The following is a 225,526-nucleotide window of genomic DNA, read 5'->3' as shown; positions in this document are numbered from 1 at the left end:
CCGGTATGCCCCGGCATGACGATCTCCCCGTCTGTGTGACGAACGACTCAGAGAGATCGTTCCAACGGGCCCCGTCAGGACGGAGCGATCAGGCGCCCGGGGTCAAGGCCTCCCAGCGCACCGTCACTTCGCCCTGCCGCCAGCGCGCCGGCCCGTCCGTCACCGGCCAGTCGGCGGTCAGGTCCCGTACCGCACGGATCCAGCGCTGCCGGGCGCCGTAGGAGGCGTAGGGCGCGGCCGCCGCCCAGGCGCGGTCGAAGTCGCGCAGGAAGGCGTGCACCGGCTCGCCCGGGACGTTGCGGTGGATGAGCGCCTTCGGCAGGCGCTCCGCCAGGTCCGAGGGGCGCTCCAGGGAGCCCAGCCGGGTCGCGAAGGTGACCGTGCGCGGTCCCTCCGGGCCGAGTGCGACCCATACGTGCCGGCGTCCGATCTCATCGCAGGTCCCCTCGACGAGCAGCCCGCCGCGCGACCCGGTCGCCGGATCGGCCGGTGCGAGCCGCGCGCACAGCCGCTCCCACACGGCCGCGACCTCGCCCTCCTCGTACTGCCGCAGCACGTTCGCCGCGCGCACGAGCAGGGGCCGCTGCGGGATCGGGATCTCGAAGCCGCCGTGCCGGAAGGCGAGCCCCGCCCGCTCGTAGGGCAGCGCCGCCGCGACCCGGGCCGGGTCGATCTCGACGCCGACCACGCGCGCACGTGACGCGACCGTACGCAGGCGCTGCAGCAGCTCGACGGCCGTCCAGGGGGCGGCGCCGTACCCGAGGTCGACCGCCACCGGGTCGGCGGCGCGGCGCAGCTCGGCGCCGTGCGTGACCGCGATCCAGCGGTCCATGCGGCGCAGCCGGTTGGGGTTGGTCGTCCCCCGCGTCACCGTGCCGAGGGGGCGGGTGGCGGCGCGGGGTGTCATGCGTACGAGGTTAAGCGGCCGCCGGCCCCTGTCAGGGGGCGAGGTGCCGCCGCCGGCAGGTGGGGCGCCGGCGGGAGAGCGTGGTGAGGTCGCCGGGCATCGGTTCGCCGGCCGGTCCCCGCTTGCCGCTCGCCCGGCTCGTGCACCGGTTGACCGCTCGGGCCGGGGCACTCCCACCCTCGAACGGTTGAGCGACAAGCGGTAATGATTCGGTAAAACTCCCGAATCGGGAAATGGAGTGCCTCCCTCCGGTGTTGCACCCCGTCGGAGGGCACCGTGCGCCCTGCGAAGGCATGCCCGGAGCGAGGAGGAACGCCACGTGAGCCAGTACATCGGCAGGCTCGGCCGGCGCTCCGCGTCGTCGCCGGCCCGTCTGCGGCTGCACCGCAGGCCCCGCCGCGTCGCCATGCTCTCCGTGCACACCTCGCCGCTCCACCAGCCGGGCACCGGCGACGCCGGCGGCATGAACGTCTACATCGTCGAGCTCGCCCAGCGCCTCGCCGCGCACGGCATCGAGGTCGAGATCTTCACGCGCGCGACCGCCGCAGCCCTCCCGCCGACCGTCGAGCTGGCCCCCGGCGTCCTCGTCCGGCACATCGACGCCGGACCCTACGAGGGCCTCAACAAGGAAGACCTCCCCGCCCAGCTGTGCGCCTTCACCCACGGCGTGATGCAGGCCTGGGCCCACCACCGCCCCGGCCACTACGACCTGGTCCACTCCCACTACTGGCTCTCCGGCCACGTCGGCTGGCTCGCCGCCCAGCGCTGGGGCGTCCCCCTGGTGCACGCCATGCACACCATGGCCAAGGTCAAGAACGCCAACCTGGCCGCCGGCGACACCCCCGAACCGGCCGCCCGCGTCATCGGCGAGACCCAGATCGTCGCCGCCGCCGACCGCCTCATCGCCAACACCACCGAAGAGGCCGACGAACTGGTGCGGCACTACTCGGCCGACACCGACAAGGTCGCCGTGGTCCACCCCGGCGTGAACCTCAGCCGCTTCTCGCCCGCCGACGGCCGCGCCGCGGCCCGGGCCCGCCTCGGCCTGCCGCAGGACGCGCTGATCCCGCTCTTCGCCGGCCGCATCCAGCCGCTGAAGGCCCCCGACGTGCTGCTGCGGGCCGTCGCCGTCCTCCTCGACGGGCGCCCCGAACTGCGTTCGCGCATCCTCGTGCCCGTCGTCGGCGGCCCCTCCGGCAGCGGTCTCGCCAAGCCCGAGGGCCTGCAGAAGCTGGCCGCGCGCCTGGGCATCACGGACGTCGTACGGTTTTGCCCGCCGGTCGGCCAGGAGCAGCTGGCGGACTGGTTCCGCGCCGCCTCCGTGCTGGTCATGCCCTCCTACAGCGAGTCCTTCGGCCTGGTCGCCATAGAGGCGCAGGCGGCCGGCACCCCGGTGCTCGCGGCGTCGGTCGGCGGCCTGCCGGTCGCCGTGCGCGACGGGCACACCGGCTTCCTCGTCCGCGGCCACGACCCGGCCGACTACGCGCGCGTGCTGGGCGACTTCGCCGACGACCCGCGGCTGACGCCCCGGCTGGGCGACCAGGCGGCCCGCCATGCCCAGTCCTTCGGCTGGGACACCGCGGCCGCCGCCACGGCGGACGTCTACACGGCCGCGATGCAGGCGCACCGCCGTCGCGTACGCTCGCTGCATGGGTGAAACCGATCAGGAACAGCGTGCGGCACAGGTCATCGAGGGAGTGCTCAAGGACGCCGACCTGGAGTGGGAGAGCCCCCGGCCCGGCACGTACGTCGCGCAGCTCCCCGGCACCCGCAAGCTGAAGACGACGCTCTCCCTGCTCGTGGGCCGCCACTCCCTGTCGCTGAACGCCTTCGTCATCCGCCACCCCGACGAGAACGAGCAGGGCGTCCACCGCTGGCTCCTGGAGCGCAACCTCAAGCTGTACGGCGTGAGTTACGCAGTCGACCAGCACGGCGACGTCTACGTCACCGGCCGCCTCGCCCTGTCCGCCGTCACCGCCGACGAGCTCGACCGCCTGCTCGGCCAGGTCCTGGAGGCCTCCGACGGCGCCTTCAACACCCTGCTTGAGCTGGGCTTCGCCTCGGCGATCCGCAAGGAGTACGCGTGGCGGGTGTCGCGGGGGGAGCCGACCCGCAACCTGGACGCGTTCGCCCACCTCACTCAGCGCCCCGAGCGCTGACCGGCCCGGTAACTCCCCGGCGGCACGCCCACCAACTTCCGGAAGTGCCGGGTGAGGTGCGACTGGTCGTAGAAGCCGGCCGCCACCGCCACCTCGCCCGGTGCGTGCCCCTCCAGGAGCAGCCGCCGGGCTCGCCCCACGCGCAGGGACGTCAGGTACTGGTGCGGGGCGATGCCGTAGGCGGTGCTGAACGCCCGGACCAGATGGGCGGGATGGGCACCGAGCAGCCCCGCGGCCTCGCGCAGGACGACGCCCTCGACGATCCGCTCGTCGAGCAACTCGCGCAGCCGCCGGGCGAGCACGGGATCGGCGGGCCGAGCGGAAGCGGACTCGTTCCGCAGATGCCCGCGCAACCGCTCCCCTACGAACAACAGCCTGCTCTCGGCCTCCAGTTCCTCACCGGGCCGCCCCAGCGCGCCGTGCACCTGGCCCACCCGCCGCCGCAGCAGCGGATCGCGCAGATCGGGCCGGTCGACGGCGGCCCCGATGAACTCGTCCCCGAGGTACGTCCCGTCCAGGTACAGCACCCGCTTGCGGAAGCCCTCGGCGGTGACGGGGGAGCCGTTGTGCGGCACGTGCGGCGGCAGCAGCGTCACGGTGTCGTGCGGGGTGCCGTGCTCGTGCCGGTCGAGGTCGTACCGCACGGCGCCGGTGTCGACGATCAGCAGCGTCCAGGAGTCGTGGACGTGCATCGGATACGCGTACTCGGTGAACCGCGCGTGGAAGACCTCGACGACACCTTCCACGGCGGGCCGCCAGGCGGAGACGATCCGGGAGGACTCGGAGGCCATGCAAAGAACGTACAAGACCCCGGCGGGGGCCGGCGGGCACGCTCGGACCATGAACACCGAACCGATCCGCTTCGACACGAAGATCGCCGTACTGCTGCGCGCGGACCTGGAGCCCTGGCAGCGCCTCAATGTGACATCGTTCCTGGTCAGCGGCCTGGGAGCGCAGATTCCCGAGGTGATCGGCGACCCGTACGAGGACGCGGACGGCGTGCCCTACCTCCCCATGTTCCGCCAGCCGGTCATGGTCTTCGAGGCCACGAAGGAAACCCTGACCACCGCCCACACCCGTGTCCTCTCCCGCGCCCTGCCCCGCGCGATCTTCACCTCCGACCTCTTCGCCACGGGCAACGACCGCGACAACCGCGCCGCCGTGCGGGCCGTGCCGACCGCGCAACTGGACCTCGTGGGGCTCGCGGTTTACGGCCCGAAGAACGCGGTGGACAAGGTGGTGAAGGGGGCGCGGATGCACCCGTGAGCCGGGGAGGCGGGCCGGCGGGCGACCAAAGTCGCGGGGGCGTAGACCAACGGCTGACGACAGGGCGCACGGCCGCTCAGGAGACTGGCCGTATGGAGGAAGCCAGAAACGTTCCCATGCGGAAGAGCTCCCGCCCGCAGCCGGGCAGGGCGACGGAACTCGCCGAATCGGCCTGGGCCGTCGTGCTCTTCTGCGTCGCCTGCGGTGCCGTGGCCGGCGCGCTGCTCCCGCTTCTCGCCCGCCTGCTGCTCGCCCTGCCGTGGGCCCCCCTCGAAGGTCCGGCCGAACTGCTGACCTCGGTCCCGGAACCCGTCCTCACTCTCGCTACGACCGCGGTGGGCGTGCTCGGCGGCCTGCTGCTCGGCTTCACGGCGGCGCACGAGTCGCTGTCCGTCCGCGTCCGCGACACCCACGTGACCCTGGCCGTCCGGGACGACGTCCAGGAGTTCACCCGCGACGAGATCTCCGTGTTCTTCCGGGACGGCAAGCAGCTCGTCCTGCTCGGCCCGGACAGCCTCGAACTGGCGCGGGAGCACTGCGGCCTGAACTGGCGGCGCCTCGCGGACGCCCTCACCGCACACGGCTGGTCGTGGGCGGAGGAGGACCCGCACCGCGCCGAGTTCCGCCGCTGGGTCCCCGGCACTCCCGGCCTGCCCACAGGCGCGGACGCCCTGTTGCGGGCCCGCGCGCAGGCCCGCACGGAGGAGGGCGGCGCCGAGGACGCCCGGGAGTTGCGCGGGGAACTGCTGCGGCTGGGGGTGGTCGTGCGGGACGAGGACCGGCGGCAGTACGTCCGGGTCGTGAGGAGGAGCGGCGGCGGTGCGTCCGGGGCGTGAGGAGTGAAGACAGGGGTTGACCCCGCTGCGGCTTGCCCAGCCACGCGCCGGGCTCAGGGCGTGCAGGCGGGGGTAGCTTCTGCATGGCCGACGCCGGGGGCGGTGACGGGCGTCCTCACGTCGGCGCTGACCTGGGCGGTCCTGGGCACGGACCACCCCGCCCGGCTCCTCCCCGTCTGGGCCGACTTCATGGCACGCGGTTCGTTGGCCATGGCCGCGTACGTCTGGCTGAGCCGCCGCCCGACGACCTGAGGGAGGACCCGAAGGGGTGCGGGGGCTGGAGATGGTGTGGGGGCTGGAGATGGGTGAGGGGCGCCGCGGAAGCACCCTGCTGTGCCGCGGAAGCATCCTGCTCCTAGAATCGAACGCATGAACGACCCAGAGTCGCGGCTCGCGCTGCTCCGCTTCCTGGAGCGCGTGCAGGAGCGCGACCTGGCACGCACCCGCCGGTGGATCGCGGACGAGGAACGCCGCCAGACCGAACACCGGCGGGGTCTCCTGGCCCGGCCCCCCGTGCCGGACTGGCTGATCGAGCACGGCCTGTCCGGACAGGACGCCGTGTACGTCCATGTCGGCGGCTGCTGGAACGCGGGCCGGCGCAGCAAGGGCGTCGACCGCGACCATGCCCGGCGCGCCCTCGCCGACGGGGTCAAGGCCTGCCCGCAGTGCCGGCCGGACACGGAACTCGGGTTCGTGGACGGCTAGTGCGGCCGGTTTCGGAGGAAGGTGTTCCGGACGGTCGTCCGGGGAGGGAGCGTCTTGGACGGCCGCTGCCGGAGGCGGAGCGCCGACGCCCGGGCCCCGCGAAGACAGCCCAGCAGGGCGTCAGTCAGTGCCCGGGTCACGACCACCGGAACCCGAGTATCAGCATCAATGTCAGTGCCCGGCGTTATGGTCTCCCGTGCGCGGCCGGCTTCCGGGGGTTCCAGCTCTGTAGGGAATGGTTTGTATCCCCGGCCTGTCCGGGGGCGGCCCGGAGATGTCGTCCGGGACCCAACCGACGGCCGGGCTTCGTCGATCGCCAGGAAGAGACCTGCCAGCGCCGGCCGCGCAGCCCTGGATCCTCATGCCGGTACGTCTCGCCGGAGGGGCCCGACGTCGCGCGCCTCGCCGACACGGTCACACCGGACGCGGCTTCCCGCCGGGACGGCCACGGCACCGACGGCGGGTCCCGGCGGTCACACCAGGACGCGGCTTCCTGCCGGGACGGTCACCGCCACCGACGGCGGGTCCCGGCGGTCACACCAGGACGCGGCTTGCTGCCGGGACGGTCACCGCCACCGACGGCGGGTCCCGCCTCACCCCGCCCCGACCTCGGGCTGCGGCCGCACTCCCACCGACGGCTCGGCCACCTTCTCCTCGCCCGGCACACGCCGCATCAACACGCCGTACCCCACCCCGGCCACCGTCCCCACCACCGCGCACAGCCCCCACAGCCACGCCGCCCCGAACCGGTCGATGACGAACCCGGACAGCAGCGGGGCGACGAGGGCGGCCACCGACCAGGACATCGTGTACATGCCTTGGTAGCGCCCGCGCCCGTGCACCGGGGACAGCCGTACGACGAGACTGGTCTGCGTCGGCGCGTTGACGATCTCCGCCAGGGTCCACACGCACACCGTGAGGGCGATGACGCCCAGGGATCCCGCGAAGGCGGTGAGGGCGAAGCCGTACCCCGCGAGGACGGACGAGACGATCAGCAGCCGGCGCGGATCACGGTGTTCGATGAAGCGGGTGACCGGGATCTGGAGGACGACGATCATCACGCCGTTGACGGCGATGGCCATGCCGTACTCGGCCGGGGAGAAGCCGGCCTCGCCCATGGCCACAGGCAGCCCCACCGCCCCCTGCTGGAAGATCAGCGCGACGAGGAAGGACAGTCCGACGACACTCATGAACCGCCCGTCGCGCAGCACGGTGCGCAGGCTCACGGAGTCCTCCCGGGCGCCCGCCGCCACCACCCGCTCGGCCGGCCTGGACTCCGGCAGCCGCAGGAAGACGAGGATCGCGCAGACCAGCGTCATCCCCGCCTCGATCAAAAATCCGGCGCGGTAGCTGACCTCGGCGATGAATCCGGCGGCCATGGAGGAGACGGCGAAGCCGAGGTTGATGGCCCAGTAGTTGAGGGAGAAGGCACGGATACGGTCCTCGGGCCGGACGATGTCGGCCATCATCGCCTGCACGGCGGGCCGCGAGGCGTTGCTGGCCATGCCGACGAGGAAGGCGACACCGGCGATCGCGACCGGGTCGCGCACGAAGCCCAGCAGCGCGACGGACACGGCGGTCGAGGACTGTGCGATCAGCAGGGTGGGCCGCCGGCCCAGCCGGTCGGTCATCACCCCGCCGCCCAGCGAGGAGACCACCCCGCCGAGCCCGTGCAGGGCGGCGACCAGACCGGCGTACGTGGCGGAGTAGCCGCGGTCGAGGGTCAGGTACAGCGCCATGAACGTGGCGACGAAGCCGCCGAGGCGGTTGACGAGCGTACTGGCCCACAGCCACCAGAACGCGCGGGGGAGACCGGAGACCGTCTCCCGGACGGCGCGTCGGGCACGCAGGGCGTACGGCATGGGTCCCCCGGAGGTAACAGGCGTGGATGGCGCGTGTAAGCGGCGCTGGCGGTATGCGCAAATTACAAGCGGGGGGCTGACGGTGGCCACTCAATTAACAGATCCCGTCAAACGTCCGCCTGTCGGGCAGCCACGCGAACGGGCGAAAGCGTGGATTACGCTCTGAGGCATGGCCGACGCACCGTACAAGCTGATCCTCCTCCGCCACGGCGAGAGCGAGTGGAACGCGAAGAACCTGTTCACCGGCTGGGTGGACGTGAACCTCAACGAGAAGGGCGAGAAGGAGGCAGTCCGCGGTGGCGAGCTCCTGAAGGACGCCGACCTCCTCCCCGACGTGGTCCACACGTCCCTCCAGAAGCGCGCGATCCGCACGGCCCAGCTGGCCCTGGAGGCCGCGGACCGTCACTGGATCCCGGTCCACCGCTCGTGGCGCCTGAACGAGCGCCACTACGGCGCCCTGCAGGGCAAGGACAAGGCGCAGACGCTCGCCGAGTTCGGCGAGGAGCAGTTCATGCTGTGGCGCCGGTCCTACGACACCCCGCCCCCGCCGCTGGACGTCGACGCCGAGTACTCCCAGTTCTCCGACGCGCGCTACGCGACCCTCCCGCCGGAGCTGCGCCCGCGCACGGAGTGCCTGAAGGACGTTGTCGTCCGCATGCTGCCGTACTGGTTCGACGCGATCGTTCCCGATCTGCTGACCGGCCGCACGGTCCTGGTCGCGGCCCACGGCAACTCGCTCCGCGCCCTGGTCAAGCACCTCGACGGCATCTCCGACGCGGACATCGCGGGCCTCAACATCCCCACGGGCATCCCGCTCTCCTACGAGCTCGACGCCGACTTCAAGCCCCTGAACCCGGGCGGCACGTACCTCGACCCCGAGGCGGCGGCAGCGGCGATCGAGGCGGTCAAGAACCAGGGCAAGAAGAAGTAAGCAGCGCTGAAGAAGCCCCCTGCCTGCGGGTTGTCCGCTGGTAGGGGGCTTTTTGCTCTGCAGGGGCCGTCTCTGGGCCGTCAGTCGTTGATCGGGCCGTCAAGTGCGTCGGTGGCCAACGGCGGATGCGGATATCGAGGGCGATGAGCAGCGCCCCGGGGACTGTGATCCCGGCCGGGGTGTAGACGAGCTACGCCCCGGCCACCCGGCTACTAGGTCACCGGACCAGGACAACGCACTGCTTGATGAGTGCGATGACCGTGGCCACCGTGAGCACCAAGCCCACAAGCCGGCCGTCGACAAGTCCTGTCATGTATGCCGTTTGCGTACAGGCGATACCGGCGAGTGCCGACTGCGTCGCCGTCGGGAGCCGGAAGCGAAGCCCGAAGAGATCGCGGTCCCCCGGCGCGGGGGGTGAAGGGGCTGCCACTATGGACACCTCCGTTGTCGTCAGTGGATCTTGCGCGTGCACGGAGTTGGGGCCGCCCCGCACCCCCGGGGCGGTCCCTCCCTTTTCCGTGCTAGGACAGCAAAACGCACTGCTCAGAGGGTCGTTGACACTCGACGAGCACAATGGGCGCAGCTTCACCGTGGTTTCTAGGGCCGTCTTGCGCAGCGTTGCTGGTTGCTTTGGCCTGCTGTAATTGCGTGGCAGGCCGTCGTGACTGGCAGCATCAAAAGAGGCTTCTCTGGAGGCGGGACGGTTTTGCCTAGCCTTTACTTTTGCTGGCCGTAGTCGGGTGCCTACGGGGTTGGCGTCGAACGTCCGTACAGCCTGGCCACGGACCTGCGAGTCCGTTCTCGGCTTGTTGGCATCAAATGGGCGTATACCCGGAGTGTCAGGCCGGGGTCCGAATGGCTCGGCACCACAGGCTGACAGATGGGTAGCAGTCGCCCTGCGCACCATCTCACCAGCACTCGACCCAGACGCCTCCGACGAGGCCTGGGCCTGGCTCTACGACGGCCGCATCGACACACGACGAGCCCTATTACGCATGGAACCCTGCACAGTCTCTCTGACCCACGCCAGCACCCGCACCACATGGACGATCCGACCCGTGGTCTTCCTACCGCTGGCCCACCGCCAGGGCGCCGATCTCCCAGCCTGCGCATACGACTTCACGCCCCGCACCACAAACTGAGTTACAACCTTCTCTACTGGTTCAAGGCGGCTCGCTCCGCTCCCGGCGCGCGGCCCGGCCCCCGGCCGGACCTGCGCTCCTGTCTCCGCCCCGCTCCAGCCCGGCCGGCGCCCGTGCCGCGCACACAGCATGCAGCCACCTGATGCCAGAGAGGGGTACGTCGTGGCTGGGGCGGTCGGCTCCACGGCTTTAGGCAGCCACTTTGGCGCGAGCCTCGAAGATCATGGCCCCAACGTCGTGCCTTAGCGGGCAGGTCCACAGACTGCCCGACGCGCCGGAAGCTTACGGGGCCATGATCACTCGCGCCAAAGCAGCTCCGTAAGTTGTTCGGTGGCCCGGGAGGGCCGGATGTGGCTTCAAAGCAGCTTGCCGACCGTGGCTCGGCTGGAGTGGCCGTCCGGTCCTTCGGGGCGCCCTGGTCGCTGATTGAAATGCGCGGAATGGGTCGCTGTTTACGGAGCTGACGACGGGGTGTCCTTCGGGCCGACGGAACGAACTCGGCTGCGGGAGGGACGCGTGAACAAACAGCGGGCCCGGATATGGGTTGGTATCGACGCGGGCAAGGGCCATCACTGGGCCGCAGTGGTCGACGAGACCGGCGCGACCCTGTGGTCGAAGAAGATCGAAAACGACGAGTCGGCGATCCTGACCGCGCTCGGCGAGATCTTGGACCTGGCCGACGAGGTGCACTGGGCGGTAGACATCTCCAGCAGGTCCTCAGCCCTGCTGCTGGCGCTGCTGGCAGCCCATGGCCAAAGGGCTGTCTACGTGCCCGGCCGCACCGTCAACCGCATGACCGGCGCCTACCGGGGTGAGGCCAAAACCGATGCCCGCGAGGCCTATGTCATCGCCGAAACCGCCCGGCACCGCCGGGACTTCACCCTGCTCGACGTGCCCGCGCAGCTGGCCGCCGACCTCGCACTCCTCACCGCGCACCGCACCGACCTGATCACTGACCGGGTGCGGACGGTCAACCGGCTCCGCGATGTGCTCACCGGCATGTTCCCCGCCCTGGAGCGAGCCTTCGACTACTCGGCCCGCAAAGGCGCACTGGTGCTGCTGACCGGATACCAGACCCCGGCCGCCCTCCGCCGACGCGGCTTGGCCCGCCTGACCGCCTGGCTGACCAATCGAGGAGTCCGCGACCCGGAGAGCGTGGCCACCGCGGCCTTGGAAGCGGCCCAGGCCCAGCAGACCGCACTGCCCGGCGAGGACACCGCCGCACAGATCGTCGCCGACCTGGCCACACAGATCCTGGACCTGGACGACCGACTGCGACGACTCGACCGGCAGATCCGCGACACCTTCCGCACTCACCCACAGGCCGAGATCATCGAGTCCCTGCCCGGTATGGGGCCCATCCTCGGAGCCGAATTCGTCGTCGCCGCAGGAGACCTGACCTCCTACACCGACGCCGGCCACCTCGCGTCAGCCGCCGGACTCGTCCCCGTCCCACGCGATTCCGGCCGCCGCACCGGCAACCTGCACCGCCCCAAGCGCTACAGCCGCCGCCTGCGCAGAGTCTTCTACCTCTCCGCGCAGACCAGCATCGTCCGCGACGGCCCGAACCGGGACTACTACCTCAAGAAACGCGGCGAAGGCTGCAAACACGTCCAGGCCGTCATCGCCCTCGCACGACGCCGCACCAGCGTGATGTGGGCTCTCCTGCGCGACAATCGATCCTTCACCCCCGCCCCGCCCACGCAGACCGCTTGAATCAACTCGACGTCCCACACATGGCAGCGTGGTTGAGGCCGGTGGGGGTGCAGCGAGACACACGCGCGCCTGACCGGTCGACGTGCCCGCCATCCTGGCTGGCTTTCGTCGGCTGAGGCACAAACGATGTCCGAGACCAGGGGCCACCCGCACTACTGGCGAGCGCCCACGGCCTCGACTCGGTCATTTGAAACTCCACCGACCTCGTGGCTTTGTCCTGGGCTTCGCGCTGCCCGGCTCGTGGCTACTCAGCGCGCCCCTGGTTGCGGCTAGACCTGCGGTGCAGGACAAGCGAGGCGCCGGCACCAGCCACGACGGCGAAGACGGCGCCGCCGTAGTTGTCCTGAACGAGGACGCCAGCGGCAATCACGGTGCCGATGACGAGAGGTAAGCCAGTGGTCATGCTGTTCTTCTTCACGAGAGCCTCTCCTCAGAAGTGTCTGCGGTGGACAGCACTACGGAGATGGACAGGTCGTCCATACCAGTGCACGCGGCATGATCTCAGGTTCGCCAATGCCGGACCAGGCTGATCACGTTCGACGATGCGCTGCTGGTGTGCTGATCAGCCAGACAGAGCGGAACTCCTCGTAGGCGAACTGAGGGACCGGGGCCCTGCCAGGGGTTCGGCGACCCTGGCCCCTGACGTGCCTGGTGAGATGGCTTGCGGCGGGGAACAACGGGGAGCGTCGGCGAACCATGCGACTCAGGGCCAGGTCAGAGGATGATCCGCCGCCTGGCCCTGATCGTGTCCACGGCCTCCCGATCAGTCCCCGTGGCTTGACTCAGTCATTGAAACTCCTGCCCAAAGCCGCTCCGCCGACCTTAGTTGCCTGCGGCAGGTTTAACCCGTTCAGTGCTTCATCAGCTGGGTGACCAGGTCTTGAGTGAATTGCTGCCGCTTAAGGCGGTCCCGCGAGGGCATCTGCCCACCACCAGTCGCGATGACAGACTGAGCCAGTTCTCGAAATGTCGAGATCAGATCATGCTGCTTCAAGGCAGTAATGATCTGCTCACTCTGCTCCTCGGACTTGTTCTTCTCAAGGGAAGCCGATTGCCCTCCCAGTACATGATACTTCAGCGCCATGAGAATGTGGTATCGAGCGGGCTTATAAGCAGCCTCAAGTCCGCCCGACCTGAAAGCATTTTCTAGCCGATAGGCAGCGAATGCGCTAGCCATATAGGGAAGGAGCTTGTGATCCTCGCGAAAGATCGCAGCGCCGATGTCGTCGTACAGCCTGCTCGCATATCGGGCAGCAACATGCGGGGCGTCTAGGAACATGGCGGAAACCGCGCGCATTTGATCACTGATAGTAACAATCCGATTTTTGGTAACTTCTTTGTTGTAAAACTGGCCTGAACGGCGCTCGTACGTCAGCTTGATATCCGGCGTATCGAGCTTGTAGAAGTCCTCCAGCCGCTTCTGAAACTTGCTGAGTGCCACCAGATCATTCTCTTGGACAGCAGTCTGAGAGTTCGTTGCGCGAATGATCTGCGTCGCGACCTCTTCGTCTCCAGTCACGACCAGCCGAATCGGTACGTAGACCTCAGAGATTGCCTCCCCGAGCGACTTCTTGGACAGGTAGAGGCAGTGACTGGTCTGGCAGCCATTCACGATCTGGTACCCAGATACCGCCACCGCATCTCCCGGCTTAGGCGAGTATGATGCCGCAACTACGGTTACGCCGTTATTTAGAACCGGCAGAAGGTTCCTTTCGGGGGAATCAAGGGTATCCATAATCTGCTTATTGACCGAATTATCTTCCCCCTTGAAGCCTCGCACATTGTCATAAAAAACGCGCTCATCGAGCGTCTTTGCACCTCCAGTTTCGATCAACTTGAGCAACTCCGCCACAGAAACTACACCTAGGATCGCCTGATCAACGCCGGGCATCTTCGGCAGGTTCACTTGCTTCTCGAACTGGATCTCCACTTCGTTTGCATGGTTTTTCCTTACCCATGCGTCATGGATGTCGTCAGCGCCGAGAACTGTGACGGATACCTGACCAAGAAAACCGAGATTCTCAAGGTGCTCCCTCGCAGTTGCAATCCTTTCTTGAACAGGGTCAGCCCAAATGGCCTGCTTCGGTGCCGTAGTAGTGAAGTACAAATAGACGGAAGGAGACCCCTTCAGGCGACTCGCATAATTCTCGAATGCAGAACTAAGAGCTTTCGCCAAGGCGTCCATGCGAGGGTGCGCTGAAAAACCTTCCCCCTGAAGGAACTTCCGAGCGGTGTCGCCGAAGTTGAGAATATCCGGACTGGATACAGAGGCCGATTGCTTTGCCTGAATGAAGTGTAGGTTCACCTCGACTTTTGCAGCGTTTTCGCAGATCTCCCTAACGTCGTCAGCATCCCAAGCTAGCTGCCCATTCACGTCAAGGGCGATGACATCAACACCGATCGCACCCTGGTCGAGAAGCAAGTCAGATTTTTGAACTTGAGTGATAAGGTCCTCGGGAAGAATGAGACTTGCAGCAAAGAGTTCAAAAGCGTCAGCATCACTGATTTCCAGAAGCTCCTCCTCCTCGCGAAACTTTTTAAACAGTCCCTTGATGAGGGGGTTCATTCCACACTCCTAACCACTAGACGACGTTCTCCCGAGTGCGCATCGCGTGCTAGAAGATCCAGCACGCGCCAGCTCCGACGATGTTAGGGATGATAGCTGCAACTTGGGTAGGCAACCCGCAGTTTGGTCCACAAGTGGCCAAGATGCACGGGCTGCAAGACAGCTCGTGCATCTTCGCCGGCCAGGTGAGCCGAACGTGCAAGCGATCTTGCGCGGCTGGGCAGCGCCGTGCAGAGGCATGCACGGCGTACAGCACTGAAGTGCATGACGACAGCAGTCGCCTCTCCTGGAGCGGTCTTGGAGACTTCAGGCTTCGGCACGACCGCTATAACTTTCACTGACCGACCCGGGTTCGCCCGCCGCTGCTCAAGATGGCAGGCGCACTTGCGTCCGGTGCCGTCTACTAAAAAGCTTTACCGTCTCTGGGCATGCAGGCTCCTCAAGAGGCTCGACTCCTCCTCCGAAATAGCACTCAACGCCGTGTAGGGCGCTGGCACCGTCCGCCAGCCTCGCCTCTTTTCCCACAACCATCCGCCGGATGCTCCCACGCACCATAGATCTGTAAGCATGCTGGGGAAGTCAGGTTCTCTAGTGGGGAGGCTCTGGAATGAATTACCCAGATTCCAGTATGGCGTAGGGCATCCGGCCCTGTCCGCCCAAAGGAATACGTGAAGTCGCGTGCGCCCGCTACGCCGCAACTTCTGCAGAATATCGGAGGTGTAACTGCTCGTTACGTGGGTTTCTATCATTGACAGCGCGTCATCAGCAATGAAGGAAACGGCCCTGCTAGCCCCGGGGATGATATTAACCATGCCGACATGACCATCGCGAACAAAGGAGCGTACATGTAAAACTCCAAGACGCCGGAGAGGCGTCACCATATTGCTGACGTTGGGGTCAGCAGCCATTGAGGCGTTGTTGCAATCCAAGAAATTGATGCCATGATTCTCCAGTGATTGCAGGTGAGGAATCAATTTCCCACCCAACTGTTTCAATCTAGCGCTGGGGAGAACTTGCACCTCCCAATGCCTGTGCAAGCTAGGGAACTTAGTACCGCGCCGATAGAGATCCCGCTGCAACACCTCAGCTTCCATCTGCTCCTTGTCTGCCCATATGGAGACTTCAAGCGCCTCTACTTGTCCGTCTCGGAACAGATCGTAATCGTGGACGCCGGTGAGGTCTGGGGTGTCGTGGAGGATAACCGGAACATCCGCCACTTCGCGTACATACAGTCGCGCCAAGACCTCTTCATGTCGCTCAACTCCGCTGGCCATAGAGGTTATTTTAAAGGAGTCGAAGTCGTTCCTGCCGTCGATTATCAGAATCGCGCTGCCGGAGAGTACGACTGGACGTCGTCGGGGGCATCGATTCCGGCAGACGCATGCGCGATCGGGCGACGTACCCACTCCCTTGGCTCACGGTCGCAGCCTGGGGCACAGAAAAGCCCAATGCCCAGTCTCCAGCCATGCTGCTTCGACCACGTGCCACTTGTGTGCCAGAACCTGTGGGAACCCTCGGGGAACGGCAGGGGCCAGTCGACGGATCTCCCGAGGCTAGAGCACCCCTCCACCACAGGTCAGAGAAGTAGTGAACCAGGGGGCACCACCCAAGATTTCGAAGCTCATGGCGCAGGCAGCGTGCTCGAGGGCCGGGCCCTAGCTTCCTCTGGTCGAGACCCGTAGAAAGCGTGGCTGAGGACAGTAGGGGTGCAGCGAGGCACACGATCGGTCGACAAACCCGCCGTCGTGGCTGATCGCCATGGTTGAGGTACAGACGACTTGAGCCAACGGTGCACCGTGCGGTCAGGCTGAGGTGACGTCCCCGCGAGGCGTGATTTTGCGATGTTGAAGGGGAATGCAGCCCTGTGGCGGAGTAGGGCCAGGGGAGGGGCAATCAGGTGGCGCAACGGGGCAGCGGCCGAGGCAACGACTATCAGCGGCAGCAGCAAGCCTTACGACGTGCCCAAGAGCAACGGGCGCGACAAGCGGTGCGGGAACGCAAGGCCGCCGAGACGGCCAGCAAGCGGCAGGAACGCGAGCGGAAGGCCGCGTATCAGGAGCAGCAGGCCGAGCAGGCGCGGGTTCGCACGATCGGGGTCGAGCATGAGGTCGAGCAGCTTGGGCAGTTGCTCCGTAACGCGTTGGTTGGCGATCCGCCAACGACCTTTGAGCGCCGGCGGAGGACTCATACGCCAAGAGCGTTAGACGAGCGTCCATGGTCTCGACCGGAGCCTTCACCGCGCTGGGAGGAGTTCGCACCACCCGAGCCTGGTGGGCTGGCTGCTGTGCTGGGTCTTGGCAGGAAGCGCTATGAAGCTGAGGTTGCCGAGGCGCGTGTGCGGTTCGGCGAGGCACAGGATCGCCACAGGCGGGCCGAAGAGAAGCGGCTGGCAACGCTGGAGCGGAAGCGTGCCGAGCACCGCGAGGCCGAAGCGCAAGCCCTTGACGAGGTGGCGATCTTCAACGCGAAGTTGGATGAGGAGCGCGAGGCGTACAGGGCCGGGGAGCCCGCGGCGGTCGAGGCTCATCTAGGGGCTGTTCTGGACGCATCGGTGTATCCAGTGGGCTTCTCGCACGAGCATCGAATCGCCTTTCGCCCTGCCACCGGTGACGTACTCGTTGAGATCCATCTCCCTCCTGAGGCGATCGTTCCGACCGCGCGGGGCTACCGGTACGTGAAGAACCGAGACGAGATGACCGTGCTGCCTCGTCCGGAGAAGGAACGCAAGGAGATCTATGCCACCGTCCTGGCGCAAGTCGCTCTGAGGACAGTCCACGAGGTCCTGACGAGCGATCCGGACCGGATCGTCAATGGCGTGATCCTGAACGGCCATGTGAGAACCGTCGACCGGGCCACCGGTCAGGAGGTCTCACCCTGTCTGGTGACGCTCAGCGCCAGCAGGGAGCAGTTCGGGAAGCTCCGTCTCAGCCAGGTTGATCCAGCGCAGTGCCTCAGGGGACTAAACGCCCTGGTATCGCCCAACCCGTACGATCTCGAACCGATCCGCCCCATCGTCGAGTTCGACCTATCGAAGTACCGGCTCATGGACAGCATGGATGTAGTCGCCGGCCTGGACAGCAGGCCCGTGCTGGTGAAGCTGACGCCCACCGAGTTCGAGCACCTGATTCGCCAACTGTTTGAGGCGATCGGCATGGAGGCCTGGAACACCCAGGCGTCCAAAGACGAGGGCGTTGACGCGGTGGCCGTCAGCAAGGACCCGGTCTTCAACGGTGAGTGCATCATTCAGGCGAAGCGCTACAGCAAGCTCGTGGGTGTTGAGTCCGTCCAGGCGCTCGCCGGAGTGGTCGAGCACAAGCGTGCCGCCAAGGGGGTCCTGATCACCACATCCTGGTTCGGCAGGGCCAGTCACGACTTTGCCCGCCAACATGGCCGGCTCCAGCTCATCGAAGGGCCGGAACTCAAGTACCTGATCAAGGAACACCTTGGCAAGGACGTGATCCCGGGCCCAGTCCCCCCGAAGAGGCGCCCCTCGCGCTGAGGTCGGCGGCCCGCCCAGTCAGACCGAGGAACTGGGCCGTCCCTGGGCCGTCCGAGGCCGCTCGACAGTGGCCGATGACGACCAACGACGACCACCAGACGCACGATCCCACCGCCCCTGACCAGCAAAAACCCAGCTCACCAAGATCCCCGACAACACCCAGGGCAAGAAGTCACTTTAGGTTGTATCCCTCAGCCGATCCGGCAGGTTGTGCCACTCGTGACCGCACCCATCGGCGCAATGCAGCGCCCGCCTGCGGGTGTCCGCGATGCTGAAGAGGGCAACCAGCAGGCGGAAGGACTTTGTGAGTTCGTAGGCCGGAAGCCCTGCCATCCCGAAGCGCCACTTCGTGAGCATCACCGCCGGCGTGTGAGTGGGACGAATGCCGGAACGCGCAATGCTCTCCTGTACATCGTCTTCGCAGGCGCGGGCCTGCCCGCAGAACAGCACCAGTGCGTGCAAGGCCTTGCGCCGGTCGTCCTCCGAGAGGCCCTCGAACCACTCGACACCTTGGGCCATCGGTCTGAGCCCCCGCGCGAGTTCATTCAGGACCACCTCGTGCGCGTTCAACACCGGCCACCTCCCCGAGATACGGACGTCGACGATTCCCTGGCTGTTCAGAGCGAAGGCGTGAAGCCGATGGACTGGTCGAGATGGAACACGGGGCCCGGAGCCGTCGGAGTCCAACCCTCACGCAGGGCGAGCCGTACCGCCATGGCGACACCGGACGGCCGTACCGGCTCAGCCGCTCGCCCGATCCAGTTACTCGGATGCGGCTGGTCGGTGGTGACCACGAGCGTCATCCCTGGGGTGTCCGCATGCTCGACCGCGAACGTGCACGGCGACTAGGCCAAGCCCTGGAAGTACGTCGGCCGGCCTCGCAGCCGCCAGCGGTAGGCCGTGCCGTCGACGACGATCCGTCGTGATCCCTTGCGGACCAGCGCCATGATTCCCCCTCCAACAGCGAAGATGCTAGCGAGCCCGGCCCCGTCGTCCGTCTCAGTTTCCGTCTCATTTAGCGCCGTTCGCGGCCGTTCAGACGGGTCCGAAGGCGGTAGCCGCTTCCACGGCCGACCGCCCATGAACGCAGGTGAACGGCCCCGTCCTATGCCTGTGGAGCCACCACCACAGTTGGAAATCGTGTTGGCGTGAGAACAGAGCAGGTACTGCGCCCGGTCGGCGATACGTGATCAGCTTGGGGTGGTGTGGAGACCATCATCGCCAGTGCCATAGCCGTGGGAGGAGTCGACCACGCAGCGACTCCAGGTGATCCCACAGCTCATCCGACACGATCCACGGTGACGTCCCCACAGCGGACACAACCCGGGGGTTCATCGGATAAGGGGGCCACTCGTCCGCCTACGTTCGCTGTAGCGCTCCCGGCGAGTTCGTCATCGGTGAGGGCGGTGATGTCCTCGGATACCTCGCTCACTCACCGATTCCGATTTGGAGAAGGACGCCGTCGGGCACAGAGGCCGTGAAGTTTGGAGTCAGGGTGAACCTGACCGAGCCGTACTCGTGGTTTCCGGTTAGGCGGATTGTGCCGTTGGAGTCCGTGACTAGGATGCCTTCGGAGTTCACTGCGGCCTCACGTGCCTGCCCCTTGACCGTGTCACCGGACGCGGACACTTCGAAGTTGGCGTCGCCACTGACCTCTTCCGCCCTGGCACCCGGTGGGAGGTTCGTGAACTTCATGGTGGAGGCGAGCGATGCAACATGGAAGATGGGATTCCGCACCTTGGGCTTGAACTTGACCTCGAACTCCCTGCCGGGAGCGCTGCGTACTTCCACCGCGTCGCTGAAGGAAAGCTTGGGGTCGAATGCCGACCATCCGTAGCCATCGTATTCGTTGCTGATGAAGGAGTTGCCCAGAGGCCCCTCAATGGAGACAGCAACATCACCCAGGACCCCAGCGGCACGATCTTGAACGGGGTCGGAGGACGTCCAGTCGACGAACGCAGGCCGGCGAATCAACCCGCCGATTTGGAGAAGGACGCCGTCGGGCACAGAGGCCGTGAAGTTTGGAGTCAGGGTGAACCTGACCGAGCCGTACTCGTGGTTTCCGGTTAGGCGGATTGTGCCGTTGGAGTCCGTGACTAGGATGCCTTCGGAGTTCACTGCGGCCTCACGTGCCTGCCCCTTGACCGTGTCACCGGACGCGGACACTTCGAAGTTGGCGTCGCCGCTGACCTCTTCCGCCCTGGCACCCGGTGGGAGGTTCGTGAACTTCATGGTGGAGGCGAGCGATGCAACATCGAAGATGGGTTCTCGCACCGGGGGATCGAATGTGACTATGAATTCACTTCCGGGAGTGCTGCCACGTACTTCCACCGCGTCACTGAAGGGAAGCTTGGGGTCGAATGCCGACCATCCGTAGCCATCGTATTCGTTGCTGATGAAGGAGTTGCCCAGAGGCCCCTCAATCGAGACAGCAACATCACCCAGGATCCCACCGGCGCGATCTTGAACAGGGTCGGCGGACGTCCAGTCGACAAACGCACGCTTGAGTATTGGCGTTGACATCTCTCTAACCTCCTCGGTGGATCCTTGAGTAGTCCCGGCCACGCATTAGGCACGTCCCGCGCACAACCTGTCCTGCCGGGGCCTTATGTGGGTTCGCCGACAGCGGTTCCTATTTGTGCTCGACCCAAGAGGGGAGTCCTCGCCGCAGAGGATGGGCATGCTGTTGCGCCGTTTTCCACCGTAGCCGCAGATGGTATCTGTCGCCTCCTGAAGTGTGTGGCAACGGTTACGGACTTGGGCCCGGCCGTGCCGCCCTTCCAGGCGCTGCCGATCCTCGGAATCTAGCTAGTTGGCGGCAGTTTTCGCCGCCTCTGCCTTGGGCTTCTCGCGGACGATGCTGCCCGCGTACCTCTTCGGCCTGCACCCGCTTAGATCCGCTCCCGCTCGGAGCCCACCGAGCAACATGAAAGTTGACCATATAATCACCCACATATCGCCGCTGAAGGTGCGTGAAGCCGTGACACCCCTGACAGAAGTCTCCGGCACCAAAGCATCGCGGGCGCCGCTGACGCCACCCTCGTACTGAAGCGGGCGCGAGGGCAGGCCGACGGCCATCCTGCACGTCACCGGCCGGGACGTCGACGAAGCCGAGTACGCCCTTCAGTTCCAAGCCGCTTCCGGCGCCTGGCACCTGCTGGACGGGCCGGTCTCCGACCACACCGTCGGGGACACCCGCGCCGCGATCCTCACGTCCTCAATATTCCTTCGGCGAGCGTGCGCGCTAGCTTGTCTTCGCCGACGAGGCGGTAACAATCCATCGCTTGAGCAACTCGGCGCGGTGCGTGGACGCCATGCCCGCATCTTCTAGGCACCGGTCGCCCGATGCCGCAAAATGACGGCGGGTACCTTGCTAGGTACGTCGCCGCTGCAAGAGAACGCGCAGGACTCGTTCGGCTCGCTGAGCACGCTTCTCGTCAGACAAGAGGACGGCAAGCACAGCGATGAACGTCACCAGAAGAGAGCGGACGAGGATCCCAGCAACGGGAACAACCCAGAGCCAGGTAGACATGGACAGCTCCTCAGGGAGAAGTTGTCCCGCCACCTACGGCTCACCTGTCCGAATCCGGCTTCGTAGCGTTTTGGGATGACCTATACCGGCCTACCTGGGCTTAGTGCGACGCGGTGAGTTCGGACCCGACCCATCACCCGCGACAGCACTGGGATACCCAGTCCGACCACCTTCAACACCGGGCCAAGCGGAGGGCTCCTGACATCTATGGCTGACATCAACGGCGCCGGATGAAGGCAACAGCAGAAGACCTGGCCGGCTGTCGCACCAGTCCCGGCAGCTGCCGGAGCAGGCCGGGATCGAATTCCTAAAGCGGTGGTCACCAGGCCCGGCCCGCCCACCGCCGGCGTGCCAGGTGCACGCCGGACGAGAACAGGGAGCCCCGGACCATTGCCGAGGCTCCCTGCCGCACTGCACACCGCTGTCGCTCAGACCCTCAAGGGTGTCCAGGCGCAACCCGCCTGCGTCCGCGGCTGGTCGCTACACGCAGCACGTCTCGCAATGCGCTGGTCAGTTGGGCAGCGAGAAGGTTCAGCTCCTCCGGGTCCTCGGTCTCGTCGTCGAGTATCTGACCCGAGTGCTCCAGCAGTTGAGACGCCATGCCGAGTTGGAAGGCCTCGATGTGGTCCGCAAGGCGAGAGACGTAGCCGCCGTGGTCGTCGGTGCTCAAGTAGCACGGTTTGCCGTCCGGCCCTGCCCACGGGAGAAGTCTCAGTTCGTCATGTGCCGTCATCCCCGTGTGCCCCTCTCGGTAATTTCGGCGTTGAGCGTCAGCGTGCCACTCGATGCCGAGCCGCTCACCGCGTCACCTCTGGGCTGAGGCCGGCCGGGTGCCGCGTGGCACAGGCAGGCGCAAGCCTCGTAAATCAAGGGAAGGTCGACCGGCGCCGATTGTGGCGACGACTCCGCGCAGGCGTGGTGCGTGCCGATCTGGCACGCAGTCGAGCGGTACGAGGTGGCCGAGGCGTCCGGGCCAAGAGGTTGTCGCCGTGATGGCATCACTGCACCCCCAGGAGGGTCGACCTGGCGTCGGCCGGAAGATAGGGAGCGAGGACGACCCTAGGGCGCCGTGCGCGTTCTTCATGCGCCAGTACGTACGGACGGACAAGAGCGGCGTCCTCACCCCGGAGTGGCTGCCAGTGACCCGCTCTGTCGAGAGCCTGGTCCAGGACGACCGTCGACTCGTCAGCGGATGCAGCGGAAGCGGGAGCAAGTGTCGACCGAGACGGCCGTAAGGGGCGGCGGTGCCTGCCCTTGGGGAAGTACCGTGCTCTGGTGAGCGAGGCGACACGGCGGATACGGTTGAGCACGCTGGTCAGCTCCTATCGCTGATGGCTCGGTCCCCCGACATCGCCCGTCGTGGGGACCGCTTTGTGTACGACCGCCCAGAGGGTGCGGTCGTTCAGGCTGGTGGCGAGGAGCCCGAATCGATCGGCTTCAGCCACCGCCTCTAGGACCTCCCGCCATAAGTCGGCGGTGAGTGAGTCCGGTACCTCCGCCTCGACCGACGTGTGCCAGTCGTGTTCCTCCACGCGCGCGGGAAGCCCGAGGTCGGACAGTCGGGCAGCGATGGCTGCCGCGCGAACTCCCGAAGCGGGCACAGGGCAGCCTCCGTCACCGGCGATCACTTTGAGTGAAGCTAGTTAACTAGATTAGAGCTAGTGGACTAGATTTTCCATATGCCTGAGCAGCCGCCCTACCTCCGCATCGCCGACGAACTCCGGCGGCGGATCGCGGAGCATGTCTGGGAGCCGGGAGATCGGCTGCCCTCCCGCGCCCAGATCGGCCAGGAGTGCGGCGTGGGCGAGAACGTGGTTCGCCGGGCGCAGGAGCTGCTGATCTCCCAGGGCGTGCTGGAAGGCCGCGCCGGATCGGGGACCTACGTCGCCGAGCCCCGGCAGCGGGTGCGGGTCGTCCGGTCGTCTGCACGCGAGCAGCCCGAGAAGTCGCCCTTCCGTGCGGACATGAAGGCCCTGGGCAAGCAAGGCGACTGGGAGAGCAGGACCGACGCCAAGGTGCCGGCCCCGGCCGACATCGCTACGCGGCTGGGTATCGCCCAGGGCGACCTGTGCGTCAGGACGTCATACGAGTTCCTGGCCGACGGCAGGCCGGTGCAGCTCTCGACGAGTTGGGAGCCGTACGACCTCACAGCAGGCACGCTCGTCGTCCTTCCCGAGGGAGGCCCGCACGCCGGGGCCGGTGTCGTGAACCGCATGGCCGCGATCGGTGTCACCGTGAGCCACGCCGTGGAACAGCCCGAGCCGCGCCAGGCGACCGCCGAGGAGGCCTCTCTTCTGGGCATCCAGAAGGCCGCACTCGTCACGCACATCCGGCGGACGTACTACAGCGACGACGGGCGGCCCGTCGAGACAGCGGACATCGTCGTGCCCGCCGCTCACTGCGAGATCGTCTACGAGATCCCGATCAACCGGTAGGCACTAGCTTTCGCGTGGGCGGGCTGGCCCGGTGCTTCGGTGCGTCCACGTCATGCAAGCGGTGAGGGCGGTCAGCCCTGCCGTTCACGTGACGGTGGCCCAACCCCGTACAACGCTGCCATCGAGTGATCATCCCTGGGCCGTCCCTGGGCCGTGCGAGGGTGCCCGAGGCCGACCAATGCCGACCGACGGTGACAGTCGAGTCTCAGCCCTTGACCGCGAACCCCCAGGTCACGGCCTCCGCCCCTTACGCGTTTCCGCCCAGGGGTGGCGGTACGGCAAGATGGGGTGTTTCCTACCAATGGGCTCCACGAAAGTGTCGACGCGTTCTCAGGGTCTCGTCGCTAGGCTCGGCCCCGTGTGCGAAGACGCCCGTCTCATAGCGAACCACCGAGTCCACGTCGTACCCGTTGTCCTAGCTCTGGCCAATCCGCCATGGCAGCAGGACGTTTGGCTTGACCCGTCGGTGTTCGAGAACCTGGACCACGTCTTTCACACGCTCTTCGATGACTTCTGCGACGCCGACGAGCCCGAGCGATCCCTCGGAGTCAGCCTGAGAAGTGAGGAAGAGGTCGCTCTCATGCGTGAGCTGGGCATCGCTCTCAACGCCGCGGCGGCCGAGGCACCCCACGACACCGACGCAGAGTGTCTAAGGGCACCCTCTTGGCCAACGGTCGTAGCGGTCGCGGGTCGTCTCGCTCAGGTCATGGTCGCAAACGATTTGAAGGAACTCGCTGCGCTGCACAACACCAGTCCGAGCACCTCAACGTGAGTCGCAGCAGTGAGTGTCTATCTGCGTAACAACGCGGACAGACAGCGGCGGACGAGTCCGGACACTCACGGACCGTCGCAGCAGGTCAGGGGAGCACTGGCCCAAGGTCGGCGACCTGCGCGAGTTGCTTCAGGACGAAGAGGTCGCTCCGTAAGGAAGCCGAGGTCAAAACGGCAATCAGGTGGCCAAGAAGGCTCGTTGCTCTCACGATGAGTGCATGGACCGGTTGCAGCAGAGTGCTTGGCGGTATGTGGCGGAGATACTCCCACCCGAGGAGCTCCCGATGCTTGCTGCTCATGCACTCGTCGATGGGCGTGATTCCCCCGCCCTGCGCGAACTGGCCGGCCTGCCACGCAGGAGCGACGAGACCGAGATCCGTGAACTGTACGTCCAAGCTCTGCACGAACTCGGCGTACCTCTTCCCGACGAGGAGACAGCCGGCCGCTGGCTCCTCGTGAGCCTCGCGGTCGGTCTGGCGAATGCCGAGCTGAGCCCCAAGGACGTGGTCGACCGGCTGTCGATGACGGTCGCAGCCCGCACCCCGGAGGAGACCCAGTTCCTCTCCATCGCAGCGGACTACAGCGAATGGATGGGCGCGGACGCACTCCCGGGCTGGGAGAACGCTCTCAGGGCCGCGGCCCACTCGTTGACCGCCTCCACCGATCTCGGATCCGGTATCGGCGTGCCAAGGGCGCGGGCGCGACTGACTAACCCACCTGAACGCGGCCCGTGCCAGACCCGTGCCAGATACTGCGGGGAACCACGGGGAACAGCCGTCACCCACCAGAGACGCACCCAGGACACGACACAGATCGACAGCAGGTCAGCGGGACTATCGGGCCTGTAGAACCCAAGCTTCCCAAGCTGAGGGCTTCGATGCTGTAGTTCCGATGCGGGCGGAGTCGCTCACGGCAGTGGCCATGCCGGTCATCATCCCGGCCATTCGGGGGAGATGCGCGCGGCCTCGGGGCGTATCTCACCCTGCGGGGGCATCCCTTGCTGGGACGAAAGGGAGACATGATGCCCCTCTATCTATCAAGGTTCAGCTACACGCCGGAGACCTGGGCGAGACTCATCGGCCACCCCGAGGATCGTGCAAAGGCCGCTCAGTCGTACATCGAGTCCGTCGGCGGCAAGCTACACGGCTTCTGGTACGCGTTCGGCACCCGCGACGGCTACAACTTGTGGGAGGCCCCCGACAATGTCTCCATGGCCGCGGTCGCCCTGGCGATCAGCGGAGGCGGCGCACTGAGCTCGTTTGAGACGACCGTTCTCCTGAGCATCGACGAAACCATGGATGCCCTGCGCAAAGCCGGGCAAGTCCAGTACCGGCCCCCCGGTGCGTAGCGGTCCAGGTGGCCGGCAGCGACGAGTAAGTCCCAGCTTTCGGGCCGTCCCTGGGCCGTCCGAGGCCGCTCGACAGTGGCCGATGACGACCAACGACGACCACCAGACGCACGATCCCACCGCCCCTGACCAGCAAAAACCCAGCTCACCAAGATCCCCGACAACACCCAGGGCAAGAAGAAGTAGATTCCATGATCATGCCCCCGACCTGCGCATACGGCGCGGATCGGGGGCATTTTCAACGATGGGTGGTTCGTTACTGGATCACTGGCTCTGGGTAGTGCCCCGGTACTTTCGAGACCCGGGGGACTCAGTGGCTCGCATATTCGAAGTGATTGCAGCGGTCGGCGTTGTGTCGTCACTGCTCATTGCTGCTTGGCAAACACGAGAGCTTGCACGTCAGACAAAGCTCAACAATGGGCTCGCGGGCGCGACAGCTACCTACAACGGGCTTGAGCGCCTGCATTACGTCGACGGCTTCATTGCCGAACACCCGTCGCTGTACAAGTACTTCTACGGCGGAGTGCCTATTCCGCAGGAGCCGGAGCAGCGGGCTCGCGTGCTTGCCTTGGTCAATATTCTGGCCGACTCGATCGACTACGGCTTGATGACGACCGCAGTCACCCCTGCTGTCCTGGGGTACGAAGGATGGCGGGAGTTCGCTGTCGTAATGCGTCGAGACTGTCCAGCTCTTGTTCACGCGGTGAGGGAGAACCCTGGCTTCTACCCTGCGTTGGTCAATCACTGGAATTCCAACCCTGTCACCGCCTTGTGATCAGCCTAAGCCCCAGCCGAGCGGCCACGACTGCCGCACGACGCCAATTGAGATCATCTCTTACAACGGCTGACACGGTGAGGTGGATCACTCCTGATGGCCGGACCCGGGGCCGGAGTTGAGCGTTCCTTCCGGTGTGGGGATGTCACCGTGGATCGTGTCGGATGAGCTGTGGGACCGCTTGGAGCCGCTGCTTCCGCAGCGCGAGCGGCGCTTTCGGCATCCGGGCCGCAAGCCGTTGCCGGACCGGGAGGTGCTGTGCGGGATCCTGTACGTGTTGCGCACGGGGATCTGGTGGGAGTACCTGCCGCAGGAGCTGGGCTTCGGTGCAGCTCATTGTGTTAACCGTTGTACTAATCGTTCCTCCGTTCGGCCTAACCCCGGGTCGCTGAGGTTCTCGCGCGAACCTAGCGTCTTCCACCAGGGCCGGTCGCCAGCCGGACGACCGGCTGACCGCCCGGCCCCTGCGGTCACGAGGAGCGCAATGAGCGGGGTACCGAAGTGGGGCGGCGAACAAGAACCTGCCCCGACGCACGAAGAGATCCAGGCCAGGATCGGAAAGCGCCTGGACGACGTTGCCAAGATCCTGGCTGGCGCCCTCGTCGCCGTTGCCGGCGTCATGACCCTGCTTGGTCTCAGCAGCGACGTCGTGTTCGTTGCGCTCAACAACGACTCGTGGCCCATCTATGTGGCCTCGCTCTCCGCCATCCTCGCCATCGTCTGCAGCATTGTGGCTCTGCTCGTCCACCCCACACGGCGGGGCAACCTGTGGGAGACCGTTGTGCTCATCCTCGGGGTGATCCTCTATATGGTGGCTCTGAGCGTGGCGGTTATCGGCGCGGCCAAGGCTGCCGGGGGAAACGGGCGGCCGTCCATCACCAACATCAAAGTCGACGGCCCTCGGTCCAATCTGAAATTGAGTTTCGATGTTCATGCTGACGGCGTCGAGACGGGGGCCAGCATTGAGGTGTTTGTGAATGCTGTCAGGGCCGACTTGTCGGAACCTGTTGTTGAGTCGGTCGACGCCTACTCAAGTGAGCTCAGACCCAACGACAAGGGCGTGGTCGAGCAGCGGGTCAGCATGCCGATGTCCCTTCCACCACAGGCCGCGGGCATCAGCATCATGGCCCTCAATGCGGGCGACGGAGCCCAGGACGAGTGTGGCTCGCTCACACGGCGCGGGCCGGCGTGTGCAAGGTTCCGGGTTCCCTAAACGGCTAGGACAACGAGCCGAGTTCTCGCTGGGTGATCAGGCAGCACGGGATCGCATCGAGCAGCGGGATCATCTGGGTGACGTCGCTGCGGCCCCGGACACGGCCATCAGGGCTGATCCCCCTCACTGCGTCAGCCGTTTGTTAGACCTACGGATCAGAAGGTCAGCCCGCAGCACGCCAATCAGCGCGTCAAGCGCGGCAGGACTGTGCATCCTGGCACCATGACGAACCCCGAAGGCCCGTACGTGAAAGTGCACTTTCGGCTTGAGATCGAGAAAGACCGGCCCCCGGCATCGGTGGAGAGCTTGTGGGCCGTCGATCAGGGCGACGGCACCGCGCGGCTCGACAACATCCCGTGGTTCGTTCGAGGCATCGCGTGCGGGGACGTCATAGCTACCGAGCCTGACGAGGAGGGCGTGCGATGGGCCGGCGAGGTGGTACGGCGTTCCGAGAACTGCACCGTCCGCCTCACTCGACGCACCCGCCTTCGGCGGCACCGATGTTGGGCAACGCCCCACGCAGGACGGCACTGCGTGATCGGCTGCGGGTGTGGAGACCATCATCGCCAGCGGCATAGCCGTACTGGGAACGCTGCTCGGTTCGGGGATCACGCTGGCGTTCCAGCAGCGCACCGCCGACAGGGGCCACCGGTTCGCCCGTAGGGAGAAGCTGCGACAAGAACGGCTCGACGCCTGCTCCGCCTACGCCGGCGCGTTGGTCAACTACCGCCGCTGCCTCGTTCACCTCTGGTTCTGCGAACACGAACAGCCGCCACCGGAAGACCCCGACACGGTGCGGATCCGCGCCTACGATCTACGCTCCAACGCCCAAGAGGCACTGTTTCGGGTACAGATGCTCACCGAGGACGAGACGCTGAGCCAGGCCGCGGAGGACGTGCTCGCAGAGGTCACGGCGCTGTCCAGGACAGACAGCAGAGCAGAACTCGACGAGGTCAGGGTACGGACCCGTGACGACATCAGCCGACTGGTCAGGGCAGCCAAGCAGCACCTCTGAGGCGACTGCCGCTGTTTCACGTTGTGAGAGACCCAGCCGTGGGAGCAACTGCCGCAGGCACCGCCCTTGGGGGCATCTGTGTGCAGTGACCAGTTCAACCATGCCGCTCACCACCGGTGCCCCGGCCGGCCAGCACCCTCACGACGCGAACCCCCGTGCCGCTCGCAGGATGTCGCCAGGAGCAGTCCCGCACTGGGCCCATGCGATGCCGACACCTGCGTGCATGCGCACCGTCTGGTCGCCCAGGGGGATCGGCAGGTGGATCCGGGACTGCATCCAGACCGCGGCGGTATGCGCGTCGGCGGGGCCCAAGTCGTCGGCCAGGACGACGAACTCGTCACCGCCGTACCGGGCGACCGTGTCGCCGTCGCGTACGGCCTGACCGAGCCGTCGGGCGACCTCGACGAGGACGCCGTCCCCCGCGTCGTGCCCGAAACGGGTGTTGATCGCCTTGAAGTCGCGGAGGGCGAAGAACAACACGGCCAGGCCATGGGTGTGGTCGTCGCCCACGGGGGCCCATACGTGGGTGTGGGGGATCGCGGGCTGGTCGGCGTGGCCGAGGTAGAGGTCGTCGGCCCCCTCCACGTCGTCGGACGCTTGCTCCGGACGGGCGCAGAGCCGGGCGTCGATGCGGGCGTGCAGCTCCGCGGAGTTCGGCAGGCCGGTCAGGGCGTCGTGCGAGGCGCGGTGGGCGAGATCGAACTCGCGTCGCTTGCGGTCTTCGATGTCCTCGACGTGCGTGAGCAGGAAACGGGGGCCGTCGGCGGCGTCCGCGAGGACACTGTTGCGCAGGGAGACCCACAGGTACGTCCCGTTGCGGCGCCCGAGGCGCAGTTCCGCCCGTCCGCCCTCGGCGCTGGTGCGGAGCAGGACCTCCAGGTCCTCGGGGTGGACGAGGTCCGAGAATGAGTAGCGGCGCATGGCGGAGGACGGGCGGCCGAGCATGCGGCACAGCGCGTCGTTCGTCCGGAGGATGCGGCCGTGCTGGTCGCCGCCCATCTCGGCGATGGCCATGCCGGACGGCGCGTACTCGAAGGCCTGCCGGAAGGATTCCTCGCTGGCCCGCAGCGTCTGCTGCTCCCTTTCCAGTCTGACCAGGGCGCGTTGCATGTTCGCACGCAGCCGCGCGTTGCTGATGGCGATGGCGGCCTGGAAGGCGTACTCCTCCAGATCGCGGCGCTCGTCCGGCCTGGGACGGCGGCGGGTGAGGGGACGGTCCACAGAGATCACACCGATCAGCTCACCCTGGGAGGCGCCGGAAGCGCTGCGGGCGTACATCGGCGCGAAGAGGCGGTCGGAGGGGTGCCACTCGTCCTCGAAGCGGGGGGCGGGGCCGTCGGTGTACCACTGAGGGACGTCGTCGTCGTCGAGGACCCAGCCCTCGGTGTGCGGTATGAACACCAGGTCGCCCCAGTGCTCGCCCATGCCGAGGCGACGCTCCCACGACTCGCGTGAGCCGACGCGGCCGGTGATGAGGGCCTCGGCGTCGGCGTTGCCCGCGAAGGAGGCCGCCACGAGATCGCCGTCCGGGCGGACGAGGTTGACGCACGCCAGCTCGTAGCCGAGACCGGTCACGATTCCGTCGGCGACGATCTGCAGGGTGTCCGCGAGACTGCGGGCGAGATGGAGATTCTGGACCGCGGCCTGCAGATTGTGACTCTTGTCGATGGCCAGCGCGCTGCGGGTGGCGAACTCGGCGGCGACCGACAGATCGGCGTCCTGGAAGGCCGGTTCGGCGGGGTGGCGCAGGAGGACCGCCGTGCCGATGATCCGTCGGCGACCGTGCAGGGGTACGAGGACGGTGTGGCCTCCGCCGGGTGTCTCATGTCCCGCACCGAGCAGTTCCGGCAGCGCGGCCCCGCCGACCGGCGAGTCGCCACCGACGGGCAGCGCCCCGTTCAGTACGTCGAAGAGCGCGCTGCCGGGGCGTACCTCGCACCGCGCGGCACCCCCGCCGGCGTGGAGCGGGTGCACCTGCTGCAACCGCAGCACCAGCGGGCCCATGTGTTCTTCGTCGCCCGTCGGGATCGGGTCCCGCAGATAGACCATGACCGCGTCGGCGACGGTGGGGACGACAGCCCGGCACAGCCGCTTCACGATGTCCTCCGGGTCCCTGCCCCGGGTGATCCGGTGGGCCGCCTCGGAGATGTCGCCCTGGGGGTCGGCGGCCGGTGACCGTGGGGATTCGAGTGCGGGGAGGGATGTCTCCTGGCTGGTCGGCGGGTTGTTCGGGGTTGTTCCGGACAACCCGGCGGGTTGTCCCCCGGGGTTCTGCTCGGTCTGCCCGGGCGAGACGCCGGCTTCTCCCGGAGCGGCCGAGGGAATCGAGGCGATCGAGGACGACCAGTAACCCACCTCGTCGGCGGCCTGCTGAACGGCCTCGTGCTCCTCGTCGAGAACGGCGCGCGCCTTGTCCAGCGCACGGTCCACGTCGTCGAGCGCGGCGTCGTCGGGACTGGGCGCGTGCAGTTCGGGCCGGGACAGCGGCGGCGCCGCCTCCTGGGCCCGGGAGGGGTCGTCCTCCCCCATACGGAGCCGCAACTCGGCCAGCTCGGCCTCCAGTTGCTGGATTCGGCGTGCCGCGTGGTCGGCGACCTGCTGGGCGAGGGCCCGCTCCCGTTCGGCGCGAACCAGCTGTTCGCGCAGGTCCGTCTCCTGCCGTTGTGCCCGGGAGAGGAGCTCCATCACCCCTTGGCCGTCGGGGAGTTCGACCGTCACCGACTCCAGCGCGTCGAGCCGTCGCCGCAGTTCGGCGACCTTCGCCTGGGCCTGTCCGAGCATGACGAACAGCAACGTGGCGATGGACAGGGCCTGCTGCCGCCCGTGTTCGCCGGCCTCGTAGGCCTGCCGGGCGCGCTGCATCTCCTGGAGGACCTCTATGGTGCGGTCCTTGGCCTCCAGTAACTCCCGGGCGGGCACCAGCTCCTGCGCCTCCGCGATCGCCGTGGGGTTGGTGCCCGCCCTGTCCCACAGCGTCCTCGCCTCCCCGAGGCGTCGCCGGGCGAGGTCGGCCGGTTCGTGGGGGAAACACACGTCGGCCACGGCCTCGACGAGATCCCACTCCAGCGACTCGCCGGCCAGCCGGTCACGCAACCGGCGTAACTCGGGCACGGCCCCGGCGACGAAGTGCTCGGGAGTGAGCCGTGCGTGCAACTCCTTTACCGACACCGCCGATTCGTCGAGCCAGGACCGCACCACCGCCACCAGCTGGTTGATCTCGACGCACGAGCCCCGGGCCGGTCCCCACGGCCGCCCCGCCCGCTTCCTCTCGCCGGCCACTCGTTCTCCCCCGTGGTTTGTTCGCCGGACAACCCCCTGTTGTCACCGGAGAAAACATCCAACCGTCCCACCTGCGGTTCCGCCCGGGGATCGTCGTAATTCCTCATCGACACGACACGACCCAGGCGGTGTCCTCATGAACCACACCTTCCCGGCGTTCCTGCTCCTCGCGCTGGCGGTGGCCTTCCTCTTCTCCGTCGTCGCCGCGGCGATCGCCTTCGCCCTCGCCCGCTGGGAGGGAGCCGCGGTGCCTACGGCCCTGTCCCGCTGCTGCATCGCCTTCGCCGCGAGTCTCACCCTGTGCCTGGCGGTCTTCGCGGCGCTGGACCGGACGTAGCGGAGGGGGAAAGGGGGCACGCGGAGAGGTACCAGCAGAGTCGAGCAAGGCCCCTGCCTGCGGTTTTTCTCCGCTGGAGGGGCCTTGTCGCCGTGGTGGGCCGTGATGGCTGCTTGGGCGTCCTGGTGTGGCACGTCGTCGGATTGCCGGGGGCGCTCAGATGCCGTACCGCAGCCGCAGCCGGTCCAAGGAGAGTCAGGCGCTCAGCGCCACGCACTCCGCTGCGACCCAAGCGTCACGGCCGTTCAGCCTGACGGTCTTCCAGTCGTTGGCCGTGCCGCCGCAAGCCGTGTACCTCTGCCCGGTCACGGAGCCTTCCCCGAGGCTTCCGCAGGGAAGCCGTGCACCCTTGGCGAGCGTTCCCACGACCGAGTACCGGGTTCCGGCTCCGCCGCGCAGGTTGAGGGTCGTTCCGGAGACGTTGTTGATGTGGCAGCTGGCCGCTGCAGCAGGAGCCACCTTGGTGGCCGCCGTCCCGGGGGCAGCGTTGACGGGGCCGGCTACGGCACCCATCGCGCTGAGAGCGGATATGGCAACGACCGTGGCTTTCAAGGGCAGACGCATGTTTTTCACCTTTCACTTGATCAAGTCATGATCAAAACCCACCCCCTCAGGAGCAGCAAGATCTTTTCTGGTCACCCGGCCGATGGGCCGGAGGCCGTTGTCGGCACCGAACCGGAGATCGCCCGCCCAACGCACTGGGCCTGCGCCGCGTCATGTTCGACATCGACCGCATCGACCGCATCGACCGCATCAATCGGATCGATCGGATCGATCGCATCGCCCACACCCGATCGCACCGATCGCACCGATCGCACCGACCGCCCCGACCGCACCATCGCCCGCCTGCGCGACCGCGGTGGCGAAGTCGTCGGCGAGATCGAGCAGTACGACAACGTCTTCCTGCTCTGCTGCCTCCGCGGCCCGGGCGGCATCAGCGTCGCCTGTCCGAACAGAGCGGCTGACGTTCCAGAGCCCGGGTGAAGGTGATGCGGACCTCGGGGACGACGACCAGGCCCTTGTCGGAGCGGGCAGGTCGGCGGACGCCTCGATATTCGGTGGCGGGCCCGCCCCACTGCGGCCACCATGCCCGCATGGTCTCAGGTGAGCACACCGGCGAAGCAATGACGCCCGCGGCAGCGGATACGACTCGGTGGACACGGGCGACCGTCTACCCCGACATGTGGGTCGACCCCGACGACGACCCCCGCGAGACCGACGCCCAGCCCGTCGGCGAACGCGGCGTCCTCCTCGACTGCCTGCGCGCCTACCGCCTTACCCTGGAGATGAAGTGCGCGGGCCTGGACGCCGAGCAGATGGCCCGGAGATCCGTCCCGCCGTCCACGATGTCCCTGCTCGGACTGGTGCGGCACCTGACCGAGGAGGAGCGGCACGTCCGCCGGGTGATGGCCGGCGAGGACGTGCCGAAGCTGTACCGCACGCCGGAGGACCGGGACGGCGACTTCAACGGGGCGATCGCCGACCCGGCGGTCGTGGAGGCCGCCTGGCGGCAGTGGCGTACCGAGGTCGAGCGCACCGACCGCTATCTGGCCGGTGTCACCGACCTCGGCACCGGCAACACCGGACACTCCGACTTCGGTCCCGAACCCGGCGGCCGGGTCCAGCTCCGCGACATCCTGGTCGCGCAGATCGCGGAGTACGCCCGGCACTGCGGCCACGCCGACCTCCTGCGCGAACGGATCGACGGCCGCGTCGGACAGTGAGCATCTCCGGCCGGACCTCTCGCCAGACGCTGCCGAAAGAACCTCGGCGGCGACAGTGAGCATCTCCGGCCGGACCTCTCGCCAGACGCTGCCGAAAGAACCTCGGCGGCGAGAGTGAGCATCTCCGGCCGGACCTCTCGCCGGATGCTGCCGAAAAACTTCGGCGGCGATGTCGAGAACCCGCGTCCGGCTCCGTCCCCGGGGTGAAAGCGGCCAAGATGGGCCGCACTGGCACCGAGGAGAACCACCATGGCGAAGTACCTGCTGCTCAAGCACTACCGAGGCGCCCCGTCACCGGTCAACGACGTGCCGATGGACCAGTGGACGCCGGAGGAGATCTCGGCCCACATCCAGTACATGAACGACTTCGCGGCGCGGCTGGAGAAGACCGGCGAGTTCGTCGACGGCCAGGCGCTCGCCCCGGAGGGCGCGTGGGTCCGGTACGACGGTGAGGGGCGCCCGCCGGTCACCGACGGGCCGTTCGCCGAGACCAAGGACCTCATCGCCGGCTGGATGATCATCGACGTCGACGGCTACGACCGTGCCGTCGAGCTGGCCGGGGAGCTGTCCGCCGCCCCCGGGGCGGGAGGCAAGCCGATCCACGAGTGGCTGGAGGTGCGCCCTTTCCTGACCGCTCCGCCCACCATTCCGGAGTGCTCCGTCCATGGATGAGGCACTGCTCCGCAGCCTCACTCCCACCGTCCTCACGATTCTCGTCCGCCGCGGAGCCGACTTCGCGGCGGCCGAGGACGCCGTGCAGGACGCGCTGATCGAGGCGTTGCGCGTCTGGCCGGCCGACCCTTCCCCAAGCTCTGGGCTTCGCTCGAGCCGGGGAGACCCCATTCGGGATCCGAAGGGCTGGCTGGTCACCGTGGCCTGGCGCAAGTTCCTCGACCAGGCGCGGGCGGACAGCGCCCGCCGCAGGCGTGAGGACCTCGTCGACGAGGAACCGGCGCCCGGCCCCACGTCCGACGTGGACGACACGCTCCAGCTGTACTTCCTGTGCGCCCACCCGTCGCTGACACCATCGTCCGCGGTCGCGCTCACCCTGCGCGCCGTCGGCGGGCTCACCACCCGCCAGATCGCCCAGGCCTACCTGGTGCCGGAGGCGACCATGGCGCAGCGCATCAGCCGCGCCAAGCGCACCGTCTCCGACGTGCGGTTCGACCAGCCCGGCGACGTCGCGACCGTGCTGCGCGTCCTCTACCTCGTCTTCAACGAGGGTTACTCCGGCGACCTCGACCTGGCCGCCGAGGCCATCCGGCTCACCCGGCAGCTCGCGGGAGTGATCGACCACCCCGAGGTGTCGGGGCTGCTCGCGCTCATGTTGCTCCACCATGCCCGGCGCGCCGGGCGTACCGCGCCCGACGGCGGTCTGGTGCCGCTCGCCGAGCAGGACCGCGGTCGGTGGGACACGCGCCTGATCGCCGAGGGCGTCCAGATCCTCCAGGCGGCACTCGCCCGCGACCGGCTGGGCGAGTTCCAGGCACAGGCCGCCATCGCGGCACTGCACGCCGACGCACCCACCGCCGAGGAGACCGACTGGGTGCAGATCGTGGAGTGGTACGACGAGCTCGTGCGCCTCACCGACAACCCGGTCGTCCGGCTCAACCGGGCGGTGGCCGTGGGCGAGGCCGACGGACCGCGCGCCGGTCTCGCGGCGCTCGCGGCGCTGGACGACTCGCTGCCCCGCTACACCGCGGTGGCGGCCTATCTCCACGAACGCGACGGCGACCCGGAAACCGCGGCCCGGCTGTACGCCGACGCGGCCCGCAAGGCCCCCAACCTCGCCGAACGCGACTACCTGACCCGCCAGGCGGCCCGCCTCAACGCAGGCCGGCGCCCCTGACGGGCCGCGTCCCGCGGCACCCGGCGGGCTGGGCTCGATGCCGGGGACCGCGGGCCGGGCAGGTCACCGCACCGTCAACGGCACGGGGTGCACCTCGTCCGCCTTGTGTCCGGCGCGCTCGTGAATGCGCTGGACCGCTTCGGCCGAGGGGGCCTCGGAGAGGCAGTAGACATGGCCGGACTCCGGATCCGCCCAGGCCATCTCGAAGTGGACCCGCTCGTCCTTCTCTATCGCGAGGTCCGCGTTGTGGGCTTCACGCAGCTGCTCTTCCGTGATGCCCTCCATGCCGCGATGGACATCCATGAACTTGGGCATGCCTCGCGCCTCCTTCCTTGCCTGCCTCTTCATGCTCCGCCCGTACGGCCATCCGGGCGACCCCAGGTCCCACGACCCGACGCAGAGGGGCCCCGGCGACACCGCCGGGGCCCCTCAAGTCCTGCGAGCGACAACGCGCCGGCGTCAGCCGCACTGGCAGGGGCTGCCCGACTGACACCCGCAGCCGCAGCCCGAGCCGCAGCCGCACGCGGCGATCAGGGGCAGGCTCCTGATCTCGGCGGGCTGCTCGGTCTCACGCTGCCGGGCGGGGTCGGGCGTGGTGCTGGGGGATTCGGCCATGGGTCCCTCCTCGAGACTGGTGCCTGTGCCCATTGGATGCCCGCCCGGCCGGGCGCATCAACGGCGCACTGAGGCGCCCCAGCGCCCCAGCCGGCTCCCGGCCCAGCTCCCGGTCGGCCCCCGGCCTCGCTCCCAGGCGGCCGCGGCTCGGTGCCCGAGCCCGCCCCCGGCCGGACCCGTCAGGCGCTCTCCGCCCCGGGGGCCGCCCGGCCTCGCTCCCAGGCGGCCGCGGCTCGGTGCCCGAGCCCGCCCCCGGCCGGACCCGTCAGGCGCTCTCCGCCCCGGGGGCCGCCTGGATCTCCGGCTGCACGTCCGCCTGGAGTTCGTCCGCGTGCTCGCCCGTCACCAGGTACACCACCCGCTTGGCGACCGACACCGCGTGGTCGGCGAACCGCTCGTAGTAACGGCCGAGCAGCGTGACGTCCACGGCCGTCTCGATGCCGTGCTTCCAGCGGTCGTCCATCAGGTGCTGGAAGAGCGTGCGGTGCAGCAGGTCCATCTCGTCGTCGTCCTGCTCCAGCTGGAGCGCCAGGTCGACGTCCTTGGTGATGATCACCTCGGCGGCCTTCGCCATCAGGCGCTGCGCGAGCTGGCCCATCTCCAGGATGGTGGCGTGCAGGTCGCTCGGGACCGCGTGGTCGGGGTAGCGCAGGCGCGCGAGCTTCGCCACGTGCTGGGCGAGATCGCCCGAGCGCTCCAGGTCGGCGGACATCCGCAGCGACGTGACGACGATCCGCAGGTCCGTCGCCACCGGCTGCTGCCGCGCCAGCAGGGCTATGGCCCGGGCCTCCAGTTCGTGCTGGAGCTCGTCGACCCGCTGGTCGGCCTCGATGACGTTCTCGGCCAGCTTCAGGTCGGAGTCGAGCATGGCGGTCGTGGCGCGCCCGATCGCCGACCCGACCAGCCGGGCCATCTCCACCAGACCGTCGCCGATCGAGTCCAGTTCCTCGTGGTACGCGTCCCGCATCAGGCTTTCCCTCTCGTGCGTCTCAGTCGGGGGTCCAAGGGCCGGGGCCCACCGGACAACCGGCGGTACGACCGTCGTACTACCAACGGTCCGAACCCCACGCTCCCACGTTCCGGCCCTTACGCGTCCGTTTCCGTCATCCCAAATGAACCAATACTGGCTCCAAGGTGAACTCTGGGCGACGAGTGTTCGAGCTCGCAGCCCGACGGCTGTGGAGGGTGCCCGAGCCATGCCTAACCTGGGTGCATGGACGTGAACGCGGCGGTCGCCGCAGTGGCTGCGATCGCCGGTGTGCTCACCGGCGTCATCGCCATGCTCGCGTTCCGCTGGAGTGAGCGCGAGCAGAAGCGCCCCACCCGTAGCTCCCTGCACACCGACGCGGTGCTCCCGCCGGGCGTGGACACGGTCCTGTCGGTCCTCCGGTCGTCCGCCGTCGTCCTCGACGAGGCGGACGCCGTGGTCAAGGCCAGCTCGGCGGCGTACGCCCTCGGCCTGGTCCGCGGCGGCAAGCTCGCCGTCGAGCCGATGCTGCAGATGGCCCGGGACACCCGGCGGGACGGCGAGATACGACAGGTCGAGCTGGACCTGCCACGGCGCGGCACCGGACGCGGAGAGGCCCTGGCCGTCTCCGCGCGGGTCGCGCCGCTCGGCTCCCGGCTGGTGTTGCTGCTGGTGGAGGACCTGACCGAGGCCCGCCGCATCGAAGCGGTCCGCCGCGACTTCGTCGCCAACGTGAGCCATGAGCTGAAGACGCCGGTCGGAGCCCTCTCGCTGCTCTCCGAGGCCGTGATGGACGCCTCCGACGACCCCGAGGCCGTCCAGCGGTTCGCCGGACGCATGCAGATCGAGGCCACCCGGCTCACCAGCCTGGTGCAGGAGCTCATCGACCTCTCACGCGTGCAGAACGACGACCCGCTGGAGGACGCCGAGCCGGTCCGCGTCGACGAGCTGGTCGCCGAGGCCATCGACCGCTGCCGGCACCAGGCCGGCGCCAAACAGATCACCATGGCCGCGGGGGGAACCGCCGACCTGCGCGTCTGGGGAAACCGCGGCCAGCTCGCCGCAGCGCTCGGCAACCTCGTCGAGAACGCCGTCAACTACTCACCCGCCCGCACCCGTGTCGGCATAGCGGCCCGCAGTGTGAACGCCCCCGGCGGGGACCACATCGAGATCGCCGTCACCGACCAGGGCATCGGCATCTCCGACAAGGACAAGGAGCGCATCTTCGAGCGCTTCTACCGCGTCGACCCGGCCCGCTCCCGTGCCACCGGCGGCACGGGACTGGGGCTGGCGATCGTGAAGCACGTGGCCGCCTCGCACGGCGGGGAGGTCACGGTGTGGAGCGCCGAGAACCAGGGCTCCACCTTCACCCTGCGGCTGCCGGAGGCCGGTGCGGCCCGCGGCGCACATCAGCATCCCGCCCGAGAGACACGCGCAGAAGGCGCGGGCCTCGACGAGGAGGCCGGGCGGTCCACCTCCACATCCCCCGAATCATCCGCGTACGAAACGCTTCCCGCCCCGGAGGTCCTTCCGTGACCCGTGTGCTCGTCGTCGAGGACGAGGAGTCCTTCTCCGACGCCCTGTCGTACATGCTCCGCAAAGAGGGCTTCGAGGTCGCCGTCGCGACCACCGGGCCCGACGGACTCGACGAGTTCGAGCGCAACGGCGCCGACCTCGTCCTGCTCGACCTGATGCTGCCCGGCCTGCCGGGCACCGAGGTGTGCCGCCAGCTGCGCGGCCGCTCCAACGTCCCCGTGATCATGGTGACCGCCAAGGACAGTGAGATCGACAAGGTCGTCGGGCTGGAGATAGGAGCCGACGACTACGTCACCAAGCCGTTCTCCTCGCGCGAGCTGGTCGCGCGCATCCGTGCCGTGCTGCGCCGCCGCGGCGAGCCCGAGGAGGTCACCCCGGCGGCCCTGGAGGCCGGTCCGGTCCGCATGGACGTCGACCGGCACGTGGTCACCGTCGGCGGTACCAAGATCGACCTGCCGCTCAAGGAGTTCGACCTGCTGGAGATGCTGCTGCGCAACGCCGGCCGCGTCCTGACCCGCATGCAGCTCATCGACCGCGTCTGGGGTGCCGACTACGTCGGTGACACCAAGACCCTCGACGTCCACGTCAAGCGCCTGCGCGCCAAGATCGAGCCGGACCCGGGCGCCCCGCGCTACCTGGTGACGGTCCGCGGTCTCGGCTACAAGTTCGAGCCGTAAGCCGGCCGCGTACGACGGCGACACGAAGGGCGGGGCCTCTCCCGGGAGAGGCCCCGCCCTTCGTGTCGCGTCTGCTCAGTGCCCGGCGCCGGCGCCGGTGCTCGCGGAGGCCGCGTCGGTCGGCGTGCCGGACGCCTCGTGGCCACCCGGCGTCTCACCGCCCGCGGGCGCGCCCGACTCACCCTCGGCGGGAGAACCGGACGGCGAGCCCGACGGCGAACCGGACGGGGACGACGAGGCGCCCGGCGCGGCCGGCACCTCGGTCGGGCCCCACTCCTTGAAGTAGTGCTCGGCGGGGACGACGAACGCGCGCAGGCTCACGGCACCCGTCTTGCTGAAGGTGAAGGTGACCTTCTGGGCGTTGCCGTCCTGCACGGCCTCACGGCTGCTCGGCAGCATCGCCGTGGCGTTGTCCTTGCCACCCAGGATCAGCGAACCGCCGGGCGGGATGCTGAGGCTGCCGCCCTTGGCGGGCTTGAGCTCGGCGGTCTTGCCGGTGCCGGGGAGGGTGATGGACTCCAGCGTCTCGGCAGTGCTGCCGGAGTTGAAGAGGGTCGCGGAGATCGCGGCGGGGCCGGTGGACTCGAGGTCGGGCTGCGTGATGACGATCGCGTTCTGGACCTTGATGTCGCCGACGCTCGTCGCCGCGTTGTCCGGCTTGATCTCCAGCGTCTGGGCGTCGTTGCCGGCGCCGCACGCGGCGAGCGAGGCGATCGAGAACGCGATGGCGGCCGCGGCGAGGGTGCCGCGTCGAAGGCTGCTGCTCACGGCGGCGGCAACTCCTTGACTCGAGCGGAGCGGCCGATAAAGCCGCTCTAAGTGTCTGTCAGCGGGCCTTAGGTTACCGAGCCGTCCTGGTCCGGCCGCACCCGACCCCCCGGCACCGTTGATCCCACCTGAGTCACACGTGACTCCCGCCTCACATTGGCGTGGTGTCCGTCCGGCATTCACATAAGAGACCCGGGCGGCACCGCAAATGTTCCGTGAAGGAATGCGCGGGCCGCCCGGAATTGATCACCGGCGGCCCGGCGGGGCACCGCGTGATCAATTTCGGATTCGACCGGAACCCGGCTCGGGCCGCCGAACGGAGTAGCGGAAGTCGATCATACGGAACCGGACATATGGGGATGTTCGTCCCTCTGGAGGGTGCTCCGGATGTGTGTAGCGTACGCGTTTCGCTCACCCCGGAGAGCCGCTCCCACCTGCGAATACCTTCTTCCACTCCCTGTCCGAAGCACGTTCCTGTTGGAGTTGTCAAGCCCCGAGATATGCCCTGACCTGCGAAAACGCCATTCAGAACCCGCAGTTTCCGTGTTACTCTGGATAGCCACGGAAGGGGTACCTGTCACATGACGTTCAAGGTTGGCGACACCGTGGTCTATCCCCATCACGGGGCCGCGCTGATCGAGGCTATCGAAACTCGCCAGATCAAAGGCGTGGACAAGACCTACTTGGTGCTGAAGGTCGCCCAGGGCGACCTGACGGTACGTGTGCCAGCGGACAATGCGGAGTTCGTCGGCGTGCGTGATGTGGTCGGTCAGGATGGACTGGACCGGGTCTTCGAGGTACTGCGTGCACCGTACGCCGAGGAGCCCACGAACTGGTCCCGTCGATACAAGGCAAACCTGGAGAAGCTCGCCTCGGGCGATGTCATCAAGGTCGCGGAAGTCGTGCGTGACCTGTGGCGTCGTGAGCGTGAGCGCGGTCTCTCCGCCGGTGAGAAGCGCATGCTCGCCAAGGCCCGCCAGATTCTGGTGAGCGAGCTCGCCCTCGCGGAGAACACCAACGAGGACAAGGCCGAGGCTCTGCTCGACGAGGTTCTCGCCTCCTGAGGCGAAACCCGTCGCTCAGCGCTCTGCGCCGATCGAAGCTGCTGATCAAGGCTGCTGGTCGAAGCTGATCAAGCGCGCGCCTGCACATCGAAATGCCGCGGTGCCCGATGACGAATTCCTGTCGCCGGGCGCTGCGGCATGTTCGTACTCAGGCGCCGATGCGCCGTGACCCCGGGATGTGTTATCACTCACGCCCCGGTGTTCGGTGCCGGGCCCGGGCAGCCGGCTCGACCAGCGTCACGGAAGGGTCCGGTCGAGCGTGTCGCGCCCGGCACTCCTCCAGGCCATACCCACGCCAGGCCAGCACACAAACCTGACAGGAACCGATGTCTGACGATTCGCGTCCCTCGCCGTCCGCCGGCCCCTCCGCGGCCCGAACGGCGGCCGTGATCCCGGCCGCCGGCCGTGGTGTCCGGCTGGGCCCGGGCGCCCCCAAGGCGCTCCGTGCGCTCGGCGGCACCCCCATGCTGATCCACGCGGTCCGCGCGATGGCCGCCTCCCGCGCCGTCTCCCTGGTCGTCGTCGTGGCACCGCCCGACGGCGCCGCCGAGGTCAAGTCGCTGCTCGACGCGCACGCCCTGCCCGAGCGGACGGACTTCCTCGTCGTCCCGGGCGGGCGGACCCGCCAGGAGTCCGTGAGGCTCGGCCTCGACGCGCTGCCGCCCGGCCACGACATCGTGCTGGTCCACGACGCTGCCCGGCCGCTGGTGCCGGTGGACACGGTCGACGCCGTGATCGAGGCCGTACGGGACGGCGCCCCGGCCGTGGTCCCGGCACTGCCGCTCGCCGACACCGTCAAGCAGGTCGAACCTGCCGCCACCCCGGGCGAGCCGGAGCCGGTCGTCGCCACGCCGGAGCGCGCCCTGCTGCGCGCGGTGCAGACCCCGCAGGGCTTCGACCGGGCCACGCTGATCCGGGCGCACGGGACGGTGACCGGCGAGGTCACCGACGACGCCGGCATGGTCGAGCAGCTCGGCCTCACGGTCGTGGCCGTCCCCGGCCACGAGGAGGCCTTCAAGGTCACCCGCCCCCTGGACCTGATCCTCGCGGAGGCGGTCCTGGCCCGCAGGAGGCTCAACGATGGCTACTGACCAGCCTGTTCTGCCCCAGGTGGGCATCGGCACCGACATCCACGCCTTCGAGGAGGGCCGTGAGCTGTGGTGCGCGGGCCTGAAGTGGGAGGACGCGGGCCCGGGCCTGGCCGGCCACTCCGACGCGGACGTCGTCGCCCACGCCGCCTGCAACGCCCTCTTCTCCGCCGCCGGCCTCGGCGACCTCGGGCAGCACTTCGGCACGGGCCGCCCCGAGTGGTCGGGCGCCTCCGGGGTCACCCTCCTGACGGAGGCCGCGCGCATCGTGCGCGAGGCGGGCTTCCGGATCGGCAACATCGCCGTACAGGTGGTGGGCCCCCGCCCGAAGATCGGCAAGCGCCGGGACGAGGCCCAGAAGCTCCTGTCGGAGGCGGCCGGAGCCCCGGTGTCGGTCTCGGGCGCGACGACGGACGGGCTGGGCTTCCCCGGCCGGGAGGAAGGGCTGATGGCCGTGGCCACGGCCCTGGTCGTACGCGCCGGCTGAGGGGCGAGCGCTCGGGGTGTTCCCGTTGCCAATGTCACGAATGTCGACCCCCCGAGGTGAAGTACCTGAGGCACCCCCCGGGGCCCACTACCCTGGAGGGGTGACTATTCGCCTGTACGACACCAGCGCCCGGCAGATCCGTGACTTCTCCCCGCTCCAGCCGGGTTGCGTCTCGATCTACCTGTGTGGTGCCACCGTGCAGGCCGCCCCGCACATCGGGCACATCCGCTCCGGGCTGAACTTCGACATCATGCGCCGCTGGTTCGAGTACCGCGGCTACGACGTCACGTTCGTGCGGAACGTGACGGACATCGACGACAAGATCATCGCCAAGTCGGCCGACCAGAACCGCCCCTGGTGGGCCATCGGCTACGAGAACGAGCGCGCCTTCAACGACGGCTACACCGTGCTCGGTTGCCTGCCGCCCACCTACGAGCCGCGGGCCACCGGCCACATCACCGAGATGGTCGAGATGATGCGCGGCCTCATCGAGCGCGGGCACGCCTACGAGGCCGACGGCAGCGTCTACTTCGACGTCCGCTCCTGGCCCTCCTACCTGGAGCTGTCCCGGCAGGACCTCGACGAGATGCGGCAGCCCGCCGAGGAGGGCATCACCGGCAAGCGCGACCCGCGCGACTTCGCCATGTGGAAGGCCACCAAGCCCGGCGAGCCCGACTGGGAGACGCCGTGGGGCCGCGGCCGGCCCGGCTGGCACCTGGAGTGCTCGGCGATGGCGCACAAGTACCTCGGGGCCGCCTTCGACATCCACGGCGGCGGCCTGGACCTGGTCTTCCCGCACCACGAGAACGAGATCGCCCAGGCCAAGGCCTACGGCGACGAGTTCGCCCGGTACTGGGTGCACAACGCCTGGGTCACCATGAGCGGCGAGAAGATGTCCAAGTCGCTCGGCAACTCCGTCCTGGTCAGCGAGATGGTCAAGCGCTGGCGGCCCATCGTGCTGCGCTACTACCTCGGCACCCCGCACTACCGCTCGATGATCGAGTACAGCGAGGAGGCGCTGCGCGAGGCCGAGTCGGCTTTCGCGCGGATCGAGGGCTTCGTGCAGCGCGTGGTGGAGAAGGCCGGGGTCGTCGAGCCCGCCGCCGAGGTGCCGCTCGCCTTCGCCGAGGCGATGGACGACGACCTTGGCGTGCCGCAGGCGCTTGCCGTGGTGCACACCACCGTCCGGCAGGGCAACAGCGCGCTGGCCGCCGACGACAAGGAAGCCGCCGTGGCCCGGCTCGCCGAGGTCCGCGCGATGCTCGGCGTGCTCGGCCTCGACCCGCTGGACCCCCAGTGGGCCGGGGAGGGCGACCGCGGCGACGACCTGCACGGCGTGGTCGACACGCTGGTCCGCATGGTGCTGGACCAGCGCGAGGCCGCCCGGGCCCGCAAGGACTGGCCCACCGCGGACGCCATCCGCGACCAGCTCGGCCAGTCCGGTCTGGTCATCGAGGACAGTCCGCAGGGCCCGCGCTGGAGCCTCGGCCCGCGCTAGCTCCGGCCGCGGCCGGAAGATCGATTGTGCCGCCCGGGCCTCCGGGCGGCACACTTCATAGACGTACGCACTTCACCGCCTCACGGCGACAGCAGAGACAGGTAGGTCATGGCAGCCAACAACCGCCGCATGTCCGGCAAGAAGGGCGCGCAGGTCGGCAGTGGCGGCCAGCGACGCCGGGGCCTCGAGGGCAAGGGCCCGACCCCGCCCGCCGAGATGCGCAAGGGTCACAAGAAGAACCGCGTCGCCAACGCCAAGGCGAAGCAGGCCGTACGCCGGCCCACCGTGCGCGGCCGCGGCGGCAAGGGCACGTCCGAGCTGGTCGTCGGACGCAACCCGGTCCTGGAGGCGCTGCGCGAGGGCGTCCCGGCCTCGACCCTCTACGTCCAGCAGTTCATCGACAACGACGAGCGGGTGCGCGAGGCCCTCCAGGTCGCCGCCGAGCGCGGCGGCATCAACCTCATGGAGGCCCCGCGTCCCGAGCTGGACCGGATGACCAACGGCCTCAACCACCAGGGCCTGGTGCTGCAGGTCCCGCCGTACGAGTACGCGCACCCCGAGGACCTGGTGGCCGCCGCCCACGACGACGGTGTGGACCCGCTGATCGTCGCGCTGGACGGCGTCACCGACCCGCGCAACCTCGGCGCGGTCGTCCGCTCCGTCTCCGCCTTCGGCGGTCACGGTGTCGTCGTCCCCGAACGCCGCGCGGCCGGCATGACGGCCGGTGCCTGGAAGACGTCCGCCGGTACGGCGGCCCGCACCCCGGTCGCCCGCGCCACCAACCTGACGCGGGCCCTGGAGGCGTACAAGAAGGCCGGCATCGCGGTCGTCGGCCTGGCCGCCGACGGCGAGTCGGAGATCGGTGAGCTGGGGGCGCTGGACGGCCCCGTCGTCATCGTCGTCGGCAGCGAGGGCAAGGGGCTGTCCCGGCTGGTCGGGGAGACCTGCGACTTCCGCGTGCGGATCCCGATGCCGGGTGGTGCCGAGTCGCTCAACGCCGGTGTGGCGGCGGGGATCGTGCTCTACGAGGCGGCCCGCCGACGTCGCTGAACAGGCATCCGGAATTTCACCCGTACGGGGTAATTCTGGTGTCGTCGGGGCGATGAGGACAAGCTTGACGGGGTCCGGACAGATCCGGCGGGTCAAAGCAGTGTCCTAACGCGACGTCACTCGGTTAGATGAGTGTGGACACCAGAACACCCCGCACACCCACGGGGGACCGCTCGTCGGGACTCGACGACGCTCCCGCGCTGAGCATGGTGAAGGTGCCGAGCGACCCGGCGCAGGTCATCGTCAATCACGCGAGTTTCCGCGTGCAGTTGGGCGTCTCGACGCGTCGCGTCCAGTCCCCCCGGGTCGCACGGCATCTGACCACCACCGAGGACACCGCCCGCATCCCCCAGGTGAGGGGCGGGGCGGACGGGGCCACCGCCCGCCGTCGGCCCGTCGTCTGGAGCGGCAGATCCGCCCCCGACGACACCGGTGCGCACCGGCTCCTGCAGGCCGTACGGCACGAGAGCGTCCGCCACGCCGACGAGCCCGCCTCCGACGCCGGAGCCACCCAGGTCATCTCCCGCGTGGGCCCGGGCTACGACGGCCCCGGATACCAGGGCGCGGGCTACGGCGGCGACGGCTACGAGGGCGATCTCGCCCAGACCGTGGAGACGCCGGTCGTCGGCCCGCAGCGCACCCACGGGCCCGCCGACGGCACCCGGCTGCTGCCGCCCATGCGCACGGTCGGCAGCGCCTACGACGAACCCGGTTACGAGGACGGCGAGTTCGAGGAGTCCGGCACCGAAGCGGACGACATCGGGCGCCGGGCCAAGCGGCACGGCGACGACCCGGCCCGGCACGCCTACTACCCCGGGCGCCGGATGAACCTCGGTGTCGTCCTGCTCCCGCTGCGCGTCTTCCTCGGCTTCATCTCCATCTACGCCGGCATGGGCAAGCTGTGCGATCCCGTCTACTTCGAAGGCGGCAAGCGCGGCTCCATGGTCAAGTGGCTCAACACCCTGCATCCGTGGGAAGTCGCCGAGCCGCTGCGCCAGTTCGCCCTCGAGCACCCGGTCGGCGCAGGCCTGGTCATCGCCTTCGCGCAGGTCATCGTCGGCGTCCTGACGGTGCTGGGCTGCTGGCAGCGCGTCGCCGCCTGCCTGGGCGCCCTGCTGTCGGCCGCGCTGCTGGTCACGGTCAGCTGGAAGAGCGTCCCCGCCTACCAGACCCCCGACATCATCTACCTCGCCGCCTGGTCGCCGCTGATCATCGCCGGCGCCCCTGTCTACTCCGTCGACGGCCGCCTGGCCGGCAGTGCCTGGCGCCGTCTCGGCCCCCGCGCCGACATCTGGGACCTGCGCCGCTACGTGCTGCGGCGCGGCGCCCTCGTCACCGCCCTCGCCACCGGCGCCACCCTGCTCGTCGGCTCGCTGCTCGGCGGCGCCGTCCGTGACGCCGACCGGGTCGTCGTCCCGGGCCCGGGCGAGGCCCCGCGCAACGAGCTGCCCGGCTCCCCGCTCCCGGGCGAGCCCGGCAAGCGCAAGGAGAAGCAGACCCCGTCGGCCTCCTCCTCGCCGACCCAGGGCGCCACGGCCGGCTCGGCGAGCCCCAGCGCGGGCACCACGACCCGGCCCGGTGCCACCCGCGACACCGGCACCGTCACCGGCGGTTCCCCCAGCCAGACCCAGGGCACCGCGGGCCAGGCACCGCCCCAGCAGCCCACCCCGGAGAACCAGGCGCCGAGCACCACGACCGGCCCCACCTCCGGCGGCGCGACGACGGGCGGCTCGGGTTCGACCGGCGGCTCAGACACCGGAGGCTCCTCCTCCACGGGCCGCCCGGGCTTGGTGGGCGGACTGCTGGGCTAGCAGCCGACCCGAGGCGACAGAAGGCCCCGCACCTGCCGGTGCGGGGCCTTCACGCGCAGGGGCCAACGGACTTCAGGGGCGCGGGGATCCGCGCGACAAGTCCCGAGAAGCCGTCAGCCGGCCACCGGGAGCGACCAGCCGAGCTCTCGGCGCCCCGACGCCGCCGGCTCCTTGAGGAGAACCGTCGGGTTCCTCGCCGGCCGGTGCGACCGGCGGAGCCTCAGCGCCCCAGCGCCGCCAGCTCCTTCGCCGCCTCCGTCAGATCCTTCGCCGTGTCGATGGCCCGCCAGTACGACCCCTGGGGGATCGTGAACCCGGCCAGTCGCCGCTCACGGGCCAGATGAGGGAACGTCGTCCGCTCGTGGTCCCCCCGGTGCGGCAACAGCCCGGCGAACTCGGGGGAGAAGACGTACACGCCGGCGTTGATCTCGAAGGTCGACGGCGGTGCCTCGATGAAGTCGGTGATGCGCCCGAAGCCGTCGGTCTGCACCGCGCCCCACGGCAGCCGGGGCCGCGCCAGCGCCAGGGTCGCGACGGCGTCCCGCTCGGCGTGGAAATCGGCCATGTCCCGCAGCGAGAACCGCGTCCAGATGTCGCCGTTCGTCGCGTACCAGGGCTGGTCGGGATGAGGAAGGTGCGCCGCGGCGTACTTGAGGCCGCCGCCGCGCCCCAGCGGCTCCGGCTCGACGACCGTCGTGACGGAGACGGGCAACTCGGCGGTCTCCAGCCACTTCTGCAGCACCTCGGCGAGGTGGCCGCAGGAGACAACGACGTCCGTCACACCCTCGTCGGCGAGCCAGGACAGCTGATGGCCGATGATCGGCTTCCCCGTCCCGGGGATCTCGACCATCGGCTTGGGCCGGTCGTCGGTGTACGGACGCAGCCGGGAGCCCTGGCCACCGGCCAGAACGACGGCTTGAACGGGGCGGGACGCGGCGCTCGGATCGCTCATGGGAACGAACTGTACGTGGCGTCCCGCCCGGGATTGCGGCCGACGATCGTTCCGGCGTCGGCCGTCAGGGACTTCCTACCCGGTGGCAGGGCGGTGTGCTCAGCGGTGCGCGGCGGCGACGCCGGTGGCGAAGGCGGTGTCGCAGACCGGGCGCGCGTAGGACTGGGCGCGGGTCGGGCCGTAGACCGCGACGGCGGCCTGGCCGAGGGCGCGGGCGATGGACGCGCAGTGCTTCGCCAGCGACGGGCGGCCGTTGACGGCCTGCTGGAGGTGGCTGAGGGCGACGCCCGGGTCCTCCTCCTGCAGTTCGGTCAGCAGCTTGTCGCGCAGGACCTCCTGAGGCGCGCGCTTGGCCGCCTGCGGGGTGCCCACGGAGGTGTCCGCGGCGGTGAGCACCGGGTCGGTGGGGTTCCCCGACCAGTTGACTCGGGTGACCGCGAGGGTCCCGGAGAGCACCAGGACGACGGGCAGGACGAAAGCGAGGGTGCGGCCGATACGGCGGGCGGGGCCCCGGCCGCGTCGCGTCTGTTGGTTCATGGAGTGCTTCACGCGTGTGAGGGTAGCGCCCAGTAATGGTTTGTAGACATTTAGTCACCGGTTCGGGGGATGAGAAAGGACCACTTTCCGGGTAGGGCGTTGACGCACAGCGCTCGAAACGTCCGGTCTGCCGGGGTATTTGTCGACAACGAGAAGGGCCCCGCGGCAGGCCGCGGGGCCCTCTTCGTCAACCTGGGTGATTCACCCGGGGTTGTGCGTTCGCTGGTTGATCAGTCGGACAGGCGCGCACCGGTCGACGTCGAGAACACGTGGGTCTCGCCGGAGCGGGGCACGACGTGCAGCTGGCTGCCCTTCTCCGGGACGTCACGGCCGCTGACGCGGACGACGAGGTCCTTGGATTCGTCGCCGACCTTGGCGGTGCCGTAGACGTACGCGTCGGCGCCGAGCTCCTCGACGACGTTCACCGTGACCGCGAGGCCCAGCTCGGCGTCCGCGCCGGCCACCTCGAAGTGCTCGGGGCGGACGCCGACGGTGACGGTCTTGTCGGTGGCGGCGGCGATCGCGTCGCGCTGCACCGGCACGACGGACTTGCCGAACTTCACGCCGCCGTCGGTGATCGGCACCTCGACGAGGTTCATCGCCGGGGAGCCGATGAACCCGGCCACGAAGAGGTTGGCGGGCTTGTCGTACATGTTGCGCGGGGTGTCGATCTGCTGGAGCAGACCGTCCTTGAGGACCGCCACACGGTCGCCCATCGTCATGGCCTCGACCTGGTCGTGGGTGACGTAGACGGTGGTGATGCCCAGGCGGCGCTGGAGCGAGGCGATCTGCGTACGCGTGGAGACGCGGAGCTTGGCGTCCAGGTTGGACAGCGGCTCGTCCATGAGGAAGACCTGCGGCTCACGCACGATGGCGCGGCCCATGGCGACACGCTGGCGCTGACCGCCGGAGAGGGCCTTCGGCTTGCGGTCCAGGTACTCGGTGAGGTCGAGGATCTTCGCGGCCTCTTCGACCTTCTGCCTGATCTCCGCCTTGTTGACGCCGGCGATCTTGAGCGCGAAGCCCATGTTGTCGGCGACGGTCATGTGCGGGTAGAGCGCGTAGTTCTGGAACACCATGGCGATGTCCCGGTCCTTGGGCGGCAGGTGCGTGACGTCGCGGTCGCCGATGCGGATGGCGCCGCCGTTGACGTCCTCGAGCCCCGCGAGCATGCGGAGCGAGGTGGACTTGCCGCAGCCGGAGGGGCCGACGAGGACGAGGAACTCGCCGTCCTCGATGTCGATCTCCAGCGCGTCGACGGCGGGCTTGGTGGAACCCGGGTAGATCCGGGTCGCCTTGTCGAACGAGACAGTGGCCATGGTGAATGAACCCCTTCTACCGGCAGGAACGTGCCGGACGATCCGAGTAGGAAGGCGGTGCCACGACGGTGATTGCCGTTGTGGTGTAGTCCACGCGTGTGAACTGGCTCAGGACGGTACCTGGCGTTCACACGTCTGTCAGTAGTTCCGGGCCTGTGAACTTCGCGGAAACTTTCGAAGCGGCACGTCACGGCCGACCGGACTTGTTCACGGCCGGATCGCCGTACCGGTCGGCCAGTACCGCGACGGCCCGGGCCACCGCCTGCCGGAGGCCGGGAGGGCCGAGCACCTCCGCCTCCGTGCCGAGCCGGAGCAGATCGCCCACGGCCACCGCCTCCGACTCGACGGTCAGCTCCACCTCCACCCAGCCGTCCCCGTCGGGCGGGCCCGCCCCCTCCAGGGCGTGCATGCCCGCCGCGCCGAACTGCATCGGCAGCAGCCGCCGCGCGCGGGGCGAGATCCGCAGCCGGGCGGTGTCCTGGCGCAGGGCGGCCTCCAGACGCCGGGAGGACTCGGCCCAGTAGGCGGCGAGGTCGAACCCCGCGGGACGCTCGAAGACCTCGCCCGTGTCCTCCACGGCCAGGACGCGCGAGACCCGGTAGGTCCGTACGGCCTCCTCCGCCAGGGCGACCAGGTACCAGATGCCGCCCTTCAGGACGAGCCCCAGCGGCCGCACCTCCCGGCGCACCTCGCCGCGCCAGCGCCGGTAGTGCAGCCGCAGCACCCGCCGCTCCCACACGGCCGCCGCCACGGCCTCCAGACACGGCACCGGGTCGGCCTCCCGGAACCAGGCCGGGGCGTCCAGATGGAACCGCTCCTGCACCCGCCGTGCCTGCCCGGCGAGCTCGGCGGGCAGCGCCGCCTGCACCTTCAGCTGGGCGCTGGCCAGCACCGCGCCCAGCCCGAGATCCCGCGCGGGCCCGGGCATCCCGGCGAGGAACAGCGAACCGGCCTCGGCGTCGGTCAGGCCGGTCAGCCGCGTCCGGTACCCGTCGACCAACCGGTAGCCGCCCTCGGGCCCCCGGTCCGCGCACACCGGCACCCCGGCCGCGCCCAGCGCCTCCACGTCCCGGTAGACCGTCCGCACCGACACCTCCAGCTCGGCGGCGAGCTCGGGCGCGGTCATCCGCCCTCGGTTCTGGAGCAGCAGGAGCAGGGAGAGGAGCCGGTCGGCGCGCATGGGGCCATTGTCGCGGCGTACGCCGCCGTACCTGACAGGAGATGTCAGGTACGGCGGCGAGGCTGGTTGTGGACATCCGGCCGACCGAGAGGACCACCCATGCCCGGCACCCGCACCACCTCCCTCACCACCACCACCCTCACCACCACCGGTCACTTCACCTTCGCCGACTGGCAGGAACGCGTGATCGGTCCCGGCGAGGACGCGACCCCACGCCTCGCCCACGCCTCGGTCCGGAACACCTTCACCGGCGGCATCGAGGCGGCCGGGACGACCTGCGAGTACGCGATCGTCTACGTCACCGCGAAGACCGGCTCCTTCAGCGGCATGGAACTCCTCACGGGCAGTGTCGACGGCCGTGAGGGGAGCTTCGCGGTCGAGGAGCGGGGATTCTTCGGCGAGGACGGAACCGTGCACTGCACCTTCGAGGTGGTGCCGGGGTCGGGGAGCGGACAGCTGACCGGCCTCACGGGGAAGGGCGGCTTCACCGCACGGCACGGTGAGACGGCGGTGGCGTATGGGTTCGCCTACGAGGTGGCGCAGGGGGCCGGGGAACTTCGTGGCTCGGCGTAACGGGCTCTGTGTACAGTGGTGCCGCCCTCACGCGCGGCAACGCGGTGCACGGCATCCGCCTCCTTAGCTCAGCTGGCCAGAGCAACGCACTTGTAATGCGTAGGTCGTCGGTTCGAATCCGACAGGGGGCTCTGCTGAAACCCCAGGTCGGGCTTCCCTGACCTGGGGTTTCGTCGTCAGCGGAGACGGCGGCGGCGTCGGGCGCGGGCCGCGCGGCGGTCGTCGGTCTCAGTTGTGGTCGGTGCAAGTGCGGCTTCGTCACCTCCTTGCTGTCTCGAACCCGGACAACCGTTGAGGCCCTGCGTCAGGTCGCAGCTGCTGCCTGATGCGGCTTGATGCGGGCGATGTGTTCCGAGAAGTCGGGGAGGTTTTCGCCGGCGCCGGGGTGCTCGGGGTCAGGTCTCTCTCAGGCACCGGGCGATCTCCAGTTGGGCGTCGTCCACGGGGCGGCCGTCCTCGATGTCCCACAGGGTGTTCTGGAGGAGGCGGGCGAGGGTCCAGGCTCGGGCGCGGTCGCGGTCCAGGGTGAGGATGTCGGTCATGGCGTCGAAGCGCCAGAGGACGTCTTCGGGGTCGTAGCGGTTGTCGAGGGCGGGCCACAGTTCGAAGCCGGGGTCGCCGGCGAGGGGCTTGGGGTCGATCGCGAGCCAGGGGGCGCGGGCGGAGGCGAGGACGTTCTCGTCGTGGAGGTCCCAGTGCAGGAGCCGGTCGCCGGGCTCGTCGACGACTTCGCGTACGGCGGCCGCGCAGTCGGCGACGATGCGGCGGGCCTCGGGGTCGGGGATGCGGCCGAGGGCCCGGGGGGTCCGGTCGAGCATGCCCTGGGCGATGTCGCCGAGGCGGCGCATGCCGGGCGGGGCCGGCAAGGACGTGAGGTGGGCCAGGAGCTCGGCGATGGTGACCACGGCCTGGTGGGCGTCCGGCACCTGGGACAGCATGCGGGTCTCGTCGAGGCGCTCCAGCAGCATGGTGCCGGTGGGCTCGTCGTGGTCGAGGAGGCGGACGGCTCCGTCACCGTCCCAGGCGCGCAGCGCGACGGGTTCGCCCTCGCTCTCCCCGTCGACGATCTGGAGCTTGAGGACCGCCGGGGTGCCGTCGGCGGTCCGGACGACCGGGAGGACCAGGGCGGAGACGCCGTGCATGGGCGTGCCGTCGGGTCTCAGGTCCCAGCGGTCGAGGAAGTGGTCCGTCTGTTCGGGCAGTCCGGCGATGAAGGCGCGGCCCGCCTCGCCGTTGAACTTCTCCTGTGATGCCGCCAGTTCCCGGGGAATGTCGATCACTCCCGGCACGGTAGTGGGGCGCGTCGGGCGGGTCATGCGATTTTGCCGGGGCGCGGGCACGGTCCGCGTGGCGGGGCTCCTGGCGCTGACGCCCGCGGCGGTGGCCGACCCCGGTGCTCCGTGCCCTCCGGTTCGCGTGCCGCGGGGTGGCCGATTCCGAGGAGCGCTGTGTCGTACCCGTGTGCGAGCATCTCGCCAACGACCATTGTTCCAGGGGGGATTGCCATGTCAGACACCGACGCCTGTCCGAGACCCGGACCCGGATCGCGGGCGAGACGTGGGCGGGCCGTCGCGTCCGCTGCCGCCGTCTCGCTGTTCGCTTCACTGCTGAGCCTGACCGGGGTGGGGTCCGCCCAGGCCGCCGATGCGGAGTGTGCGCCGCTCGCGCTCGCGCCGTTCGGGGACCCGGGTGAGGCCGTCGGCAGGGCGACCGTCCCGGCCCAGGGCAGCGCCTGCTTCACCGTGACGGCCACGTCGCCCGGTCTGCATCGGATGATGCTGGACGACAGCCAGAACAACGCCTACGCGCAGCTGCTCGATGCCGACGGCGCCGAGGTCGACTGCTTCGACGACGAGTACCGCACCGAGGGCTGGTGCGAGGTCCCCGCTGCCGGTACGTACACGGTGAAGGTCGTCAACAGCGGCTGGGTGGACGAGGAGAAGACCGAGCTGACCGTCCTCCCGCTCGGTTCGGGCACCCCCGGCTGTGCCGATCCGGTCGGTACCGGCTGGGACCGGCCGGCGGTGGTCCGGAGCGCGGCGAGCCCGCTGGCAGTGGACTGCCAGGCTTTCGAGGGCCGGCCCGGCGAACGGATCCGGCTGACGGTCGGCACCAAGGTGTACGGCGACTCGGTCGCCTGGATCACCGACGCGACCGGTGCCCGCGTCTGTGAGCACCTCCCGGAGGACGGCGAGGACAGCTGCGTACTGCCCGGAGACGGCCCCTACCGGGTGCTGTCGAACGTCTCCCGCAACGAGAGCGGCTTCCCCGCCGAGTACGCGCTGCAGGTGCGCCGGCTGAACGATCCGCAGGGCTGCGCCACCGCGAAGGTTCTGCCCTACGGCCCCTTGGAACCGCATGACTTCGGCACGTACGCCTGCTACACCTTCTCCGCCGACCGGGCCGGTCCGTACACCGTGCACTACGTGGACGAGGACCGGTCGGCCGGGGCGGTCCGGGTGTACGACAGCGACGGCCGGACCGTGTGCCGGTCCGGGACCGACCCGTGCCGGATCACCCGGGCGGGCACCTATACGGCCGTCCTCGGCACCAACGCCTTCGCTCCCTCCCTCGACCGGTTGGTCGTGTTCGACCGAGCGGGCGACGCGGGTTGCAAGGCAATCGAAACCGGCCTGTACAAGGGGGAACTGAGCACGGTCGGGCAGTACGACTGCCTGACGCTGCCGGTGCCGAAGGGCGCCCGCCTCGCCGCGCTCACCTCGCGTACCTCAAACGGGCTGACGCCTGAGGTGGAGGTCCTGGACCGCGCCGGCACCCCGCAGTGCGACGGGGAGGCGCTCCGGGGCGGTGACTGCGCGCTGACCGGTGAGGCGCCGTTCCGGGCGCTGGTGCACACCGAGGACAGTGGCGACACGGCGACGGGCCGGTATGCCGTCGCCTTCCACCGCACCGACGTGGCGGAGGGCTGCCCCGTCCTGCCTGCGGGCAGTTTCACCGCGGGCGGTGCCAAGGCCACGCTGACCACGGGCGACGGTGTCTTCGCCCACTGCCTGGCCATCCCGGCCGACGGGCACACCGACGCCGAGGTGCTGCAGCTGACCGCGACCTCGGGGACGACACCGGCCGGGTTCTCCGTGCTGGACTCCGACGGCAAGCGGGTCTGTGACCGGTACGCCACCACCGACGGCTGGTCCGTCTGCTCCCTCACCCCCGGCAAGGCCCACACAGTGCTGGTGAGCGGGCGGGACGCGGCCGCCACGTACACCCTGTCCCGACGGGACGTGACCGCGAGCGCCTCCTCCTCGGGCTGTGCGAAGACCGCGGCGGTGAGGGTCGGCGGGCCGTCCGTGAAGAGCCCGTACGCGGCACCGGGCACGCTCGACTGCCACCAGGTGACCACGGGGGCGACCACCGACGTCGTGCACCTCAACGTTCGGGACGCCCTCGGTACCGCCAACAGCGCGGTGATCGCCGGGGACGGCCGGGTGGAGTGCTCCTTCCGCAACACGTCCTGTGCGGCCACCGGTTCGACGACCCACCAGGTCCTGGTCCAGACGCCGGCCCACCAGAAGGCGGCGCCCGCGTACCGCCTCGACGCCCTGCGGGTCGCGACCGCCGAGGGGCCCGCCCCGGAGTGCACCCGGGTGCCGTCCGTGGCGTTCGGGTACGGGCCGGTCACCGGCACGCTGGACGAATCGCACACCGCCGTCTGCGCGGTGCTGCCCACCGCCCGGTTCGACCGGTTCGAGACCGACGTCAAGGACACCACCGGCGCCACCACGACAGCGGTGCCCGTGCTCTACAACAGCGAGTGGACCAACGGCTGCGGCCTGTGGAGCTCCGGCTACCGCTGCTCGGTAGGCGGTTCGGCCGACGCGCCGTCGCTCTTCCTGCTCGGCCTGCCGGAGAAGGCCTCCGGCACGGCCTACAGCGCCGAGCTGATCTGCTCGTCCGCGCTGTGCGGCACGGAGAAGACGTCCGTCACCGCAGTCAGCCCCGACACCGGGGCGGCGGGCGCCAAGGTGAAGCTCACGGTCACGGGCACCGCGCTCGGCCCGGACGTCACCGTCCGGCTCAGCCAGGCCGGAAAGACCATCACGGCGGAGGCGGAAGCGGTCTCCGCGGACAACCGGACGGTGACCGCGACCGTCGACCTGGCGGGCGCGGCCCCAGGCACCTGGAACATCAGCGTGCTCACGCGTGGCTGGGAGTTCTCACGCGGCACCTTCACCGTCACCCCCCAGCCCGAGCTGGAGAACACGGCCGCACCCAAGGTGACCGGCTCGCCCAAGGTGGGCGCCAAGGTCACCGCCGCGCCCGGCACCTGGTCCACGACACCGTCCTCGTACACGTACCAGTGGAAGGCGGACGGGACGGCGATCGCCGGGGCGGCCGGGGTGTCGTACACCGTTCCCGCGGCGCAGGCCGGCAAGAAGATCAGCGTGACCGTGACGGCGGTGAAGGGCGGCTGGCGGAGCGGGTCGGCGTCCTCGTCGGCGGTGACGGTGGCCGAGGGGGACGCGCCCGGGGCGACCAAGCTGCCCGTGATCAGCGGCCCGGTGAAGGTCGGCGGCACGCTCAAGACGTCCACGGGGACGTGGAGCCCGGCCGCTTCCTCGTACGGGTACCAGTGGTACGCGAACGGCAAAGCCGTCAGCGGGGCGACGAAGCCCTCGCTCGTGCTGAAGGCGGCGCAGCAGGGCAAGAAGATCAGCGTGAAGGTGGTCGCGCACCGCGCGGGCCACAAGGACGGGTCGGCGGTGAGCAAGGCGACGAAGACGGTCGCCCGCTGATCTGTCCGAGCCGGTCTGTCGCCGGAAGGGGAGGTGCTTGCGCAGTGGTGGGGCACCTCCCCTTCCTGAGTTCACGGCTCCAGAACCACCTTTCCCGTGGTGCCCCGGGTCTCCAGCGCCCGGTGTGCCGCCGCCGCCTCGCGGAGCGGGAAGCGCTGTACCGCCGGCGTGAGGCGGCCGGCCGCGGCCTCGGTGAGGGCGCGCAGTTCGAGGGTGCGGAGGGGGTCGGGTCCGCCGGCCTTCCCCAGCATCGCCGGGCCGAGGACCTGCTCGGAGACGCCGTCGACGAGGTAGGGGCCGCCGGTGCGGATGCCCTCGCCGGACCAGCCGAAGACGATGTGCCTGCCGCCCGGGCCGAGGAGGGCGACGGCCTCGCGGGCGATGTCCCCGCCGACGCCGTCGAAGACGACGGTCGCGGTCCGGCCGCCGAGGTGGGCGCGGACCTTCGCGGGCCAGGCGGGGTCCTTGTAGTCGACGGCGAGATCGGCGCCGCCCTCCCGCACACGGGCGGTCTTCTCCGGCCCGCCCGCGAGGCCCACGACGGTCGCGCCGGCGTTCTTGGCGTACTGCACGAGGAGGGTGCCGATGCCTCCGGCGGCGGCCGGGACGACGACCACGGCGTCGGGGCCGAGGTCGGCGAACTGCAGGATCCCCATCGCCGTACGGCCCGTGCCGATCATGGCCACGGCCTCGGCGAAGTCGAGGTTCCCGGGGATCTCGTGCAGGCGCTCGGCTTCGGTGACGGCCAGTTCGGCGTAGCCGCCGGGGACGAAGCCGAGATGGGCGACGACCCGCTTGCCGAGCCACAGCCCGGCGACGCCCTCGCCCAGGGATTCGACGACGCCGGCGACCTCGCGGCCGGGGACGGTGGGCAGGGTCGCCGGCTCGTTCGCCGGGCCGCCCGGCATGCCCTCGCGCAGGGCGGCGTCCAGGAGGTGGACGCCCGCCGCGCGTACGGCGATACGCACCTGCCCGGGGCCCGGCCGGGGGTCCTCGACCTGCTCGTAGGTGAGGTTCTCGGCCGGGCCGAAGACGTGCAGACGAATGGCGTGCATGGCGACTCCTCTGACGGGGCGTTCGATGCGACCAGCTTTCAACCTCAAGCTTGCTTGAGGTCAAGCTCGCGCCGGCCGAGAGCCAGGGAGACCGCCGTCAGGGCGCTGTTGAAGGACACCTCCGACAGCACTCCGGGGGCCGCGACCTGGTCGCCGGCGAGGTAGACCCCGTCGCCCCGGTCCACGGCCGGCCGGTCGCGCCAGCTGGTGCCGGGCAGATCGACCGCGCCCGTACGGCCCTTCGCCACCGACTCTCGCCGCCAGGTGAGCCGCTCGCGCCAGCCCGGGAATCCGAGGTCGAGCAGCTGCTCGGCGCGGGCGGTGCCGTCGGCCTTGGACTCGTGCGGCGCGAGGGGGATCTGCCCCTGGATCAGCTGCTCCCCGGCCGGGGCCAGGCTGCGGTCCTGGGCGGTGAACCGCTCCAGCCAGCCCGGTGCGTCCAGGTCGGAGACCGCGAAGGCGTCCCCGCGCCGGGTGCGCACGGCCAGGTCGACGAGGGCGGTACGGCCGCTCGGCCAGCTCAGGGAGTCGTCACGGAGCAGGCGGCGGGCGGCGTCGAGGGAGGTGGCGACGACGACGGGTGTGTCGGTGGGCAGCGAGTCGACGCGGGACAGGGTCTCCATCCGGACGCCCAGGTTCCAGGCGCGGGCGGCCATCCGGTCGATGAGGCTCGCCCAGCCGCCGCGCGGGTAGTGCGCCTCGGGCGGCAGCTTGGTGGCCCGGCGCAGCCGCTCCTGCACGAACGCGGCCGACAGCGAACCGGGGTCGTGGTGGAACAGGGCGACCGCCGAGTAGTGGGCGGCGGCCCGGGCCCCCTCCTCGCCCGCGATGCCCGTCGCCCAGGTCAGGAAGTCGGCGTCCACGGGCGCCTGCCGGCCCGTCCGGCGCAGCAGCTTCAGCATGGCGAAGGGCGGGGTGCGGCGCAGCGCGCCCTGGTGCCGCAGCCGGAGCCGGGCCGCCTCGAGAGGCGGGAGCGGGGCGAGCGGGCCGATGAGGTCGCGTTGCCTCAGCCAGGCCCAGTGCGGGCCGCCGTTGTAGAGGGCGTGCGGGCCCTCGTTGGTGCGGTACGGGCCCTCGGCGGTGCGCGCCCGGCCGCCGAGGGTGTGGTGGGCCTCGTGGAGGGTGACCTTGGCGCCGGCCTCGGCAGCGGTGATGGCCGCGGTCAGTCCGGCGAAGCCGCCGCCGATGACGGTGATGCGGTGCATGACTGTGGTTCTCCCTCGGAGTCTGGGTCGCCTTCCGGGATGCCTTTCCCACGTACGACCGATCGAGGGCGCCGGAATGTGACATCGCCGGTGTCCGTGCAGGTCAGGGCCGTTTGTCAGTGGCGGGGTGCAGCATGGGGGCATGGCGAGGAGAGCGGCGGGCGGTACGGGTGTGAAGGGCGCGCGGCGACCGGAGGTGCGGCTGCCGGTGCTGGAGCCGTACGAGGGCGGTGCGCTGGAGCCGGACGGGGACTACGACGCGCTGGAGTTCCGGGACGCCGACCTCTCAGGGCAGGACGGATCGGGCGCGCGCTTCATGGACTGTGCCCTGACGGGCTGCGCGCTGGACGAGACCCGGCTGCGGCACGCCCGTTTCCTGGACTCGGCCCTCACCGGCGTCCGGGGCGTCGGCACCGACCTCGCCGAGGCGACCCTGCGCGATGTGGAGCTGACCGACGCCCGGCTCGGCGGACCCCAGTTGCACGGGGCGGTGCTGGAGCGGGTGCTGATCCGCGGCGGCAAGTTCGACTATCCGAACCTGCGCACGGCCCGGCTCAGAGACGTCGTCTTCGAGGGCTGCGTCCTGGTCGAGCCGGATTTCGGCGGGGCCCGCCTGGAGCGTGTGGAGTTCGTGGACTGTGCCCTGAAGGGCGCCGACCTGCACGCGGCGACCCTCACGGACGTCGACCTGCGCGGCGCGGCGTCCCTGGAGATCAGCCGGGGCCTGGACCGGTTGTCGGGGGCGGTGATCAGCACGGCACAGCTGCTGGATCTGGCGCCGGTGCTGGCGGCGCAGTGGGGGATCCGCGTCGAGGGCTGACGCGCCGCCCGGTATCGCGGAGGGGCTCAGGTCTCGTACCACCCCAGCGAGCCGGCCCCCTCCGCCGGGGCGTAGGAGTGGTGCATCGCCATGAGGGCTTCGACCAGGCGCGGGTCCAGCTCGTGCCGCAGCATCCGGTAGTCCTCGGCCACCGCGCGGAAAACCAGGTGGGCCCTGCCGGAGGAGTCCCGCCAGATGATGCGCCGTGGCGGGCGGAAACCGTCGTCGGCCTCCGCCATCAGGACCCACAGCGGGAACAGCAGACGGACGGGCAGTCCCAGGGGCCACATGCTCCCGCATGTCAGGTACTGATCACCGGTGATGGTGTCATCGCGGTCGCCGGAACGCGTCAGGAGACCCGGGGAAAGCGGGCCAGGAGGGTCCAGATCGCCGGGTTCTCCGCGAGGTCGTCGTGCAGGTCGGTGAGGTCGGCGATCAGGTCGTGCAGGAAGTCCCGTGCCTCGCGGCGCAGTGCGCTGTGGGAGACGGTGAGGGCGGGCTCCTCCGCGCGCATCCAGTCCGCCTCGATGTCCACCCAGCCGAAGCGGCGCTCGAACAGCATCCGGTCCGTCGACTCGGTGAAGTCCAGTTCCGCCCGCTGCGGCCTGGACGCCCTGGAGCCCGCCGGATCCCGGTCGATCCGCTCCACGATGTCGCACAGCGCCCACGCGAAGTCGAGCACCGGCACCCATCCCCAGGCTGTGGACACCTCGTGGTCCGTCTTGGTGTCCGCCAGATAGACGTCCCCGCAGAACAGGTCGTGCCGCAGTGCCCGGACGTCCGCGCGGCGGTAGTCGGTCTGCGGCGGGTCGGGGAAGCGGTTGGAGAGGGCGTAGCCGATGTCGAGCACGGAGGTGATGGTGTCACGCGCCCGTAGGATCGCGGACGTGGCCCGATCTGTACGTCTTGTCCCCAGGCTGCCGACAGCCACCCTGCTCGTCTGCGCCCTCGCCCTCACCGCCTGCGGCGGGGTGCACGGCACCCCGGGGGGCTCCGGCGTCCGCGACCCCTACTTCCCCAAGGCCGGCAACGGCGGCTACGACGTCACCCACTACGGCCTGCGCCTCGCCTACGACCCCGGCGCCCACCACCTCACCGGCACGGCCACCCTCACCGCCCGCGCGACCAAGGACCTCTCGGCGTTCAACCTCGACCTGCTCGGCATGGAGGTCGAGCAGATCACCGTCGGCCGCGCGGTCGCCCGCTGGAACCGCGCCGGGCAGGAACTCACCGTCCGGCCGCACGACGACATCGACCGGGACGACACGTTCCGCGTGACCGTCCGCTACTCCGGAGCGCCCGAGACCGTCACCGACCCGGACGGCTCCGAGGAGGGCTGGCTGCGCACCCCGGACGGGGCCCTGGCGCTGGGCGAGCCGACGGGCTCGATGGCGTGGTTCCCCGGCAACCACCACCCCTCCGACAAGGCGGCGTACGACCTCACCGTGACCGTGCCGAAGGGGCTGCGGGCCGTCTCCAACGGCGAGCTGCGGAGCGAGACGACCGCGCGCGGACGTACGACGTTCGTGTGGCACACCGGTGAGCCGATGGCGAGCTACCTCGCCACCCTCGCGATCGGCCGCTTCGACATCAGCCGCTCCCGGGCGGGGGACCTGCCCGTGTACACGGCCGTCGACCCGGCCGAGGCGGCGGCGAGCCGGCCCGTGCTCGGGCGGCTTCCTCAGGTACTGCGGTGGTCGGAGCGGCGGTTCGGGCCGTACCCCTTCTCCACCACCGGCGCGATCGTCGACAGCGCGGCCTTCGTCGGCTACGCCCTGGAGACCCAGAGCCGGCCGGTGTTCCCCGACGCCCCCGACATCACGTTCCTCGTCCATGAGCTGGCCCACCAGTGGTACGGCGACTCCGTCACGCCCGAGAGCTGGCGGGACATGTGGCTCAACGAGGGATTCGCGACGTACGCGGAGTGGCTGTGGGAGGAGGACCACGGCGGGAAGAGCGCGCAGGAGACGTTCGACGCGGTGTATTCCGGCGACCACTTCGACACGGAGGAGGCCGGGGAGGAGATCTGGGAGTTCCCCCCGGCGGACCCGCCGAGCGCCGATCGGATCTCCGGCCCGCCCGTGTACTGGCGGGGGGCGATGGTGCTGCAGAAGGTGCGGCAGGCCGTCGGGGACGACCGGTTCTTCTCGATCCTCAAGGGGTGGGCGGCGACGTACCGGTACGGGAACGCCGATACCGCCGACTTCACGGCCTACGTGGAGAAGCAGGCGCCCGGGAAGGACCTGGAGGGGGTCTGGGAGGACTGGCTGTACGGAGAGGGGAAGCCGGAGCGGCCCTGAGGCACGATGACGTGGCCGGCTCCGAGGATCACTGGGGAGACGTATCCCGAGCGGAGGAGGCTTCGACGCGCCGCAGGGGCTTGGGCGCCTTGTCCGGTGGGGGTTGGTCGTGGCTCGTCGCGCCCCGCGGAGCCGCCGGACGGGCACAGCTCCGCGCACCTGAGGCGAAGCCCCCCGGGCCGGTCGTCCGGCCCGGGGGGCTTCCCTGTGAAACGCTCAGGTGTCCGTCAGACGTTCACGCCGAAGTCCTGGGCGATGCCGACCAGGCCCGAGGCGTAGCCCTGGCCGACCGCGCGGAACTTCCACTCGGCGCCGTTGCGGTACAGCTCGCCGAAGACCATGGCCGTCTCCGTCGCCGCGTCCTCCGACAGGTCGTAGCGGGCGATCTCGGCACCGCCGGCCTGGTTGACGATGCGGATGTAGGCGTTGCGGACCTGGCCGAAGTTCTGGCTGCGGTTCTCGGCGTCGTAGATCGACACCGGGAAGACGATCTTTTCGATGTCGGCCGGGAGGGCGGCGAGGTTGACGTTGATCGCCTCGTCGTCGCCGGCGCCCTCACCCGTGCGGTTGTCGCCGGTGTGGACGATGGAGTTGTCCGGCGTCTGCTTGTTGTTGAAGAAGACGAAGTGGGCGTCCGAGTAGACCTTGCCCTGCGTGTTGACCGCGATCGCCGAGGCGTCGAGGTCGAAGTCCGTGCCGGTGGTGGTGCGGACGTCCCAGCCGAGGCCCACGGTGACGGCGGTCAGGCCCGGAGCCTCCTTGGTGAGCGAGACGTTGCCACCCTTGGACAGGCTTACAGCCATTGTTGGGAGTCCCTTCCCTCGTTTACATGCGGCGAAGAAGCTGCGGCACCGAAGCTACAGCTACCCCCATGAACGAGGAGAGGGGTACGCGAGGTTCCAGGTCCTTTACTTTCTTTACTCGCCGTTATTGGGGTGACGTGGACGGGACAGAAGCGGGAACATGGACGGCATGTCCGGTCACCACGTCATCCGCGGCTCCGTCTCCCTGCCCGAGGCCGAGCTCATGTGGCGTTTCTCGCGGTCGTCGGGGCCGGGCGGGCAGCATGTCAACACCAGCGACTCGAAGGTCGAGCTGAGCTTCGACCTGGCGAAGACCGAGGCGCTGCCCGCGGTGTGGAAGCAGCGGGCCCTGGAGCGGCTGGCCGGGCGGCTGGTCGACGGGGTCGTCACCGTGCGGTCCTCCGAGCACCGCTCCCAGTGGCGCAACCGCGAGGCCGCGGCCGTACGCCTCACCGCGCTCCTGGCCGAGGCCACGGCGCCCCCGCCCAAGCCCCGCAAGCCGACCCGGATCCCCCGGGGCATCAACGAGCGCCGGCTGCGGGAGAAGAAGCAGCGCTCGGAGACGAAGCAGGGGCGCTCCGCGCGGAACTGGGGCTAGGGCAGTTCCACGACTGGGGCCAGGGCAGTTCCACGACTGGGGCCCGGGCAGTTCCACGACTGAGCCATGAGGAAGCCGACCGGGCGGTCGCCGTCGACGATCAGGCGGGGCCAGGCGGTGCCGGGACGGACGTAGGCCTCGGCGAGGGACTTCACGACCGGGGCGACCGCGTGCTCCTGGTCGGGACGGACGCGGACACCGAGGGCGGTGTCGAGATTCGCGGCGGTGATCTCTTCGAGGCGCGGGCCGGTCGTGGTCATGCGCGCACCCTAGGGAGGCGACAGACGCCCGGGCCGGCGGGTTTCCTCAGCCCAAGTGCCGGTACCTGCCCCGGAAGTACGTCAGCGGGCCCCCGTCGGCGCTCGGCACCCGGGCGGTCAGGACACGGCCGATCACCAGCGTGTGGTCACCGGCGGGCACGCGCTGCTCCGTGCGGCACTCCAGGACGGCCAGAGCGCCGCCGACCAGCGGGGCGTCGGTGTATTCGCCGCGCGTATAAGGGATGTCGGCGAACAGCAGCCGGTCGCTGACGCGGCCCTTCATCGCGAAGCGGCCCGCGATGTGCCGCTGGCTCTCGGAGAGGACCGAGACCGCCCACAGGTCACGTTCCTCCAGCAGCTCGTCCATGCGGGAGCCCTCACGCAGGCTCACCAGCACCAGGGGCGGGTCCAGGGACACCGACATGAAGGCCGTGGCTGTCATGCCCACGTCCTCGCCGCCCGGCGCGGTGGGGTCGTCCGGGTCGAGCGGCGGCTCCTTCGCGGCCACCAGGACCACGCCCGAGGCCAGCCGGGACATGGCGGCGCGGAACTCGTCGTTGCTCACCCCCTCAGCATGCCCGGAGGCGGGCGACGGAATGATCGGGGACGTGGCAGCGGGAGTCTTCGGCACACCCGGAACGCTAATCTCCGCCCCGCGGGCCCCGCATCGGACCCCCGCCCGATCACGGTCTTAGGACCATCGGCGGACATCCGCGGTCGCGTGAGGGGTACCGGGGAGATACATGTGCGCAACCTGACAAAGTTTGCGTTCGGTAGACGCACGTGAAAACGCAGAAACTCCCACTCAATTGTTCAGGTTTGCCTGTGACTTGAGTCACAAGGGGCAGGAATTGTTGACCCTGTGTACCGAGTGAGCAGCGCGCTGTGATTCAGTGGCGGGGAAGCTGCCAGGGCGATACGCCGACGAGAACCCTTGAATCGCTGCGAGTACTCGGGGGGAGGGCGAGCATGGAGACCGAGTCGGAGCCCTACGTCCGTCTTGCGTCCCTGCGACAACTGCACCAGGTCATGGCCGACATGAACACGGCCCGCAGCCTGGCGGACACACTGCAGACCGTCGCGGAGGGCGTCGTGGCGGCCCTCGGGTACGAGCTGGCGTGCGTGAACCTCGTACGGCCGGACGGCGACCTCGTCGTCGCCGCCTTCGCCGGGAACCCCGCCGCCGAGGCCCTCATCACCGGCCGTGTCGGCTCACGCGAGTCGTGGGAGCGTCGCCTCGGTATGGGCGAGCACTGGGGCGACCTGGTGTTCATACCGCACACCGAGGGCTGGGTCCTCGACGACGACGACGTCCCGCAGTGGTACACCGACGGCCCCGCCCCCCGCTTCGAGGACGAGTGGCACCCGGCCGACCGCCTCTTCGCGCCCATGTACGCGCCCGCCCCGAAGGGCAGCGGTACGTGCGGCGAGCTGATCGGCGTGCTCTCCGTGGACCGGCCGCGCAACGGCCGCCGGCCCGGGGCCTGGGGCCGCGAGGCGCTCCAGATGTACGCCTTCCAGGCCGCCATCGCGATCAGCAACGCCCGGCTGCGCGCCAACATGCAGCGCGCCCTGGTCCGGCTGGAGCGCGAGCAGCAGGCCCTGCGGGCGAGCGAGGAAAGCTTCAGGCAGGCCTTCGAGTACGCACCCTCCGGCATGGCCATCGCCGAGATGGGCGGCGACCAGCACGGCCGGATCCTGCGCACCAACGACGCGCTGTGCCGGCTGCTGGGCCGCCCCGCCTCCGCGATGCGCCGCTACTCCTTCTCCGACCTGGTCCACCCCGAGGACATAGGCACCCTGCTGCGCACCTCGGCGGAGGGCGGACGCGCGGAGCTCCGCCTCGGCCGCCGGGACGGCACATACGTGTGGGTGTCGCTGCGCAACAGCGTCGTCGCGGACGCCGCCGACGGGCCCCGCTTCCTCCTCACCCACGTCGAGGACATCGAGGAGCGCAAGCGCCGCGAGCTCCAGCTCGCCCACCGCGCCTCGCACGACTCGCTCACCGGCCTGCCGAACTCCGCGGAGCTGCGCTCCCGGCTGTCCGCCCGGCTCTGTCAACGCGCGTCATCCCCGCACACCGCCGTGGAGTCCGTCGACGCGGCCTACGGCCATCCCGCCTTCGACGTGGTCGGGCCCGGCTTCGACTTCCGGCAGGGCGCCGAGCCGTACGACGCCTACGACCACCATGTGCACACCGTCGCCCCGGACGGGAGCCACGACGACGGCACCAAGGGCCTCGCCGTGCTCTTCTGCGACCTCGACGGCTTCAAGTCGATCAACGACCGGTTCGGGCACAACGCGGGTGACGCGGTTCTCATCGAGGTGGCCCGGCGGCTGAGCAACGGCGTCCGCGACGGCGACACGGTCGCCCGGCTCGGTGGTGACGAATTCGTCATCCTCGCCGACGGGCTCGGCCGCGCCGACGCGCAGGACCTCGCGGTCCGCCTCCGCAACGAGATCATCCAGCCCATCCGCGCCGAGGGCCGGGCCGTACGGGTCGGTGCCAGCTTCGGCATCGGATGGGCACACTGTGGAATGACGGCGGACGAAGTGTTGAAATCCGCTGACGAGCGGATGTACGTCGAGAAACGATCTCGTCCCAAACAGCACAGACGCGCCGGGTGAAGCCCTGGTCAGCGAGTTGATGCGGTCTGAGTCACCCGTTTGGGTCTCTGGGAGCGGGTAGGCTCGCTAACTCACCCGTGTACCGCATGCACCGCACCTGACTGAGGAGACCAAGGGATGACGCCCGGCAACAACGGCGCGAGCACGCCCGAGGACGACGACCCGTTCGGCTATCTCTACGCCGACGGGCAGGCCAACGGAGCCCAGCCGCCGTCCGGGGGCTACGGCTACCCGAACTCGGTCAACCGGGTCAGGGCGGTCGGCACCCGTCCCTACGGTCAGCAGCAGGCCGGTCAGACCGCGCCCTACGGTCAGGTCCCCCAGCAGACTGCCCAGAGCCACGGCCGGCCGAACGCGCACTACGCGGCGCCGGAGACGCTGCCGGGCGGTGCGCAGACCGCGCAGCAGCAGATGCCGGCCGGCGGCGGTGGCGGCCGGGGCGGCCGCGGCCCGAACCACAAGGGCCTGCTGATCGGGGCGATCGCGGTGGTCGCCGCGGTCGTCATCGGCATAGGTGTGGCCATGCTGGGCGGTGACAAGGACAAGGACGACGCGTCCGACGAGGTGGGCACGAAGCCGACCCAGTCCCAGGACGCGAAGCCGAGCCCTTCGGCCAGCAAGGGTGGTGGAGCGGCCAAGCAGGATCTCCCGAAGACCGACGCGAAGGCGCTGCGGCTCAGCCCCGGCATGACGACGGCGTCGGACTTCAAGGGCGCGAAGGCCGAGGGCGGGGTCTATGTGACGGGCTTCAACCAGGTCGGTGCCAAGGTGACCTGGACGGTCGACGGTATCGAGAAGGCCGGCGACTACCGGCTGTATGCCCGCTACAGCATCCCTGGTGTCGACGCCAATGCGACGCTGCTGGTGAACGGTAAGGCGAACACCCAGCCCATGGGCCTGAAGAACTTCATCAACTCACCGAAGGGCGACTGGGAAAAGGGCTGGCAGACTTCCTGGGCTCCGGTCACCCTGGCCAAGGGCACCAACACGATCGAGCTTGCGTGCAACGAGGGCAACCAGTGTGACGCAATCCTCGACAAGCTCTGGGTGCAGTAGGGCTCAAACGGCGGAACGGTCCGCCGGTACATCGGCGGACCGTCCCTGTGAGGCTCGGGCTACGCGGCACTAACCTCCGTAGACCCCGATCCCGGTGACGGTGCCATGGGTGTCGTCCGAGTAGGTGTGCGGCTTCAGAGTGACCAGCTTGGTGCCGACTCCGCAGCCGGTCCCCGGGGTGATGTGCCAGAACTCGATGCGGTAAGACGTCTGGTTCGAGACGGACCGAGCGGTTTTGAAGGTATCGCATCCGGGTGTTACAGACAGGACGGTCCTGGTCCCAGTCCTGTTCTTCCCCGACCATCCGCAAACCTTCCCTTGCGGGCAGGTCTTGGGATCAGCAGCCGCAGCCGGGGTGGCGAAAACACCGGACAGCAACGCGCCGACGACAGCCCCCGTCATCAGGCTTTTCTTGAGCATGCTCATGTGAGGTTCCCCTTGCATCTTCCCGTGCTGGTCATGCACGGAACAAGCGATCATCTAATCATCCGGAGGAGATGAGATGAGGGGGAGGGGCGGTTCTCGGCCAGCCTGCCTGGCAGGCACACTCGGCGAGAGTGTGCGGCTCTCACGCCGCCGAAGCTGCGCTGGTCACCGTCACGCGTGTCAGCAACTCCTCGTACACCCCCCGGTCGAACTCCCCGGCCGCCGGTGCCCGCACCGTCGCCGCCGCCAGAGCGGTCGCCCGGGTCAGGCGGTCCGGCCAGGGGAGGTGTTCCGCCAGGCCCGAGATCAGGCCCGCCACCACCGCGTCGCCCGCGCCTGTCGGGTTGCCTCGTAGTGAGGTCGGCGGGACGGCTCGCCAGCGGCCTTCTCGGGTGACGGCCAGGAGACCCTCCGGGCCGAGGGACGCCACGACCGCGCCCGCGCCCCGGCGGCGGGCGTCCTGGGTGGCACGCAGCGGCTCGTGGGAGCCGGTCAGTTCCGCCAGTTCGTCGGCGTTCGGCTTGATGATGTCCGGGCGGGCCGCGACGCCCCGGCGCAGTGGCTCGCCGCTGGTGTCCAGGAGGACCGGCACCGCGAAGGAGCGGGCCGTGCGGACCAGGCCCGCGTACGCGCCCACCGGGACACCCGGCGGCAGGCTGCCGCACAGAGCCACCGCGGAGGCGGACGGGAGCAGGTCCGCGTAGGCCTGCTGGAAGGCCGACCACTCGGCGGGGGTGACCGTCGGGCCGGGTTCGTTCAGCTGGGTCGTGTCGCCGGTCCGTTCGTCGACCACGGCGATGGTGCGGCGGGTCGCCCCGGAGAGCGGGACCAGCGCGTCCACCACCCCCGGTACCGCCGCGAGCTTCTCCCGCACGACCCGGCCCGTCGCCCCGCCCGTGAATCCCGTCACCGTCACCTCGTGCCCGAGGGCCGCGAGCACCCGGGCCACGTTGACCCCCTTGCCGCCGGGGCGTTCCGTCACCTCGGAGACGCGGTGGGAGGCGTGCGGCCTCAGGGACCGCACGCGGTAGGTGATGTCGAGAGCGGTGTTCAGTGTGACCGTGAGGATCACCCGGGCCGACCTCCCCCGATGCGCTTGCCGACGTGAACGTGCAGGTAGCCCGATCATGCCAAAGAGACGGCGGCCGGCCCAGTCCAGGAGCCGGCCACCGTCTGCCGACTACGGGACGGATCAGCCCAGTTGGGGACCGACCACCCACTCGCCCCGGCGCATCACGCCCTTCAACTCGTACGCGGAGTCCAGGATCAGCAGGTCGGCGTATTTTCCGGGCTCCAGTGAGCCGATCGTGTCGGCCAGGCCGAGCAGCCGGGCCGGGTTGGCGCAGAGGGCCGTCACCGCGTCCTCGACGGAGAGGCCGTCGACGGTGACCGCCCGCTTGAAGGCGCGGTCCAGGGTGAGGGTCGACCCGGCGATCGTGCCGTCCTCCACCAGCCGGGCCACGCCGTCCGCGACCTCCACCTCCAGCGGGCCCAGCCAGTAGCGTCCGTCGCCGAAACCGGCCGCGTCCATCGCGTCCGTGATGAACGCGACCCGGTCCGCTCCCGCGTGGTGGAACGCCAGTCGCAGCGCGGCGGGGTGCAGGTGCGTGCCGTCGTTGATCAGCTCGACCGTGATCCGCTCGTCCTCCAGCAGCGCGGCGATCGGGCCGGGGGAGCGGTGGCCGAGCGGCGGCATCGCGTTGAAGAGGTGGGTGGCGACGGTGGCGCCCGCGTCGATGGCCTCCACCGTCTGCTCGTACGTGGCGTCCGTGTGGCCGATCGCCGCGATCACGCCGTGGTCGGCGAGCAGCCGTACGGAGTCCAGGCCGCCGGGGAGTTCGGTGGCCAGCGTGAGCATCCTGGCCTGGCCCCGGGCCGCGTCGATCAGCTTGCGGACGTCCGCGGGGTGCGGGTCGCGCAGGAGCGCCTCGGAGTGGGCGCCCTTGCGGCAGGGGGAGATGAAGGGGCCCTCGAAGTGGACACCGGCGATCTCGCCCTGCTCGGCGAGTTCGCTCAGCAGGCCCGCGCGGCGCGTGAGGAAGTCCATGTCGCCGGTGACGGTGGAGGCGACCAGGGTGGTCGTGCCGTGCAGGCGGTGGGTGTGGATGCCCTTGAGGATGTCGTCGACCGACCCGGAGGTGAAGGAGGCTCCGCCGCCGCCGTGGTTGTGGAGGTCGACGAAGCCGGGGATCACGTAGTGGTCTGTTACGTCGATGACCTGGGCGTTCTCCGGGGTGACCCGGGTGATGCGGGTGCCGTCCATGGCTACCTGGCCGTGTTCGACGGTTCCGGTCGGGAGGACCACTGTCGCGCCGGTGAGCACGGTGGGCGTCCCCGATGTAGCGGGGTGCGGGTGCGTCGTGGCTGGTCGCGCAGTTTCCCGCGCCCCTTGCGGCGATGCCATCAGGGCGTTACCTCCATGCGGTCGGTCGATGCCAGAAGGTCCCAGGCCAGCAGGCCCGCCCCCAGGCAACCGGCGCTGTCCCCCAGCGCCGCCGGGACGAGTGTCGGCTGTTTCTGGAAGGTGATGCGGCCGCGGATCGCTTCCCTGAGCGGCGTGAACAGGGTTTCCCCCGCCTCCGCCAAGCCGCCGCCGATGATCAAAGTGCGGGGGTCCAGCAACGTCAGAGCCGTGACCAGGCCGTCAGCGAGGGCGTCGACCGCCTGCTGCCAGACCGCCCGGGCCTTCGGGTCGCCGGAGTCCACCGCCTTCGCGCAGTCCGCCGCGTCCGCGCCCGGGTCGCCGGAGGCCGCGGCCCAGGCCTCGCTCACGGCCGCCGCCGACGCGAAGCGCTCCAGGCAGCCGGACTGGCCGCAGGGGCAGGGGGCCCCGCCGGGGCGCACGACGATGTGGCCGATCTCGCCCGCGAAGCCGTGCGCGCCCGCCTCGACCCGGCCGTCGACGCCGATGGCGCCCGCGATGCCGGTGCCCAGCGCCACGAACAGGAACCGGTCCGCGCCCCGGCCCGCGCCGACCCGGCCCTCGGCGAGGCCACCGGTGCGTACGTCGTGGCCGAGGGCTACGGGGACGTCCAGCCGCTGCGCCAGCAGGTCGCGCAGGGGGACGTCGCGCCAGCCGAGGTTGGCCGCGTAGGCGGCGACGCCCCGGGCCTCGTCGACGATGCCGGGGACGGCCACGCCGGCGGCGGACGCGGGCGTGCCGAAGTGCTCGGTGCCGTACGCGCGGAGCTCGGCGGCGAAGTCGAGGATGCCCGCGACGACGGCGTCCGGCCCCTGGGCGCGTCCGGTGGCCCGGCGGGCCCGGTGCAGCACCTCGCCCCCCGGCCCGGCCAGAGCGGCCTTCATTCCGGTGCCGCCCACGTCGAGGGCGATGACATGTCTCACGGGAACAGTGTGACCCGGGGACCCGCGAGAGGTCTAGTCCACTCACGTGGTGTAGACCTTGTTCCGGATATCGAAATGTTTCGGCGGCGGTGACGCCGGGGTTGGGGAAGAACAGCAGTGCAGCGGCGGATGGCAGGAACGATCGCGGTGGTGTCCGCACTGGGCATGACGGCGGGCCTCGGCGGCTGCGGCCTCACGGGCGGCTCGGACGGCGTGACCCTGAAACTGGTCGCCGCCGACTACGGCGACAGCGCGGCCAACAGCTCGAAGAAGTACTGGGACAAGCTCGCCGACGAGTACGAGGCCGACCACCCCGACGTCGAGATCGACGTCAGCGTCTACTCCTGGAACGACGTCGACCGCAAGGTCCGGGAGATGGTCGCCGCCGGTGACCCGCCGGACATGGCGCAGATCGGCGCGTACGCCGACTACGCGGCCAAGAACCAGCTCTACAAGGCCGACGACCTGCTCTCCATACCCGTGCAGGCCGACTTCGTCGGGCAGCTGGCCTCCGCGGGCCAGGTGAAGGGCGTGCAGTACGGGATGCCGTTCGCCGCCTCCACGCGCGTGCTCTTCTACAACAAGACCCTCTTCGCCAAGGCCGGCATCAGCCCGCCCGAGTCCTGGAGCGACCTGGCCGAGGACGCCGAGGCGCTCAAGGCGGAGGGTGTGAAGTACCCGTACGCGCTGCCCCTCGGCCCGGAGGAGGCGCAGGCCGAGACCATGCAGTGGATGCTCAGCGGCGGGGGCGGCTACACCGACAGCGTCGACGGCTACGCCATCGACTCCCCGGAGAACATCGACACCTTCTCCTGGCTGAAGGAGGACCTGGTCGGCAAGGACCTGACCGGGCCGGTCGCGCCGGGCGAGCTCAATCGGGCCGCGGCGTTCGCCGCTTTCGCCAAGGGCGAGGTCGGCATGCTCGACGGCCATCCGTCACTGATGAAGATCGCCGCCAAGGGCGGCGTCAAGTACGGGATGGTGCCCACGCCGGGCCACGAGGGCCCGAGCAGGTCCACGCTCGGGGTCTCCGACTGGATGACGGCGTTCCGCAAGAACGGCCACCGCGACCAGGTGGGCGACTTCCTCGACTTCGTCTACAGCGAGAAGAACGTGCTGGACTTCTCCCGCGAGTACGACCTGCTGCCGGTCACCTCCTCCGCGTCCGGCACCATGGCCGCATCCGAGGAGGACCGGCACCTCAGGCCGTTCCTGGAGGAGCTGTTGTCCTCCGAGCTCTACCCGGTCGGCAAGACCTCCTGGGCCGACGTCAGTTCCCAGGTCAAGCAGCGCATCGGCAAGGCCGTCGCGCCCGGTGGCAGCCCCTCGGGCGTCCTCGGCAACCTCCAGGCGGCGGCGACCCGGGCAGACAGCGCGGAGTAGCTCCGCTGTCGGTGGCAGGCGTTACGGTGCCGGGCATGGACGAGGACACGGGTGGGCAGGGGCTCGGGCGCAGGGAGCGGGACATCCTCGCGCTCGAACGCCGCAGCTTCTCCGGGCCCGGTGTGAAGGAACGGGCCATACGGGAGGAGCTGGGGCTCGCGCCTGTGCGTTACTACCAGCTTCTCAACGCGCTGTTGGACGATGCGCGGGCGCTTGCGCATGATCCGGTGACGGTGAATCGGCTGCGGCGTGTCCGGGAGCGGCGTCGGTCGGAGCGCTGAGGACCGTGGGGCTTCCGGGTGTCGCGGGCTGCGGGTGCGTTGTGGCTGGTCGCGCAGTTCCCCGCGCCCCTGAGGGGGCGCGTTCAGCCGAGCCGGTTCGCGAGTGCTGCCAGCAGGCCCACGACACCCTCCGGGCCGTCGACCACCAGGTCCGCCCGTTCTCGTAGTTCCGTCACCTCGTCGCTGCCGCTGCACACCAGCAGGCCCGGGGTGCCGTCCGCGCGCAGGGCGTCCACGGCGGCGTACGCGGGCAGGTCGCCCAGGTCGTCACCGCCGTAGAGGACGGAGCCGGCGTCGATCTCCCGGGCGAACTCGGTGAGGGCGACGCCCTTGTCCATGCCCGGTGGGCGCAGTTCGAGGACCATGCGGCCGGGCTCGACGATCAGGCCGTGCCGGGTCGCCAGGTCGGTGAGCGGCTCGCGCAGGGCCTCGAAGGCGGCCTGCGGGTCCGCGGCCCGGCGGGTGTGCACGGCCACCGCCCGGCCCTTGTCCTCCACCCAGGTCCCGCTCCCTTCGAGCAGCCCGGGCAGCTCGGCGCGGACCGCGTCGACACCGGGGTGCGGGTCGGGTGCGGTGATCTTGCCGCTGCGGGCGTCCCAGCGCTCGGCGCCGTAGTGGCCGAGGACGACGAGGTGCTCGAGACCCGGGGCGTCCGCGAAACCGCCGTTGCGCACCGCGACCTCGGCGGGCCGGCCGGTGATCACCGCCACGGCGGCCACCTTCGGCGCGAGCGCGGCCAGCGCGGGGAGTGCCTCGGGGTGAGCCCGGGCCCGCTCCGGATCGGCCACGATCGGCGCGAGCGTCCCGTCGAAGTCAAGGGCGATCAGTGCCTTGCCGGGGCGCGCGAGGAGGGCGGCGAGCCCCTCCTGCCCGTCCCGTGTGACGGGTGTGGGCAGGGGCTCGGCGCCGGGAGCGTCCGGCCGGCCCGGCCCGCCCGGCCGGGTCGTGGCACCGCGCCCGGCCGGCCCGGCCGGCTCGTCCTGCCGCTGCCGCTCGGGCCGGCCGGGAGCGTCCGGCCCGCCCGGCCCGCCCGGCCGGGTCGTGGCACCGCCCTCGGCCGGCCCGACCGGCTCGTCCTGCCGCTGCCGCTGCCGTTCGGCCGGCGAGTCGTGCGTGGCGCCCCCGCCCGTCTGGCTGCTCATCCGCCCTCGCCCCGCAACGCTTCCAGCTGGTCCAGGAACCACTGGGCCGGTGGCAGGGCCGTCGCCGCCGCGGCCAGGTGCTTGGTGCGTTCGGCGCGTTCCTCCGGGCGCATCGACAGCGCCTCGTGCAGGGCCGTCGCCGTGCCCGTCACGTCGTAGGGGTTCACCGTGATCGCGTCCTCGCCCAGCTCCTCGTGGGCCCCGGCCTCCCGCGACAGCACCAGCGCGCAGCCGGTGTCGGAGACGACCGGGACCTCCTTGGCGACGAGGTTCATGCCGTCGCGGATGGGGTTCACGAGGGCCACGTCGGCCAGCCGGTAGGCGGCCAGCGAGCGGGCGAAGTCGTCCTTGACGTGCAGTACGACCGGCTTCCAGCCCGGCGTGCCGTACTCGGCGTTGATCTCGTCCGCGTGCCGCTGCACCTCGGCCGTGTAGTCCCGGTACACCGCGAGGTCCTGCCGGGAGGGGTAGGCGAAGGCGACGTGCACCACGCGCTCGCGCCACTCGGGGTGGTCGTCGAGCAGCTGACGGTACGCCAGCAGGCCGCGCACGATGTTCTTCGACAGCTCGGTGCGGTCGACCCGGACGATGGTGCGGCGGGCGCCGCCGTCCGGAGCAGGGCCGATCTCCTCCCGCAGCGCCGCCAGCCGCTCGGCGACGTCGGCCTCGTGGGCGCGGGCGCGCAGGAAGTCGGCGTCGGCGCCCAGGCCGTGCACGCCGATCCACGTGGTGCGCTGCGGGGGACGCCCGGTCGGCGTGTGCTCGACGGACTTCGGTGCGCCGCTCGGCCACGACGGGAAGATCCGCTCGCTGTCCGTGGCGCCGGCGCACGCCATGAACGCCTGCGCCCAGCGCCAGGTGAGGAACCCCAGCCGGTCCGCGCCCAGCATCCCCCACACCAGCTGCGCGCGGATGTCGTCCGGCAGCATCGCGAAGTACTCCGCCGGCGCCCACGGTGTGTGCGAGAAGTGCCCGATCCGGACGTCGGGGCGCAGCTCACGGAGCAGGCCGGGCACCAGGCACAGGTGGTAGTCCTGCACCACCACCGCCGCGCCCCGCGCCGCCTCCTCGGCCAGCGCCTCGGCGAACGCCCGGTTGTACGCCTCGTAGGACGCCCACTGCCGCCGGAACTCCGCGTCGAAGACGGGCTCCAGCGGCGTCTGGTAGAGCATGTGGTGCACGAACCACAGGACCGAGTTGGCGATGCCGTTGTACGCGTCGGCGTGCACGTCGGCCGGGATGTCCAGCATCCGCACGCCGTCCTCGCCGACTCCGCGCCTCACCGCCTCCCGGTCGCCGTCGGAGAGCGCCGAGCACACCCACAGCGTGTCCGCGTCCGAGCCGATCGCCGAGAGCCCGGAGACCAGCCCGCCGCCGCCCCGCTTGGCGTCCAGCGAACCGTCCTCGCCCACCGTGTACGAGACCGGGCCACGGTTGGAGGCCACCAGCACCTGTGCAGCACCGTACGTTGAAGCCATAGACCTCAACCTAGCCCGGCCCGGAAACGCTCAAACGTGCGGATCTTCCGGGTCCGGCCGAAAACGGTCCCGGTCAGGCCGCTCTCCGCGCCTGGTACTCGGCGATCTCCACCATCGGCGGACGCTCCTCGGTGTCCACGGAGTACGTTCGCGGCTCGAAGCCGTCCGCACCCCGTTCGAACTGCGTCAGGGACGGCCGGATCAGATGCCCGCGCGCCAGCCGCAGCTGGGCCGTGCGGTAGATCGCGGCGGCCATCCGGCCCAGCGCCTGCCCGTCCTGGTGCCGGTGCTTGCGCACCCCCACGTCCACCTGGGCGAGGGCGTCCAGGCCCACCAGGTGCAGGGCGTCCACCAGCATGCCCAGCTCCACGCCGTAGCCGACCGGGAACGGCAGCTGCTCCAGCAGCGAGCGGCGGGCCGCGTACTCGCCGCCGAGCGGCTGCACGAAGCCGGCCAGCTGCGGCCAGTGCATGTTGAGCAGCGGGCGCGCCATCAGCTCGGTGACCCGGCCGCCCTGCCCGGCTGTGCCGGCGAGGGGGCGGTCGTACATGGCCTTCACCAGGTCCACGTCCGGGTCCGTGAGCAGCGGGCCCACGATCCCCGAGACGAAGTCGGACGAGAAGTCCCTGAGGTCCGCGTCGATGAAGCAGACGATGTCCCCGCGGGTGACGTGCAGCGAACGCCACAGCACCTCGCCCTTACCGGGCACGGCCGGTAGACGCGGGAGGATCTCGTCCCGGTGCACCACCCGCGCGCCCGCGGTGGCGGCCACCTCGGACGTACGGTCGGTCGATCCCGAGTCGACGACGACCAGCTCGTCGACGAGCGGGACCTGCCGCATCAGGTCGTGACGGATGACGGCGGCTATGTCGCCGACCGTCGCCTCCTCGTTGAGCGCGGGCAGCACGACGGTGACCGTCTGGCCCGTTCGCTGCTTGGCGGCGAGGATCTGGTGGAGCGGGCGATCGTTCGCTGACCAGGAACGGGTGCTCAGCCAGCGCTCGACTTCTTCCAGCACCGTGGCGGCTCCTCTGCGTACTCTCGGCGGGACGGACCGTGATCCATCTCGCGGTTCGGACGACTATCTCAACTGTCCTGGTCGTCGGTTACAGTCTTGAACAAGGCGGATGACCATCGCATGTCCGGGGTCACCCGCCGTCTACAACCACATACAGCTCATCCAGAGGGGCAGAGGGAAACGGCCCGTTGAAGCCCCGGCAACCCTCCAGTCGGTTCTCGTAGGTCACTGGCGACCACACGCGCGAGGCTCCCGGCTCGGGAAGGTGCCAAATCCGTCTCACGGCGAGATGCGTCGTGAGGAAGATGAGGAGAAAGGGCCTCGCCTCACATGGCTGCGCAGACTGTTGCAAGCACCACCGAATCCACCGTAGACCTCGGCCCCGCCGCCGCGCTGAGCTGCCGCGAGTGCGGTCACCGCGTGCCCCTCGGCCCGGTCTTCGCGTGCGAGGAGTGTTTCGGCCCGCTGGAGATCGCCTACGACTTCTCGGCCTACGACACCGAAGAGCTCCGCAAGCGCATCGAAGCGGGACCCGCGAACATCTGGCGCTACGCCCCGCTGCTGCCCGTCCCGGCCGACGTGGCGGACAAGCCGAACATCAACCCGGGCTGGACCGCGCTCGTCAAGGCCGACAACCTCGCGCGCGAGCTCGGTGTCGACGCCGGCAAGCTGTTCGTGAAGGACGACTCCGGCAACCCGACGCACTCCTTCAAGGACCGCGTCGTCGCCCAGGCCCTGGAGGCCGCCCGCGCCTTCGGCTTCACCACGCTCTCCTGCTCCTCCACCGGCAACCTCGCCGGCGCCGTGGGTGCCGCCGCGGCCCGCGCCGGATTCCGCTCCTGCGTGTTCATCCCGCACGACCTGGAGCAGGGCAAGGTCGTCATGGCCGCGATCTACGGCGGCGAGCTCGTCGGCATCGAGGGCAACTACGACGACGTGAACCGCTTCTGCTCCGAGCTGATCGGCGACCCGGCCGGTGAGGGCTGGGGCTTCGTCAACGTCAACCTGCGGCCGTACTACGCGGAGGGTTCCAAGACCCTGGCGTACGAGATCTGTGAGCAGCTCGGCTGGCAGCTGCCGGACCAGCTCGTGGTGCCGATCGCCTCCGGCTCGCAGCTCACGAAGATCGACAAGGGTCTGCAGGAGCTGATCAAGCTCGGTCTGGTCGAGGACAAGCCGTACAAGATCTTCGGTGCGCAGGCGCTCGGCTGTTCGCCGGTGTCCACGGCGTTCAAGGCCGGGCACGACGTGGTGCGCCCGCAGAAGCCGGACACCATCGCCAAGTCGCTGGCGATCGGCAATCCGGCGGACGGGCCGTACGTGCTGGACATCGCGCGGCGGACCGGTGGGGCGGTGGAGGACGTCGACGACGAGCAGGTCGTCGACGCGATCAAGATCCTTGCGCGGACCGAGGGGATCTTCGCGGAGACCGCCGGTGGGGTGACCGTGGGTGTCACCAAGAAGCTGATCGAGAGCGGGGTGCTGGATCCGTCGAAGACGACGGTGGTGCTCAACACCGGGGATGGCCTCAAGACGCTGGACGCGGTGGCGGGCACGGGTCTGACAGCGACCATTCGCCCCAACCTCGAGTCGTTCCGTGAGGCCGGGCTCGTCTGAGAGTCGTTGTTCGCTGCGGGCCGGTGGGGGCTGGTCGCGCCCACGCGGCGGAGCCGCAGATCGACACAGCCCCGCGCCCCTATGCGCGCGGCCCAGCCGTAGCTTCAATCGAAACCGGAGGTTTTGAAGTCATGAGCGTCACCGTCCGCATCCCCACCATCCTGCGTACCTACACCGGTGGGCAGGCCGAGGTCGCCGCCGAAGGGGCGAACCTCGGTGAGGTCATCGCCGATCTGGAGAAGAACCACACCGGGATCGCCGCCCGGGTGCTGGACGATCAGGGCAAGCTGCGGCGGTTCGTCAACGTCTACGTCAACGACGACGACGTGCGGTTCGAGCAGGGTCTTGAGACGGCGACGCCGGACGGTGCCGGTGTGTCGATCATTCCCGCCGTCGCCGGCGGCTGAACCGGTCGACCGGCTTGATTGTTACCTTCGGTAACGAAGGTAACTGAGAGTTTATCGAATTGCCCCCTCCGTGAGAGAAGCGGAGGGGGCAATTCTGTGTGGTTGAGCGGGGTACAGTTGGGGAACGCGGTCCTGATCCTCTGATCGGAACCCTGAATTCCTGCTCCGAGCCCGACAAGATGTAGCCAAAGTGTGTATGTCTTTTGAGGCTTTTGTTCCCTTTGCGTGGTCCGACTTGCCCTGAATTCGGGCGAATTCTCCCCACATTCCGGACCCTGCGCGTCCAGAATTCTCGTCCGATTGACCTGTTGCAGACGGCAGTTGGACAGATACATTCAGCCGCGGTCGACGCGTTCCGGCGCACGCCCCCAACCGTGGGGGGTGAGGTCTGACCCGGGTCCGCGAAGTGTGGATCTGTGCAAGGGCCAGTAATAGGGGAGTTAGGCATGGCTCAGGGCACCGTCAAGTGGTTCAACGCGGAGAAGGGGTACGGCTTCATCGCGGTCGACGGTGGTGCGGATGTTTTCGTCCACTACAGCGCGATCCAGATGGACGGCTACCGCACCCTTGAAGAGGGCCAGCGGGTCGAGTTCGAGATCTCGCAGGGTCAGAAGGGACCGCAGGCCGACATGGTTCGCGTCTCTGCCTGAACGCGCACCACGACCAACGCTCAAGCGACCGGTCTTCTCAGAAGGGCCCGTACCCCCCGGGGTGCGGGCCCTTCGGCCTGTTCGAAAGCCCTGCCGGACGGTGTTCGCGGGCGGCTGACGACCCCGCCCGATCCCTGGCAGGAGCTTGCACTCGCAGGGGTCGAGTGCTAATCATTGCGTTAGCACTCTGAAGGTGAGAGTGACAACGTAAGGACCGGGTCGGTGAGGCCCGCAGGCCAGGTGGGGAAGGAACCCACGAGGCAAGCGAGCCGTCCGTCGCGGGCGCGGGCGCGGTCCGAAGTAATCACCCCCAGTCCTGGAGGGACCACTTCACATGGCCAAGATCATCGCGTTCGACGAGGAGGCGCGGCGCGGCCTCGAGCGCGGCATGAACCAGCTCGCGGACGCCGTGAAGGTGACGCTCGGCCCCAAGGGCCGCAACGTCGTCCTCGAGAAGAAGTGGGGCGCGCCCACGATCACCAACGATGGTGTCTCCATCGCCAAGGAGATCGAGCTCGAGGACCCGTACGAGAAGATCGGCGCCGAGCTGGTCAAGGAAGTCGCCAAGAAGACGGACGACGTCGCCGGTGACGGTACGACCACCGCGACCGTGCTCGCCCAGGCCCTGGTCAAGGAAGGCCTGCGCAACGTAGCCGCCGGCGCCAACCCGATGGCCCTCAAGCGCGGTATCGAGAAGGCCGTCGAGGCCGTCTCCGCCGCCCTGCTGGAGCAGGCGAAGGACGTCGAGACCAAGGAGCAGATCGCCTCCACGGCCTCCATCTCCGCCGCCGACACCCAGATCGGCGAGCTCATCGCCGAGGCCATGGACAAGGTCGGCAAGGAAGGCGTCATCACCGTCGAGGAGTCCCAGACCTTCGGTCTGGAGCTGGAGCTCACCGAGGGTATGCGCTTCGACAAGGGCTACATCTCGGCGTACTTCGCGACCGACATGGAGCGTATGGAGGCCGTCCTCGACGACCCGTACATCCTGATCGCGAACTCCAAGATCTCGAACGTCAAGGACCTGCTCCCGCTCCTGGAGAAGGTCATGCAGTCGGGCAAGCCGCTGCTGATCATTGCCGAGGACGTCGAGGGCGAGGCCCTGTCGACGCTGGTCGTGAACAAGATCCGCGGCACCTTCAAGTCCGTCGCCGTCAAGGCCCCGGGCTTCGGCGACCGCCGCAAGGCGATGCTGCAGGACATCGGCATCCTCACCGGCGGCGAGGTGATCTCCGAGGAGGTCGGCCTCAAGCTGGAGAACGCCACGATCGACCTGCTGGGCAAGGCCCGCAAGGTCGTCATCACCAAGGACGAGACCACCATCGTCGACGGTGCCGGCTCCGCCGACCAGGTCGCCGGCCGGGTCAACCAGATCCGCGCCGAGATCGAGAACAGCGACTCGGACTACGACCGCGAGAAGCTGCAGGAGCGCCTGGCGAAGCTCGCCGGCGGTGTCGCGGTCATCAAGGCCGGTGCCGCCACCGAGGTGGAGCTCAAGGAGCGCAAGCACCGCATCGAGGACGCCGTGCGCAACGCCAAGGCGGCCGTCGAGGAGGGCATCGTCGCCGGTGGTGGCGTGGCCCTGCTGCAGGCCTCCCAGGTCTTCGAGAAGCTGGAGCTCGACGGTGACGAGGCGACCGGCGCCAACGCCGTGAAGCTCGCGCTGGAGGCCCCGCTGAAGCAGATCGCCGTCAACGGTGGTCTCGAGGGCGGCGTCGTCGTGGAGAAGGTCCGCAACCTCACCGTCGGCCACGGCCTGAACGCCGCGACCGGTGAGTACGTCGACATGATCGCCGAGGGCATCATCGACCCGGCGAAGGTGACCCGCTCTGCCCTGCAGAACGCCGCCTCCATCGCCGCGCTGTTCCTCACCACCGAGGCCGTCATCGCCGACAAGCCGGAGAAGGCCGCCGCGCCCGCCGGTGGCGGCATGCCGGGCGGTGACATGGACTTCTGATCGACCCAAGGGTTGATCAACGTCCTTACCGAGGGCGGCACCTCCTGTTCCGACAGGAGGTGCCGCCCTCGGGCGTGTGCGGGATCACAGTGGGGGCGGGATGGCGGGGCCGGACCGGGTGGTTGAACACTAGGTCCTATGCGTGTGCACATACTGATCGGCATGTGCGCACTGTCCGGTATCCCGAGGAGCCCCCCGTGACCGACGCCGCCTCCCGCGCCGCCGAAATCCTGTCCCGGCCCGTATCGCTGGGCGGCCTGACCGTTCCGAACCGGATCGTGATGGCACCGATGACCCGCATGTTCTCCCCGGGCGGCGTGCCCGGCGAGGACGTCGTGTCGTACTACGCGCGCCGCGCCGCCGCCGGAGTCGGCCTGATCGTCACCGAGGGCACGTACGTCGGCCACGAGTCGGCCGGGCAGAGCGACAGCGTGCCGCGTTTCCACGGCGACGAGCAGCTCGCGGGCTGGGCGAAGGTCGCCGAGGCGGTGCACGCCGCGGGCGGCACGATCGTGCCGCAGCTGTGGCACATCGGCATGGTCCGCAACCAGGGCGAGCCCCCGTTCGCCGACGCCCCGGCCGTCGGCCCCTCCGGCCTGCGCATCGGCGCGACGGAGCCCACCGGCAAGGCCATGACGCAGGCCGACATCGACGCCGTCATCGGCGCGTTCGCCGAGGCCGCGGCCGCCGCCGAGCGCATCGGCTTCGACGGTGTCGAACTGCACGGCGCCCACGGCTACCTGCTCGACCAGTTCCTCTGGGAGGGCACCAACCGCCGCACCGACGCCTACGGCGGCGACCGCGTCGCCCGCGCCAAGCTCTCGGAGGAGATCGTCGCGGCCGTCCGCGAGACCGTCTCCGCCGACTTCCCCGTCATCTTCCGCTTCTCCCAGTGGAAGCAGGAGGCCTACCGCGCCCGTCTCGCCGAGACGCCGGAGGAGCTGGAGTCCATCCTCGCGCCGCTGGCCGCCGCCGGTGTCGACGCCTTCCACGCCTCCACCCGCCGCTACTGGGTCCCCGAGTTCGACGACTCGGACCTGAACCTGGCCGGCTGGACCAAGAAGCTCACCGGCAAGCCCACCATCACCGTCGGCTCGGTCGGCCTGGACGGCGGCGACTTCCTCAAGTCCTTCCAGGGCCACGGAGCCGAGGTCGGCGACCTCGACAACCTCCTCGACCGCTTCGAGCGCGACGAGTTCGACATGGTCGCCATCGGCCGCGCCCTGCTCCAGGACCCCCAGTGGGCCCGGAAGGTGCTCGACGGCCGCTTCGAGGAGCTGGCCCCGTACGACCCGGCGGCGCTGAAGACCCTCAGCTGACCCCCCCCTCCGAACGGGGTGCCTGGATCTGCTTGCGTCAGTCAAGGAGACTGACCGGACGCCTGTGCACCGGCACCCCGTGAGGAGACCCGCAGATGACGACGACCGACTCCCGCCCCTCGCCGGGCGGCCCTTCCGAGCAGCCCGGCCCGGTGGTGCGCACCACCGCCGGCGCGGTACGCGGACGGCAGGAGGAGGGACTCGCCGTCTTCCGCGGCATCCCCTTCGCAGCGCCCCCGGTGGGCGAGGCCCGCTTCCAGGCCCCGCGCCCCGCAGAGACCTGGGACGGCATACGCGACGCGTACGCCTTCGGCCCGCCGCCCCCGCAGGACCTCGGCCTGATGGGCGGCCCGGCCATGATCGACGTGCCCCAGGGAGACGACTGGCTCACGGTCAACGTCTGGACCCCCGACCCCGATCCGGCGGCCCACCGCCCGGTGATGGTGTGGATCTACGGCGGCGCCTACAAGCTCGGCCACGCCGGCAGCCCGGGCTACGACGCCCGGCACATCGCGACCGACGGCGATGTGGTCGTCGTGTCCCTCAACTACCGCGTCGGCATGGAGGGCTTCGCCCACATCGAGGGAGCCCCCGCCAACCGCGGACTGCTCGACCAGGTGGCCGCCCTGGAATGGGTGCGGGACAACATCGAGTCCTTCGGCGGCGACCCCGGCCAGGTCACGGTCTTCGGCGAATCGGCCGGCGCCGGTTCGGTGGCCTCGCTGCTCTCCATGCCGCGTGCGGCCGGTCTGTTCCGGCGGGCGATAGCCCAGAGCGTGCCGGGGACGTTCTTCTCCGAGGCCCTGGCCCGCGACATCGGTACGGCCCTCGCCGCCGAGCTGGGCCTGCGTCCCACGGTCGCCGACCTGTCGACGATCGCCCCGCGCGAGCTGACTGCGGCGGGCGAGACGCTCGGCCCGAAGATGCCCCAGCACCTCGACCGCTGGGGCCAGGCGGCACCCACGGTCACACCGTTCTCGCCGGTGGTCGACGGCGAGGTACTGCCGACGAGCCCGTGGCAGGCGCTGAGGTCGGGTTCCGCGAAGGACGTCGAGCTGCTCGTCGGTCACAACCGCGACGAATACCGCCTGTTCATCGCCATGGCGGGCCAGCTCGGGCAGATCCCGGACGAGCGGGCGGCCTCGGCACTGCGCCTGTTCGCCCCCGGCCCCGACGGCGAACAGGCCTACCGCGCGGCCTTCCCCGACGCCTCCCCGTCCGAGCTCTACGAACGCGTCCAGACGGACTGGCTGTTCGGCATGCCCTCCCTGCACCTGGCCGAGGCCCAGCGCGCGGGCGGCGGACGCGCCCACGTCTACGAACTGACCTGGCCGGCCCCGGGCAACGGCGGCGCGCTCGGCGCCTGCCACGCGCTGGACATTCCGCTGCTGTTCGGCACGTACGGGGCGGACCTGGGGCTGCTGGTGTTCGCCGGCACGGAGCCGTCCTCAGAGGCGCTGTCGCTGTCGTCCCGTTTCCGTGCGTCCTGGACCTCCTTCGCGCGGTCGGGCGACCCGGGCTGGCCGGCGTACGACGACGAGCGGCGGCTGGTGCAGGTGCTGGACGCGGAGCCGGAGGTGCGGGCGTACCCGGAGGAGGCGTCGCGGCGGCTGTGGGAGGGGTACGAGTTCCTGCCCCTGCCGCTGCTGTAGGTCCTACAGGTTGCCCATCGGCTCGATGTCGACCCGCACGGGCGTCCCCCACACCCGCAGCACCTCGTAGTCGGTGAACTCGTGCACCAGCCGGTACGCCATGGCGGCCCGGGGAGCCTTGCGCTGGGCCGCGATGAACAGCTCCGCCTCACGTCGGTCCCGGCGCGGGGTGCCGCACAGCTGCCAGGCCTGGCCGTTCCACAGCTCCGCCAGCCAGCGCTGCTGGGGCTGGGGCCGGTCGCCGCGCACGCCGTAGCGGGACGGCGCGGGTTCGGCGGGCTGCTGCTGGGGGGCGGGCCCGTTGAACTCCGCCCGGCGGGCCGCCCTGCGCCGCGTCTCGCACAGCAGGCACAGGTCGGGCGCGGCCTCGTCGACGGGGCCGTTCGGGTGCTCGGGGCATCGTGTGCTGGGCGCAGCCGTGGTCACGCTGTCCTCCAGCAGGTCCAGCGCGCGCTTCAGGTCGGCCCTGACCTCGTGCAGTTTGCCGTCCGGGGTGTCGGAGGTGAGGGCCTCCCCGTGCTCACCGAGGAGTCGGAGGGCGCGGCCTAGGGCGGTGAGCTGGGCGTGGTTCATGCGTCCATTGTCCTCAGTCGGCGTAGTCGTGGCGTCGCCGGGACATCGCCGCGCGGATCCCGGCCGCGTGAGCGTGGACCGTGGGGGCGGACAGGGGTGCGGCGGGTTGCGCGGGGGCGCGTTGGCCCCGGCAGGCGCTGCAACGCCCCCCTGGCAGGGTTTCCGGACGCCCCGGGGCGCCGCAGTTCGCGCACTCCAGGACCCGTAGGGGTGGGCGTGGAGCGGGTGGGGGCGGAAGTTTGCTGGTCAGGCGGTTTCGGACCAGGGCTGCGGGATGGTGGACCGGCGTCGGCAGGCCGGCGGTGAGCGCACGCAGTACGTCGTCTTCCGAGGCGCCCCGCTCGAACCACTCCGTCACAAGGGGAGCAAGGGTCGCACAGTCTGCCTCGGAGAGGGACAGCGCGGGCGCGGTGCGGCCGAGGGCGGCCAGGAGGATGTGGGCGCGGGAGCGGGTGGGGCGTGCTGCCTGCGGCTGCGGAGCATCGCCTCGGGTGAAGGCGGCCCACCAGTCGTCGTCCCGGGCGGTGGGGGACCACCACGATCGGGTGATCCAGCGAGAGCTGCCGTCGTCGGCCGTCACGCACTCCCGGCCTCGGCGCAGGTGGCCTGCCTGTTGGATGCGGTTGAGGGCCGTGCCCAGGGCGCACTGTCCGTACGGGAGCTGCTTGGCCAGCGTCTTTACGGAGATGTCGGCGCCGTCGGGGAGACGGTCCAGGTAAGCGGCGATGGCGGCTTCGCGGGGTGGGAGGTGGGCGAAGTCGCGTTTCGTGCGCGGGGGTTGGTCGGGGGTCGTGCGTTTGCCGTAGCCCGGGTTGGCCATGGGGTGCGCGGACGGGGAGGCAGCACTAAAGTTGGCGTCAGCCATGGGATCGACGTCTTTCGATCTCGATGGTTAAGCCCCCGCAGGTGTTGGCGCACCGGGCGGGGGCTGTTGCTTGTGCACGAACGTTAGAGGTCTGTCACTGTCCGTGGCAAGCCGAACGCGTCAAGTCAACACGCGGGGTGGGAGGGCGGGTTGAGGCCCTCCCACCCGTTCCTTGAAAAGAGCGCTCGAAGCCCGGGTCCCGAAGCTCAGGCCGTCTCGTCCTTGAGGTTCTCGACGAACGCGGCCCATGTCGTGGCCCGGAACACGAGCTTCGGGCCATGGGGGTTCTTGGAGTCGCGGACGGGGATCACATCAGGGATTGCCCGGGTGACTTCCAGGCAGTTGTCGCCGGTGCCGCCGCTGTAGCTGGACTTGTACCACTCAGGCATGTTCCTCATGGCCGTAATCCTGCGTCATCGCATCGAGGAGGGCCAGAGACTTCTCAGGCGAGACCGCCGAGGCCGTGAGGAGCTCGAAGTAAAGCCTGTAGCGCGCGACGGTGGCGGGGTCGTCCTCCAGCCGTCCGGTGTCGACTCCTTCGAGATAGACCAACGGAGGGGCGTCATCGAAATCCATCAACCTGACGCACCCCTGCATCCCTGGATGGGCCCCCGCGTCGAACGGCAGCAACTGAACGATGGCGCGGTTCCGGCGGATCAGGCCGGTGAGATGGCGTAGAGCTCCAGCCATGACCTCAGGCCCGCCCGTCACGCGGCGCAGCGCGGCCTCGTCAATCACCGTCCACAACAGAGGCCTTGTTGGATCGCCGAGGATCCGCGCTCACTCCATCCGGCCCGTCACCAGCTCCTCGATGAGCTCTTCCGCCGTCGAGGGCAGGTACGCACGGCTGACAGCGCGTGCGTACGCGGGCGTCTGAAGCAATCCCGGGATCAGCATCGATGCGTACTCCCTGATGGCCGTAGCCTGCGTCTCCGCCTCCGCTGCCTCCGCAAAGTGCTCGCGGTACTTGGACTTCGCCGCCGCCCCACAGTTCCGCCGGAAGAAATCCCCCGTCCCCAACTCCTCATCCAGCAAACGGGCGTACTCCGCCTGCAACCTCCGCATCCCCGCCTCCAACTGCCCGATGAACGACCCGCTCACGAACAGCCGTTGACCCAAGTCCTCCTGACTGAGGCCGGCCTTCTCGCGGGCGTGGCGGAGTTCGGCGCCCAGGAGGGCCCGAGGGGAGGAGGACGGGTCGAGGTCCCTGGAGCCGGGCATGGGCAACTCCCTGTCGTACAGATCGGGTTGTTGGACCGCCGTATCTGGCCAGGTTAGAGACGCGTCGGCCACGCTGTGTGGTGAATCACGAACTCAGCGTGGAGGTAGGGGAAAGTGCGCTCGACCGAAGAAATCGTGGAGTCGTTGCGGGACGCGCTCGCCGGAGTCGGGGTCGTGTTGCCGTCGCTGAGCGTCGACCCGGTGACCGGCGCGAGCGACGAGCCGTTCGCCCTGGTCGATCTGGGGCGGTGCAACGTACGGACCGCCGAGCACCTGACCGAGGTGCTGCGCTCACTGCCCGTACGGGAGACGCTGCGGGCCCGCGTGCGGCAGGTCAACCGGGAGCCCAAGTCGCGGTGAAGTATTGATGACCGGCAGATGTACAACCATTCGCCCGCCATTGCCGTCGAACAGACGTATCGCGCGTACACCCCGGCGTCCGCCCCACCGCACGCCACCCCGGAAGACACGTCCTTTCCCAGAGAAAGCCTCTCCATGACGTTCCGTTGGTTATGCGGTGTCCTGCGTGTGCGCGGGAAGACCGACCTTTTGCTTGTGTTCCTGTTCGCCGCCGGATTCGCCGCACTGCCCGTCTTCGCGTTGCTCCCGTCGCTGTGGGGCTTCGCCGTCGCCTCGGCCGTGACGTACGCCGCGGACGAGGTGCTGCACACGCGTTCACCCGCATTCGTGCGGCGGCTGGCGGCGCTGCAGCTGACCCGGACGATGCGGTTCGCCGTGCGGACGGTGATGCTGCTCGCACTGGCCGACCGGATGGACGCGCCGGGCGCGGTGCTGGTGGCCGGGCTGGCCGTGTTCAGCGCTCACTTCAGCCTGGTGATCCTGTACACGGCGGTGCATCACGCCATCCGGCGGCGGCGCGCGCTGCCGGTCGTGGTGCGCAACCTCGACATGAGCGGGGCGGGCATCCCGCAGTCGCCGCCCGCGCTCCTCTACCGGCGTTTCCTGCGCAAGCTGCTGCACCTGGACCTGCCCGCCCACGTGGGGCTGCTCGTCGCGCTCGCGGCGGGGGCCTGGCAGCCCGCGGGCATCGGTCTCGCACTCACCGCAGGGCTCGCCGCCGCGGCCGTGGCGGCGCTGCTGGGGCAGCTGCGCCGGGCCCGGCGGATGCCGTCGGGCGACGAGGTGATCGCCGAGGTCAACCGCCAACTCGCCGGATACCGGCCGGAGGTGGCGCTGTACTTCAGTTTCGCGTCCGTGTCGCGGGACTTCATGTACCAGGTCAACATGTGGATCGAGACGCTGGAGCAGCTCGACCGGCGGCCGTTGATCATCCTGCGGGAGCGGGCCTCGTTCCGCTACCTCGGCCGTACGTCGATCCCGGTCGTGTGCGTGCCGAAGGCCGACGACGTGGCGCAGTTGGAGCTGCCCGAGCTGCGGGTGGTGCTCTACCCGGGCAACGCGGGCAAGAACGTGCACATGCTGCGCGTCGCCGAGGCCAAGCACGTGTTCATCGGGCACGGCGACAGCGACAAGCTCGCCAGCAGCAACCGGGTCAGCAAGGTGTACGACGAGATCTGGGTGGCCGGCCGGGCCGGGCGGGACCGCTACCAGCGGGTGCGGCACGCCATCAGTGACGAGGCGATCGTCGAGGTGGGCCGCCCGCAGCTGTCGTCGATCCGGCTGCACGCCGACCAAGTGCCGGGACCGCTGCCGACCGTGCTGTACGCGCCGACCTGGGAGGGCTGGAGCGACGACGACTGCCACACGTCGCTGATCCCGATGGGCGTGCCGCTGATCGAGAAGCTGCTCACCGAGAACGTACGGGTCCTCTACAAGCCGCACCCCCTCACCGGGAAGCGCTCGCGTGCGGCGGCCGAGGCGGACCGGGCCATCCGTGAGCTGCTGCGCGCCGACAACGAGCGGCGTGACGCCCGGGAGGCCGAGGCCGCGATGGCCGCCGCCCGGCCGCGGCTCGCCGAGATCCAGGCCCGGCTCGGTGAACTGTCGGGGCGGCTCGGCGGCGACGACGCGCAGCAGACGCGCGAGGCCCGGGTCGCCGGCCTGGAAGGGGAGGCGGAGTGGCACGAGCTGCGTGCCGCATGGCACCGCATCTTCTGGGAGAGCCGGGGCCCCGTCGGGCACCAGGTGATCACACGGCAACTGCCCACGCTCTACGAGTGCTTCGACCAGGCCGACATCCTCATCAGTGATGTGTCGTCCGTGGTCGCGGACTTCGTGGCGAGCCTCAAGCCGTACGTGCTGACCAACGCGAACGACCTGCCCGACGAGGAGTTCCGGGCGGCGTACACCACCGCAGGGGGCGCCTATCTCCTCGACCGGGACTGCGCCCGGCTGCCGCGGATCCTCGACGCGGTGCGCGAGCCGCGGCACGACCCGATGGCACCCGAGCGCCGCACCCTCAAGGAGTACGTCCTGGGCCCGGACCGCCCCACCTCGATGGAGCGGTTCAACGACGCCGTCAACGCCCTGGCCGAGAAGGCCGCTGCGGAGCGGGACGAGCGCTGCGAGGGGAGGCAGCCGCTGGTCGCCGGGCTTTCGGGCTGACCGGGGCCGATCCGGTTCCGGTCGGCCGAGGCGCGGGCCGCTTGGATATCGTGGCGGGCGCCAACGAACGTTCGAGTGACAGGGGATCGGGACCATGAGCGCGTCCGGTACGGCGGTGGCGGCCGACGGCGCCGGAGGGGCGGGGAGCTCGCGGCCCGCCCCGTCCGGCGGACGCAAGACCGTCAGCTCCGTGCTGTGGGCCGTGCTGGTGCCCGCCCTGCTCCTCCTCGGCGCCGCGCTCGGACAGTGGATGACCTGGGCCGGAGTCGTCGTCGCCCTGGCGACCATCGCGGTCGCCGCCTGCGTCGTCGGCGGCTCCTGGCACCGGGCCGGGGCGGCGACGCTCGTCTCCTTCGCCGGCTTCGCGCTGATGCTGTTCGCCGGGCCCGCCGCGTACGAGGCGTACATGAAGACCGTCTCAGAGCCCGTCGACGCCGTGGTGACCCAGGTGGTCGACCGGGACCAGCGGCGCGGGCCGGACATGTCCTGCACGGTCCGGGAGCTCGGCGGCGAGCGGACGACGTACGAGGTGTCCCAGCAGGAGAACTGCTTCGGGCAGGCCCGGCCCGGTGACCGCGTCGAGATCCGCAAGGACCCCCTCGGGCTGCTCGACCCCCGGCTGCCCGACAGCCCCGACCAGCGGAACACCACGGAGATCACCCTCGCGGCCACCGCCGTACTGACGCTGCTCGTCGCCGGGGGCACCTTCTACGGCGGGCAGCGCCGCCGAGGCTGAGCCACGGACCGGCTTGACCCTCACGCCGCGTGAGGCCGGAGGGTGGGGTGCATGAGCGACTACTGCAACGCCGGCCTGGACACGATCGGGGCCGTCCTGGGCGCTCGTGACGGACGTGCCCGGCGCGTTGCGCGCGCAGCAGTCTCTCGACGGCATCGCCTCAGCCGTGACTATGACGCCGATCGAAGCCGGGACGCCAGACCGGCGAAGTAGCTGCGGTGCACGGAGGCCAGGTCGACGTGCTCCGGGTCCAGCAGCCAGAGCAAATGGGCCCCTTCGATGAACGCGGCCGTCTCGGCGGCCAGGACGGCCGGATCGAGATCCGCGCGCGCGGAACCGTCGGCCATGGCGCGCGCGAACAGGGAGGCCAGGTGCGTTCGCAGTGCCCGGCCACGGTCCCGGAACCAGATGTGAAGCACGGATCCGGGATCCAGGTTCTCCGCGGTGAGGGTGGTGTGCAGGGCGGCCAGATCCCGTTCGGTGGCGGCGGTGTGCTCGGCGTCCCGGATGAACCAGTCGAACGCCTCGTTCAGGGTGGGTTCCGCATCCTCCGGGATGGACAGCCGTTCCAGGGCACGCCGGTCCGCCTCCTCCAGCACGGCTCGCACGAGGCCGTCCTTGCTGCCGAAGTGGTGGATGAGAGCGGACGGGGTGACGCCGGCGCGCTCGGCGATCGCGGCCACCCCGGTGCCGCGGACCCCCTGGCGCGAGAACAGCTCGATCGCCGCGTCGACCATGGCGCGGCGGCGCTCCACGCCACGCCTCTGCACCTGTCCCTTGACACCCGCCATGGGGTCAGCGTGCCCGCACCGCGCCGCGGCGTCCAACTCGCGTCGGCCGGAAAGCAGGTGCGCACCCTGCCCACACCCATTAACCTGAACGACCATGCAGGAAAATGAATCGAAGAACGCATACCCGACGGGCCGCGAGCGGATGGTCCGCACGGAGGGCCTCGAGCTGTGGACAGAGGACTTCGGGGAGGCGGACGATCCCGCGGTGCTCCTGGTGATGGGCGCTCAGGCACAGGGCGTTCAGTGGAACGACGGCTTCGTCCGTCGCCTGGTCGACGGAGGCCGCCGGGTCATCCGGTACGACCACCGCGATACCGGGCGCTCTTCCAGGGTCGACTTCACCGACCGGCCTTACACCGTCGCCGACATGGCCTCCGACGCGCTCGCGGTCCTGGACGCGCTCGGGGTGGGACGAGCACACGTGGTGGGCGCGTCCCTCGGCGGCGTCATCGGTCAGCGGTTGGCCGTCACGCAGCCGAGCCGGGTGCTGACCCTGACGAGCCTGTCGTCCCAGCCTCTCGGAACGGACACGGCGGCGGCAGTCCAGCGCGCCCTGGAGGGGGCGCCTCCGCTCCCCGGCGAACTGCCTCCGCCCGAGCCCGAGCTGCTGGCCGTGCTCGCCTCGGCCTTCCCCGAACCGCGGGCCGGCCTGGAGGCCTACCTCGCCGCCCGGCTGCCGCTGTGGCGTGTCCTGCACGGTGCGGTGCTGCCGTTCAGCGAGGAGGAGTACCGCGCGATGGAGCGCCGGGTGTACGAGCGGGCGCGTGATCTGCGGTCCGCGCTCAACCACACGCTCGCGGGTGCCGACCCCGTCGGTTCCACGGCGGACCTGTCCTGCGTCACGGCACCGACGCTGGTGCTGCACGGCACCGAGGACCCGATGTTCCCGCCCGCCCATGCCGAGGCCACCGCTGCGGCCATCCCCGGTGCCCGCCTGGTCCTGATCGAAGGCATGGGCCACACCCTGCCCTCGGCGCTGGACGACCGCCTTGCCGACGAGATCCTGCGCCACACGGGGCGGGCAGCACAGGTGACCGCCTGACGGCAGGTCTACGGGCGAGCCGCCAGCGCCGCCCGCAGGTGCCCCCCGGAATCCTCCAGCAGGCGGGCCGCCGTCGGGCCGTCCACGTCGGCCAGGATGCTGAGGATGGCGTTCTTCACCTCGCCGTCGGTGGCGGCCAGGGCGCGGTCGATCTCGTCGTCCGCGGCGCCGGTGGCGAGGGCGACGATGCGGTGGGAGCGGGCGCGCAGTTTGTCGTTGGAGGCGCGGACGTCGACCATCAGGTTTCCGTAGGTCTTGCCCAGCCGGATCATCGTGATCGTCGAGAGCATGTTGAGGACGAGCTTCTGCGCCGTGCCGGACTTCAGGCGGGTGGAGCCGGTGAGCAGTTCGGGGCCCACCACGATCTCGATGCCGTGGTCGGCGGCCGCCGCGAGCGGGCTTCCGGGGTTGCAGGCGAGGCCGACGGTGAGGGAGCGGTGGGCGCGGGCGTGCTCCACCGCGCCGATGGCGTAGGGGGTGCGGCCCGAGGCGGAGATGCCGACCACCGTGTCGTCGGGGGTCAGGGCGAGGGCGTCCAGGTCCGCCCGGGCCAGTTCGCGGGAGTCCTCCGCGCCCTCGACCGAGGTGACCACGGCGTCCGGGCCGCCCGCGATCAGGCCGACGACCCTGGCGGGGTCGGTGTTGAACGTGGGCGGGCACTCGGAGGCGTCCAGGACGCCCAGCCGGCCCGCCGTGCCCGCGCCCGCGTAGACCAGGCGGCCGCCCCGGGCCATCCGCTGCGCGACGGCGTCGATCGCGGCGGCGATCTGCGGGAGCCGCGCCGCGACCGCCCCGGCCACGGTGGCGTCCTCGCCGTTCATCAGCCGGGCGATGTCGAGGGTGGGCAGCCGGTCGATGTCCGCGAGCTCCGGCCGGAAGGCCTCGGTGGTCAGGGACTCCAACTCGGTCCTGAGATCACGGGGGTGGGAGGTGGAGGTCATGGACGGCTCTTTCCGTGTCTTTCCGGTGCTGGGCGGGGCGGCTGCCTCAGGAACGATGCCGGTGGGCCAGCGCCTCGTACGACGCCGACAGCGCCGGCGCCGCCTTCTCGTACGTCCGCTGCGCCACCCCCACGAACAGGCAGTCCACCACGAGGAGCTGACCGGTCCGGGACGACATGGCCGCCGGGCGCAGCTCGCTCTCCCGTGCGGTGGACGTGGTGAGGACGTGGTCGGCGTACTGCGTGACCGGACCGTCGGGGCGGCCGGTGATCGCCACCGTCGTGGCCCCGCGCTCGAAGGCCACCCGCAGCGGCTCTATGACGTCCCCCGTCGACCCGGAGTGCGTGACGGCGATCGCGACGTCGCCCGCGCGCAGCTGCACGGCGTTGGTGACGGCCAGGTGCGGGTCGCTGTGGGCGTGCGCCATCAGCCCTATGCGCAGCAGTTTCTGCGTGAGGTCCTGCGCGACCAGGCCGGACGCCCCGACCCCGTACACATCGGTGCGGCGGGCCGTGGTCAGTGCGGTGACGGCCGCGGCCAGTTGGACCGTGTCGAGACCGGCGGCCGTGTCGGCGAGGGTCTGCTGCTCGTCGTAGGCGAGCTTGGCGACCACGTCGGCGATCGGGTCGTCCACCGCGATGTCCGTCGTGATGGCCGGGGCGCGGCCCGACTGCTGCTGGGCCGCGAGGCCGGCGAGGGCCAGGCGCAGGTCCCGGTAACCCGGATAGCCCAGCAGGCGGGCGGTGCGTACGACGGTGGCCTCGCTGGTGCCGGTGAGTTCGGCGAGGCCGGTGACCGTGAGAGCCGCGCAGCCGGCCGGGTCGCTCGCGACGGCCTCGGCGACGCGCTGCATGGAACGCGTCATCGACGGGCCCAACGTGCGGACCTTGGCCGCGAGGGCGGCCGGGGCGGGCGGGGCGCCGCTCGCCCCGGAGGAACCGCCACGCTCGCGGGCGAAAATTTCCTTCACGTCACGGGTCACGATTGAAAGATATTTTCGGGGCGGCGGCGGGGTCAAGAGTGCGCACAATGGGTGCATGGAACCCATCAGCCCCCTGGAGCAGGCGCTGCACGCCGCGCGCGCCCTCGTGCTGGCCGACCTCGTCGCGGGCCGCGTCGCCGACGCGGATGTCGTGTCGCTGGTCGAGGAGTCCGTCAAGCAGCGCCGATGGTGGGTCGAGCAGTGGCCCGAGGGCGCCCGGTACGTGGCCGGACTGGTCGCGCAGGACGTCCAGGACTCCCTGCTGGAGCGGTACGGCCGCTGGCCGCTGTGCCCGGTGTGCGGCGCGGGCGATCCGCACGCCCTCGCGGTGGAACCGGAGTTGGGGCCCGACCCGCACTGGGTGTGCGGCGAGGCGGGTGTGAAGGTCGCCGCGGTGGGGTCGCTGGGCGAGGCCATCGGCGGGCCGGCGTCCTCGTGAGGCCCTGGTGACGATCTACATCGACCCGCCGACCTGGCCCGGCCACGGCCGCCTGTGGTCCCACCTCGTCAGCGACGTCTCCTACGACGAACTGCACACCTTCGCCGCCCGCCTCGGCGTCCCGCCCCGGGCCTTCGAACGCGACCACTACGACATCCCCGAGCAGCGCTACGCCGACGCGGTGCGTGCCGGGGCCGTGGAGGTCAGCAGCCGCGAGGTGGTGCGGCTGCTGCACGCGGCGGGGCTGCGGCGGCCCAAGGGGCGCTATCCCTCGCGGGGTTCGCGCAGCTCGTAGGTCAGGTGCTCGGGGTCCTCGGCGACCTGGGTGAACCCGGCGCGCGCGAGCACGTTCTGCGACGGCGGGTTGTCCCGCTCGACGTTCGCGACCACCGTCCGCGCCTCGGGCCGGCCCAGCGCCCAGGCCGACAGGGCGCGCAGCGCCTCGGTGGCGTAGCCGTGGCCGCGGGCGCCCTCGACCAGGTCGTAGCCGACCTCGACGCGGCCCTCCCCGTCCGGGACGCTGTGGAAGCCCATGGCGCCGATCGCGCGGCCGTCCTCGCGCCGGACCAGCACGTACGTGCCCCACTCCGGCCGGTGGACGCCGTCCTCGTACTGCTTGTACACCAGCCCGGTGCCGGCCCGGGTGCCCTCCATCGGGCCGCCCTCGATCCACTCGAAGCCGCCGTCGCCGACCGTGGACAGGTCGGCCGCGGCCGCCGGGGTGACGCCCTCGAGGGTGAGCCGCTCGGTGCCGATCACCAGGTTGTTGTTCCAGCGCCACTGCGTGAGCGGGGCGCGGCCGTCCAGCTCCCCGCGGCCGGTGGCCCACAACAGGGTCGGCCACGGGGTGGGCCCCGGCTGGACGTGCGGGAAGATCCGGGTGAGCACGAAGTCGCACAGCTCGGGCGCCGGTTCGTACGACACTCCCAGCCCCTCGGCGATGTCGTGCGTGTGCAGCAGCACCTCGGCCACGCCCATCGCGGCGAACCCCTCACGGTTCGCGCTGCGGAACGGGTACGGGTGGAAGGCCCGCACGTCGCGCGGGGCGGTGCGGACCGCCGCGGCGAGCAGGGCGCCGGTCGTGCGGATCACCTGCACCGCGCCCGCGTTGTCGGTCCCCTCGTCCAACGAGATCTCAAAGGGCGTGTACCCCTCGGGCTCCCGTCCGGCCAACTGTCCCGCGTACGCGATGAGATCGCCCGCGATGTGCACGGCCGTCTCCCGGCAGCTCCACTCCAGCCGCCCGGCCCGCACCGCCTCCCAGTCCTGCTCGACAACCGCCCCCAGCAGCCCGACACACTCGTCGACGGCCTGCTCCACCTGCTCCGCACCCGTTGTCCACATGGGGGCAGGCTACGAGGCGCCGTGGGGTGGGAGCGACAGCATTTCCAGCTCGGCGGTGAGGTTGTAGCGGGCCGTGGCCTCCCACTCGGCGGCGCCGTGCGGTGTCCTGAACAGGCGTGGAAGGTCGAGCAGTTGGCGCAGGATCGCGGCGCGGCCCTCGCGGAAGGCGTCGCTGGGGACGAAGTGGTACTCCTCGCGGACGGCGGTGGTGTAGGCGGCGTACGCCGACGGGGGCGAGGCGAGGATCGCGAGGTCGGCGTCGCACAGGACCTGGCCGTCGGGGTCGTCGTCGGCGGGGTCGTGGGTGACGGTGAGCCGGACCAGGCGGGCCACCTCGGCGGTCCTCACGTCGGGAACGCCGGCCTCCGCGAGGGCGCGTTCGGCGAGGCGGGCCGAGCGCTCCTCGTTCTCGGAGCGGTCGGGCAGGTAGACCGCGTCGTGGAACCAGGCGGCCAGCCGGACCACGTCCGGGTCGTGCGCGTACCGCTGGAGTTCGTCGACGCGGTCGAGGACCGTAGTGAGGTGCTCGACCGTGTGGTAGCGGCGCTGCGGCTCCTGCCAGCGGGTGAGCAGCGCGTCGGCGTACGGCGCCGGGTCCGGGCCGCCGGCCGGGCCCCGGGCCGCTTCCAGGGCGCGGGCGAAGCGGATGCGCAGCAAGTCGAGATCGGCCATGGGGGCATTCTCCCGCCGAGCGGGGTCGGGCACCTAGCGTGGGGTCCATGACGACTCCTGCTGATGTTCATGACGTACGGGACCCCGAGCAGCCCGGGCGGCTGCTGACGATCGAGCGCGACGCGCTGATCCCGCTGCTGCGGAGCCGGGCCGGGGAGGACTTCGCGAGGCCCGTCGCCGCGTGTCCGGGCTGGACGGTGCGGGACGTGCTGGCGCACTGCTCGGCCGCGCTGACGCGGGTGACGGAGGGGAGGTTCGAGAAGGGCGTGTTCTCGCCCGAGTCCAACGACCGGGACATCGCGGATCGGGCCGACTGGAGCGACGCGCAGGTCGTCGACGAACTGGAGCGCGGGATGGGCGCGGTCGGGCCGGTGATCGCCGGAGCCGGCGGGAAGCTGGACAGCCTCGCCGTGGGGGAGTGGGTGCACGCCGGGGACGTGCGCGAGGCCCTGGGCGAGCCGGGGGCGTACGGCGGGGCCGGGCTGCCGGACGCGCTCGCGCTGCTCGCCCGGATCACCCGCGAGCGGGGGCACGTGCCGCTCCACGCCGATCTCGACGACCTGGACGAGCCGCTGCGGCTCGGGGAGAGCGGCGGGGAGCGGCCCCCGGGCCGGTTCATCGGGGACGGGCCGACGCTCGTACGGCTGTACACGGGGCGGCCGGTCGACGGGGCGCCCGCGTTCGAGCTGGCCGGGGTGGAGGCGAAGGAGCTGAACATCTTCGGCTGAGGCGGGGAGCGGGGCCCCGGGGGCTTCGGATGCGGCGGGAATGGGCAGCGTAGTCTTGATTGGACTAGACCTGTCGCAACCTGTCGCAACCGCCAGGCGTCCGTACCCGACGCCGTGCCGCCGAAGGGGCCCCATGAGCAAGCGTGCAGTCCTGGAGGTGATCGCCCTCGGCGTCGAGGACGCGGTCGCCGCCCAGGCGGGAGGCGCGGACCGCCTCGAGCTGGTCACCGACATGGCGGCCGACGGGCTCACCCCGTCGGCCGCCACCGTCGCCGGGATCCGCCGCGCGGTCGACCTCTCGCTGCGGGTGATGCTGCGGCTCGCCGACGGGTTCGCGGCGGGGGACGTCGACCGGCTGGTGCGGGTGGCCGGGGAGCTGCGGGAGGCCGGGGCCGAGGAGTTCGTACTGGGCTTCCTCGACGCCGGGGGTGCGGTGGACCTGGCGGCCGTGGAGCGGGTCGTGGGGGTGCTGGACGGCTGCCCCTGGACCTTCCACCGCGCGATCGACCGGGCCGCGGACCGCGATGCCCTGCGCAAGCAGCTGGACGGGATGCCGGGGCTGGACACGTATCTGACGGCCGGGTCTTCGGGTGGGGTCGACGAGGGGCTGCCCGTGCTGCTCGCGGAGGCGGGGCGGGCCGGGGAGCCGGGGTACGAGCAGCGGTTGCTGGTGGGAGGCGGGCTGCGGCTGGAGCATGTGCCGGTGCTGCTGGAGGCCGGGGTCGACGGCTTCCACATCGGCGGGGCGGCCCGGCCGGAGGGCTGGGCGGCGCCGGTGTCGGCGGATGCCGTCGCACGGTGGCGGGCCGCCCTGGACGCCGTCTGAGCGCCCCGGGCCCCACCCCTGGGTGAGGGCGCGCCCGCCTCTGGACGGGGAAGCAGGGGATGTGTCCGTGCGTTGTGCTGCTGCATGAGCCTGCGCTTCTCACTGATGGGTCCGGTACGAGCCTGGCGCGACGAGGAGGAGATCGGGTTGGGGCCGCGCCAGCAGCGGGCGGTGCTGGCGGCGCTGCTGCTGAACAACGGCATCCGGCTGAGCAACGACCAGTTGATCGGTATGGTCTGGGACGACCCGACGCCGAGCGCGGTGATGGCGTTGCGGACGTATGTGTACAAGCTCCGCAAGTTACTTCCGGAGCTCAACCTGAAGTCCAGGGACGGCGGGTACACGGTCCACGCGGAGATCGCCGACGACTGCCGCGGCGAGCCCCTGGAAGGCCTCCGGAGTGCCTACTTCGACGCGCAACGGGTGCGGCTCGGCGACTACCGGCTCAAGGCGCGGGAGGACTGCCTCGAACGCGACCCCGACGTGCTGGAGCTGCAGAAGCACGTCGCCGCCTTCCCGCTCAGGGAACGACCGCGTGCCCTTCTGATGCGCGCGCTCTACCTGGAGGGCAGGCAGGGCGAAGCGCTTGACCACTTCCACCAGGTGCGCGCACTCCTCATCGAGGAGCTCGGCCTCGAACCAGGGCCGGAGCTGCGCAGGGTCCACGCGCAGATCCTCAACGGCGACCTCACCCCGCCGCGCAGGCCGGAGCAGCTGCTGCCGGATCTGATCGACTTCACCGGCCGTGCCGAGGAGATCGCGCAGGCTCTCCGGGCGTTGCCGGGCACGGTGGGCATCACCGGTATGCGGGGCAGCGGCAAGACCGCGCTGGCCACCCGGATCGGCCACCTCGTCAGGGGCCGCTTCCCGGACGGGCAGATCTTCGTCAGGGGCGGGGACGTCGCCGACGAGCTGTTGCGCGCGGTCGGCGTGGAGAACCCCGTCGGCGACAAAGCGGCACTGTGGCGGGAGAAGGCGCGCGGCAAGCGTTTCCTGGTCGTTGTCGACGACGTGCAGGACGCGGCGGCCGTACGCGATCTCGCCACGCCCGGCTCGGCGACGATTCTCACGAGTGTCCGCCGGTTGAACGAGCTGCCGGGGGTGACCTGGCTGAAGACCGCCGGGCTGGCCGAGCGGGAGGCACGGGACTTCTTCCGCAAGGTCCTCGGCCCGGTGCGCGCGGACGCGGAACCCGGGCAGGCCGAGGTGCTGCTGGAACGCCTCTCGCGACTGCCGGGCCCGATCAGGGTGATGGGCGGCAAGCTCAGCTCGCGTCCGCACTGGACGATCGGGATGGTTCTGCTGCAAATGGAGCGGGAGAGCAAGCTCGACGGCGTGATCCCCTCCGACTGCGCTGCGATGTTCGCCCCGTTGATCGCGGCCGAGGAGGAGCTGAGCGATCCGGAACGGCACATGCTCATGTGCTTCGCGCGCCAGGACGCCGAGGTGATCGACAGCCACCACGCGGCGGACATGTCCGGGGCCGACCCCGGTGAGATCGAGATGGTTCTGGAGTCGCTCACGGGCGTGCACCTGGTCGAGCCCCTCGTACTCGGCCGCTACCGGCTGCCGCACTTCGTGCGCCTCTACTTCAGGCTGCGCACACTGGCCCTGACCACCTGATTCATTTCGCTGTCCGCGCGACCTGACCAGGCCGTATATCCGGAAATTATGCTCCGACGATCTGGCGCCGCCAGGTTTGCAGACATGTCAACCAACGAACTGCAGGACAAGAAGGCACTCGTCACCGGCGCCACGTCGGGGATCGGTCGCGCGATCGCGGTCAAGCTCGCGGAGGCGGGTGCCACCGTCTACGTGACGGGGCGCAGGGCCGAGCTCGGCAAGGAGACCGTCGAGCTGATCGAGCAGGCGGGCGGGACGGGCCACTTCGTCGTCGCGGACGTCGCGAACATCGACGACGTCCGGGGGCTCGCCGAGGAGGTCGGCGAGGTGGACATCCTGGTGAACAACGCCGGCGTCTTCCCGTTCTCGACGACCCCTGAGCAGTCGCTCGACAGCTACGAGCAGGTCTTCGACATCAACGTTCGTGCGTCCTACTTCCTGACGGCCGCGCTCGCGCCGGCCATGGTGGCCAAGAAGAAGGGTGCGATCGTCAACGTGTCGTCGGTCGCCGCGCAGATCGGCACCCCGGTCGGCTCCGTCTACAACGCCTCCAAGGCCGCGATGGACGCGCTGACCCGGTCGTGGGCCGTCGAGTTCGGCGCGGCGGGCGTCCGCGTCAACTCCGTGGCGCCCGGCCCGATCCGGACCGACATGGCCGTCGACACGGTGGGCGAGATGTTCGAGGCGTTCAGCCAGAGCACACCGCTCGGCCGCGCCGGCGAGCCCGAGGAGATCGCCGAAGCCGTGGTGTTCCTGGCCTCCGACAGGGCCGGCTACATCACCGGCGCGGTGCTCACCGCCGACGGCGGCTTGGTCGCGACCTGAGCGCAGAAGGGACTGCTTGGCGCTGACAGGCCACGCCGACGGGCATCACCGTCCAGGATGCCCGTTGTGCGCGTCCGGCGCTTCAGCGAAGGGTGGTTGAGGCCAGCTGCGGCGGCAGCCCGGCCACATGCGTGACGACAAGGCCCGACACAGCGCGCGTCAGCGCCACATACAGACGTCGGAGCCCGGTCCGTTCGTCCGGTTCGCCGTCCACCACCGCCCGGGGTTCGTCCAGGACCACGTAGTCGTACTCCAGGCCCTTCGCGAGGGACGCCGGGACCAGGGTCAGGCGGGTGTCCTGGGTGGTTTCCTCGCCCGGGCCGAGGTAGGGGATCCCCGCCTCCGTCAGGGCCCGGGACAGTTCGGGCACGCGGGCGTCCGCCGCGATGAGGCCCGTCGAGCCCTCGTGGCGCAGCAACTCGCGGCAGGCTTCGACCACGTCGTCGGTGCCGGAGACCGGCCGGACCTCGAAGTGGCCCGGGTTCTCGCGGATCGAGGCCACCGGGGTCAGGCCGGGGGCGATGTGCGGGAGCAGCCGGGAAGCGTAGGTGATGACGTCCGTCGGGACGCGGAAACCGGCCGTCAGCTCCTCCACCAGGGCGTCCGGCTTGCCGAGATGGCTCAGCGCCTCCTGCCAGCTCCGGGTCGCCCAGGCCGTCGTGCCCTGCGCCAGGTCGCCGAGGACGGTCGCACTGCCTGTGGTGCAGCGGCGGCCGACCGCCCGGTACTGCATGGGGGAGAGGTCCTGCGCCTCGTCGAGGACGACGTGTCCCAGGGAGTGCGTGCGCTGGATCAGGTCGGTGGCCTCGTCGATCAGGACGGCGTCCGCGGGTGACCACCTGGCCGACTTCACGCTCCGCGCCGGCTTCGACCAGAGGATCGCCTTCTGCTCGTCCTCGTCGAGGATCCCCTCGGCGTGCACGGCGAGGAACTCCGCGTCCGACAGCAGCCGCAGCACCAGCTTCGCCGGGTCGACCGCCGGCCAGACCGCCTTCACCGCCGCCTTGACCGCGCTGTTGCGGGCCACCGCGTCCTGCACCCGGTCGTCCGGCGCCTCACCCGACCGTTCCATCTGCACCAGCACGGCGTGCGCGATGCGCTGCGGCAGGGCCTCGCGCGCTGCGCCGTAGCGGATGTCGCGGTCGAGCAACTCGCGGACGATGTCCTCCAGTTCGTACGCCGGGACCCGCCAGCGGCGGGAGCCGCGCACGACCACGACCGGCTCGGTGGGCATCGTGACGTGCGCGTAGAGGGCCCGGCGCAGCACCCGCGCCAGCCGGGCGTCGCCCTTGACGACCGCGGCCGTCGCGTCGTCCGTGCCCTTGATCTCGACATGGGCGACGAGGTCGTCGACGGTCGCCTGCCGGACGGTCAACTCGCCCAGCGCGGGCAGGACCTGCTCGATGTAGTGCAGGAAGGACCGGTTCGGTCCGATGACCAGGGTGCCGGTGCGGGCGAGCCGCTCGCGGTGGGCGTAGAGGAGGTAGGCGACGCGGTGCAGGCCGACGGCGGTCTTTCCGGTGCCCGGGCCCCCCTGCACGCACACCGTGCCGGAGAGACCGGACCGGACGATCTCGTCCTGCTCGGGCTGGATCGTCGCGACGATGTCCCGCATCGGGCCGACGCGCGGCCGCTCGATCTCCTGCTGGAGCAGCTTGCTGGTTCTGGACGCCTCGGCCGGGTCCGACAGGTGCTCGTCCTCGTACGCCGTGATGTCGCCGCGGGTGTAGCCGAAGCGGCGGCGCAGCGCGATGTCCATCGGGTCCTTCTTGGAGGCCCGGTAGAACGGCTGCGAGACCGGCGCGCGCCAGTCGATGACCATGGGGTCGCCGTCGTGGTCGTGCACATGGCGGCGACCGATGTAGAAGCGCTCCCCTTGCGCGCCCTCCGCCGCCTCGGCGCCGGGGGCGTGCAGGTAGTCGAGCCGGCCGAAGAACAGCGGGGTGTCGCTGAGGTCGGCCAGGGCCTTGACGCGCTCCTCGATCTGGCGGGCCAGCACCTCCGCGTTGACCCAGTTCGCGGTGACGTCGCTGATGTCGAGGGCCTCGACGTCCTCGCGCATGGCACGCAGGGCGGCTCGGGACGAGGAGAGGTGGGAGCGCTCACGCGCGAGCGGATCGTCGACGGGCGTGGACAAGGGGGTGCCTCCGGGGGACCTGTGACGGGTTGGGGGTGAGATGCCGGCCGGTTTCCGTCCGGTCGGCGGCACTCCTGTGGGAGGCGGGCAAGAGCGGAGATGCTAGAGGAGCGGGGGCGGTGACCGCGAACGGTTTTCTCATCCCCTAGGGGACGAGCCCGGGGACGGCCCTCACCCCCTGGGGGGAGCGGGTCGGCCCAACGGCGTATGCGGCGGCCGGGAGGTTCGGTCCCGAGACCGACGCGGACTTTACGGGCCGAAACGCACCATGGAGACATGAGCGCAGCAACCATCCAGCCCGCCCCGGCACCGGGCCGCCCGCCCGGCGCCACCGCCGTGGCAGGCAGCCACCGCCATCGCCTCGGTGATGCCCTGCGCGCCGTCAAGGTCTTCGCGGGCGCCGCCTTCGACGTGATCGTCCTCGGCCAGTACGGGGAGGAAGTCGGCGTCGTCCATCGCCACAAGTGAGCCGGTCCCTCAGCGAGAAGTGAGCCGGACCGCCCCTGGAGCGGGACTGCTCAGCTCTCCGCGAGCAGCTCGTCCGCGTCCACGATCCGGTACGCGTACCCCTGCTCCGCCAGGAAGCGCTGGCGGTGCGCGGCGAAGTCCTGGTCGATGGTGTCCCGGGCGACCACCGAGTAGAAGTGCGCCTGGTGGCCGTCGGACTTGGGACGCAGCACCCGGCCGAGGCGCTGGGCCTCCTCCTGCCGGGAGCCGAAGGTGCCCGAGACCTGGATGGCGACCGTCGCCTCCGGCAGGTCGATCGAGAAGTTCGCGACCTTGGACACGACGAGCACGCTGATCTCGCCCTCCCGGAAGGCGTCGAAGAGCTTCTCCCGCTGCACGTTCGACGTCTCGCCCTTGATCACGGGCGCCCCGAGGTGCTCACCCAGCTCGTCCAGCTGGTCGATGTACTGCCCGATGACGAGGATCTGCTGCCCGGCGAACTTCCGTACGAGCGCCTCGGTGACCTTCCGCTTGGTCGCGGTCGTCGCACAGAAGCGGTACTTCTCCTCCGTCTCGGCCGTGGCGTACGCGAGCCGCTCGGAGTCCGTCAGATTGACCCGGACCTCCACGCAGTCGGCGGGCGCGATGTAGCCCTGCGCCTCGATCTCCTTCCACGGCGCGTCGAACCGCTTGGGCCCGATCAGGGAGAACACGTCCGACTCGCGGCCGTCCTCGCGCACGAGGGTGGCGGTCAGGCCGAGCCGCCGCCGCGCCTGGAGATCGGCGGTGAACTTGAAGACCGGTGCGGGCAGCAGGTGCACCTCGTCGTAGACGATCAGCCCCCAGTCCCGGGAGTCGAACAGCTCCAGGTGCGGGTAGACGCCCTTCCGCCGGGTGGTCAGCACCTGGTAGGTGGCGATGGTGACCGGCCGGATCTCCTTGCGGGTGCCGCTGTACTCGCCGATCTCCTCCTCGGTGAGCGAGGTCCGCTTCACCAGCTCGTGCTTCCACTGCCGGGCGGAGACGGTGTTGGTGACGAGGATGAGGGTGGTCGACTTCGCCTGGGCCATCGAACCGGCCCCGACCAGCGTCTTCCCGGCGCCGCAGGGCAGGACGACGACGCCCGAACCGCCGTGCCAGAAGTTCTCCACGGCCTGCTTCTGGTACGGCCGGAGCGCCCAGCCGTCCTCGGCCAGCTCGATCTCGTGCGCCTCGCCGTCGACGTACCCGGCGAGGTCCTCGGCCGGCCAGCCCAGCTTGAGCAGCGTCTGCTTGATCTGGCCCCGCTCGGAGGGGTGCACGGCGACCGTGTCCGGGTCGATGCGGGCGCCGACCAGGGGTGTGATCCGCTTCGACCGCAGGATCTCCTCCAGCACCGGGCGGTCGGTGGTGGTCAGCACCAGTCCGTGCGCCGGGTGCTTGGACAGGGTGAGACGGCCGTAGCGGTCCATCGTCTCGGCGATGTCGACGAGCAGCGCGTGCGGCACGGGGTAGCGGCTGTACTGCACGAGCGCGTCCACGACCTGCTCGGCGTCGTGGCCCGCCGCGCGGGCGTTCCACAGGCCGAGCGGGGTCACGCGGTAGGTGTGGATGTGCTCCGGCGCCCGCTCCAGTTCCGCGAACGGGGCGATGGCCCGGCGGCAGCCGTCGGCCTGCTCGTGGTCGACTTCCAGGAGCAGGGTCTTGTCGGACTGGACGATCAGCGGACCATTCACGCGAGGCACCCTTTCTGTGGCCGGAGGGCTCGGACGGCTCGACAGCGCGACGCCTCGGCCAAACGTCCAGTGTGCCTGATCGACCGCGTCAGGTGGTGTGATCTGCGCGTCCAGTCGTACTGAATGCCTATTCATCCCAACGTGTGGTGTGAATTCAGTTTTTCCATCGCGGCCCCGAAGAATGGCGCAGGTGCGCAACCCGACGACCACCACGCTCGGATACGCCCTGTTCGCCACCCGCTGGCTCCAGGCCCCGCTGTACTTCGGGCTGGTGGCCGCCCAGGGCGTCTACGTCTACAAGTTCTTCAAGGAGCTCTGGACCTTAATCCTGATGTGCGTGACCGGGCACGCCACCGAGACATACGTGATGCTCGCGGTGCTCAAGCTCGTCGACGTCGTCATGATCGCCAATCTGCTGATCATGGTGATCGTCGGCGGCTACGAGACCTTCGTCTCGCGCATCGGCCTGCAGGGCCACCGTGACCAGCCCGAATGGCTCTCGCACGTCAACTCCAACGTGCTGAAGGTCAAGCTGGCCACGGCGATCGTGGGCATCTCCTCCGTGCACCTGCTCCAGATGTTCGTGGACGTCCACCACACCTCCCGTCACGCGCTGCTGTGGGGGACGGTGATCCACATGGCCTTCATCGCCTCGGCGGCGATCCTCGCCTACATGTCGGGGCCGATGGTCGCGCAGGCGGACCGCGGCCACGCCGACCATGCACCGGCCGGGCAGGCGCAGGCGGGGCAGGCGCAGGCGGGGCAGGCTCAGGCGGGGCAGACTCAGGCCGGGCACGCGCGGGCCGGGCACGGGCAGGCACGGCACGCACCGGCCGGGCAGGCACAGGCCGTGGGCCAGGAGGAGAGCGACCGCGGAGACCGGCACCGGGCCCCGTCGGAGGCCGAGGCCTCGGTGACCGCACCGGCCGTCCCCCGACAACTCGCCCCCGACGCCGACGCCGACGCCGAGGCCCGGATCCGTGCCGCCGGCTTCCCCGCCCGCAAGCTGCTGGAGGACTTCGACCAGCAGCACCCCCGGGACTTCGACCGGGAGGCAGTGGCCCGGCTGGGCAAGGCGGAGTTCGTCGCCGCCCGGCGCAACGTGGTTCTCGTCGGGCCGCCCGGCACCGGCAAGACCCATCTCGCCGTCGCCCTGGGCGTGCGCGCCTGCCAGGCCGGGCATCGGGTGCTGTTCGCGACCGCCGCCGAGTGGGCGGCCCGGCTCACGGAAGCCCGGGCCGCCGGCCGGCTCGACGCGGAGCTGACCGCTCTCGACGATCACCCCCTCCTGATCGTCGACGAGATCGGCTACACGCCCTTCGACGCGGCGACCGCGGGCCTGTTCTTCCGGCTCGTCGCCCACCGCTACGAGCGGGCCTCGCTGATCGTGACCAGCGACCGACCGCTCGGCCGCTGGGACGAGGTCTTCGGACCGTCCGCCCCGGCGATGACGGACCGCCTGGCCCATCACGCCGACCTCGTGCGGCTGGAGGGCGACAGCTACCGGACGCGCCGCGCTACTTCAGCATGGGCAGACTGACGTTCTGGACCAGCGGGCCCTCGATGGTGACCCCCTCGGTGACCAGCGGCTCCGCACCGGCGACCGGCAGGGGCAGCGGCAGCGCGGGGGCCGCGGCGGCACAGGGCCCGGACACCCCCATGAGCGCGACGGCACAGAGGGCGACGGCGGGCAGCTTTACACGCATGGGGACGACAAGGCCTTTCACGGGCTGGGGACGAGGAGCCCCCCGGGCCGGCCCGGGGACGCCGGAGCCGGCCCGACGAGGGGGCCGGAGCGGATCAGATCTGCGGTGTCTCCAGGACGAGGCCGGCGACGTCGATGCTCACCGCGGAGGCCGGAGTGGCGAGCCCCCCGAACGTCATCAGGGCGGCGGTGACGAGGACGGCGGCGACTCGACGGACAGCGCGCATGGGGGGATTTCCTTTCGGAGCGGCTCACAGGACACCCGGTGGCTGCCCCCGCGCACACGGCGTGATGCGGCACGCCCGGGAAGGTCGCCCGAGCGTGGGAAATCCCCGGCGTGGCGTGCATGAACGCCCGCACGCACCCGAACGGGTGACGCGGCCCGCGCGGGGCCGTCAGCCCGCGTCGTCGGCGAGTTCGGCGACCCCGGTGATCCGGTGCAGCGGATACGTACGGACCTCGTCCGCGGTGTGGTCGTACGCCGTGACGAAGCCGCCTTCGACGCGGATCGGGGCGATGACCCGCTGACTGGCGGCGCCCTCGGCGTTGACGTAGCCGATCCACAGGGCCTCGCCGGTCAGGACGGCGGCCTGCATGGTGGCGAGGGTCTCGGCGGCGCCGGTGCGGGGCAGTTCGCCGTCGGCCGCCGGAGCCGCACCCGGCTTGCGCGGGGTGGTGGAGGCGAGGTCACCGGCCCGGATGGCGCGCAGCGCGGCCGCGAGGAGGATGTCGTCGGGGACGGGCGGGCCGTCCGGGACCGGCTCGGGCGGGGTGCGGGGCGGGGTGCGGTGGGCCAGGGCGCGGGTGATCAGCACGTCACCCTCGGCGGATTCGGCGGCCGGCGCGAAACCCATCGCCCGCAGGCCTTCCAGGAGCCCCGCCGGGTCGGCCTGGGCGGCCAGCACGGTCGGCGCGAGCCGGCGCAGCCCGAGCCCGGCGGCCCGCTTGTCGGCGAGGATCTCGCTGAGTACCGCGTCGTCGTCGCAGCGCACGTACGCCGAGGCCGCGCCGACGCGCAGATGGCCGTGCCGGCGGGCCACGTCGTCGATCAGGTACGCGAGCGGCTGCGGCACCGGCGTGCGGGAGTGCGCGGCGAGGAAGGCGTGCAGGTCGGAGGCGGCCTGACCGGCGTCCAGCGCCCGCCGCACCGAGCCGGGCGTGAACCGGTAGACGGTCGCCCCGCCCTTGGACTCGACGTCCGCCAGCACGCCCAGCATGTCCGCGAGCGGCCGCTGCAAGGGCCCGGGCGCCACCGCCGTCAGGTCGGCCTGGAGCAGCACGTGGTCCAGCGGTTCGGGCAGCAGCGGCGCGAGCAGCCGGGCCGCGGCGGCGGAGGCGACGGCCTGTTCGGCCGGGGGCAGAGGGGCGGGCGGGGCGGTGCGGTGGTGGTGGACGGGCAGCTTGTCGCCCGGCCCTGCGGGCTCCGCTTCCGGGCTCTTCGCGGCAGCCGCGGGGGCCGCGGGCGCGCCCAGCAGTGCCCGGCCCTGGGCCGACAGCGCGCCCCGGCCCGTGACACCCAGCAGCTCCGCCTCGGACAGGGCCCACTCGGCGAGCCGGCCGCGCAGGTCGTCCTCGCGCCGGTCGCCGCGCAGGGGCCGCTCCCAGCGCAGCCGGGCCAGCACCGACCCGGTGGCGGGCGCTGCGCCTTCCGGCAGCCCGGCCAGCAGCGCCAGCACCCGGTGCCGTACCTCGGGCGCCGCCGAGCGGTCCAGGCCCGGCCCGAGCGCCGACAACGTCCGGTCCTTGGCGTCCCGCCCGCCCACCAGACCGGCCGTCCGGGTCGCCGCGAGCCACGCCGTGACCAGCCGCGACCAGCGCTCCGCGGCGGGCTGCTCCAGCCACTCGTCGTAGGCGGGGGTCGCCGCGTACCGCTCGTCGGCCTCGCCGTCCGAGGCGATCAGACCGGCCGCGTACGCCAGTTCCACCCAGAACGCGGCCGTCGGCTCGGGCACGTCGAGGGCTACGGCGGTCCGCTTCAGGTCCCGCACGCTCAGCCCACCGGCCCGCAGCACCGCGGGTCCGCCCTCGTCCCAGTCCTTCAGAAGCTCCTCGACGGTCGCGAGCGCGGTGTACGCCTGCCCGGCCGCGGTGCTGTCCACAACCTGTGGACGGTGCACGGCGGCCGCCTCGACCACCGGCGGTACCGGCTCGGCCGCCCGGTGCGCCAGACCCCGCCGCAGGTGCAGGGCGACCTCGCGCGGCAGGACGACCGTGCCGGGCGCCGTCGGCAGCAGCAGTCCGCGGTCCAGCAGCCAGCGCAGCCGGGGCGCGGGATCGGCGGTGACCTGCCCGTACGGCGGCCCCCACACCAGGCGTTCCAGCACGTCGAGGGAGTCGGCCGGGGCGTCGGCGAGCAGCGCGGACATCCGGGACCGGTCGGTGAACAGCCCGGTCAGGGCGGTCACCGCGGAGACCGAGTCGTGCGTCGAGGCCAGTCCGGCGGCCGCGACGATCTCCTGGATCCGGCCCGGGGACATCCCGGCGGTGGCCTCCTGGACCGTCGGACCGAGCCCGGTCGGCGAGGGGTGCTGCGGCGAGGGTGCCAGCAGCTCACGCGCCGTGCGGACCAGCCGCAGCCGGTCGTCGTCGCCCCACACCAGGGCCTGCTCGCGCAGCAGGCCGACGGCGTGCGGCAGGGCGGCGACCACGGCCGGATCGGCGTCGTCCCCGGCCATGAGCCCGAGCAGTTCGCCGTACGTCGCCGGGTCCGCCGCCACGGCCAGCGCCTCCGCCGTCTGCAGCGCGAACCGGTCGAGCCGCTCCAGGGCCCGCACCACCGAGGCACGGGTGCCGGCGCGGGTCGCGAGCTGGGTGAGGTCGGTGGGGACGGGCGTGATGAGATCCGGGCGGCTGCGCAGGAGCGCGCCCAGCGAAGCATCGCCCCGCGCGCGGAGCGCTTCCGCGAGGGAGCGGGGGGCCGGGGGCCTGTCCTCGGTGCTCATCCGGTCCACGGTAGCGGGTCACCCGCGGCGGCCGGGCCGACCGTGCGCCGCCTCGCCCCCGTACGCGGGACGGGCTTTTGGCCGCTCCGAGGGCACTCGCGGTACCGTCGTGCGACGGCGTCACGCAACGCACCCGCCCCGGAGGGGACTTCGTGGGGATTGAGAGCGACCAGGTCGTTTACGAGTATCTGAGCCGCGTCGGCGACGTGGCCCAGCAGCGGCAGTTGTCGTCGGCCACCCGCATGCGTCTGGTCGCGGACCTGCGCAACGAGATCGACAAGCGCCGCTCGAAGGCCACCGTCGACTCGCCCGCCGCCGTCCGCCGCATCCTGTCCCGCCTGGGCAGCCCCGACGACGTCGTGACCGCGGCGGCGGGCGGCACGACCGGTGAGCCGTACAGCCCGGCCCCCGCCTCCGTCCCGGTGCAGCGCGAAACCGAGCCGGAGGAGCGGGATGAGCGGGCGAAGGGCGTCATGAGGCGCGTCGTACCGCGCCCCCGCCCGGCGCGGCCCGCCGAGGACCCGCACCCCGCGCCCTCCGACGGCGCGGCCCCGCCGCATCTGGCCGCCGGGCACGAGCTCGGGGACAGCGCGCTCCAGCCGGACTGGTGGCGGGTGGAGAGCGGCCCCTTCGGCGTGGGCGACGAGGTGCCGGGCTTCGTGGGCGGTGTGGAGCTGCCCGACCTGCTGAAGCCGCCGGCGCAGCGGAAGGCCGAGCGGGAGAGGCCGGACGCCGTGGAGACGGCCGCGGCCGTGGAAGCGGCGGACGCAGCGGACGCGGCAGACGCGACCGGGAAGGGGAGCCGCCGCCGTCTCGCGCGCCTCCCCGCCGGGAACTGGAGCAATCCGCTGCTCCTGATCGCCGCCGGCCTCCTCGTCGCCGGTGCCGCGCTCGGCAACTGGTTCGTCCTGCTGCTCGGCTGGCTGATCGCCTACGCCTCCCGCCGCCTCACCCAGGCCGAGACCAAGTGGGCGGTCGTGATCCTGCCCGGCCTCTCCGTGGCGGGGGGTCTGGTCTGGCTGTGGGGCCGGATGAACGGCCGCTGGGGCACCCCGATCGCCGAGGGCCACATGAACGCGGCGGTGTCGGAGACCTGGCCGTGGGTGGTCAGGGGCGCGGCGGTGGCATCGGCGCTGTTCTTGGTGTGGCGCTCACAGCGCTCGCGCTAGGTCGTGTCCGCAAAGTCCCGTCGTCCGCCCGGAGGGCGGGCCCCGCGGCGTCTGGTGCGTGCTCTCGGCGTGCCGGGCGGAGCCCCTCGTACTGGACGTACTTGGGTCTTCGTCCGGTGCGGCGAGAGTGCGTGCCAGGCGTCGTGGGGCAGGCGGGACTTTGCGGACACGACCTGGGCCCCCGGGGCGCGTCCGCCGGTCACAGCCGGACGTCTGCCGTTCACACCGCCTGGGCACAATGGCCCATATGGCACTCACCGTCGGCTTCGACCTCGACATGACCCTCATCGACTCCCGGCCCGGCATCCGCGCCTGCTACCAGGCGCTGTCCGAGCGCACGGGCACGTACGTCGACGCCGACCTGGCGGTCACGCGGCTCGGGCCGCCGCTGGCCGAGGAGCTGGTCAACTGGTTCCCGGCCGAGGAGATCGCGGCCATGGCGGACCTGTACCGGGAGATGTACCCGACGATCGCCATCACCGCGACCCCGGCGCTGACCGGCGCCCGGGAGGCCATCGCGGCCGTACGGGAGGCCGGCGGACGCGCGATAGTCGTCACCGCCAAGTACGAGCCCAACGCCAAACTGCACCTCGCCCACCTGGGCATCGAGCCCGACGCCGTCATCGGCGACCTGTGGGCCGAGCAGAAGGCGGAGGCCCTGCGCGAGCACGACGCGGGCGTCTACGTCGGTGACCACGTCGGAGACGTCCGCGGCGCCCGGGCCGCCGGAGCCCTCTCGGTCGCGGTGGCCACCGGCCCCTGCCCGCCGGAGGAACTGCGCGCGGCGGGCGCGGACGTCGTCCTCACGGATCTGACCGAATTCCCGCGGTGGCTTTCGGACTACCGTCCCGCACGCGCCTGACGCCGGCCCGCTGCCACGGAACACAGCACTCCCGCGCCGGCCATCAGGAATCCGACGGCCATGAGCATGCTCAATCCGAACATGTACGTCGGAAAGGGAGTCGTCCCGAGCAACAGCGGGGCGACCGTGACCAGTGTGGCCAGGGCGCCGATGAAGAACACGACGGCTCCGGCCCGGACCAGGCGGTCACCGGGAGCGGCGGAATTCGTTTGGGTTTTGTCACTCACCCGACCAGGGTAGTTCCCAGCGCGAAGGAACAACCGGGTGACGTCTTGTCACCGGCTGCAAGAGCATTAGCCTTGGTACCGGCGGGTCCGTACGACCCGCCCGAGTGCTATCAAGAGCCGTTTCCAGAAGCAGTTTTCCGACGAGTACGAGGACGAGGACAGACGTGCCTACCGGCAAGGTCAAGTGGTTTAACAGCGAGAAGGGCTTCGGCTTTCTCTCCCGTGACGACGGCGGCGACGTCTTCGTCCATTCCTCGGTCCTCCCCGCCGGAGTCGAGACGCTCAAGCCGGGTCAGCGAGTGGAGTTCGGCGTCGTCGCCGGACAGCGCGGCGACCAGGCGCTGTCCCTGGCGATCCTGGACCCGACCCCGTCCGTCGCCGCCGCGACCCGCAAGAAGCCGGACGAGCTGGCCTCCATCGTCCAGGATCTGACGACACTGCTGGAGAACATCACGCCCATGCTGGAGCGGGGCCGCTACCCCGAGAAGACCGCGGGCAAGAAGATCGCCGGCCTGCTGCGCGCGGTCGCCGACCAGCTGGACGTCTGAGCCGCGGGGAAGACGTCTGAGCCTCAGGGAAAGCGCAGCGCGTCCGGGCCGAGGGGCGGTACGAGTCCCTCGGCAGCCGCGCGGGTCAGCAGCCCGCGTACGGCCGCGTAGCCGTCCTCGCCGAGGTCGGCGGTGAACTCGTTGACGTACAGCCCGATGTGCTGGTCGGCGACGGCCGGGTCCATCTCCTGGGCGTGTTCCATGACGTAGGGCCGGGACGTCTCGGGATCGTCCCAGGCGGCGCGCACGGACGTCCGGATGGAGTCGGCGAGCAGCCGCAGCTTCTGCTCGCCCAGCGAACGCTTGGCGATGATCGCGCCCAGCGGGATCGGCAGCCCGGTGGTGTTCTCCCAGTGCTCGCCCATGTCGGCGAGCTTGTGCAGCCCGTACTGGCCGTAGGTGAAGCGCGCCTCGTGGATCACGAGGCCCGCGTCGACCTTGCCGTCCCGCACCGCCGGCATGATCTCGTGGAACGGCATGACCACGATCTCGCCGACCCCGTCGGCCACGGTGTCCGCGGCCCACAGCCGGAACAGCAGATAGGCGGTCGACTTCTCACTGGGCACGGCGACGGTTCGGCCGGCCAGGTCGACATCGGCCTCCCGCGTCAGCACCAGCGGCCCGCAGCCCCGCCCCAGCGCGCCCCCGCAGGGCAGCAGGGCGTAGTCGTCGAGGACGTAGGGCAGCACGGCGTACGACACCTTCAGCACGTCGAACTCGCCCCGCTCGGCCATGCCGTTGGTGATGTCGATGTCGGCGAAGGTCACGTCGAGGGCAGGAGCGCCCGGGACCCGGTCGTGGGCCAGGGCGTCGAAGACGAACGTGTCGTTCGGGCAGGGCGAGTACGCGATCTGCAGCTGCTCAACTGTCATGCCGGTTCCAACCCTCCAGTACGGGCGCGAGCTTCCCGAACCCCTCCGTCAAGGCTGCCAGGGCGTCACCGATCCGCCACGCGGCGCGGTCACGGGGCCCGACGGGATTGGAGATCGCCCGGATCTCCAGCACGGGCACTCCATGCGCGGCGGCGGCCTCGGCGACGCCGAAACCCTCCATGGCCTCGGCGAGGGCGGTGGGGTGCCGTTCCCGCAGCGCGGCGGCCCGGGCGGCCGTCCCGGTCACGGTCGACACGGTGAGCACGGCCCCGGTCCTGGCCCCGGCGCTCTCGGCGACCCGCCGGACGAGATCCGCCGGCGGCTCGTGCCTGACGGTCCCGAACCCGAGCTCGGTCACCGGAAGGAACCCGTCCTCGGTCTCGGCCCCCAGATCCGCCGCGACGATCGCGTCGGCGACCACGAGCGACCCCACGGGCGCCTCGGGCTGGAACCCGCCCCCGATCCCGGCCGACACGACCAGGCCGTAGGGCGTGCCCCGCAGGGCGGCGGCGGTGAGCGCGGAGGCGGTGGAGGCGGCGGCGAGCGCGGGCCCCACTCCGACGGCGATCACGTCGAGCGAGTGCCCGTCACCGCCGTGGGCAGTCGTTCCGCTGGGGCGATGGGGGTCCCCCCTGCTCGAGCGGAGCCGAGAGCTCGGGGGAGGGTGGGCACGGCCGGCGGCGCCGAGCACCGTGTCATCGGGCCCCTGGGGCAACACCCCAAGGCCCGCAGCCACCGCGTCCCTCTCCACAGGAACAGCGGTGGCCACCAGAACGCCAAGCCCAGCGGCAGCGATCAGGCGTCCTTCTTGAGCTTGAAGTTCCAGAGCCCGGACGCGTCCTTGTCGCCCTCCTTGATGGACACCAGCGTCGAGTTGCCCTGCGCGCCGTACTGGGCGTTGAAGAACACGCTGCCCGGAATCGTGCGGTAGGTCTTCGTGCTGGAGTCGGTCAGCGGCTGACCGTTCATCAGGATCGTCCAGCCCTCGTCGGCGATCTCGGGGTCGACCCCGAAGCGCACCGTCTCGTCGGGGTCGACGGAGATGGTCTTGATGCCCTTGTTCTTCAGGCACCCGGCGAGATCGGACGGCTTCAGGGCGTCGCCCTCGCCGCCGCAGGTGGCCTCGGAGTTCACCGAGTCGCTGCCCACGGTGACCGTGGCCATCGGCGTCGGCTTGTCACAGGCCGACAGGACGAGCAGTCCGGCGGATACGACGCCGGCGACGGCGACGGCGCGGCGGCGTCGCACAACGGATTGCAACGTGTTCATGGGCGAAGGCTATCGGGCCCGTGCAGCGGACCGCCCACGCGGGGTACGGCTCCCCGGGAGATCCATCAGAAGGGCCCTACGCCGTCCCGCGCGGCCCTACGCCACCCGCGCCCGCCCCGGGCTCCCGCGCCGGGCCGAGTCGATCAGCCCCCGCACGGTCGTCAGCCACCCGACGCCGACGATCGCGGCACCCACCGCCAGCCCGGCCGTGCCGTTGAGCGGCATCGCGATGCCGATCGCGCCGCCCAGCACCCAGGACATCTGCAGCAGCGTCTCGGAGCGGGCGAAGGCCGACGTCCGGACGAGTTCGGGCACGTCCCGCTGGATCAGCGCGTCCAGGGAGAGCTTGGCCAGGGCCTGCGCGAACCCGGCGATGGCGGCCAGCGCGGCCACCATGACCGCGCTGAAGAACACCGCGGCCGTGATCGCCGCGCCCGCCACGCACGCCACGACCACGACGATGATGATCTCCGGCGCCCGGGAGCGCAGCCACGCCCCGACGGCCGTGCCGAGCGCGTTGCCCACGCCCGCCGAGACGGCCACTATCCCCAGGGACACCGCGGCGCTCTGGCCGGAGACCGGGTGCTCGCGCAGCAGGAACGCCAGGAAGAAGATCAGGAACCCGGTCAGGCAGCGGATGGCGGCGTTGGCGGCCAGGGCGTGGGTGACGGCCGGGCCGACCGTGCGCAGCCCGGGGCGCTTGACCGGCTGCCGGTGCGGCCCGTGCAGGTGCTGCTCGTCCGCCGCCAGCAGGGCGCGGTCCTCGCCCTTGGCGGAGTCGACCTTCGACGGCAGCGTGAACGACAGGATCGTCCCCGCCACGAAGAGCACGAAGGCGCCGAAGAGCGGCCAGCGCGGCCCGATCTGCTGGAGTCCGGCGCCGATGGGCGCGGCGATGCCGGTGGCGAGGAGGCCGCCGAGGGTGACGCGCGAGTTGGCCTTCACCAGGGAGAACCGCGGTGGCAGCAGCCGGGGCACGACGGCGCTTCTGACCACGCCGTACGCCTTCGACGAGACGAGGACGCCGAGCGCGGCCGGGTACAGCTCCAGGCCGCCGCTGACGACCGCGCCGGACAGGACGATCGCGAGCAGCGCCCGGGCCAGCATCGCGCCGGCCATCGCGGCGCGGCGGCCGTGCGGGATGCGGTCGAGGAGCGGGCCGATGACGGGTGCGAGGAGGGTGAAGGGCGCCATGGTGATGGCGAGGTACAGGGCGACGCGGCCCCGGGCCTCGTCGGTGGGCACGGAGAAGAAGACGGTGGAGGCCAGGGCGACGGTGATCATGACGTCGCCGGCGCCGTTCACGCCGTGCAGTTCGATCAGCTTGCCGAGGCCGGACTCGCCGGCGCCGTGCGCGTGGGTGGCCTTGCGGATGCCGCGGGCCGTGCCGGTCACGGGGAAGTGCAGGGCACGGCCGACCGCACGGAAGGAGCCGCCCAGACGGCCCGGTCCGCCCGGTCGGATACTTCCCTTGACCCCTTTCGACCCACCGGTCCCGGTGGCGCCCGGGGGTGTCTTCGCGGCTGCCACGACGTCATAGTGCCCCGATAAGGCCGTGGGTAGTGCCATTACCGCTTGTATAGGGCCTGTGGGGTGACTGTCCGGGGCTGCGGCTCGGGGGCCGGTGGGCGGTGCAACAGGACCGTCGGTGTACGCGACGTGGGGCGGAAGGGTAGCGTGCGTATCTCAGCCATCCCGCAAAATGGATGAAGGATGTCGACGCGGTCCCCCGGTCCGCTCCGTCCGCCCCCGCGCCGGGAGTGGCGCACTCGTGAGACGGCGTATGGAGAGAAGCGATACCTGTGAGCGCAGCGACAACGCGAAGCCGCACCCCTGACCGTCTGTGCGCCGAGGCCGTCGACCTCGCACGCGCCGCAGCCGAGGAGGCCGCCGCGCCGGGAATCGTCGGCGAGCACGCGGGGCTGGTCTCCGAGGGAGACCGCGTCGTCACGCACTTCTTCGAGTGCCGGGAGCTCGGGTACCGGGGCTGGCGCTGGGCCGTGACGGTGGCCCGGGCCTCCCGGGCGAAGATCGTCACGGTGGACGAGGCGGCGCTGCTGCCCGGACCGGACGCGGTGCTGGCGCCCGAGTGGGTGCCGTGGAGCGAGCGGCTCCGGCCCGGCGACATGGGGCCGGGCGATCTGCTGCCCACCGACGCCGAGGACCTGCGGCTGGAGCCGGGCTACTCGGGCGAGGACGAGCCGGCGCCGAAGTCCCCCGTGTCGCACGAGATGGCCGACCTGGTGGAGGCGGAGGACGCGGACCTCACCGCGGACTCCCCGGCCGGCTACCCGGTCCCGCCCTTGCGCGGTTCGATCCCGGCGGTCGCCGAGGAACTGGGCATGCGCCGGGCCCGCGTCCTGTCCCGCTACGGCCTGCACAGCGCGGCCGACCGCTGGGAGGAGGCGTTCGGCCCCAAGACCCCCATGGCCCAGTCCGCCCCCGCTGCCTGCGTCAGCTGCGGCTTCCTCGTCCCCATCGGCGGCTCCCTCGGCCAGGCCTTCGGCGCCTGCGCCAACGAGTTCTCCCCGGCCGACGGCCGCCTGGTCTCCCTCGCCTACGGCTGCGGCGGCCACTCCGAGGCCGCGGTCATGCCCCGCCCGCCCCAGCCGCCCGCCCCGGTCATCGACGAGACCAGGGTCGACCCGTTCCCGCTGCGCCCGGCCTCGGACTCGGGCTCGGTGACACCGACGGCGGACGCGGACACGGAGGAACTGGGGCACTCGTAGCGGCCGGCCGCGCCCCCGTCCTTCACGTCACCGCCCGTCCGGCCGCCCGCGCCGGGCGGGCGCACGCCGTCCGCTCCCCAAGCGGTACCTTCTCCTCACGTCCACGAGGAGAAGGAACGGAACGTGAGCAGCAAGTTCGTGCGGCCCGCCGCCGAGGGGGCCGATCCGTTCGGTACCGCCCGTCTGCGGCGCGGTGTCCTCGACGCCTGGGCCACCAGCCCCGCCCGGTTCCGTGAGGACGCCAACGCCGAGGAGGATCTGGTCCTCGGCGGCTACCGGGACCGGCTCGTCGTGGAACTCGCCCAGAACGCGGCCGACGCCGCCGCCCGGGCCGGAGTGCCGGGGCGGCTGCGGCTCACCCTGCGCGACGACGTGCTCGTCGCCGCCAACACCGGCGCCCCGCTGGACGCGGCCGGGGTCGAGTCGCTGTCCACACTGCGGGCGTCGGCCAAGCGGGACTCGGGCGACACGTCCTCGGTGGGGCGGTTCGGCGTCGGGTTCGCCGCCGTGCTCTCCGTCACCGACGAGCCCGCCGTAGTCGGCCGGTACGGCGGTGTGCGGTGGTCGCTGGCCGAGGCCAGGGCACTGGCCGCCGAGACCGCCCGGCACAGCCCCGGCCTCGGGGACGAGGTCCGGCGGCGGGACGGGCACGTACCCCTGCTGCGGCTGCCGTACGCCGCCGAGGGCACCGCACCCGCCCCCTACGACACCGCGGTCATCCTGCCTCTGCGGGACACCCCGGCCGCCGATCTCGCCGAGCGTCTCCTGCGGGCCGTCGACGACGCCCTGCTGCTCACCCTCCCCGGACTCGAAGAGCTGGTCGTCGAGATCAACGGGGAGAGCCCGCGCACCCTCACCCGCCGTACCGACGGGCCCTTCACCGTCGTCGACGACTCCGCCCACGGCATCACCCACTGGCGCACCGCCGCCGCCCACGGCCCCCTCACCCCCGACCTCCTCGCCGACCGGCCCGTCGAGGAGCGGCTGCGGCCCCACTGGTCCGTCACCTGGGCCGTGCCCGTGGACAGCGACGGCAGCCCGGCCCGGCCCCGCACCGACGCGGTCGTGCACGCCCCCACCCCCAGCGACGAGCCGCTCGGCGTCCCGGCCCTGCTCATCGCCTCGTTCCCGCTGGACTCCACCCGCCGGCACGCCGCCCCCGGCCCGCTGACCGACTTCCTCGTCGAGCGCGCGGCCGACGCCTACGCCGAACTCCTCGGCGGCTGGCGGCCGGTGACGTCCGGGATCATCGACCTCGTGCCCGGCCCGCTCGGCAAGGGCGAGCTGGACGGCGCCCTGCGCCAGGCGATCCTCCAGCGGCTGCCGCGGACCTCCTTCCTGCCGCCCGCGCTCCCGCCCCGCGAGGACGACGAGCTGCCGGAATCGCTGCGGCCCCGCGACGCCGAGGTCGTCGAGGGCGCGGGTGCGGACACCGTGCGGGTGCTCGCCGAGGTGCTGCCCACGCTGCTGCCCGCCGGTCTCGAGCGCCGCGCCGAGCTGCGGACCCTGGGCGTCGCCCGCGTCCCGCTGACCGACGCGATCGACCGGCTGGCCGGTCTGGAGAAGGAACCCGGCTGGTGGCGGCGGCTCTACGACAGCCTGGCCGGGATCGACCCGGACCGCTTGTCGGGCCTTCCCGTCCCGCTCGCCGGGGGCACCTCCCAGGCTTTCGGCACTGGGGGAGGCCGGACGACCATCGGGCCCCGGCAGGTCCTGCTGCCGGGCGCCGAGACCGCGCGGATCGACCCCGAGGTGCTGGCCCGGCTCGGTCTGAAGGTCGCCCACCCCGACGCCGCCCACCCGATCCTGGAGAAGCTCGGCGCCCTGCCCGCGACGCCCCGGGCGATCCTCACCACCCCGCAGGTGCGGGTCGCCGTCGCCGCGTCCCTGGACGACGAGGGCGGCGTGAACTGGGAAGAGGACTCCCTCGACGCCGAGGAACTGGCCGACACCGTGCTCGCGCTGGTGCGGGACGCCGGTCTCGAGCCCGGTGACGAGCCCTGGCTCGGCGCGCTCGCCCTGCCCGACGAGGACGGCGAACCGGCCCCGGCGTGCGAACTCGTCTTCCCCGGCGGGCCCTTCGCCCAGGTCATGCGCGAGGGCGAACTCGCCTTTGTGGACGCCGAACTGGCCGGCAAGTGGGGCGAGCAGCCGCTCGCCGCCTGCGGTGTCCTGGTGGACTTCTCGATCGTCCGCGCCACCGACGTCGTCCTCGACCCGGACGAACTGGAGCCCCGCGAGGGCGACTTCGCCGAGCCCGACGACGCGGGCCTGCTGGACGCCGTCGACGTGTGGTGCGAGGACGTCCTCGACCGCTTCCCGGACAGCCCGGTGCCGCCGGTCGCCACCGAGATCGTCGCCGTACGGGACCTGGACCTCGTGGACGAGGACAAGTGGGCGCAGGCGCTGGCGCTGCTGTCCCGGCCGCCGCTCAGGGACGCGATCGTGCAGCCGGTGCGGATCCTGCTGCCGGACGGGACGCACGAGGTCGTCCGGCCGTACACCGCCTGGTGGCTGCGCGGGAACCCGGTGCTCGACGGCCGCCGCCCGGCCGGCCTCAGGGCCGCCGGCGGCGACCCGCTGCTGCGCGGGCTGTACGACGAGGCCGACGCGACCGGGTTCGAGGACGAGCAGGTGCTGCGGGCGCTGGGGGTGCGGACGTCCGTCGCCGCGCTGCTGGACGAGCCCGGCGGCGCCGCCGAGCTGCTCGACCGTCTCGCCGACCCCGAGCGGGAGGTGACGGGCGCTCAACTGCACGCCCTGTACGGGGCGCTGGCCGAGCTGGACCCCGAGCAGGTGACCCTGCCGGACGACCTGCGGGCCGTCGTCGACGGCCGGGTGGAGGTCGTGGACGCGACCGACGCCGTGGTGTGCGACTCGCCCGACCTGCTGCCGTTCACCGAGGGCGTGCCGCTGCTTCCCGTACGCCCGTCACACGCCGCCGAGCTGGCCGAGCTGTTCCAGGTGCGGCGGCTCAGCGAGTCCGTCACCGGGCAGGTCACCTCCGAGGGCACCGAGCACGACGTACCGGAGCCGGTGCGGGTGCTGCTCGGAAGGCAGACCCCGTCCTCCTACGTCGAGCACGAGGAACTCGTCGTCGACGGCGTGGAGATCGACTGGCGGCTCACCGACGACGGCGTCCTGCACGCCGCGACCCTGGAGGGCGTCGCCGCGGGGCTCGCGTGGGCGGCGGGGCAGTGGCCCCGGCGGTTCGAGGTGGCGGCCCTGCTGGAGGACCCGTCCCGCACGGACGAACTGGCGCGGGACCGGTGGTTCGACTGAGCCGGTCGTGAGGTACGGCTGGTGCGGCGTACAGCAGTTGGTGAAAATCCCCGCACAAATTTTTCACCGGTCGTACAACCATGCGCACCACTGGGCTATCTGATCACTTGAGTCAACAGACTCCACGATCACTTGGGCCCCGAGAGCCGACGACGAGCGCCGGGGCCCCTCTCCACCTGGAGAACGTATGCGTATCCGAGCCACCGTGGCCGCCGTCACCGGCGCCCTGGCCCTTTCCGCCCTTGCCGTGCCGGCCGCGCAGGCGGACAACCACACGCCGAACCTGGCGTCGCTGGTCCCGTCCACCTCGAAGGCCACGCCGTTCACCGCCGCCGCTCCGGCGGACGAGGTCCTGGGCGACACCAAGATCACGGGTGTGACCGTCAACAGCGGCAAGAACATCGTGGTCGGCACGACCGTCAAGAAGTCCTTCACCGTCTCCGTGACGGCCACCGACCCGGAGGGCATCCAGGACGCCTTCGCGATGCTGTGGCACGGCCCGGACACCGAGAGCGCCGACGGCGCGATCGTGCCGGAGAGCCTGGACAGCGAGCAGGTCGGCACCTGCACCAACTCCAGCGCGACCACCGCCACCTGCAAGGTCACGCTGATCGCCGACCCGAACGAGAACATCTACAGCAACATCCTGGCCGGCACCTGGAAGGTGTGGGCCGCCGCTGCCGGTAACGACGGCGACTACGTGATCCGCGAGGCCTACAAGACGGCCAAGGTCCAGCGGGCCTCCAAGCTGACGGTCAACGCCTCGCCGGAGCCCGTGAAGAAGGGCAAGACCATCACGGTCACCGGCAAGCTGTCCCGCGCCAACTGGGAGGACAACAAGTACCACGGTTACACCAACCAGTCGGTGAAGCTGCAGTTCCGCAAGAAGGGCAGCGACACCTACACCACCGTCAAGACCATCAAGTCCAACAGCACGGGCGACCTGAAGACCACCGTCACCGCCTCGGCGGACGGCTACTTCCGCTACTCCTTCGCGGGCACCACGACCACCCCGGCGGTCAACGCCACGGGTGACTTCGTCGACGTGCAGTAACACCGCCCCAGCGACGGCGATAACACCGCCCCAGCGACGACACCGCCGGTCCCGGAGCCATGCCGGGGCCGGCGAGGCCGTCTCAGTACGGCAACCTGAAGGCCACCGCCACCGCCCAGTACGACGGCTGCTGGCGCTTCAGCTTCGCCGGCACGACGACCACCCCGGCCGTCAACGCCACGGGCGACTACGTCGACGTGAAGCAGCGGCGCCCCCGTAAGGGGCGCGGGGAACTGCGCGAACGGCCACACACGGCTCGCGGACGGAACTCGGCGGAAGTCCGGACCGCCGGAGCCGAGCGCTAAGCGGGAAAGCGGCGGTCCACCCACCTCCACAGGAGTTCCAGGGCGGTCGCCGCCACCGCCGCGATGCCGACCGCGATCCACGGCATTGTCATCCCGACCAGCTTCAGCGCGAAGAAGTGCTGCAGCCACGGCACGACCAGCACCAGCAGGAACGCCCCGGCCATGGACGCGACGAGCGCGACACGCCACCACGTGTAGGGCCGGGCGATGATCGCCAGTACCCACATCGAGACGACGAACAGCGTCAGCGTCGCCGCACTCGTCTCCGCGTCCAGCGCCCCCGCCCCCGTGTAGTGCTCCCGGGCGATCAGATACGTCGCGAAGGTCGCCAGCGCCGCCACGACCCCGCCCGGGATCGCGTACCGCATGACCCGCCGCACGAAGTTCGGCTTCGCACGCTCCTTGTTGGGCGCGAGCGCCAGGAAGAACGCCGGGATGCCGATGGTCAGCGTCGACAGCAGGGTCAGGTGGCGCGGCAGGAACGGGTACTCCACCTGCGAGCACACCACCAGGGCGGCCAGCAGCACCGAGTAGACCGTCTTGACGAGGAACAGCGTCGCCACCCGCGTGATGTTGCCGATCACCCGGCGCCCCTCGGCGACCACCGACGGCAGCGTCGCGAAGCTGTTGTTCAGCAGCACGATCTGCGCGACCGCCCGGGTCGCCTCCGAGCCGGAGCCCATCGCCACACCGATGTCGGCGTCCTTCAGGGCGAGTACGTCGTTCACCCCGTCGCCCGTCATCGCGACCGTGTGCCCGCGGGACTGCAACGCGCCCACCATGTTCCGCTTCTGCTGCGGGGTGACCCGTCCGAACACCGTTCCGCCGTCGAGGGCCTCGGCCATCCCGTCCTGCTCGGCGGGCAGCCGCCGCGCGTCCAGGGTGCTGCCCGACAGGCCGAGCTTGGCGGCGACCGCGCCGACCGACACCGCGTTGTCGCCGGAGATGACCTTGGCCCGGACGTTCTGGTCGGCGAAGTAGCGCAGGGTGTCGGCGGCGTCCGGACGCAGCCGCTGCTCCAGCACGACGAGGGCGACGGGTCTGGCCTCCCTCGCCACCTCGGGATCGTCCAGGTCCCGCGCCACCCGGGCGAGCAGCAGCACCCTGAGGCCCTGCTCGTTCAGCCGCCCGGTCTCGGCCAGGGCCGGATCGTTCTCCGCCAGCAGCACGTCGGGTGCGCCCAGCAGCCATCGGCTCGACTGCCCGTCGCCCTCGCTGAACGCGGCGCCGCTGTACTTGCGGGCCGAGGAGAACGGCAGGGCCTCGGTGCAGCGCCAGTCCTCGACCGCCGGGTAGGTGTCGATGATCGCCTGCAGGGAGGCGTTCGGCCGCGGGTCCGACGCGCCGAGCGCGCCGAGCACCCTGCGTACGTACGTCTCGTCGGCGCCCTGGAGCGGCCGCAGCTCGGTGACGTCCATGCCGCCCTCGGTGAGGGTGCCGGTCTTGTCGAGGCAGACCGTGTCGACCCGGGCCAGCCCCTCGATCGCGGGCAGCTCCTGCACCAGGCACTGCTTGCGGCCGAGCCGGATCACCCCGATGGCGAAGGCGACCGAGGTGAGCAGGACGAGGCCCTCGGGGACCATCGGGACGATGCCGCCGACCGTGCGGGCGACGGAGTCGTCGAAGCCGGTCTCCTTCACGACCAGCTGGCTGATGACCAGGCCGATCGCGGTCGGGACCATCATCCAGGTGACGTACTTGAGGATCGTGGAGATGCCCGACCGCAGCTCGGACTGGACGAGGGTGAAGCGCGAGGCCTCCTCGGCGAGCTGGGCGGCGTAGGCCTCACGTCCGACCTTCGTCGCCTGGAAGGCACCGCCGCCCGCCACCACGAAGCTGCCCGACATGACCTGGTCGCCGGGCTGTTTCACGACCGGGTCCGCCTCGCCCGTGAGCAGCGACTCGTCGATCTCCAGCCCGTCCGCCTCGACACAGACCCCGTCGACGACGACCTTGTCCCCGGGGCCGATCTCGATCAGGTCGTCCAGCACGATCTCTGACGTGCTGACCTGCCCGGCCGCCCCGTCACGGCGCACGGTCGGCCTGACCTCGCCGATCAGCGCGAGCGAGTCCAGTGTCTTCTTCGCCCGCCACTCCTGGACGATCCCGATGCCGGTGTTCGCGAGGATCACGAACCCGAACAGGCTGTCCTGGATCGGCGCGACCACCAGCATGATCAGCCACAGCACGCCGATGATCGCGTTGAAGCGGGTGAAGACGTTGGCCCGGACGATGTCGACGGTGGAGCGGCTGCTGCGCACCGGCACGTCGTTGACCTGCCCGCGCTCCACCCGTTCGGCGACCTGAGCACCGGTCAGGCCGGTCTCGCGGGAGGTGACCGTCGCCGGCCGTGCGGAGTCGGGCCGGGCACCCGCGTCGAGATGCGTCATGCATTCGACGGTACGTGCGGATTTGCCGCTTCACCCGCTGAATGTGGTGAAGATCCGACCTGGGAAGGACGGACTTCGGACCGTGGTCGTAGGGCAGTTGTACGCCGTCGGACCACGGTGCCAGGGCCCGCCGTCAGCCCGCCCGGCGGGCCGTGAGGAGCAGGTACTCCCACTCCAGGACGGTCGCGCCCGGGCCCGTTCCCAGATCCCCGTCGCGGGCGAGGTCCACCAGGGCGCCGTCCAGGGCGGCGGCGCGTTCGGGCTCACCGGCGAGGTTCTTGTAGACGCTGATGGTCGGGCCGTAACGCTCCTTGAAGTAGTCGCGGAACATCTCGGGCGTCTCGAAACGGTCGACCCTCACCGTGCGACGCTCGGCGCTGACGTCCGTGACCCGGTCGCCGAGGAGGGCGCGCACATGGTCCTCGTCCCCCCACAGCGGGGGCGGCTGGGCTCCGGGCGGGGGCGGTGGCGCGTACGGCTTCATCACGGCGAACATCCGGCCGATGAAGCCCTGGGGCGTCCAGCTCAGCAGCCCGATGGTGCCGCCCGGACGGCAGACCCGGACGAGTTCGTCGGCGGCCCGCTGGTGGTGCGGGGCGAACATGACGCCGACGCAGGACAGCACGGTGTCGAACTCCGCGTCGCCGAACGGCAGTGCCTCGGCGTCGGCCTCCTGCCAGGTGAGGTGCGCGCCCTGCTTCTCGGCCGCCCGGCGACCGGCTTCGAAGAGCTCCGGGGTCAGGTCGGAGGCCACCACGTCCGCGCCGGCCAGGGCCGCCGGGATCGCGGCGTTGCCGGAGCCGGCGCCCACGTCCAGCACCCGCAGGCCGGGGCGCACTCCGCACGCCTCGACCAGGATCGCTCCCAGCTCGGGGATGACCTCGGCGGCCAGGGACGGGTAGTCGCCCTGGGCCCACATCGCCCGGTGCTTGGACTTCAGGGCACGGTCGGCCTCGACCGTACTGTTCTGCGTCGTCATCGCTGTGCTCCTCACCGGTCGGGCGGCGGTTTCGCGCCGACGGTTTTCGAGCGTTTCGCCGCCTCATACGAGCGTAGGGAGGGGGCGGGGGCGTGTCTCGGCGGAGAGTGGACAGGCCCTAGTCGACCGAGGGCGTCGCCGTGCGGTCTTCGGCTGCCGCCCGCTTGATCGCGGCGTCGCGCTTGCGGACGTACCAGATGCCGATCAGGCCGAGCCCGCCACCGGCCAGGCAGGTCCACACCCACCAGGTGTGACCGTGATCGTCGAACCAGCCGTAGAAGGGGAGCTGGACCAAGAAGAGGACGAACCACAGGATGGTGCCGCCGGTGATGGTGGCGACCACGGGGCCCTCCAGGGGCTCCGGCGCCTCGTGTCGGGGGGTCCATTTCGCCATGGGGACAGCTTACGAGGCGATCAGGTCTACGCGCGGAGATGGCCGAACGAGGCCTTATATGTTCATACTGAAACGGTTTGTGTCTGACCACTTCTCTTCGTAGGAAACACCAACACATGTCCTCCTCGGCTCCCGCCAAGGCCCCCGCCCCTGATCAGCCGGAAGCCGGGCGCACGTACGGCGCACTCGACCGCTTCTTCCGCATCTCCGAGCGGGGCAGCACCCTGCCCCGCGAGGTCCGCGGCGGTCTCGCCACCTTCTTCGCGATGGCCTACATCATCGTGCTGAACCCGATCATCCTCGGCAGCGCCAAGGACATGTACGGTCACCAGCTCGACAACGGGCAGCTGGTCACCGCGACGGCCCTCACCGCAGCGCTCACCACCCTCCTCATGGGCGTCATCGGCAACGTCCCGATCGCGCTGGCCGCCGGCCTCGGCGTGAACTCCGTCGTCGCCCTCCAGCTCGCCCCGCGCATGTCCTGGCCGGACGCGATGGGCATGGTGGTCCTCGCCGGGTTCGTGGTCATGCTGCTGGTCGCCACGGGGCTGCGCGAGCGCGTCATGAACGCCGTGCCCTACGGGCTGCGCAAGGCCATCTCCATCGGTATCGGCCTGTTCATCATGCTGATCGGGCTCGTCGACGCGGGTTTCGTCTCACGGATCCCGGACGCCGCCCGGACCACCGTCCCGCTCCAGCTCGGCGGCGACGGTCACCTGAACGGCTGGCCGGTCCTCGTCTTCGTCCTGGGCGTCCTGCTGACCCTCGCGCTCATCGTGCGCAAGGTCTCCGGCGCGATCCTGATCTCGATCGTCGCCATGACGGTCCTCGCGGTCGTGATCAACGCGGTGGCCAAGGTGCCGAGCTGGGGCCTGACCACGCCCAAGTGGCCCGGCAACCCGGTGGCCAGCCCCGACTTCGGGCTGATCGGGCAGGTCAGCCTGTTCGGCGGCTTCGACAAGGTCGGTCTGCTCACCGGTGTGCTCTTCGTCTTCACCGTGCTGCTGTCGTGCTTCTTCGACGCGATGGGCACGATCATGGGCGTCTCCGACGAGGCGAAGCTGACCGACGGCGAGGGGCAGATGCCCGGCATCAACCGGGTGCTGCTCGTCGACGGCCTCGCGGTCGCCGCCGGCGGCGCCAGCTCCTCCTCCGCGACGACAGCGTTCGTCGAGTCCACGGCAGGTGTCGGCGAGGGGGCCCGGACCGGTCTCGCGAACGTCGTCACCGGCGGTCTCTTCGCCGTCGCCCTCTTCCTGACGCCGGTCGCCACGATGGTCCCGTCCCAGGCGGCCACGCCCGCCCTGGTCGCGGTCGGTTTCCTGATCCTGGCCGGATCGGTGAAGGAGATCGACTGGGCGGACTACACGATCGCCGTCCCGGCCTTCGTGACGATGCTGATGATGCCGTTCACCTACTCGATCACCAACGGCATCGGCATGGGCTTCATCACCTTCGTGGTGCTGCGGCTGGCGGCCGGGCGGGGCCGGGAGGTGCCGTCGGCGATGTACGCGGTGGCGGCGGTGTTCGCGTTCTACTACCTGATGCCGGCGCTGGGTCTGACCTGATCCGGATCCTCGTCGCCGGAGTCGGGTGACCCGTAGAACCTCTCCGTCTCCTCGACGGCGGCCTGGAAACGCTGGTCGAAGTCATCTCGAATGAGCGTCCGGACGACATAGTCCTGGACGCTCGTTCCCCTTTTCGCGGCATGGTGCCTGAGCCGTTCGAGCAGTTCGTGGTCTATTCGCAGGCTGAGCACACTGGTCCCCATGGGCATGAGGGTCGCGGCAGCGTTCGGTGCGGCGGGGCGCGTTCCGCCGCCGTGTCACCCATATGAGTGATGTCACGGTTCAGTGGCGGGCGTCACGGCCGTTCCTGCACGGCCCCGCTGGTCTTTAGCGAGAGTAATGAGTTACGCTAAAGAACATGCCGGACCTCAGCCATGGCGACGACGTAGCCGCCGTGAACTCCCTCCGATCCGCAGTGATGCGGCTGTCCCGTCGGCTCAAGCACCAGCGGGTCGACGAATCGCTCAGCCCCACCGAGATGTCGGTGCTGGGCACCCTCTCGCTGTGCGGCAGGGCCACACCGGGTGAGCTCGCCCGCAAGGAGCACGTGCAGCCGCCGTCCATGACCCGCATCGTGGCACTGCTGGAGGCCAAGGGGCTGGTCCGGCTGGAGCCGCACCCCGAGGACCGGCGCCAGAAGGTCGTCACACGCACCGAGCAGGCCGAGGCCATGCTCGAGGAGAGCCGCGCCAAGCGGAACGCGTTCCTGGCCACGCTGGTGGAGAACCTCGACGAGGACGAGTGGGCGAAACTGCGCGCCGCCGCCCCCGTGCTGGAGAAGCTCGCGCATCTGTAAGCAGGACGTCGCAAGGAGGCGAATTCTTTGAGTTCGGGAACCGGAGCAGCTTCCGCCCCCGCACCTGATCCCCACGACTGCCCGCCCACCTCCGACGCACCCGCCGCCCGGCCCGCCCGCAAGTCCTCGATGTTCTCCTCCCTGAAGGTCAGGAACTACCGCCTGTTCTTCCTGGGGCAGGTCGTCTCCAACATCGGCACGTGGATGCAGCGCATCGCCCAGGACTGGCTGGTGCTCAGCCTCACCGGCTCCTCCGCCGCCGTCGGCATCACCACCGCCCTGCAGTTCCTGCCGATGCTCCTCTTCGGCCTCTACGGCGGTGTCCTCGTCGACCGGCTGCGCAAGCGGCCCACGCTGCTCGTGACGCAGTCCTCGATGGCGCTCACGGCCATCGCCCTGGCCGTCCTCACGCTCACCGGCCACGTCCAGGTGTGGCACGTGTACGTCGCCGCCTTCGCGGTCGGACTGGCCACCGTCGTGGACAACCCGGCCCGGCAGTCCTTCGTCTCCGAACTGGTCGGCCCGGGGCAGCTGCAGAACGCGGTCAGCCTGAACTCGGCGAACTTCCAGTCGGCCCGCCTGGTCGGCCCCGCCGTCGCCGGCATACTCATCACCGGCGTCGGCACCGGCTACGCCTTCCTCTTCAACGGCCTGTCCTTCATCGCGCCGCTCACCGGCCTGCTGCTGATGCGCGCCCGTGAGCTGCACGTCGTGGAGCGGGCCCCGCGCGGCAAGGGACAGCTGCGGGAGGGCGTGCGGTACGTCACCGGCCGTCCGGAGCTGATCTGGCCGATCGTCCTGGTCGGCTTCGTCGGCACGTTCGCCTTCAACTTCCCCGTCTACCTCTCGGCCTTCGCGGACGACGTGTTCCACGCGGGTGCGGGCGCGTACAGCATGTTCAACACGCTGATGGCGGTCGGCTCGGTCGTGGGCGCGCTGCTCGCGGCCCGGCGGGGGACGGCCCGGCTGCGGCTGCTGATCGTGGCGGCCATGGCCTTCGGCGCGCTGGAGATCCTGGCCGCGACGACCCCCGCGCTGTGGATGTTCGCCCTGCTCATGATTCCGCTGGGTCTGTTCGGCATGACGGTCAACGTCACGACGAACACCAGCATCCAGATGTCCACGGACCCCGCCATGCGAGGCCGGGTCATGGCCCTCTACATGATGGTCTTCCTCGGCGGCTCGCCGGTCGGTGCCCCGATCGTCGGCTGGATCACCGACACGTACGGCGCGCGGGTCGGCCTGGCGGCCGGCGGCGCGGTGGCGGCACTCGCCGCGGCCGTCATCGGCGTGATCCTGGCCCGGGTCGGCAACCTGCGCCTGTCGGTGGGCTGGCACGGCGGCCACCCACGGGTGCGTTTCGTACCCCGGGAGCAGCAGGAGGAGCTGGCTCCGGCGGCGTAGGGCGGCGTGGAGCCGGCTCCGGCGGCGTAGGGCGGCGTCAGTCCCGGGGGAACTCGCCGGTTTCCAGGACGAGCCCGACCACGGTCCCGGTCAGGTCGATCTCGTCCCCGAAGTCCAGGCTCAGCTCGCCCCGGTACTCGCCGTCCTTGGGTTTGGTGTGCAGATGCCAGCGGCCGGTGTACGGATCCACGATCAGATACACCGGCACGCCGGCGGCGGCGTAGGCGTCCTTCTTCGGGCCGTAGTCGTTCGCCCCGGTCTTCCTGGAGATCACCTCGGCGACGAACTCGACGTCCTGGTAGCGCCACAGGCCCGTGGCGTTCTCCGTCGCGCCCTCCGCCATCACGGTGACGTCGGAGGCGAAGCCGTTGAGGTGGCCCGGGTAGTCGACACGGACGTCGGACTTCACGCGCTTGCGCGGGTACTTCGCGCGCAGTTGCTCGACGATGTTCGCGATGATGTCCCAGTGGGCGTCCTGCTGAGGCGCCATGAAGATGTGCCCTCCGACGATCTCGACCCTGTAGCCCTCGGGGACGGGCATCGTCTCCACCCACTCGAACATCATGTCGAGGGTGAGTTCGCCGTTGCTGTCGGCCATCTCGATCCTCTCTGCGAGGGCGGTCACCGTGGCGGTCCTCCCCGGCCGCACAGGCGGTGGAGCCGACCGCGCGGTACAACGAGACGCACGATGACCGGGACACGCCCGGGGCCGGAGACCGCCTACACCCTCCGCGCCAGCAACTGCCCCGGCCAGTCGTTCTCGCCGACCGTGAAGGCCTCGGTGCGGGTGAAGCCGTTGGACTCGTAGTAGCGGACGAGCTTGCCGTCGTCCCCGGCGTAGCAGTCGACGCGGAGGAGGGAGACGCCGGCCTTGCGGGTCCGCTCGGCGGCGTGGGTGAGCAGGGCGCTGCCGACGCCGTGGCCCTTGAAACGGCGGTCGGAGGCGAGCCAGTGGATGTAGCGCTCGGGTTCACCGGGCTGCGGGAGGTGGGACAGGTAGGCGCCCGCCGAGTCGGTGAGGGTGAGGGTACCGGCGGGGACGCCGTCGACGTCGGCCATGAACACGCTGCCCTCCGCCATGTACCCGCGGACCGATTCCACCGTCTTCGGGCTCTGCGACAGGGGCCGGGTGCCCCACTGCCCCGTGCGCCCCTGGGAGACCAGCCACTCCACACAGCCGTCGAGCATGCCGAGTATCGCGGGAATGTCCTCGGGCCCGCCGTCCCGGATGGTGATCCGCATGGCCCCATGGTGCCAGGCTGGGCCCATGAGACTCTTCGCGGCCGTGCTGCCCCCTGACGAAGTCTGTCGTGAACTCGGCGCCGTGGTCGACGAGTTGCGCGGGCTGCCCGGCGCCGACGGCATGCGCTGGACCGGCCGGCCCGGCTGGCACTTCACGCTCGCGTTCTACGGCGAGGTCGACGACGGTCTCGTCCCCGAGCTGTCGGAGCGGCTGGAGCGGGCCGCGCGCCGTACCGAGCCGTTCGCCCTGGCCGTACGGGGAGGCGGGCAGTTCGGACACGGGAAAGCGCTGTGGGCCGGCGCCGAGGGGGACCTGGCGACCCTCCGGCTGCTGGCGGAGCGGGCCGAGGCGGCGGCGCGCAAGGCGGGGGTGCCGATGGGGGAGCACCGGCGGTACAAGGCCCATCTGACCGTGGCGCGGAGCCGGGCCGCTGGGGATGTGCGGCCCTTCCTGGACGCCCTCGCGGGGTTCACGGGCCGGACCTGGACCGTGGACGAGCTGGCGCTGGTGCGGAGCAATCTGCCGACCTCGGGGGTGCCGGGGGAGCAGCCCCGGTACGAGGCGGTCGGGCGCTGGGCACTCGGGGGCGCCGGTTAGGCTCGGTCCCGTGGACCCGAAAACCCGCAACCGGATCATGGCCGGTGTGCTCGTGCTGATGTTTCTCGTCGTCGCCTTGGCTTCCGTGCTCGGGAGGTAGGGCGGCGGGGGGACCGCGGACGGCTTCCCCGGCTGCCCTTCGGGTGCGGGCCGGTGGAGGGCTGGTCGCGCAGTTCCCCGCGCCCCTTTGGGGTGGCCGGAGGGGCCTTCGGGTGCGGGCCGGTGGAGGGCGCTGGTCGCGCAGTTCCCCGGGCCCCTTTGGGGCGACCGGAGAGCTGCGGACATCGACACAGCCGCGCCCCCGGAAGAAGGGGTGCCGGCCCACCCGCGACTACCAGGCGAAGGCCTCCGGGGACGGCCCCGGGCCCGGGAAGATCTCGTCCAGGCCGGTCAGGAGCTCCTCGGACAGCTCCAGCTCCGAGGCGCGGACCGCGGAGGCGAGCTGCTCGGCGGTGCGCGGGCCGACGATCGGGCCGGTCACGCCGGGGCGGGTGAGTAGCCAGGCCAGGGCGGCCTCGCCGGGCTCGACGCCGTGCTTGTCGAGCAGGTCCTCGTAGGACTGGATCTGCGTCCGGGTTTCAGGGTCGTTGAGCGCATCGGCCGCTCGGCCGGAGGCGCGGCGCTTGCCCTCGACCTCCTTCTTGAGGACACCGCCCAGCAGACCGCCGTGCAGCGGCGACCAGGGGATGACGCCGAGTCCGTACTCCTGCGCGGCCGGAATGACCTCCATCTCCGCGCGCCGCTCGGCGAGGTTGTACAGGCACTGCTCACTGACCAGACCGATGGTCCCGCCCCGCCGGGCGGCGATCTCGTTGGCCTGGGCGATCTTGTAGCCGGGGAAGTTCGACGACCCGACGTAGAGGATCTTGCCCTGCTGGACCAGGACGTCGATCGCCTGCCAGATCTCCTCGAAGGGCGTGTCCCGGTCGATGTGGTGGAACTGGTAGACGTCGATGTAGTCGGTCTGGAGCCGCTTGAGGCTGGCGTCAACGGCCCGCCGGATGTTGACGGCGGAGAGCTTGTCGTGGTTGGGCCAGGCCGGGCCGTCGGCGCCCATGTTGCCGTACACCTTCGTGGCGAGGACGACCTTGTCGCGCCGTCCCTCGCCCTTGGCGAACCAGCTGCCGATGATGCTTTCGGTACGCCCCTTGTTCTCGCCCCAGCCGTACACATTGGCGGTGTCGAGGAAGTTGATGCCCGCGTCCAGCGCCGCGTCCATGATGGCGTGGCTGTCGACCTCGTCGGTCTGCGGGCCGAAGTTCATGGTGCCGAGGACGAGCCGGCTGACCTTGAGTCCCGTGCGTCCGAGCTGCGTGTACTCCATGGGGCCCAAGCCAACGTCTTGAAGTGCGCTCCAAGCAAGCACGGACGTGGCCGCCCGTGCGCCTCCCCGTTCGTGAGGGGCTACTTCTCGTACGGCCCGGCCAGGCCCCAGCCCTGGTGCATCGCCTCCGCGAAGGCCGCCGCGATCTTGTGCTCGCCGCTCGCGTTGGGATGGGTGCCGTCGTAGGTGTCGGTGGCGAAGTCGTACGAGGGCGGGGGTGAGGCCAGGAGGACGGGGGAGCCGGGCTCGTCGAGGTCGGCCGCCGTCTTGGCGAGGAGTTCGTTGAAGCGGGCGACCTCGCCGGCGAAGGCCGCGTCGGACCGGGCGCGCACGTTCGGGGTCACCGGCAGCCACACCATGCCCACCCGCCGGTTGGCCGTCCGTGCCTCGGCCGTGAAGGCCCGGACGTTCTCGGCGGTCTGCTCGGCGTTCGTGTAGAAGCCCAGGTCGATCAGGCCCAGGGAGACCAGGAGCACGTCGGCGCGGCACGATCGCACGGCCTCGCCGATCAGCGGCGCCATGTGCTGCCAGCCCTCGCCCCAGCCGGCCAGGTGGGCACGCGGGAAGTCCGGTTCGGCGTACCCGTACGACACCGGGGCCTCGGCGAGCTTGTCGTAGAGCGTCTCGCGGGGGCCGACGAGGGTGAAGGGATCGCCGTAGGAACGGCACAGGTGCTGCCACAGCCGGTAGCGCCATGTGTGTTCGCCCGTGCTTCCGATCGTCATGGAGTCACCGACGGGCATGAACCTGAGCATCCGCTCATGATGAACGATCTCGGCCGCCGACGGGGTGTGAACCGCTTCACATGCGAGTACGGGCGCGTGTGAGTGAGCGCTCGGGCTGCGGTGATTGCTGGTCTCCTGGGCGTGAACAAGAGTTCCTCTGCCGAATGTGTGACCTTTGCCCGTGGCGTTCGTCGAGTGCGCTGAGGGGCTGGGTCGGTGGGCGGGAGGCGGGGTGAGGGGAACCACGGACACGATCCGTGCGCGCCGGATGTGGAGCGAAAGCGGGGAACCAGGACACCCGACACCGTTCGGGGCGTCCGGCTGAGCATGAGGACTGGAAACAGGACTCACTCCCGTTCAGTTCTCAGGAACGGTGTGAGTCGGGACACGCCCCCCCGTACGGCCGTCGGGCAGCGATCCGTTACGCCGATGAACCGCGCTGCAGGATGGCAGGCTTGGGGCATGCGCAGACCGTTCGCCCTCCTCGCCGCGGCCCTCCTCACGGGCGCCCTCGCCGTGCCCGCCTCCGCCGCCGACGGCGACGAGAAGTTCACGATCAAGGACCCGCGCATCACCGAGTCCAGCGGCCTGGCGGCCTCGCGGCAGCACCCCGGCATCTACTGGACGCACAACGACAGCGACGACGGGGCGTACCTCTACGCCGTCGACAGCGCGACGGGCGAGACGGTCGCCACGATCACCCTGTCCGGCGTGGGCAGCCCGCGCGACGTCGAGGCCGTCTCCATCGGGCCGGACGACCAGATCTACGTCGGCGACATCGGCGACAACCTCGGCGGCACCTGGCCGTACGTCTGGATCTACCGGCTGCCCGAGCCGAAGAAGCTGCGCGACGAGACGATCAAGGCGACGCAGTACGTCGTGAAGTACTCCGACGGCGCGCGGGACGCCGAGTCCCTCGTGGTGCATCCGAAGACCGGCCGCGTCTACCTCGTCGACAAGAACGAGAAGGGCGGGCACCTGTACGAGGGCCCGGCGCAGCTCTCCCCGTCCGGGACGAACGTCTTCCGTCCGATCGCCGCGGTCCCCGACCTGGAGGCCACCGACGCCACACTCTCCCCGGACGGCGAACACCTCGTCGTACGCAGCTACTTCGGCGCGATCGCCTACGACTGGAACGGCGGGAAGATCAAAAAGAGGGAACGGCTCGGCGTGCCGTTCCTGGGGCAGGGGGAGTCCGTCACCTACACCGCCGACGGCAGGAAGCTGATGTACGGCGCCGAGGGGGCGGACAGCCCGGTCGAACCGCAGGACGCCCCCGGGAGCGGCGGCTCCGACTCGTCTTCCGGAAGCGGGAGTTCGGCCGCGTCCGAGGGCGGGGGAGACGGACTGAGCGGCAACCTGAAGACGGGGGCGATCGTCGCGGGTGCGGTACTGGTGGCGGTGTTGGCCCTGCGGGGGCTGAGGCGTCGGCGCTAGGCCGTGACCGCGAAGTCCTCGTGGCACGCGGGACTTCGCGGACACGGCCCGGCTCCTCGGCGCTCGGTCACCGAGTGTTTCCGCGGGCCTCCACCAGCACGTCCAACCCGTCCAGGATCCGCTGCAGTCCGAACTCGAAGTGGTCGAAGTCCGGCCCGAAGGTGTCCTCCGAGAGGGACGCCATCACCGGGTAGCGGCCCGAGGCCATGGCCTTCTCCAGGGTCGGCACCTGCGCCTGCCAGAACTCGGCGTCCGTCAGGCCCGTCCGGCGTTCCGCCTCCAACTGGTACAGCTGCGTGCGCGCGGCCCCGACGACATACCCGTCGATCATGATGATCGCGGAGACCAGCTCGGGGTCGCTCAGTCCCATCGGGCGGATCAGGGCCAGCACCTTCTCCATGCCGTCGAGGGCGCTCGGGCCCAGGATCGGGCGGGACTGGTTGACCTGGAGCAGCCAGGGGTGGCGGCGGTAGAGGGCGAGGGTCTCGCGTGCCAGCGTCTCCAGGGCCGCGCGCCAGCCGGCGTCGCCCGGCCCGGTGGGGCTCTCGGTGGGGCGCTGCACCCGGTCCAGCATGAGGTCGAGCAGCTCGCCCTTGCCGGGCACGTACCGGTACAGCGACATGGTGCCGGTGCCGAGCTCGGCCGCGACGCGGCGCATGGAGAGGCCCTCCAGCCCCTCGGTGTCCGCGACCTGGACGGCCGCTTCCACGATCCGGTCCAGCGTCAGGGTCGGTTTGGGGCCCCGGCTGGGTCGGCGGCCGGTGTCCCACAGCAGTTCGAGCGTGCGGGCGATGTCGCCGCTGCCGCTGGTCTCCGTACCGCCCGTGCCACTCGTGCCGCTCGTCATGGAGCCCAGCTTAGGTCCCCGCGAAAAAACTGGGTACGGCGTACGCGTAATCGGGTACGGTGTACCCAGTTCGGTGCCGACGGGGCACGGGCGCTCGGGAGGGGGCGGCATGGACGGATACGCGGTGCGGGCCGAGGCGCTGGAGAAGAGGTACGGCGAGAAACGCGCCCTCGACGGCTTCGACCTGGAGGTGCGCGAGGGCACGGTGCACGGTCTGCTGGGGCCGAACGGGGCGGGCAAGACCACCGCCGTCCGCATCCTGTCCACGCTGATCCGCCTGGACGGGGGCAGCGCGACGGTCGCGGGGCTGGACGTCGTCCGGCAGGCGCGCGAGGTGCGGGCCCGGATCGGCCTCACCGGCCAGTACGCGGCGGTGGACGAGGTGCTCACCGGCCGGCAGAACCTGGAGATGTTCGGCCGCCTGTTCCACCTCGGTGGCAAGCGGGCCCGGCTCCGGGCGACCGAGCTGCTGGAGCAGTTCGACCTGACCGACGCCGCCGACAGGGGCGTGGGCAAGTACAGCGGCGGCATGCGGCGCCGCCTCGACCTCGCCGCGTCGATGATCCTCGCCCCGGCCGTCCTCTTCCTCGACGAGCCGACGACCGGTCTCGACCCGCGCAGCCGGGGCGAAGTCTGGGAGTCCGTGCGGGCGTTGGTGGCGGGCGGTACGACTGTGCTGCTCACCACGCAGTACCTGGAGGAGGCCGACAAGCTGGCTTCCCGGATCACCGTCATCGACCAGGGGCGGGCCATCGCCGACGACACCCCGGACGGACTGAAGAACCTGGTCGGCGGCGACCGCATCGAGGTCGTGGTCGCCGACCGGTCGGAGCTCCCCCGCGTGGTGAAGGTCGTCGCCCGGGTCACCGACGGCGAACCCGAGGCACACGAGGCGGAGTTGCGGGTGCACGCCCCCGTCACCGACCGGGTCGCCGCCCTCACCGAGGTCGCACGGACCCTCCAGGACGAGGGCGTCCGCGTCGAGGACATCGGGCTGCGCAGGCCGAGCCTCGACGACGTGTTCCTGCGCCTGACCGGACACCGCACGGAGAAGGAGGCCGCGGCGTGAGTGCCATCGACCTGAGCGCGCCGAGCACCCGGAGCGGCACGTACTGGCTGCTCGCCGACTGCTGGAACATCGTCCGCCGCGGCCTGACCCACTACCGGCGCCAGCCGGTCAACATCGCCTGGCAGCTGGGCTTCCCGATCCTGTCCGTGCTGATGTACGGCTATGTCTTCGGCAGCGCGATGAAGGTGCCGGGCGGCGGGGACTACAAGGACTTCCTGATGCCGGGCATGTTCGTGATGACCATGGCGTTCGGCTTCATCAACACGGCGACGGTCGTGGTGTACGACTCCACCAAGGGCGTGATCGACCGGTTCCGCTCGATGCCGATGGCCTCCTCGGCCGTGGTGGCCGGGCGCGGGGTCACCGATCTGATCGTCGCCTGCGCCGAGTTGGCGATCATGATGCTCACCGCGCTGGCCATGGGCTGGCGCCCGGACGGCGGCTTCGGCTTCCTCGCCGCCTTCGGTCTGCTGCTCTGGCTGCGGTTCGCGCTGATCTGGATCGGCGTGTGGCTCGGCCTCCTCGTGCCCAATCCGGAGGCCGCGGGCGGCCTGTTCGCGGTCGCCTTCCCGCTGACGATGATCTCCAGCATCTTCGTCGCGCCGCAGCTCATGCCCGACTGGCTGGGCTGGGTGGCGGTCTGGAACCCGATCTCCTCCACGGCGGCGGCGACCCGCGAGCTGTTCGGCACGCCGGTCACCGGCGACACGTGGGTCGAGCAGCACGCGCTGCTGATGGCCGGGGTGTGGCCGGTGATCCTGACGGCGATCTTCCTGCCGCTGGCCGTGCGGCGGTTCAGGAAGCTGAGCCGATAGCGGCCGGAGCGGTCGCCCACCTCCCAGAGTCTTGACGTGCTCATGTTGTGTCAGTTCTCTGGGAGGTGCACGGCGTGGTGGGAGCGCTCCCAGCCTGTTCCGGGTGCCGTGTCTCCCCTCCCCCGAGGAACCCGAGAGGAAGCAGCCAGATGTTCCGCACTCTGCGCAGAGCGCTGTGTGTTGCCGCGGCGCTCCTGTTACCGCTGGCGGGCGTGCAGTCGGCACGAGCCGACGCGGCCGCCGAGGCCGCCGGTGCCGGCTACTGGCACACCAGCGGCCGGCAGATCCTGGACGCGGCCGGACAGCCGGTCCGTATCGCCGGCATCAACTGGTTCGGCTTCGAGACCGCCAACCACGTCGTCCACGGCCTGTGGGCCCGCGACTACAAGAGCATGATCGACCAGATGAAGTCGCTCGGCTACAACACCCTCCGCATGCCCTACAGCGACGACATCCTCAAGCCCGGCACCATGCCGGACAGCATCAACCACGACGGCAAGAACACGGACCTGCGCGGGCTGACGTCACTCCAGGTCCTGGACAGGATCGTGGCCTACGCGGGCCAGTCCGGCCTCAAGATCGTCCTGGACCGCCACCGCCCGGACGCGGCGGGCCAGTCGGCCCTCTGGTACACGGCGTCGGTCCCGGAATCGACGTGGATCGCCAACCTCAAGACGCTGGCGGCGCGTTACAAGGGCAACTCCACGGTGATCGGCATCGACCTGCACAACGAGCCCCACGACCCGGCCTGCTGGGGCTGCGGCGACACCTCCCGGGACTGGCGCCTGGCCGCCCAGCGCGCGGGCAACGCGGTGCTGTCGGTCAACCCCGAGCTGCTGATCATGGTCGAGGGCGTGCAGTCGCACGACGGCGTGAACGGCTGGTGGGGAGGAAACCTCATGGGCGTGGCCCAGTACCCGGTCCAACTGGACGTCCCGAACCGGCTGGTGTACTCGGCGCACGACTACGCGACGTCGGTGGCGCAGCAGTCCTGGTTCTCGGACCCGTCCTTCCCCGCCAACATGCCGGGGATCTGGGACAAGTACTGGGGCTACGTCTTCAAGCAGAACATCGCCCCGGTGTGGCTGGGCGAGTTCGGTACGACGCTCCAGCCGGCGGTGGACCAGAAGTGGCTGTCCGAGCTCGTGAAGTACCTGCGCTCGACGTCGGCGTACGGCGCCGACGGCTTCCACTGGACGTTCTGGTCCTGGAACCCCAACTCCGGTGACACGGGCGGCATCCTGAAAGACGACTGGCAGACGGTCGACACCGCGAAGGACGCGTACCTGGCGCCCATCAAGGCCCCGGGCTTCGACCCCGGCACCCCCGGCCCCGGCCCGGGCGGCCCCGGCGATCCCGGCGGCTCCACGCCCACCTGCACCGCCGCCTACTCCGTCGGCAGCGACTGGGGCGGCGGCTTCAACGCCGAGGTGAAGGTGACCAACACGGGCACGCTTCCGCTGAAGTCGTGGAAGGTGACGTGGACGTGGAGCGGGTCGCAGAAGGTCACGAACATGTGGAACGCGACCCACACCCAGGCCGGCGCGACCGTCACGGCGGTGAACGCCGCACACAACGGCACCGTGGCACCGGGCGGTTCGGCGAGCTTCGGCTTCGGCGGGGCGCCCGGGGGTGGTGCTGTACCGGGCGTGACGTGCGCGGCGACGTGAGCACGGGGTGAACGGGGGCGCCCGGTGCTCCTCGGGCGCCCCCTGGCCCGCCGGACTGCTCCGCCCCTCGGCCTGCCCGCCTGGTCTGTCGGCCTGGCCTGCACCTGCGGCCTGCCCGCCTGTCCTGTCGGCCTGGCCTGCACCTGCGGCCTGCCCGCCTGTCCTGTCGGCCTGGCCTGCACCTGCGGCCTGCGGCCTGTCGGCGTGGCCTGCACCTGCGGCCTGCACCTGCGGCCTGTCGGCGTGGCCTGCACCTGCGGCCTGCACCTGCGGCCTGTCGGCCTGTCGGCCTGTCCGGAATTGTCAGAACACCCCCTTCGTGAAGGGTTTCTGAGAGCGGGCTGTGACTCGATTTGGTCAAGTCTCGGTCGAATCCGCACATGAGAGGTGCGCTCATCCGAAACGATGCGGCACGGCCCGTGTCACTCGCGGGCCTGACCCCCCTCACCGTTGCGAGAGAACTCTATGAGAAGAAGCGCAGCCGTACTGTGCGGCGCGACCGTCGTACTGGCCGGGACACTCACCGCCGTCCCCGCCGACGCCAGCGCGTCGCAGTCCGCGAACACCGCCCGGACCGCCGCCGCGAAGATCACCTGGAAGAAGTGCGGAACGGACGACACCCCGACGCTCCAGTGCGCGTCGGTGAAGGTGCCGCTCGACTACACGAAGCCGCGAGGGAAGCAGATCACCCTCGCTCTCTCCCGCGTGCCGCACACCGCGCCGAAGTCCCAGGGCCCGCTGCTGGTCAACCCCGGCGGTCCCGGTGGCAGCGGCCTGTCGCTGGCCGAATTCGTCGCGTCCTCCCTGCCCAAGGCGGTCGCCGCCCAGTACGACGTGATCGGCTTCGACCCGCGCGGAGTGGGCGAGAGCCAGCCCGCGCTGGACTGCAAGCCGGGCTACTTCGACCCGGTCCGCCCCGACTCCGTACCCAGCACCCCGGCTCTCGAGAAGGCCAACCTCGCGCGCGCCAAGTCCTTCGCCCAGGCCTGCGGCCGGAAGTACAAGGACGTCCTGCCGTACATCGACACGGTCAGCGCCGTGAAGGACATGGACTCGATCCGCAAGGCCCTCGGCGCCAAGAAGATCAACTACTTCGGCTACTCGTACGGCACCTACCTCGGCGCGGTCTACGCCAAGCTGTTCCCCGAGCGGGTGCGGCGCCTGGTGCTGGACTCGATCGTCGACCCGACCGGCGTCTGGTACGACGACAACATCCAGCAGGACTACGCCTTCGACAAGCGCCACAAGGCGCTGATGGCGTGGCTGGCCAAGTACGACTCCACCTACCACCTCGGCACCGACCCGAAAAAGATCGAGGCCAAGTGGTACGCCATGCGGGCGGCCCTGGCCAAGAAGCCGGCCGGCGGCAAGGTGGGCGCCTCCGAGCTGGAGGACATCTTCATACCCGGCGGCTACAACAACGCCTACTGGCCCACGCTCGCCCAGACGTTCGCGGCCTACGTCAACGACCACGACACCGCCGCGCTGGTCAAGGCCTACGACACCATCGCGGCGATCGACGCCTCCGGCGACAACGGCTACAGCGTCTACACCTCGGTGCAGTGCCGTGACGCGTCCTGGCCGCGCGACTGGAAGCAGTGGCGCAAGGACAACTGGGCGGTGTACGAGAAGGCTCCGTTCATGGCCTGGAACAACGCCTGGTACAACGCGCCGTGCGCGTTCTGGCCGACGAAGTCCCTGAAGCCGGTGAACGTCGCCAACACCAAGCTCCCGCCGGTACTGCTGTTCCAGGCGACGGACGACGCGGCCACGCCCTACCAGGGCGGCGTCACCATGCACCGGCTGCTGAAGAAGTCCAGCCTGGTCGTGGAGCAGGGCGGTGGCAACCACGGCATCACGCTGAGCGGCAACGCCTGCCTCGACAAGCACCTCGCCACGTACCTGACCAACGGCAAGGTCCCGCAGGGCAACGGCGTGGCCGACGCCGTCTGCAAGAAGACCGCCGACCCGAAGCCGCAGCCGGCGGCGCAGAAGGCGCCGAGCACGTTGCGGCCTGCCGTCGCGGCTGTCGGTGACAGCCTGCGGCCGATTCCGGGGGTCGGGCGGTGAGTTCGCCCGGCTGAGCATCGGCTGACGTGATGAGAGAGGCGCCCGGGCCTTCCCGGGCGCCTCTTGCGTGGGCGCGCATCCTGAAGGACGACTGGCAGACGGTCGACACGGCAAAGGACGCGTACCGGGCGCAGATCAGTCAGCGCCCGGTCTCCAGCTCCTGGCCCGGGCGACCACTCCCCGGCCCCCCGCGAGGCCGACGCAGATCGCCAGCGTCGTGCTGCCCACCACTGTCATCGCGGTGAGTTCCGGAGCCCAGCGGGCCCCACCAGTGGTCACCATCGGATATCCGAGGACGGTGGATACGGCGGCGCCCGCAAAACCGGCCACGCCGATCGGGACGGACAAGTACCACAGTGCGGTGGACCGGAACACGTGGGTGTCTCCCGCCAGGACGCCTACGGGAGCCAGTCGGCTTCCGAACACCTGGAATTCCGCCAGCGCGCTGAAGGCGGCGGCCAGTGCGACCATGAGCATGCCCCCCAGCCCGAGCAGAGTCACCCAGTCCGCGATGGTCTCGTCCAGCAAGGCGCCACCCAGCTGCACGCCCGCAAGGACGTTGGTCAAGGGCGCAGTACCCAGATGGCGATACGCGGCTTCCCGGACCGTGCCGGCGACCGATGCGCCATCCCGCTCGGAGATCACAACGAGCTTGACCTCCGCGACACCACCGCGAGTCCCCGCCGTGGGTATGTCGCCGGTGGCGATGCGCAGCTCCGGTGTCCCCGTTTCCCAGCGCGCCAGCTCGCTCAGCCGCCGGTCGCCCCCGCGAAGGACCGAGGACCGAGCGGGTGGACAGGGCAGTCCGACAGCCTTCCAGCTCGCGCAGGGACCTGTGAGGACGGCCGGCTCCTGCCGGTCTCGGAGCAGAGCGAACACGGCGTGGCCCTGCCCCATGTCCTCCTGGAACGCCTTGAGGTGTGAGGCCGGCTGGACACGGCTCCTGATGATCAGAACGCTGTCCCCCAGGGCATCGAACGTCTGCCTGGCCTCGGTGGCCGCCACCGTGGTCCGGCTCACCCACAGCTGCACCTGGCTGACCAGCCCCAGGCCCACCACAACCGCCACGACCAGACGCGCGATGACACCCGGGTACGCGTGCAGCCAACGGCCGGCGATGAGCCCACCCGCATACCGCCTCGCGATGGACCGCCCGGCCAGCCGTCGCCCGAGGGCCGTCATCGCCCAGGCGATCAACGTGGGCAGAGTGGCGAGTGTCAGGACGATGCCGATCGCGTACTGCACGATGCTGACGCGGTAGTCCGGAGCCAGGGGCCCGAGATCGACCGGCATGGCCAGTACGAGGCCGAACGCGCAGAGCAGCGCGTAACGCCGCTTCACCCGCCCCTTGGTCAGTGTGCGCGGGGAACGGCCGTCTCCCTTCTTTCGATGCAGCAGCACCGAGGCGACGAGCACACCGGCGGCCGCACCGGTCGCGCCGAGGAGGACAGCCGGAAGCCAGGCGCGAACGGCCGCCGCCGAGAGCGTGTAACCGGTGAGAGGAATGGCGAGGTCGGTGTACGCCGCCGCCAGCAGTGGCGCCGCGCCGATCAAGGCGCCTGCCGCGACCGGCCACAGTGCCTCGCCCACGCATACGAGGGCCCGGTGCCGCCAAGTGCCGCCCAGTGCGTCGAGCAGTGCCGTACGGCGGTCACGTGCAGCCGAACCGCAGCGCAAGGCCACCACGGTCAGAACAGCGGCCGGGAGGCCCAGAAAGCCGATCACGGCCGCCATGAACGCGTTGGCATCGACCACGCCGATCGAGTCCCCGAACGGCGTGGGATCAGGGTCGCCGAAGCCCGAGATCTCCATCGTCTCGTCCCACTCGGGGGACTTGGCGGCCGCCGGTCTGACATAGACCAACCGCTCCGAGGGAGACGTGAGGCCTTCGGCGGAGATCCTCCCCGCGTCCCGTCCGTAACGGTCGGAGATCCCCTCCCGCTGCCCGGCCACCGCAAGCGCCGGAGAGAGTACGGCCTCCCCGGGCCGGGGCCATGTGCTCAGGCCGGGGGGCGGCGGGGCGCCGGGAGTCAGTGGCTCGATGAAGATGACACTGTGCTGAAGCCCGCCGACCGTGTCACCGCTCTCCCGCCAGTGGGCGACCGCACGCTCTCCTGGGAACTTGCCGGTGAAGCGAGGTGCTCTTGCCTGGGCGTGGCTCTGCTCCGCACTGTCTGCCGCGACGGTGATGATCACTGTGCCGGTGGCACAGCAGAGGAACGCGGTGGCCAGTGCGAGCGCGAGACTGCGCAGTCGGTGTCCCGGACCGCCCTTGGAGGCCCGCAGGCCCATGGCCATCAGCTGGCGCGTCAAGCCGCGCCCGCTCACACGCCCCACGTCCGGGCCCCCATGCTGATCTTCCCGTCCGTGATCCGCGCGACGTGCTCGGCACCGGCCGCCACGTCCTGGTCGTGCGTGACCAGCAGAAGCCCGCAACCCCATCGGGAGGGCAGCGAGTACAGCAGTCGGCTGACGCGATCGCGGTTGTCGTCATCGAGTGCGCCGGTGGGTTCGTCGGCGAGGATCAAGGCCGGTCTGTTGACCAGGGCCCGAGCGATCGCCACCCGCTGGCGCTCCCCGCCGGACAGCGACCCCGTCGTCACCGAGGTGTCGGAGATGCCGAGGTCGTGAAGGAGTTCTTCGGCAGCGCTCCGTCCACGGGAGCTTCGTACACCGCCCAGCATGGCGGCGAGCATCACGTTCTCCAGCGCCGTCAGCTCCGGGAGCAGTTCGCCGAACTGGAAGACCATGCCGATGTGGCGTGACCGGTGTCGTGCCCTCGCGCCGGATCGCAGCGACGTGACCTCCGTACCCGCGACCTCGATGGTTCCGCTGTCCGGGCTGATGAGCCCCAGGACACACGAGAGCAGCGAGCTCTTCCCGCTGCCACTGGGCCCCATCAACGCGACGGACTCACCCTCCGCGACAGTGAGATCTACGCCGCTGAGCAGCACACGGTCGGCCAGTTCGAGCCGGACGTCACGCAGTTGGAGGACGGGATTGCGCACCAAGAGTCCCTTGCGAGGAAGGCAGTGGTTGAACACGAGAAGGCCCGTCGCCATGACGGCGACGGGCACACGGCAGGCGTCTCAGATCCGGTAGGCCCAGGAACCGCAAGCGTCCGGCTTGGCGAACTGCTGCTCGCAGACACGGATCTTGTTGAGGATCGCACCCGCGCCGGTCCTCACGCAGTTGTCCGGGCCGGCGCCGTTCTTGTCCCAGAGGTGGCTCGAATCGTTGTCGTAGACGCGGAAGTACTCGCCCTCCACGGCGTTCGTGTCCGCCTCCATGTCGCAGACGCGGAGACGGCGATCACCTTCGAAACCCTTGGCGTTGTCGTCACCCTGCCAGGCCTCGATGTAGGCCCACGCCGGGGCGCTGCCGATGCTCACGCCGAGGGCGAGAGTGGCACCGGCCACCGTGAGGGCGAGGCGCCCAGCTCTGCCCATTATTCGACTCTTCATACGTTCCGTCCCTCCCCCGGAGGATCGATTCCTCCAGGACTTCACATGTACTGCGGCTCCGGGCCCCCGCCCAGAGCCAAAGGATCATGACAGGCGCTTCACGGGATGTCCACTTGATACTTTTGCAACGGCCCAGCACTGCATGTGACTTGGAGCGCACGGCAGCCACCGGGGGCGCCACGACACGCAGCGGAGGGGGCGACTTGTGAACGACATGGTGACCGTCCCGGCGGGATCGGTCATGTTGTCCGACCGGCGTACCGAGCGCAGGTGGCCGGTCGAGGTCGGGGCGTTTCGCCTGTCGGCCTTCCCGGTCACCCAGGCCCGGTACGCCGAGGTCACCGGTGAGTGGCCGAGCACGGCCCGGGGCGGCCGGCTGCCCGTCGAGGGCGTGTCCTGGTGGGACGCCGTACGGTTCTGCAACGCCCTGTCCGTACACGAGGGCCTGACCCCCGCGTACGAGGTGCCCCCCGGGGGCGGGGAGGCCGGCTGGGACACCACCGCCGACGGCTACCGGCTGCCGACCGAGGCCGAGTGGGAACACGCCTGCCGCGCAGGCAGCACCGGCCCCCGCTACGGCCCGCTCGACGAGATCGCCTGGTACCGCGGCAACGCGGACGACCGCGTCCACCCCGTGGGCGGCAAGCAGCCCAACGCCTGGGGCCTGTACGACATGCTGGGCAACGTCTGGGACTGGTGCTGGGACCTCTACGACGCCGAGGTCTACGGCACCTACCGGGTGCTGCGCGGCGGCGGCTGGTCCGACGAGCACTGGAGCTGCCGCGCCTCGGTGCGCCGCCGGAGCCATCCGACGTTCCGGATCGACGACGTGGGGTTCCGGGTGGCGCGCTCGCAGCCCACCCCGTAGCGCCGCGAAGAACCACCGGTACCACGCCGCCGGCCGCCCGGGAACGAGTGAGGGCGCCCCGCACACGCGGGGCGCCCTCACTCACGTTCGGGAGAACGTCAGAGCTTCTCGATCACGTAGTCGACGCACTTCGTGAGCGCCTCGACGTCCGCCGGGTCGATCGCCGGGAACATCGCGACGCGCAGCTGGTTGCGGCCGAGCTTGCGGTAGGGCTCGGTGTCGACGATGCCGTTGGCGCGCAGCACCTTGGCGACGGCGGCCGCGTCGACCTCGTCCGTGAAGTCGATCGTGCCGATGACCTGCGAGCGCTTGGCCGGGTCGGTGACGAACGGGCTGGCGTACTTGATGTCCTCGGCCCAGCCGTAGAGCGTGCGGGCGGAGGTGGCGGTGCGCCGGACCGACCAGTCCAGGCCGCCCTGGCCGTTGAGCCACTCCAGCTGCTGGTTCAGCAGGAAGAGGGTGGCGAGGGCCGGGGTGTTGTACGTCTGGTTCTTGCGGGAGTTGTCGATCGCGGTCGGCAGCGAGAAGAACTCCGGGATGTGACGGCCGGACGCGTGGATCCGCTCGGCGCGCTCGATCGCGGCCGGGGAGAAGACGCCGATCCACAGGCCGCCGTCGGAGGCGAAGGACTTCTGCGGGGCGAAGTAGTAGACGTCCGTCTCGGAGACGTCGACCGGCAGGCCGCCCGCGCCGGAGGTGGCGTCCACCAGGACCAGCGCGCCCTCGTCGGCACCGGCCACGCGCTTGATCGGCATGGCGACACCGGTCGAGGTCTCGTTGTGGGTGAACGCGTAGACGTCCACGCCCGCCTCGGCGACCGCCTCGGGGTGGGTGCCCGGGTCGGCGGAGATGACGTCCGGCTCGGCCAGCCAGGGCGCGAGCTTCGCGGCCTTGGCGAACTTGGAGGAGAACTCGCCGAAGGTGAGGTGCTGCGACCTGTTCTCGATCAGGCCGTGCGTCGCGATGTCCCAGAACGCGGTCGACCCGCCGTTGCCGAGGACCACCTCGTAGCCGTCGGGGAGCTGGAACAGCTCGCTGATGCCCTCGCGCACCTGGCCGACCAGGTTCTTGACGGGGGCCTGACGGTGGGAGGTGCCGAGCAGGGACGTGCCGGTGGCGGCCAGGGCGTCCAGCGCCTCAACCCGCACCTTGGAGGGGCCCGCGCCGAATCGACCGTCGGCGGGCTTGATGTCAGCAGGAATCTGGATCTCAGCCACGAAGGGGAGCGTAGCCGTTTCCAGAAACGTGGGCGAAACGTCGTCCGTCGGGTGAGACGGTGTGTGGACGCGTCAGTGCGGGGGCGGGCCGGGCCAGACGGCCGAGGCGTCGTCGCGGTGCGGGTCCGGCAGCCGGAGGGGGCGGACGGCGACGGGCCGTGTCCCGCCCTCGGTGCCGGCCGTCCAGGGGGCGGGGCGGCCGGAGTAGCACAGGGTGGTGAGGACGAAGACGCCGTCGGCGTAGACCTCGACGTACTCACCGACGGTGAGGATGCGCAGCGAGGCGGCGGGTTCCGGCAGCAGGGTCTCGCCGAGCGGGGTGCCGTCGGGGCCGGTGACCCAGAGGTTCTTGCCGTCGCAGCCGACCGTGAGCGCGGGCCGGTCCGGGTCGGAGGCCTGCGTGCGCAGGGTGATCTCGGTGCGACCGGAGAGGCCGACGTCGCCGACCGCGTGCAGGAGGGCGTCGTACGTCTCCTCGCCGAGCCAGGGGTCCAGGCCCGGCCACCATTCCAGGCGGGGTGCCGAATCCGCGGGCAGGGCGAGGGACTTGGGCTGGGCGAGCATGCCGCGGCAGCGCTCGCCGGTGTCGCTGAGGCCGACGCGGCGCGGGGTGGTGTGCAGCACGACTCGGGAGCCGTCGGGGGCGGCGACGACACGCGGGGCGTACGCGCCCGTCGGGCCGAGCGGGCCGCGGCGGGTCCACGGGCCGCGCAGGCGCGGAGCGGTCCACGCCTCGAAGCCCCGGGTGGCGCCGATGGAGCCGAGCATCAGCCAGCTGCCGTCGTCGAGGCGTTCGAGGACCGGGCACTCGAACTCGTCGACGTCGCCGGGGGAGACCAGCGGCGGGTGGACGGTCCAGTGCTCCAGGTCGTCGGAGGTCGCCCAGGCGACGCACCCGCTGACCTCGACGGGCAGGGAGGCGTCGGCGGCGCAGACCACCATCACCCAGCCGTCGGACTCGTCGTCGCGTACGACGAAGGGGTCGCGCCAGCCCATGCGTTCGCCTGTGCGGTACCAGCGCGGGTCGGCCTCGACGACCGGCCCCGTGCCGTGGCGGCGCCAGCCGGTGCCGTCGGTGCGCTCGGAGCGGGCCAGGCCGATCGACTGCAGGGGCCAGCCGCCCGGGGTGAGTCCGGAGACGGCGGTGTAGAGCATCGCCATGCCGGGGCCGTGCGGGAAGGCGTGCATGGTCCACACGGCCTGCTGGTCGAAGCGGCCCGGCAGGCCGTTGCCGAAGGCCGTGCCCTGCGGCTCCCAGTGGACCAGGTCGGCGGAGGTGGCCCGGCCGTAGGAGGTCTCCATGCGCAGGTGGTCGAACTCGGCCGTCCACGGGCCCTGCAGGTGCAGCACGGTGTAGGTGCCGTCCGCGTGGCGCAGGAGGTCGAAGTCGTTCACGACGAGGCCGGGCGGCGCGTATCGCATGGACAGGTCCTGTCTGCCGACAGCGGCACTCAAACGTGTGCGCTGTGCTCGTGCTGGGGGGAGTTCCTCTGAGAGTCAGCCGAAGTAAATCTGAACGCAAACGCTTGCGCAACCAGGTGAGCGGGTTTACGGTCTCGTCACTCCCACTCCCGCCGACGTGCCTGGGCCCCCGGCCACGCGGCGTGCATTCGATCAAGGAGCGTCCCGTGACGGTCAGCATCACCGATGTCGCCGAGGCCACCGGCGTCTCGGCGTCCACCGTGTCCCGCGCCCTGCGCGGCCGTTCGGGAGTGTCGGAGGAGATGCGGGCCCGGATCGTCGCGGCCGCCGCCGAACTGGGCTACACCGCCTCGCGCTCGGCCTCCAGCCTGGCCAGCGGGCGCACCTACACCATCGGCGTCGTCGTCCCGTACGTCGGCCGCTGGTTCTTCGGCACGGTGCTGGACGCCGCCGAGAAGGTCTTCAGCGCCGCCGGCTACGACGTCCTGCTGTACAACCTCGGCTCGCCGGAGGCGCGCAAGCGCTTCTTCACCAAGCTGCCGATCCGCAAGCGGGTCGACGCCGTGCTGTCCCTGCTGATCCCGGACCCGGATGAAGCCGCAGCCCTGTGCTCCCTCGGCGTGCCGCTGGCGACCACGGTCGGCGGCGCCCGGCCCGGGTTCACGGTGGTCGGCATCGACGACCGGGGCGGAGCGGAGAGCGCCGTACGGCACCTGGTCAACCTCGGCCACCGGAGGATCGGCATGATCTCCGGCGCCAGCGAGCCGCTGCACTGGACCACGCCCCTCGACCGCCGGCAGGGCTACCTGGACGTGCTGGCCGACGCCGGGATCGAGCTCGACCCCGCCCTGGAGACGGACGGCGGTTACACGGTCGAAGGCGGCGAGCGGGCCATGACCGAGCTGCTGGCGCTGCGCCATCCGCCGACCGCCGTGTTCGCCCAGTCCGACGAGATGGCGATGGGCGCGCTGCGCGCCCTGCGCCGGCATCGGCTGAGGGTTCCCGAGGACGTGTCCGTGGTCGGCTTCGACGATCACGAGCTGTCCGAGGTGGTCGGGCTGACCACCGTGGCCCAGCCGGTCGCGGCTCAGGGCCGGGAGGCGGCCCGGCTGCTGCTGACGCGTCTGGACGAACCGGACGCCGCGTCGCCGCACCCCGTCGAGATGCCCATCCGCTTCATCCTCCGCGAGACCACCGCTCCGCCGCACGTCAACCGGCAGCGGTAGCCCCACCCGCCCCTCGAACATCCGCCCCCGGAGGGCCGTTCCCGCCCCCGGACCCACCCCGCCCGCGCACCCACCGCACACCCGCTCGGAGGCACCACCATGATCACCGGCCACGGAAAACACCGTCGTACGGGCCTGACGGCCCTCGCCCTGCTGCCGCTGGCCGCGCTGGCCGCCTGTGGCGGCGGAGGCGGCGGCAGCGACACCTCCGCCGAGGAGGGCAGTGGCAAGGGCACCATCAGCGTCTGGGCCCACCAGGGCCAGGCGAGCGAGGCGACCGCGCTGCAGAACGCGGTGAAGTCCTTCAACTCCTCGCAGAGCGGCGTCAAGGCCGAGTTGAAGCTCATACCGGAGAAGGACTACACGAAGACCATCACCGCCACGGACGCCTCCGAACTGCCGGACGTGCTGGAGTTCGACGGCCCGACGATGGCGAACTTCGTCTACAACAGCAAGCTCGCCCCGGTCGACGGCCACGTCTCCGCCAAGACCCTCGGCAACGCCACCGACGCGATCAAGGCGCAGGGCGAGATCGACGGCAAGCACTACGGCCTCGGCATGTTCGACGCCGGGCTCGGTATGTACGCCAACAAGAAGGTGCTGGACGCGGCCGGCGTGAAGTACCCGACGAGCGTGGACGACGCCTGGACGGCCGAGGAGTTCGGCAAGGCCCTCAAGGCACTGAAGGGCAAGGACTCCGACGGCAAGGTCCTCGACATATCGGAGCAGTACGGCCTGGCCTCCGAGTGGGGCACCTTCGGCTTCTCGCCGATCGTCTTCTCGGCCGGCGGCGGCCTGCTGAAGGACGGCAAGGCGGCGGGCGCCCTGGACAGCCCGAAGGTCGTCGACGCGATGAAGACCTTCCAGTCCTGGAAGACCTACGTCGACCCCAACACCGACGGCAACGCCTTCGCCAAGGGCAAGGTGGCGCTGAGCTGGGTCGGCCACTGGAACTACCCGGCCTACAGCGAGGCGCTCGGTGACGACCTCGCCGTCCTGCCGCTGCCGGACTTCGGCAACGGCCCCAAGGCCGGGCAGGGCTCATGGGCCTGGGGCATCGGCGCCGACAGCAAGAACGGCAAGGCCGCCGGCGCCTTCCTGGACTACCTGCTGAACGACACCAACGTCGGCGCGATGACGAAGGCCAACGGCGCGGTGCCCGCCACCAAGTCCGCCCTCGCCAAGAGCGAGCTGTACAAGAAGGGCGGCCCGCTCCAGCTCTTCGCCGACCAGCTGGCCAAGCCCTGCGGCGACAGCGACATCAGCGCCTCCTGCGTCGCCGTCACCCGCCCGGTGACCGCCGGATATCCCACGGTCACCGCCAAGTTCAGCACGGCCCTCAACTCGATCTACGGCGGCGCCGACCCCGAGGAAGCCCTGCAGAAGGCCGCCCGCGCCATCGACCGGGACTTCACCGACAACGCCGGCTACGAGATCCCGTAACCCGCAGGACGCATCGGCCCGGGCGGGCCGCCGTCGACGTGGCCACGCGGCCACGCACCGACCGCGCCCGCCCCGCCGGGAAGAGGACCCTCCCGTGAAAACCGTGGAACCCGCGCACGCCGCGGCCCCAGGCCGGGCGCAGGCCGTCTCGCCCTCACCCTCCGCGAAGCCCCCGCGTCACGCGCGCGGCAACCGTGACCGGCTGCACGGGCTGCTGATGTCCGCCCCGGCCGTCGGCGGGCTGATCGCCTTCGTCGGCATCCCGTTCGGCTACGCCGTGGTGCTCTCCTTCTACAACGTCCGCCTCGGCTCCCCCATGGAACCCACCTTCTTCGGAGTGGAGCACTACCGGCGGCTGTTCACCGACCCCGACCTGTCCGGCCCGTTCCTGCGGGCCCTGCTGAACAACCTGACCTTCGCCGCGGTCGTCGTACCGCTCCAGACGGGCCTCGCGCTGGCGCTGGCGATCCTGCTCAACCGCAAGCTGAAGGCCATCGGGCTGTTCCGCTCCTTCTTCTTCATGCCGGTGGTCTTCCCGATGGCGCTGGTCGCCGTGATCTGGCGGCTGATCCTCGCCCGCAGCGAGCAGGGCATGCTCAACTCCCTGCTGGACGTGGTCTCTTTCGGCAACTGGGGTGCCTTCGACTGGCTCGGTGACGGCCTCACCGCGATGGGCTCGATCATCGTGCTGTCGGTGTGGCAGGGCGTCGGCTTCCAGATGGTCATCCTGCTGGCCGGCCTGCAGCAGATCCCGGGCGAGCTCTACGAGGCCTCCGAGCTGGACCGGGCCTCGCGCTGGCAGCAGTTCCGGCACGTCACCCTGCCCGGCATCCGCGGCACCCTCGTGTTCGTCGCGATGCTGACCTCGGTGCTGTCCTTCCGGGTCTTCGACCAGGTGTACATCCTCATCCGCGGCGGCGGCCTGGACGAGGACGCCACCCGCACCGTGATGTACCAGGCCGTCACCACGGCCTTCGACCAGAACAACATCGGGCAGGCCTCGGCCGTCACGGTGGTGTTCTTCCTGATCGTCGTCGCCCTGACGATCGTCCAGCGCCGCGTCGTCCGGCCCGACAACGAGGACTGACTCCACCATGGCCATGACCCGTACGCCCGTGCGCCGCGTCCTCGACTACACCGTCCTGAGCGTCCTGGCGTTCGTCTTCGCCCTCCCCGCGCTCTACCTCTTCCTCGGCAGCCTCAAGCCGTCGGACGAGGTCCTGAACGGCCTGTCCGGCTTCCTGCCCACCCACCTCTCCTTCGACAACTACGCAGCCGTCCTCGACAGCCTGAACTCCGACAGCACCGGCTACTTCTGGCAGTTCATGGGCGTGTCGGTGCTGCTGTCGTTCGTGGTGGTGACGGGCGGTCTGATCGTCAACTCCATGGCGGCCTACGGGCTGACGCGGCTGAAGTGGCGGGGGCAGAACGCGGTGTTCACCCTCGTCCTGCTGCTGATGCTGATCCCGTTCGAGTCGGTGGCGGTGCCGCTGTTCTACATGTTCAACGGCCAGCGCAACACGCTGTTCATCCAGGCGCTGCCGTTCGTCGCCAACGCCTTCGCGATCTACCAGTTCCACACGTTCTTCAAGAAGATCCCGCCGAGCATCGAGGAGGCGGCCCGGCTGGACGGCGCGGGTCCCTGGCGCACCTTCTTCGCGATCATCGTGCCGATGTCCAGGCCGGTGTTCGCCTCGGTCGCGATCCTCACCTTCCTCATCCAGTGGGGCTCCTTCCTGTGGCCGGTGCTGATGGTGTCCGACCCGTCCGTGCGCCCCCTGCCGCTGGAGATGAGCGTCTTCCAGGGGCAGCAGCCCCCGGACTGGGGGCAGATCCTCGCCTTCGGCGTGCTGCTGGTGCTGCCCGTGCTGATCGTCTTCGCGTTCTTCCAGCGCTGGTTCGTCGAGGGCGTGGCCAGCTCCGCCGTCAAGGGCTGAGCCACCGGGGGAGCGGGTGCCCGGACCCGTCACCGTCAGTGGCCGGGTGCATGCTGGACGCATGACGGATGTCGGGGATCTGGCCGCCCTCGAGGCGGAGCTGCGCCGGGGCGTCCGGGGTGACGTGGGGTTCGACGTCACCTCCCGGGCGCTGGTCACCATGGACGCCTCCAACTACCGGCGGGTCCCCCTCGGCGTGGTCGCTCCCCGTGACGCCGACGACGTCGCGGCCGTCCTGGAGGTGTGCCGGGAGCGGGGGGTCCCGGTCGTCGCGAGAGGCGGCGGCACGTCGATCGCCGGGCAGGCGACGGGTACGGGCGTGGTGCTGGACTTCACCCGGCACATGAACCGGCTCGTGTCGCTCGACCCGGACAGCCGCACCGCCGTCGTGCAGCCGGGGCTGGTGCTCGACCGGCTCCAGGAGGCCGCCGCCCCGCACGGGCTGCGGTTCGGGCCGGATCCCTCGACGCACAGCCGGTGCACGCTCGGCGGCATGATCGGCAACAACTCGTGCGGCTCGCACTCCGTGGCGTGGGGGACGACCGCCGACAGTGTGCGGGAACTGGACGTCGTCACCGCGCGCGGCGAGCGGCTGCGGCTCGGGCGGGACTGGGCCGGGGCGCCGGACGGCCTGCGCGCCCTGGCCGAGGGGGAACTGGCACGTCTGCGCACCGGCTTCCCGGAACTTCCCCGCCGCATCTCCGGCTACGCCCTGGACGCCCTGCTGCCCGAGCACGGCGCCGACGTGGCCCGCTCCTTCTGCGGTTCCGAGGGCACGCTCGGCGTGCTGACCGAGGCGGTCGTACGCCTGGTCGAGGCGCCACGCGCGCGTGCGCTGGCCGTCCTGGGTTACGCCGACGAGAGCGCGGCGGCGGAGGCGGCGGCCGGGCTGCTGCCGCTCGGGCCGCTGACGGTGGAGGGCATGGCGGCGGACCTGGTGCCGTCCCCCGAGGCGCTGCCGCGGGGCGGGGCCTGGCTGTTCGTGGAGACCGGCGGGGAGTCGGCGGCCGAGGCACGCGCGCGTGCGGAGGCGATCGTGCGGGCCGCCGACGTCCTGGACGCGCTCGTGGTCACCGACCCTGCGGGGCAGCGCGGGCTGTGGCGGATCCGGGAGGACGCGAGCGGTACGGCGACGCGCATGCCGGACGGGACCGAGGCGTGGCCGGGCTGGGAGGACTGCGCGGTACCGCCCGCCCGGCTGGGGGCGTACCTGCGGGACTTCCGGGCGCTGATGGCGGCACACGGGCTGCGCGGCACGCCCTACGGGCACTTCGGGGACGGCTGCATCCACGTCCGGATCGACTTCGACCTGCTGACGCGGCCCGGCATCGCCCGTTTCCGCCGCTTCTCGGAGGAGCTCGCGGAGCTGGTGGTGGCGCACGGCGGGTCGCTGTCCGGGGAGCACGGCGACGGGCAGGCGCGGGCGGAGCTGCTGCCGAAGATGTACGGGGCCGGGATGGTGGGCCTGTTCGAGCGGGTCAAGGGCCTGTGGGACCCGGACGACCTGCTCAACCCCGGGATGCTCGTACGCCCCGCGCCCCTCGACGCCGACCTGCGCTTCTCGGTCCTGCCCCGCGAACCGGTCGACGTCGCCTTCGGCTATCCCGCCGACGGCGGCGACTTCTCGGCGGCGGTGCGGCGTTGCGTGGGCGTCGCCAAGTGCCGTACGACGTCGGTGTCCGGCCCGGGCGTCATGTGCCCGTCCTTCCGGGCGACGGGTGCGGAGGAGCACTCCACGCGCGGGCGGGCCCGGCTGCTGCACGAGATGCTCGCCGGCGAGGTGGTGACGGACGGCTGGCGCTCGGGCGAGGTCCGGGACGCGCTGGACCTGTGCCTGTCCTGCAAGGGCTGCCGGTCGGACTGCCCGGTCGGGGTCGACATGGCCACGTACAAGGCGGAGTTCCTGCATCGGCACTACGCCGGGCGACGCCGGCCCGCCGCGCACCACTCGATGGGCCGGCTGCCGGTGTGGCTCCGGGCGGTGGCCCGCACGCGCACGGCGTGGCTGGTCAACGCGCTGTCCGCGGTACCGCCCTTCGCCCGGGTGGCGAAGCGGCTGGGCGGGCTCGCGCCAGAGCGGGACATCCCGAGGGTGGCCCGGCGGACGTTCAGCCGGTGGTGGGAGCGACGGCGGGCGCACCGCCCGGGCGCGCGGGGCGACCTGGTCGTCCTGTGGCCCGACACCTTCACCGAGCACCTCTCACCGGCCGTGGGGCAGGCGGCCGTACGGGTCCTGGAGGCGGCCGGACTGCGGGTGGCGCTGCCGCCGACCGTGCGGCTGGCGAAACCGCCCGTGGGGGACGGCAGGACCGTCGCCCTCGATCCGCTGTCCCTGCTGCGCGGCCGGGGCCGGGTCTGCTGCGGGCTGACGTACGTGTCGACGGGCCAGCTGGACCGGGCCCGGGCCGTGATGCGCCGCACGCTCGACTTGATGGAACCGGTGCTGGAGACCGACGCGCCGGTGGTGGTCCTGGAGCCGAGCTGCGCCGCGGCCCTGCGCACCGATGTCCCCGAGCTGCTGCACGACGACCCGCGCGCGGCCCGCCTCGCCGCCAGGGTCCTCACCTTCGCCGAGACGCTGGAGCGCCACGCCCCCGCCTGGACGCCGCCGCGCGTCGGCCGTCCGGTGGCCGGGCAGACCCACTGCCACCAGCACGCGGTGCTCGGCGACGCCGCCGACCGCCGGCTGCGGGAGGCGGCCCTGCTCACCGGCGAACTGAGCGGCGGCTGCTGCGGCCTCGCGGGAAACTTCGGCTTCGAGAAGGGCCACTGGGAGGTGTCCACCGCCTGCGCGGAGGAGCAACTCCTGCCCTCGGTGCGGGACGCCCCGGACGGCACGGTGGTCCTGGCGGACGGCTTCTCCTGCCGCACCCAGCTGGAGCAGCTGGCCGGGGTACGGGGCCGGCACCTTGCGGAGGTACTGGCCGAGGCGCTGAACGAGGCGCTGAACGAGGCGGAGGACGAGGCGCTGAACAAGGCGGAGGACGAGGCGCTGAACGAGGCGGAGGACGAGGCGCTGAACGAGGCGGAGGACGAGGCGCTGAACGAGGCGGAGGACGAGGCGGAGGACGAGAACCGCCGACGTGAGGGCTGGTGAGGCGCTCGGGTCTCGGGGTCTGCGGGTCTGTGGGTGGGGCGCGTTCGGTCTCGGGGTCTGCGGGTCTGTGGGTGGGGCGCGCTCGGCCTCGGGGTCGGCGGGTCTGTGGGTGAGGCGTTCGGGCCGGGGACCCGGACCTCGAGTGTGAGGCGCTGGGGTACGGGACGGGCGGGTCTGGGGGTGAGGCGTTCGGGCCGGGGACCGGCGGACCTCGAGTGTGAGGCGTTCGGCCTCGGGGTTGGCGGGTCTGCGGGTGAGGCGTTCGGGCCACGGGGTCGGCGGACCCGAGTGTCTGAGCAGGGGGAGGGCCGACGCCGCTCCTAGGCTCGCGGAACCAGTCACTGCCCGTCGAGGGCCGCTGCTCGAAGGAGCCCGCGCATGAGCGTCCGCGTCAAGCCGATCACCCCTGACGAGCATCTCGCGTTCGTCACGGCCCGTCCTTCCGCCAGCCACACCCAGGTCCCGTCCTGGGGCGAGGTGAAGCCCGACTGGAAGGCGGAGAGCCTCGGCTGGTTCGACGACGGCGGGCAGCTCGTCGGCGCGGGGCTGGTGCTGCTGCGCCCCCTGCCCGGGCCGCGGCTGCCCGGCCTGCCGCGCTACCTCGCGTATCTGCCCGAGGGCCCGCTCCTGGACTGGCACGAGCCCGGCCTGGACCGCCTGCTGGAGCCGATGCTCGCGCACCTGGGACGACGGGGCGCCTTCGCGGTGCGCATGGGCCCGCCGGTCGTGGTGCGCCGCTGGAGCGCCGACGCGGTCAAGGCGGCGATCGCGGACCCGGCCGCCCGGCGGCTGCGCGACGTGCGGGCGACGTCGTACGAACCGCGGGCCGGCCAGGTCGCGGACAGCCTGCGCCGCATGGGCTGGCGGCAGTCCGAGGCCTCCGGCGACGACGGCTTCGCCGCGGGGCAGCCCCGCTACGTCTTCCAGGTGCCGTTCGCAGGCCGGTCGCTCCAGGACATCCACAACGGCCTCAACCAGCAGTGGCGCCGCAACATCAAGAAGGCGGAGAAGGCCGGGGTGAAGGTCGTGCGCGGCGACCTGGAGGACCTGCCGGCCTTCCACGAGCTGTACTGCGAGACGGCCGAGCGGGACCGCTTCATCCCGCGCCCGCTGCCGTACTTCCAGCGCATGTGGAGCGCGCTCACCGCCGAGCACCCGGACCGGATGCGGCTCTACCTCGCGTACCACGACGGCGAGGTGCTCGCCGCGGCCACGATGCTGACCGTCGGCGACCACGTCTGGTACTCCTACGGCGCCTCCACCGGCCGCCGCCGCGAGGTCCAGCCGAGCAGCGCCGTGCAGTGGCGCATGATGACCGACGCGCACGAACTGGGCGCCGCCGTCTACGACCTGCGCGGCATCACCGACACCCTGGAGGAGTCCAGCCACCTGCTGGGCCTGCTCCGCTTCAAGGTGGGCACCGGCGGCGAGGCCGTGGAGTACCTCGGCGAATGGGACTACCCGCTCAACCGGCTCCTCTACAAGGCGTTCGATCTCTACCTCTCCCGGAGGTGACGTCTCACGCCCCGAGACAGAGGCAAAAGGGGTGCACGCACCTGACGAAGTCCATTACTCTGGACTGAGCAGTGCATCGGGATGTACGTTCCGTGTGTCCGGATGTACGCACCGCACACGCCGTCCGACCCGGACACCGACCCCCGAGCCCAGGACCCGCCCGTGACCACGCCGGAGACCACCGCCACACCCCCGTCCACGACCGGCACCGCCGCATCCGCCCCGGGCCGGCTCGGCTCGCTCGGGCCCGTGGGTCTGGTGCTCGCCGGCGGCATCTCCGTGCAGTTCGGCGGCGCCCTGGCGGTGACGCTGATGCCCAGGGCGGGTGCCCTCGGGGTCGTGGCGCTGCGCCTGCTGGTCGCAGCCGTCGTGCTGCTCCTGGTCTGCCGCCCGCGGCTGCGTGGCCACTCGCGCACCGACTGGGGCACGGTGATCGTCTTCGGCATCACCATGGCCGCGATGAACGGCCTCTTCTACCAGGCCGTCGCGCGCATTCCGCTGGGTCCCGCGGTCACGCTGGAGGTCCTCGGGCCGCTCGCCCTGTCGGTCCTCGCCTCCCGCCGCGCGATCAACGTCGTCTGGGCGGCGCTCGCCCTCGCCGGTGTCTTCCTCCTCGGCGGCGGAGGCTTCAGCGGTCTCGACCCCACGGGTGCGGCCTTCGCCCTGGGGGCCGGTGCCATGTGGGCGGCCTACATCGTCTTCAGTGCCCGTACGGGCCGCCGCTTCCCGCAGGCGGACGGGCTGGCCCTGGCGATGGCGGTGGGGGCGGTGCTGTTCCTGCCTCTGGGCATCGCCGAGTCGGGGGCGAAGCTGCTCGACCCGGTGACGCTGGGCCTGGGCGCGGCGGTCGCCCTGCTCTCCTCGGTCCTGCCCTACACCCTCGAACTCCTCGCCCTGCGCCGCCTGCCCGCCTCCACCTTCGCGATCCTGATGAGCCTCGAACCGGCCATCGCCGCGACGGCCGGCTTCCTCATCCTCGACCAGGCCCTCAGCACCGCCCAGGCCGCCGCGATCGCCCTCGTCGTCGCGGCGAGCATGGGGGCGGTGCGCACCCAGGTGGGGCCGGGGCGGAGGAAGAAGGCGGCGTTGGAGAGCACGGGGCTGGAGGGGTAGGGCCCCCGAGAGTCAAGGGCGGTCCCCGTCGCGGTCCGGCCCGGTTGGTCCCGCCCGGTTGGTCCCGCCCGGTTGGTCCGGCCCGGTTGTCAGTGCCCGGTGCAAGACTGCCCGTATGACCTCACCGGACCCGAAGGCGGACCTGCTCCGCTATCTCCAGGACGCTCGTGAAGCCCTGCTGTGGAAGCTCGACGGGCTCTCGGAGTACGACATCCGCCGCCCCCTGACGCCGACCGGCACCAATCTGCTGGGACTGGTCAAGCACACCGCCGGGGTCGAGCTGGGGTACTTCGGGGACACGTTCGGCCGGCCGTTCTTCGCCGAGGACCCACCGCCCTGGTGGTACACGCAGGACGCCGAACCCAACGCCGACATGTGGGCCACCCCGGACGAGTCCCGCGAGGACATCGCCGGGCTGTACCGCCGGGCGTGGGAGCACGCGGACGGCACGATCACGGCGCTGCCGCTGGACGCGACCGGAGACGTCCCGTGGTGGCCCGAGGAGCGGCGGAAGACCACGCTGCACCACATCCTGGTGCGCGTGATCGCCGACACCAGCCGTCACGCGGGCCACGCCGACATCGTGCGCGAACTCATCGACGGCTCGGTCGGCCTGACCCCGGGCAAGGACAGCATGCCCCCGGGCGACCGGGCCATGTGGGAGGCCCATCGGCACCGGCTGGAGGAGGCGGCGAGAGCGGCGGACGGGGCCATCTGAGCCCACCGCGGCGGGCGGGACCGGGCGGCAGCGAGAACTGACACACCGGCATCCCGCGTTGAGCTGATTCAGCGGGGCCGGTGGCGGCAGTGACGGCTGGCGCACCGGCATCCCGCGTTGAGCCGACTCGGCGGGGCCGGTGGCGGCAGTGACGGCTGGCGCACCGGCATCCCGCGTTGAGCCGATTCAGCGGGGCCGGTGGCGGCGGCGACGGCTGACACACCGGCACCGCGCCGAAGAGCACGCTTCCGGTCGCCACCAAAATTCATGCAAGCACGCTTGATTGTTTCTGGCGCCGCTGCCATGCTCCTCAGCACGCCGCACCACCCCGCACACCGCCGTGCCCCGAGGGGAGCGCCCGTGTCCGATCCGATGACCGTGATCGACGATCTGCGCGAGGAGAGCGAGGAACTCGACCGCCTCGTGGCCGGGTCGCCCCCGCAGCGCTGGTCGCTCGCGACCCCCGCGCCCGGCTGGACCGTGGCCCACCAGATCGCCCATCTCGCCTGGACGGACCGCTCGGCCCTGCTCGCCGTCACGGACGCCGACGGCTTCCACGCCCTGGTCGAGAAGGCTCTCGCCGCGCCGGACTCGTTCGTCGACGAGGGCGCCGGGGAGGGCGCGGGGCTCCCGCCCGGCGAGCTGCTCGCCTCGTGGCGTGGCGGCCGTACGGCACTGGAGGAGGCACTGCGGGCCGCCCCGCCGAAGGCGCGCTTCCCCTGGTACGGCCCGCCCATGTCGGCCGCCTCCATGGCGACGGCCCGCCTGATGGAGACCTGGGCCCACGGACAGGACGTGGCCGACGCCCTGGGTGTGGTGCGCCCACCCACCGACCGGCTGCGGCATGTGGCCCGGCTCGGGGTTCGGACCCGGGACTTCGCCTACGGCGTGCACGGCCTGACCCCGCCCGCCGACCCGTTCCGCGTCGAACTGCGCGCCCCCTCCGGCGACCTGTGGACCTACGGCCCCGAGGACGCCGCGCAGCGCGTCACCGGACCCGCCCTCGACTTCTGCCTCCTGGTCACCCAGCGCGCCCACCGCACCGACCTGGCCCTGCGCGCCGACGGCCCCGACGCCGACCGCTGGCTCGGCATCGCGCAGGCCTTCGCGGGCCCGCCGGGCAGCGGACGCCCGCCGAAGGAGTCCGCCTCGTGACGCCCGAGCGCAGCGGCGAGGCCCGGCTCGTGACGCCCGAGCGCAGCGACAGGGAGGCGGCCTCGTGACGACCCTGCGCATAGGCAACGCCTCCGGCTTCTACGGCGACCGCTTCGACGCGATGCGCGAGATGCTCACCGGCGGCGAACTCGACGTCCTCACCGGCGACTACCTCGCCGAGCTGACCATGCTCATCCTCGGCCGGGACCGTCTGAAGGACCCCGCAGCCGGATACGCCCGTACGTTCCTGCGGCAGTTGGAGGACTGCCTGGGACTCGCGCATCAGCGGGGCGTCAGGATCGTCACCAACGCGGGCGGACTCAACCCGTCCGGACTCGCCGACTCCGTCCGGCAGTTGGCCGGCCGGCTGGGCATCCCCGTGCGGGTGGCCCATGTGGCGGGCGACGACCTCACCGCCGCGCAACCCGGGAGCCTCGCCGCCCACGCCTACCTCGGCGGCTTCGGCATCGCGCAGTGTCTGCGGGCGGGCGCCGACGTCGTCGTCACCGGTCGGGTGACGGACGCGGCCCTGGTGACCGGGCCCGCCGCCGCCCACTTCGACTGGACCCCGCAGGACCACGACCGGCTGGCGGGCGCGGTGGTCGCCGGGCATGTCCTGGAGTGCGGGGCGCAGGCCACCGGCGGCAACTACGCCTTCTTCCGGGACGGCGACGTCCGCCGCCCCGGCTTCCCGCTCGCCGAGCTGCACGAGGACGGCAGCTGCGTCATCACCAAGCACCCCGGCACCGGCGGCTTCGTCGACGTCGGCACGGTCACCGCGCAGCTGCTGTACGAGACCGCCGGTGCCCGGTACGCGGGGCCGGACGTCACCGCCCGGCTGGACACCGTGCGGCTGAGCCAGGACGGGCCCGACCGGGTGCGGATCGAGGGCGTGCGCGGGGAGGCACCGCCGCCCACCCTCAAGGTCGGGCGTAACCGGCTCGGCGGCTTCCGCAACGAGGTCGTCTTCGTGCTCACCGGCCTCGACGTCGAGGCCAAGGCCGCCCTGGTGCGGGACCAGATGGAACCGGCCCTCGGCAAGGCCGCCGACGTGCGCTGGGAGCTGGTCCGCACCGACCGTCCCGACGCCCCGAGCGAGGAGACGGCGAGTGCGTTGCTGCGGCTCGTCGTGCGGGACCCCGACCAGGAGGTCGTCGGGCGGGCGCTGAGCGGGGCCGCCGTGGAGCTGGCACTGGCCAGCTACCCCGGCTTCCATGTGCTGGCCCCACCCGGAAAAGGCTCGCCCTATGGGGTCTTCGAGGATGTGTACGTCCCCCATGGTGAAGTCGACCATGGGGCGGTCCTCCACGACGGACAGCGGGTTCCGGTGCCGCCGCCCCACGACACCCTCGTACTCGACGACGTTCCGCAGCCGCCGCTTCCCGAGCCGCTCCCGCCCGGGCCGGTCACCAGGGCTGCCCTCGGCCTCGTCGCGGGCGCCCGCAGCGGGGACAAGGGCGGCAACGCCAACGTCGGGGTGTGGGCCCGCACGGACGACGCCTGGCGGTGGCTCGCCCACGAGCTGACCGCCGACCGGTTCCGGGAGCTGATCCCCGAGAGCCGCGAGCTGACCGTCGTACGGCACGTGCTGCCGAACCTGCGCGCCCTCAACTTCGTCGTCGAGGGCATCCTCGGCGCCGGTGTCGCCGACCGGCACCGCTTCGACCCGCAGGCCAAGGCCCTCGGCGAATGGCTGCGCTCCCGCCACCTGGAGATACCGGAGGCCCTCCTTTGACCGTCCTGACCTCCGCGCTCGACCCCGCCGGCCCCGACCACCGGGCCAACCGCGAGGCGATGCTCGCCAAGCTCGCCGAACTCGACGCCGAGCACGCCAAGGCCCTGGCGGGCGGCGGCGAGAAGTACGTCGCACGGCACCGGAAGCGCGGCAAGCTCCTCGCCCGCGAGCGCATCGAGCTGCTCCTCGACCCCGACACACCGTTCCTGGAGCTGTCCCCGCTGGCCGCCTGGGGCAGCGACCACACCGTCGGCGCGTCCCTCGTCACCGGCATCGGAGTCGTCGAGGGCGTGGAGTGCCTGATCACGGCCAACGACCCGACCGTGCGCGGCGGTGCGAGCAACCCCTGGTCGCTGAAGAAGGCCCTGCGCGCCAACGACATCGCGCTCGCCAACCGGCTGCCCTGCATCAGCCTGGTGGAGTCCGGCGGTGCCGATCTGCCGTCCCAGAAGGAGATCTTCATCCCCGGCGGCGCCGTCTTCCGCGACCTCACCCGGCTGTCCGCCGCCGGAATCCCCACCGTCGCGGTCGTCTTCGGCAACTCCACCGCCGGCGGCGCCTACATCCCCGGCATGTCCGACCACGTGATCATGGTCAAGGAGCGGGCGAAGGTGTTCCTCGGCGGACCGCCGCTGGTGAAGATGGCGACCGGGGAGGAGAGCGACGACGAGTCCCTGGGCGGCGCCGAGATGCACGCGCGCGTGTCAGGCCTCGCCGACTACTTCGCCGTCGACGAGCCGGACGCGATCCGGCAGGCCCGGCGCGTGGTCGCCCGTCTCAACCACCGCAAGGCGTACGGCGATCCGGCCCCGGCCGAGCCGCCCAAGTACGACGCGGAGGAGTTGCTGGGCATCGTCCCCGGCGACCTCAAGAGCCCCTTCGACCCGCGCGAGGTCATCGCCCGGATCGTCGACGCCTCCGACTTCGACGAGTTCAAGCCGCTCTACGGGACGAGCCTGACCACCGGGTGGGCCGCCCTGCACGGCTATCCGGTCGGCATCCTCGCCAACGCCCAGGGGGTCCTGTTCAGCGAGGAGTCCCAGAAGGCCGCCCAGTTCATCCAGCTCGCCAACCAGCGCGACATCCCCCTGCTCTTCCTGCACAACACCACCGGCTACATGGTCGGCAAGGAGTACGAGCAGGGCGGCATCATCAAACACGGCGCGATGATGATCAACGCGGTCGGCAACAGCCGCGTGCCCCACCTCTCCGTCCTCATGGGCGCCTCCTACGGCGCCGGCCACTACGGCATGTGCGGCCGCGCCTACGACCCCCGCTTCCTGTTCGCCTGGCCCAGCGCCAAGTCGGCCGTCATGGGCCCCCAACAGCTCGCGGGCGTCCTGTCGATCGTCGCCCGCCAGTCGGCCGCCGCCAAGGGCCGGCCCTACGACGACGAGGCGGACGCGGCACTGCGCGCCATGGTCGAGCAGCAGATCGAGTCCGAGTCGCTGCCGATGTTCCTGTCCGGGCGGCTGTACGACGACGGCGTCATCGACCCGCGCGACACCCGCACCGTCCTCGGCCTGTGCCTCTCCGCGATCCACACCGCCCCCTACGAGGGCGCGCGCGGCGGCTTCGGCGTCTTCCGGATGTGAGGAACCTTCAGTGATCACTTCAGTGCTGGTCGCGGGCCGGGGCGAGATCGCCTGCCGCGTCTTCCGCACCTGCCACGACCTGGGCATCCGTACCGTCGCCGTGCACTCGGACGCCGACGCGAACGCCCTGCACGCGCGCGTGGCCGACACGAGCGTACGACTCCCTGGGGAGGCGCCCGCCGACACCTATCTGCGCGGCGACCTGATCGTGAAAGCCGCCCTCGCCGCCGGGGCGGACGCCGTGCACCCCGGCTACGGCTTCCTCTCCGAGAACGCCGACTTCGCCCGGGCCGTCCTGGACGCGGGCCTGCGCTGGATCGGCCCGCCCCCGCAGGCCATCGAGGCCATGGCGTCCAAGACCCACGCCAAACAGCTCATGGGCATCCGCCCCCTCGGCGACGTCACCGAGGCCGACCTGCCCGTGCTGGTGAAGGCGGCGGCCGGTGGCGGTGGCCGCGGCATGCGGGTCGTACGCCGACTCGCCGACCTGGAAGCCGAGCTGGCCACCGCACGGGCCGAGGCCGCGAGCGCCTTCGGCGACGGTGAGGTCTTCGTCGAGCCGTACGTGGAGAACGGCCGGCACGTCGAGGTGCAGATCCTCGCCGACACCCACGGCACGGTCTGGCCCCTCGGCACCCGCGACTGCTCCCTGCAGCGCCGCCACCAGAAGGTGATCGAGGAGGCCCCGGCCCCCGGCCTGTCCCGGGAGCTCGACGAGGAGGTCCGTGCCCTCGCCGTACGGGCCGCCCGGGCCGTGGACTACGTGGGCGCCGGCACGGTCGAGTTCCTCGTCGCCGACGGCAGGGCGCACTTCCTGGAGATGAACACCCGCCTCCAGGTCGAACACCCGGTCACCGAGGCCGTGTTCGGCATCGACCTGGTCGCGGAGCAGATCCGGATCGCCGAGGGACACCCCCTCGCGACCGACCCGCCACGCGCGCGTGGTCACGCCGTCGAGGCCCGCCTGTACGCCGAGGACCCGGCCCGCGACTGGTCCCCGCAGACCGGCACCCTGCACCGCCTGGGCGTTCCCGGGTCCGTCCGCCTGGACACCGGGTACACGGACGGCGACGAGATCGGCGTCCACTACGACCCCATGCTCGCCAAGGTCGTGGCCCATGCCCCCACCCGCCCGGAGGCCGTCCGCAGGCTCGCCGCCGCCCTGGAACGCGCGGTGATCCACGGCCCCGTCACCAACCGCGACCTCCTGGTCCGCTCCCTGCGCCACCCCGAGTTCACCGCGGCCCGCATGGACACCGGCTTCTACGACCGCCACCTCCCGGAGCTGACCGAGCCGTCCGTGGACCCGCACGCCCCGCTGGCCGCCGCCCTCGCCGACGCCCACGGCCGCTCCCGCTTCGGCGGCTGGCGCAACGTCCCCTCACAGCCGCAGACCAGGCGGTACGTGATGGCGGGCGAGGAGCACGAGGCCCGCTACCGGCACACCCGGCAGGGCCCGGAGGCGGACGGGGTGCGGGTGGTGTACACGGACGCGCACCTCGTGATCCTCGAAGTGGACGGGGTGGAGAGGAAGTACGAGGTCTCCCGCTACGGCGACCGGATCCACGTCAACACCACCACTCTGACCGCCCTGCCCCGCTTCCCCGACCCCACCACCCAGCACGCCCCGGGCTCCCTCCTGGCACCGATGCCGGGCACGGTCGTCCGAGTCGCCGACGGACTGACGGCAGGGGCGTCCGTGCAGGCGGGCGAGACCCTGCTCTGGCTGGAGGCGATGAAGATGCAGCACAAGATCACGGCCCCGGTGACGGGAACGCTGGCGGCTCTGCCGGTCGTACCCGGACAACAGGTGGAACCGGGCGCGCTCCTGGCAGTGGTGACACAGACCCCTTAGGGGCGCGGGGAACTGCGCGATCAGCCACGACGAGCCCGCACGCGAAAGGATCCCCATGGACACCGAAGACCACAAAGCCCTGCGAGAAGCCGTAGCCGCCCTCGGCAAACGTCACGGCCGCGGCAGCGACCCCACCCAACTCTGGTCCGAGGCAGGCAAACTCGGCTACCTCGGAGTCAACCTTCCCGAGCAATACGGAGGCGGAGGCGGCGGCATCTCCGAACTCTCCATCGTCCTCGAAGAGCTGGGCGCAGCCGGCTGCCCCCTCCTCATGCTGATCGTCTCACCGGCCATCTGCGGCACCGTGACAGCCCGCTTCGGCACAGCCGCCCAAAAACAGCAGTGGCTCCCCGGGCTCGCCGACGGCAGCCGCCTCATGGCCTTCGGCATCACCGAACCCGACGCCGGCTCCAACTCCCACCGCATCACCACCACGGCACGCAAAGACGGCACCGACTGGCTCCTCACCGGCCGCAAGGTCTTCATCTCCGGCGTGGACATCGCCGACGCGACCCTCGTCGTCGGCCGCACCGAAGACGCCCGCACCGGCCGCCTCAAGCCCTGCCTCTTCATCGTCCCGCGCGACACCCCCGGCTTCACCCGCCGCCCCATCGACATGGAACTGAGCGCCGCGGAGAAGCAGTTCGAACTGGTCCTGGACGACGTACGGCTGCCCGCCGACGCCCTGGTCGGCGACGAGGACGCAGGCCTCCTCCAGCTCTTCGCCGGCCTCAACCCCGAACGCATCATGACCGCCGCCTTCGCGATCGGCATGGGCCGCCACGCCCTCGCGGGAGCCGTCGAGTACGCCCGCGACCGCACCGTCTGGAACACCCCCATCGGCGCCCACCAGGCCATCGCCCACCCCCTCGCCCAAGCGCACATCGACCTCGAACTCGCCCGCCTGATGATGCAGAAGGCCGCCGCCCTCTACGACGCGGGCGACGACACGGGCGCCGGAGAGGCCGCCAACATGGCCAAGTACGCCGCCGGGGAAGCCTGCGTGAAGGCCGTCGACCAGGCCGTGCACACCCTCGGCGGCAACGGCCTCACCCGCGAGTACGGCCTGGCCCGCCTGATAACGGCCTCGCGCGTGGCTCGTATCGCCCCGGTGAGCCGGGAGATGATTCTCAACTACGTCTCCCACCAGACCCTGGGCCTGCCCAAGTCGTACTGAGGACCCTGAGACGGCCCGCGCGCGAGGAGGAACCAGCCATGTTCCGCAGCGAGTACGCAGACGTCCAGCCCGTCGAACTGCCCATCCACGACGCCGTCCTGGGCCGGGCCGCCGAGTTCGGCGACATCCCGGCGCTGATCGACGGCACCGACGGCACCACCCTCACCTACGAGCAGGTCGACCGCTTCCACCGGCGCGTCGCAGCCGCCCTCGCCGAGGCCGGGATCCGCAAGGGCGACGTCCTCGCCCTGCACAGCCCCAACACCATCGCTTTCCCGACGGCCTTCTACGGGGCCACGCGCGCGGGTGCCACCGTCACCACCGTGCACCCGCTCGCCACCGCCGACGAGTTCGCGAACCAGCTGCGGGACTCGGCGGCGCGCTGGATCGTCACCGTCTCACCGCTGCTGGACGTCGCCCGCCGGGCCGCCGAAATCGCGGGCGGCGTACGCGAGATCTTCGTGTGCGACAGCGCGAGCGGCCACCGCTCCCTCATCGACATGCTGGCCTCCACGGCTCCCGAGCCGCAGATCGCCATCGACCCCGCCGAGGACGTCGCCGCCCTGCCGTACTCCTCCGGGACCACCGGCATCCCCAAGGGCGTGATGCTCACGCACCGGCAGATCGCCACCAACCTCGCGCAACTCCAGCCGGCGATACCCGCGGGCCCGGGAGACCGAGTCCTGGCGGTTCTTCCCTTCTTCCACATATACGGCCTCACGGCGCTGATGAACGCACCCCTGCGGCAGGGCGCCACCGTCGTCGTCCTGCCCCGCTTCGACCTGGAGCAGTACCTCGCGGCCGTCCAGAACCACCGCATCACGGCCCTCTACGTGGCCCCGCCGATCGTCCTGGCCCTCGCCAAGCACCCGGCAGTCGCCCGGTACGACCTGTCGTCCCTGAAATACATCATCAGCGCCGCCGCACCGCTGGACGCCCGTCTCGCCGCGGCCTGCTCCCAGCGCCTCGGCCTGCCGCCCGTCGGCCAGGCCTACGGCATGACGGAACTGTCACCCGGCACCCATGTCGTCCCCCTGGACGCCATGAACGACGCCCCGCCCGGAACCGTCGGCAAGCTCATCGCCGGCACCGAGATGCGCATCGTCTCCCTCGACGACCCCGGCAAGGACCTCCCCATCGGTGAATCCGGCGAGATCCTCATCCGCGGCCCCCAGATCATGAAGGGCTACCTCGGCCGCCCCGACGCCACCACCGCGATGATCGACGCCGACGGCTGGCTGCACACCGGCGACGTCGGCCACGTCGACGGTGGGGGCACCTCCCCCTCGAGCGGAGCCGAGAGTGGGGGAAGCTGGCTGTTCGTCGTCGACCGGGTCAAGGAACTCATCAAGTACAAGGGCTTCCAGGTGGCCCCCGCCGAGCTGGAGGCCCTCCTCCTCACCCACCCGGGCATCGCCGACGCCGCCGTCATCGGCAGGTACGACGACAACGGCAACGAGGCCCCGCACGCCTACGTGGTCCGCCGGCCGTCCGCCGCGGACCTCACCGAGGCGGAGATCATGATGTACGTCGCCGAACGCGTCGCCCCCTACAAGCGGATACGCCACGTCACCTTCATCGTCGGCGTCCCCCGCGCGGCCTCCGGCAAGATCCTCCGCCGACAGCTCAGGGAGAAGGCATGACGCTGATCGCCCGCACCCACGCACGTGCCGTGGACACCCTGTCCCTCGACTCGCCGCACAACCGCAACGCCCTCTCGGCGGCCCTGGTCGGCGAGCTGGCCGACGCGCTCACCGACGCCGGCAAGGACACCGCCGTCCGCGCGATCGTCCTCACCCACACCGGCAACACCTTCAGCGCGGGCGCCGACCTCAAGGACCCGCCCCCGCCCGAGGCGCTGGTCGCCCTGCTGCGGCAGATCGTCGAGCTGCCCAAGCCGGTCGTCGCCCGGGTCACCGGCCACGTCCGCGCGGGCGGCCTCGGCCTCCTGGCCGCCTGCGACATCGCGGCCGCCGCCACGGAAGCCACCTTCGCCTTCACGGAAGTCCGCATCGGAGTGGCCCCCGCCGTCATCTCCCTCCCGCTCCTGCCCCGCACGAACCCCCGCGCCCTCGCCCGCCACTACCTCACGGGCGAACGCTTCGACGCGGCGGAAGCAACCGCAACGGGCCTGCTCACCACCCATGCCGACGACGTCGACACGGCACTGGCCCCCATCCTGGATGGCCTGCGCCGCTCGGCCCCCGAGGCCCTGGCCGAGACCAAACGGCTGCTCACGGCTAGGGTGCTGGAAGCCTTCGACCGGGACGCCGCCGACCTGACCGCGCTCTCGGCCCGGCTCTTCTCCTCCCCGCAGGCCCGCGAGGGGATGACGGCCTTCCTCGAACGACGGGATCCGGCATGGGTGGTGTGAGCACGGTCGACCGTGCGGAGAGAGTCCCCAAGCAGGACCGCAGCCGGGCCACCCGGCAGCGGCTCCTCGAAGCCGCCGTGTCCTGCCTCGCCGAACACGGCTGGGCGGGATCCACCGTCTCCGTGGTCGCCGAACGCGCCGGCGTCTCCCGAGGCGCCGCCCAGCACCACTTCCCCACCCGCGAGGACCTCTTCACCGCGGCCGTCGAATACGTCGCCGAGGAACGCTCCACGGCCCTGCGCGCCCTGTTCCCCGAGGGCGCGGCCGGCGACCGCCACGCCGTCGTCGCCGCCCTCGTCGACCTCTACACCGGGCCGCTCTTCCGCGCCGCCCTCCACCTCTGGGTCGCCGCCTCCAACGAGGAGCAGCTCCGGCCCCGCGTCACCGAACTCGAATCCCGCGTCGGCCGCGAGACCCACCGCATAGCCGTCGACCTCCTCGCCGCCGACGAATCCCTCCCCGGCGTCCGCGAAACCGTCCAGGGCCTCCTCGACATGGCCCGCGGCCTGGGCCTCGCCAACCTCCTCACCGACGACGCGGCCCGCCGGGAACGGGTCGTGGCCCAGTGGGCGGGGCTGCTGGACGAGACGCTGGGCTGAGGGCGTTGAACAGGACCCGACGGCCGGACAGAACAACGCGAAGACAGCCCAGCAGGGCGTCAGTCAGTGCCCGGGTCACGACCACCGGAACCCGAGTATCAGCATCAATGTCAGTGCCGGGGCCTACCGTTCCGGCATGGGTGATCACTTCCAGACGATCGTGGACCGTGACGCGGGCGCCGACGAGGCACCGGAGCTCGCCCGGCGTGTGGTCGACCGGCTCGTCGCCGAGGGTGTCGTCCTCGCCGAGCGCACCGGCTGCGTCCTGGGACAGCCGCTGGGGCATCCGCCGGGGCCGCACTGGTCGCGTGCCGTGGCGGAGGGGGACGCGCGCTGGGAGCCGTCCGACGGGCTCGCCGTCCACATCGGCCGCACGGTCTTCCACGGTGGCCAGGGCGGCTTCGAGGCGGTGAGCTGTCCCCGCTGCTCGGCGACGACACGGCTCGCCGACGAGAACTGGGAGGTGATCGACGCGGCGTGGGCACCGTTCAGCGAGGCCATCGGCACCTGGCACGACTCAGGAGCGGCGCACGTCCCCTGCCCGGCCTGCACCCAGGAGATCCCGCTGCCGGACTGGAACTGGAGCGACGACTACTTCGCCTTCGCCCACCTCGGTCTGCAGTTCTGGAACTGGCCGGAGCTCACCCCCGAGTTCCGCTCCGGTCTCGCCGAACTGCTCGACGGCCACCGCACGGCCTACGTCTGGGGAAAACTCTGAGCCTCGGCAGGCCTCAGGGGCTGAGCCGCTCCACCCGCCAGCTCCCGTCCGGCCGCTCCACGTACCGCAACCGGTCGTGCAACCGGTTCTCCCGCCCCTGCCAGAACTCCACCGCCTGCGGAGCCACCCGGAAACCACCCCAGTGCGGGGGCACCGGCACCTGCTCGCCCTCCGGGTAGCGGGCGGCCAGCTCGGCGTACGCGGCGTCGATGTCGGCCCGGGTGGAGATCACCGAGGACTGGGCGCTGGCCCACGCCCCCAGCTGCGAGCCGTGCGGACGGGTGCGGAAGTACGCCGCCGTCTCGTCCCGGCCGGTGCGCCGGGCGACCCCGGTCACGATGACCTGCCGGGCCATCGGGTGCCAGGGGAACAGCAGCGAGACGTACGGGTTCTCCGCCAGGTCACGCGCCTTGCGGGAGTCGTAGTTCGTGTAGAAGACGAAACCCTGCTCGTCGAAGTGCTTCAGCAGCACCGTACGGGCGCTCGTCCGCCCCTCGGCGTCGGCCGTCGACACGATCATGGCGTTCGGCTCGAACAGCCCGCCGTCCGTCGCGGCCTGCTTGAACCAGCGCGCGAACTGCTCGACGGGCGTCGCGGCCAGGTCGGTCTCGGAGAGCCCGTCGGCCCGGTACTGCTTGCGCATCGAGGCCAGATCGAAGGGGACGTCGTCGCGGTCGGTCACCCGGTCATCTTGCCGTACGGACGGTGTCCTTCGTCACTGCATGGCACTGAGTGCCGTGAACCCTCCCCAAGCGTGGCACTCGGGGATATCGTTTCCGTGCCGTTGCGGTTGGGTGACCGCCTGCCGTACGGGGCATCACAGGGGCAACCGGCCAGGACCGCGAGTCGCCGTGCACGACCGTGGATCCGCTGGACGGTGCCCGCTTCGCCAGCTGACTGACACATGGTTCGTTCGCCCCACCCCACATCAACACCATCTGTCGCTTACATCACGAGGAGCCGCCTGATGTCCGACTTCGTACCCGGGCTCGAGGGAGTCGTCGCGTTCGAGACGGAGATCGCCGAACCCGACAAGGAGGGCGGCGCGCTCCGGTACCGCGGCGTCGACATCGAGGACCTCGTCGGCCACGTCTCGTTCGGCAACGTCTGGGGCCTGCTCGTCGACGGCGCCTTCAATCCCGGCCTGCCCCCCGCCGAGCCGTTCCCCATCCCCGTGCACTCCGGCGACATCCGCGTGGACGTCCAGTCCGCCCTGGCCATGCTGGCGCCCGTCTGGGGCCTCAAACCCCTCCTCGACATCGACGCCGAAGAGGCCCGGGAAGACCTGGCCCGAGCAGCCGTCATGGCCCTCTCCTACGTCGCCCAGTCCGCCCGCGGCCAAGGCCTGCCGATGGTCCCGCAGCGCGAGATCGACAAGGCCCAGTCCGTCGTCGAACGCTTCATGATCCGCTGGCGCGGCGAGCCCGACCCCAAGCACGTGGCGGCCGTGGACGCGTACTGGACGAGCGCCGCGGAGCACGGCATGAACGCCTCCACGTTCACGGCCCGCGTGATCGCCTCGACCGGCGCGGACGTGGCAGCGGCGCTCTCCGGCGCGGTGGGCGCGATGTCCGGCCCGCTCCACGGCGGAGCGCCCTCCCGCGTCCTCGGCATGATCGAGGAGATCGAGCGCACGGGCGACGCGGAGGCCTACGTGAAGAACGCGCTCGACAAGGGCGAACGCCTCATGGGCTTCGGCCACCGCGTCTACCGCGCCGAGGACCCGAGGGCGAGGGTCCTGCGCCGCACCGCCCGCGAGCTCGGAGCCCCCCGCTTCGAGGTCGCCGAGGCCCTGGAGAAGGCGGCCCTCGCGGAACTCCACGCCCGCCGCCCCGACCGCGTCCTCGCCACGAACGTCGAGTTCTGGGCGGCCATCGTCCTGGACTTCGCCGAGGTCCCGGCCCACATGTTCACGTCCATGTTCACCTGCGCCCGCACGGCAGGCTGGTCCGCCCACATCCTGGAGCAGAAGCGCACGGGCCGCCTGGTCCGCCCCTCGGCCCGCTACGTGGGCCCGGGCACCCGCAACCCCCGAGAGATCGAGGGCTACGAGGACATCGCCCACTGACCCGCCCCCCTCACGGCCTCACCCGACCCCGGGTGAGGCCGTCGGCACGCCCCCGCCCGCGAGCCGGTCCAACTCCTCCCCGATGGCCCCCCGCAGCCGGTCGTGCGCGGGCCCGAGCGCATACCGCTCCTCGCGCCACATCGCCCGCGGATACAGCCACACCGGCAACCGCACCAGCTCCTCGGGCTCCCACTCGTACCGGGGCCACACATGCGCGTGCAGGAACCCGTCGGCGTTCCCGAGAATCTCCAGATTGACCCGCCGGAACCCCGACTCCACCCGCCGGCAGGCCCGCTCGACGGCTTCCCCCAGCCGGTCCATGTCGGCGAGGAACGCCAGCCGCGCGCTCCGCGACAGCTCGGACAACCGCTGCACCGCGGGATCATCGGCCAGCAGCAGCGAATAGCCGGGCAGGAACTGCACATCACCGATCACCGCGAACCCGGAGTCCAGCCTCCGCATCACGGCCGGGTTCTCACCCCGCAGGGCGCTCCCGATCCGGTCCTCGCGCCACCCACGCACCGTCATCGCCCCCGGGCACCTAAGAAAAACGCAGACGACCCGCGAGTCTGGTTCCTCCGGAGAGGAGCCGGCCGGACGTACCGGCGACTCGCGGGTCGGGTGACTGCTGGAGATTGGGCCGGCTGCGCGTTTCGATCACGCGCTGGTCCGGCACCGCACTGTGTGTGGTGACGGGCCGCTAGCCCGCAGCCACCTCACGCGTCCGGGATTCATACATCTGCCGGATCACCTCCTTTCGGTGTGAGCCACACACTAGGAAGCGCCCGCTCACCGATCAACCCATTTTTCGAGACGTTGACTGTGACGGTTCTGGTCGGATGCCCCACTCGTATCCGTCACCCCGCTGCAGCAGCCGCAGATACCGGTGGGAGACGTTGATCCGGCCCACGGGTGTGGTGACGCTGTGCTGTCCCCTGGCGCGCACCGAAACCCTCCCGGTCCATGTCCCTGACCATGTGCCTCGCGGCACTACGGCACGCACGAGGTCGCCGGTGATGTATCCGAAGTGCTGCTTGGCACGAGTCCTCAGCAGACGAGGGAATCCGTGGCTGTCCGGGGTGGTGCGGGCGTAAGAGCCGCGGCCCGTGGCCCTTGCCGTCAGCACATGAGCGGGATACCTCACGATCCGGTCGCCCGACGCGTGATCAAGAGGCCCGACGCACAGGGCATCCATGGTGTGTGTCTTGGCCAACCCCATGGCGAGCCGGTTTGCCGCCGTAAGCCCGCCGGCCCAGACATGTACGGGTTTACCCAGGGCGGACATCGCATCTGTGAGTTGCCAGCGGGTGGTGTTCATGGTGGCGGCATCATCCAGCGGTGCCCTCAGTTGGGGAAGGATCACCGCGAGACGATCGGCGCGATCCGCCAGGAAGGCCCCGACCGGCTTGCTGCCTTTGGCCCTGTTGCACGGAGCGCAGGCCAGGACGAGGTTGGCGATCCGGTGCGATCCTCCTCGACTGCGTGGCCTGAGGTGCTCCACATTCAGGGGCATACCGGAGACGCCACAGTACGCGCAGGCGCCGTCCCATCTGGCGCGCACATGCCCTCGTGCGGTGGTCCCGGCCAGAGGGCCTCGTTGGTGTTCGATTCCCTGCAAGCACTTGCCGACGCTCAGCGAGTGGGTGTCGAAGGCAACGCGTTCCACGTGGATCTCCACCACGGGCGCCTGGCGGCACAGCCGGTCGGCCAGCGAGAAGGTCGTGTCGACGCGATGGCGAACGGAGGGCGGCAGCCAGCCCGTCCGGCGAGCACGATTGTGCGCGCGTGCTGCCCGATAGCGCAGATTGGCCTTGCGTCTGCGGCGGCGGTAGCCGGCGCGCTGACGCATGCCGGCGCGGATCTGGTCGCCGCGGTGCTGCAGGCCGACGGATACCAAGCCACGTCTGACGGTGACCAGAGCGCCGTGATCGCCCAACTCCTTTTCGTCGGTGAGGACGAGGCCGGTGCCCTTGGAGCCGGGATCGATGCGCAACTGCACGCCCTCGACTGCTGACGCGTCGCGAGTACGGTCCTTCAGGCGGATCACGAACGGCGCCTGCCGAACGACCACGGCCCGCCCCTTGCGCAACAAGGCGCGGGCGCGGGCGGGATGGCAGGGCATAAGGGGCTGTCCGCCCCGCGCCAATACGAGGACCCTGCTCGCACCGATCCCGCCTCTGTAGGAACAGTCGTCCTGCTCCGATGTGGGAGTGTCACCACTCCCGGTCTCTGCCTCCTGCGCCGCCGGAACGGCGCTTCTGGCGTGACGCCGGCCGGACGCGATGCCGCGCCCGCCGGTCTCCCCTCGCCCATGTTTCCTGCCGGTGCTCCACGCGGCGGCGGAGTGTCCGTGAGCCGTTTCATCCCTGCTCCCAGGGGTGTCTGCTCCCACGGATTCCAGAGCAGGCTGCTGAGGAAGCACAGCCTGGTGGGTCTGCTCGCCCACAGGAAACGTAGTCATCGGGTTGCACCTCCCTGATCCGTCGGATCGTGATGACTGGGGCTGGTCACCCGACGGCCTGGCGACCGGGGAGCGAGTGACCTCCCATCTCGTGTACGCGACTGAAAGTAGTGGCCGGAGCAGCCTGGGCCGTGCCGTACAGCCTGCAATGCGCTCATTCGTGCGATTGCGATCGGTTTCCTGAAGGCGTGGTCGAACCCTCTGCTGCTCCGGGATGGTTCGCCTGACGCCGCGCCCTTCGGGATCCCGCCGCCCAGCGCCTGTATGGAGATCGAGCGACCGGGCCGTCTCCGGGCCGTTGACGTGGGGATTGCCCCCGTACAACGATTCCTTCAATGTTGTGGGAACTCGGTGTGCGCTGGGTCACGTTCCAGTTGAATGATGGCAAGGAGCGAACCGACGTGCCGGACGTACGGACGCAGCCTGCAGGGGGTCCAGGTGAGTGCTTCCCGGCGTAGTGGGACCACCGACGAGCTGGGGCCGGAGGAGCCCGAGCGGGACGGTTCGGATGGTCAGGACCTGCTTGCCGCCTTGCTGGACGGGATGGACGCGGCGCTGTGCGCGTTCGACGCCGACGGGGTCGTGACGCACTGGAACCGTGAGGCCGAGCGGATTCTCGGCTGGAGCGCCGACGAAGCGGTGGGGCGGCGCGGGCTGGCCGGGTGGGCCGTGCGCACCGCGGACGCCGAGGAGGTCGAGGGGCGGCTGCTGTCGGTGATGCACGCGCCGGGGCGGCAGGTGCACGAGTTCGCCCTGCTGACGAAGGACGGCGGACGGGTCCTGGTGCGCACGCAGTCCGCCGCGGTCCGCGGGCCCGACGGGAAGCCGGCGGGTGTGTACTGCGCGTTCAGCGAGGTGCACACGCAGATCGATCTGGAGCGGTCGATCGCGCTGAGCGAGGCGCTGTTCGAGGACGCCAGCTGGGGTGTCGTGCTGGTCGACGTCGACCTGCGGCCGGCCGTGGTGAACGCGCACGCGGCCCGGGCGCTGGGCACGGGCCGTACGTCGGTGCTGGGACGGCCGCTCGGTGAATTGCTGTCGCAGGGCGTGGAGGAGCTGGAGAGCGCGCTGCAGCACGTGCTGGCGGAGGGTGCGCCGCCGGCGCCCGCCGAGGTGTGGGTGAGCGTGCGCGCCAAGGAGGGCGAGAAGCGGCGGTGCTGGCGCAGCGGATTCCTGCGGCTGGCCTCGCCGCTCGCGGAGGAGCCGGTTCCGCTGGGTGTGGGCTGGTTGTTCCAGGACGTGACGGAGGCCAAGCAGGCCGAGCAGGAGGCGTCCCTGCTGCGGTTCCGTACGCAGCAGCTGCACCGGGCGTCGCGGGCGGCGGCGGAGTGTGAGGACCCGGCCGAGGCGGCGACGGTCCACCTGGACTTCGCCCTGGCCGGTTTCGCCGACCACGCGCTGATCGACCGGGTGGCCGGGGGCGCCCTGGCCGACGGGGAGGCGGAGGGGCCGGTCCGGCTGGTCCGGGTGGCCGCCACACCGTCCGGTGCGCCGGGGCCGAGCAAGCTGGCCGACCGGGCGGGCCTGCCCGTTCGCTACGCCGAGGGGCACCCGGCGCTGCAGTGTGTGGAGCGCGTGGGAGCCCTGCGGGCGAGTGCGGGCGCGGCCCCGCCCGAGGCGGCCCGTGAGTGGGCCCTGGCACGCCAGTGGCCGCCGGACGCGGTGCACGCCCTGTGCGCGGTGCTGCGCAGCCGGGGCCGGACCCTGGGGGTCGTGACGTTCCTGCGGGGCGCGGGCCGCAGCGCCTTCGAGCGGTCCGACGCGATGTACGCGGAGGACGTGGCGGTGCGGATCGCGGCGGCGCTGGATCTGGCGGGGTTGTCGGGCGGGGAATGAGCGGGTTGCCGGGCGGGGAGTGAGCGGGCTGCCGGGCGGGGAGTGAGCGGGCTGTCGGGCGGGGCGTGAGCGGGCTGCCGGGCGGGGAGTGAGCGGGCTGTCGGGCGGGGTGTGAGAAGCGCCCGCCGCGGGCCCGGTGGCGGACGGATCCGGTCTGCTGTCCCTTTTCCGGTGCCGGTGGACGACAGACGTGGACCTGGCGCGCTGCCCTCTGCGGTGCCGGTGGACGACAGACGTGGACCTGGCGCGCTGCCCTCTGCGGTGCCGGTGGACGACAGACGTGGACCTGGCGCGCTGCCCTCTGCGGTGCCGGTGGACGACAGACGTGGACCTGGCGCGCTGCCCTCTTCAGTGCCGGTAGAAGATGCGGTCGCGGTACTGCTCCATCACTCGCGCGTTCCAGTCGTGGCCGCCGTCGACGTTCCCGGAGCGCAGCAGGGGCGGTTCGATGCCGCGGTCGGCGAGGGTGGTGGCGGTCGTCGCCATGACGGCCTGGAGGAGGGCCGAGGTGACGACCGTCGAGGCCGGGGCGAAGGGGGCCGGGATGTCGTCGTGGGTGAGTTCCGCGTCGCCGACCGCGATCTTCGAGTCGAGGACGAGGTCGCAGTGGTCCTTCAGATACGTGCCGGAGGCGTGCCGGGACTTCGTTTCCGAGGCGTAGGCCACCGACGTCACGCCGATGACCTTCACGCCCAGGGCGCGGGCGTTCATGGCCATCTCCACGGGCAGGGCGTTGCGCCCGGACAGGGAGATGATCAGCAGGGCGTCGCCCTCGCGGAGCGGGGAGGTGTCGAGGACGGCGCTCGCGAGGCCGTCGACGCGTTCCAGGGCGGAGCCGAGCGGCGCGGGCATGACGTCGACGCCGACGACACCGGGCACGGCGAGCAGGTTCATCAGCGCGAGGCCGCCGGCGCGGTAGACGAGGTCCTGCGCGGCGAGGGAGGAGTGTCCGGCGCCGAAGGCGAAGAGCCGGCCGCCGGCCGCGACGGTGTCGGCGAGGAGCGTCCCGGCCGCGGTGATGCCGTCGGTCTCCTCGTCGCGGAGCCGCCGCAACAGGCCGATCGCGGCGTCGAGGAACTGGCCGGCCGGCGCGCGGTCGCTCATACGGGGTCCCTTCAAGCAGGCCTCGGCGGCTTGTGTCGCGCATCACGGTGCGGTCTGGACCAGTGCGGTGTCAATACGGCCGTGCGTGCCGTGCGCCGAGCGCCGGGACGTCCCCGAAGGAGAAGTCCGTACCCTTGCGCGCGGCCGGGTAATCCTCCGCTTCGCCTCCCGCGGCACGGTTGTCGGTGGTATCCGGCAGAATTGGGTTCAGGGCCAGCGCACACGCCGGTGAGCCGTCCAGCCTCCGGCAGATCTCATTCGAGGGGCACGTATGTCCGGACTGATCGACACCACGGAGATGTATCTCCGCACCATCCTCGAGCTGGAGGAAGAGGGTGTGGTCCCCATGCGCGCCCGTATCGCCGAGCGGTTGGACCAGAGCGGGCCGACCGTCAGCCAGACCGTGGCGCGGATGGAGCGCGACGGCCTGGTGTCCGTCGCCAGCGACCGGCATCTGGAGCTGACCGACGAGGGGCGCCGGCTGGCCACGCGCGTGATGCGCAAGCACCGCCTCGCCGAGTGTCTGCTCGTCGACGTGATCGGACTGGAGTGGGAGCAGGTCCACGCGGAGGCGTGCCGCTGGGAGCACGTGATGAGCGAGGCCGTGGAGCGCCGCGTCCTGGAGCTGCTGCGGCACCCGACGGAGTCGCCGTACGGCAACCCGATCCCGGGTCTGGAGGAGCTGGGCGAGAAGGACGGTGCCGACCCGTTCCTGGACGAGGGCATGGTGTCGCTGGCCAGCCTCGACCCGGGCACGGAGGGCAAGACGGTCGTGGTGCGCCGGATCGGCGAGCCCATCCAGACGGACGCGCAGCTGATGTACACGCTGCGGCGCGCGGGCGTGCAGCCCGGCTCGGTGGTGAGTGTGACCGAGTCGGCGGGCGGGGTGCTGGTGGGCAGCGGCGGCGAGGCGGCCGAGCTGGAGTCGGACATCGCCTCCCACGTGTTCGTCGCCAAGCCCTGAGCGGAGGTGTTCCGGGCCGGTTGGCTTCGAGCCCGCTGACTCCGCGCCACCGGCTCCGGCCCGTCGGCTTCGGCTTCGAGCCCGCTGACTCCGGCCCACCGGCTCCGGCTCACCGGCTCGGGCTCACCGGCTCGGGCTCACCGGCTCGGGCTCACCGGCTCCGGCTCACCGACTTCGGGCTCACCGGCTCGGGCTCACCGGCTCCGGCTCACCGACTTCGGGCTCACCGGCTCGGGCTCACCGGCTCCGGCTCACCGGCTCCGGCTCACCGGCTCGGGCTCACCGGCTCCGGCTCACCGACTTCGGGCTCACCGGCTCGGGCTCACCGGCTCGGGCTCACCGACTTCGGGCTCACCGGCTCGGGCTCACCGGCTCGGGCTCACCGGCTCCGGCTCACCGACTTCGGGCTCACCGGCTCCGGCCCACCGGCTCCGGGCCCACCGGCTCCGGGCTCACCGGCTCCAAGTCGACGCGCTCCGGTGCCACCTGCTCCCCGCGGAGCGGTCGGCGTCCGCCAACTCCCGTGGCGCATGCGGTCCTTGGCGTCGGTGATCGCTTGGCGTGATCCGGACCGAATCCGGCGTCCAGTCCGCAGAATCGCAGCGCTCGTCCGCTTCCCGTGCGACGCTGTCGCGTGAGGCATATGACCTGAGGGGCTCTTGGTCGCGGCTCGACAGTGATGCCGCCCGGCCGGGGAGGGGGCAGGAGGATGTGCCGTGAAGACGCGGAGGGCCCCGGCGCCGTATGGCGCCGGGGCCTGTCCTCCCCCGTGCTGACCCGGAGCCCCGAGCTCTCAGGGTCATTCCCCTCGGACCGGTTTCCCCGAGCGGTCCGCCTCCCGCTGAAGATCTCCCCTCGACAGCGGCGATCAATCCCCGAGAGGGGTCACTCGAACGAGGGGTGTTGCCCGCGAGAACCTCATTCTCGAATGCGCATTCGATAGTCTGCGGGCGGCGCACGGCACACTTGCACCGACGGGTACGGCAACCAGCAGGGCAGAAGGCACGGCAGAAGGCACAGCAGGCAGAACACGGTTCACAGGACCGGCCGGCTCGAGGGAGCCGCGGTCCGCGCGAAGCTTGGGGGGTGCCAGACATGGCGCGACGCATCGACGTGACCGGGACGGGCGGCGTACGCCTGGCGGCCTGGGAGTTCGGCGACCCACCCAAGACCGACCCGGCGCAGGACGGACAGGGGGCGCACGACGGGCACACCGCGCCGGAGGGCTCGCCCGGCGTGCTGTTACTGCACGGCCTCATGGGCCGCGCCTCGCACTGGGCGTCCACCGCCCGCTGGCTCTCCGCGCGCTACCGCGCGGTCGCCCTCGACCAGCGCGGCCACGGCCGCAGCGACAAACCCCCGCAGGGTGCCTTCACCCGGGACGCCTACGTCGACGACGCCGAGGCCGCCCTGGAGCAGCTCGGCCTCGCCCGGGTCGTCCTCATCGGCCACGCCATGGGCGCGCTGACCGCCTGGCAGCTCGCCGCCAAGCGTCCCGACCTGGTCCGCGGGCTGATCATCTGCGACATGCGGGCCTCCGCCCTCGGTGCCGCCTCGCAGCGCGAGTGGGGCCAGTGGTTCAAGTCCTGGCCGCTGCCCTTCGCCACGCTCGCCGACGTCCGCAAGTGGTTCGGCGAGGACGACCCCTGGGTGGAGCGGCCCAATCCGGCCCGTGGCGAGTTCTACGCCGAGGTGATGGCCGAGTCCCCGGACGGCTGGCGCCCGGTCTTCGAACCGGAGCAGATGCTCCGCTCCCGCGAGACGTGGGTGTACGACGCGCACTGGGAGGAGCTGGCCCAGGTCCGCTGCCCCGCCCTGGTCGTGCGTGGTCTGGACGGCGAGCTGGGCCGCGCCGAGGCCCAGGAGATGGTCCGGGTTCTGCCCCGCGGCCAGTACGCGGAGGTGGCCGACGCCGGCCACCTCGTGCACTACGACCAGCCGGAGGCCTGGCGCGCCGCCATCGAGCCGTTCCTGGACTCGCTGGGCGACGGCTGACACCGGCCTCGGGAGGCCGGTGTCAGCCCTTGCTGACCGCCGCCAGGATCTCCGGCAGCCGCCGGGCCGTCCGCGGAGCGGCAAGTTTCAGCCCCGCCGCGGTCAGCGCCGCCCCGTACGCCGTGCCCACCGGCAGCAGCAGCCACGTCCAGGCGTCGCCGTCGGCGCTCACGTTCAGCCAGATCGTGAGAGCGATGACGGGCGCGCACAGCAGGGCGGCCGCCATCATTCCGCCGAAGATGGAGATCCAGGCGAGCCCGGCCTGCCCGGGGGCGACGTTCTTGTAGCCCTCCTGCGGGATGGAGTAGGGGAAGCGGGCGGAGGTCCACGTCCCGGTCGCGAGCATCGCGCCGAGCAGCGCGAAGGACAGCCCCAGGGCCTCGGGCAGCCGCCGCCAGTCGCCGAGCATGGCCGTCGTCAACACGGTGACCAGCGCGGCGTACGGCAGGGTGATCAGCAGCAGGGCGTACGCCCGGGCGCGCAGCTCGACGTAGGCGTCCCGGGATGACGAGATCGTCATCGCGACCATCCAGAACGCGGAGGTGTCCTGCCCGAACTGGTTGTACATCTGGATGCCGAGCATCCCGGCGGCGAAGCACGCGAAGTACACCGACCCGGTGCCCTGCCAGGCGTTGAACACCGGCACGATCAGCCCGATGGCCAGTGACGTCACCCAGGCGGCCTTGGTCTTCGGGTCGCGCCACACATACCGCAGGCTGCGCTCCATGACCGTGCCCGTACGTCCTGCGGGGAGCAGTTTCCCCAGCCCGGTCGAGGAGCGCTCCCGGGCGGCCGACTCGGCGCTCGGCAGGGTGGACCCGTCGGGCGAGGTCATCAGCCGCGTCAGATGCCGCGACCAGAGGGCGAGCAGCGCCACCAGCGCGCCGGCGGTCAGCGCCAGTTGCGCGAGTGCGACACCGTAGGACCCCTCGCTCACCGCGTGTACGGCCCAGACCGCCGACGCCGGCGGCACCCACCGCAGCACCTCGGCCACCGGGTCGAGCTCGCCCAGCCCCGATGCCCCGAGCCGCTGCGCGCCGAAGTTGACGACCTGTGCCCCGATCGCGATGACGAGCCCGCTGAGCACCGCGAGGTCCCGCCCCTTGCGGCTGGTCAGCAGCCGTACGTTGGCCGCGGCGACGGCCCGCGCGAGGGCCACGCACACCAGCAGCGCCAGCACGACGGCGACCGCACCCACGACGAACGCGGCCCCGCCCCGCGCCACCGCGATCACGGAACCGACCAGCAGACACAGCGTGAACAACGGCCCGATGCCCACCAGCGAAGCCGTCAGCAGCGCCCGTACCAGCGGCCGGGGGTGCAGCGGCAGCATCACCAGCCGGGTCGGATCGAGGGTCTCGTCACCGCTGGGGAAGAACAGCGGCATCACCGCCCAGCCGAGCCCCAGCACCGCCACCGCCGGCACGACCACCGACTCGGCGTGCGCGTGCCCGCGCAGCGCGATCAGGCCGATCAGCTGGAGCGCGGCGAACAGCAGGGCGAAGACGGCCGACGTGATGTAGGCGGCCTTGCGCCCGCCGGACTGCCGCAGTCCGTTGCGCAGCAGCGACAGCTTCAGCCGGACGAAGACGGGGGTGATCGCGGGGGTGCTCACCGCGATCCACCGCCCAGCCAGTCCAGGTCGGACCCGGCGTCCCGGCTCTGGGCGCCGACGAGTTCGAGGAACGCCCGCTGCAGCGAGGGCGCGTCCCCGCGCACCTCGGCGAGGGTCCCGGTGGCGCGGATCCGCCCGGCGGCCATCACCGCGACCCAGTCGCACAGCGACTCGACGAGCTCCATGACGTGGGAAGAGAACACGACCGTGGCGCCCGAAGCCGTGTACCGCTCCAGGACACCCCGGATGGTCTGTGCGGAGACGGGGTCGACGCCCTCGAACGGCTCGTCCAGGAACAGCACTTCGGGATTGTGGAGGAGAGCGGCGGCGAGCCCGATCTTCTTGCGCATGCCGGTCGAGTAGTCGACGACCAGTTTGTGCTGGGCCCCCGCCAGGTCGAGGACGTCGAGGAGTTGCGTGGCCCGCTTGTCGACCTCGGCACCGGGCAGCCCGCGCAACCGCCCGGTGTACGCCAGCAGTTCCCGCCCCGACAGCCGCTCGAAGAGCCGCAGCCCCTCCGGCAGCACCCCGATCCGGGCCTTCACCTCGACGGGGTCCCGCCACACATCGTGCCCGACCACCTCGACGGTCCCGTGGTCGGGCCGGAGCAGCCCGGTCACCATCGACAAGGTGGTGGTCTTCCCGGCCCCGTTCGGCCCGACGATCCCGATGAACTTGCCCGCGGGCAACTCGAGATCGACCCCGGCAACAGCGACCTGCTGCCCGAACCGCTTCCAGAGCCCCCGCACCCGCACAGCGCTGGATCCCACCGCGCCTCCCTCCGTCACCTTGCACCCTACGGTTTCGGTGGGGCCCCAGGGGCGCGGGGAACTGCGCGAACAACCACGACCGACCCGCAGCCGCCGGACAACGGCAACCACGCAGACGAACAGGCGCTATCGATCCCGACCGCACGCGTAAGCCAACGGCGAGATCAACTCCTCCGCATCCGGCAGCCACCGATTCGCCGGAGTCGGCCGGCAGGCCCACTGCACGGCCCCCCGAGACCCGAACCGCGTGGGCGGCGCAGCCACATACGCCCCCTCACCCAGCACGGTCAGATCCAGCGACGACACCGACCACCCCAGCTTGCGCACCAGATCGGGCACCTTCGCACCGGCCCCCGGCAGCACGAAGAACTCCATCCGCCGGTCCGGCGTGAGCGTCACCGGCCCGAGCGTCAGCTCCATCCGCTCCATCCGCGCGAGCGCGAGGAACCCGGCCGTCTCCGGCACGGAGATCGCGTCGAACGTCCGCCCCGTCGGCAGCAGGATCGACGCGGTCGGCTGCTTCTGCCACATCCGCCGCGCGACCGTCGCACTGCCCGTCGCCTGCGTCGCCCAGTCCGGACGCGCCGGGTGCGACCCGGGCGCCGGACACGCCGCGTCACCGCAGGAGCAGCGCTGACTCCCGTCGACGGCTTCCAGCCAGGTGCCGGGAAACACGTCCCAGTGGCGCTCCTCGGCGTAGCGAACAGCGGTCTCCAGCAGCGATTCCCCGCGCTGCTTCGGGATTTGAGCGGCTTCGGTGCCGGCGATCGTCTCTTCCACGATGAACACAACTCTGGTCGTCACCAGGGGTTACGCCCGCCCCTGTGCGCGGGGGAGAGCATCGTCCCTGTTCCCGGGGCGCATGGGTGCATGTGCGGGGGCGCGCAGGAGGAACGGTGGCCGGAGCTGGGTAGCCAGGTGTGGGGCCGGCAACAGCCGTTACCCCGGCAATCCTCACATGCCTCGCATTTTCACCTGGTGGGCGGGGCATTGATCTTCACGGCCGGATCCTTTCGCTGGGACGGGAGGGGCCCGGCCGCGGAAGACACGTCAACTCGGTGCGTGGGCAGGCACCGCAGCCACAGGGGGTACGCCATGGCCGCAAGGCCGCTCGTCGCCCGGCAGCCGAACGAACGGCTCCAGGCGCTCATCCAGGAAGCCGGATGCTCCAACGCCGGCCTGGCCCGCCGGGTCAACATGTGCGGTGCCGAGCACGGCCTCGACCTGCGCTACGACAAGACGTCGGTGGCGCGCTGGCTGCGCGGACAGCAGCCACGGGGCCGGGCCCCGGCGATCATCGCCGAGGCCCTGGGCCGCAAACTCGGCCGTACGGTCACGATCGACGAGATCGGCATGGCCAACGGCAAGAACCTCGCCTCGGGCGTGGGCCTGCAGTTCTCGCCGACGGTACTGGGGGCCATCGAGCAGGTCTGCGAGCTGTGGCGCAGTGACGTGGGGCGGCGGGACTTCCTGTCCGGCTCGTCCGTCGCGGCGTCCGCGCTGGTCGAGCCCAGCCGGGACTGGCTGATCTCCGCGCCCGACGCGCAGGTGTCGCGCACGGCGGGGCCGCGGGTGGGGCAGTCCGACGTGCAGGCGGTGCAGGCCATGACGCAGGCGCTGGTGGACCTCGACCACCAGTACGGCAGCGGGCATGTGCGGCCGGTCGTCGTGCACTACCTCAACAGCGTGGTCTCGGGGCTGCTGGCGGGGTCGTACCGGGAGGCGGTCGGGCGGGACCTGTTCGCCGCGGTGGCCCGGCTGACGGAGCTCGCCGGGTACATGGCCGTCGACACGGGCCAGCCCGGTCTGGCCCAGCGCTACTACATCCAGGCGCTGCGGCTGGCGCAGGCCGCCGGGGACCGCGGCTACGGCGGGTACGTCCTCGCGGCCTCCATGAGCCATCTCGCCGCGCAGCTCGGAAACCCGCGGGAGATCGCGCAGTTGGCGCGGGCGGCGCAGGAGGGGGCGCGGGGGCGCGTGTCGCCGCGCGCGGAGTCGATGTTCCTGGCGGCGGAGGCGCGCGGGCACGCCCTCATGGGCGACGTGCGCGCCGCCCAGTCCGCGGCGGGGCGCGCGGTGAGCGCCCTGGAGGCGGCCGACCCGGCGGCCGGGGACGACGCGGTGTGGATCGCGCACTTCGACGAGGCCTACCTGGCCGACGAGCTGGCGCACTGTCACCGGGACCTCGGGCAGGCCGAGGCGGCGGCCCGGTGCGCGCAGGAGTCGCTGGCCGGGCATCCCGAGACGCGGGCGCGCCGCCGGGCCATCGGCTATGTGCTGTTGGCCACGGCGCAGGTTCAGCAGCGCGAGATCGAAGAGGCGTGCAACACCGGCATGAAGGCCGTGGAACTGCTGGAGGGGCTGCGCTCCAACCGGGGCGCCGAGTACCTGGAGGACTTCCAGCAGCGGCTGGAGCCGTACCGGGACGAGGCGGTGGTGAGGGAGTTCGGGGCGCGGCTCGACCTGCAGGCGGCTGCGTGAACACAGGGTCTGCGGATGCGTGAACGTGCGGGAAACGGCTGCGGCGTGGACGGGAGGTGAGAGGGGCAACGCGCCGTGACCCGCCGGTGTTACCGCGCTCACAGGCCATGCGGTCGGGCCCTGCGCTGCGTGGCACGGGGCTCTGGGGACCCGGTAGCGTGACCCGACGATTCACAAGGTCCCCCATTAGTAGGAGTCCCGGTGACGCAGAGTGGACAGGGCGAGGAGCCCTCGGCGCGCCCCGCGCGCGAAGGCATCGTGCTGCCCTCCGACGGTGGCGAACCCCTGCTGCCGGGCATGACGGGCGGATCCGCCGACGCCCCGGGCCGCCGGCCCGCCCCGCCCACGACGGGCGGGCCGCAGGCCTCGGCCCCCGCGGAGGGCCAGACCTGGGGCCAGCCGTGGGGCCCTGACCGGGAGCAGACCCCGCCCCCGCCGCCGGGCCAGACCTGGCAGTCACAGCCCCAGCAGTGGGGCACGCCGGATCAGCCCGCGTGGGGCGCCCAGGGCCCGGGTGCCCTCCCCCCGGAGGGCACCCGGGCCCCGGACCCGTACGCCGGCACACCGGCGAACCCCGACCCGTACGGCACGCCCCAGCCGCCCGCGGGCACCGCCGGGTACGACCCGTACGGCGCCGCAGGCGGGGGCACCCCGCTGCCCCCGGAGGGCTCCGGCCCGCCCGGGACCGGCCGGCCGCAGCAAGGCTCCGGGTACGGGTATCCCCAGGGTGCCGACGCCTACGGCGCTGCCGCCGCGGGGGGAGCCCGGCCGCAGCCGGAGTCCGGTGCGCACGGGGCCGGAAACGGCGGTGCGCAGTCGCCGCAGCAAGGCTCCGGGTACGGATATCCGCACGGGACCGGTCAGCCGTCGGCCGGTGTGCACGGGGCCGGTCGGTCGGACGCCGGTGGGGCGTACGGCGCTCCCGGCGGGGGAGCCTCGCAGCAGTCGTACGGGGGTGGCCTGCCGCCGGCCTCCGGTGCGTACGGGCCGCCCGCCGGCGGCGCCCCGCTGCCCGCGCCCGCCGACGAGGGCGCGACCCAGTACATACCGCCCGTCGCGGGCGACGCCGCCGCGGCCACGCAGTACCTGCCGCCCGTCGCTCCGGCCGCCGACGAGGGGGCGACCCAGTACATACCCCCGGTGTCCCCGGGGGCGCTGCCGCCCGAGATGCCTTCCGGGGAGGACCCGGAGGCCACGCGGTACCTCGGGACCGGGCCCCGGGCAGGGGCGGGAGCCGGGCCGCTGCCGTCGGCCTCGCACCCCGACGCCGAGGCGACGCAGTACATCCCGCCGGTGCCCGGCGGGGACAAGCAGCCGCCCGCCGAGTTCGACAACCTCTTCCGCAGTGACCAGGGCGGCGGCAGCCCGGCCGGGGCCACCCAGCAGATGCCCCGCATCGAGCAGCCGCAGCCGCGGCCCGGGTACGGCGGCGCTCCCCAGCCCTCCCACGCTCCGCCCGCCGGAGGCCGCTCGCGCGGTGGCCGTTCCGGATCGCGCGTCCCTGTCATCGCCGCCGTCGGCATCGGCATCGCCGTGCTCGGCGTCGGCGCGGGCGCGCTGCTCGCCGGTGGGGGAGGCGGCGGTGACGACGACGGCGGCGACAAGAAGACAGTGGCCGCCTCCGCCCCCGCGACGGACGGCTCCGCCTCGCCGTCGGCCGACCCGGCCCGGGCCCAGGCGGTCGAACTGGACAAGCTGCTCGCCGACAGCGGCAACAGCCGCAGCGCCGTGATCAACGCGGTCGCCGACGTCAAGAGCTGCGACAACCTCCCCCAGGCGGCGAAGAGCCTGCGGGACGCGGCCAAGCAGCGCAGCGGGCTCGTCACCCGGCTCTCCGGCATCGAGGTCGACAAGCTGCCCGACCACGCCGCGCTGACCACCGCCCTCACCAAGGCCTGGCAGGCCTCCGCCTCGGCCGACAACCACTACGCGGCCTGGGCCGACCAGACCGCCGGCAAGAAGGGCTGCAAGAAGGGTCAGGCCCGCGCGACCAACCAGACCCAGGCCGGCAACCGGGCGAGCGGCGTCGCCAGCACCGAGAAGGCCAAGGCGGCCGGGCTGTGGAACGGGATCGCGAAGAAGTACGGCCTGACCGAGCGCCAGCCGACGCAGCTGTGACGGACCGGGGAAGCGCCGGAGGTCCGGCCCCGACGTGAGCTGCCGAGCGGGGCGCTCAGTCGTTCACGTCGGCGTTCTCCAGCGTCCGCGTCGTGTCGACGAAGCCCTTGCGCGCCGAGACCAGTCGCCCGTCCCGCACCACCTGAAGGGTCACGTTGGCGTTGACCAGGCGCGGGAAGCCCACGGCGGCGAGCTTGTCCTGGAACTGCCACCGCAGCGTCGGCGTGAGCCCGCCCGTGCTGACCTCCAGGCCGTCGTCCAGGGCTTCCTCCACCGTGTCGGCACTCACCTCGCCGTCGCCGAGCGACTCGACGACCTGCCGGAACACCGTGTAGGCGATCCACGTGGTCTGCACGCCGGCGTCCGCGGGGTCGATGCGGTTGTCGCCGAAGGCCTCCTCCCGGATGACCTGCTTCATCCCGTCCCAGCGGGGATCGGTCGCCACCGGGTACCAGCCGGTGATGTACGAGCCCTCGTAGGGGCCCGACGCCCCGCCGGTCGCGTCGATCACCGTCTGGTCGACGCTGCCCAGCACGGTGGCCGTCCGCACCTCGGGGAAGTCGTCACGGGCCCGCCGGAAGGAGTCCATGAAAGTGCCGTTGCGGTCTCCCAGCGCGGGCACCACGCACCCGTCGTCCGCCGTGCCGCCGGCCGCCGTGCGCAGGGCCCGCTCGGCCTGGCCGTCGTACTCGGTGGCGTCCTCCGCCGCCCGCAGGTCGTTCGAGACCCGGTGCCCGCCCGCCTTCAGGCCGGAGTCGAGCAGCGGGGGCAGCTGGTCGCCCGCGATGGTGTCGGGCCGGACCAGCGCGACGGGTCCGCAACCGGCGAGAGCGCTGCCGAGGCCGGCGAGCAGCGCGGGCTGCCCGCCGTTGACGGGGTAGGACAGGGGGCTGGTGAACTCGGCGTTGGTGATGCCGTAGCCGCCTATGTAGGGGATGCTCGCGCCCTCGAGCGAGGGGAAGAAGGAGTCCGCGTACTGGCTGTAGGACCCGACGACCGCGACGACGTTCTCCTTGGCGGCCCGCCGGGCGCACTTCGCGGCGGCCACACTGTCGTTGTGGTCGTTGCAGGTCAGCACGTTGAGCTTGCGGCCGTTGATCCCGCCCTTGGCGTTGATCCAGCGGGCGTAGGCGTGGGCGAAGGCGGGCATGCCGGGTTTGTTGGTGGCCTTGGTGTCCTGCGGGGCCCAGGTCATGACGGTGATGGTGTCGTCCCCGGCATCCCCCGTGGTGCCGGGGACGACCCCGCATCCGGCGAGGAGTGACGCGCACGCGACCGCCGTGCCCGCGGAGACAATGCCGTGTCTGGCGTGACGGGTGAGGAGGCCGGGGAGGAATGTGCTGCGGGTGCGTCGCCTGCCGGTCATGGTTCCGCACGATTCCGTCACATGACTAACCCGTGCGTGATCCCGGATCAACAATCGGTGACGCGCAGGTGAATTGCAGGGGCCGGTGTGACCGACGTGGAGGGGAACGTACGATCGATGACCGTGCAAGCTTCGGAGAACTCTTCCCGTCGTGGCCGTCGCTCATCCACCATGGGCGGCATGCCTGTCAACGACATGCCGTGGTGGCGCTGGCGCAGCAATGTGCGCTCGGCGCTGCACATGCTCTCCGACCCCGGGTTCCAGCGGGACGTCTGGCTGGCCGGTGCGGACGGCTACGGCGACGTGACCGACGCGGTGTACCGGCTGGTGGAGGACACCTGGCTGGATCACTGGTCCGCCGAGAAGTACGTCGGCACGATCTTCCGCGACTCGCAGGAGGCGGCCCTCGTCGACACCGCGGTGCTGCGGGTGCTGCGGATCATGCACCAGGTCGGACCGGACGCGCCGGTCGCCGCGTACCTCCAGCACGAGGCGTGGCCGGAGGCGGTCCAGGCGGCCCGGGACGCGCATGTGAGGCTCGCCGCGAGCGACGGCGACGAGCCGGACTCGGCACCGCGCAGCCTGGACGTGCTGCGGATCATGACGAGGTCCGCGTAGCGGTCTCGCGACCCGGCCGGCCCGGCGGTTCCGCGGGGGTCCGCCCTGCGGGACGATTGCCGGTGGTGTCGTTCCTTGTGGGAACCTGTCCTGCATGAACGAGCAGTCCACCAGCGCCGCGGTCCCGGCCGACCAGTACGTCCTCACCCTTTCCTGCCCGGACCGGAAGGGCATCGTGCACGCCGTGTCGAGCTACCTGTTCATGACCGGCTGCAACATCGAGGACAGCCAGCAGTTCGGCGATCACGACACGGGACTGTTCTTCATGCGGGTCCACTTCTCGGCGGACGCCCCGGTGACCGTGGAGAAGCTGCGCGCCAGCTTCGCGGCGATCGGCGACTCGTTCCAGATGGACTGGCAGATAAACCGGGCCGACCAGAAGATGCGCATCCTGCTGATGGTCAGCAAGTTCGGGCACTGTCTGAACGACCTGCTGTTCCGGGCGCGGACCGGGGCGCTGCCGGTGGAGATCGCCGGAGTGGTGTCGAACCATACGGACTTCGCCGAGCTGGTGGGGTCGTACAACATCCCCTTCCACCACATTCCGGTGACGAAGGACACGAAGGCGGAGGCCGAGGGGCGACTGCTCGACATCGTGCGTGAGGAGGGTGTCGAGCTGGTCGTGCTCGCCCGGTACATGCAGGTGCTCTCGGACGACCTGTGCAAGGCGCTCTCCGGGCGGATCATCAACATCCACCACTCGTTCCTGCCGAGCTTCAAGGGGGCCAAGCCGTATCACCAGGCTCATGCCCGGGGTGTGAAGCTGATCGGGGCGACGGCTCACTATGTGACGGCCGATCTCGACGAGGGGCCGATCATCGAGCAGGAGGTCGAGCGGGTCGGGCACGACGTGACGCCGGAAGGGCTTGTCGCGATCGGGCGTGACGTGGAGTGCCAGGCGTTGGCCCGGGGTGTGAAGTGGCATGCGGAGCGGAGGATTCTGCTCAATGGGCGGCGGACTGTGATTTTCGCCTAGGAGCTCGGGTCGTTCCGTTCGGCGGTGGGTGCGGGTCATCTGTGGTCGCTGGCGCAGCTCCCCGCGCCCCTTGGGGTGTGCCCCCGCTGTCGGGTTCTACATCCGGCTCAGTGAAGCGGCTGCGAACAGGACATCCCTGATCGCCTGTCTGTCTCCCACCTGGCCTGCCGCCGCCTCCTGCGGAGGGACGTGGCCGGCGGCCAGGTGGCAGAACTCGACGCCGTCCAGGGCCACGTGGGCCACCTCGTGCTCGGCCGAGCCCTTCGCCGCGGGGGAGTCGAGGGGGATCAGCCACTCGCCGCCGCCCGAGCCCTCGATCTCCAGCCGGAGGCTGCGGCCGGGTTCGCCCGCCGCGACCAGGTGGCGGTGGTGGGCGGGGGCGGCCAGACCGGCCCGGCGGCGGTGGGCCAGGACCGTCGGCAGCATGCGGGCCGCCAGGTCGATCATGCGGTGCAGATGGCGCGGCGAGGGCGGATCGTAGGGGTAGTCGACGGCGTCGGCGATGTCCTCCGCGTGCACCCAGCACTCGAAGGCGCGATCCAGCATGGCGTCGTGCAGGGGCAGTTCGAAGTCCCCGTACGACACCGGCATCTTCCCGGCGCCGCCGCCCGTGAACGACACCGTGCGCACGAGGCTGTGGCTCTGCTCCCGCCAGGGCGCGCGGACGGACCGGGTGGGCGGGAAGTGGGAGGCGCGCCAGAACGCCTCGGTGCGGGCCGCCGGTGTAGGACGCCGGGGCGGGACGTCGCCCAGCGGATCGTCCAGGCCGAGCGCGACCCCCACCAGACCGTCGACGCTGAGCAGATGCGCGATGACCCCGGCGACGGTGGTGCGGCGGCTCGTCGACTCGTCCGAGCGGAACCAGCGCAGCCGTACCGGCGCGTGCCACTCGGCCTCGCCGAAGTCCTGCAGCAGGGCGTCCAGGCGCGCGGTCTCGGCGTCGTAGGCGGCGGCCCACTCCGGTACCGGGATGCGCGGCGGGCGCCGCTCCAGGCAGGTGTCCAGGACGCGGGTGCGCAGTCCCGGGTCCAGGTCGAGGCTCTCGGGGCGTTGCAGCAGCCCGACCGCCTCGCGCAGCCGCCGGGCCTCGTCGGCGCAGGAGCCGCACTCGCCGAGGTGCTCCTCGACGGCCGTGGCCTCCTCGGCCGAGCACGCGGCCAGCGCCCAGGCGCCGAGCAGGGTCTTCAGCACGGGGTGCTCGAAGACGGGCGGGGCGGGCGGCGCCGATGTGCCGCCGAGGTCCGCCGACGCGGGCAGCGGCAGCCCGCCGTCCTCGACGGAGGCCCGGGGCACGGGTATCCGCGGCGGACGCCCGTGCTCCACGCCGCCCCCGGACTCGGTCCGCTCCGGCCCGGCCGGTCCACCCGGCCCGCCAAGTCCGCCTGGCCCGCCAGGTCCGCCTCGTCCTCCTGGCCCGGCCGGTCCGCCAAGTTCGCCTGGTCCTCCCGGCCCGGCCGGCCCGCCAGGTCCGCCAAGTCCGCCTGGTTCACCCGGTCCTCCCGGCCCGGCCGGTCCGCCAAGTCCGGCCGGTCCCGCCGGTTCCATTGGTCCGTCGGGCGTGCCGGGCCGCGTGGGGCTGCCGGTAGCGTCCCCGCCTCGGTCGCCTTCATCCCGAATGCCGCTCTCGTTCCGGTTGTTGCCGCCCTTCCTCTCCTGGCCCTTCCTCTCCTGGCCCTTCCCCCTGGGGTCGTCGTCTGCCTCGTCGCCGTCGTATGCCTCGAACCGGTCCAGCCCGTTCACACCGCACCCCCGTATCCGGGCGGTGCGCCCGGTGCCTCGGCGTCGTGGGCGGTGGAGAGCAGTTGCAGGCCCAGGCGTAGGCGGCGGCGGGCCTCGTCCTCGGTGATGCCGAGGTCGGTGGCCGTCTGGCGGTAGTCGCGGCGCTGGAAGTAGGCCCGCTCCAGGGCCGACCGCAGCGGGACCGGCATGGACTGCACGATGTAGTCGGCGCGGGCGGCCACCGAGGCGCGGCGCACCCGCTGCTCCAGTTCCTCGGTGGTGCCGGAGCCTTCGCGGGCGAGGGCGGCGGTCTCGGTGGCGCGCAGCCGCTGCACCGCGAGCCGGTGGGTCAGGGTGGCGACCCAGGTGCGCAGCGGACCCTGCCTGGGGTCATAGGAGTCGGGATGCTCCCAGACGTGGATGAAGACCTCGCGGGTGATGGCGTCGGCGGCGAGCTCGTCGCCGAGTACGCGGTGGGCGAGGCCGTGCACGAGGGAGGCGAACCGGTCGTAGAGCTCACCGAGGGCGGCCGCTTCGCCGCGGGCGAGCCGCTGTTGCATCTTGCGGTCCCAGCGAGGCGGTGCGTCCTTTTTCGCCATGTGGCCCCCTCACCCCCCTGCTCGTGTCCCGCGCCCGTGCTCTGTCCAGCCTGTGCCCGACGTCTCCTCGAATGTAGTCGGCACGTCCGGCGGCGCACGCCCCTTTGTGGCAATGTGCGCCCCCTGAGCGGCTGCAGGTGGTAGAGGACCACCGGCGCTCGCACCGGATGCCTTTGGGCTCGCACCTACCCCGCCGTCCTCCGATCAGACCTGACTGAAAAATGATCGAACAGGATCGAAGTCGGCTAAATCAAGCCTCTTCTGCGGGGGATCCGTTTTCCGGGTTGCGTTTCAGGGAACTGCCGCTGGGCAGCCGCGCTGCAAGGAAGCGTAGGGTCTGCTTCCGGTTTGGCGATCGAGGGGCGTGGTGGTGACCTTCAAAGTGACCGGCGGCGAGCAGGGCGAATGGGCCGTGCTCCAGGTGTCCGGCGAACTGGATCTGGTGACGTCACCGGTGCTGCGTCAGCGCGTGCACGACGTGGTGGCCGAGGGGCATCACTGTCTCGTCCTGGATCTGTCCGAGGTGTTCTTCTGCGACTCCAGCGGCGTCGGCGTGCTCATCGCGGCCCGCCGGCTGATCCGCTCCTGCCAGGGCCGGCTGCGCCTCGTGCTGCCCGCCCGGGGTGCGGCCGACGGGTCCCACGTCAACCGGGTCCTCGGCGCCCTGGGCGTACGCAGACTGTTCGACGTGTACGGCGATGTGGACGCCGCCCTCGGCGACGAGGGCGAACCCCTGTCCGCGTGACGGCCCGATGACGCACGGTACGGCGAATGTCGCCGTTCCGGCACGCCGTTGTCCCGGAATTCCCCCGGTCTTGCCCCAAGTGACGTTTTCGCGCGCCCGGACGGCTCCCTCCGTCGTACGCTCCGACCCAGACGCACCCCACCCGACGTAAGGCGGCCCGAGAGAGACATGGTCAGCAGCGAGTACGAGCGCAAGATCGCCGCCCGGTTCGCCACCTTCGACCAGGACGGCAACGGCTACATCGACCGCGAGGACTTCTACGGCGCCGCCAAGGCGCTGCTCACGGAGTTCGCCGTGGCGGCCCGGTCCGACAAGGGACAGGCGCTGTACGGCGGTGCCGAGGCCTTCTGGCAGGGCATGGCCGGGATAGCGGACCGCGACGGTGACCAGCGCATCACGCGCGAGGAGTTCGTCAACGGCGCGGTCAAGCGCCTGCGCGACAACCCCGACCGGTTCGCCGAGATCGCCCGCCCCTTCCTGCACGCGGCCCTGGACGTCGCGGACACCGACGGTGACGGAGCGGCGACGGTCGAGGAGGCCGGCCGCGTCCTGAAGTGCCTCGGCGTCCCCGAGGACGCCGCCGGACCGGCCGCCGCCACGCTCGACGCGGACGGTGACGGAAAGGTCGGCGAGACCGAGGTCGTCCCGGCGTTCGCCCGCTACTTCACCGTGCCCGAATAGCGCTCGCGCAGCCGGTACTTCAGCACCTTCCGCAGGGTCTCGCCCCGCGGAAGGGCGTCCACCACCTCCAGCCGCTCCGGCAGCTTGTGCACCGACAGTCCCTCGGCGCGCAGGAAGGCGGTCACGTCCGCGAGCGTCAAGGCCTCGGCCCCCGGCGGCTGTTCCACCACCGCGCACACCAGCTCGCCGCGCGTCGCGTCGGGGAGGCCGATCACGGCCACGTCCCCGACCGCCGGATGCCGGTGCAGCAGGTCCTCGATCTCCTGGGCCGAGATGTTCTCGCCCTTGCGGATGATCACGTCCTTCAGCCGGCCGGTGAGCACCAGGTGCCCGGTGTCGGTGAGCCGCCCGAGATCGCCGGTGCGCAGAAACCCCTCGTCGTCGAAGGCCTCCGCCGTCTGCCGCGGATCCAGGTAACCGCGGCACACGGCCTCCCCGCGCAGCCGCACCTCCCCGTCCACGATCCGGATCTCCATCCCTTCCGGCGGCCGCCCCTCGGTCGTCGCCAGCAGTTCGGGACCGTCGTCGGGCGCCCCCATGGTGATCATCGGCACCTCGGTCATGCCGTACCCGTGGGTGAGCTGCACGCCCATCTCGCGCACGACGGCGTGGTAGAGCTCCGGCGGCTTGGGCGCCCCGCCGCCCGCCAGCAGCCGCAGCGACGGCACCACCGGCTCTCCCGGCCGCTTGCGCTGCTCCGCCAGGAACATCGAGTAGAACGCCGTCGAACCGCCCGCCATCGTCACCCCGTGCGCACGGTACGCCGCCAGCGCGTCCGGCAGCGCGAAGTGCTCGAACAGCACCGCCGGAAAGCCGTACAGCAGCAGCATCACCGTGTAGTCGGGGCCGCCGATATGGGCGTACGGGAAGGCGATCGAGCCGACGTCGTCCGCCGAGGGGCGCAGCGCGTGCGCGAGGCACGAACCGCCCGCGAGCAGCGAACGGTCCGTGTGCAGCACGCCCTTGGGGTCGGAGGTCGTGCCGGACGTCCAGTAGATCCAGCGGACGGCGGTGCCGTCCGAGGGCGGGGGAGGCAGCAGGGACGGATCGCCGTCGGGCAGGCCGTCGTAGGCCTCGAAGACACCCTTCGCGCCCAGCCGCCGGGCCATCTCCGCGTGGTCGAAGCCGCGCCAGGTGCCCGGCACCGCGAAGAACTCGGCCCTCGACTCGCGCAGTGCGAAGCCGACCTCGCGGTCCCGGTAGAAGGGGATCACCGGGGTCTGCACGGCGCCGAGCCGGGCCAGGGCGAAGGACAGGACGGCCGTCTCGATGCGGGTGGGCAGCTGCCAGGCGACCACCGTGCCGGGGCGTACGCCCATGCCGTACAGCCCGGCCGCGACCCGTTCGGCGCGGGCGCGCAGCGCCTCGAAGCCGAGCGTGCGGCCGTCCTGGTGGAACAGCGGCCGGTCGGGGGTGAGGGCGGCGCGGCGGGTGACCAGCTCCCACAGTGTGGCCGACGAACTCAGGGCGTGCGGGGTCTCGTTCACGGACTCCCCCTGCTGCTTGGCTGACGGGTCGTCAGGTGCGATGCTAACTGACGCAGTATCAGATAAGTACCGTCCGGCGGAGGGGACCCATGGCGACCGAACTGCCCCGCATCATCAGCGTCGACGACCACGTGATCGAGCCCGCCCACCTCTTCGACACCTGGCTGCCGGCCAAGTACCGCGAGCGCGGCCCCAGGGCGCTGACCGCCGGCATCGGTGAACTCGCCTACATCGGCGGCAAGTACCGGATCACGATGGACCCGGACGGCCAGCCCACCGACTGGTGGATCTACGAGGACCTGAAGTTCCCGTACAAGCGCAACATCGCCGCCGTCGGCTTCGACCGGGACGAGATGACCCTGGAGGGCATCACCCGCGAAGAGATGCGGCCCGGCTGCTGGGACCCCAAGGAGCGCCTGAAGGACATGGACCTCAACCATGTCGAGGCGAGCCTCTGCTTCCCGAGCTTCCCGCGGTTCTGCGGCCAGACCTTCGCCGAGGCGCACGACAAGGAGGTCGCCCTCGCCTGCGTGCGCGCCTACAACGACTGGATGGTCGAGGAGTGGTGCGGCGACAGCGGCGGGCGGCTCGTCCCGTTGTGCCTGATCCCGCTGTGGGACGTCGGCCTGGCGGTGGAGGAGATCCGCCGCAACGCCGCGCGCGGGGTGAAGGCGGTGACCTTCTCCGAGATCCCCACCCACCTCGGGCTGCCGTCCATCCACTCCGGCTACTGGGACCCGTTCTTCGCGGTCTGCCAGGAGACCGGGACGGTCGTCAACATGCACATCGGCAGCAGCTCCCAGATGCCCGCCGCCTCCCCGGACGCCCCACCCGCCGTCCAGGCCTCCCTCAGCTTCAACAACGCCATGGCCTCGATGATGGACTTCCTCTTCAGCGGGGTCCTGGTGCGCTTCCCGCGCCTCAAGCTCGCCTACTCCGAGGGTCAGATGGGCTGGGTCCCGTACGCCCTGGAGCGCGCCGACGACGTCTGGGAGGAGCACCGGGCCTGGGGCGGGGTGCGCGACACGATCCCCGAGCCGCCGTCCACGTACTACTACCGGCAGATGTTCTGCTGCTTCTTCCGCGACAAGCACGGCGTGGCGTCCCTGGACGTGGTGGGCCGCGACAACGCCACCTTCGAGACCGACTACCCGCACGTCGACTCGACCTTCCCGCACACCAAGGAGGTCGCCCTCGACCACGTCGAGGGCCTCGACGACGAGACGGTGTACAAGCTGATGCGGGGCAACGCCATCCGGATGCTCGACCTGGACCTCGACCGCTGATGGACCTGTCGGACACGCCCGAGGAGCAGGACTTCCGGGCCCGGCTGCGGGAGTGGCTCGCGGCGGTGCTCCCCGGTCTCCCGCCCCAGCCGTCCCCCGACGACTGGCCGGGGCGGCGGGCCTACGACCTCGGCTGGCAGCGCCGGCTCCACGACGCCGGATACGGCGACGTCCACTGGGACGCCCCACCGAGCGTCCGCCTGATCTTCCTGGAGGAGACCGAGAAGGCGGGCGCACCCTATGTGGGCGCCAACTTCGTGGGACTGCTGCACGCCGGCCCGACGATCGCCGCGGAGGGCACCCCGGGCCAGCGCGCGCGCTGGCTGCCGCCGATCCTGCGCGGGGAGGAGGTCTGGTGCCAGGGCTTCAGCGAACCGGAGGCCGGCTCCGACCTCGCCGCCCTGCGCACGCGCGCGTGGCGCGACGGCGACGCCTACGTGGTGACCGGCTCCAAGATCTGGACCTCCCACGCGGAAGTCGCCGACTGGTGCGAGCTGTTGGTCCGCACCGACCCGGACGCGCCCAAGCACCGGGGGATCACCTGGCTCGCCCTGCCCATGGACGCGCCCGGCATCACCGTGCGGCCGCTGCGCACGCTGGCGGGGTCGGCCGAGTTCGCCGAGGTGTTCCTGGACGAGGTGCGGGTGCCGGTGGCCAACCGGGTCGGGGACGAGAACGACGGCTGGCGCGTGACCATGGTGACGCTGTCCTTCGAACGCGGTACGGCCTTCGCCGGCGAGGTCGTGGCGTGCCGGCGCGTGCTGGGCGAACTGGCCGTCGAGGCCCGCAAGAACGGCCGCTGGGACGACCCCGCCCTCAGGCGCCGGCTGGGCAGGCTGCACGCCGAGTTCCGGGCGCTGTGGCGGCTCACGCAGTGGAACGTCAGCGCGGCGGAGGTGTCCGGCGGGGTGCCGGGCGCCGGAGGCTCGGTCTTCAAGCTCCGCTACTCGCACGCCCGTCAGGAGCTCTACGACGCCGCCGCCGAGGTGCTCGGCCCCGACTGCCTCGACCTGGACCGGCCGTGGACCCTCGACCGGCTGTCCTCCCTGGCGTACACGATCGCGGCCGGCACCTCGCAGATCCAGCACAACATCATCGCCGAGCGCATCCTCGGCCTGCCGAAGGGACGGTGAGGTGCCGTGCGGTTCCGTCTGACCGACGACCAACGGGCCCTGCGCGAGGGAGTGCGGGAGGCGCTGGCCCGGCGCTTCGACGGGGAGGCGTTGCGGGCGGCGGTGGAGGGTGCCGGCGGGGGTGGTTTTGAGGGTGGCGGCGGTGTTGCCGCGGGGTGGTCGGTGGTCGGTGGGGGCGAAACGCGGAGTGGTTGCGAGGGCGGCGGAGGTGTTGCCGCGGGGTGTTCGGCGGCTGACGGTGGCGGTGCGGGGAGTGACGGGGCGGGTCCTGGTGGGGTGGTGCGGCTCGATCGGGGGGTGTGGCGGGACCTCGGTGACCTCGGCTTCTTCGCGTTGCGGCTGCCGGAGGCGGAGGGCGGGGTCGGACTGGGGCTGCCGGAGGCCGTGTTGGTGTTCGAGGAGGCGGGGCGGGTGCTGCTGCCCGGGCCGCTCGTCGCCACCCACCTCGCGGCCGGGGCCGTACCGGGCGCCGCCACCGGGGAGACGGTGGTCGCGGCCGTGGACGGCGGGCTCGTGGAGTGGCTGGCGGAGGCGGACGTGGTGCGCGGGAACGCCACCGGGGCCGTGCCCGTGCGTTCGGTCGACCCGCTCACGCCCCTGCACCGGGTGCCTGGCGGGCGGCCCGCACCCGACCCCGTCGCGATCCTGCTCAGCGCCGCCGAGCAACTCGGCACGGCCGTCCGCGTCGGCGAACTCGCGGCGCAACACGCCCGGACGCGCGAACAGTTCGGCCGGGCGGTCGGCGCCTTCCAGGCGGTGGCACATCTGTGCGCGGGGATCCTGGTCCGGGCGGAGACGGCCCGTGCCGCGGTGTACGCGGCCGCCGTCACCGCCGACCCGGCCGACATCGCCGCGGCCCGGATCCTCGCCGACGAGGCCGCCGTGCGCGGCGCCCGCGACTGCCTCCAGGTGCACGGCGGCATGGGCTTCACCTGGGAGTCCGAGGTCCATCTGCATCTGAAACGCGCATGGGTTCGAACTCAGCGTGCGGGCGGTGTGACACAGAGTGAGGATGTGCTCGCGGCGGCTCTGGCGCCCGAGACGGTCTGACGGGCCGTCTGGCTGCGGTGTCGCTCTGCGTGCTCCCGGAGATGTCGCGGATCGTGGCATACCGGAATCACGGAGCGTTGATATCGGCTTGTGTCCTCAGTGTGACTCGTTACGGCCTGGAGTCGATTGCCCGCTCCGGTACCTTGTGTCAGATGCGAGTGGCTCCGAGCGCCGTGCGACCCCGTTGCGCCGCCTGTTCGACTGCCCGCGGCGAGCGTCGCACAGTATGCCGCACGGGTACTCCTTCGCGCTGGAATATGCCCGAAGCGCTTGTTGACGTGACTGTACGTCAACCATGCTGTCCCACAAGGGATTCACTTTCCGTGATCCTTGTCCCGGCCGTTGTTCTGGCCATGCAGAAAATGGCTACGATCGTGGCCCTCGTGAGGCGCGAGCCTAAGTGTCCGCCGGTTCGGATGGTGTGAGCGGTGCAGGTGCTTCAAGTGCAGCTGGAGATCCGGCCCGACCCCGCAGAAGTGGGGCGAGCTCGGCGGTGGGCCCGCTCCCGCCTGGCCGGGTCCGGCATACAGGCCGACGAACCCCTCGCCGAGACGCTGATCCTGCTCGTCTCTGAACTCGTCACCAACGCCGTGGTGCACACCGGATGTCCCGCCGTACTGCGGCTGTCCCTGCCCCCCGTGGTGACGGAGGAGGCCACGGTCCGGCTCGAGGTCGCGGACCGCAGCGGCCGGGCCCCCGTGCCCCGGTGCGCCGGTGACGACGCGACCGGCGGCCGGGGCCTGGCGCTCGTGGACGGCCTCGCCGACCGCTGGGGCTGGAGTGTCGAGGCCACCGGCAAGCGCATCTGGTGCGAACTGGACCGGTGCGCCAAGTCCGGCGACCTCACGACCTCGTGCGGGGGCGGCGCGGTGGCGTGCGGAGGCGGCGCGGCTTTCGAGGGCCTGGCGTACGAAGCGGTGTAGTGCCGCCGCTCGTCGCCCCGCGCCCGCCGGATGCGGTGTACCGCGGCACATGCCGCGGGTGTGTGCGGCGGGGCCGGAGCACGGGTGCATCGGGCCGGGAGGTTCGGTCGGGCCATGCGGCGATGCGCCGGGACGTGCTTCCGTGCGCGCCTACGGCGAAAGCCTCAAGTGCGACATATCGCCGAACGACTGTTGACGGGTCGTGACCGCTTGCTCACGCTTGTGGGCAGCGATTCGCCGAGAGGGGACGACGAGGGCTTCGGTGGACGGCAGCCCTCGGCGAGTGTGAGTCGCGATTCGGCGTCGGCTTCCTTCGGGGCCAGGAAGTCGGGGCGGGAGCGCCGGAGTCGGGTGGCGGCGCGCGCTGCCGTGCTCGGGGCGAGCAGCGCGGCGCCGCCATCCTGCTGCAGTGGGTGGCGGCCCGGTACGGCGACGGGCCCTCCGCGGCCCGCCGGTCCGCAGGCCGGTCTACAGGACGGCGACGGGTGCCACCGGCGAGCCGGTCGCCCCGGTGAACGGCTCGGGGGTGGCCGTCAGCAGGAACGCGTACCGGCCCGCTTCTCCACAGGCTGTGGACAACTTTTCGAGGTTCCAGTTCTGGCCCTGTGGCATGCCCATCTCCACGAGGTGGAGCGCGTGCACCGGCAGCCAGAGATCCGCCACCTCCGGCGGGAACACCTCGAAGGTCAGGGTGTCGTTGGCGACGGCCGCGACATCGCGCGCGTGGAACCACTCCGGCGTACGGATCGACAGCCCCGGCGACGGATACGCGTAGCCGTGCCGGTCCCCGGCCAGACAGGTCCGCATCTGCCCGGTCCGCACGAGCACGATGTCGCCGGCCCCGACCCGCGTGCCGGCCAGCTCCTCGGCGGCGTCCAGGTCCTCGGGACTGACGGCGTACCCGCCGTCGAGCCGGTCCGTGCCCCGGGCCCGGGCGACGTCCAGCAGCACTCCGCGTGAGACCAGGTGCCGGACCGTGCCGATGCCGCTGAACCCGGCCCCGCCGTGCGGAGTGACGGTGTCGGCCGGGCGGCCGTTGTAGAGGCGGCCGGAGTGCGAGACGTGGGGCAGCGCGTCCCAGTGGGTGGCCGCCTGGAGTCCCATGGTCACGACGTCGTCGCTGCACGCGACCGTGCCCGGGCCGAAGATCTCCTGGTTGATCTGCACCATGGCGTGCAGGGGATTGACGCGACCGGGGATCACGCCGGTCTGCACACCGTCCTGCTGGAGGGGCAGGGCGAGGGGGATGCGCCGGCCGGTGCGGACGGTCGCCGCGGCCTGCCTGACGACCTCGTCGGTGATCAGGTTCAGCGTCCCGATCTCGTCGTCGGCTCCCCAACGCCCCCAGTTGTTCACGCGCTTGGCGATGTCGTGGAACGCGTCCGGCAGCGACATGGGTCCTCCCCGGGGCTTGTCTTCCCATATCTGACGGGTCGTAGAATTCGGGAACCGACAATCTAACGGTCCGTCAGAAACTGTGGGACGGGAAGGGGCCGGGCGTGGGGAACTTCTTGGCAGGCAAGGTCGTCGCCGTCACGGGTGCCGGGCGGGGCATCGGCCGGGCGGTCGCGCTCGCGGCGGCGGCCGAGGGGGCGAAGATCGTGGTCAACGACTACGGTGTCGCGGTCGACGGGGGCTCGCCGGCGAGTGAGGTCGCCCAGGCCGTGGTCAAGGAGATCGAGGCGGCGGGCGGGGAGGCGGTGGCCGTCGCCGACGACATCTCCACGATGGCGGGCGGTCAGCGGGTCGTCGACGTGGCGCTGTCGTCGTACGGGCGGCTGGACGGTGTGGCCTGCGTGGCCGGGATCCTGCGCGAGCGGATGCTGTTCAACATGACCGAGGAGGAGTGGGACCCGGTCGTCGCGACGCACCTGAAGGGCACGTTCACGGTGTTCCGGGCGGCGTCCGCGGTCATGCGCAAGCAGCGCACCGGGACGCTGATCGGCTTCACCAGCGGCAACCATCAGGGGTCCGTCTCCCAGGCCAACTACAGCGCGGCGAAGGGCGGGATCATCTCGCTGGTGCGCAGCGCCGCACTGGGGCTGCACAAGTACGGGGTGACCGCGAACGCGGTGGCGCCGGTGGCGCGGACCCGGATGTCGGCGGGGGTGCCGATGGAGCTGGCCGAGATCGGCGAGCCGGAGGATGTCGCCGCGCTGGTGGTGTACCTGCTGTCCGACGCCGCCTCCCGGGAGGGGATCACCGGGCAGGTGTACACGGTGGCCGGGGCGAAGATCGCGGTGTGGGCGCAGCCGAGGGAGTTGCGTGCCGCGTATGCCCCCGGCGGGTGGAGTGTGGAACGGATCGCGGAGTTTCTGCCCGGGTCGGTGGGAGTGGATCCGATGCCGATGCTGGAGCGGGTGAGGGAGATGGAGAGGGCGGCGGCTCGAGGGGAGCGGCCGAACGCCCAGTAGCCCGGGTGGCGGGGTGGTTCGGCGGGTGCGGGTGGAGTGTGGTCGTTCGCGCAGTTCCCCGCGCCCCTGGAGGTGTTGCCCCGCTCCGCATGTGCAAGGACCTGGCCAATCTAAGGCGGTCGAGCGTGGAGTTCGGGTTCGAGCAAGAGGATGAGGACTTTCGCGCCGAGGTGCGCGACTGGTTGACGGCGCATGCCAAGGACGCTGCCGACCGCCGGGCTTGGGAGCGCACTCTCGGTGCAGCCGGGTGGATCGGACTCGGTTGGGGGGAGGACGGCTACGGGAATCGCAGGGCCACCCTCACCCAGCAGGTCGCCTGGGCCGAGGAGTACGCGCGGTCGGGGGCGCCGCCGCGTTCCGGGCACATCGGGGAGAACCTGCTCGCGCCCACGCTCCTCGCCCACGGCACCGACGAGCAGAAGTCGCGCTTCCTGCCGCCGATCGCCGCCGGTGCGGAACTGTGGTGCCAGGGGTACAGCGAGCCCGGCGCCGGATCGGACCTGGCCGGGATCCGGACCGCGGCCGTGCCCGAGCCGGACGGCCGCGCCGGGAGCCGGACCGCGGCCGTGCCCGAGCCGGACGGCCGTACGTACCGCGTCACCGGGCAGAAGATCTGGACCTCGCTCGCGCACGAGGCGGACTGGTGCTTCGTGCTGGCCAGGACCGAACCCGGCTCGGTACGGCACCACGGCCTGTCCTTCCTGCTCGTCCCCATGGACCAGCCCGGCCGGATCGAGGTCCGCCCCATCCGGCAGCTGACCGGCACCTGCGACTTCAACGAGGTCTTCTTCGACGGCGCCCGCGCGGAACACGTCGTCGGCGGCGCGGGCAACGGCTGGCGCGTCGCCATGAGCCTGCTCGGCTTCGAACGGGGGGTGTCCACCCTGGCCCAGCAGATCGGGTTCGCCGAGGAACTGGGCGCGGTGGTGCGGGCGGCCGTGGAGTCGGGTGCGGTGCGGGATCCCGTCGTACGGGAGCGGCTCGTGCGGCAGTGGGCCGAGCTGCGCACGATGCGCTGGAACGCCCTGCGCACGCTGGGGGGTTCCGGTGACGCGGGTGCCCCGAGCGTGGCCAAGCTGCTGTGGGCCGGCTGGCACCAGCGGCTCGGGGAGCTGGCGGTGCTGGTGCGGGGTGCCGCGGCGGCCGTGGGACCCGCCGACTGGTCGGCCTCCGAGCCGTACGAACTGGACGCCTCCCAGCACCTGTTCCTCTTCTCGCGGGCCGACACGATCTACGGCGGCTCGGACCAGATCCAGCGCACGATCATCGCCGAGCGCGTGCTCGGCCTGCCCAGGGAGCCCAAGGGGGCCGTGTGATGCGAGGCGTGATCTTCGACGGGAAGCAGGTCCGGGTCGTGACGGACCTGGAGGTGCGCGAACCCGGGCCGGGCGAGGTGCGGGTCGCGATCGCGGCGGCCGGGCTGTGCCACAGCGATCTGTCGGTGGTGGACGGGACCATCCCCTTCCCCGCTCCCGTGGTGCTGGGCCATGAGGGCGCCGGGGTCGTGGAGGCGGTGGGTGAGGGAGTCACCCATGTCGCGCCCGGGGACCATGTGGCGCTGTCCACCCTGGCGAACTGCGGCACGTGTGCCGAGTGCGACCGGGGGCGGCCGACCATGTGCCGACGGGCCATCGGGCGCCCGGGCCGGCCGTTCGGCCACGGCGGCTCGCCGGTGCACCAGTTCGCGTCCAACTCGGCGTTCGCCGAGCGCACGGTCGTCAAGGCCGTACAGGCGGTCCGGATCCCCGACGACGTCCCGCTGACGTCGGCCGCGCTCATCGGGTGCGGGGTGCTGACGGGGGTCGGCGCCGTACTCAACCGGGCGCGGGTCGGCCACGGCGACAGCGTCCTGGTCATCGGGACGGGCGGCATCGGCCTGAACGTGCTCCAGGGGGCGCGGCTCGCCGGCGCCGGGCGGATCGTCGCCGTCGACGCCAACGCGGCGAAGGAGGAGGCGGCGCGGCGGTTCGGCGCGACCGACTTCCTCACCTCGGCCGAGGGCGTGCGCGACCTCCTGCCCACGGGCGCGGACCACGCCTTCGAGTGCGTCGGCCGGGTGGAGCTGATCCGGCAGGCGATCGACGCGCTGGACCGGCACGGACAGGCGATCCTCCTCGGGGTCCCGCCCGCCACGGCCGAGGCGTCCTTCCGCGTCTCCTCGATGTACCTCGACAAGTCCATCCTGGGCTGCCGCTACGGCTCCTCCCGCCCTCAGCGGGACATCGCCCGGTACGCCGAGATGTACCGCCAAGGGCGCCTCCTGCTCGACGAACTGGTCACCCGCACCTATCCGGTCGAGGACTTCGAGAAGGCGGCGGCGGACGCGGAGTCCGGGCGGGTGGCGCGGGCGGTGCTCACCTTCTGAGAGCGGCGGCCCCGTCGCTCTCGGACCGGAACGTCCGCCGGTAGGCCGTGGGCGTGACACCCAGGGCCGACTGGAGGTGCTGGCGCATCGACTGGGCCGTGCCGAAGCCCGCGTCCCGGGCCACCTGGTCGACGGAGCGGTCGGTGGACTCCAGGAGGTGGCGGGCCCGCTCCACACGTTGCTGGGTGAGCCACTGGCCGGGGCTGACGCCGGTCTCCTCGCGGAAGCGGCGGGTGAAGGTGCGCACCGACATGGACTCCCGGGCCGCCATGTCGCGCAGCTGGATCGGCTCGTGCAGACGGCCCAGGGCCCAGGCGCGGGCCGAGGTCGTGGTCGCCTGCTGCGGGTCCGGCACCGGCCGGTGGATGTACTGCGCCTGGCCGCCGTCGCGGTGCGGCGGTACGACCGTGCGGCGGGCCACGTCGTTCGCGACCGCCGTGCCGTGGTCGCGGCGCACCATGTGCAGGCACAGGTCGATGCCGGCCGCGACACCGGCGGAGGTCAGGACGTCGCCGTCGTCGATGAACAGGACGTCGGGGTCGACCCCGACACGCGGGAAGAGACGCTGGAGACGGTCGGCGTCGGCCCAGTGCGTGGTGGCGGGGCGGCCGTCCAGGAGACCGGCGGCGGCAAGGACGTAGACGCCGATGCAGATCGCCGCGAGCCGGGTGCCCGGGCGGATGTGGGCGAGGGCGGCGGCCAGTTCGCCGGTCAGCACGCCCTGTTCGAAGACCGGACCGAGTTCGTACGACGCCGGCACGATCACCGTGTCGGCGGTGGCCAGGGCCTCGGGGCCGTGCTCGACCTGGATGGCGAAGTCGGCGTCGGTCTGCACCGGGCCCGGCGGGCGGACCGAGCAGGTGACGACCTCGTACAGCAGGCGGCCCTCGGCGTCCCGGGGACGGCCGAAGATGCGGTGCGGGATGCCCAGCTCGAAGGGGAGCAGGCCGTCGAGGGCGAGGACGACGACACGGTGCGGGCGGAACTCCGGGGCACGGCGCATGGCCCGATCCTAACGAATGCTGTCCTTCGGGCCACTCGATGGCGGACGCCACAGGCCGGAAGCTCTATGCCGTGACCCAGACAACCGAAGCGGCGGCCGTCCAGCAGCCGCCGAAGCCGACCCGTGTGCGGATGCACCGCGCCTGGTTCGTCGCCGCCGTGACCTTCGTGACGATCATCGGCGCCGCCGCCTTCCGTTCCGTGCCGGGCCTGCTCATCGATCCGCTGCACGACGAGTTCGACTGGTCACGCGGCACCATCGGCGCCGCCGTCTCGGTGAACCTCGCGCTGTACGGTCTGACGGCCCCGTTCGCGGCGGCCCTGATGGACCGCTTCGGCATCCGCCGGGTCGTCGCGGTCGCCCTGACCGTGATCGCCGCCGGTTCCTGGCTCACCGTGTGGATGACCGCGGCCTGGCAGCTGATGCTGTGCTGGGGCCTGCTGGTCGGCCTCGGCTCCGGCTCCATGGCGCTGGCCTTCGCGGCGACCGTCACCAACCGCTGGTTCACCGCACGGCGCGGCCTGGTCAGCGGCATCCTCACCGCGGCCTCGGCCTCCGGACAGCTGATCTTCCTGCCCCTGCTGTCCTGGATCATCGAGCGGTACGACTGGCGTCCGGCGGCCGTGACGGTCGCCCTCGCCGCCCTCGCGGTCGTGCCGTTCGTCTGGCTCCTGCTGCACGACCATCCGGCCGACGTCGGCCAGAAGCCGTACGGCGCCACCGAGTTCGTGCCGAAGCCCGCGCCCGTCCGCGGTGCGGCCCGCCGGGCCGTGACCGTGCTGCTCTCCGCCGTGCGCACCGGCCCGTTCTGGCTGCTCGCCGGTACCTTCGCGATCTGCGGCGCCTCCACCAACGGCCTGGTCCAGACCCACTTCATCCCCGCGGCCCACGACGCGCACATGCCCGTCCAGGCCGCCGCGTCCCTGCTCGCGGTCATCGGGGTCTTCGACGTCGTCGGCACGATCGCCTCCGGCTGGTTCACCGACCGCTTCGAGCCGCGCCGCCTGCTGGCGGTGTACTACGCGCTGCGGGGCGTGTCCCTGATGTTCCTGCCACTGCTGCTCGGCCCCGCGGTCCACCCCCCGATGATCTTCTTCATCGTCTTCTACGGCCTCGACTGGGTCGCCACGGTCCCGCCGACCCTCGCCCTGTGCCGCGAGCAGTACGGCGAGGACAGCGCGATCGTCTTCGGCTGGGTCCTCGCCTCCCACCAGGTCGGGGCGGCCCTCGTCGCCTTCCTGGGCGGTGTCGCCCGCGACACGTTCGGCACGTACGACGTGGTCTGGTACGCGTCGGGGGCGCTGTGCGCGGCGGCGGCGTTGATGGCGCTGGTGATCCGGCGCAGGACGCCGGGCGAGGTGGCCGTGGCCTGAACCGGCCGGTCGTCAGGCGGGGTTCAACCGCGTGAGACCCGCCCGGGCGGTGCTGCGGATCCGTTTCGTCCGCCCGCGCTCGGCGAGGACGGCGAGGGCGTCGGGGCTCGACCCGGCCGCCGTCTTCAGCTGGAGCCAGTCGGACGACGCGAGCAGGTCGTGCCGATCCCAGGGCAGCCCGAGGGCGACGGCCCGGAACAGGCCCCACTCCCGCAGGCGCCGGACCAGGAAAGGACGGTCGCCCACCGCCCGGCCCATCGCCTCCGCCCACTCCTCCCACACGGGTTCGGGCCACAACTCCTCGGCGCGACGGTCGAGGTGGCGCACCACGGCGGCCCCGGCCATCACAGGGTCCGGGTCGGCGAGGACCCGGGGCACCAGCTCGGTCTCGTCCGCGTCGGTGACCTGCTCCAGTTCGGCCAGGCAGGCTGCGAAGCGGGCGTGCTCGGGCGGCTCCTGCGCGCTGTCCTCGGCGTCCATACGGCTGTCCCTCTCCGATCCGTCGGCATTCGGATCACCGGTGGCGGACCCCGCGTTCCGCGCCGGGCCCAAGCTGGACCCGGCAACTCCCCTGTGAGAAAGGTTCGTTGATGACACTCGGCATGGTCCTCGGTGATGTGGTCGTCGTGACTTCGCGCGTTCGCTCACGTTCGACCTTCCGAGGAGTCTGCCGTGTCCACGATCCACTGGGTCGAGGCTCGACCCCGTTCCGCCCGCCGGCACTCTGAGTCCGGGCTGCCCCTGCCGCGCCGGGTCGTCGTCGCCGACGGCCGGATGCCGGCCGCCGTCGATCCACTGCACGCCGCCCGGGCCGGCGAGATCACGTCGCTGTGGCGGCCGGCGGTGGCCTGATTCCTATGGGGCCGTCAGCCGCGCGAAGCGCCCCTGGTGGAACAGGAGCGGCCCGTCCGGGCCGTCGCTCGTGCCGAGGGCGTTCACCCGGCCCACCACGATGAGGTGGTCGCCGCCCGGGTGGACGGCGTGGATCGTGCAGTCGATCCACGCCACGGTGCCCGTCAGGCGGGGCGAGCCGGACGCCGGGGCCGCGTCGTAGGCCACCCCCGCGAACTTGTCCGTGCCGCTCACCGCGAAGGAGCGGCACAGCTCGCCCTGGCCGGACCCCAGGACGTTCACGCAGAACACCCCGGCGCGGGCGATCCGCGGCCAGGTCGTCGACGTACGGCCGATCATGAAGGCGACGAGGGGCGGGTCGAGGGAGAGGGAGGTGAAGGACTGGCATGCGAAGCCGGCGGGAGGGTCGCCGGCCAGGGCCGGGGGTGCCGTGACGACGGCCACGCCCGACGCGAAGTTACCCAGGACCCTGCGGAACTCCCGTGGGTCGAGCGGGGCCCGCTCGTCGGCGCCGACACAGCGCAGTTCGGGCCGCGGCAGCGTCTCGACGGGCTCCGGGGCGGCTGTGCGGACCGACCTGAGGTAGCGGACGGCGGCTTCCGCCATCCCTGCTTGTCCCATCACTCCGCCATTGAAGCTGACGTACCGTCAGATAGGAAGGGTCAGCATCCTCTGAACTCCGCGCTCCGCCGCTCCACGAAGCTCCGCACGCCCTCCCGCGCGTCCCCCGTCGTCATGTTGATCTCCTGCGCGGCGGCCTCGGCGGCGAAGGCCGCCGTGCGGTCGGTGTCGAGGGAGGCGTTGACGAGCTGCTTGGTCAGGGCGAGGGCCCGGGTCGGGCCGGCGGCGAGGCGCTCGGCCCAGGAGCGCGCCGTCTTCTGAAGCTCCTCGTCGGGCACGACCCGGTTGACGAGCCCGAGGCGTTCGGCGTCCGGCGCGGTGAGCGCGTCGCCGAAGAACATCAGCTCCTTCGCCCGCTGCGGGCCGACGAGCCGCGGCAGGAGATAGGCGCCGCCGCCGTCGGGGACCAGGCCGCGGCGCACGAACACCTCGATGAAGCGGGCGGATTCGGCCGCGATCACCAGATCGCAGGCGAGTGCGAGGTGCGCGCCGAGGCCGGCTGCCGTGCCGTTCACGGCCGCGATCACCGGCTTCTCGCAGTCGAGCACGGCGGCGATCAGACGCTGGGCACCGGTGCGCAGCGTGCGTGCGACATCACCCGCGAGGCGTTCGCCGGGCGCGCCGGTGCCCCGGAGGTCCGCTCCGGAGCAGAAGCCGCGGCCCGCCCCCGTGATCACGACAGCCCTCACATCCGCCGTGGCCGAGGCCTCCGCCAGCAGCCGGATGATGTCCTCGCGCTGCCCGGGTGTGAGGGCGTTGAGGCTTTCGGGCCGGTTGAGGGTGAGGGAGAGGACGTGGTCGCCGGTCGAGTGCACCAGCGCGGGCTCCGTCATCAGCGGCACACCGCCAGCGCGTCCAGCGCCACGGCACCCTGCCCCTGGGGCAGGACCATCAGCGGGTTGATCTCCAGTTCCGCCAGCCGGTCGCCGAGTTCCAGAGCCATGCGCTGCACCCGCAGAACCACCTCGACCAGCGCGTCCAGATCCGCCGGCGGCCGACCCCGGACCCCGTCCAGCAGGGCCCGTCCGCGCAGTCCGGCGAGCATGTCCCGCGCCTGCTCCTCCCCGAAGGGCGGCACTCCCACGGCGGTGTCACGCAGCACCTCGACGAGCACACCGCCGAGCCCGACGGTCACGGTCGGGCCGAACAGGTCGTCGTGGGCGACGCCGACGACCATCTCCACACCCTGCTCGACCATCTGGCAGACCAGGACGCCGTCCAGGGCGACGTCCTCGTAGCGGGCGATGTCGGTCAGCTCCCGGTAGGCGTCGCGGACCTGGCTGGCCGAGGTCAGCCCGATCTTCACCAGGCCGAGCTCCGTCTTGTGGGCGATGCGGGCACCGGAGGCCTTCATCACCACCGGGTAGCCCACGAGCCCGGCCGCACGGACGGCCGCCGCCGCGCTGGTCACCAGCTGCTCGCGCGGTACGCGGATGCCGTAGGCGCGCAGCAGCTGCTTCGCCGCGTGCTCGCTCAGCTGCCGGCCGGGCTGCATCAGCGCCTGCGCCTTGCGGTAGGACGGCGAGGGGGTGCGCGGGGCCTCGTCGAAGGGGGAGCGGTAGGCGGTCGTGAAGCGGTGGTGGGTGAGGTGGGCGCGGACGGCGGTGAGGCAGTTGCCGACCGTGCGGAAGGTGGCCACGCGGGAGGAGCCGAGCAGGACCTCGCGGTAGGCGGGCTCGGTGCCGACGGGTGACCCCCACACCACGCACACCAGCTTGTCCGTCCGCTCGGCCGCGTCCACCAGGTCGCGGACGAGCCGGTCGCTGAGCGGCGGGAACGGCCCGGTGACCGGGCAGATCAGCACGCCCACGCCGGGATCGTCGAGGATGGCGTCGATGATCTTCCGTCCGCGTTCGTCCCCGACCGGATGCCCGCCGTTGTCGACCGGGTTGGCGACGCTCAGGTACTCGGGGATCCACTGGTGCAGCTCGGCCTGCTTGGCCTCGGACAGGACCGGCAGGCTCAGGCCCGCCTCGGTCGCCAGGTCGGCGACGTGCGCGCCCGTGCCGCCCGAGATGGAGTAGACGACGACCCCGTCGGCGCGCGGCGGCCGGGCCCGGGCCAACAGGGCCGCGGTGTCCTGGAGTTCGTCGAGCCCGTCGACCCGGATCACGCCGTACTGGCGCAGCGCCGCGTCCACCACCGCGTCCGCGCCGGTCAGTTTGCCGGTGTGGGAGGCGGCCGTGCGGGCGCCGGTCTCGGTACGTCCCACCTTGACGGCGACGACCGGGACTCCGCGCCGGGCGGCCCGGTCGGCGGCGAGCAGGAAGGAGCGGCCGTCCTTCAGCCCTTCGAGGTAGCAGGCGATGGCGCCGACCTCGGGCTGCTCGGCGAAGTAGGAGAGGAAGTCGGCGCTGTCCAGGTCGGCCTCGTTGCCGGTGGGGGCCCAGTGGGAGAGGCGGATGCCGAGTTCCTGCAGGGCGAAGACGGGGCGGCCCTGGTGGCCGGACTGGGTGATCAGCGCGATCGCCGGTCCCTGAAGGTCCTCGCGGAACCGCTCGAAGGCGTTGAGGTTGGTGTTGGGGCCCAGCAGCCGCAGCCCGGACTGTGCGACGGCGGCGGCCAGTCGCCGCTGGGCGGCCTCGCCCTCGGGCCCGGTCTCCGCGAACCCGGACGCGAACACGACGGCGAACCGGGCCTTGGCCTCGGCCAGTTCCTCGATCACCGGCAGGGGGTCGCCGACCAGCACCACGGCCAGATCGATCTGCTCGGGCAGATGGGCGACGGAAGGGGAGCAGGGGATGCCGAAGACGGACGGCCGGCTGGGATGCACCGGATACAGCCGGGCGCCGACCCGCTCCGCCCAGTCGGCCAGCTGCCGCGTGATGCCGGTGTTCGGGCGGCCCTCGGCATCCGAGGCGCCGATCACGGCGACGGACCGGGGGCGGAAGAATCGGTCCAGGTCGGGTGCGTCGGCGTGCAGCGGCCGTCCGCTGACGTCGAGGTCGCCCGCCTGGGCCGGCCTGCCGTGCACGACGGGCCCGGACCGCTCGCCACAGGCGATGGCCCGGGTCCGGCGGGAGTCGGTGGTGAGGGTGCCGTGGGTCGATCCAAGCATCGTTTCCGCCCGCTCCTGTGAGACAGCCGCTAACTGACGCACAGTCAGATTACTGAACTGATGCGACGTCAGGAACGGTGTGGGCGGGCAAAGTTGCCCAAGCCGTCGACCGGGCGGCCCGGGTCTCTCAGCCCGGCAGCCGGGACACGCCCCCCGAGCCGTTCCGCGCGACGGCCTTCGCGATCTTCACCGCGTCCAGCGCCAGCTCGCGGAGGTTGCCGCTGATCGGGTTGGTGAAGCCGGTGAAGTACAGGCCGGGGGCGGTCGTCGGGGTGCGGGCGCCGTGGACGACGGGCCTGCCGTGGTCGTCGAGGACGCCCAGGTGGCCGACCAGGTCCTCCAGTGCGCGGACGTAACCGGTGGCGGCGATCACCACCTCCGGGGAGATCCGGCTGCCGTCGGCCAGGGCGATCTTGTCGCCGTCCTCGAAGCCCTCCACCGCGGCCACGATCTCCACCCTGCCCTTGCGCACCGCGTCGATCAGGCCGACGTCCTGCACCGGGATCGCCCCCTGCTTCACCCGCGTGTACAGCCCGGTGTCGGGACGCGGCAGCCCGTGGGCCGACAGGTCGGGCACGGCCACCTTGGCCTGCAGCCGGGAGATCCGGTCGACCAGGCCGACCGGCAGCCGGCGCACGAGCACACCGCTGTACTGGGCGGCCCAGCCGGCGGTCGAACGGCGCATGATGTGGGGGACCGTGCGCACGGCGAGCCGGACCCGGGAGGCGCCGCTCTCCACCAGGTCGACGGCGATCTCGGCGCCGGTGTTGCCGACCCCGACGACGAGGACGTCCCGGCCGGTGTAGGGCTTGCCGCTGCGGTACTCACCGGCGTGCAGGAACTCGCCGGTGAAGGCGGTGCGGCCGGGCCAGTCGGGCAGCCGCGGGGTGTGGTTGTAGCCGGTGGCGACGACCACCGCCGCGCCGGTCAGTTCCCGGCCGCCGGTGGCGTGCAGCAGCCAGCCCGTGCCGTCGGGGGTGCGCTCGACGCGGGAGACCTCGACGCCGGTGACGATCTCCAGACGGTGGTGCTCGGCGTACTTCTCCAGGTACCGCACCACGTCGTCCCGGGACACCCACCGTCCGAACCGGCGCGGCATCGGCAGGCCGGGCAGGGCCGACAGGCGGCGGGTGGTGTGCAGGTGCAGCCGGTCGTAGTGGCGGCGCCAGGACGCCCCGACATGGCCGGACTTCTCCAGAACGACGGCCCGTACGCCCCGGGCGCGCAGCGCGTACGCCACGGAGAGCCCGCCGGGGCCGCCGCCGATGACGTAGACGGGGCGGTCGGGTGGGGGCTGTGCGGAGGCGTGTGTGGGGGGTGTGGAGTCGGCCATGAGCGCGAGCGTAATCACGGGACTGCTTGATGGGTCTCGGTCAAGACCGGAATTGGTTTCGGATTGATCACGGCTGTAGGGGGAGGGGGTGGGGCTCGTGGCCGGCGGGCCTGGTTGTGGCGGGGTGGTGATCGTTTCCGGCGTGTGCCGGTCGCGGGCTCCGCGGGCCCGGAGGTCTGGGGCTCGGCGACAGCAGGCTTGCGGCGAGGGCGGCGATGCCCGGCTGGTAGCCGAGCGTCGAGCCGGGGCGCTGCGGGAGGCCTTGCGCATCCGCTGATCTGACGTACCGTCAGATCGCATGGACGCGATCTGGCTCACCGGAGCGGAATGGCTGGCCGTGTTGCGGATCGGGCTCGGGCTGTGGTGGCTGGAGAGCTGGCGGCACAAGGACCGCAAGGCCTGGTTCGAGCGGGGCACCGGCATCGCGTGGGCCGCCTCAGTGGCCGCCGAGCACCGCTGGCGCGCCGTCCGCTCGGGGTTCGAGGCGGCGGTGGCCCCGCACCCGCGCGTGATGGCGTACGTCGTCGTCTACGCGGAACTCGCGCTCGGACTGGGCCTGATCACCGGCTTCCTCACTCCGGTCGCCCTGGTCGGCGGGTTCCTCCTCAACGCGCTCTACTTCACGCTCATGGTCCACGACGTCGCCGAGCAGGGGCAGAACTCGATGATGGCGCTGATGTCGGTGGTCGGGCTGTTCGGGATGTCCTGGCAGACGTGGTCGCTGGACAGTGCGCTGGGGCTGTTCTGATGGCCGGACGCTTCGACCTGCCCGAGCCGGACGCCTTCACGCGGACCTACTGGGACGCCGCCGCCGAGGACAGGCTGCTGATCCGCCGGTGCGGGGCCTGCGGCCGGGCCCACCACTACCCGCGCGAGTTCTGCCCCCACTGCTGGAGCGAGGACGTGACGTGGGAGACGGCGAGCGGCCGCGCCACGCTCTACACCTGGTCCGTCGTCCACCGCAACGACCTGCCGCCGTTCTCGGACCGCGTCCCGTACGTCGCCGCCGTCGTCGAACTCGCGGAGGGGCCGCGGATGATGACGGAGATCGTGCGGGCGGAGGCCCACCGGGCCGGTGCGGATCCGGGACTGTCGGGCGGGGCGGAACTGGAGGTGGTGTTCCGGGAGGGGATTCCGGTGTTCCGGGCGGTGCCGCGAGGCTGAGCGGCCGGTGGGTGAGAAGCCCGGCGTTCCGGGACCCGGGCTCAGGGGAGCCCGCTTCTTCTCGTCACGGCGCCCCGCATCGTCCCCTCTGGGCTTCAATGAGACCCATGGCCCCCATACGCGACCAGTCCCTGACCGGCCCCCACCCGGATCTGCGCGGCCACGGCCTTCGCCTGCGCCCCTGGGACGCGGGGTCCGGTGCCGACGTCGACATGTGGCTGCGGGGACTGCGTGATCCGGAGTTCCGGCGCTGGAACACCCCGCTGCGGCCGGTCACCGACCGGGCGAGCGCGCGGGAGTCGCTGCTCGCGCGGGCGCAGAGTGCCCTGGAGGGGACGTCGGCGTCGTTCCGCGTCGCGGACGCGCGCAGCGACACCCCGCTGGGGCACATCGGCGTCAACGAGATCAAGTACCACCTGAAGGTCGCCCGGGTCGGCTACTGGGTGCTCCCCGAGGCCCGAGGCCAGGGCGTCGCCACCCGTGCCCTCCTGATTGCCGCACGCTGGGCCCTCACCGAACTCGGCCTGCACCGGCTGGAGTTGGATCACGCGGTCGGCCATGACGCCTCGTGCCGGATAGCCGAGAGATGCGGATTCCCCTACGAGGGCACCCTGCGCGGCGCGATCTTCCAGGAGGGGCGGCACGACGCGTTCCGGGACGCCCATCTGCACGCACGCCTGGCCACGGACCCGGAGCCGCGGATCCCTGAGGGGACGGGGCGGTGGGTGTGACGGGTATCACTTCGGGTGGGTGATCAGTTCCTCCCACCCCACCGGTCATACCAGGCGACCGCAGCGCGACCGTCACGCCGAGAAGGGACCGGCCGAAGCGCGACCGTCACGCGGAGAAGGGACATGCCGAGATGACCGCACCCGTGAAGGGCCCCGCCAGCTACTTCCCGTCCATCGAGAAGAAGTACGGCCGGCCGATCGCCCACTGGCAGGAGCTGATCCGCACCTCGCCGCTGACCCGGCACATGGAGCTCGTCGACTGGCTCAAGACCGAACACGGGCTGGGGCACGGCCACGCCAACGCGCTGGTGGCGTACACGCTCGCCGAGAACAGCGGCACGTGAGCCCGCGGGGGCCTGCCGAAAATCAGGGGTGCGCCTCAGGTGGCGGACGGCACCATGAACCATGGACACCGATGCGAACACCCGGGCAGCCACAGGCAGTTGGCTCCTCACCGCTGACCTCGAGGACTTCCTCGCCCGCGCGGGCGCCTTCCTCCACTCCCGGCCGGCGCTGCACACCGTGCCGTTGACGGTCACGGAGACACTGCGGACGCGCGGCCGGAGCGTGTACGGAGAGGGGGCACCGGAGTTCGGCGTACTGGAACGGGACGGTGCGGTCCGGGCGACCTTCTTCCGTACCCCGCCGCACTGGCTGAACCTCACGGCCCTCACCCCGGAGGACGCCGACACCCTCGCCGCCCGCCTGGCCGCCCTCGGCCGACGCCTGCCCGGCGTGCACGCGGACCGCGACACCGCAGCCGCCTTCGCCGCGGCCTGGCAGCGGCACACGGGCGCCCCGGCCGCCCCGTGCCAGCGCCAGCGGCTCTACCGGCTCGGCACCCTGACCGCACCCGGACCTGTACCGCCCGGCCGCCCCAGGGTCGCCGTCGAGTCCGACCGCGAGCGACTCCGGCGCTGGCACGACGAGTTCAGCGAATCCGTCGACCTGGGCACCGTCGGCGACTCCGCGGAGTGGGCGGACGCCCGCATCGACAGCGGCAGCATCACCTTCTGGGAGACCCCCGACGGCACACCCGTCGCCATGGCCGGCACAAGTCCCCGGGTCGCCGGTCAGGTCCGCGTCACCACGGTCTACACCCCGCCCCACCTCCGCGGCCGCGGCTACGCGGGAGCGGCGACGGCCGAGGTCAGCCGCACCGCCCTGGCCGCCGGAGCGGACGAGGTCCTCCTCTTCACGGACCTGTCCAACCCGACCAGCAACGGCCTCTACCAGCGCATCGGGTACCGGCCGGTGGCGGACTTCGCGGTGTACGACTTCACTGAGGAGGCGTCAGGGCCGACCGGGCTGCCCCGGGCCGAGGCTCCGGGGGCCCCGGCCTCACGGCCACAGCAGCTCCCGTGACCACCCTTCCCCGTCCCGCTCCCCTTCCCGCCGGTAGCGGAGCCGGACGTGCCGCCGTCGCTCGTCGCCCTGGAAGAACTCCACCTCCTCGGCCCGCAGCCGGTACAGCGTCCAGGACGGGACCGGTGCCTCAGGCTCCCGCGACGCCCGTTCCCACGCCGACTCCGAGGCCCGGGCCAGGTCGTCCAGGGAGTGCAGGACCTCGCTCTGCCTGCCGGTCAGCGCCGCCGCCAGCGCGCCCGTCGACCGGGCGTGCAGGTCGCCCTGGGCTTCCTCCGACGGGGCCGCCGTCACCGGGCCGCGCACCCGGACCTGCCGGCCCAGCACCGGCCAGTAGAAGCCGAGCGCGGCGTACGGGCGGCCGGCGAGGTGCCGGCCCTTGCGGCTGCCGGTGTGGGACGCGAAGGACCAGCCGTCGGCGTCCGCGCCGTGCAGCATCACGATCCGTACGTCGGGCAGGCCCGACTCGTCCGACGTCGCCAGCGACATGGTGTGCGGCTCGGTCTGGCCGGCCGCCACCGCCGCCGCGAACCACTCGGTGAACAGGGGCAGCGGAGTGGCCGGTGCGCCCTCCGGCTCGAAGGAGGGCAGGTCCGTGACCTTCGGGTCCCAGACCCGCAGTGACCTCAGCAGCTCGTGAAGATCGGTTGCCATGCCTCGATTGTCACCGGTTCCCCGCGAGGACGGTGGGGGAGGACACCGGGGTCCCACCGGACGGTGCAGTTCAAAGGAGCGCAGCCCCTCTCGCGCCGCTCTCGCCGGCTGGTGCACGCCGAGGGGAGCGCAGCCCCTCTCGCGCCGCTCTCGCCGGCTGGTGCACGCCGAGGGAAGTGCAGCCCCTTTCGCGCCGCTCTCGCCGGCTGGTGCACGCCGAGGGGAGCGCAGCCCCTTTCGCCCCGCTCTCACCGGCTGGTGCACGCCGAGGGAAGTGCGGTCCCCTCACCCCGCCCTCACCGGCCGGTGCACGCCGAGGAAAACGCAGCCCCTCACCCCGCCCCCAGCACCACCGTCCCCGACGAGCAGAACCAGCCCCCCGTCCCCGACGCCACCGCCAGCCGGGGCAGTGCGCCGTCGCCCCGCCGCACCTGCCGCTCCCCGCACTCCCCGCGCAGCTGCCGCACCGCCTCCACCAGCAGGAACAGCCCTCGCATTCCGGGATGCTGCGCCGACAGGCCGCCCCCGTCGGTGTTCACCGGCAGTTCACCGCCCTCGACCCGCAGCCGCCCCTTCTCCACGAACGCCCCGCCCTCGCCCTTGCCGCAGAAGCCGAGGTCCTCCAGCGTCACCAGCGTCATGTACGTGAAGGCGTCGTAGAGCTCGGCGAAGTCGATCTCCGACGGCCGCACCCCCGCCCGCTCGAACGCCAGCCGCCCGCTCACCGCCGCCGGCGACACCGTGAAGTCCGGCCACTCGGACATCGCCGCGTGCGAGACGGACTCCCCGCTCCCCAGCACCCACACCGGCGCCGTACGGCAGTCCCGTACGTACTCCTCGGCCGCCAGCAGCACCGCCGCCCCGCCGTCGGAGCGGACGCAGCAGTGCAGCTTGGTGAAGGGGTCGGCGATCATGGGCCCGGCCAGGACTTCGTCGACCGTGATCGGGTTGCGGAACATCGCCTCCGGGTTGAGGACCGCGTTGGCCCGGGCCTGCACCGCCACCTCCGCCAGCTGCTCGATCGTCGTGCCGTACTCGATCATGTGCCGGCGGGCCGCCATGGCGTACTTGGCGATCAGGGTGTGGCCGTACGGGGCCTCGAACTGCAGGGGCCCCCGTGTGCCGAAGGACAGCGTCCCGGTGCGGCGGCCGGCCCGGACGTCGGCGCGGGCCGTCGAGCCGTAGACGAGCAGCACCGCGCGGGCGTGCCGGGCCGCGATCGCGTCCGCCGCGTGGGCTGCCATGACCTCCCAGGTGGAGCCGCCCACGGAGGTGGAGTCGACCCAGGTGGGGCGCAGGCCCAGATACTCGGCGACCTCCACGGGCGCCAGTGTGCCGAGGCCGGCCGAGGCGAAGCCGTCGACCAGTGAGCGGTCCAGTCCCGCGTCGGCCAGGGCGCGCCGGGCCGCCTGGGCGTGCAGGGCGTACGAGGTCGCGTCGTCCACACGGCCGCAGTCCGAGAGGGCCACGCCGACGACGGCCACTTTCCTCCGGGCCACCATGGATCTGACGGTACATCAGATTCAGGTGGACGCGGCAGGGCTCTGGGCTTCCCTGTTCCATCGCCCTAATATGACGCACCGTCAGATGAGGAGAGAGGTGCCCCATGGACGCCCGCTTCACCGACGAACAGGACGAGATCCGCCGCACCCTGCGCGAACTGCTGGGCAAGCGGTGCGGTCCGGAGGAGCTGCGGGCCGCCGTCGACACCCCGGCCGGGCACGACCCCGCCCTGTGGACCCTCCTCGCCGGGCACCTCGGCCTGTCCGCACTGGCCCTCCCCGAGGCCTACGGCGGTGCCGGCTGCACCGTGACCGAACTGGCCCTGGCCTGCGAGGAGACGGGCCGGGCCCTGGCCCCCACCCCGCTGCTGGCCACCGCCGTCCTCGCCGCCCCGCTGCTGCTCGCCCTCGGCACCGGCGCCCAGCGCGCCGAACTCCTGCCCCGCATCGCCGCCGGCGAACTCACCGCCGCCCTCGCCGTACCGGGGCCCGCCCTCGCCACCGCCCTCGCGCTCACCGGCCACGACCGGCGCGGGCAGTGGGCGGGCGGGGGACGGGCCGGGGGCGTGCAGGCCCGGCGGGCGGACGGCGGCTGGCGGCTGTACGGGCAGGCCGACCAGGTCCTCGACGGACACAGTGCCGAGCTGCTCGTGGTCGCCGCGCACGCCGGGGGATTCGCCCGCTCCCGGGTCCTGCTCTTCCTCGTGCGCGGGGACGCCGCCGGCCTCACCCGCGTGCGGCAGACCGCACTGGACGCGACCCGCCCACAGGGCCGGATCCAACTACGGGAGGCACCGGCCGAGTTGCTGGGCGGAGAAGACGGCGACGCCCTCCCCGCCCTCGCCGGGCTCGGCGAGACCGTCGCCGCCTGTCTCGCCGCCGAGGCGGTGGGGGCCGCCGCCCGGGTGCTGGAGCGGACCGTCGAGTACGTCGGGCAGCGCGAGCAGTTCGGGCGGCCGGTCGGGTCCTTCCAGGCGGTCAAACACCGGCTGGCCGACGCGTACGTCCAGGTCCAGGCGGCCCGTTCGGCGGCGTACTACGCGGCCTGGGCCGCCGCCGGAGTCACCGCCCCGGCCGGCGAGGAGAGGGCCGGCGCACTCGCCCTCGCCCAGGCGCTCGAAGCGCTGCGCCGCGCCGCCGCCGAGGGGATCCAGCTGCACGGCGGCATCGGATTCACCTGGGAGCACGAGGCTCACCTGTACTTCAAGCGCGCCGCGGGCGACGAGCTGCTGTTCGGGCCGGTGCACCGGCTGAGGGCGCACGCGGCCGACGCGGCACACGTCTTCGAGGAGGCCGGCACATGAGGGGCGCACGCGTGGTGCAGAAGGTGTCGTCGACCAGGGGCTTCGCACGGGTGGCGCCGCACGTGGTGCCCGCCCTCGACCGGGCCGTCCACCGGCTCACCCGGGGAAAGGTGCTGCTCAGCGCGCACCTGCTCCCCGGTGTGGTGCTGACCTCGACCGGGGCGAGGAGCGGGCTGCCTCGTCGTACCCCCCTGGCCTGCATGCCGGAGGACGGCGGGCGCCAATGGATCCTCGCCGGGTCCAACTTCGGACGGCCGGGGCACCCCGCCTGGAGTCACAACCTCCTCGCGCATCCCGAGGCGGAGATCAGCTGGAAGGGCCGGGACATCCCGGTCAGGGCCCTGCTGCTGGCGGGGGAGGAGCGGGCGGCGGCGTGGCGGGCGCTGCTGGCGTTCTGGCCGCCGTACGCGGCGTACCAGGCCCGGGTGGAGCGGGAGATCCGGGTGTTCCGGCTCGTACGGAGGCAGTGACGGCGGGCGAAAGCGCGACAGGCGGTGGTCCCGGGTGGGGACCACCGCCTGCCAGACAGGACTTGGGTAGGTAAGAGGCCGCCGCGCCGCGCTACTTCGTCGGCTTCCGGCCGGTGACGCCGAGGTGTACCAACAGGGCGAGGTTCGGCTTCAGTTCGGCCTGCTTCACGCCCCAGGAGGAGAAGCCCTTCTGGTGGGAGGCGACGGCCGCGAGCATCGCGACCAGCGAACCGGCGACGGCCGCCGGGTTCACGTCCTTGTCGACCCGGCCCTTGGCCTGGAGCTCGGCGACGGCGTCCGCGAGGGAGTTGTTCACCGAGTTGAGGATCTTCATGCGGAGTTTGTAGAAGCGCTTGTCGCCCTCGGCGGCACCGAGATCGACGACCCGGAGGATGGCGTCGTTCTTGCGCCAGAACTCCAGGAAGCCGTCGACGAGTTCCTGCGCCGTCTGCCAGCCGGCCTTGCCGGCCCAGGAGCGGCCCTCCAGGAGCTCGGTCAACGCGGCGCCCTCGGTCGCCATTTGCTCGGCGATCTCCAGGACGGCGCCCTCGACGTCCGGGAAGTACTGGTAGAAGGTCGCGGGCGAAGTGCCCGCCTTCCGGGCGACATCGATGACCTTGACGTCCCGGTACGGGGAGGAGCTGAGCATCTCGCTGAGGCAGTCGAGCAGCTTCTGCCGGGTCGCCTGCCCACGCCGGCCGGCCACGCGGCCGTCGACGGTACGCACTTGTCCTGTCATGCCGTCAGCTTACCGAGGCGTGATCGGGGCGCGATTCGGCCGACTGCAAATGGGGTGCAAGGGAGTGCGGGGGCAGGTGTGCCTGGTCTGCGGGGTGCGGCAGTCGCGGTTACGTTGTCGGCATGGCCGAAAACAGGGCATCGGTGTACGGAGAGGGCGTCCCCTGCTGGGTGGACGCGCAGCTCCCGGACGTCGAGGCGGGCAAGCGGTTCTACGGTGAACTTTTCGGGTGGACCTTCGAGGACTGGTTCGGCCCCTTCACGCAGGCGCTGAAGGACGGTGAACCGGTGGCCGCTCTGGTCCGCAAGGTGGACGGCCGGCTGCCCAGCGTCTGGACGGTGTACTTCGCGACCCCGGACGCACCGGCCCTGGCCCGTCGCATCCGGGACGCGGGCGGGCAGGTCGTCTCGGCCCCGGTACCGGCCGGCGAGCTGGGTGTCACCGCCCTCGTCACCGACCCCGAGGGCGCCGTCTTCGCCCTGTGGCAGCCGGAGGGCCACCCCGGCTTCGGCGCACGGCACGAGCCGGGCACCTTCGCCTGGGTCGAGCTGTACGCCCGGGACACCGAGGCGGCCAACGCCTTCTACGGCGATCTCTTCCGGGAAGCCCTGTTCGGGCCGGACGCCGAGCCGGACTTCGGCCGGGCCCCCGTCACGGACGTGTTCTCCGACCGGATGCCGCCCCACTTCCTCGTGCACTTCGCCGTCGAGGACGTGCCGGCCGCTCTGGAGGACGTGCGGCGGCTCGGCGGCCGGGTCCAGGCCCCGCCTTTCGAGACCTCGTACGGAGAGGTCGCCGTCGTCACGGACAATCAGGGGGCCTCCTTCGCGCTGCTGCATCGCTGAGCAGGCATTATTTGGTCATCATTTGATCACTTCCGTGCCGAGACATCCCAATTGTCACCGGGTTCGCAACCAGGGCTCCGGCCAGGAAGAATCAGGGTGCGTGCCGCCATGGCGGTGCGGTGGTGAGACGCTGCACGAAGGTCGCGTGGAACATGTGGCTTGGCGCGGCTCGTACGGGGAGGTGGCAGGCAGAGTGGTGGATCAGCTGACGCAGCACGATCCGCGGCGGATCGGGCCGTTCGAGGTGCTGGGACGGCTGGGTGCCGGCGGCATGGGGCTGGTCTATCTCGCGCGTTCGGCGTCCGGCCGGCGCGTGGCGATCAAGACCGTCCGGACGGAGCTCGCCGAGGACCAGCTGTTCCGGGTCCGCTTCACGCGTGAGGTGGAGGCGGCCCGCGCCGTCTCCGGCTTCTACACGGCCGCGGTCGTGGACGCCGACCCGCGCGCCGCCGTGCCGTGGCTGGCCACCGCGTACGTCCCCGCGCCCTCCCTCGAGGAGATAGTGAACGACTGCGGCCCGATGCCGGCCCAGGCGGTGCGCTGGCTGGCGGCGGGCGTGGCCGAGGCGCTCCAGTCCATCCACGGCGCGGGCCTGGTGCACCGGGACCTCAAGCCGTCGAACGTCCTCGTCGTGGAGGACGGGCCCAGGGTGATCGACTTCGGTATCGCGTCGGGCGTGTCGAACACCCGTTTGACGATGACGAACGTCGCCGTCGGCACTCCCGCCTACATGTCCCCCGAGCAGGCCAAGGACTCCCGCAGCGTCACCGGCGCCAGCGACGTCTTCTCCCTCGGCTCGATGCTGGTCTTCGCCGCCACCGGGCACCCGCCCTTCCACGGCGCCAACCCGGTCGAGACGGTCTTCATGCTGCTGCGCGAGGGCCCGGACCTGGAAGGCCTCCCGGACGAACTGCGTCCGCTCATCGAGTCGTGCATGCAGATGGACCCCACGGCCCGCCCCAACCCGGCCGACCTCCAGGCCCAGCTCGCCCCGCACCTCTTCGGCTCCGGCTCCGACGACAGCGGCACGGCCTCCGCGTGGCTGCCCGAGCGGGCCGTGGGCCTGATCGAGTCCCGCCGCAACGGCCGCCCGGCCGGCAAGCCCGCCCCGGGTGCCGGCCGCAGCGGCGGCGGACGCCCCGGCCCCGCTCCGGGGCCCGCGCCCATCCCGCCCCCGCCCGCACACGACCCCGTCGTCCCGGCGCCCGTGCCCGCCGCGTCCGTGCCCGCCGCGTCCGTGCCCGCCCCGGCCGGCGGCCCCGACACCGGCCCCGTCCGGCTGGCCGGCGCACAGGTGCCCATCGGCCCGGGTCCGCGCGTCAACGACGTGCGTGCCGCCGCCGTCAAGGCGCCCCCTCCCGAGGCCGCCCTCGCCGCCTCCTGGGCCAAGCCCCGCCCCGGCGTCAACGGCACCGGCCCCGCCGTGGGCCCGGCCGTCGCCGCGCCCCCGGCCCCGGCCGCGCCGCCGGAGCAGGCCGGCGGCTGGCGGCCCTGGCGCTTCCGCATGTCCAACGACGTCTGGGGCACCCCCGCGGTCGCCGACGACCTGGTCTACGTCACCTCCTTCGAGGTGCACGCCCTGGACGTCGCCACCGGCCGCCGCCGCTTCAAGACCCGGGACGTCGCCTGGTCCATGGCGGTCGCGGACGGCAGGATCCACGCCTCCGACGGGCCCACCCTGTTCGCCCTGGACGCCCGTGAGGGCGCCGACCTGTGGCGCCTGCAGACCGACGCCTGGGTCTACACGCTCCAGGCCGGCCGCGGCACCGTCGTCACCGGCACCCGCGGCGGCGGCGTCCAGGGCTGGGAGGCCTCCGGCGGCCAGAAGCTCTGGGAGATCACCGGCTGCCAGAGCGACTTCGAGTCCCCCGAGGCCGGACCCGTCCTGCACGACGGCACGGTCTACGTGTGGCAGGACGCCCGGCTGCGCGCCCTGGACGCCCGCACCGGCGAGGAGCGCTGGTCGTACCCGATCGGCGACGCGGCCTCCTGCGGCGGTGTCCCGATCCGGCTCACCCAGGCCCCCGACGGCTACGTCTACGTCTGCGCCGGCACCCGCGTCCTCGCCCTGGACGTGGCCGCCGGGCACGTGAAGTGGCACTTCGAGGCGCCGGCCGTGTTCCTCTGCCCGCCCACCTTCGTCCCCGGCCCGGCCGTCACCGGCGGCGGCATCTACCTCGCCGACTACCTCGGCACGGTCTACGCCCTCGACGCCACCGACGGCCGCGACCGCTGGCGCATCGCCACCGAGTCCCGCTCCTGCGTCGACCCCGTCCTGGTCGCCGCCGGCCATGTCCACGTGGGCAGCGGCAAGGGCCTCTACACCCTCGACGCGGTGACCGGCACGCCGAAGTGGCGCTTCCAGGCGGGCGGCGACATCGTGGGCGCCCCCTCGGTCGCCGAGGGCCGTATCCACTTCGGCTCCACCGACCACCTGCTCTACACCCTGAAGGCCGACGACGGCCGGCTGCGCTGGAAGCTCGCCACCGGCGGCGAGATCACCGGCTCCCCGGTCGTCCGGGACGGGGTGGTGTACGCGTGCAGCAAGGACCGCTGCGTGTACGCGCTGGACGCGGAGAAGGGCACGGGTACGGCGCGCAGCGCCTGACGGTTCCGGGACGGCCGTCGGACTGCCTGACCGGCCGGGGACGGCCGTCGGACTGCCTGACCGGCCGGGGACGGCCGTCGCACCGGCGTACGGAAGGGGCTCCGGACGGCGGCCGTCGCTTGATCGGGAGCGGTCCGTGCGCCGCTTCCACCCACGACGCTACGCCGGGCACGCTCCGGTCGCCACGCGGTGACATGACCGTGACAGATGATCACTAGGCTCTCCGGCATGCAGACACGGGGGCGCGGGCTCAGGTTCACGGCGGTGCTGGTCCTGGTGGTGCTGGCACTGACCGGTTTCTCCTCCGGCCGGGGCCGTGGCGGCGGCCACGGCGGCGGCGGTGGAGGCGGCGGGTGCAGCAGCTCCAGCCAGGACCACGACAGTTCGAGGTCGTCCACGTCGAGCGGCGGCGCCTACGGCTCGGGCGGCTCCAGCGGCGGTTCCTACGGCTCCGACGACGACGATGACTACAGCGGCAGCACCGGTGGCAGCTCCTACACCCGCAGGCCGGACTACGGCTCCACGCCGACGTCGTCCTCCGGCTCCGGCAGCGGCAAGGCCCTGAAGGACGGCACCGCGAGGCTGGTGAGCTGCGCGACCCCGGCGACCCCCTACGCGACCGTCGAGGTCCGCAACCCCAACGGCCGCACGGCGGACTTCTCCGTCTCGGTGACCTTCGAGGACGACCGGGGCATCACCGTCGTCAGCCGGTACGGCGACGTCACGGTCCCCGCGACCGGCACGGCCACCGTCGACGTCCGGGTGGGCGGCGCGGGCCTGGTGGACTCGGTCGACCACTGCGAGGTCGACCGCCAGGCCCTCGTCGACGACTGACGCGGCCCGCGGGCGACGGGACGTCAGCCCCGCAGTTCCGTCAGGAACCCGATCAGCGCCTCGTTCACCTCGGCGGGCCGCTCCTGCTGCGTCCAGTGGCGGCAGCCCGCGGGCGACGGGACGTCAGCCCCGCAGTTCCGTCAGGAACCCGATCAGCGCCTCGTTCACCTCGGCGGGCCGCTCCTGCTGCGTCCAGTGGC

208 protein-coding genes, 1 tRNA gene, 3 pseudogenes and 1 riboswitch are annotated in these 225,526 nt (G+C 71.2%); of the genes and pseudogenes, 122 read left to right on the top strand and 90 right to left on the bottom strand.

Going from position 1 to position 225,526, the window contains the following annotated elements:
- Positions 1–88: 88 nt before the first annotated feature.
- Positions 89–907: a class I SAM-dependent methyltransferase gene (locus tag ACZ7EG_RS16970; protein WP_471078525.1), complete on the bottom strand. Its 819-nt coding sequence runs from the start codon at positions 905–907 to the stop codon at positions 89–91.
- A 319-nt stretch (positions 908–1,226) separates the two neighbouring features.
- Between ACZ7EG_RS16970 and mshA the strand changes: the two genes are divergently transcribed.
- Together mshA and ACZ7EG_RS16960 are read left to right on the top strand one after the other, a co-directional pair.
- Entirely contained in the window at positions 1,227–2,564 is a 1,338-nt protein-coding gene (mshA, locus tag ACZ7EG_RS16965; protein WP_471078523.1) for a D-inositol-3-phosphate glycosyltransferase, read from the top strand.
- Positions 2,557–3,066, top strand: a complete 510-nt coding sequence (locus ACZ7EG_RS16960) for a type III secretion system chaperone family protein (protein WP_471078521.1) — start codon at positions 2,557–2,559, stop codon at positions 3,064–3,066. Before mshA ends, ACZ7EG_RS16960 begins: the two co-directional genes overlap by 8 nt.
- Here the strand turns inward: ACZ7EG_RS16960 and ACZ7EG_RS16955 are convergent.
- The gene (locus ACZ7EG_RS16955) at positions 3,048–3,857 is read right to left on the bottom strand and encodes a helix-turn-helix transcriptional regulator (RefSeq protein ID WP_471078519.1); all 810 of its coding nucleotides are present in this window, start codon (positions 3,855–3,857) and stop codon (positions 3,048–3,050) included. The two genes, ACZ7EG_RS16960 and ACZ7EG_RS16955, sit on opposite strands and share 19 nt — an antisense overlap.
- 49 nt (positions 3,858–3,906) lie before the next feature.
- Here ACZ7EG_RS16955 and ACZ7EG_RS16950 point away from each other — a divergent pair, with 49 nt between their 5' ends.
- The 4 genes from ACZ7EG_RS16950 (at position 3,907) to ACZ7EG_RS16935 (ending at position 5,873) form a co-directional block, all read left to right on the top strand.
- Positions 3,907–4,332 (top strand): DUF2000 family protein, encoded by a 426-nt coding sequence (locus ACZ7EG_RS16950; protein ID WP_471078516.1) that lies wholly within the window; start codon positions 3,907–3,909, stop codon positions 4,330–4,332.
- Positions 4,333–4,448: 116 nt separating this feature from the next.
- Positions 4,449–5,168 carry a YqeB family protein gene (locus tag ACZ7EG_RS16945; protein WP_471078513.1) on the top strand — a complete coding sequence of 240 codons (720 nt, stop codon included), beginning with the start codon at positions 4,449–4,451 and terminating at the stop codon, positions 5,166–5,168.
- Positions 5,169–5,270: 102 nt separating this feature from the next.
- Positions 5,271–5,420, top strand: coding sequence for a hypothetical protein (locus ACZ7EG_RS16940; protein WP_471078510.1), 150 nt, complete (start codon positions 5,271–5,273; stop codon positions 5,418–5,420).
- Between the two features lie 117 nt (positions 5,421–5,537).
- Positions 5,538–5,873, top strand: coding sequence for a DUF6233 domain-containing protein (locus ACZ7EG_RS16935; RefSeq protein WP_471078507.1), 336 nt, complete (start codon positions 5,538–5,540; stop codon positions 5,871–5,873).
- Between the two features lie 593 nt (positions 5,874–6,466).
- On the opposite strand, the gene ACZ7EG_RS16930 is transcribed toward ACZ7EG_RS16935, so the two are convergent.
- Positions 6,467–7,735 carry an MDR family MFS transporter gene (locus tag ACZ7EG_RS16930; RefSeq protein ID WP_471078504.1) on the bottom strand — a complete coding sequence of 423 codons (1,269 nt, stop codon included), beginning with the start codon at positions 7,733–7,735 and terminating at the stop codon, positions 6,467–6,469.
- 169 nt (positions 7,736–7,904) lie between these two features.
- Here ACZ7EG_RS16930 and ACZ7EG_RS16925 point away from each other — a divergent pair, with 169 nt between their 5' ends.
- The 3 genes from ACZ7EG_RS16925 (at position 7,905) to ACZ7EG_RS16915 (ending at position 11,524) form a co-directional block, all read left to right on the top strand.
- Positions 7,905–8,666: a phosphoglyceromutase gene (locus tag ACZ7EG_RS16925; protein WP_362041045.1), complete on the top strand. Its 762-nt coding sequence runs from the start codon at positions 7,905–7,907 to the stop codon at positions 8,664–8,666.
- An 806-nt stretch (positions 8,667–9,472) separates the two neighbouring features.
- The gene (locus ACZ7EG_RS16920; RefSeq protein ID WP_471078499.1) at positions 9,473–9,808 is read left to right on the top strand and encodes a hypothetical protein; all 336 of its coding nucleotides are present in this window, start codon (positions 9,473–9,475) and stop codon (positions 9,806–9,808) included.
- Between the two features lie 516 nt (positions 9,809–10,324).
- Positions 10,325–11,524 carry an IS110 family RNA-guided transposase gene (locus ACZ7EG_RS16915; RefSeq protein WP_471078496.1) on the top strand — a complete coding sequence of 400 codons (1,200 nt, stop codon included), beginning with the start codon at positions 10,325–10,327 and terminating at the stop codon, positions 11,522–11,524.
- A 244-nt stretch (positions 11,525–11,768) separates the two neighbouring features.
- On the opposite strand, the gene ACZ7EG_RS16910 is transcribed toward ACZ7EG_RS16915, so the two are convergent.
- The 3 genes from ACZ7EG_RS16910 to ACZ7EG_RS16900 all read right to left on the bottom strand — a co-directional run bounded on the left by ACZ7EG_RS16910 (position 11,769) and on the right by ACZ7EG_RS16900 (position 15,364).
- The gene (locus ACZ7EG_RS16910; RefSeq protein ID WP_179878972.1) at positions 11,769–11,942 is read right to left on the bottom strand and encodes a hypothetical protein; all 174 of its coding nucleotides are present in this window, start codon (positions 11,940–11,942) and stop codon (positions 11,769–11,771) included.
- A 432-nt stretch (positions 11,943–12,374) separates the two neighbouring features.
- Positions 12,375–14,090 (bottom strand): AIPR family protein, encoded by a 1,716-nt coding sequence (locus tag ACZ7EG_RS16905; protein ID WP_471078493.1) that lies wholly within the window; start codon positions 14,088–14,090, stop codon positions 12,375–12,377.
- A 413-nt stretch (positions 14,091–14,503) separates the two neighbouring features.
- Positions 14,504–15,364 carry a hypothetical protein gene (locus tag ACZ7EG_RS16900; protein WP_471078490.1) on the bottom strand — a complete coding sequence of 287 codons (861 nt, stop codon included), beginning with the start codon at positions 15,362–15,364 and terminating at the stop codon, positions 14,504–14,506.
- Between the two features lie 713 nt (positions 15,365–16,077).
- On the opposite strand from ACZ7EG_RS16900, the gene ACZ7EG_RS16895 reads away from it, so the two are divergent.
- Positions 16,078–17,589: a restriction endonuclease gene (locus tag ACZ7EG_RS16895; RefSeq protein ID WP_471078488.1), complete on the top strand. Its 1,512-nt coding sequence runs from the start codon at positions 16,078–16,080 to the stop codon at positions 17,587–17,589.
- A gap of 177 nt (positions 17,590–17,766) precedes the next feature.
- Here ACZ7EG_RS16895 and ACZ7EG_RS16890 read toward each other — a convergent pair whose 3' ends face one another.
- The 5 genes from ACZ7EG_RS16890 to ACZ7EG_RS16870 form a co-directional block, all read right to left on the bottom strand.
- On the bottom strand, positions 17,767–18,162 hold the full coding sequence (locus ACZ7EG_RS16890) for a DUF5958 family protein (RefSeq protein WP_471078486.1): 396 nt from the start codon (positions 18,160–18,162) through the stop codon (positions 17,767–17,769).
- Positions 18,163–18,206: 44 nt separating this feature from the next.
- Positions 18,207–18,392 (bottom strand): hypothetical protein, encoded by a 186-nt coding sequence (locus ACZ7EG_RS16885; RefSeq protein WP_471078483.1) that lies wholly within the window; start codon positions 18,390–18,392, stop codon positions 18,207–18,209.
- Positions 18,393–19,017: 625 nt separating this feature from the next.
- A complete protein-coding gene (locus tag ACZ7EG_RS16880; RefSeq protein ID WP_471078480.1) occupies positions 19,018–20,112 on the bottom strand; it encodes a hypothetical protein in 1,095 nt (364 codons plus the stop codon).
- Between the two features lie 1,445 nt (positions 20,113–21,557).
- Entirely contained in the window at positions 21,558–21,854 is a 297-nt protein-coding gene (locus tag ACZ7EG_RS16875; protein WP_471078477.1) for a hypothetical protein, read from the bottom strand.
- Between the two features lie 589 nt (positions 21,855–22,443).
- Positions 22,444–22,722 (bottom strand): hypothetical protein, encoded by a 279-nt coding sequence (locus ACZ7EG_RS16870; RefSeq protein WP_471078840.1) that lies wholly within the window; start codon positions 22,720–22,722, stop codon positions 22,444–22,446.
- A gap of 78 nt (positions 22,723–22,800) precedes the next feature.
- Between ACZ7EG_RS16870 and ACZ7EG_RS16865 the strand changes: the two genes are divergently transcribed.
- The 8 genes and pseudogenes from ACZ7EG_RS16865 to ACZ7EG_RS16830 all read left to right on the top strand — a co-directional run bounded on the left by ACZ7EG_RS16865 (position 22,801) and on the right by ACZ7EG_RS16830 (position 28,678).
- Positions 22,801–23,556 (top strand): GntR family transcriptional regulator, encoded by a 756-nt coding sequence (locus ACZ7EG_RS16865; RefSeq protein ID WP_471078474.1) that lies wholly within the window; start codon positions 22,801–22,803, stop codon positions 23,554–23,556.
- Positions 23,557–23,914: 358 nt separating this feature from the next.
- Positions 23,915–24,328, top strand: a complete 414-nt coding sequence (locus ACZ7EG_RS16860; protein WP_471078472.1) for an SCO4402 family protein — start codon at positions 23,915–23,917, stop codon at positions 24,326–24,328.
- A 217-nt stretch (positions 24,329–24,545) separates the two neighbouring features.
- The gene (locus ACZ7EG_RS16855; RefSeq protein ID WP_471078469.1) at positions 24,546–25,175 is read left to right on the top strand and encodes a hypothetical protein; all 630 of its coding nucleotides are present in this window, start codon (positions 24,546–24,548) and stop codon (positions 25,173–25,175) included.
- A 173-nt stretch (positions 25,176–25,348) separates the two neighbouring features.
- A complete protein-coding gene (locus ACZ7EG_RS16850) occupies positions 25,349–25,675 on the top strand; it encodes a GYD domain-containing protein (RefSeq protein WP_471078836.1) in 327 nt (108 codons plus the stop codon).
- Positions 25,676–26,006: 331 nt separating this feature from the next.
- Positions 26,007–26,450 carry a hypothetical protein gene (locus tag ACZ7EG_RS16845; RefSeq protein WP_471078466.1) on the top strand — a complete coding sequence of 148 codons (444 nt, stop codon included), beginning with the start codon at positions 26,007–26,009 and terminating at the stop codon, positions 26,448–26,450.
- A gap of 142 nt (positions 26,451–26,592) precedes the next feature.
- Positions 26,593–27,663: a transposase gene (locus tag ACZ7EG_RS16840; RefSeq protein WP_471078463.1), complete on the top strand. Its 1,071-nt coding sequence runs from the start codon at positions 26,593–26,595 to the stop codon at positions 27,661–27,663.
- Between the two features lie 222 nt (positions 27,664–27,885).
- Positions 27,886–28,134: pseudogene (locus ACZ7EG_RS16835) on the top strand (DUF4265 domain-containing protein); the annotation flags it as partial.
- A 79-nt stretch (positions 28,135–28,213) separates the two neighbouring features.
- Positions 28,214–28,678 (top strand): hypothetical protein, encoded by a 465-nt coding sequence (locus ACZ7EG_RS16830; protein ID WP_471078460.1) that lies wholly within the window; start codon positions 28,214–28,216, stop codon positions 28,676–28,678.
- A 138-nt stretch (positions 28,679–28,816) separates the two neighbouring features.
- Here the strand turns inward: ACZ7EG_RS16830 and cdgB (ACZ7EG_RS16825) are convergent, their stop codons facing one another.
- Complete coding sequence (gene cdgB / locus ACZ7EG_RS16825; RefSeq protein WP_471078833.1) at positions 28,817–30,352, bottom strand: diguanylate cyclase CdgB; 1,536 nt, start codon at positions 30,350–30,352, stop codon at positions 28,817–28,819.
- A 1,741-nt stretch (positions 30,353–32,093) separates the two neighbouring features.
- On the opposite strand from cdgB (ACZ7EG_RS16825), the gene ACZ7EG_RS16820 reads away from it, so the two are divergent.
- Positions 32,094–32,294 (top strand): hypothetical protein, encoded by a 201-nt coding sequence (locus ACZ7EG_RS16820; protein WP_471078457.1) that lies wholly within the window; start codon positions 32,094–32,096, stop codon positions 32,292–32,294.
- A 195-nt stretch (positions 32,295–32,489) separates the two neighbouring features.
- Here the strand turns inward: ACZ7EG_RS16820 and ACZ7EG_RS16815 are convergent, their stop codons facing one another.
- A complete protein-coding gene (locus ACZ7EG_RS16815) occupies positions 32,490–32,858 on the bottom strand; it encodes an SH3 domain-containing protein (RefSeq protein WP_471078454.1) in 369 nt (122 codons plus the stop codon).
- Positions 32,859–32,885: 27 nt separating this feature from the next.
- Here ACZ7EG_RS16815 and ACZ7EG_RS16810 point away from each other — a divergent pair, with 27 nt between their 5' ends.
- The 4 genes from ACZ7EG_RS16810 to ACZ7EG_RS16795 all read left to right on the top strand — a co-directional run bounded on the left by ACZ7EG_RS16810 (position 32,886) and on the right by ACZ7EG_RS16795 (position 35,867).
- Positions 32,886–33,278: a hypothetical protein gene (locus ACZ7EG_RS16810; RefSeq protein ID WP_471078451.1), complete on the top strand. Its 393-nt coding sequence runs from the start codon at positions 32,886–32,888 to the stop codon at positions 33,276–33,278.
- Between the two features lie 110 nt (positions 33,279–33,388).
- Positions 33,389–34,018 (top strand): DinB family protein, encoded by a 630-nt coding sequence (locus ACZ7EG_RS16805; RefSeq protein ID WP_471078448.1) that lies wholly within the window; start codon positions 33,389–33,391, stop codon positions 34,016–34,018.
- Positions 34,019–34,267: 249 nt separating this feature from the next.
- Positions 34,268–34,690 carry a YciI family protein gene (locus ACZ7EG_RS16800; protein WP_053670840.1) on the top strand — a complete coding sequence of 141 codons (423 nt, stop codon included), beginning with the start codon at positions 34,268–34,270 and terminating at the stop codon, positions 34,688–34,690.
- The gene (locus ACZ7EG_RS16795; protein WP_471078445.1) at positions 34,683–35,867 is read left to right on the top strand and encodes an RNA polymerase sigma factor; all 1,185 of its coding nucleotides are present in this window, start codon (positions 34,683–34,685) and stop codon (positions 35,865–35,867) included. Before ACZ7EG_RS16800 ends, ACZ7EG_RS16795 begins: the two co-directional genes overlap by 8 nt.
- Before the next feature lie 63 nt (positions 35,868–35,930).
- On the opposite strand, the gene ACZ7EG_RS16790 is transcribed toward ACZ7EG_RS16795, so the two are convergent.
- From ACZ7EG_RS16790 to phoU, 3 genes are all read right to left on the bottom strand, one after another.
- On the bottom strand, positions 35,931–36,182 hold the full coding sequence (locus ACZ7EG_RS16790) for an SCO4226 family nickel-binding protein (protein WP_361876899.1): 252 nt from the start codon (positions 36,180–36,182) through the stop codon (positions 35,931–35,933).
- A 144-nt stretch (positions 36,183–36,326) separates the two neighbouring features.
- Complete coding sequence (locus tag ACZ7EG_RS16785) at positions 36,327–36,482, bottom strand: hypothetical protein (RefSeq protein WP_167345925.1); 156 nt, start codon at positions 36,480–36,482, stop codon at positions 36,327–36,329.
- A gap of 265 nt (positions 36,483–36,747) precedes the next feature.
- Positions 36,748–37,449, bottom strand: a complete 702-nt coding sequence (gene phoU, locus ACZ7EG_RS16780; RefSeq protein WP_471078441.1) for a phosphate signaling complex protein PhoU — start codon at positions 37,447–37,449, stop codon at positions 36,748–36,750.
- Positions 37,450–37,695: 246 nt separating this feature from the next.
- On the opposite strand from phoU, the gene phoR reads away from it, so the two are divergent.
- Both phoR and phoP read left to right on the top strand, forming a co-directional pair.
- Positions 37,696–38,985 carry a two-component system sensor histidine kinase PhoR gene (gene phoR, locus ACZ7EG_RS16775; protein WP_471078438.1) on the top strand — a complete coding sequence of 430 codons (1,290 nt, stop codon included), beginning with the start codon at positions 37,696–37,698 and terminating at the stop codon, positions 38,983–38,985.
- 5 nt (positions 38,986–38,990) lie between these two features.
- The gene (gene phoP / locus ACZ7EG_RS16770) at positions 38,991–39,662 is read left to right on the top strand and encodes a two-component system response regulator PhoP (RefSeq protein WP_020271862.1); all 672 of its coding nucleotides are present in this window, start codon (positions 38,991–38,993) and stop codon (positions 39,660–39,662) included.
- A gap of 75 nt (positions 39,663–39,737) precedes the next feature.
- Here phoP and ACZ7EG_RS16765 read toward each other — a convergent pair whose 3' ends face one another.
- The gene (locus ACZ7EG_RS16765; protein ID WP_471078435.1) at positions 39,738–40,430 is read right to left on the bottom strand and encodes a copper chaperone PCu(A)C domain-containing protein; all 693 of its coding nucleotides are present in this window, start codon (positions 40,428–40,430) and stop codon (positions 39,738–39,740) included.
- A 581-nt stretch (positions 40,431–41,011) separates the two neighbouring features.
- Here ACZ7EG_RS16765 and ACZ7EG_RS16760 point away from each other — a divergent pair.
- The 6 genes from ACZ7EG_RS16760 to ACZ7EG_RS16735 all read left to right on the top strand — a co-directional run bounded on the left by ACZ7EG_RS16760 (position 41,012) and on the right by ACZ7EG_RS16735 (position 47,428).
- A complete protein-coding gene (locus ACZ7EG_RS16760) occupies positions 41,012–41,494 on the top strand; it encodes a CarD family transcriptional regulator (protein WP_003953493.1) in 483 nt (160 codons plus the stop codon).
- Positions 41,495–41,820: 326 nt separating this feature from the next.
- The gene (gene ispD / locus ACZ7EG_RS16755; RefSeq protein ID WP_471078432.1) at positions 41,821–42,585 is read left to right on the top strand and encodes a 2-C-methyl-D-erythritol 4-phosphate cytidylyltransferase; all 765 of its coding nucleotides are present in this window, start codon (positions 41,821–41,823) and stop codon (positions 42,583–42,585) included.
- Entirely contained in the window at positions 42,575–43,069 is a 495-nt protein-coding gene (ispF, locus tag ACZ7EG_RS16750) for a 2-C-methyl-D-erythritol 2,4-cyclodiphosphate synthase (RefSeq protein WP_389977145.1), read from the top strand. The genes ispD and ispF overlap by 11 nt, the downstream gene beginning before the upstream one ends.
- A gap of 100 nt (positions 43,070–43,169) precedes the next feature.
- The gene (gene cysS, locus ACZ7EG_RS16745) at positions 43,170–44,567 is read left to right on the top strand and encodes a cysteine--tRNA ligase (RefSeq protein ID WP_471078427.1); all 1,398 of its coding nucleotides are present in this window, start codon (positions 43,170–43,172) and stop codon (positions 44,565–44,567) included.
- 108 nt (positions 44,568–44,675) lie between these two features.
- On the top strand, positions 44,676–45,617 hold the full coding sequence (gene rlmB / locus ACZ7EG_RS16740) for a 23S rRNA (guanosine(2251)-2'-O)-methyltransferase RlmB (protein WP_471078424.1): 942 nt from the start codon (positions 44,676–44,678) through the stop codon (positions 45,615–45,617).
- A 128-nt stretch (positions 45,618–45,745) separates the two neighbouring features.
- Positions 45,746–47,428: a DoxX family protein gene (locus ACZ7EG_RS16735; protein WP_471078421.1), complete on the top strand. Its 1,683-nt coding sequence runs from the start codon at positions 45,746–45,748 to the stop codon at positions 47,426–47,428.
- A 220-nt stretch (positions 47,429–47,648) separates the two neighbouring features.
- Here the strand turns inward: ACZ7EG_RS16735 and ACZ7EG_RS16730 are convergent, their stop codons facing one another.
- From ACZ7EG_RS16730 to ACZ7EG_RS16715, 4 genes are all read right to left on the bottom strand, one after another.
- Positions 47,649–48,380 (bottom strand): nucleotidyltransferase family protein, encoded by a 732-nt coding sequence (locus tag ACZ7EG_RS16730; protein WP_471078418.1) that lies wholly within the window; start codon positions 48,378–48,380, stop codon positions 47,649–47,651.
- Positions 48,381–48,479: 99 nt separating this feature from the next.
- A complete protein-coding gene (locus tag ACZ7EG_RS16725; RefSeq protein ID WP_471078415.1) occupies positions 48,480–48,929 on the bottom strand; it encodes a hypothetical protein in 450 nt (149 codons plus the stop codon).
- A 218-nt stretch (positions 48,930–49,147) separates the two neighbouring features.
- The gene (locus ACZ7EG_RS16720; protein WP_344466332.1) at positions 49,148–50,236 is read right to left on the bottom strand and encodes an ABC transporter ATP-binding protein; all 1,089 of its coding nucleotides are present in this window, start codon (positions 50,234–50,236) and stop codon (positions 49,148–49,150) included.
- Positions 50,237–50,423: 187 nt separating this feature from the next.
- On the bottom strand, positions 50,424–51,416 hold the full coding sequence (locus ACZ7EG_RS16715) for a helix-turn-helix transcriptional regulator (RefSeq protein ID WP_471078411.1): 993 nt from the start codon (positions 51,414–51,416) through the stop codon (positions 50,424–50,426).
- A 99-nt stretch (positions 51,417–51,515) separates the two neighbouring features.
- On the opposite strand from ACZ7EG_RS16715, the gene ACZ7EG_RS16710 reads away from it, so the two are divergent.
- Both ACZ7EG_RS16710 and ACZ7EG_RS16705 read left to right on the top strand, forming a co-directional pair.
- Complete coding sequence (locus ACZ7EG_RS16710) at positions 51,516–51,989, top strand: DUF3224 domain-containing protein (protein ID WP_471078408.1); 474 nt, start codon at positions 51,516–51,518, stop codon at positions 51,987–51,989.
- Between the two features lie 57 nt (positions 51,990–52,046).
- Positions 52,047–52,120 (top strand) — tRNA-Thr (locus tag ACZ7EG_RS16705).
- Between the two features lie 264 nt (positions 52,121–52,384).
- On the opposite strand, the gene ACZ7EG_RS16700 is transcribed toward ACZ7EG_RS16705, so the two are convergent.
- Positions 52,385–53,305: an aminoglycoside phosphotransferase family protein gene (locus ACZ7EG_RS16700; protein ID WP_471078405.1), complete on the bottom strand. Its 921-nt coding sequence runs from the start codon at positions 53,303–53,305 to the stop codon at positions 52,385–52,387.
- 306 nt (positions 53,306–53,611) lie between these two features.
- On the opposite strand from ACZ7EG_RS16700, the gene ACZ7EG_RS16695 reads away from it, so the two are divergent.
- Positions 53,612–56,743: a Tat pathway signal protein gene (locus ACZ7EG_RS16695; protein ID WP_471078402.1), complete on the top strand. Its 3,132-nt coding sequence runs from the start codon at positions 53,612–53,614 to the stop codon at positions 56,741–56,743.
- 71 nt (positions 56,744–56,814) lie between these two features.
- Here ACZ7EG_RS16695 and ACZ7EG_RS16690 read toward each other — a convergent pair whose 3' ends face one another.
- Positions 56,815–57,798, bottom strand: coding sequence for a zinc-binding dehydrogenase (locus tag ACZ7EG_RS16690; protein WP_471078399.1), 984 nt, complete (start codon positions 57,796–57,798; stop codon positions 56,815–56,817).
- Between the two features lie 44 nt (positions 57,799–57,842).
- Positions 57,843–59,003 carry an FAD-dependent oxidoreductase gene (locus ACZ7EG_RS16685; RefSeq protein WP_471078396.1) on the bottom strand — a complete coding sequence of 387 codons (1,161 nt, stop codon included), beginning with the start codon at positions 59,001–59,003 and terminating at the stop codon, positions 57,843–57,845.
- A gap of 142 nt (positions 59,004–59,145) precedes the next feature.
- On the opposite strand from ACZ7EG_RS16685, the gene ACZ7EG_RS16680 reads away from it, so the two are divergent.
- Entirely contained in the window at positions 59,146–59,823 is a 678-nt protein-coding gene (locus ACZ7EG_RS16680; RefSeq protein ID WP_471078393.1) for a pentapeptide repeat-containing protein, read from the top strand.
- A gap of 26 nt (positions 59,824–59,849) precedes the next feature.
- Here the strand turns inward: ACZ7EG_RS16680 and ACZ7EG_RS16675 are convergent, their stop codons facing one another.
- Positions 59,850–60,113, bottom strand: a complete 264-nt coding sequence (locus tag ACZ7EG_RS16675) for a hypothetical protein (protein WP_471078390.1) — start codon at positions 60,111–60,113, stop codon at positions 59,850–59,852.
- Positions 60,114–60,172: 59 nt separating this feature from the next.
- The gene (locus ACZ7EG_RS16670; RefSeq protein WP_471078387.1) at positions 60,173–60,673 is read right to left on the bottom strand and encodes a hypothetical protein; all 501 of its coding nucleotides are present in this window, start codon (positions 60,671–60,673) and stop codon (positions 60,173–60,175) included.
- 7 nt (positions 60,674–60,680) lie between these two features.
- Between ACZ7EG_RS16670 and ACZ7EG_RS16665 the strand changes: the two genes are divergently transcribed.
- Positions 60,681–62,123 carry a M1 family metallopeptidase gene (locus ACZ7EG_RS16665; RefSeq protein ID WP_471078830.1) on the top strand — a complete coding sequence of 481 codons (1,443 nt, stop codon included), beginning with the start codon at positions 60,681–60,683 and terminating at the stop codon, positions 62,121–62,123.
- A gap of 227 nt (positions 62,124–62,350) precedes the next feature.
- Here the strand turns inward: ACZ7EG_RS16665 and ACZ7EG_RS16660 are convergent, their stop codons facing one another.
- On the bottom strand, positions 62,351–62,926 hold the full coding sequence (locus tag ACZ7EG_RS16660) for a TerD family protein (RefSeq protein ID WP_471078384.1): 576 nt from the start codon (positions 62,924–62,926) through the stop codon (positions 62,351–62,353).
- Between the two features lie 160 nt (positions 62,927–63,086).
- Between ACZ7EG_RS16660 and arfB the strand changes: the two genes are divergently transcribed.
- Positions 63,087–63,524 carry an alternative ribosome rescue aminoacyl-tRNA hydrolase ArfB gene (gene arfB, locus ACZ7EG_RS16655; protein WP_352100080.1) on the top strand — a complete coding sequence of 146 codons (438 nt, stop codon included), beginning with the start codon at positions 63,087–63,089 and terminating at the stop codon, positions 63,522–63,524.
- Positions 63,525–63,586: 62 nt separating this feature from the next.
- On the opposite strand, the pseudogene ACZ7EG_RS16650 reads toward arfB, so the two are convergent.
- A pseudogene (locus tag ACZ7EG_RS16650) lies at positions 63,587–63,784 on the bottom strand (GNAT family N-acetyltransferase); the annotation flags it as partial.
- A gap of 46 nt (positions 63,785–63,830) precedes the next feature.
- Positions 63,831–64,415 (bottom strand): flavin reductase family protein, encoded by a 585-nt coding sequence (locus tag ACZ7EG_RS16645; RefSeq protein WP_471078380.1) that lies wholly within the window; start codon positions 64,413–64,415, stop codon positions 63,831–63,833.
- Positions 64,416–64,753: 338 nt separating this feature from the next.
- On the opposite strand from ACZ7EG_RS16645, the gene cdgB (ACZ7EG_RS16640) reads away from it, so the two are divergent.
- Both cdgB (ACZ7EG_RS16640) and ACZ7EG_RS16635 read left to right on the top strand, forming a co-directional pair.
- A complete protein-coding gene (gene cdgB / locus ACZ7EG_RS16640; RefSeq protein WP_471078377.1) occupies positions 64,754–66,412 on the top strand; it encodes a diguanylate cyclase CdgB in 1,659 nt (552 codons plus the stop codon).
- Positions 66,413–66,529: 117 nt separating this feature from the next.
- On the top strand, positions 66,530–67,468 hold the full coding sequence (locus tag ACZ7EG_RS16635) for a CBM35 domain-containing protein (RefSeq protein WP_471078374.1): 939 nt from the start codon (positions 66,530–66,532) through the stop codon (positions 67,466–67,468).
- A gap of 69 nt (positions 67,469–67,537) precedes the next feature.
- Here the strand turns inward: ACZ7EG_RS16635 and ACZ7EG_RS16630 are convergent, their stop codons facing one another.
- The 4 genes from ACZ7EG_RS16630 to ACZ7EG_RS16615 form a co-directional block, all read right to left on the bottom strand.
- Complete coding sequence (locus ACZ7EG_RS16630; protein ID WP_471078371.1) at positions 67,538–67,894, bottom strand: peptidase inhibitor family I36 protein; 357 nt, start codon at positions 67,892–67,894, stop codon at positions 67,538–67,540.
- A 142-nt stretch (positions 67,895–68,036) separates the two neighbouring features.
- Complete coding sequence (locus tag ACZ7EG_RS16625; RefSeq protein ID WP_471078368.1) at positions 68,037–68,966, bottom strand: 1-phosphofructokinase family hexose kinase; 930 nt, start codon at positions 68,964–68,966, stop codon at positions 68,037–68,039.
- A 120-nt stretch (positions 68,967–69,086) separates the two neighbouring features.
- Positions 69,087–70,217, bottom strand: coding sequence for an N-acetylglucosamine-6-phosphate deacetylase (nagA, locus tag ACZ7EG_RS16620; RefSeq protein WP_471078365.1), 1,131 nt, complete (start codon positions 70,215–70,217; stop codon positions 69,087–69,089).
- A gap of 80 nt (positions 70,218–70,297) precedes the next feature.
- Positions 70,298–71,239 (bottom strand): ROK family protein, encoded by a 942-nt coding sequence (locus tag ACZ7EG_RS16615; RefSeq protein ID WP_471078362.1) that lies wholly within the window; start codon positions 71,237–71,239, stop codon positions 70,298–70,300.
- A 129-nt stretch (positions 71,240–71,368) separates the two neighbouring features.
- Here ACZ7EG_RS16615 and ACZ7EG_RS16610 point away from each other — a divergent pair, with 129 nt between their 5' ends.
- On the top strand, positions 71,369–72,622 hold the full coding sequence (locus ACZ7EG_RS16610; protein WP_471078359.1) for an ABC transporter substrate-binding protein: 1,254 nt from the start codon (positions 71,369–71,371) through the stop codon (positions 72,620–72,622).
- Positions 72,623–72,657: 35 nt separating this feature from the next.
- Complete coding sequence (locus tag ACZ7EG_RS16605) at positions 72,658–72,903, top strand: DUF3263 domain-containing protein (RefSeq protein WP_471078356.1); 246 nt, start codon at positions 72,658–72,660, stop codon at positions 72,901–72,903.
- An 83-nt stretch (positions 72,904–72,986) separates the two neighbouring features.
- On the opposite strand, the gene otsB is transcribed toward ACZ7EG_RS16605, so the two are convergent.
- The 3 genes from otsB to ACZ7EG_RS16590 form a co-directional block, all read right to left on the bottom strand.
- Positions 72,987–73,799: a trehalose-phosphatase gene (gene otsB, locus ACZ7EG_RS16600; RefSeq protein ID WP_471078828.1), complete on the bottom strand. Its 813-nt coding sequence runs from the start codon at positions 73,797–73,799 to the stop codon at positions 72,987–72,989.
- A gap of 242 nt (positions 73,800–74,041) precedes the next feature.
- Entirely contained in the window at positions 74,042–75,523 is a 1,482-nt protein-coding gene (locus tag ACZ7EG_RS16595) for an alpha,alpha-trehalose-phosphate synthase (UDP-forming) (protein ID WP_471078353.1), read from the bottom strand.
- A gap of 73 nt (positions 75,524–75,596) precedes the next feature.
- The gene (locus ACZ7EG_RS16590; protein ID WP_471078350.1) at positions 75,597–76,541 is read right to left on the bottom strand and encodes a glucosyl-3-phosphoglycerate synthase; all 945 of its coding nucleotides are present in this window, start codon (positions 76,539–76,541) and stop codon (positions 75,597–75,599) included.
- Positions 76,542–76,696: 155 nt separating this feature from the next.
- Positions 76,697–76,853, top strand: a riboswitch (SAM riboswitch).
- Positions 76,854–76,871: 18 nt separating this feature from the next.
- Here ACZ7EG_RS16590 and thrC point away from each other — a divergent pair.
- From thrC to ACZ7EG_RS16560, 6 genes are all read left to right on the top strand, one after another.
- Complete coding sequence (gene thrC / locus ACZ7EG_RS16585) at positions 76,872–78,158, top strand: threonine synthase (RefSeq protein WP_471078347.1); 1,287 nt, start codon at positions 76,872–76,874, stop codon at positions 78,156–78,158.
- A 131-nt stretch (positions 78,159–78,289) separates the two neighbouring features.
- Positions 78,290–78,565: a MoaD/ThiS family protein gene (locus tag ACZ7EG_RS16580; protein WP_003991133.1), complete on the top strand. Its 276-nt coding sequence runs from the start codon at positions 78,290–78,292 to the stop codon at positions 78,563–78,565.
- Positions 78,566–79,011: 446 nt separating this feature from the next.
- Positions 79,012–79,215, top strand: coding sequence for a cold-shock protein (locus ACZ7EG_RS16575; protein ID WP_010035953.1), 204 nt, complete (start codon positions 79,012–79,014; stop codon positions 79,213–79,215).
- A 334-nt stretch (positions 79,216–79,549) separates the two neighbouring features.
- Positions 79,550–81,172, top strand: coding sequence for a chaperonin GroEL (groL, locus tag ACZ7EG_RS16570; RefSeq protein ID WP_471078344.1), 1,623 nt, complete (start codon positions 79,550–79,552; stop codon positions 81,170–81,172).
- Between the two features lie 197 nt (positions 81,173–81,369).
- Positions 81,370–82,491 (top strand): NADH:flavin oxidoreductase, encoded by a 1,122-nt coding sequence (locus ACZ7EG_RS16565; protein ID WP_471078341.1) that lies wholly within the window; start codon positions 81,370–81,372, stop codon positions 82,489–82,491.
- A 95-nt stretch (positions 82,492–82,586) separates the two neighbouring features.
- Positions 82,587–84,143 carry a carboxylesterase/lipase family protein gene (locus ACZ7EG_RS16560; RefSeq protein ID WP_471078338.1) on the top strand — a complete coding sequence of 519 codons (1,557 nt, stop codon included), beginning with the start codon at positions 82,587–82,589 and terminating at the stop codon, positions 84,141–84,143.
- A 3-nt stretch (positions 84,144–84,146) separates the two neighbouring features.
- On the opposite strand, the gene ACZ7EG_RS16555 is transcribed toward ACZ7EG_RS16560, so the two are convergent.
- The 4 genes and pseudogenes from ACZ7EG_RS16555 to ACZ7EG_RS16540 all read right to left on the bottom strand — a co-directional run bounded on the left by ACZ7EG_RS16555 (position 84,147) and on the right by ACZ7EG_RS16540 (position 86,802).
- Positions 84,147–84,716, bottom strand: a complete 570-nt coding sequence (locus tag ACZ7EG_RS16555) for a hypothetical protein (RefSeq protein WP_471078335.1) — start codon at positions 84,714–84,716, stop codon at positions 84,147–84,149.
- 13 nt (positions 84,717–84,729) lie between these two features.
- A complete protein-coding gene (locus ACZ7EG_RS16550) occupies positions 84,730–85,536 on the bottom strand; it encodes a hypothetical protein (RefSeq protein WP_471078825.1) in 807 nt (268 codons plus the stop codon).
- Between the two features lie 251 nt (positions 85,537–85,787).
- Positions 85,788–85,979, bottom strand: a complete 192-nt coding sequence (locus ACZ7EG_RS16545; RefSeq protein WP_471078332.1) for a DUF397 domain-containing protein — start codon at positions 85,977–85,979, stop codon at positions 85,788–85,790.
- Positions 85,963–86,802, bottom strand: a pseudogene (locus ACZ7EG_RS16540) (helix-turn-helix domain-containing protein). The gene ACZ7EG_RS16545 and the pseudogene ACZ7EG_RS16540 overlap by 17 nt, the downstream one beginning before the upstream one ends.
- A 114-nt stretch (positions 86,803–86,916) precedes the next feature.
- On the opposite strand from ACZ7EG_RS16540, the gene ACZ7EG_RS16535 reads away from it, so the two are divergent.
- From ACZ7EG_RS16535 to ACZ7EG_RS16525, 3 genes are all read left to right on the top strand, one after another.
- Complete coding sequence (locus tag ACZ7EG_RS16535) at positions 86,917–87,162, top strand: hypothetical protein (protein ID WP_361877059.1); 246 nt, start codon at positions 86,917–86,919, stop codon at positions 87,160–87,162.
- A 135-nt stretch (positions 87,163–87,297) separates the two neighbouring features.
- Positions 87,298–89,328 (top strand): hypothetical protein, encoded by a 2,031-nt coding sequence (locus ACZ7EG_RS16530; RefSeq protein ID WP_471078329.1) that lies wholly within the window; start codon positions 87,298–87,300, stop codon positions 89,326–89,328.
- A gap of 94 nt (positions 89,329–89,422) precedes the next feature.
- The gene (locus ACZ7EG_RS16525; protein ID WP_471078326.1) at positions 89,423–90,064 is read left to right on the top strand and encodes a hypothetical protein; all 642 of its coding nucleotides are present in this window, start codon (positions 89,423–89,425) and stop codon (positions 90,062–90,064) included.
- Between the two features lie 170 nt (positions 90,065–90,234).
- Here the strand turns inward: ACZ7EG_RS16525 and ACZ7EG_RS16520 are convergent, their stop codons facing one another.
- On the bottom strand, positions 90,235–90,855 hold the full coding sequence (locus tag ACZ7EG_RS16520; RefSeq protein WP_471078323.1) for a TetR/AcrR family transcriptional regulator: 621 nt from the start codon (positions 90,853–90,855) through the stop codon (positions 90,235–90,237).
- Positions 90,856–90,949: 94 nt separating this feature from the next.
- On the opposite strand from ACZ7EG_RS16520, the gene ACZ7EG_RS16515 reads away from it, so the two are divergent.
- Entirely contained in the window at positions 90,950–91,897 is a 948-nt protein-coding gene (locus ACZ7EG_RS16515; RefSeq protein ID WP_471078320.1) for an alpha/beta fold hydrolase, read from the top strand.
- A gap of 8 nt (positions 91,898–91,905) precedes the next feature.
- Here ACZ7EG_RS16515 and murQ read toward each other — a convergent pair whose 3' ends face one another.
- Together murQ and ACZ7EG_RS16505 are read right to left on the bottom strand one after the other, a co-directional pair.
- The gene (gene murQ / locus ACZ7EG_RS16510; RefSeq protein WP_471078317.1) at positions 91,906–92,838 is read right to left on the bottom strand and encodes an N-acetylmuramic acid 6-phosphate etherase; all 933 of its coding nucleotides are present in this window, start codon (positions 92,836–92,838) and stop codon (positions 91,906–91,908) included.
- A 46-nt stretch (positions 92,839–92,884) separates the two neighbouring features.
- The gene (locus tag ACZ7EG_RS16505) at positions 92,885–93,820 is read right to left on the bottom strand and encodes a MurR/RpiR family transcriptional regulator (RefSeq protein ID WP_471078314.1); all 936 of its coding nucleotides are present in this window, start codon (positions 93,818–93,820) and stop codon (positions 92,885–92,887) included.
- Between the two features lie 55 nt (positions 93,821–93,875).
- Here ACZ7EG_RS16505 and ACZ7EG_RS16500 point away from each other — a divergent pair, with 55 nt between their 5' ends.
- Complete coding sequence (locus tag ACZ7EG_RS16500; protein WP_471078311.1) at positions 93,876–94,259, top strand: hypothetical protein; 384 nt, start codon at positions 93,876–93,878, stop codon at positions 94,257–94,259.
- Between the two features lie 7 nt (positions 94,260–94,266).
- Positions 94,267–94,554, top strand: a complete 288-nt coding sequence (locus tag ACZ7EG_RS16495; RefSeq protein WP_376646845.1) for a DUF4031 domain-containing protein — start codon at positions 94,267–94,269, stop codon at positions 94,552–94,554.
- Here the strand turns inward: ACZ7EG_RS16495 and ACZ7EG_RS16490 are convergent.
- The gene (locus tag ACZ7EG_RS16490; RefSeq protein ID WP_471078822.1) at positions 94,524–95,579 is read right to left on the bottom strand and encodes a GNAT family N-acetyltransferase; all 1,056 of its coding nucleotides are present in this window, start codon (positions 95,577–95,579) and stop codon (positions 94,524–94,526) included. The two genes, ACZ7EG_RS16495 and ACZ7EG_RS16490, sit on opposite strands and share 31 nt — an antisense overlap.
- Before the next feature lie 33 nt (positions 95,580–95,612).
- Positions 95,613–96,275: an HD domain-containing protein gene (locus ACZ7EG_RS16485; RefSeq protein ID WP_471078308.1), complete on the bottom strand. Its 663-nt coding sequence runs from the start codon at positions 96,273–96,275 to the stop codon at positions 95,613–95,615.
- A 47-nt stretch (positions 96,276–96,322) separates the two neighbouring features.
- Between ACZ7EG_RS16485 and ACZ7EG_RS16480 the strand changes: the two genes are divergently transcribed.
- The 4 genes from ACZ7EG_RS16480 to ACZ7EG_RS16465 all read left to right on the top strand — a co-directional run bounded on the left by ACZ7EG_RS16480 (position 96,323) and on the right by ACZ7EG_RS16465 (position 100,277).
- On the top strand, positions 96,323–97,003 hold the full coding sequence (locus ACZ7EG_RS16480; protein ID WP_471078305.1) for a maleylpyruvate isomerase family mycothiol-dependent enzyme: 681 nt from the start codon (positions 96,323–96,325) through the stop codon (positions 97,001–97,003).
- Positions 97,004–97,136: 133 nt separating this feature from the next.
- Positions 97,137–97,829: a copper homeostasis protein CutC gene (locus ACZ7EG_RS16475; protein WP_471078302.1), complete on the top strand. Its 693-nt coding sequence runs from the start codon at positions 97,137–97,139 to the stop codon at positions 97,827–97,829.
- A gap of 105 nt (positions 97,830–97,934) precedes the next feature.
- Positions 97,935–99,452: a BTAD domain-containing putative transcriptional regulator gene (locus ACZ7EG_RS16470; protein WP_471078299.1), complete on the top strand. Its 1,518-nt coding sequence runs from the start codon at positions 97,935–97,937 to the stop codon at positions 99,450–99,452.
- A gap of 84 nt (positions 99,453–99,536) precedes the next feature.
- Positions 99,537–100,277: an SDR family NAD(P)-dependent oxidoreductase gene (locus ACZ7EG_RS16465; RefSeq protein WP_471078296.1), complete on the top strand. Its 741-nt coding sequence runs from the start codon at positions 99,537–99,539 to the stop codon at positions 100,275–100,277.
- Positions 100,278–100,359: 82 nt separating this feature from the next.
- Here the strand turns inward: ACZ7EG_RS16465 and ACZ7EG_RS16460 are convergent, their stop codons facing one another.
- Positions 100,360–102,414 carry a HelD family protein gene (locus ACZ7EG_RS16460; protein WP_471078293.1) on the bottom strand — a complete coding sequence of 685 codons (2,055 nt, stop codon included), beginning with the start codon at positions 102,412–102,414 and terminating at the stop codon, positions 100,360–100,362.
- Between the two features lie 276 nt (positions 102,415–102,690).
- On the opposite strand from ACZ7EG_RS16460, the gene ACZ7EG_RS16455 reads away from it, so the two are divergent.
- On the top strand, positions 102,691–102,882 hold the full coding sequence (locus ACZ7EG_RS16455) for a hypothetical protein (protein ID WP_471078290.1): 192 nt from the start codon (positions 102,691–102,693) through the stop codon (positions 102,880–102,882).
- Between the two features lie 50 nt (positions 102,883–102,932).
- On the opposite strand, the gene ACZ7EG_RS16450 is transcribed toward ACZ7EG_RS16455, so the two are convergent.
- Positions 102,933–104,576 carry a DNA repair helicase XPB gene (locus ACZ7EG_RS16450; protein WP_471078287.1) on the bottom strand — a complete coding sequence of 548 codons (1,644 nt, stop codon included), beginning with the start codon at positions 104,574–104,576 and terminating at the stop codon, positions 102,933–102,935.
- Positions 104,577–104,757: 181 nt separating this feature from the next.
- On the opposite strand from ACZ7EG_RS16450, the gene istB reads away from it, so the two are divergent.
- Positions 104,758–106,116, top strand: a complete 1,359-nt coding sequence (gene istB, locus ACZ7EG_RS16445; protein ID WP_471078284.1) for an IS21-like element helper ATPase IstB — start codon at positions 104,758–104,760, stop codon at positions 106,114–106,116.
- Here istB and ACZ7EG_RS16440 read toward each other — a convergent pair.
- From ACZ7EG_RS16440 to ACZ7EG_RS16430, 3 genes are all read right to left on the bottom strand, one after another.
- The gene (locus ACZ7EG_RS16440) at positions 106,094–106,282 is read right to left on the bottom strand and encodes a hypothetical protein (RefSeq protein ID WP_471078281.1); all 189 of its coding nucleotides are present in this window, start codon (positions 106,280–106,282) and stop codon (positions 106,094–106,096) included. The genes istB and ACZ7EG_RS16440 overlap by 23 nt on opposite strands.
- Positions 106,283–106,376: 94 nt before the next feature.
- Positions 106,377–106,508, bottom strand: a complete 132-nt coding sequence (locus ACZ7EG_RS16435) for a hypothetical protein (protein ID WP_257027809.1) — start codon at positions 106,506–106,508, stop codon at positions 106,377–106,379.
- 168 nt (positions 106,509–106,676) lie between these two features.
- Entirely contained in the window at positions 106,677–109,223 is a 2,547-nt protein-coding gene (locus ACZ7EG_RS16430; RefSeq protein WP_471078278.1) for a helicase C-terminal domain-containing protein, read from the bottom strand.
- A gap of 152 nt (positions 109,224–109,375) precedes the next feature.
- On the opposite strand from ACZ7EG_RS16430, the gene ACZ7EG_RS16425 reads away from it, so the two are divergent.
- Both ACZ7EG_RS16425 and ACZ7EG_RS16420 read left to right on the top strand, forming a co-directional pair.
- Complete coding sequence (locus ACZ7EG_RS16425; RefSeq protein ID WP_471078275.1) at positions 109,376–110,392, top strand: hypothetical protein; 1,017 nt, start codon at positions 109,376–109,378, stop codon at positions 110,390–110,392.
- Between the two features lie 238 nt (positions 110,393–110,630).
- Positions 110,631–111,254, top strand: coding sequence for an HAD family hydrolase (locus ACZ7EG_RS16420; RefSeq protein WP_471078272.1), 624 nt, complete (start codon positions 110,631–110,633; stop codon positions 111,252–111,254).
- On the opposite strand, the gene ACZ7EG_RS16415 is transcribed toward ACZ7EG_RS16420, so the two are convergent.
- On the bottom strand, positions 111,233–111,481 hold the full coding sequence (locus tag ACZ7EG_RS16415) for a hypothetical protein (protein ID WP_471078269.1): 249 nt from the start codon (positions 111,479–111,481) through the stop codon (positions 111,233–111,235). The genes ACZ7EG_RS16420 and ACZ7EG_RS16415 overlap by 22 nt on opposite strands.
- Positions 111,482–111,645: 164 nt before the next feature.
- Here ACZ7EG_RS16415 and ACZ7EG_RS16410 point away from each other — a divergent pair, with 164 nt between their 5' ends.
- The gene (locus ACZ7EG_RS16410; protein WP_003991106.1) at positions 111,646–112,029 is read left to right on the top strand and encodes a cold-shock protein; all 384 of its coding nucleotides are present in this window, start codon (positions 111,646–111,648) and stop codon (positions 112,027–112,029) included.
- Positions 112,030–112,052: 23 nt separating this feature from the next.
- Here the strand turns inward: ACZ7EG_RS16410 and ACZ7EG_RS16405 are convergent, their stop codons facing one another.
- The 4 genes from ACZ7EG_RS16405 to ACZ7EG_RS16390 all read right to left on the bottom strand — a co-directional run bounded on the left by ACZ7EG_RS16405 (position 112,053) and on the right by ACZ7EG_RS16390 (position 115,700).
- Positions 112,053–112,901, bottom strand: a complete 849-nt coding sequence (locus ACZ7EG_RS16405) for a 1,4-dihydroxy-6-naphthoate synthase (protein WP_471078266.1) — start codon at positions 112,899–112,901, stop codon at positions 112,053–112,055.
- Positions 112,891–113,697 (bottom strand): futalosine hydrolase, encoded by an 807-nt coding sequence (locus ACZ7EG_RS16400; RefSeq protein ID WP_471078819.1) that lies wholly within the window; start codon positions 113,695–113,697, stop codon positions 112,891–112,893. The genes ACZ7EG_RS16405 and ACZ7EG_RS16400 overlap by 11 nt, the downstream gene beginning before the upstream one ends.
- Positions 113,697–114,170, bottom strand: coding sequence for a DUF2771 domain-containing protein (locus ACZ7EG_RS16395; protein ID WP_471078264.1), 474 nt, complete (start codon positions 114,168–114,170; stop codon positions 113,697–113,699). Before ACZ7EG_RS16395 ends, ACZ7EG_RS16400 begins: the two co-directional genes overlap by 1 nt.
- 96 nt (positions 114,171–114,266) lie before the next feature.
- Positions 114,267–115,700: an MFS transporter gene (locus ACZ7EG_RS16390; protein WP_471078261.1), complete on the bottom strand. Its 1,434-nt coding sequence runs from the start codon at positions 115,698–115,700 to the stop codon at positions 114,267–114,269.
- 272 nt (positions 115,701–115,972) lie between these two features.
- On the opposite strand from ACZ7EG_RS16390, the gene ACZ7EG_RS16385 reads away from it, so the two are divergent.
- The 4 genes from ACZ7EG_RS16385 to ACZ7EG_RS16370 all read left to right on the top strand — a co-directional run bounded on the left by ACZ7EG_RS16385 (position 115,973) and on the right by ACZ7EG_RS16370 (position 121,540).
- The gene (locus ACZ7EG_RS16385) at positions 115,973–116,899 is read left to right on the top strand and encodes a DUF3027 domain-containing protein (protein WP_471078258.1); all 927 of its coding nucleotides are present in this window, start codon (positions 115,973–115,975) and stop codon (positions 116,897–116,899) included.
- Between the two features lie 123 nt (positions 116,900–117,022).
- Complete coding sequence (locus ACZ7EG_RS16380) at positions 117,023–120,181, top strand: sacsin N-terminal ATP-binding-like domain-containing protein (protein WP_471078255.1); 3,159 nt, start codon at positions 117,023–117,025, stop codon at positions 120,179–120,181.
- A gap of 187 nt (positions 120,182–120,368) precedes the next feature.
- The gene (locus tag ACZ7EG_RS16375; protein ID WP_471078252.1) at positions 120,369–121,235 is read left to right on the top strand and encodes a DUF5707 domain-containing protein; all 867 of its coding nucleotides are present in this window, start codon (positions 120,369–120,371) and stop codon (positions 121,233–121,235) included.
- A gap of 59 nt (positions 121,236–121,294) precedes the next feature.
- Entirely contained in the window at positions 121,295–121,540 is a 246-nt protein-coding gene (locus tag ACZ7EG_RS16370; protein WP_471078854.1) for a hypothetical protein, read from the top strand.
- On the opposite strand, the gene ACZ7EG_RS16365 is transcribed toward ACZ7EG_RS16370, so the two are convergent.
- The 3 genes from ACZ7EG_RS16365 to ACZ7EG_RS16355 all read right to left on the bottom strand — a co-directional run bounded on the left by ACZ7EG_RS16365 (position 121,537) and on the right by ACZ7EG_RS16355 (position 125,303).
- Positions 121,537–123,930 (bottom strand): HAD-IC family P-type ATPase, encoded by a 2,394-nt coding sequence (locus ACZ7EG_RS16365; protein ID WP_471078249.1) that lies wholly within the window; start codon positions 123,928–123,930, stop codon positions 121,537–121,539. The two genes, ACZ7EG_RS16370 and ACZ7EG_RS16365, sit on opposite strands and share 4 nt — an antisense overlap.
- Before the next feature lie 133 nt (positions 123,931–124,063).
- Positions 124,064–124,909: a class I SAM-dependent methyltransferase gene (locus ACZ7EG_RS16360; protein ID WP_471078246.1), complete on the bottom strand. Its 846-nt coding sequence runs from the start codon at positions 124,907–124,909 to the stop codon at positions 124,064–124,066.
- A 118-nt stretch (positions 124,910–125,027) separates the two neighbouring features.
- Positions 125,028–125,303, bottom strand: coding sequence for a DUF2530 domain-containing protein (locus ACZ7EG_RS16355; protein WP_471078243.1), 276 nt, complete (start codon positions 125,301–125,303; stop codon positions 125,028–125,030).
- Positions 125,304–125,419: 116 nt separating this feature from the next.
- Between ACZ7EG_RS16355 and ACZ7EG_RS16350 the strand changes: the two genes are divergently transcribed.
- Positions 125,420–126,871: an NCS2 family permease gene (locus ACZ7EG_RS16350; protein WP_471078240.1), complete on the top strand. Its 1,452-nt coding sequence runs from the start codon at positions 125,420–125,422 to the stop codon at positions 126,869–126,871.
- Here ACZ7EG_RS16350 and ACZ7EG_RS16345 read toward each other — a convergent pair.
- Complete coding sequence (locus ACZ7EG_RS16345) at positions 126,841–127,074, bottom strand: ribbon-helix-helix protein, CopG family (RefSeq protein WP_471078237.1); 234 nt, start codon at positions 127,072–127,074, stop codon at positions 126,841–126,843. The genes ACZ7EG_RS16350 and ACZ7EG_RS16345 overlap by 31 nt on opposite strands.
- Before the next feature lie 155 nt (positions 127,075–127,229).
- On the opposite strand from ACZ7EG_RS16345, the gene ACZ7EG_RS16340 reads away from it, so the two are divergent.
- Together ACZ7EG_RS16340 and ACZ7EG_RS16335 are read left to right on the top strand one after the other, a co-directional pair.
- A complete protein-coding gene (locus ACZ7EG_RS16340) occupies positions 127,230–127,667 on the top strand; it encodes a MarR family winged helix-turn-helix transcriptional regulator (protein WP_030849396.1) in 438 nt (145 codons plus the stop codon).
- 27 nt (positions 127,668–127,694) lie between these two features.
- The gene (locus ACZ7EG_RS16335; RefSeq protein WP_471078234.1) at positions 127,695–129,071 is read left to right on the top strand and encodes an MFS transporter; all 1,377 of its coding nucleotides are present in this window, start codon (positions 127,695–127,697) and stop codon (positions 129,069–129,071) included.
- A gap of 37 nt (positions 129,072–129,108) precedes the next feature.
- Here the strand turns inward: ACZ7EG_RS16335 and ACZ7EG_RS16330 are convergent, their stop codons facing one another.
- Together ACZ7EG_RS16330 and ACZ7EG_RS16325 are read right to left on the bottom strand one after the other, a co-directional pair.
- Complete coding sequence (locus tag ACZ7EG_RS16330; RefSeq protein WP_471078231.1) at positions 129,109–129,696, bottom strand: Uma2 family endonuclease; 588 nt, start codon at positions 129,694–129,696, stop codon at positions 129,109–129,111.
- Between the two features lie 95 nt (positions 129,697–129,791).
- Complete coding sequence (locus tag ACZ7EG_RS16325) at positions 129,792–130,313, bottom strand: GNAT family N-acetyltransferase (protein WP_471078227.1); 522 nt, start codon at positions 130,311–130,313, stop codon at positions 129,792–129,794.
- Positions 130,314–130,338: 25 nt separating this feature from the next.
- Here ACZ7EG_RS16325 and thpR point away from each other — a divergent pair, with 25 nt between their 5' ends.
- The gene (gene thpR / locus ACZ7EG_RS16320; protein WP_471078224.1) at positions 130,339–130,911 is read left to right on the top strand and encodes an RNA 2',3'-cyclic phosphodiesterase; all 573 of its coding nucleotides are present in this window, start codon (positions 130,339–130,341) and stop codon (positions 130,909–130,911) included.
- 331 nt (positions 130,912–131,242) lie between these two features.
- Here thpR and ACZ7EG_RS16315 read toward each other — a convergent pair whose 3' ends face one another.
- A complete protein-coding gene (locus ACZ7EG_RS16315; RefSeq protein ID WP_471078221.1) occupies positions 131,243–132,235 on the bottom strand; it encodes an aldo/keto reductase in 993 nt (330 codons plus the stop codon).
- Between the two features lie 80 nt (positions 132,236–132,315).
- Positions 132,316–132,990, bottom strand: a complete 675-nt coding sequence (locus ACZ7EG_RS16310; RefSeq protein ID WP_471078218.1) for an SGNH/GDSL hydrolase family protein — start codon at positions 132,988–132,990, stop codon at positions 132,316–132,318.
- A 432-nt stretch (positions 132,991–133,422) separates the two neighbouring features.
- On the opposite strand from ACZ7EG_RS16310, the gene ACZ7EG_RS16305 reads away from it, so the two are divergent.
- Complete coding sequence (locus tag ACZ7EG_RS16305) at positions 133,423–134,397, top strand: WD40 repeat domain-containing protein (RefSeq protein WP_471078216.1); 975 nt, start codon at positions 133,423–133,425, stop codon at positions 134,395–134,397.
- Between the two features lie 67 nt (positions 134,398–134,464).
- Here the strand turns inward: ACZ7EG_RS16305 and ACZ7EG_RS16300 are convergent, their stop codons facing one another.
- Positions 134,465–135,244 carry a TetR/AcrR family transcriptional regulator gene (locus ACZ7EG_RS16300; protein ID WP_471078213.1) on the bottom strand — a complete coding sequence of 260 codons (780 nt, stop codon included), beginning with the start codon at positions 135,242–135,244 and terminating at the stop codon, positions 134,465–134,467.
- 109 nt (positions 135,245–135,353) lie between these two features.
- Here ACZ7EG_RS16300 and ACZ7EG_RS16295 point away from each other — a divergent pair, with 109 nt between their 5' ends.
- The 4 genes from ACZ7EG_RS16295 to ACZ7EG_RS16280 all read left to right on the top strand — a co-directional run bounded on the left by ACZ7EG_RS16295 (position 135,354) and on the right by ACZ7EG_RS16280 (position 140,868).
- Positions 135,354–136,313, top strand: a complete 960-nt coding sequence (locus tag ACZ7EG_RS16295) for an ATP-binding cassette domain-containing protein (protein ID WP_471078210.1) — start codon at positions 135,354–135,356, stop codon at positions 136,311–136,313.
- Positions 136,310–137,128 carry an ABC transporter permease gene (locus tag ACZ7EG_RS16290; protein ID WP_471078207.1) on the top strand — a complete coding sequence of 273 codons (819 nt, stop codon included), beginning with the start codon at positions 136,310–136,312 and terminating at the stop codon, positions 137,126–137,128. Before ACZ7EG_RS16295 ends, ACZ7EG_RS16290 begins: the two co-directional genes overlap by 4 nt.
- Positions 137,129–137,277: 149 nt before the next feature.
- Positions 137,278–138,798, top strand: coding sequence for a cellulase family glycosylhydrolase (locus tag ACZ7EG_RS16285; RefSeq protein ID WP_471078204.1), 1,521 nt, complete (start codon positions 137,278–137,280; stop codon positions 138,796–138,798).
- Positions 138,799–139,263: 465 nt separating this feature from the next.
- Positions 139,264–140,868, top strand: coding sequence for an alpha/beta hydrolase (locus ACZ7EG_RS16280; RefSeq protein ID WP_471078201.1), 1,605 nt, complete (start codon positions 139,264–139,266; stop codon positions 140,866–140,868).
- A gap of 135 nt (positions 140,869–141,003) precedes the next feature.
- Here the strand turns inward: ACZ7EG_RS16280 and ACZ7EG_RS16275 are convergent, their stop codons facing one another.
- The 3 genes from ACZ7EG_RS16275 to ACZ7EG_RS16265 form a co-directional block, all read right to left on the bottom strand.
- Positions 141,004–143,181: a hypothetical protein gene (locus ACZ7EG_RS16275; RefSeq protein ID WP_471078198.1), complete on the bottom strand. Its 2,178-nt coding sequence runs from the start codon at positions 143,179–143,181 to the stop codon at positions 141,004–141,006.
- Between the two features lie 11 nt (positions 143,182–143,192).
- Positions 143,193–143,876, bottom strand: a complete 684-nt coding sequence (locus tag ACZ7EG_RS16270; RefSeq protein ID WP_471078194.1) for an ABC transporter ATP-binding protein — start codon at positions 143,874–143,876, stop codon at positions 143,193–143,195.
- A gap of 81 nt (positions 143,877–143,957) precedes the next feature.
- Positions 143,958–144,332, bottom strand: a complete 375-nt coding sequence (locus tag ACZ7EG_RS16265) for a hypothetical protein (RefSeq protein ID WP_471078191.1) — start codon at positions 144,330–144,332, stop codon at positions 143,958–143,960.
- Between the two features lie 214 nt (positions 144,333–144,546).
- Between ACZ7EG_RS16265 and ACZ7EG_RS16260 the strand changes: the two genes are divergently transcribed.
- Complete coding sequence (locus ACZ7EG_RS16260; protein WP_471078816.1) at positions 144,547–145,200, top strand: formylglycine-generating enzyme family protein; 654 nt, start codon at positions 144,547–144,549, stop codon at positions 145,198–145,200.
- 98 nt (positions 145,201–145,298) lie between these two features.
- Here the strand turns inward: ACZ7EG_RS16260 and serC are convergent, their stop codons facing one another.
- Both serC and ACZ7EG_RS16250 read right to left on the bottom strand, forming a co-directional pair.
- Positions 145,299–146,417 carry a phosphoserine transaminase gene (gene serC, locus ACZ7EG_RS16255; protein WP_471078188.1) on the bottom strand — a complete coding sequence of 373 codons (1,119 nt, stop codon included), beginning with the start codon at positions 146,415–146,417 and terminating at the stop codon, positions 145,299–145,301.
- Positions 146,418–146,489: 72 nt separating this feature from the next.
- A complete protein-coding gene (locus ACZ7EG_RS16250; RefSeq protein WP_471078185.1) occupies positions 146,490–147,839 on the bottom strand; it encodes a glycoside hydrolase family protein in 1,350 nt (449 codons plus the stop codon).
- Positions 147,840–148,045: 206 nt separating this feature from the next.
- Between ACZ7EG_RS16250 and ACZ7EG_RS16245 the strand changes: the two genes are divergently transcribed.
- The 17 genes from ACZ7EG_RS16245 to ACZ7EG_RS16165 all read left to right on the top strand — a co-directional run bounded on the left by ACZ7EG_RS16245 (position 148,046) and on the right by ACZ7EG_RS16165 (position 170,096).
- Positions 148,046–149,065 carry a LacI family DNA-binding transcriptional regulator gene (locus ACZ7EG_RS16245; protein ID WP_471078182.1) on the top strand — a complete coding sequence of 340 codons (1,020 nt, stop codon included), beginning with the start codon at positions 148,046–148,048 and terminating at the stop codon, positions 149,063–149,065.
- A gap of 99 nt (positions 149,066–149,164) precedes the next feature.
- Complete coding sequence (locus tag ACZ7EG_RS16240) at positions 149,165–150,508, top strand: ABC transporter substrate-binding protein (RefSeq protein WP_471078179.1); 1,344 nt, start codon at positions 149,165–149,167, stop codon at positions 150,506–150,508.
- A 94-nt stretch (positions 150,509–150,602) separates the two neighbouring features.
- Entirely contained in the window at positions 150,603–151,595 is a 993-nt protein-coding gene (locus tag ACZ7EG_RS16235; protein WP_471078176.1) for a carbohydrate ABC transporter permease, read from the top strand.
- A gap of 7 nt (positions 151,596–151,602) precedes the next feature.
- On the top strand, positions 151,603–152,445 hold the full coding sequence (locus ACZ7EG_RS16230; protein WP_062927522.1) for a carbohydrate ABC transporter permease: 843 nt from the start codon (positions 151,603–151,605) through the stop codon (positions 152,443–152,445).
- Between the two features lie 61 nt (positions 152,446–152,506).
- Positions 152,507–155,542 carry an FAD-binding and (Fe-S)-binding domain-containing protein gene (locus ACZ7EG_RS16225; protein WP_471078172.1) on the top strand — a complete coding sequence of 1,012 codons (3,036 nt, stop codon included), beginning with the start codon at positions 152,507–152,509 and terminating at the stop codon, positions 155,540–155,542.
- Positions 155,543–155,920: 378 nt separating this feature from the next.
- Positions 155,921–157,057, top strand: a complete 1,137-nt coding sequence (locus ACZ7EG_RS16220) for a lipid II:glycine glycyltransferase FemX (RefSeq protein ID WP_471078169.1) — start codon at positions 155,921–155,923, stop codon at positions 157,055–157,057.
- 102 nt (positions 157,058–157,159) lie between these two features.
- Entirely contained in the window at positions 157,160–158,170 is a 1,011-nt protein-coding gene (locus tag ACZ7EG_RS16215; RefSeq protein WP_471078166.1) for an EamA family transporter, read from the top strand.
- 115 nt (positions 158,171–158,285) lie between these two features.
- A complete protein-coding gene (locus ACZ7EG_RS16210) occupies positions 158,286–158,888 on the top strand; it encodes a DinB family protein (RefSeq protein WP_471078163.1) in 603 nt (200 codons plus the stop codon).
- Between the two features lie 360 nt (positions 158,889–159,248).
- Positions 159,249–160,043, top strand: coding sequence for a TIGR03084 family metal-binding protein (locus ACZ7EG_RS16205; protein WP_471078160.1), 795 nt, complete (start codon positions 159,249–159,251; stop codon positions 160,041–160,043).
- A gap of 64 nt (positions 160,044–160,107) precedes the next feature.
- Entirely contained in the window at positions 160,108–161,778 is a 1,671-nt protein-coding gene (locus ACZ7EG_RS16200; protein WP_471078156.1) for an acyclic terpene utilization AtuA family protein, read from the top strand.
- The gene (locus ACZ7EG_RS16195; protein ID WP_471078153.1) at positions 161,775–163,373 is read left to right on the top strand and encodes an acyl-CoA carboxylase subunit beta; all 1,599 of its coding nucleotides are present in this window, start codon (positions 161,775–161,777) and stop codon (positions 163,371–163,373) included. Before ACZ7EG_RS16200 ends, ACZ7EG_RS16195 begins: the two co-directional genes overlap by 4 nt.
- Before the next feature lie 10 nt (positions 163,374–163,383).
- Positions 163,384–165,228, top strand: a complete 1,845-nt coding sequence (locus ACZ7EG_RS16190) for an acetyl/propionyl/methylcrotonyl-CoA carboxylase subunit alpha (protein WP_471078150.1) — start codon at positions 163,384–163,386, stop codon at positions 165,226–165,228.
- 55 nt (positions 165,229–165,283) lie between these two features.
- Entirely contained in the window at positions 165,284–166,405 is a 1,122-nt protein-coding gene (locus ACZ7EG_RS16185; RefSeq protein WP_471078147.1) for an acyl-CoA dehydrogenase family protein, read from the top strand.
- A gap of 38 nt (positions 166,406–166,443) precedes the next feature.
- Positions 166,444–168,048: a 4-coumarate--CoA ligase family protein gene (locus ACZ7EG_RS16180; RefSeq protein ID WP_471078144.1), complete on the top strand. Its 1,605-nt coding sequence runs from the start codon at positions 166,444–166,446 to the stop codon at positions 168,046–168,048.
- Complete coding sequence (locus ACZ7EG_RS16175; protein WP_471078141.1) at positions 168,045–168,779, top strand: enoyl-CoA hydratase family protein; 735 nt, start codon at positions 168,045–168,047, stop codon at positions 168,777–168,779. Before ACZ7EG_RS16180 ends, ACZ7EG_RS16175 begins: the two co-directional genes overlap by 4 nt.
- Positions 168,767–169,378 carry a TetR/AcrR family transcriptional regulator gene (locus ACZ7EG_RS16170; protein WP_471078138.1) on the top strand — a complete coding sequence of 204 codons (612 nt, stop codon included), beginning with the start codon at positions 168,767–168,769 and terminating at the stop codon, positions 169,376–169,378. The genes ACZ7EG_RS16175 and ACZ7EG_RS16170 overlap by 13 nt, the downstream gene beginning before the upstream one ends.
- A gap of 136 nt (positions 169,379–169,514) precedes the next feature.
- Positions 169,515–170,096: a hypothetical protein gene (locus tag ACZ7EG_RS16165; protein ID WP_471078135.1), complete on the top strand. Its 582-nt coding sequence runs from the start codon at positions 169,515–169,517 to the stop codon at positions 170,094–170,096.
- A 13-nt stretch (positions 170,097–170,109) separates the two neighbouring features.
- On the opposite strand, the gene pdxH is transcribed toward ACZ7EG_RS16165, so the two are convergent.
- Positions 170,110–170,778, bottom strand: a complete 669-nt coding sequence (pdxH, locus tag ACZ7EG_RS16160; RefSeq protein WP_104788647.1) for a pyridoxamine 5'-phosphate oxidase — start codon at positions 170,776–170,778, stop codon at positions 170,110–170,112.
- A 285-nt stretch (positions 170,779–171,063) separates the two neighbouring features.
- On the opposite strand from pdxH, the gene ACZ7EG_RS16155 reads away from it, so the two are divergent.
- Positions 171,064–172,164, top strand: a complete 1,101-nt coding sequence (locus tag ACZ7EG_RS16155) for a citrate synthase 2 (RefSeq protein ID WP_471078132.1) — start codon at positions 171,064–171,066, stop codon at positions 172,162–172,164.
- Positions 172,165–172,182: 18 nt separating this feature from the next.
- On the opposite strand, the gene ACZ7EG_RS16150 is transcribed toward ACZ7EG_RS16155, so the two are convergent.
- Both ACZ7EG_RS16150 and iscB read right to left on the bottom strand, forming a co-directional pair.
- Positions 172,183–172,692 (bottom strand): HIT family protein, encoded by a 510-nt coding sequence (locus ACZ7EG_RS16150; RefSeq protein ID WP_471078129.1) that lies wholly within the window; start codon positions 172,690–172,692, stop codon positions 172,183–172,185.
- A 268-nt stretch (positions 172,693–172,960) separates the two neighbouring features.
- Positions 172,961–174,310: an RNA-guided endonuclease IscB gene (iscB, locus tag ACZ7EG_RS16145; RefSeq protein WP_471078126.1), complete on the bottom strand. Its 1,350-nt coding sequence runs from the start codon at positions 174,308–174,310 to the stop codon at positions 172,961–172,963.
- Positions 174,311–175,063: 753 nt separating this feature from the next.
- On the opposite strand from iscB, the gene ACZ7EG_RS16140 reads away from it, so the two are divergent.
- On the top strand, positions 175,064–176,461 hold the full coding sequence (locus ACZ7EG_RS16140) for a PAS domain-containing protein (RefSeq protein WP_471078123.1): 1,398 nt from the start codon (positions 175,064–175,066) through the stop codon (positions 176,459–176,461).
- Positions 176,462–176,809: 348 nt separating this feature from the next.
- Here the strand turns inward: ACZ7EG_RS16140 and ACZ7EG_RS16135 are convergent, their stop codons facing one another.
- Positions 176,810–177,565 (bottom strand): SIS domain-containing protein, encoded by a 756-nt coding sequence (locus ACZ7EG_RS16135; RefSeq protein ID WP_471078120.1) that lies wholly within the window; start codon positions 177,563–177,565, stop codon positions 176,810–176,812.
- A 271-nt stretch (positions 177,566–177,836) separates the two neighbouring features.
- Between ACZ7EG_RS16135 and ACZ7EG_RS16130 the strand changes: the two genes are divergently transcribed.
- Together ACZ7EG_RS16130 and ACZ7EG_RS16125 are read left to right on the top strand one after the other, a co-directional pair.
- The gene (locus ACZ7EG_RS16130) at positions 177,837–178,529 is read left to right on the top strand and encodes a metal-dependent transcriptional regulator (protein WP_471078117.1); all 693 of its coding nucleotides are present in this window, start codon (positions 177,837–177,839) and stop codon (positions 178,527–178,529) included.
- A gap of 1,095 nt (positions 178,530–179,624) precedes the next feature.
- On the top strand, positions 179,625–180,524 hold the full coding sequence (locus ACZ7EG_RS16125) for an alpha/beta fold hydrolase (protein ID WP_471078114.1): 900 nt from the start codon (positions 179,625–179,627) through the stop codon (positions 180,522–180,524).
- 22 nt (positions 180,525–180,546) lie between these two features.
- Here ACZ7EG_RS16125 and ACZ7EG_RS16120 read toward each other — a convergent pair whose 3' ends face one another.
- From ACZ7EG_RS16120 to ACZ7EG_RS16110, 3 genes are all read right to left on the bottom strand, one after another.
- Entirely contained in the window at positions 180,547–182,139 is a 1,593-nt protein-coding gene (locus tag ACZ7EG_RS16120) for a transporter (protein ID WP_471078111.1), read from the bottom strand.
- The gene (locus ACZ7EG_RS16115) at positions 182,136–182,927 is read right to left on the bottom strand and encodes an ABC transporter ATP-binding protein (protein ID WP_471078108.1); all 792 of its coding nucleotides are present in this window, start codon (positions 182,925–182,927) and stop codon (positions 182,136–182,138) included. Before ACZ7EG_RS16115 ends, ACZ7EG_RS16120 begins: the two co-directional genes overlap by 4 nt.
- Before the next feature lie 108 nt (positions 182,928–183,035).
- Complete coding sequence (locus ACZ7EG_RS16110; RefSeq protein ID WP_351631207.1) at positions 183,036–183,698, bottom strand: bifunctional DNA primase/polymerase; 663 nt, start codon at positions 183,696–183,698, stop codon at positions 183,036–183,038.
- Positions 183,699–184,004: 306 nt separating this feature from the next.
- Here ACZ7EG_RS16110 and ACZ7EG_RS16105 point away from each other — a divergent pair, with 306 nt between their 5' ends.
- Entirely contained in the window at positions 184,005–185,390 is a 1,386-nt protein-coding gene (locus tag ACZ7EG_RS16105) for a transcriptional regulator (RefSeq protein WP_471078105.1), read from the top strand.
- A 201-nt stretch (positions 185,391–185,591) separates the two neighbouring features.
- Entirely contained in the window at positions 185,592–187,508 is a 1,917-nt protein-coding gene (locus ACZ7EG_RS16100) for a hypothetical protein (RefSeq protein WP_471078102.1), read from the top strand.
- A gap of 55 nt (positions 187,509–187,563) precedes the next feature.
- Here ACZ7EG_RS16100 and ACZ7EG_RS16095 read toward each other — a convergent pair whose 3' ends face one another.
- On the bottom strand, positions 187,564–188,874 hold the full coding sequence (locus tag ACZ7EG_RS16095) for an ABC transporter substrate-binding protein (RefSeq protein WP_471078099.1): 1,311 nt from the start codon (positions 188,872–188,874) through the stop codon (positions 187,564–187,566).
- A gap of 117 nt (positions 188,875–188,991) precedes the next feature.
- Between ACZ7EG_RS16095 and ACZ7EG_RS16090 the strand changes: the two genes are divergently transcribed.
- On the top strand, positions 188,992–189,492 hold the full coding sequence (locus tag ACZ7EG_RS16090; RefSeq protein ID WP_471078096.1) for an SCO4402 family protein: 501 nt from the start codon (positions 188,992–188,994) through the stop codon (positions 189,490–189,492).
- A gap of 94 nt (positions 189,493–189,586) precedes the next feature.
- Positions 189,587–190,468, top strand: coding sequence for a formyltetrahydrofolate deformylase (gene purU, locus ACZ7EG_RS16085; protein WP_175433174.1), 882 nt, complete (start codon positions 189,587–189,589; stop codon positions 190,466–190,468).
- A gap of 96 nt (positions 190,469–190,564) precedes the next feature.
- On the opposite strand, the gene ACZ7EG_RS16080 is transcribed toward purU, so the two are convergent.
- Together ACZ7EG_RS16080 and ACZ7EG_RS16075 are read right to left on the bottom strand one after the other, a co-directional pair.
- Positions 190,565–192,013 (bottom strand): zf-HC2 domain-containing protein, encoded by a 1,449-nt coding sequence (locus tag ACZ7EG_RS16080; RefSeq protein WP_471078093.1) that lies wholly within the window; start codon positions 192,011–192,013, stop codon positions 190,565–190,567.
- 191 nt (positions 192,014–192,204) lie between these two features.
- Entirely contained in the window at positions 192,205–192,786 is a 582-nt protein-coding gene (locus ACZ7EG_RS16075) for a sigma-70 family RNA polymerase sigma factor (protein ID WP_471078091.1), read from the bottom strand.
- Positions 192,787–193,150: 364 nt separating this feature from the next.
- Between ACZ7EG_RS16075 and ACZ7EG_RS16070 the strand changes: the two genes are divergently transcribed.
- Positions 193,151–193,531 (top strand): STAS domain-containing protein, encoded by a 381-nt coding sequence (locus ACZ7EG_RS16070; RefSeq protein WP_030849533.1) that lies wholly within the window; start codon positions 193,151–193,153, stop codon positions 193,529–193,531.
- 168 nt (positions 193,532–193,699) lie between these two features.
- The gene (locus tag ACZ7EG_RS16065; RefSeq protein WP_471078087.1) at positions 193,700–194,212 is read left to right on the top strand and encodes an EF-hand domain-containing protein; all 513 of its coding nucleotides are present in this window, start codon (positions 193,700–193,702) and stop codon (positions 194,210–194,212) included.
- Here the strand turns inward: ACZ7EG_RS16065 and ACZ7EG_RS16060 are convergent.
- Positions 194,191–195,699 carry a class I adenylate-forming enzyme family protein gene (locus ACZ7EG_RS16060; protein WP_471078084.1) on the bottom strand — a complete coding sequence of 503 codons (1,509 nt, stop codon included), beginning with the start codon at positions 195,697–195,699 and terminating at the stop codon, positions 194,191–194,193. The genes ACZ7EG_RS16065 and ACZ7EG_RS16060 overlap by 22 nt on opposite strands.
- A gap of 89 nt (positions 195,700–195,788) precedes the next feature.
- Between ACZ7EG_RS16060 and ACZ7EG_RS16055 the strand changes: the two genes are divergently transcribed.
- The 4 genes from ACZ7EG_RS16055 to ACZ7EG_RS16040 all read left to right on the top strand — a co-directional run bounded on the left by ACZ7EG_RS16055 (position 195,789) and on the right by ACZ7EG_RS16040 (position 200,091).
- Positions 195,789–196,985, top strand: coding sequence for an amidohydrolase family protein (locus ACZ7EG_RS16055; RefSeq protein WP_471078081.1), 1,197 nt, complete (start codon positions 195,789–195,791; stop codon positions 196,983–196,985).
- The gene (locus ACZ7EG_RS16050; protein ID WP_471078078.1) at positions 196,985–198,118 is read left to right on the top strand and encodes an acyl-CoA dehydrogenase; all 1,134 of its coding nucleotides are present in this window, start codon (positions 196,985–196,987) and stop codon (positions 198,116–198,118) included. The genes ACZ7EG_RS16055 and ACZ7EG_RS16050 overlap by 1 nt, the downstream gene beginning before the upstream one ends.
- A gap of 6 nt (positions 198,119–198,124) precedes the next feature.
- On the top strand, positions 198,125–199,168 hold the full coding sequence (locus ACZ7EG_RS16045; protein ID WP_471078075.1) for an acyl-CoA dehydrogenase family protein: 1,044 nt from the start codon (positions 198,125–198,127) through the stop codon (positions 199,166–199,168).
- A 443-nt stretch (positions 199,169–199,611) separates the two neighbouring features.
- Complete coding sequence (locus tag ACZ7EG_RS16040) at positions 199,612–200,091, top strand: ATP-binding protein (RefSeq protein WP_471078813.1); 480 nt, start codon at positions 199,612–199,614, stop codon at positions 200,089–200,091.
- 468 nt (positions 200,092–200,559) lie between these two features.
- Here ACZ7EG_RS16040 and ACZ7EG_RS16035 read toward each other — a convergent pair whose 3' ends face one another.
- Entirely contained in the window at positions 200,560–201,486 is a 927-nt protein-coding gene (locus tag ACZ7EG_RS16035; protein WP_471078072.1) for a cyclase family protein, read from the bottom strand.
- 104 nt (positions 201,487–201,590) lie between these two features.
- Here ACZ7EG_RS16035 and ACZ7EG_RS16030 point away from each other — a divergent pair, with 104 nt between their 5' ends.
- The 3 genes from ACZ7EG_RS16030 to ACZ7EG_RS16020 all read left to right on the top strand — a co-directional run bounded on the left by ACZ7EG_RS16030 (position 201,591) and on the right by ACZ7EG_RS16020 (position 204,870).
- The gene (locus tag ACZ7EG_RS16030) at positions 201,591–202,505 is read left to right on the top strand and encodes an SDR family NAD(P)-dependent oxidoreductase (protein ID WP_471078069.1); all 915 of its coding nucleotides are present in this window, start codon (positions 201,591–201,593) and stop codon (positions 202,503–202,505) included.
- A 125-nt stretch (positions 202,506–202,630) separates the two neighbouring features.
- Positions 202,631–203,821, top strand: a complete 1,191-nt coding sequence (locus ACZ7EG_RS16025) for an acyl-CoA dehydrogenase family protein (protein WP_471078810.1) — start codon at positions 202,631–202,633, stop codon at positions 203,819–203,821.
- Positions 203,821–204,870: a Zn-dependent alcohol dehydrogenase gene (locus ACZ7EG_RS16020; protein ID WP_471078067.1), complete on the top strand. Its 1,050-nt coding sequence runs from the start codon at positions 203,821–203,823 to the stop codon at positions 204,868–204,870. Before ACZ7EG_RS16025 ends, ACZ7EG_RS16020 begins: the two co-directional genes overlap by 1 nt.
- On the opposite strand, the gene ACZ7EG_RS16015 is transcribed toward ACZ7EG_RS16020, so the two are convergent.
- Complete coding sequence (locus ACZ7EG_RS16015; protein ID WP_471078064.1) at positions 204,860–205,873, bottom strand: GlxA family transcriptional regulator; 1,014 nt, start codon at positions 205,871–205,873, stop codon at positions 204,860–204,862. The genes ACZ7EG_RS16020 and ACZ7EG_RS16015 overlap by 11 nt on opposite strands.
- Before the next feature lie 71 nt (positions 205,874–205,944).
- On the opposite strand from ACZ7EG_RS16015, the gene ACZ7EG_RS16010 reads away from it, so the two are divergent.
- Positions 205,945–207,246, top strand: a complete 1,302-nt coding sequence (locus ACZ7EG_RS16010) for an MFS transporter (RefSeq protein WP_471078061.1) — start codon at positions 205,945–205,947, stop codon at positions 207,244–207,246.
- Between the two features lie 12 nt (positions 207,247–207,258).
- On the opposite strand, the gene ACZ7EG_RS16005 is transcribed toward ACZ7EG_RS16010, so the two are convergent.
- Positions 207,259–207,726, bottom strand: coding sequence for a hypothetical protein (locus ACZ7EG_RS16005; protein WP_471078058.1), 468 nt, complete (start codon positions 207,724–207,726; stop codon positions 207,259–207,261).
- Positions 207,727–207,918: 192 nt separating this feature from the next.
- Between ACZ7EG_RS16005 and ACZ7EG_RS16000 the strand changes: the two genes are divergently transcribed.
- Positions 207,919–208,098, top strand: coding sequence for a hypothetical protein (locus tag ACZ7EG_RS16000; RefSeq protein WP_471078055.1), 180 nt, complete (start codon positions 207,919–207,921; stop codon positions 208,096–208,098).
- 3 nt (positions 208,099–208,101) lie between these two features.
- Here ACZ7EG_RS16000 and ACZ7EG_RS15995 read toward each other — a convergent pair whose 3' ends face one another.
- The 4 genes from ACZ7EG_RS15995 to ACZ7EG_RS15980 all read right to left on the bottom strand — a co-directional run bounded on the left by ACZ7EG_RS15995 (position 208,102) and on the right by ACZ7EG_RS15980 (position 213,110).
- Positions 208,102–208,704, bottom strand: coding sequence for a flavin reductase family protein (locus ACZ7EG_RS15995; RefSeq protein WP_471078052.1), 603 nt, complete (start codon positions 208,702–208,704; stop codon positions 208,102–208,104).
- 56 nt (positions 208,705–208,760) lie between these two features.
- A complete protein-coding gene (locus ACZ7EG_RS15990) occupies positions 208,761–209,552 on the bottom strand; it encodes an enoyl-CoA hydratase/isomerase family protein (RefSeq protein WP_471078050.1) in 792 nt (263 codons plus the stop codon).
- Positions 209,552–211,777 carry an acetate--CoA ligase family protein gene (locus tag ACZ7EG_RS15985; protein WP_471078047.1) on the bottom strand — a complete coding sequence of 742 codons (2,226 nt, stop codon included), beginning with the start codon at positions 211,775–211,777 and terminating at the stop codon, positions 209,552–209,554. The genes ACZ7EG_RS15990 and ACZ7EG_RS15985 overlap by 1 nt, the downstream gene beginning before the upstream one ends.
- A gap of 127 nt (positions 211,778–211,904) precedes the next feature.
- Positions 211,905–213,110 carry a flavin-containing monooxygenase gene (locus tag ACZ7EG_RS15980; protein ID WP_471078044.1) on the bottom strand — a complete coding sequence of 402 codons (1,206 nt, stop codon included), beginning with the start codon at positions 213,108–213,110 and terminating at the stop codon, positions 211,905–211,907.
- Positions 213,111–213,408: 298 nt separating this feature from the next.
- Here ACZ7EG_RS15980 and ACZ7EG_RS15975 point away from each other — a divergent pair, with 298 nt between their 5' ends.
- The 5 genes from ACZ7EG_RS15975 to ACZ7EG_RS15955 all read left to right on the top strand — a co-directional run bounded on the left by ACZ7EG_RS15975 (position 213,409) and on the right by ACZ7EG_RS15955 (position 216,370).
- Positions 213,409–213,858, top strand: a complete 450-nt coding sequence (locus ACZ7EG_RS15975) for a DoxX family protein (RefSeq protein ID WP_471078041.1) — start codon at positions 213,409–213,411, stop codon at positions 213,856–213,858.
- Entirely contained in the window at positions 213,858–214,274 is a 417-nt protein-coding gene (locus ACZ7EG_RS15970; RefSeq protein WP_471078038.1) for a Zn-ribbon domain-containing OB-fold protein, read from the top strand. Before ACZ7EG_RS15975 ends, ACZ7EG_RS15970 begins: the two co-directional genes overlap by 1 nt.
- 107 nt (positions 214,275–214,381) lie before the next feature.
- Entirely contained in the window at positions 214,382–215,005 is a 624-nt protein-coding gene (locus ACZ7EG_RS15965; protein ID WP_471078035.1) for a GNAT family N-acetyltransferase, read from the top strand.
- A gap of 131 nt (positions 215,006–215,136) precedes the next feature.
- Positions 215,137–215,349, top strand: coding sequence for a DUF4287 domain-containing protein (locus ACZ7EG_RS15960; protein WP_471078032.1), 213 nt, complete (start codon positions 215,137–215,139; stop codon positions 215,347–215,349).
- A gap of 61 nt (positions 215,350–215,410) precedes the next feature.
- Positions 215,411–216,370 carry a GNAT family N-acetyltransferase gene (locus ACZ7EG_RS15955; RefSeq protein WP_471078029.1) on the top strand — a complete coding sequence of 320 codons (960 nt, stop codon included), beginning with the start codon at positions 215,411–215,413 and terminating at the stop codon, positions 216,368–216,370.
- Here the strand turns inward: ACZ7EG_RS15955 and ACZ7EG_RS15950 are convergent.
- Both ACZ7EG_RS15950 and ACZ7EG_RS15945 read right to left on the bottom strand, forming a co-directional pair.
- A complete protein-coding gene (locus ACZ7EG_RS15950) occupies positions 216,347–217,024 on the bottom strand; it encodes a pyridoxine/pyridoxamine 5'-phosphate oxidase (RefSeq protein ID WP_471078026.1) in 678 nt (225 codons plus the stop codon). The genes ACZ7EG_RS15955 and ACZ7EG_RS15950 overlap by 24 nt on opposite strands.
- A gap of 332 nt (positions 217,025–217,356) precedes the next feature.
- Positions 217,357–218,526, bottom strand: a complete 1,170-nt coding sequence (locus ACZ7EG_RS15945; protein WP_471078023.1) for a thiolase C-terminal domain-containing protein — start codon at positions 218,524–218,526, stop codon at positions 217,357–217,359.
- A 104-nt stretch (positions 218,527–218,630) separates the two neighbouring features.
- Here ACZ7EG_RS15945 and ACZ7EG_RS15940 point away from each other — a divergent pair, with 104 nt between their 5' ends.
- Positions 218,631–219,830 (top strand): acyl-CoA dehydrogenase family protein, encoded by a 1,200-nt coding sequence (locus tag ACZ7EG_RS15940; RefSeq protein ID WP_471078019.1) that lies wholly within the window; start codon positions 218,631–218,633, stop codon positions 219,828–219,830.
- Positions 219,827–220,300: a nitroreductase/quinone reductase family protein gene (locus ACZ7EG_RS15935; protein WP_471078016.1), complete on the top strand. Its 474-nt coding sequence runs from the start codon at positions 219,827–219,829 to the stop codon at positions 220,298–220,300. The genes ACZ7EG_RS15940 and ACZ7EG_RS15935 overlap by 4 nt, the downstream gene beginning before the upstream one ends.
- Positions 220,301–220,391: 91 nt before the next feature.
- Here ACZ7EG_RS15935 and ACZ7EG_RS15930 read toward each other — a convergent pair whose 3' ends face one another.
- Positions 220,392–221,039 carry a TetR family transcriptional regulator gene (locus tag ACZ7EG_RS15930; RefSeq protein WP_167345935.1) on the bottom strand — a complete coding sequence of 216 codons (648 nt, stop codon included), beginning with the start codon at positions 221,037–221,039 and terminating at the stop codon, positions 220,392–220,394.
- Between the two features lie 122 nt (positions 221,040–221,161).
- Between ACZ7EG_RS15930 and kbpA the strand changes: the two genes are divergently transcribed.
- From kbpA to ACZ7EG_RS15915, 3 genes are all read left to right on the top strand, one after another.
- Positions 221,162–221,884 carry an AfsK-binding protein KbpA gene (kbpA, locus tag ACZ7EG_RS15925; RefSeq protein WP_471078011.1) on the top strand — a complete coding sequence of 241 codons (723 nt, stop codon included), beginning with the start codon at positions 221,162–221,164 and terminating at the stop codon, positions 221,882–221,884.
- Between the two features lie 193 nt (positions 221,885–222,077).
- Complete coding sequence (afsK, locus tag ACZ7EG_RS15920) at positions 222,078–224,492, top strand: protein serine/threonine kinase AfsK (protein WP_471078008.1); 2,415 nt, start codon at positions 222,078–222,080, stop codon at positions 224,490–224,492.
- A gap of 228 nt (positions 224,493–224,720) precedes the next feature.
- Complete coding sequence (locus ACZ7EG_RS15915; RefSeq protein ID WP_471078005.1) at positions 224,721–225,326, top strand: hypothetical protein; 606 nt, start codon at positions 224,721–224,723, stop codon at positions 225,324–225,326.
- The last annotated feature ends 200 nt before the right edge of the window (positions 225,327–225,526 follow it).

The organism is Streptomyces sp. NPDC037100, from assembly GCF_055606225.1.
Note: the sequence above shows the minus strand (reverse complement) of the source record. Positions and strands in the feature narration are given on the sequence as shown.

Bases quoted from the DNA above. Each gene is read 5' to 3' on its own strand.
- ACZ7EG_RS16970 (WP_471078525.1), bottom strand. From the start codon at position 907: ATGACACCCCGCGCCGCCACCCGCCCCCTCGGCACGGTGACGCGGGGG.
- ACZ7EG_RS16960 (WP_471078521.1), top strand. From the start codon at position 2,557: ATGGGTGAAACCGATCAGGAACAGCGTGCGGCACAGGTCATCGAGGGA.
- ACZ7EG_RS16955 (WP_471078519.1), bottom strand. From the start codon at position 3,857: ATGGCCTCCGAGTCCTCCCGGATCGTCTCCGCCTGGCGGCCCGCCGTG.
- ACZ7EG_RS16950 (WP_471078516.1), top strand. From the start codon at position 3,907: ATGAACACCGAACCGATCCGCTTCGACACGAAGATCGCCGTACTGCTG.
- ACZ7EG_RS16945 (WP_471078513.1), top strand. From the start codon at position 4,449: ATGCGGAAGAGCTCCCGCCCGCAGCCGGGCAGGGCGACGGAACTCGCC.
- ACZ7EG_RS16935 (WP_471078507.1), top strand. From the start codon at position 5,538: ATGAACGACCCAGAGTCGCGGCTCGCGCTGCTCCGCTTCCTGGAGCGC.
- ACZ7EG_RS16930 (WP_471078504.1), bottom strand. From the start codon at position 7,735: ATGCCGTACGCCCTGCGTGCCCGACGCGCCGTCCGGGAGACGGTCTCC.
- ACZ7EG_RS16925 (WP_362041045.1), top strand. From the start codon at position 7,905: ATGGCCGACGCACCGTACAAGCTGATCCTCCTCCGCCACGGCGAGAGC.
- ACZ7EG_RS16905 (WP_471078493.1), bottom strand. From the start codon at position 14,090: ATGAACCCCCTCATCAAGGGACTGTTTAAAAAGTTTCGCGAGGAGGAG.
- ACZ7EG_RS16900 (WP_471078490.1), bottom strand. From the start codon at position 15,364: ATGGCCAGCGGAGTTGAGCGACATGAAGAGGTCTTGGCGCGACTGTAT.
- ACZ7EG_RS16885 (WP_471078483.1), bottom strand. From the start codon at position 18,392: ATGACGCTCGTGGTCACCACCGACCAGCCGCATCCGAGTAACTGGATC.
- ACZ7EG_RS16880 (WP_471078480.1), bottom strand. From the start codon at position 20,112: ATGTCAACGCCAATACTCAAGCGTGCGTTTGTCGACTGGACGTCCGCC.
- ACZ7EG_RS16875 (WP_471078477.1), bottom strand. From the start codon at position 21,854: ATGACGGCACATGACGAACTGAGACTTCTCCCGTGGGCAGGGCCGGAC.
- ACZ7EG_RS16865 (WP_471078474.1), top strand. From the start codon at position 22,801: ATGCCTGAGCAGCCGCCCTACCTCCGCATCGCCGACGAACTCCGGCGG.
- ACZ7EG_RS16855 (WP_471078469.1), top strand. From the start codon at position 24,546: ATGGACCGGTTGCAGCAGAGTGCTTGGCGGTATGTGGCGGAGATACTC.
- ACZ7EG_RS16850 (WP_471078836.1), top strand. From the start codon at position 25,349: ATGCCCCTCTATCTATCAAGGTTCAGCTACACGCCGGAGACCTGGGCG.
- ACZ7EG_RS16840 (WP_471078463.1), top strand. From the start codon at position 26,593: ATGTCACCGTGGATCGTGTCGGATGAGCTGTGGGACCGCTTGGAGCCG.
- ACZ7EG_RS16820 (WP_471078457.1), top strand. From the start codon at position 32,094: ATGAACCACACCTTCCCGGCGTTCCTGCTCCTCGCGCTGGCGGTGGCC.
- ACZ7EG_RS16815 (WP_471078454.1), bottom strand. From the start codon at position 32,858: ATGCGTCTGCCCTTGAAAGCCACGGTCGTTGCCATATCCGCTCTCAGC.
- ACZ7EG_RS16810 (WP_471078451.1), top strand. From the start codon at position 32,886: ATGATCAAAACCCACCCCCTCAGGAGCAGCAAGATCTTTTCTGGTCAC.
- ACZ7EG_RS16805 (WP_471078448.1), top strand. From the start codon at position 33,389: ATGGTCTCAGGTGAGCACACCGGCGAAGCAATGACGCCCGCGGCAGCG.
- ACZ7EG_RS16800 (WP_053670840.1), top strand. From the start codon at position 34,268: ATGGCGAAGTACCTGCTGCTCAAGCACTACCGAGGCGCCCCGTCACCG.
- ACZ7EG_RS16795 (WP_471078445.1), top strand. From the start codon at position 34,683: ATGGATGAGGCACTGCTCCGCAGCCTCACTCCCACCGTCCTCACGATT.
- ACZ7EG_RS16790 (WP_361876899.1), bottom strand. From the start codon at position 36,182: ATGCCCAAGTTCATGGATGTCCATCGCGGCATGGAGGGCATCACGGAA.
- ACZ7EG_RS16785 (WP_167345925.1), bottom strand. From the start codon at position 36,482: ATGGCCGAATCCCCCAGCACCACGCCCGACCCCGCCCGGCAGCGTGAG.
- phoU (WP_471078441.1), bottom strand. From the start codon at position 37,449: ATGCGGGACGCGTACCACGAGGAACTGGACTCGATCGGCGACGGTCTG.
- phoR (WP_471078438.1), top strand. From the start codon at position 37,696: ATGGACGTGAACGCGGCGGTCGCCGCAGTGGCTGCGATCGCCGGTGTG.
- ACZ7EG_RS16760 (WP_003953493.1), top strand. From the start codon at position 41,012: ATGACGTTCAAGGTTGGCGACACCGTGGTCTATCCCCATCACGGGGCC.
- ispD (WP_471078432.1), top strand. From the start codon at position 41,821: ATGTCTGACGATTCGCGTCCCTCGCCGTCCGCCGGCCCCTCCGCGGCC.
- ispF (WP_389977145.1), top strand. From the start codon at position 42,575: ATGGCTACTGACCAGCCTGTTCTGCCCCAGGTGGGCATCGGCACCGAC.
- rlmB (WP_471078424.1), top strand. From the start codon at position 44,676: ATGGCAGCCAACAACCGCCGCATGTCCGGCAAGAAGGGCGCGCAGGTC.
- ACZ7EG_RS16735 (WP_471078421.1), top strand. From the start codon at position 45,746: ATGAGTGTGGACACCAGAACACCCCGCACACCCACGGGGGACCGCTCG.
- ACZ7EG_RS16730 (WP_471078418.1), bottom strand. From the start codon at position 48,380: ATGAGCGATCCGAGCGCCGCGTCCCGCCCCGTTCAAGCCGTCGTTCTG.
- ACZ7EG_RS16720 (WP_344466332.1), bottom strand. From the start codon at position 50,236: ATGGCCACTGTCTCGTTCGACAAGGCGACCCGGATCTACCCGGGTTCC.
- ACZ7EG_RS16715 (WP_471078411.1), bottom strand. From the start codon at position 51,416: ATGCGCGCCGACCGGCTCCTCTCCCTGCTCCTGCTGCTCCAGAACCGA.
- ACZ7EG_RS16710 (WP_471078408.1), top strand. From the start codon at position 51,516: ATGCCCGGCACCCGCACCACCTCCCTCACCACCACCACCCTCACCACC.
- ACZ7EG_RS16700 (WP_471078405.1), bottom strand. From the start codon at position 53,305: ATGACCCGCCCGACGCGCCCCACTACCGTGCCGGGAGTGATCGACATT.
- ACZ7EG_RS16690 (WP_471078399.1), bottom strand. From the start codon at position 57,798: ATGCACGCCATTCGTCTGCACGTCTTCGGCCCGGCCGAGAACCTCACC.
- ACZ7EG_RS16685 (WP_471078396.1), bottom strand. From the start codon at position 59,003: ATGCACCGCATCACCGTCATCGGCGGCGGCTTCGCCGGACTGACCGCG.
- ACZ7EG_RS16680 (WP_471078393.1), top strand. From the start codon at position 59,146: ATGGCGAGGAGAGCGGCGGGCGGTACGGGTGTGAAGGGCGCGCGGCGA.
- ACZ7EG_RS16675 (WP_471078390.1), bottom strand. From the start codon at position 60,113: ATGTGGCCCCTGGGACTGCCCGTCCGTCTGCTGTTCCCGCTGTGGGTC.
- ACZ7EG_RS16665 (WP_471078830.1), top strand. From the start codon at position 60,681: ATGGTGTCACGCGCCCGTAGGATCGCGGACGTGGCCCGATCTGTACGT.
- ACZ7EG_RS16660 (WP_471078384.1), bottom strand. From the start codon at position 62,926: ATGGCTGTAAGCCTGTCCAAGGGTGGCAACGTCTCGCTCACCAAGGAG.
- arfB (WP_352100080.1), top strand. From the start codon at position 63,087: ATGGACGGCATGTCCGGTCACCACGTCATCCGCGGCTCCGTCTCCCTG.
- cdgB (WP_471078377.1), top strand. From the start codon at position 64,754: ATGGAGACCGAGTCGGAGCCCTACGTCCGTCTTGCGTCCCTGCGACAA.
- ACZ7EG_RS16635 (WP_471078374.1), top strand. From the start codon at position 66,530: ATGACGCCCGGCAACAACGGCGCGAGCACGCCCGAGGACGACGACCCG.
- ACZ7EG_RS16630 (WP_471078371.1), bottom strand. From the start codon at position 67,894: ATGAGCATGCTCAAGAAAAGCCTGATGACGGGGGCTGTCGTCGGCGCG.
- ACZ7EG_RS16610 (WP_471078359.1), top strand. From the start codon at position 71,369: ATGGCAGGAACGATCGCGGTGGTGTCCGCACTGGGCATGACGGCGGGC.
- ACZ7EG_RS16605 (WP_471078356.1), top strand. From the start codon at position 72,658: ATGGACGAGGACACGGGTGGGCAGGGGCTCGGGCGCAGGGAGCGGGAC.
- ACZ7EG_RS16595 (WP_471078353.1), bottom strand. From the start codon at position 75,523: ATGGCTTCAACGTACGGTGCTGCACAGGTGCTGGTGGCCTCCAACCGT.
- thrC (WP_471078347.1), top strand. From the start codon at position 76,872: ATGGCTGCGCAGACTGTTGCAAGCACCACCGAATCCACCGTAGACCTC.
- ACZ7EG_RS16580 (WP_003991133.1), top strand. From the start codon at position 78,290: ATGAGCGTCACCGTCCGCATCCCCACCATCCTGCGTACCTACACCGGT.
- ACZ7EG_RS16575 (WP_010035953.1), top strand. From the start codon at position 79,012: ATGGCTCAGGGCACCGTCAAGTGGTTCAACGCGGAGAAGGGGTACGGC.
- groL (WP_471078344.1), top strand. From the start codon at position 79,550: ATGGCCAAGATCATCGCGTTCGACGAGGAGGCGCGGCGCGGCCTCGAG.
- ACZ7EG_RS16560 (WP_471078338.1), top strand. From the start codon at position 82,587: ATGACGACGACCGACTCCCGCCCCTCGCCGGGCGGCCCTTCCGAGCAG.
- ACZ7EG_RS16555 (WP_471078335.1), bottom strand. From the start codon at position 84,716: ATGAACCACGCCCAGCTCACCGCCCTAGGCCGCGCCCTCCGACTCCTC.
- ACZ7EG_RS16550 (WP_471078825.1), bottom strand. From the start codon at position 85,536: ATGGCCAACCCGGGCTACGGCAAACGCACGACCCCCGACCAACCCCCG.
- ACZ7EG_RS16545 (WP_471078332.1), bottom strand. From the start codon at position 85,979: ATGAGGAACATGCCTGAGTGGTACAAGTCCAGCTACAGCGGCGGCACC.
- ACZ7EG_RS16530 (WP_471078329.1), top strand. From the start codon at position 87,298: ATGACGTTCCGTTGGTTATGCGGTGTCCTGCGTGTGCGCGGGAAGACC.
- ACZ7EG_RS16525 (WP_471078326.1), top strand. From the start codon at position 89,423: ATGAGCGCGTCCGGTACGGCGGTGGCGGCCGACGGCGCCGGAGGGGCG.
- ACZ7EG_RS16520 (WP_471078323.1), bottom strand. From the start codon at position 90,855: ATGGCGGGTGTCAAGGGACAGGTGCAGAGGCGTGGCGTGGAGCGCCGC.
- ACZ7EG_RS16515 (WP_471078320.1), top strand. From the start codon at position 90,950: ATGCAGGAAAATGAATCGAAGAACGCATACCCGACGGGCCGCGAGCGG.
- murQ (WP_471078317.1), bottom strand. From the start codon at position 92,838: ATGACCTCCACCTCCCACCCCCGTGATCTCAGGACCGAGTTGGAGTCC.
- ACZ7EG_RS16500 (WP_471078311.1), top strand. From the start codon at position 93,876: ATGGAACCCATCAGCCCCCTGGAGCAGGCGCTGCACGCCGCGCGCGCC.
- ACZ7EG_RS16485 (WP_471078308.1), bottom strand. From the start codon at position 96,275: ATGGCCGATCTCGACTTGCTGCGCATCCGCTTCGCCCGCGCCCTGGAA.
- ACZ7EG_RS16480 (WP_471078305.1), top strand. From the start codon at position 96,323: ATGACGACTCCTGCTGATGTTCATGACGTACGGGACCCCGAGCAGCCC.
- ACZ7EG_RS16475 (WP_471078302.1), top strand. From the start codon at position 97,137: ATGAGCAAGCGTGCAGTCCTGGAGGTGATCGCCCTCGGCGTCGAGGAC.
- ACZ7EG_RS16470 (WP_471078299.1), top strand. From the start codon at position 97,935: ATGGGTCCGGTACGAGCCTGGCGCGACGAGGAGGAGATCGGGTTGGGG.
- ACZ7EG_RS16465 (WP_471078296.1), top strand. From the start codon at position 99,537: ATGTCAACCAACGAACTGCAGGACAAGAAGGCACTCGTCACCGGCGCC.
- ACZ7EG_RS16455 (WP_471078290.1), top strand. From the start codon at position 102,691: ATGAGCGCAGCAACCATCCAGCCCGCCCCGGCACCGGGCCGCCCGCCC.
- istB (WP_471078284.1), top strand. From the start codon at position 104,758: ATGGCGCAGGTGCGCAACCCGACGACCACCACGCTCGGATACGCCCTG.
- ACZ7EG_RS16440 (WP_471078281.1), bottom strand. From the start codon at position 106,282: ATGCGTGTAAAGCTGCCCGCCGTCGCCCTCTGTGCCGTCGCGCTCATG.
- ACZ7EG_RS16435 (WP_257027809.1), bottom strand. From the start codon at position 106,508: ATGCGCGCTGTCCGTCGAGTCGCCGCCGTCCTCGTCACCGCCGCCCTG.
- ACZ7EG_RS16430 (WP_471078278.1), bottom strand. From the start codon at position 109,223: ATGAGCACCGAGGACAGGCCCCCGGCCCCCCGCTCCCTCGCGGAAGCG.
- ACZ7EG_RS16420 (WP_471078272.1), top strand. From the start codon at position 110,631: ATGGCCCATATGGCACTCACCGTCGGCTTCGACCTCGACATGACCCTC.
- ACZ7EG_RS16405 (WP_471078266.1), bottom strand. From the start codon at position 112,901: ATGACAGTTGAGCAGCTGCAGATCGCGTACTCGCCCTGCCCGAACGAC.
- ACZ7EG_RS16395 (WP_471078264.1), bottom strand. From the start codon at position 114,170: ATGAACACGTTGCAATCCGTTGTGCGACGCCGCCGCGCCGTCGCCGTC.
- ACZ7EG_RS16375 (WP_471078252.1), top strand. From the start codon at position 120,369: ATGCGTATCCGAGCCACCGTGGCCGCCGTCACCGGCGCCCTGGCCCTT.
- ACZ7EG_RS16370 (WP_471078854.1), top strand. From the start codon at position 121,295: ATGCCGGGGCCGGCGAGGCCGTCTCAGTACGGCAACCTGAAGGCCACC.
- ACZ7EG_RS16365 (WP_471078249.1), bottom strand. From the start codon at position 123,930: ATGACGCATCTCGACGCGGGTGCCCGGCCCGACTCCGCACGGCCGGCG.
- ACZ7EG_RS16360 (WP_471078246.1), bottom strand. From the start codon at position 124,909: ATGACGACGCAGAACAGTACGGTCGAGGCCGACCGTGCCCTGAAGTCC.
- ACZ7EG_RS16355 (WP_471078243.1), bottom strand. From the start codon at position 125,303: ATGGCGAAATGGACCCCCCGACACGAGGCGCCGGAGCCCCTGGAGGGC.
- ACZ7EG_RS16350 (WP_471078240.1), top strand. From the start codon at position 125,420: ATGTCCTCCTCGGCTCCCGCCAAGGCCCCCGCCCCTGATCAGCCGGAA.
- ACZ7EG_RS16345 (WP_471078237.1), bottom strand. From the start codon at position 127,074: ATGGGGACCAGTGTGCTCAGCCTGCGAATAGACCACGAACTGCTCGAA.
- ACZ7EG_RS16340 (WP_030849396.1), top strand. From the start codon at position 127,230: ATGCCGGACCTCAGCCATGGCGACGACGTAGCCGCCGTGAACTCCCTC.
- ACZ7EG_RS16325 (WP_471078227.1), bottom strand. From the start codon at position 130,313: ATGCGGATCACCATCCGGGACGGCGGGCCCGAGGACATTCCCGCGATA.
- thpR (WP_471078224.1), top strand. From the start codon at position 130,339: ATGAGACTCTTCGCGGCCGTGCTGCCCCCTGACGAAGTCTGTCGTGAA.
- ACZ7EG_RS16315 (WP_471078221.1), bottom strand. From the start codon at position 132,235: ATGGAGTACACGCAGCTCGGACGCACGGGACTCAAGGTCAGCCGGCTC.
- ACZ7EG_RS16310 (WP_471078218.1), bottom strand. From the start codon at position 132,990: ATGCTCAGGTTCATGCCCGTCGGTGACTCCATGACGATCGGAAGCACG.
- ACZ7EG_RS16305 (WP_471078216.1), top strand. From the start codon at position 133,423: ATGCGCAGACCGTTCGCCCTCCTCGCCGCGGCCCTCCTCACGGGCGCC.
- ACZ7EG_RS16300 (WP_471078213.1), bottom strand. From the start codon at position 135,244: ATGACGAGCGGCACGAGTGGCACGGGCGGTACGGAGACCAGCGGCAGC.
- ACZ7EG_RS16295 (WP_471078210.1), top strand. From the start codon at position 135,354: ATGGACGGATACGCGGTGCGGGCCGAGGCGCTGGAGAAGAGGTACGGC.
- ACZ7EG_RS16285 (WP_471078204.1), top strand. From the start codon at position 137,278: ATGTTCCGCACTCTGCGCAGAGCGCTGTGTGTTGCCGCGGCGCTCCTG.
- ACZ7EG_RS16280 (WP_471078201.1), top strand. From the start codon at position 139,264: ATGAGAAGAAGCGCAGCCGTACTGTGCGGCGCGACCGTCGTACTGGCC.
- ACZ7EG_RS16265 (WP_471078191.1), bottom strand. From the start codon at position 144,332: ATGAAGAGTCGAATAATGGGCAGAGCTGGGCGCCTCGCCCTCACGGTG.
- ACZ7EG_RS16260 (WP_471078816.1), top strand. From the start codon at position 144,547: ATGGTGACCGTCCCGGCGGGATCGGTCATGTTGTCCGACCGGCGTACC.
- ACZ7EG_RS16250 (WP_471078185.1), bottom strand. From the start codon at position 147,839: ATGCGATACGCGCCGCCCGGCCTCGTCGTGAACGACTTCGACCTCCTG.
- ACZ7EG_RS16240 (WP_471078179.1), top strand. From the start codon at position 149,165: ATGATCACCGGCCACGGAAAACACCGTCGTACGGGCCTGACGGCCCTC.
- ACZ7EG_RS16230 (WP_062927522.1), top strand. From the start codon at position 151,603: ATGGCCATGACCCGTACGCCCGTGCGCCGCGTCCTCGACTACACCGTC.
- ACZ7EG_RS16225 (WP_471078172.1), top strand. From the start codon at position 152,507: ATGACGGATGTCGGGGATCTGGCCGCCCTCGAGGCGGAGCTGCGCCGG.
- ACZ7EG_RS16220 (WP_471078169.1), top strand. From the start codon at position 155,921: ATGAGCGTCCGCGTCAAGCCGATCACCCCTGACGAGCATCTCGCGTTC.
- ACZ7EG_RS16215 (WP_471078166.1), top strand. From the start codon at position 157,160: ATGTACGCACCGCACACGCCGTCCGACCCGGACACCGACCCCCGAGCC.
- ACZ7EG_RS16210 (WP_471078163.1), top strand. From the start codon at position 158,286: ATGACCTCACCGGACCCGAAGGCGGACCTGCTCCGCTATCTCCAGGAC.
- ACZ7EG_RS16185 (WP_471078147.1), top strand. From the start codon at position 165,284: ATGGACACCGAAGACCACAAAGCCCTGCGAGAAGCCGTAGCCGCCCTC.
- ACZ7EG_RS16180 (WP_471078144.1), top strand. From the start codon at position 166,444: ATGTTCCGCAGCGAGTACGCAGACGTCCAGCCCGTCGAACTGCCCATC.
- ACZ7EG_RS16175 (WP_471078141.1), top strand. From the start codon at position 168,045: ATGACGCTGATCGCCCGCACCCACGCACGTGCCGTGGACACCCTGTCC.
- ACZ7EG_RS16170 (WP_471078138.1), top strand. From the start codon at position 168,767: ATGGGTGGTGTGAGCACGGTCGACCGTGCGGAGAGAGTCCCCAAGCAG.
- ACZ7EG_RS16165 (WP_471078135.1), top strand. From the start codon at position 169,515: ATGGGTGATCACTTCCAGACGATCGTGGACCGTGACGCGGGCGCCGAC.
- ACZ7EG_RS16155 (WP_471078132.1), top strand. From the start codon at position 171,064: ATGTCCGACTTCGTACCCGGGCTCGAGGGAGTCGTCGCGTTCGAGACG.
- ACZ7EG_RS16150 (WP_471078129.1), bottom strand. From the start codon at position 172,692: ATGACGGTGCGTGGGTGGCGCGAGGACCGGATCGGGAGCGCCCTGCGG.
- ACZ7EG_RS16135 (WP_471078120.1), bottom strand. From the start codon at position 177,565: ATGAGCGACCGCGCGCCGGCCGGCCAGTTCCTCGACGCCGCGATCGGC.
- ACZ7EG_RS16130 (WP_471078117.1), top strand. From the start codon at position 177,837: ATGTCCGGACTGATCGACACCACGGAGATGTATCTCCGCACCATCCTC.
- ACZ7EG_RS16125 (WP_471078114.1), top strand. From the start codon at position 179,625: ATGGCGCGACGCATCGACGTGACCGGGACGGGCGGCGTACGCCTGGCG.
- ACZ7EG_RS16105 (WP_471078105.1), top strand. From the start codon at position 184,005: ATGGCCGCAAGGCCGCTCGTCGCCCGGCAGCCGAACGAACGGCTCCAG.
- ACZ7EG_RS16095 (WP_471078099.1), bottom strand. From the start codon at position 188,874: ATGACCGGCAGGCGACGCACCCGCAGCACATTCCTCCCCGGCCTCCTC.
- ACZ7EG_RS16090 (WP_471078096.1), top strand. From the start codon at position 188,992: ATGACCGTGCAAGCTTCGGAGAACTCTTCCCGTCGTGGCCGTCGCTCA.
- purU (WP_175433174.1), top strand. From the start codon at position 189,587: ATGAACGAGCAGTCCACCAGCGCCGCGGTCCCGGCCGACCAGTACGTC.
- ACZ7EG_RS16080 (WP_471078093.1), bottom strand. From the start codon at position 192,013: ATGGAACCGGCGGGACCGGCCGGACTTGGCGGACCGGCCGGGCCGGGA.
- ACZ7EG_RS16075 (WP_471078091.1), bottom strand. From the start codon at position 192,786: ATGGCGAAAAAGGACGCACCGCCTCGCTGGGACCGCAAGATGCAACAG.
- ACZ7EG_RS16065 (WP_471078087.1), top strand. From the start codon at position 193,700: ATGGTCAGCAGCGAGTACGAGCGCAAGATCGCCGCCCGGTTCGCCACC.
- ACZ7EG_RS16055 (WP_471078081.1), top strand. From the start codon at position 195,789: ATGGCGACCGAACTGCCCCGCATCATCAGCGTCGACGACCACGTGATC.
- ACZ7EG_RS16050 (WP_471078078.1), top strand. From the start codon at position 196,985: ATGGACCTGTCGGACACGCCCGAGGAGCAGGACTTCCGGGCCCGGCTG.
- ACZ7EG_RS16035 (WP_471078072.1), bottom strand. From the start codon at position 201,486: ATGTCGCTGCCGGACGCGTTCCACGACATCGCCAAGCGCGTGAACAAC.
- ACZ7EG_RS16020 (WP_471078067.1), top strand. From the start codon at position 203,821: ATGCGAGGCGTGATCTTCGACGGGAAGCAGGTCCGGGTCGTGACGGAC.
- ACZ7EG_RS16015 (WP_471078064.1), bottom strand. From the start codon at position 205,873: ATGCGCCGTGCCCCGGAGTTCCGCCCGCACCGTGTCGTCGTCCTCGCC.
- ACZ7EG_RS16005 (WP_471078058.1), bottom strand. From the start codon at position 207,726: ATGGACGCCGAGGACAGCGCGCAGGAGCCGCCCGAGCACGCCCGCTTC.
- ACZ7EG_RS15995 (WP_471078052.1), bottom strand. From the start codon at position 208,704: ATGGCGGAAGCCGCCGTCCGCTACCTCAGGTCGGTCCGCACAGCCGCC.
- ACZ7EG_RS15990 (WP_471078050.1), bottom strand. From the start codon at position 209,552: ATGACGGAGCCCGCGCTGGTGCACTCGACCGGCGACCACGTCCTCTCC.
- ACZ7EG_RS15985 (WP_471078047.1), bottom strand. From the start codon at position 211,777: ATGCTTGGATCGACCCACGGCACCCTCACCACCGACTCCCGCCGGACC.
- ACZ7EG_RS15980 (WP_471078044.1), bottom strand. From the start codon at position 213,110: ATGGCCGACTCCACACCCCCCACACACGCCTCCGCACAGCCCCCACCC.
- ACZ7EG_RS15975 (WP_471078041.1), top strand. From the start codon at position 213,409: ATGGACGCGATCTGGCTCACCGGAGCGGAATGGCTGGCCGTGTTGCGG.
- ACZ7EG_RS15970 (WP_471078038.1), top strand. From the start codon at position 213,858: ATGGCCGGACGCTTCGACCTGCCCGAGCCGGACGCCTTCACGCGGACC.
- ACZ7EG_RS15965 (WP_471078035.1), top strand. From the start codon at position 214,382: ATGGCCCCCATACGCGACCAGTCCCTGACCGGCCCCCACCCGGATCTG.
- ACZ7EG_RS15960 (WP_471078032.1), top strand. From the start codon at position 215,137: ATGACCGCACCCGTGAAGGGCCCCGCCAGCTACTTCCCGTCCATCGAG.
- ACZ7EG_RS15955 (WP_471078029.1), top strand. From the start codon at position 215,411: ATGGACACCGATGCGAACACCCGGGCAGCCACAGGCAGTTGGCTCCTC.
- ACZ7EG_RS15950 (WP_471078026.1), bottom strand. From the start codon at position 217,024: ATGGCAACCGATCTTCACGAGCTGCTGAGGTCACTGCGGGTCTGGGAC.
- ACZ7EG_RS15945 (WP_471078023.1), bottom strand. From the start codon at position 218,526: ATGGTGGCCCGGAGGAAAGTGGCCGTCGTCGGCGTGGCCCTCTCGGAC.
- ACZ7EG_RS15940 (WP_471078019.1), top strand. From the start codon at position 218,631: ATGGACGCCCGCTTCACCGACGAACAGGACGAGATCCGCCGCACCCTG.
- ACZ7EG_RS15935 (WP_471078016.1), top strand. From the start codon at position 219,827: ATGAGGGGCGCACGCGTGGTGCAGAAGGTGTCGTCGACCAGGGGCTTC.
- ACZ7EG_RS15930 (WP_167345935.1), bottom strand. From the start codon at position 221,039: ATGACAGGACAAGTGCGTACCGTCGACGGCCGCGTGGCCGGCCGGCGT.
- kbpA (WP_471078011.1), top strand. From the start codon at position 221,162: ATGGCCGAAAACAGGGCATCGGTGTACGGAGAGGGCGTCCCCTGCTGG.
- ACZ7EG_RS15915 (WP_471078005.1), top strand. From the start codon at position 224,721: ATGCAGACACGGGGGCGCGGGCTCAGGTTCACGGCGGTGCTGGTCCTG.